We start from the raw sequence: 225,369 nt of genomic DNA, 5'->3' as shown, positions 1-225,369 counted from the left end.
AAGGTCAAATGCATTCGATGGGAGGGCCGATGGCAGGCCGAGTCGTTATCGTCGGAGCCGGAATGGGCGGGCTGGCCAGTGCGGTCCGGCTGGCTGCGGCTGGCTACGGCGTGACGGTGGTCGACAAGCTGACGGAAGTCGGCGGCAAGGCCCGCCAGATCGCTGTCGATGGGCGCGCGATTGATGCCGGCCCGACGGTCTTCACCCTGCGCGACGTGTTTGACGAACTGTTCGCCCTCGCCGGCCGCCAGCTCGACGATTACGTTTCGGTCCGCCAGGCTTCGGTCCTGGCCCGCCATGCCTGGGGTCCGGAAGCCCAGCTCGACCTCTATGCCGATCCGCTGCGCAGTGAAGCAGCGATCGGTGACTTTGCGGGCGCAGCCGCAGCGCGCGGCTACCGCGCCTTCCGCACCGAGGCGGCGCGGATCTATGGCGTTCTGGAGAACAGCATGCTGCGCGCCGGCAAGGTTTCCTGGCCGGGCCCGCTGATGTGGCGGATCGGGTTGTCGCGGATGGGGGATCTGCTGGCGATCCGCCCCTATGAAAGCCTGTGGAAGGTGCTGGGTGAGCATTTTGCCGACCAGCGGCTGCGCCAGCTCTTTGCCCGCTATTCGACCTATTGCGGCTCTTCCCCCTTCGCCACTCCGGCCACGCTGATGCTGATTGCCCATGTCGAGGCCCAGGGCGTCTGGCTGATCGATGGCGGGATGACTGCCCTGGCCAACGCCCTGCAACGGATTGCCGAAGAACAGGGCGCACGATTCCGCCTGGGCCATGCGGTTGAGCGAATCGAGATTACGGGCGGACGGGCCAGCGGCGTGATCCTGGCCAATGGTGAGCGGATCGGGGCCGAAGCGGTGATCGTCAATGCCGATCCGGCGGCCCTGGGCGACGGGGCCTTCGGGGCCGACGCCGCGCGGGCCGTACCGCGCGTAAAGGTGCGTAGCCGGTCGCTTTCGGCGCTTGTCTGGCTGGCCCATGCCCGCACTTCTGGTGCGCCACTCGCCCGGCATAATGTGTTCTTTTCGCGCGATTACCCCCGCGAATTTGCCGAACTTGCTGGGGGCGGACCGCCAGCTGACCCCAGTGTCTATGTCTGCGCGCAGGACCGCGATGGCGGCTTTGCCAGCAGCAACGGGCGCGAACGGTTGCAAGTGATCGTCAACGCGCCGGCCAATGGCGACAGCCACGCCTATACCACCGAGGAGAGAGAGCGATGCACCATGGCCATGAGGCGCAGTCTCGCCCGCTGCGGGCTGGAGCTGGAGGATCCGCTGCCGCATACGCTACTGACGCCGAACGACTTCGCGGCGCTTTTGCCCTCGACCGGCGGAGCGATCTATGGACGGGCCTCGCACGGCTGGGCGGCGTCCTTCCTCCGGCAGGGGACGCGGACGCGGATCCCTGGGCTTTACTGCGCGGGTGGAAGCACCCATCCGGGAGCAGGCGTCCCGATGGCCGCCTTGTCCGGGCGCCTGGCAGCGATGCAGACAGCGCGCGACCTCGCTTCGATGCGGCAATTCCACCCGGCGGCTATGCCTGGTGGTATGTCGATGCGATCAGCGACGACGGAAAGCACGGGCTGACCATCATCGCCTTCCTGGGCAGCGTCTTTTCGCCCTATTACAAGCAAAGTGGCCGGGGCGATCCGCTCAACCATTCGGCGCTCAACGTCGCGCTCTATGGTCCCGGCGCACGCTGGACGATGACCGAGCGCGGCCATGCAGCGGTGCGGCGCGATTCCGACAACCTCGAGATCGGCGCCAGCGCGGTCCGCTGGACCGGCAATGCGCTGGAGATCGAGATCGAGGAGCGTGACAAGCGGCTGGGCGTGCCCTGGCAGCGCCGTGTCTGCGGCAAGGTTCGGGTGATCCCCGAGGCGCTCAACCCCACGGCCTTTGCGCTTGATCCGGCGGGCAGACACCGCTGGCACTGCCTGGCGCCGCGCGCCCGGGTTGAAGTGCAGATGGACCAGCCATGTCTGCGCTGGAGCGGCGCTGGCTATCTCGATTCCAACTTCGGCAGCGAGGCGCTGGAAGATGGGTTCCGCGTCTGGCACTGGTCGCGCGCCCACACCCGGCGCGGCAGCGCAGTCTGTTACGAGGGCATCCGCCGCGATGGCGCCGCCTTTGCCAGCACCCTGCGCTTTGGCGCCGATGGCACGCCCGAGCAGGAAGAGCTGCCGTTGGTCGCGCCGCTGCCCAACACGGTCTGGCAAATGGAGCGCAAGACCCGCGCCGACCATGGCCACGCCGGCGTGATCAAGACCTGGGAGGACGGGCCGTTCTATGCCCGCTCAAGGCTTCATTCGCGGCTGTTCGGTGAAGAGGTGGTCGCAGTGCAGGAAAGCCTGGATCTGGACCGGCTGATTTCACCGGTTGTCCAGTTCATGCTGCCCTACCGGATGCCCCGCATCGCCTGACCTCTTTGCCTTTTCCGCCTTGTCGCGGGCAATCTCGCGATTGACCGACCACAGCTGGTAAAAGCCGAAGCCCAGCGCGATCACCGCGGTGAACACGATTTCGACCCAGCCAAAGTGCTCGGAAAAATCGCCCATCGTCAGCCTCCTGCCGCCTGCCGCGCAGCGAAATCGATGATCAGTCTGGTCGCGCGCTGCGGCTCCTGTTCGTGCGCGAGATGGCCCAGCCCTTCAAGCAGTTCGAGCTCACAGCGCGGCAGCAGCGCGGCGGCAGCGCGAACCGAGTCGAGCGGGATTGCGTTGTCGCGCGTGCCATGCGCCAGCAGCACCGGCAGGTCCATCGCCGGCAGCTGGCCCTTCAGCCCTTCCAGATCCCAGCTCGCCATCATCGCCAGGGCCCCAGCGCAATGCTCGCTGTTGCCAAGCAGCACCTCGTAACACCGCAGTCCCGCCGGATTGATCCGCGAGTTGGTCGCGCGGACCAGGAACCGCTCGGTTTCTCCGCTGCCCCGTGCCATCCGGGCGAAGATCGAGGGAACGAAGGGGTTGACGAACAAGACCTTGGCCAGCGCAGGGAACAGGCGGGCGGCAAGGCCCGGAAAGGGCATCAACGCCGGGCTAAACCCCACCACCGGCACCCGGATCGATTGCGCCAGCGAAAGCGCAATGGCCGCACCGGCAGAATGGCCCACGATCAACGCCGGTTCGATCCCCAACGCCGCCAGCAGCTCGCCCGTCGCTGCGGCAATGTTCGGCAGGCTTGGCCCATGCGGCAGCCGCCCGGCGGTAAACCCGTGGCCCGGGAGATCGGGAGCGATCACGGTAAACCGCTCAGCCAGCGGGGCGATCACGTCGCGCCAGCTGTGCGTCGAGGCGCCGGTACCGTGCAGCAACAGGATAGCGGGGCCCGATCCCGCTTGCTGCACATGCCAGCGCAGCCTTCCCGCCGTGACGAACCGGCTGGCGTCCCGGTTGGGCCAGGCAAGGCCCTCACGATCCCAACGTAGCGCGGCCACCGGCTCAGGTCCCGACGCGGGCCAGTTCGACCGCGCGGCGCATGGCCGCGCCATCGGCCATCGGCATCGGCAGGTAGCGGGCGTGCAGTGATCGGGCCAGCGCTTCGGCCTCGGGTCGGGGTCGGGGGGCGATATCCAGTACCAGCGCCGGATGGCCGGTGGCGGCCATGCCTCGCGCGGCGGCTTCCGCATCCTCGCGCGCCCGGGCGCGTCCCGGGCTGCCATCAGCGGCCACATTAGCGCTGCCATCGGTCAGAAACACGATCAGGGGGGTCGAACCGCGCGCGGCGACCGCATCCGCCACGGCCCGTGCCGCCGCGATCCCGGCGGCCAGCGGCGTACCGCCGCCGCCCGGCATGCTGGCAAGCGCATTCTGGGCGCGGGTCAGTGAGCGGGTCGGGGGAAGCAGTACCTGCGCGGCGCTATCCCGAAAGGCAATCAGCGCCACCTCGCTGCGGGTGACATAGGCCTGGGCCAGCATCAGTTCGACCGCGCCCTTGGCTTCCGCCAGCCGCGCCATCGCCGCCGAGCCAGAGGCATCGACGCAGAACACGGTCACCGCCGCCGCGCGGTTCTCAAACCGGCGGACCCGCAGATCGGACTTGCGCACTAGCATGCCTTCCGGCGCGCGTTCCCCGGCTTCGCGTCGGCGCAGGGCCTGCCAGGGCACCGCAGCGCGCAAGGTATCGATCAAGGCCAGCCGCACTCCGCCGCGCGGCATCCCCGGGCGCGCGGCCAAGGGCTTGCCGCGCAGCTTCGATTTGGCCCTTTGCCCGCCGCCGCTGCCTTTGCTGCCGCGCCGCGCCGCACCCTGCGCCAGCCGTGCCAGCAGATCTGGCGGGATCGCCGCCAATGCTGCGTCGATGATCCGCTCGGTCAGGGGTTGCGAGCTGCCCTGCTCGTCACTGTTAGGGTTCTCGGCTTGGTCGCTCGACTGCCCCGCCGGCTCTTCCTGCGGTTCCTCGACGGGGGGCGGCATCCGGGTGGCGCGCGGCGCAAGCACCAGTCGCGCCGCAATCTGTAGATCATTTTCTGCAACCAGGCGGCGCCCCTGCAAAGCGGCGTGAGCCCTCGCCGCTGCCTGGGCGAACAGCAGCACCCGGGTCGAGTCTATGCCAAGAACTGCGGCAGTTTCAGCCAGGGCGGCCAGCGCGCTGTCATCAAGCGGCGCAACCGCTGCCAGCGTCAGCCGATCTGCCGGAAAGGTCGATTCATCTGGCCGAGCGAAGCCAAGATCCGCCAGGAAGGCAACCCGATCAGCCAAAGCGGGAGAAGGCATCTCATCCGGGCCCTGGCCATCGTCCAGCAGGACCAGACCGAAGGGCCGCGCTCCGCTGTCACGCGCCTGGGCCAGACGTCCAGCAATCGCCGCCGGCAGCCGCTCGGCCATTGGCACCAGCAGCACCCCGCCGGACACCTCGTCCAGTAGGCCCGGCTGCGGAATGGTTCGCCCTGCGGCAAGGCTTGCGGCCAGATCTATTCCGCCAAGCAGCCGGTCGTCGTCGACATGGGCGGGAAGCCGCCTGACCATCGCGGTAGCAGCCAGGCGTTCGATCAGCGTGTCGCGGGCCGGCCCCGGGCCGCGCAGCACCAGGCCGCCCAGCTGGCGGGGTGCGATCAGGAACAATTCCAGGGCAAGCGCAGCATCGGCAAACACCGTGTCCGCGCCCTGGTTCATCCGAACAGCTCGGCAATCGCGCGTTCGATGCGGACAGTCGATCCGGTTTCATCAAGGATGTCGCGCCGCAAACGGTGCCGCAAGGCCATCGGCGCGACTTCGAGCGCGTGCTCGCGCCGTACCGCTTTGGCGCCTTTGAGGGCCGCGACGGCGCGAGCGGCGCGCATCAGGGTCAATTCCCCGCGCAGTCCATCCGCGCCGACCGCCTGACACAGCGCCGAAATGTCAGCCATCACCGCATCAGGAACCACCAGACCGGCGCGCAGTTTCTGCCCCCGGGCGATCTGGCGCAGCACCTTGGCTTCCTCGTCTTGCCAGGCCGCCGCAAACCCTTCCGGATCGGCTTCCTGCGCAGCGCAGCGGCGCATGATCTCGATCCGTTGCTCAAGCGCGTTGGGCGTGCGCACCTCAACCGACAGGCCGAAGCGATCGAGCAATTGCGGCCGCAGCTCCCCCTCTTCCGGGTTGCCGCTGCCGATCAGCACGAACTGGGCGCGGTGGCGGACCGACAGTCCTTCGCGCTCGACGATGTTCTGACCCGAAGCCGCCACATCAAGCAGCAGGTCGACGAGGTGATCCTCGAGCAGATTGATCTCGTCGATGTAAAGAAATCCGCGATGGGCTTTGGCCAGCAGCCCCGGCTCAAACGCCTTCTCCCCAGCCCGCAGCGCCCGCTCAAGATCCAGTGCGCCCAGCACCCGGTCTTCGGTCGCCCCCAGTGGCAGGTCGACGAAGGGCACGGCTACCTTGACGCTGCGATTGGAATGGCACGGATCCGGACAGCTGCCCGCCTCTTCCGGGCGGCAGTAATAGCGGCACCCATCGGCCACCGCGATCGGAGGAAGCAGCGCGGCGAGCGCGCGCGCGGCAGTGGATTTGCCGGTCCCGCGATCGCCGAAGACCATGACCCCGCCGATCGCCGGATCAATCGCCGCGATCAGCAGCGCCAGCTTCATCTCGTCCTGTGCGACGATCGCCGAGAAAGGAAACCTGGCCATGTGTAAACTATACTGGACGCATCAGCCTGTCAGAACAAGCTACTTCTCGACACCGCTGCCAAACAGACGCCGCTTCGCGAAGGCCATGGCAATCCAGACCAACAGCACCACCGGGACAACCAGCAGGGCCAGGATCGTGCTCGCCTCGAAGCTGTGGGTTGCCTTGGCAACGCCATCAAGCACCAGCTTGATTAGCCCGAGCAGATAGTAGCTGAGCGCCACGACCGACAAGCCTTCGACCAGTTGCTGCAAGCGGACCTGCATCGAAATGCTGCGCTCCATTGAGCTCAGCAGTTCACCGTTCTGGTTTTCGATCCGCGTATCGATGCGGGCCCGCAGCAATGAGGACAGCTGCTCGGCCCGCACCGCCAGTTCCCCCAGCCGGTCCATGCTGGCGGTGCAGGTGTTCATCGCCGGCCGGAAGCGCCGCTGCGTAAAATCGTCGAGCGAGGAAAAGCCTTCGATCGGGCGTGGGCGCAGTTGCTCCAGCCGCTCTTCCACCAGCTGGGCATAGGCCTTCGAAGCATCCATCCGGAAACGCATGGCAGTTGAAAGGCTGGCCAGCTCAAGCGAGAGATCGGACAGCGAATCCAGCAGCTGGTCGTCGGTTTCCTGGTCCTTGGCAACCCGGTCAGCCAGATCGCGCAGACTGCTTTCGGCAGCGTTGAGCCGGGGCCAAGATTCGCGCGCCAGTGGCAGGCCCAGCAGCGCCCGGTTGCGATAGTTGCCCAGCTCCTGCAGCTGCTGGAGTGTCCGGGTGAGATCGCTGGGATGGGTTCCGTTGGCGGCAACCACCAGCCGCCCAAAGCCATCGTCCTTGATCCGGAAATCGGACCACATCCGCATCGTGCCGTTCCCGATGTGGCTGGAAACAAGCTCGTCTCGCTCCCAGGCCACGCCCTGCATGGCCCGTTCGGCGGCGGCGTCATCGGTGGTCAGCAGGATCCGGGTGCAGCGGACAATCTCGCCTGGCAGCGAATTGGCCCAGGCCAGCGCCGCGGCAACCCGCTCGTCCGCCGCCAGATCGCCAAAACCCTGCCCGGCTTCGCCGCCCACGAACAGGGTCAGGCTGGTGCCTTCGCTGTGCCGCTCCCACGAGAAACGCAGATCGGGCCCCAGCGCTCCGTCAAGATGCGTCGGGTTCTGGACGGTATCGGAAGCCGCCGCCTTCGCCTTGATCGCCGCCAATTCCTCTGCGCGATCGGCATCGGCAACCATGACAACCCACTGGATGATCGTGCTAGGGCTCTCGACGATCGGCCACCGCCGCAGATGCATCTCTGCCACGGCTTTTCTTCGAAGTTCGTGATCGCGCATAGCACCTTCGCCGCTGGCTTATGCAGCAACTATGCCGCGAGTCGCGCGCAAACGCCATGACCATCGTGGCGAGGCGCATCGGCATGCAGTAAATGGTGCCCAGAAGAGGACTAACATTCCGCCTTTCAAAGCACTGAAAAACGGTTCGGAATCACGCCCCTTGTGTCTCTGTGTGTACTTCTCGGGTGACCTTCATGCCCCCAAAAAAGCCCCCAAGGCAAGCGCGCTATGTTAGCACTGCTGCCAACTCCCAACTGGGTTCGGTAGCTGCCACTAGTATCCGGTTGGCGTCGGCTGCCTAAGCTCGGTCCGCAAACGCTCTGGGATCAGGTACATCCAACCCTCTTCGCCAGCCGGTGCCGGTAGAGGTTCAGCTCCGATCGACCGCCTGTAAAGTCGTATAAGAGCTCTTTGCCTCCTAGCCTGCGAAATGGCGTTCTCTGCGGTGACCTTTCCTTCGTACTCCAGCGGATAGGCTTTCAGGAGCAGCAGGGCCCGCTTGGGAGCGAGCTTCAACAGCGCGCCACATGCAGCTTGAAAGCGCTCACGACTCGCGTCTGTGGGAGCAACCCATGCTCGTTCGAGCTCAAGTACCGTTCCAAGCTCGGTAATTTCGAACAGGTTGTCCCAGTAGCCACCGAGGACCGCAGCAAGCTCCGCGAGAGACGCAGAGATCTGGTCGAAATGATCGAATAGCTCCTCGGAATCAACGTACTCATCAATGTGGTACTCGTTCATACGGAAGCTGCCGACATGCTTGCCGCCGTCTACAAGCTTAGCTGAGTACTGCCGCTGTCGGATTAACATGCGGTCAGCATCGAGCCACTTCCACCTCGACTGGTGGACGAATAGATCGACCTCGCTGCCGCTGGAAGTGAGCCGCTTGCGCTTCGGAAACGACGGCGGCGGACTGTCACCGAAGACCTGATCCACCTCGTCGATTGTCCGTCGGATACGCTGCGGCGGCGGTGACGCACGGGTGTTCATAATGATGGAGTTCTCAACCGAGCTTCAGCTATCCGACATCGCCGTCAAACCAGGTTACCCTGATCATCAATGTCATCGAGGTCAAAGGCCTTGATCTCGATGGACCGCGAAACAAGCGCAGTCCATTTGCTCTGCTGGACACTCCCTGCAAGGTAGGCTCGCTTGATCACGTGGTAGGGGTTCAAGAAGATCGCGTATGACAGCTCACCCAGCGGCCCAGGCTGAACGTCGATGAAGCCCAGCTCCTGAAGGCGCTTAACACGATCCTTCCAGGTCCGCACAGCTCTCTGGCCGGAGAAGCCTGCATGAAAAGCCATCTCCTCCGGTCGGTTCAAGGCCAAAAAGCCCTCATCCCGAAGTCTGGACCAGAGTTCAAAGTAGGTCATGCCGACGGGAAAACCCTTCCCCGAGAGATCGTCCATGATGCCCATCATTATAGGCATGACGCGAGGCACCATCGCAAAGCCCTGTACATCCGCCCCGCCCCACATCATTTTCTCGGTGATGCTGGGCCACAAGGTGGCGCGCAACTGAAGTTGACGCTCAAGGACTGGGTTCTTCTTCTTACTCATGACTTGTCCCTTGGAGATGGCCACCTCAATGCAGCGCAGACAATGTGGGCGGGCCCGGATTTGGAGTCCGAGCCCTTCGACGATCTCGCACTTACACCGCGAAGAAAAGCGCTTGAGCGGCTACGCTGGGGGTGGAAGCCAGCTGCTCGCTTGATCTCGTCGATGTTGCAGTACTAGGAGCTTCTCCGCGCAAACTCAAACGCAAACGCACGCTATCTTGGCCTGAAAGCGTCACGTTACCGACAAAGTCGTTGAGTAGCTGTGACACATATGTGCGGACTTAGTTACCGAGATGGCATATATCGACCTACGAGATTGCCGCAAACCCAGAGATACTGCGCTGTGCAGATCACTACATGGGTATCGCGGTGTCATAGTATCGACGGTTTCGCGGTATCGTCGGTCTCACGGTATGGGGGATTGCCAAGGGGGCACCCCTCTCGACCGCCGTACAGAAAAAAGCAGGTAAGCTGACACGCCGTCAAGATCTCAGAGCGCGATAGACGCTGGCCCTTCCTATCCCCAGCTGCTTTGCAATGTCGGTGGCACCGATACCCGCTCGTGCTAGCTCCTTGACCCGCTCGCCTTCGATGGACTTCGGACGACCCTTGTAGACGCCCCTCGACTTAGCCTTCTCGATGCCGTCGCGCTGACGTTCGCCGCGGATGTCGGCTTCGAACTCGGCGAAGGACGCGAGAATATTGAGCAGGAGCTTGCCGTCTGAGCGCGTGGTATCGATTGCTCCCTGCTGGAGACATTGGAAGGTGACGCTCTTAGCGGCGAGCTGGTCGACGATCTGGCGCAGATCCATGATCGAGCGGGCGAGCCGGTCGAGCCTGGTGACCACCAAGGTATCGCCCTCGCGGACGAACCCGAGGGCATCATGAAGGGCTACACGGTCCTTGGTGCTGGTCCCGCTCTTCTTCTCGGCGAAGACACGTTCGCAGCCAGCAGACCGCAGCAGTTCTTCCTGGACCTCGAGGCTCTGCCCGACCGAACTCACCCTCGCATATCCGACCAACATTGCTCCGGACTCCGTATCACTTGGATCTAGACCTTGATGCATATCTGTATCATAATCTTAAAGTCAACCCTATTGATACAGTATTGGGCGTAATGGCGAGACGTATCGCCAGGGTATACTCCATTGAGACATGGACGTTTGCGTTCAAAGCATTATCGAGAGACAATGACTGACAATTCAGATCTAGACGATCTCGCCAATCGCTTCTTTCAACTCTTTAGCCGTGCGGAGGGAGCTCTGAAGGCTTCTGGCCGGTTGAAGATGGGGAAGAACAATCCGGAAGCCGATTGGGGAACCTATGGAGCTGAGATAGACGGCAGCCTCGAAGCCGCTATGTACGAGGACGCCGAGCTCAAGGCTGCAATCGACTACTATATCGACAGCCCACCCCTCAAGCAGGTCCTCAAAGCTGGTGAGACAGTGTTCGAGAAGAGACCACTTACATCAACCACGAAGACTGGGGAGCTACTCCTCTACGTCTGCAGAGTACGGAATAACTTGTTTCATGGAGCGAAGTTCAACGGACACTGGTTTGACCCTGAGAGAAGTCGGGTACTTTTGAACCATGGGATTGTGATCATTTCTCGAAGCATTGAGCTATCCGACGACGTAAGAAGTTGTTTTGAGGCGCCCCCACCGGGGGGAGGATAAACCTGATCGCCTACGTCACCCTGCTTCAGATTTTTGCAGCAAAAGTAACCGGCTTGAAAGCTGTGTCGGGCGCTCGAGGATATCCACCTCGAAAACGACGACACAGGTAGCCAATCGCGACCTGAAAGGTTGGTGTAAAACAGGTCGAGGATCTGGTCCCATCGCCAGCACTGGCAGTCGTCCCTCTATAAGTCCCGGGTAATCATCTCGGTCATGCGAACATGTAGGTCGCCTGCTTGATCTGCGTTAGGTCTAGGTCGCCCTTTTCAGGCAATGGCGGGACCAGCTCCGCCATCTCGGGATCGATTTGCAGCTGTTCCAGTACGGCAGCGCGGAATGCAGCCAGTGGGTCACCTTCATACAGGTCGACAAAGGAGTCCCGAAGGATCGTCACCAGCTTGTCGGTCTTCCCGGCGTGAGTGCCGAAGCTGTCGTGGATAACTGCGAGGCTACCAATCCCCTGCTCTGCGCAGTCATTGGCGACCATCATCAAGTGGGCGGCATCAAGTGAATGGATAAAGTTCGGAGCGATGCCCGAGAGCGCCTGTCGCGCGTCATTCCAAGGTCCATTACTGTCGGCGAAGAAGTCTGCGGGGTTCGCACTACCATACTCTCCTGCGACAAGCATTTGATGGATCTTGCCTCTAATGGTGACCTCTACGGACCTAGACTTAACCCTCGGGTACCGCTGGAGGACCGGGAGGCCCACAGGGGTCGTCCACCAGAGCGGCAGATCAACCTTGTTGACCAGGGCGATGACCTTGCGGAGCCAATCCATAGCGCGCCTCGCTGCAGGAACTTCCTTTCCGACTTGCACGTAGAGGATGCCAGCGAGCCAAAAGGCAGCCTGCTCATTATCAAAGTGCCCGACGTAAGGGGCTCGTCCGCCCTGAACGGCCTCTTCATCGAGCTCCTCGAGTACCTCCTCGACCTGCTTCGCCATGCTGTAGCGGGTCGCGGAATAGGCGTAGGTCATGCAAGGCCGCTTGACGATCCTCCGGGTCACCCGGTCACCCTTCCAGGGCAGGGCAGCTGGATCATCTGAAGCGTTGACCAACTCTTGCACCCTGGCAGCGACAATCGAGTACAGGTCGCCGGGGCGCTCTTGGTCGACTAGGTTTACACAGGGGGCAGCGTGGGGATCCCGGAGGAGAGCAGTGAAGTGCTGCAAGCCAGAGTTCGAACCGTCGAGCGCGATGGGTAGATGAGACCGGAAGGCTTCGCCTTCCCGACGATACCCAGCCCACTCAAGGCAAGCGGCCAGGGCTTGCCAAGGCTTGTCCGCCGTCGTCCAGAAGCGCTGCCCGTCAAGCGGATCGGCAGCGCTATCCAGGATTGCGGCCTCGTGCTGTTCTACCCAACGGATGCGATCCGCGAAGCTTACCCTATCGATCCCGAACAGGTTCGCCAGGTGGATGGCGAGCCAGTACGCCCCATTACCGCCCAGCGGTTCCTCGGCGGCGAATGTAAGTAGAGCCTTAGCGACGTCGTCGCCTTGAGGCGAGGGTCCGCCTGCGGGGATTGGATAGACTCGTCCGCGCCAGTCCATGCTGTGCGGGAAATAAATCGCCGGGAAGTCTGCCAGCTTTTCTGCCACCCAGAGCTTTTGCATCAATGCGAGCCGCTTGCCCTTACGGCGTGCGTTTACTGCGTGAACCTTGGCCGCCCGTTGCTTCCATTCCTGGCGGGCGCTCTCGTCCTCATCAAATCGATCGGGCCTAGCCGGAAGCGGGTCGTCATCGCGAGGGGGTAGGCCGCCAAGAGTTCCGCCGCCTTCCCAAAGGGCCCGCATCGTCGTCAGGATTGGGCGATTGATTTTCCAGGCTGTCGACTGGATCGTGTTGATGGCGCTGTAGACGCGCGGCATCTCGATGTTCTCGAGTTCGTCGAGGTAAGGTCGGGTATGGTGACGGACGATCGCATTCCCTGGGGGTGAGTCGAGATAGCCACCATCGAAGGGAGTAGTCCAGGGACATGGCGGGACCACCATGGGCATTGGAACCGGATCAAGGAGCTCACAGCGGGCATGTTGCTGCTCAAGCCATTCACCCGCTTTGTCGGTCAACTCGAGCCGGTAGTGCGTCCGAAGCTTCTTTCCAAACCTCTCATCGACGCGCACCATTTCGAACAGCCCAGTCGCTTCGATGGCCAGTTCGAGTAGCTTGGACCCGACAAGCACTCGGTCGCGCTGTGACCAGTCGAGCGCCGCGCCTTCCCGCCGGTAAATCTCCCGGGTCAAACGCAGTCTACGTTGGCTCACAACTTGTGCCCTTCGCAAGCCCCTCTGGAGACCCGCAGCCCCCCCTTCGTTAGCCTTGCGAAAGGCTTCCGCCTCCATATGGCCCATGACCGCTGTGGCAACGCTCACGGCGGCCTTCTGCCACACGAGTCGTTGCACCCCACCTTGGATGGCGGTCCGCAGGGTAAGGATTGCCAAGGGCTCCGGCTCCGCACCTTGCAACAACTGAATTGCGCTGTGCTTGCGCCCTGAAGCGCCCTTTCTGGCGGCCTCGAAGAACCCAGAGATGGCGATGATGGTGGGCTGCAGGGCCAGCCGCAAAAGCCGCCGTCCAGGCGGAAGGTCCGCCTCATCGACGCCTTCACCGAGAACGCCTGCCCACTTGGTTCGCTGCTGTCGGTATCTGGCGATGCCGAGCGCGCGTGACTCATCCTCAAGTTGCTGTTGCGATGCAAGCAGCTCGCCGCCAACCACCATTGTTCGGAATTAACTCCCTACCCAGACGGCTTTCAATTGGGCGCTGTACGAGTGGCCAAAATGCGTATGCATCTTAAAGCGCGGTGATTGTCGTGCTCTCTGCTTGCACCGCTTCGAGCTTCTAATTAAGTTGCACCACTAGGCTGACTGCCTGAAGTGAAAACTGGATGATGTTGGAAATCATGCTCTCCCAGAACTTTAAAATCACAAGTGCCGTCAGGATAAGTGTAATCAGTCATCTGCTTCGAAAAGAAACTCGTCACTTCAGGATCAATGTCTGTTGATATGCTATGTCGCCCAAGCTCTACGCAAACTCGACTTGTAACGCCGCTACCTGCAAAAAAATCTAGGACCAAACTCCCGTCGAACGACAACGCCTTTACGAGTTTGGCAACTATCTCTCTTGGCTTCTGCGTAGGGTGCCCGACGCGCTCCTTTGAGTTACCATTCAGGCGATTCATTCTCCATACGTTCGTAGGATTTTTCCCCTTTTCGATACTTTCGGGCCTCAACCTCTTATCCTTTAGGTAGGCCTGCTTTGTAGCTGCATCAAAGGGCTCACGAACAGCATCAAGATCAAAAAAATACTCGGAACTCTTGGCAAACCAGGCAACCTCTTCATGACGGTTAGCGAAGAACCGCTGAGCCCCCATACCATTTGGATAGTTCCAGATAATGAGATTAACGAGATTGAATAATCTTCGTGACCGGATCTCGTGAAGCAACGACAATAGATCGCCAGAACCTGCTTCGCCTTGGTATTGGATACCGCCAAAAACAACTAAACTCCCAGAAGTTGCGAGCACACGCTTGGACTCAACGAGCCAGTCAATTGCCCATGAAACATAGTCTGGATAGCTATCCCAGTCCGCAGCTGCGATGTTATAGGGGGGATCGCAAACTATAAGTTGAACTGACTCGTTAGGAAGCCGTCTTAACAGATCAACGCAATCAGCCGCGAATACCGCATGAGTAGTTTGCAACGGCTTGCCAAAGGAAAAAGAAGCTGAGCGGTGAGAACGCCCTCTCTTCTTGAGCGCATTCATTCCGATATGACGTGAATTATGATGTGATCGATTCATTAATTTTCTACAATCATCAAAGATCACGACTTACACGAATGCATTTTGTCCGTGCTTAGAGTAATAATAAAATACACTCTTTTCGGCCAACTGCAACGAAAGGATTGCCATCTCATCCTCAGTCCATTCCGCCACTCTGAAATAAAAAGTGCCTCTCTCAAACTCATTCGCAGAGCCTTGCTTATGCAGGTGTTCTACGTTGAGCTTTCCGAACTGGGCTATGGTAACAACACGGTCTAGAATTGATGAGTCATCGTCGAAATCACAACCGTCTCCAAAGCAAACAAATGGAAATATCGCCTCGGTGTTCATAGCGGTTCGAAAACCGATGACGTTCTTGCCGAGCCTCTCAATCGCATTGCCGCGCGCTTGCTTATTTTTTCCCTCAAGCGCACGAAGATCATTCGTACCTTGATTCTTTTTCTCTGCAATTAGGATTGGGTACCGGTGACCCTCCTTGCTCACAATCGAGAGTATCCCTCCGTCGGGCCTCATTGCTGACGTCGAGAAGAAGTAGTGGAAGTCGACGTCAGGGAAGCTTTGACGCAGGCGCTCAACGACGTCCTTTAGCTTCCATTCCGTCTCATGATGGAGCTGAATCCCTGGAAACTTTTTCGAGAGCTCCGCTTCCACGCGCCGCATCGCGCGATCCAAAGCTTTCTCCTGGCGCTTTGAGCGCGTGTTTATGACCGTGTCGGCTCGCTGAAGCCTAAGATCTGCCTTCCTCGCCATAACCCCTACCTCTTGTCGACAAGATACAAGAACTCAGTGACATGGATGTCTCGCCCCGACAGGTTCCGACAACCTCGAAAGGTGTTATATTTTGTATCCATCACGCTGACGTCACCGATCTTCACAAGTTCAGAAAGAAAACTTTCGTGCGATACGAATCCTTCTGAATTGTAAGATATGAGGACAAACTTTGCATTTACGCTCTCAACGGCGTCGAATAGCGCTTCTTCAGCATGCTGTCGCTTGTTATATCTAGACCTATTCCATCCCGTCGGAATACCGGACACTTTGCTTATTTCTTGTGGCTTCTGGTAGTCACAAATTAGATTGAGCATGAAGTAGTTCGAGCCGTACGGGTGCTGATTGTAAGGTGGGTCAAAATAGGCGACGTCCACACACTCAAGATCGCGCACTAGCTGATTGGCGTCTTCGTTATAGAGCACAGCGTTGCAGTTGAAGTTACTAAACACTGGAGGACGGACTTCGATCTCGCGCATGATCCTGCTGAGTGCGTTTCGACCGGTCCCGCCGAACTGCCCCACCCCCTTCGAGTTCTTATAAAAGCCCTTGAAGACACCAGAGGTGTTTGCATGCACGGAGGCTTGCGAGAGAATAGGCGCAACAATGAAAGGCTTGAGCCCCACAGGGGTGTCCTCAATCGCCCGACAGAAGGTGTCGAGAAACACGGCGTTGCGCCTCGTATAGAAGACCCGTTCACCTGGCTTGATGGAGTCGTCCTCCTCAGGGGCGTAGAGTTCCGCGATGAACCCAGGAGCAAAGTTTTCCTTTATATGAGCTTGGACCCGGGAGATTTCGTTGTGAAGCGCAACCTCGTCAACTTCTTCCCGATTAGCCTGATAACAGCTGTTAACAATGTGGCTGTACAACTCTAAGTCGTTACATCGCACCGTATGGGCGTGCCGCCTAGCAAGCCTAGCTACTATGCCAGATCCGGAAAAAAGATCGAGAAAATCAATCTTCTCCTTTCCCAGCTTTTTCTTAGCATAATTTATTCCGGTTTCGATAAACGGCAACAGAGACCTCTTGTTACCTATGTAAGTGATCAGCTGCGAACGCAGATATTCATCGTTTTCTTCGACTTCTAAATCAAATAGATTAGCCTGAACGGTGGCCATTAATGACGTCCCTTATATTGGGCCTGCTTCACCCTTTGGAATCACTGCAGCGTCAAGCGTAGCGACGTCTGGCCCATAGGACCATGGCGGACGGAGGCTTTTCGACATGTGTCATGGGTGGCTGACCTCTCACGCAGGGGGTAGATGAAGGTCCTGGTACCTGATCTTCGCTATGGCCTCGGCGAGCATAGCCGTTGGATATCCGCTGCCATAGTTGTTCGACGTATGACCTCCTTTGGATCTTCCAGCGAGCTCCTGCCCGAGGGCGGTACCGTGAAGGCCTGCCTCGCGGAGGCGGTCCTGAAAGTTGTGGCGGAAGCTATGAAGACCAAGCTTGGTACCTGAGATATCGCGAGCCTTAAGAAGGCGAACGAACCAGTCCGAGAAGCCATCGCCCCACTGGCCCCGACTGTCGGGCTCTTCGCCCTCCCAGAGAAGCTCAGCGCCTGAAGCTCTTCGTTCTTCCGCATAGTTCAAGAAGCCCAGCCGCAGTAGCTCGGGGTGCAATGGAAGCATCCGCCGCGCGTTGGTCGTTTTCAAGCGCTTCCCAAATCCAGCTCGAACCAAAAGGACCGGGATCTTTTCAACTTCGGCCACATCATCGACTCGAAGTTGGGCAATCTCGCCCCTTCGCATGCCAAGGAAGAGCGCAATGAGTGGGCCCCAATAGTGCAACGGGCGGCCCTTTGGTGCTGGATCCCGGGGTGTCCACGGGCTAGCTCCGAAAATCTTGTTCAGTTGATCAAGGGTGAAGGGGTCACGCTTATCGGCTTCGGCGACGGGATCGACCACGGTCAGGCCTGCAAGCGGGTCAGCCGCCATCCACTGCTCTTGGACGGCGAAGCGGAAGGTCGCCTTCATACCGGCCAAGTAGGTAGCGTTGATGCTCTTGGGCGAGATGGGGGGCAATCCAGTTTTGATTGCCTCAGCCACTGACAGCCCCCTAAGCTTCGGAGACTTGCCCAGCCCCTTCGGCAGTTGCCGGACTGTATCAAAAAGCTTGCGCCCATCTTCGCGCCCAAGCGTATCCAGCTGGCGCGCGGACCCCAGCACCTCGCGAAGTACGCGCTCGACCGGGGCATATGCCGCGACACTTGATGGGGACCAGCGAGGGGCCCGGTCAGCCTTAAAGGCTTCGATGAGGCCTCCGACTGTTGGCGGCGCCTTCTTGTGCTGTTCCTCGCGCAGGGCTGACGAAAAGACAGGGTCGGTCGGCTGGTACCCGAAGTCACCCCGGAGCCGCGCTTCACGAAGCAGCCAGCGCTCCCTATCAGCCCTGGCCATAAGTTGTGCAGTTGCGCGGAAGCCCGGAGCGCTTGGGTCTGCCTTGATCCCATGCTCCTCGAATAGCCTCGATGCGTGCACCTCGAATGGCTCGAGCTCGCCAGACCCAACTTGGTCGCTGACAAACTCCGCCATCAGCCGGGATGCCTCGAGAGCATTGAAACGCTGCTCCGGATCACTCACCGGGTTGTGAAGGTCGTTCTCGGCGTCCTGTCGGACCTGGGCGCTAAACCACCTCGCCACCAGTATCGTCGCCTCAGCTTGACTGACGTCGCGCGGCTTGGCTTCGACCAGCCCATTCAGCCTATCAACCTCAGAGAAGAACTCGATCTCGGCGGCGGGGCGGAGCCGCAATGCCTCCTCAAGACTGGAGGTAGCAAGGTGGCGAATGAAGTACTCGCCTTTAGCGACCGCGCGGACGTTTTTGGGCCACCGGCGGCGGTACCGGTAGTGGCCGTTGATGCACTGAAGGTGATTACGATTCGCGGGCACGGCCCCGTCCTCCTGTGTACCTCGATTGTGTACTTCGGGGACAGGGTTTCCGCGATTTTTCATGCTTTTCAAGCGCATAAAAGCGTTGGTGCCCAGAAGAGGACTCGAACCTCCACGCCCTTGCGAGCGCCAGCACCTGAAGCTGGTGCGTCTACCAATTCCGCCATCTGGGCACGGGGCAGAAGGCCGAAGCGCCGCTGCCGGGTAGGAGGGCGCCACTAGCCGGGGGTGTTGCGGGTGTCAACGGCCCTTTGGCGGTTTTGCTGGGGCCGCCTCAAAAAGGTTCGGTCGGGGCTTGCCCGCAGTTGCCGAAAGGGGCGGGTTTGTGCCAAGGGCGGCGGCGTGAACCCCGGCAGGAACCGGGCAAGGGACTGGCAAGACATGGCACACAGCACCGCGCTCGAAGGCAAACTGATCGTTCTGGTCGGCGGCAGCGGCTTTTTCGGCTCGCACCTGGCGCAGGAGCTGCTCAGCAGCGGCGCGCGGCTGCGGATTGCCAGCCGCAATCCCGAACGCGCCTTCAAGCTGAAGCCGCTGGCAAACCTCGGCCAGGTCCAGTTCGCGCGCTGCAACATGACCAAGCCGGAATCGCTGGCCAAGGTGGTCAGCGGGGCCGATGCAGTGGTGAACCTGGTGGGTGCCTTTGATGGCAACCTTGATGCGGTGCAAGGTCGCGGTGTTGGCAACCTTGCCCGGCTCGCCAAGGAAGCTGGCGCCACTGCCTTTGTCCACGTCTCGGCAATCGGCGCCGATGCCGAAGGGACCACCGCCTACGCCCAGAGTAAGGCGGCCGGTGAGGCCGCAGTCCTTGCCGCGTTCCCCAAGGCGACAATCCTGCGCCCCTCGGTGCTGTTCGGGCCGGACGACAAGTTCATCAACATGTTCGCCGGCTTGATCGCGGCCCTCCCTGTGATGCCGGTGTTCGGGCCGGACGCACAGCTCCAGCCCCTGTTCGTTGACGACGCTGCGCTCGCTGTCGTTGCCGCGCTGGGCGATGCAGCCACTCATGGCGGCAAGACCTATGAGTTGGGCGGGCCGGAAGTGCTGACCATGCTGGAGATCAACCAGCGGATTGCCGCCGCCCAGGGCCGCAGCCCGGCGTTCCTGCCGCTGCCCGACGCCGTTTCAGGCGGCTTTGCAACCTTGACTGGCTGGCTGCCGCTGGCCCCGCTGACGCGCCAGCAGTGGTCGCTGCTCAAGGCCGGGAACGTGGTTGCGCCCAAGGCGAAGGGCTGCAAGGCGCTGGGCATTACCCCGCGCCCGCTCAGCCTGTTTCTCGATCGCTGGATGGTCCGCTATCGCAAGCATGGCCGCTTTGGCGGCAAGGCCGCAGCTTAAGCGTTCACGTCCGCATAGTGACTGGGCGGTTGAATCACTTCCATCCGCTCTGACAGCAGCGGGCGAAAGCTGGGCCGGCTCTTGAACACCGCATACCAGGCGGCGGCCTGTTCATGGCCCGACCAGTCGAGCCCGCCGAGGTAGTCCGCAACCGAGATCTGCGCGGCGGCCGCGAGGTCGGCCAGGCTCATCGTCGCGCCGGCCAGCCAGGGGCGGTGATCGATCAGGTGATCGATGTAATACAAGTGCTCGTGCGCCAGCTTCATCGCCTCGCGCAGCACGCGCGAATCGGGCGACTGGCGATAGACCAGCCGCTTCTTCATCCGTTCGTGCAGCAAGGGCGCGGTGACATCGCCGAAGAAGTTCTCGTCAAACAGGGCGACAAGGCGGCGGATCTCCGCCCGGTTGGTGGCCGTGCCGTTGATCAGCGGCAACTTGTCGACCGTTTCCTCGAAATATTCGCAGATCGCCCGGCTGTCGCACAGGGTAATCGCCTTGGCCGGATCGTGCAGCACCGGCGTGCGTCCGGCCGGGTTGAGCGCAAAGAAATCGTCGCGCCCCTCCCACGGGTTCTCACGCCACAATTCGTAAGCGATGCCCTTTTCGCTCATCAGCAGGCGGACCTTGCGGCTGAACGGACAGAGCGGGAACTGGTAAAGCTGCCACATGACCACTCGCCATGCCCAAGCGAAAGCGCCCCGTCCACCGGGGTGCGGGGGACGGGGCGCAAAAAGCGGGGGAAAGGTCTGGCCAAGGGGGAGGGAAGCCAGACCTGCTCCGCTTCGCTCGGTGATTGCCTTGTTAACCTTTTGCGCCTTGCGGGACCCTGAACGGCGCGGCTGCGCTCAGAAATTGCCGCGCAGCAGAACGCTGAAGATCGGGCCGATCAACCGGTCGCGGTGCTCGGTAAAAAGCACCGGCGCTGTGTTGCGGCGACCGGCATAGACGGTCCGATCGAACTTGTTGCGGCCGTTGAGCAGGTTGCCGGCCTGGGCCCTGAGGGTCAGTCCCAGCACGTCCTTATGCTCGACAAACACCCCCGCAAAGGTTGGCCCTTCGAACCCCAGCCCGACCTCGCCCAGCCGGTAATAGTTCTGGAAGTGGTAATTCCCGATATTGAAGCCATAGGCGATGTCGCTTTTCGGGATGTCGTGGCGGAAGTTCAGTTCAATCGCTCGGTCCTGGGTCTCGCTGATCGGGCGGAACTGGGCGGTCAGCGGATCGCGCACGCGGGACTTCTGCAGGTTCACCGAAAGGTCGATCTTTGCGCCCTTGATGCCCAGCGGTGCCAGTTCGATCGTGCTGGTCCATTCCAGACCATAGCGCCGCCCGCCATCGAGGTTACCGGGGCTCTCGCCCGTCGCGCCGATCGGCACGATGTCGACCAGGTCCTGGATATGATAATCATAGAGCCGCAGCGTCGTGCTGCCCCATTTTCCCAGGGTTTTCTTGGTCTCCAGCTCGAACTCCCAGCTCTGCGGCGGGACAAGTTCGCCGTTGCCGGCATTGGCGTTGTTATCGTTAAGGAAGACGCGGGCGAGGAAGTCGCCGAAGTTTAGCTGGCCAACGCGGCGCCGCGCCTTGAACGAAACGTCGAGGCCCTTTTCCGGTGTCCATGCCAGCGCGACCGAGCCCTTGGGCCGCCAGAATTCGCGCGACTGCGGGTTTACGCCACCGGTCTGCGACAAGCGCGAAAATTCGCCGCCCAGCGTTGCCTGGAGCGACAGGTTCTTGGACAAGGGCCGGCTGTAACTGAGGATCCCCTCGTAGCGGTCTTCCTTCACGCCGCCGGTGCCATCTGGGAACGGTACCGGGACAAAGACCCCGCTGGGGTCAAGCGTTGCCAGATCTGCGGCAATGTCCAGCTTGTTGTAGGCCGCCTCGGCCGAGATCTGCCAGTCAGCCCCGCCCGCCTTCCAACCATATTCGGCGCGGGCGATGGTCTCGCTGAAATCCTGCTGCTGGTGATAGCGGTCGCCGGTGTCTGGACGGCCATCGGCATAGCTGAACACCGATGTGTTGGTAGCCGGGCCATTGTTGCCGCGCGTCAGGCCGATCAGCTTGAGCTGCCCGCCCGCCAGCTTGAAGGCCAGATCGCCGCCCAGCTCGAAGTTACCGCCGCGCTCCTTTTCGCGGTAGCGGCGAGTGCGATCGACCCCGCCCGGGACCTGGCGTTCATCGTCCAGCTTGAAGCGGAACCAGTAGTAGCGATAGCTGCCGTTGAGGTTGATCAAGGTGCCATTGCCGGCATCGATCTTGGCGGCGAGCGAAAGCTTGGGCTGATCGAAATTGGCCGTGATCACATCGTCGCGGCGTTCGATCAGGCTGCCATCCGGCCGCTCGATCAGCGTTTCGCCACCCGCCCCGCCCCGGCTGGACAGGTTTGACAGGCCGACCGTGTATTCCAGCCGCCCGGTCTTGCCGGTCAGCGACGTCTCGAAGCGATTGAACAGCGGATCGGTAAAGTGCGGGCGCGCTTCGAAACGGTAGGCAAAGTTGCCGCTGATCCCGTCAGCCTTGACGATTACGTTGGCAACCTGCCCGGTCAGCCCCGGCACATCGAGGGTGGCGGCATCGACCAGTTCGATCCGCACCACGCTCTTGGCAGCGATCCGACCGAGCTGGGTGAATGTATCCTCGCTCTTGCCAGTCAGGCGCTGGCCGTTGACCAGAACGTTGGCCGTGGCCTGCCCCAGCCCGCGCTGGCCACCATCGTCACGGATGGTGAAGCCTGGAACCTGGCCCAGCATTTCGAGCGCGGTGCGCGGCGAAAAACGGGCGAAGAATTCGGCATCAAAAACCTGCCCACCTGTCCGCCCGGAAGCGACTTCGGACGACGGCACGGCATCGGCTTCATCTGCCCAGACCGGTGCGCAAAGCATTGCAAAGATTGTCGATCCCGCCAGCAGCGCCGGCCGGACCATCTGCCGCAGTGGCATCGGCACTCCCCATCCCGTTATCAGTCGTTGGGGTGACCTATGCGATTAATACGCCTGGCTCGCGAGGGAGCCTCGACTAGCGACATAGGACCGGCGATCAACGGCAAGGTCGCGGTGACGAACAGGCTATCACGGCCGACGAGCGGTAGGGGGAATGTTCGCATCGAGCATGGCCAGACACGGGGCCTTTAGCGCAGCCCGGGTTTCAGCCTTGCGCACTGCGGCAACTTCACTGCGCATCAGCGCCTGCAAGGCCGGACGATCGAGCTTGCCGGCATCCATCGCCCGGGCGCTGACACGGACGAAGAACTCGCGACCGCGCGCTGTTATCGGCGGCCAGTCGCGCGCCCCCATCCGTGCCTGTTCGGCGGCAACGACCGAGAACAGCGCGGCGCAGCGAAGGCCGGTCTGCAGTTCGGGCGACAGCGTGGGAGCATTGGCCTGAGCAGACAGCGGCGCGGCCAGCAGGGCGAGCGGGAGCAGGTAAAGCTTCATGGAAACAGGTTTAGCGCGCCAAAGCTGAACGCCAGCCGATCAACCGACCCAGGCAGCGACGTCAGCCGCAACGGCGTTGGCGGCGCGGTTCAGCGCCGGGGCGATCGCCTCGGGCTTGGCCGAGACGCCAGGGATCACGCTTTCGAAACGGCGGGTCTGAACCAGGCCGCCGGGGCCGCTGCGCACGGCCTCAAAGCGGACCACCACAGACTGCTCGGCCACATCATAGCCCATGTCGATCAGGCGGCCGCCGATGCGCTGTGCCGATTGGCTGGCGGTGCCATCGTCTTCCAGCACCAGCCGCTTGCCCGACGCGCGCAGAGTTTCAGCCAGCAGGCTGCGGAACTGGCGGGCCGGCCGTTCAACCCAGGCGGCATCGGCCAGATAGGCAATGCTTGAACCATTGACCCGCACCGGCACGCGCAGCACGGCCAGCTTGCGGTCAACATCGGGCTCCAGCACCAGCAGCGCATCGCCCTGCTGACCACTCGCCCCGGTCCCGGCGGCGGGCGCCTGGATTGGGCTTAACGTAATCAGCGTGGCCGGCGTCTTGGCACCGCCCAGCCCCAGGCAGCCGCTCAGCAGCAGCGCCAGCGGCAAGGTCAGCAAGGCGGCCGGCAGACGATTGGTCATTGCTTGTACTCCGGCAGCTTGTTGCCCCCCAGCAGCGCGCCGGCGCCGCCGTCGTCAATCTTTTCGGTCAGGTCGCGCAGCGCCTTGCTGGTCGCGCGCAGGTCGCGCATTGCCGCTTCGGCCTGTGGCAGGGTCTGCTCGTTGAGCCGCTGCGTCGCCGGGCGGGCGCTGGCCAGCGTTGCTTCCAGCTCCTTCGCCGCATTGTTGGCCGATTTCAGCGTGCTGCGCAGATCGCGAGCCAGGGCCTGGCCATCACCGCCCAGGAACTGGTTGGCGTTGTTGGCAACCTTCTCAAACTCGGTGAGCGTCGTCGAGGCCTGTTTCAAGGTGGCCTGCAGCTCGGTCAGCGTCTTTGTCACCTGCGGTGAAGCATCGGCCAGGCCGCCTGTCATCCGCTCGGTATTGGCGACGATATTGTCGATCGCCTTGAGGTTCTTGTCAGACAGGGCGATGTTGAGCCGTTCGGATACGGTTGCCAGCCGATCGAGCAATACCGGGGCGGTGTTGAGCAGCGCCCCCAGCCCGCCGCGTTTGGTCGGGATAACGGGCACGCCTTCCGGACCCTTCTCGACAATTGGCGCCGCCCCCTTCACGGCCCCTTCGAGCAGGATGTTCGACGTCCCGGTAAAGCTGCTCTGCAGCGTCGCGGTCGTGCCTTGCAGAATCGGCACCTGCTTGTCGACGGCGATCCGGACCCGCACAAAACTGGGGTCCTTGGGCCACAGCTCGATTACCGTGATCTGGCCGATCGGCACGCCCTGAAAGGAAACCGATGCCCCCTTCGACAGGCCATCGACCGACTGCTTGAAAAAGATGTCATAGGCGTTCTGGTCGGTCTCGTTCCAGCGCGCGATCCAGATGATGAAGGCCGCGAGCACAGCGAGCAGCCCCAGCGTGACTGCTCCGACCCAGACATAGTTGGCTCTCGTCTCCATGCCTGTCTAATCCCCTGCCTGCGCCGGCTTGTCCATCTTCTTGTCCGTCCGGACAATTCGCTCCTGCGCCATATGGGCGGCGCGGCCGCGCGGGCCGTTGAAGTATTCCTGGATCCACGGGTGATCGAGCTTGAGAAGGTTCTCGATCGTATCGACCGCAATCACCCGTTTGTCGGCAATCACGGCAACACGGTCGCAGATCTCATGCAGGGTATCGAGATCGTGGGTGATCAGGAACACGGTCAGCCCGAGGGTATCCTGCAATTCCTTGGTCAGAGCATCAAAGGCGGCCGCACCGATTGGATCGAGGCCGGCTGTTGGCTCGTCAAGGAACAGCAGTTCGGGATCGAGCGCGAGCGCGCGGGCCAGGCCGGCGCGCTTCTTCATGCCGCCCGAAAGCTCGGCCGGATACTTGTTCGCCGCGTCCTCGGGCAGACCGGACAGGACGACCTTGAAGCGCGCGATCTCGCGCCGCAGCTCGTCGCTGATCTCAGGATAGAATTCGCGCAGCGGCACTTCGACGTTTTCAGCCACGGTCAGGGTGGAGAACAGCGCCCCGCCCTGAAACAGCACGCCCCAGCGGCTGCGGATATCGATATCCTCATCGCCGCGGGCGGCGGTGATGTCTTCGCCCAGCACCTCGATCCGGCCTTCGGTCGGCACCTGCAGGCCAATGATCGAGCGCATCAGCACCGACTTGCCGGTGCCCGAGCCGCCAACCACGCCGATGATCTCCCCCCGGCGGACCTTGAGGCTGAGGCCCTCGTGAACGACGGATTCGCCAAAGGCATTACGCACGCCTTCGACCACGATCGGAAACTCGCCGCGAAACGGCCCCGGCATCCGGTTATGCGCGGTATCGGCGACGTCTTCGCGGATATCCTCAAGCTCGTCGCTCATCCCCAGCCTACCTCGGTGAAGAACACGGCGAAGAACGCGTCGAGCACGATCACCATGAAGATCGCCTGGACCACCGCCATGGTGGTGCGCAGGCCCACTTCCTCAGCATTGGCCTTGACCTGCATGCCCTGGTAGCAGCCGGCCATGGCGATGATCAGGCCGAAGAACGGTGCCTTGACCAGGCCAACCCAGACATCGTGGATCGGCACCACTTCCTGCACCCGCAGCAGGAAGGTCATGAACGGAATGCCCAGCGTGAAGGACGAGATGAAGGCCCCGCCCACGATCGCCGCCAGCGCGGCAAAAAAGCCCAGCAGCGGCATCATCACCACCGCCGCAAGAATGCGCGGGATCACCAGCGCCTCAACCGGCGAGACGCCGATCGTGCGCATCGCGTCGATCTCCTCGGTCAGCTTCATCGTGCCGATCTGCGCAGCAAAGGATGAGCCCGATCGGCCCGCCACCATGATCGCGGTCATCAGCACGCCCAGTTCGCGCAGGGCGATCCGTCCGGTCAGGTTCACCGTCAGCATTTCCGCGCCGAACTGCTCCAGCTGGACCGCGCCTTGCTGGGCAATCACGATGCCGACCAGAAAGCTCATCAGGCCGATGATGCCCAAGGCAGAGATGCCGACCAGCTCGGCCTGGCGCACCACGGCCAGCCAGCGCATCCGTGCCGGGCTGCGGATGATGCCCCAGGCGGCGACCAGCACGGCCCCAAGAAAACTGATGATCTGGAGCGTCCCATGCCCCCAGCCGACCACGAGGTGTCCGATGCCTTGCGCGGTCCGCTCAACCAGTGGCAGGCGGTGGGCGCCGGTCTCACCGTGGCCTTTGGACCTGCTGACAGCGGCAATCAGTCGTTCGGCCTGGTCGCTCGCCCCGACCAGCTCCGCATCATAATCGCGCAGCACGCGCCAGACGGTCCAGGCGCCGACCGTATCGATTTCCGGCACGCGCGAAATGTCGACCGCTGCAACTTCGCCATCATGCTCACGCAGCGCACGGTCGACCACCCCGATCGAGGAAACAGTCAGCGGGCCAGATAGCACCGCGACCGGCCGGCCGGCTTGATCCTGTTCCAGGGAAAGGTCGGCCCAGACGCGCATTGCCCCTATGGTGCGGGAAAAATCCCCTGCCGACAAGGGAAGGCGGTCCGAATGGCGGCTTCCCGCGCCTTGCACATGGGGTTCCGCGCTGGCAAAGGCCGCAGCATCATGACCGATGCAACGCCCAATTCCGAACTGCCCAAGACTTTCGACCCCGCCGCGATCGAGGCGAAGTGGTACGAGCACTGGGAAACCAACGGCCTGTTCCGCCCGGAGCGGCCGGGCGCGCAGCCCTTTACCATCGTCAATCCGCCGCCGAACGTCACCGGCAGCCTCCACATCGGCCACGCGCTCGACAACACGCTGCAGGACGTGGTGATCCGGTACGAGCGGCTGCGCGGCAAGGATGCGCTGTGGGTGGTCGGCATGGACCACGCCGGGATCGCGACGCAGATGGTGGTGGAGCGCCAGCTGGAAGAGCGGCAGGACAAGCGCACCAATTACACGCGCGAGCAGTTTGTCGACAAGGTCTGGCAGTGGAAGGCGGAGAGCGGCGGGGCGATCACCGGCCAGCTGCGCCGCCTCGGCTGCTCGATGGACTGGTCCAGAGAACAGTTCACCATGGACCCGCACTTCACCCGCGCGGTGGTGAAGGTCTTCGTCGATCTCTACAACCGCGGGCTGATCTACCGCGACAAGCGGCTGGTCAACTGGGACCCGAAGCTGAAGACCGCGATCTCTGACCTTGAGGTCGAGACGCACGAAGTCAAGGGCCACTTCTGGCGCTTCCGCTATCCCTTTGCCGATGGCTCCGGCCATGTCGAGGTAGCGACGACCCGGCCCGAAACGATGCTGGCCGACATGGCCGTGGCGGTGCATCCCGAGGATCCGCGCTACCAGGCCGCGATCGGCAAAGAAATCCTCCAGCCGATCACCGGCCGCCGGTTCAAGGTGGTGGCGGACGAGCACGCCGATCCCGAACTGGGCAGCGGCGTGGTCAAGATCACCCCGGGGCATGACTTCAACGACTTTGAAGTGGGCAAGCGCGCCGGGATCAAGCCGGCCGACATGCTCAACATGTTCGATGCCGAAGCCCGCGTGGTCCAGACCGCTGACGGGCTGGTGCCGGACGAATTCCTCGGCCTCGACCGTTTCGTCGCGCGCCAACTGGTGGTGGCCCGCATGAAAGAAGCCGGCTGCCTGATCCCGCACGTCACCAACGACAAGGACGGCAACGAAACCGAGGCCGATGCCGAGCCGCGCACCATCCAACAGCCCTATGGCGACCGCGGCGGCGTGCCGATCGAGCCGTGGCTGACCGACCAGTGGTACGTCAACGCCGCGGAACTGGCCAAGGCACCGCTTGCGGCGGTCCGCTCCGGCGCGGTCGAGATCGTGCCCAAGACCTGGGAAAAGACCTTCTTCAACTGGATGGAAAACATCCAGCCGTGGTGCGTTTCCCGCCAGCTGTGGTGGGGGCACCAGATTCCGGCCTGGTTCGATGCCGATGGCAATGCCTTCGTGGCCGAGACCGAGGAAGAAGCGCAGGCGCTGGCCGGTGGCAAGCCGCTGACCCGCGACGAAGACGTCCTCGACACCTGGTTCTCATCAGCGCTGTGGCCCTTCGCCACGCTCGGCTGGCCGGAGGCGGATGCCCCGCTGCTGGCCAAGCACTATCCCAACGACCTGCTGATCTCCGGCTTCGACATCCTGTTCTTCTGGGATGCGCGGATGATGATGATGGGCCAGGCGATGACCGGGCAGGACCCGTGGAAGCGGCTTTACCTGCACGGCCTGGTCCGCGCGCCGGACGGGCAGAAGATGTCGAAGTCCAAGGGCAACGTGGTCGATCCGCTGGGCCTGATCGACCAGTACGGCGCCGATGCGCTGCGCTTCTTCATGGCGGCGATGGAAAGCCAGGGCCGCGACATCAAGATGGATGAGAAGCGGGTCGAAGGTTACCGCAACTTCGCGACCAAGCTGTGGAACGCGGCGCGGTTCTGCCAGAGCAATGGCATCGGCGGCAGCACTTCGCTGGCCGCCCCGGTAGCAACATCGGCGGTCAACAAGTGGATCATCGGCGAAGTCGTCGAGACCGTGGCCGAGCTCGACAAGGCGATGGCCGACCTGCGTTTCGATGCTGCGGCCAATGCAGTCTATCACTTCGTCTGGGACCAGTTCTGCGACTGGTACATCGAACTGATCAAGGGCAACTTTGACGCTGAGACCAAGGCTGTGGCCGGCTGGGTGCTCGACCAGATCCTGGTCATGCTCCATCCGTTCATGCCTTTCGTGACCGAAGAGCTGTGGTCGAAGCTGGCGGACCGGCCGGATTATCCGCTGATCACCGCCCAGTGGCCGGAACCGGGCGCGAGCGTCGATGCTGAGGCTAAAGCTCAAATCGAGCTGGTAATCGAAGCAGTTCGAAACGTGCGCTCAACCCGCACAGAAATGAATGTGCCACCGGGAACCCGCATGGAATGTTGGGTAGTGCCCAGTAGCGAAATCACGATGCAGCGGATCAAGGCAAACTGGCCAGCAATTAGTCGTCTCGCGAGAATTGAGTGGTCAGATCTGCCAGCCGATCAGCTCGGCCAAAGCAACACCATGCAAGTGATTGTTGCGGACACAACAATTGCTCTGCAACTCGAAGGCGTGATCGACATTGCCGCCGAGAAGGCCCGCCTGGCCAAGGCGCTGGAAGTCTCGGCCAAGGAAGCCAAGAGCCTCGAAGGCCGCCTGTCCAACCCGGCCTTCGTCGAAAAGGCCAAGCCTGAAGCGGTCGAAAAGGCCCGCGCCGACCACGCCATGCACCAGGCCGAAGCCGAACGGCTGGCCGCGGCCTTGGCACGGTTGGGGTAACATTGCCCCTCCCCCTCGATGGGGGAGGGTTACCGCAGCTTGGCGCGCCAGCGCCTAGCGCAGGTTGGGTGGGGGTGAGGTCGCGGTCTGAGCGCCCGCCCCGCCCGCTCACCCCCATCCAGCTGCGACTAGGCGGCGCGCCGCCAAGTCTTCGCATCCTTCCCCCATCAAGGGGGAAGGATGTCCCACTGTCCTACCGCGCGCAAATCTGCCAAGGACGCTGCGCCATGCTGACCCTTGCCACCACCACGCCGGGAGAACCGGAGATCTTCGCTTCGCTTCAGGGCGAAGGGCCGAGCATCGGGCGGCCGGTGGCCTTTGTGCGGCTGTCGCGCTGCAACCTGGCCTGCACCTGGTGCGACACCGCCTATACCTGGCGGTTCGAGGGCGATAACCGCCCGCACCGCGATGGGCTGGCCTTTGAGCGCAAGGCCAACCAGGTGGTGCTGGACGAGGCCGATGTCGCCGCACGGATCATGGCGCTGGGGCAGGACCGACTGGTGATCACCGGCGGGGAACCGCTGCTGCAAGGTACGGCTTTGGCGCGGATGGTGACGCTGCTGGAAGGGATGAGCGTGGAGATCGAGACCAATGGCACGGTCGCCCCGCACCCCGCACTCGATCCCTTGGTCAGCCAGTACAATGTCAGCCCGAAACTGAAGCATTCGGGGAATCCCGTTGACTCTGCACAGATTCCCGAACGCTTTGCGGAGTGGATTCAGAAACCTCAAGTCTGGTTTAAGTTTGTCGTGGCCACGCCCGATGACGTTGCCGAGGTGCTGGATCTGATCGAAACTCACCGCCTGCCGCGTGAGCGGACCTTCGTCATGCCCGAGGGGACCGACAGCGCCACCCTGCGCGAACGGGAACGCTGGCTGGCCCCGCTGGCACTGCAACACGGGCTACGTCTTTCAGACCGGATGCATATCCACCTCTATGGTGATACCCGCGGGACATGAGCGATGCTGGCCCCGGGACCGGTCCTCTGAAGGGCAATCTGACGCAGGGGCCGTTGACCCGGACCTTGTTGGTCTTTGCCCTGCCGCAGCTGGTCGGCAATGTGCTGCAAAGCCTCAACGGTTCGATCAACGCGGTCTGGGTCGGGCAACTGCTCGGCGACGAGGCACTGGCGGCGACCGCAAATTCGAACATCCTGATGTTCCTGCTGTTCGCGCTGGTCTTTGGCTTCGGCATGGCGGCGACGGTGCGGATCGGCCAGTCCTGGGGCGCCAATGACGTGATCTCCGCCCGGCGCGTGCTGGGTTCTGCGCTGGGGCTGACGGGAATGATCTCGCTCGTCATGGCAACGCTGGGCATCGTGTTTGCCGACAAGGTGCTGGACCTGCTGGCCACGCCCGGTGCGGCGCATGACCAGGCGCTGGCTTACCTGCGCGTGGTATTCATCGCCAATCCGATCGCCACGATCACCACGATGATCGCGATGGGCCTGCGCGGATCCGGCGATGCGGCGACCCCGCTGCGCTTCATGATCCTGGCAACGCTGCTCGACGTGGTGCTCAACCCGATTCTGATCCTGGGCCTTGGCCCTGCCCCGGCACTCGGCATTGCCGGGTCGGCCTGGGCGACGGTGATCGCGACGACCATCGGCTTTGGCGCAATGCTGGTGTGGATCTATGCCAAGGATCTGCCGCTGCGGCTGCGCGGGGCGGAGCTCGCCTGGCTGAAGCCGCGCTGGGAGGAAAGCCGCTATCTGCTTTCGCGCGGTTTGCCGATGGGCGCGCAGATGCTGGTCATCTCGGGCGCCGGGGTGATCATGATCGGGCTGGTCAACCGCGAGGGGCTGGTCACCGCTGCCGCCTATGGCGCGCTGCTGCAGATCTGGAACTATATCGGCATGCCGGCCATGGCGATCGGCGGCGCGGTCAGCGCGATGATCGCCCAGCACATCGGCGCGGGGCGCGAGGACCGGGTCGATGCGATCAGCCTGGCCGGAAGCCTGACCAATCTTGCCATGACCGGGCTGCTGATCGCCGCGCTGGTGCCGTTCGACCGGCCCGTGCTGGAGCTGCTGTTGGGGGCCGGCAGCCCCTCGGTTGATGCGGCAGTGCATATCCAGGACCTGGCGATCTGGACCTACCTGCCCTTCGGGGTGACGATCGTGCTGTTCGGCCCGCTGCGCGCCTTCGGGGCGAACTATGCGGCGCTGCTGGTGCTCTTTGTATCGATGTATGTGGTGCGGCTGAGCGCCTATTACCTGCTCTATCCGCTGCTGGGGGCGGATGCGCTGTGGTATTCGTTCGTGATCAGCTCGATCACGTCGTTGGGCTTGACGCTGCTGGTCTATTTCCGCCTGCCCTGGCGCAAAAGCCTGCAGGCGCGGGTTGCTGGTTTGGAGCGCCAATCACATCCGTGATTGGCTAGCAACACCGGCCCGGATGGCCTGTCCGCACTAGCCAACTAGCGTCCCTGCGCGCGCCAGCGCTGGACGGTGCGGAGGACCATTTCCTCTTCGCCGCCGGCATCGCGCCACAGTTCGCTGATCGAAGGGTCGGCCGAGGCCGGGCGCTTCATTTCCTCGAGCTCATCGAAGGAGACGCGGATCGGGATCGAGACGCCCTCGCCGCAGATGATGCATTCGCGGTTGCGGAGCGCCGGGATCGAATCGAGGAAGCCGCGCGCGCCTTCGGGCATGGCGGCCTTGACGAAGGCCTGGTCGCGATCGTTGTTGAGGCGCATCGAGATGATCGTGCCGCACTGCGAGAGTACGCCTTCGGCCAGGTCCGATGGGCGCTGGGTGATCAGACCCAGGCTGACGCCATACTTACGGCCTTCCTTGGCGATGCGGCCCAGGATCCGGCCAACCGAGGAGCCATCGGCGTTTTTCTCGTTGGGGACGTAGCGGTGGGCTTCCTCGCAGATGAGCAGGACCGGGCGGGTCTTTTCGTCACGGGCCCAGATCGCGAAGTCAAAGACCATCCGGCTGAGCACGGCGACGACAGTGGACGTGATGTCCGAGGGGACGCCCGAAACGTCGATGATCGAGATGGGTTTGCCGCGGCTCGGCAAGCGGAAGATCTTCGAGATGAACTCGGCCATCGTATCGCCGACGAGCATCCCCGAGAACATGAACTGGAAGCGCGGATCGGCCTTCAGCTCGTCGATCTTGTTCTTGATCCGCATATAGGGTGCCGAGGAAGTCGCCTTATCCAGCTTGCCCATCTCCGCCTGGATCAGGTTGGTCAGGTCTGACAGCAGATAGGGGATCGGGCTGTCGACCGTGATCTTGCCCATGCCTTCGGCCAGCCGATTCTTCGCACGGGCGGCAAGCAGGCACTTGCCGAGGATGTCCATATCCTCTTGCCGCTCATTGCCGCTGGAGGTCAGGAACACTTCGCAGTGCTCTTCAAAGTTCATCAGCCAATAGGGCATCTGCAGGTTGGACACGTCAAAGATCATGCCCGTCTGCTTGAACGCGGCGGAATACTCGCCGTGCGGGTCGATCATCACGATGTGGCCTTCCGGCGACGATTCGCAGATCCGGTGAAGGATCAGCGCGGCGCTGGTCGACTTGCCGGTACCGGTCGAGCCAAGCAGCGCGAAGTGCTTGCCCAGCATCGAATCGATATAGAGCCCGGCGCGGATGTCCTTGGTCGGGAAGACGGTGCCGACCTGGATCGACGAGCGGCCATCGCTGGCGTAGATCTGCTTGAGATCGTTGCTGGTGGCCGGATAGATCAGCGCACCGGGGATCGGGTAGCGCGTAACGCCGCGGCGGAAGGAGTGGATTCGGCCGGTCAGGCGCTCTTCGTCGCCCTCGCCCAGAAAGTCGATCTGGGCCATGATCCCGCCAGGGGTCTTGGCATCCTGCCGCTGGGTGCGGACCGAAGCCAGCAGCCAGCCCTTGCCGACGCGGATCTTGACTTGGCTGCCGACCTGCCCGGCCAGCGCCACAGAAGGATCGGCATCTTCGGTGCATTCTTGCAGACGTTGCAAATCGAGCGCGATGGCCGAGCCCGAACCGGCGATTTCCAGGACGATGCCGATCGGTTCACTGCCATTCTCGATCATGGCAGCGGGCGCAGCGGCCGGCGCCTCGGCCTCCGGCTGGAAATCACGCTGACCGAAACCGTTGTTATGCAAGCCGTCCATGCCCGTGGGGTCCCCTGTACTTTGGTACCGCGGACCGTAGGCTTGGGCGGTTAAGATCGCTTAAACGAGAGCAAACAGCCGGCCAGCAACAATCCCCATACCGACCGAGACCAGCACCGCGAGGAGGCCGTAAAGAAAACTGTTGTCATCGGCGAACTGCGCAACCAGCCGCTCAAACCCGACCTTGCGCACTTCGACCCTGGCGACGGCCGAGGCCACCACCCGGCCCTTGCTGATCGCAAAGGTTTCGGCCGTATAGGTCCCGGTCTGGACCGAAGATGGCAGCTTGATTCGGGCCTGGTAAAGCACCTGCTCGCTAACGTTCACGCCGCCCGGGTCCTCTTTGTAGAGCCCTTCGCGGACCCGCCGTTCGACCAGACCGGCAGAAAAGCGGCGCTGCTCGGCGGGATCGAAGGCCCCGATCGGCGAAAGCTGGAGCCAGGGCAGGCCCAGTTCATAGATCGCGGCGGTCTTCTGGTCGACGATCTGATCGATCGGCTTTGACGAGGCGACCGCGAAGAAGGCCGGAGCAGAGCGGAACTCGGCGCTGGCGGCATTGACCCAGATCCCGGCGATCCGTTGCTTCTCGCGCAGGATAATTGCGTTGGTCGGCCCCTTGAGCACCACAACGATGTCATAGTCTTGCCCGGCGCGGCTGCCTTCGGGAGTGAGGATCGCGCCGTAGAGTAGCAGCTCGGTGCCGGTGAAGCCCTGGCGGACCTGAATCTCGTGCTGCGAAACCTCGGGCACCAGGATCGGATCGCGCGCACCGCCCAGCAGGATCAGGCAGAGGATTGCGAACAGAGTTCTGCGCAAGCTGCGGCCAAGCCATCCGGCTTGGCCATGCAAATGCGGAGGCAGTTGGCGCACCCAGAGAGCACCCACCCTCATAGCGGGCTATCCGTGTAGATCTCGTCCGGCTGCCAGGCGAGGCCGATCAGCATGCGCAGCGCGACGAGGAGGACAACCGCGGCAAGGACGAACCGGAGCCGCTCGGCCGGCAGCTTTTGTGCAAGCTGCGAGCCGATCTGCGCGCCGGAGACCGAACCGATCAGCAGCAGGACTGCAAGGACGATATCAACCGCCTTGGTGGTCAGCGCGTGCATCATCGTGGTGATCATGGTGACGAACAGGATCTGGAACAGCGAGGTGCCGACCACGACGTTGGCACTCATCCCCAGGATGTAGAGCATCGCCGGAACCAGCACGAAGCCGCCGCCGATGCCCATCAGCATGGTCAGGATCCCGGTGAACACGCCCAGCAGCAGCGGTGCGAGCGGCGAGATGTACAGGCCCGAGCGGTAGAACCGCCAGCGCAGCGGCAGGTTGGCAACCATCGGATGGTGACGCCGTTTGCGCGCCGGCAGCGGCACGCCCGTGCGCTGGGCCTTGACCGCCTGCCAGCTTTCCCGCGCCATCAGCGTGCCGATCGTGCCGAGCAGCCCGACGTAGAGCAGGTTGATGACAATATCGATCTGGCCCCATTGCTGCAGGATCCGGAACAGCATCGCCCCGATGCCGGTGCCAATCACCCCGCCCGCCACCATCACGCCGCCCATGTGGTAATCGACCCCGCCACGCCGGGCGTGGGCGAACACACCTGAGACCGAAGCTCCCGTTACCTGGCTGGCGGCAGAGGCAGCGGCGACCGTGGGCGGGATGCCATAGAAGATCATCAGCGGCGTGGTCAGGAATCCGCCGCCCACCCCGAACATGCCGGACAGAATCCCGGTCAGTGCGCCAAGCGCGACAATGACCAGGCCGTTGACCGCCAGATTGGCAATGGGAAGGTAGACGTCCATCTGTCGGCCAAGGCTAGCCCAGCCAGGCGGCGGAAAAAAGGCGGCAGGCCCTAGAAACCTGCGGACAGCGTTATTGCGGGGCCCGATTTGGGAGCGGCATTGCCGGCCGCCCGCAAGCGCCAGTCAGCCGAGACGCGCGCCTGGCCGCTACCGACCGGGAAATCGAGTGTCGCCGAAGGGCCGACGTCGAGGCGGTTCGCGCCCTTTTGCGCCCCGCCCCAGGCCCCGAGCCCGGCCCGCAGCTCCCCGCGCCTGAGCCGGGCCAGGCGGCGCTCGATCCGCAATTGCCCATCGACGAAGGCGGTTTTCCCCGGCCCGCCGACATAGCCGGCCTGGGCATAGACCTCACCTGATAGCCCCGCCGGGAGTTCGAACCGTGGCAGCTCAGTCACAGCGGCCACGGCCGGTCGCCAGATCGTGCCGCTGACCTGCTGGGTCGCGCGCAGTTCGGCCTGAAACGCAATCGGTATGCGCGCCGCGGGCCGGGCCGCGAGCCCCAATGCCAGTTCCTCACCGCGCGGGGCTTGCACGGCGCTGGTCGCGCGCAGGTACAGCGCCGGACGATGCGCGCTGCCCGGAGTGATGCGATAGCGGATCACTGCGCCAGTCTGGCTGGCCCCGTAGGAGGGCGATGGCAGGCCGGCGGCCGTGGTCGTCACCCCGCCTTCGCGCAGCAGCAGCCAGCCATCGACTGACCAGCGCTTGGTTGACAGCGGACCACCCCGCGCCTCGCGCGCTTCGGCGGGCACCAGGCCCGCGCCTTGCTCGCGGGCATTCATCCGCTCCACCACGAACTGCGGCAATGGCAATTGCGCCACGCCCGCCATCCACGCCAACTGATGCGCTGCGGCCACCCGGGCGGTCTGGTCAGCCCCGCTGACCGGCGCGAAACCCGGTGGCAGGCCTGGCGCGGCGGCTGGCGAAACCGGGCGGGCGATCAGGGTCGGGGGCGGCGCCAATGGCGATAGCGCGGCTGGCAAGGCGCGGACCGTCGAGGGGATCGGTGCCGCCAGGGCCGGTGTGGCCGGATTTACGCGCGGGACGAAGGGCGGCGCTACCTTGGTATCCGCTTGTGCCACCGGCGCGGGCAAGGCTGGCAATGTGATCTCCTCCCACAGGGCGACCCGCAGGCCAACCCAGGCGAGCAGCACGGCGCCGAGCGCGATCAGCGGTTCGCCGCGACGGGTGCGCGGGCGGTTCATACCGCTGCTTCCCGCATGGGTCTGGCGGCGGGGTGGGCCACATGCTCGGTCTTGTCCCAGGTCACCGGTGCGCCGCCCAGGCTGCGGGCATAGCCCAACAACGCGCGGCGTCCGGCCATTATCGCAATGACATTGCCAAGCGGAATTCGCAGCACGGCGCGCAGACCTTCACCCCAGCCATATTCGCGACCGACAAACCACGCCTTGAACAGCGCCCGCCAGACCAGTCCGGCCAGGCCCAGGCCCAAGAGGGCGCGGTGCACCGGGGTCAACGGCACGCCGGGCGCCAGCTGCGCAACCTGGGCCAGGACCAGTAGCGCATCGAGCGCGAACAGCGCATAGGCAGCGGCCAGAACCAGCGCGGTCATCGGCCCGCGCCGATCGCGCAGCGCCATCCAGCATTCCAGCGGATTTGTGCTCCAGCCGATCCGGTCCCAGCCCTGGAACGCAATACCATGGATCCAGCGCGTCTTCTGCCGCACCGCCTTAGCCAGCGTTTCGGGAAAGCAGCTGCCCGTGGCGACCAGGCTGCCATCGGCCGCGCGCAACCGCAGAAAGGCGCTGCCCCGCCCGCCTTTCGACAAGGCGAGGCCAAACTCATAGTCCTCGGTCAGGGCATCGGGCGAAAACGGCCCGGCAACGCCATGCTCCTGCTGGCTTTCGGCCAACCGCTCCAGCGCGGCACGTGACAGGCCGCAGCCCACCCCGGCCGCCGGCAGCCCCAGGCCCAGCGCATTGCGCACCACCATTGCCTTGGCATGGCTTTCGGCAAATTCGTCGGCATAATGCCCGCAGATCCAGCCGTTGCCATAACCCATCACGGGCCGGACCGGCAGTTGCACGAAATCGACCGCTGCCAGCGCCGCGTCAATCGCTTGGAGCGCGGCCGGGTGCACCATGTCTTCGGCATCGTGCATGATCACTCCCCGAAACCGTTGGGCGCTGCGCTGCTCATCTGCTTGCAGCGCGGCATAGAGCCGGTTGAGACAGTGGGCCTTGGTCGTGGGGCCATCGCCGTCCAACAACACCAGCCGCAGCCGCGGATCGCCATTCGCCGCAGCGGCGGCCGCCGCCAGGGTGGCGGGATCGTTGCGATAGCACCCGACATAGAGCCGCAGCGCGGCCTGGGGCCAGACCCCCAGCAGGTGCCGGATCGTCACCCCGATCACCGCGCTTTCGGCAAAGGCCGGAATGAACACGGCGATCGGTCCGGCCAAAGGAGCCCTGCCAAAACCAGCTGGCAAGGTACGGGTGCGGGCCCGTCCGGTCAGCTTAAGCCACAGCCATGACAGATCGACCGCCAGTTCATCGGCCAGGCCGACCGCTATCCAGAACCCGGCGAACAGCAGAAGCTCTCGCTCTGCCAGCAGCAGCGCTTCAAGCGCCCAGCCGATTTCGCCTGCCGATCCGGTCATAATCTGTTTGGAGCGCCCTTCCCCTGCGCCAAAGGTCGGAACTGTAACGAGATTTTGAAATGCTTGCAACGCGCCCGCGATTGTTCGATTGATTGGGTCATGCCAGCAAATCGCCATTTCGCCTCGCGTCTCGCCCGCGCTCTCACTCGCCTGTTCGGCGGAGAGGCCGGGGCGGGCCTCTTGCTGATCCTGGCCGCCGTTCTGGCGATGCTGGCCGCGAACTCGGTGCTGTCAGGCGCGTACCATGCGCTGCTCCACGCGCCGCTGCCTTGGGCGCCGATCCGCAAGCTGGAAACGGCGCACCTGTGGATCAACGATGCAGTGATGGCGGTGTTCTTCTTCGTCGTCGGGCTGGAGATCAAGCGCGAGCTGCTGGTGGGTGAACTTTCAACCCCCGCGCAGCGCCGCTTGCCGGTGCTGGCGGCGATCGGCGGCATGGCGGTCCCGGCGCTGATCTATCTGGCGGTCGCCGGAGGCGAGCCGGGCCTGGCACGCGGCTGGGCAATCCCCGCGGCGACCGACATTGCCTTTGCCGTCGGCGTCCTGGCGCTGCTGGGCAAGCGCGCCCCGCCGGCCCTGCGGCTCTTCCTGCTGACCGTGGCGATTGTCGATGATCTGGGGGCCGTGGCGATCATCGCGCTGTTCTACACCGCGCAGCTCAAGCTCGCCTGGCTGGGCGGCGGGGCGGCGATCCTGGCGGCGATGGCATTGCTCGGCCGGTTCCGGGTTGAGCGCGGCTGGCCCTATGTCCTGCTGGCGATTGCGGCCTGGTACTGCGTGCTTCACTCCGGCGTCCATGCCACGGTCGCAGGCGTCCTGGCCGCCTTTACCATCCCGCTGAAGCTTGACCACAAGGGCGACAGCCTGCTGCTGCGGATGGAACATGCACTGGTGCCGTGGAGCGCCTATTTCGTGGTGCCGCTGTTCGGTTTTGCCAATGCCGGGGTCGAGCTGGCCGGAGGCGCTGGCTTTGGCGCGCTGCCGCTGGGCATTGCCCTGGGGCTGCTGCTGGGCAAGCCAATCGGCATCCTCGGCGCGATCCTGCTGGCCAGGGCGTTCAAGCTCGCCGAGCCACCGCCCGCGAGCCACCAGCAACTGGCCGGGATGGCCATGCTGTGCGGGATCGGCTTTACCATGAGCCTGTTTATCGGCGCCCTGGCCTTCCCCGGCCAGGCCGCGCTGATCGACGAGGCCAAGCTGGGCGTGCTCGCCGGATCGCTGGTTTCGGCGCTGTGCGGCTTCACCCTGCTGCGGTTTGCCCCGCAGCGGGGCTAACGCTTACCAGCTGCCGACGTTGGGCATCGAAGCCCAGGGCTCCTGCGGCGGCAGATTCCCATCCTGCAGCAGCTCGACTGAAATGCCGTCGGGCGATTTCACGAAGGCCATGTGCCCATCACGTGGCGGGCGGTGGATCGTATGGCCGGCATCCAGCAGCGCCTGGCAGGTGGCGTAGATATTCTCGACCCGATAAGCGAGGTGCCCGAAATTGCGTCCGCCGGTATAGGATTCGCCCGCTCCGCCTTCCGGCGGCCAGTTGTAGGTCAGCTCGATCTCAGCCAGACCTTCCTGTCCGGGCGCAGCCAGGAAGATCAAGGTGAAGCGCCCCTGCTCGCTGGAATAGCGCCGCACTTCGTGCAGGCCAATCAGCCCGAAGAAGGCGATCGTCGCATCGGGATCGGTCACGCGGATCATGGTGTGCAGGTAACGGGTCACGGCAACTCCAACTCAGTTCGTCGCTATTAAAGAACGGTTCATCGTCGAGAAAGGCTGCGGGGCGCATTGCTGGGTTCGCCCGCACAGGAGAGCCTTCATGTCCGATCATAACGCCGATCTGCCCGTCGCCGCCAGCCGTTTCTGGCATGACCCGGTCACCCGCCGCTGGTTGGCCAGCGCCGGCGTGCTGACCCTGGGGCTGATCGCGGGCGGCTATCTGCTGGGCAACGGCCTGGTGCGGGCCAAGGATGCGGACCGTTCGGTCACCGTACGCGGCCTGGCCGAGCGCGAGGTGACGGCCGACCTGGCCACGTGGACGATCGCCTATTCCGCTTCTGCCCCGGACCTGGCGACGGCCCAGGCCAGCGTCGACCGCGATTCGGAATCGATCCGCGCCTTCTTCCGCGAGCTGGGCTTTCCAGCGGGCGAGCTCCAGCCGACTGGGGTCAACGTCAACCAGTTCAGCGAGAACGGGGTTCAGCGGTTCACCGTGCGCCAGCGGATGACGCTGCGCAGCACCGACATCAAGCGCGCCCAGGCTGCCGTGCGGCGCCAGTTCGAACTGGTCCGGCGCGGGGTGGTGCTGGAGGAAGGGTCTGGCATCGCCTTCACCTATACCAAGCTCAACGCGATCAAGCCGGAGATGGTGGCCGCTGCCACCAAGGATGCCCGCGCCTCGGCCGAACAGTTCGCCAAGGACAGCGGCACCAGTGTCGGCAATATCAAGAGCGCGACCCAGGGCTATTTCGAAGTCACCGCGCGCGATGGCGATTCGGGCGGCGGTTGGGGCGTTTCGGACACGCCGTACAAGAAGGTGCGGGTCGTCACGACGGTGGATTTCTATCTTAGATAGTTTGCTCCGCTGACGCGGAGGGAGCACCGCCGGCCCGCTCCCGTCCGAGGTGCAAGGAAATGTCCGGGGGACATTTCCGCCGATGGGGCCGGCCTCCCTAACCTAGGGTAACCTATGGGAGGCCGGGTGGGGGAGCGGGCCGGCGGTGCTCTGTTTCAGCCGCGCTGAAACAGCCTGAAACGCCAGAACGGCCCGCCCCGGTTTCCCGGAACGGGCCGCCCTGCTCACCCCGTAGGGTACCGTTAGAAGCTGTACTTGAGCGTGCCGACCACAGCATCGTTCGAGAAGCTGTTGATCGAAGCCCCATCGACGCCGACATAGGCGACGCCGATCGACAGGCCCTTGTAGAGCGTCGCGCTGGCGCCAAGGCTGTAGTCCCAGCCGCCACCGGTGCCGGACAGCGTCAGCCGCTTGGGCGAAAGCGCGCCGTCGGTGTAACCGGCATGGGCGGTCACGGTGATCGGCGTGCTCGGCACGGCCAGCGACCAGTCGCTGTAGAGATAGAGGTTGTCATCACCACCCAGCGAATCCTGCTTCCAGGCATAGTTCAGACCGAACTTGGCGCTGGCCGGGCCGATCGCGGCGGTGAGCGAGGCGTAAGGCTCGAACACGTTACCATCGCCGAAGCTGCCGCCGGGATAGACGTAATAGAGCAGGCCGACATCGGCCGTCAGCGCGCTGCTGACCTTGCCGGTCCAGCCGGCATAGACGTCAACTTCGGTTGAACCGTAGATGTCGAGCGCGTCTTGCTCCAGGCTAGAGGCCCAGGTGCCGATGTAGAGACCCGACGAGTGGTTGACGTTGATCGAGCCCTGGACCGCAAAATCACCACCCGAAAGCGACAGGCCGCGGAAGCGGTAGTCGGTGACGATGGCAGCGTTGCCAGTAACGGTGAAGTCCGAAGGCGGATCGGTATCTTCGGCCAGAGCCGGGCTGGCTGCAAAAGCAGAGCCAGCGATAAGGGTTGCAGCCAGAAGGCTACGGACGGACGTGAGCATGGCAATCTTCCTATTCGATTGTTGTCGCTTCGTCCCACCTGCGTCCGCTCCTTGCCACTCGTTTCGGCAGCATTCGGTTCGGACGAGACCTCGGTGGCACAGCTTTGTTGCAGCGCACAAGAAGAAAGCGACACAAAGATTACACGCGGTCCGCAAGTGTGCCTTTATGGCAACGGTCGGACCTCGCCGTCATTGTCGGTTAAGCGCCGCAAGGCTATAGGCGCAGTCCTGATGTTTTCCCGTCTGCGCCAGTTCCTTGGGGCCGCCCTGCCGGCCCCCACCGCCGCGATTCCGGCCGGCCAGCGGGTCTATGCCGTGGGTGACATCCATGGCCGCGCCGACCTGTTCGAAGCGCTGATCGCGGCGATCGAGGCTGACGATGCCGCGCGCCGGCCGGCAGCGACGACGGTGATTCTGCTGGGCGACCTGATCGACCGCGGCCCCGACAGTGCCGGTGTCCTGCGCCGGGCGCGCGACTGGCAGCAACGCCGCCCGGTCCGGATCCTGATGGGCAATCACGAGGAGATGTTCCTCGCTGCGCTGCGCAAGCCCAGCGTGATGGGCCCCTTCCTGCGCTTTGGCGGGCGCGAGACGCTGCTGTCCTATCCGATCGATCCGGCTGCCTATAGCCGCGCCGGGATCGAGGAAGTCATTGAACTGGCACAGGCAGCAATCCCGCAGGCTGACATCGATTTCGTGAGCGGTTTTGAGGACCAGGTGATGATCGGAGACTATCACTTCGTCCACGCCGGCGTGCGCCCGGGGATTGCCCTGGGCGACCAGAAGATCGGCGACCTGCGCTGGATTCGCGAGCCGTTTCTCGATCACGCCGATGATTTCGGAGCCGTGGTCGTCCACGGTCATACCATTACGGACCGGCCCGATTTCCGCACCAACCGGATCGGCATCGATACCGGGGCCTACAGCAGCGGGCGGTTGACTGCGCTGGGGCTGGAAGGAACAACCCGCTGGCTGCTAACGGCAGAGGCGAGCGATGGCGCGGTGCGCGTCAGGACAGAGGACTAGACGATGAAGATTGCAATGGTCGGCTCGGGCTATGTGGGCCTGGTTTCGGGCGCCTGCTTTGCCGATTTCGGGCACGAGGTGGTCTGCATCGACAAGGACCCGGCGAAGATCGAGAGCCTGCGGGCCGGCGTGATGCCGATCTACGAGCCGGGCCTGGCGGAGCTGGTCGGATCGAACGTCAAGGCGGGGCGCCTGTCGTTCACCACGGACCTGGCCGAAGGAATCGCCGGGGCCGCGGCGATCTTCATCGCGGTCGGCACCCCCAGCCGCCGCGGCGATGGCCATGCCGACCTGTCCTATGTCTATGCCGTGGCCGAGGAGATCGGCCAGAACCTGAAGAACGATGCCGTGGTCGTCACCAAATCGACTGTCCCGGTCGGCACCGGTGATGAGGTGGAGCGGATCCTCAAGGAAGCGAACCTCCCGGTCCGCATCGCGGTTGCCTCCAATCCCGAGTTCCTGCGCGAAGGCGCGGCAATCGGCGATTTCAAGCACCCGGACCGGATCGTGGTCGGCACTGACGATGACTGGGCGCGCCAGGTGATGAGCGAGGTCTATCGCCCGCTGTTCCTCAACAAGTCGCCGCTGCTGTTCACCAGCCGGCGTTCGAGCGAGCTGATCAAGTACGCCGCCAATGCCTTCCTGGCGGTCAAGATCACCTTCATCAATGAGATGGCCGACCTGTGCGAAAAGGTCGGCGCCGATGTCCAGGATGTCAGCCGCGGAATCGGCATGGACGGGCGGATCGGGTCCAAGTTCCTCCACGCCGGGCCGGGCTATGGCGGTTCGTGCTTCCCCAAGGACACGCTTGCCCTGCTCAAGACCGCCGAGGACTATGAGGCCCCGACCCGAATCGTCGAGGCGGTGGTCAAGGTCAACGACAGCCGCAAGCGGGCGATGGGCCGCAAGGTGATCGAGGCGCTGGGCGGGATCGACGCCGCGCGCGGCAAGAAGGTTGCCATGCTGGGTCTGACCTTCAAACCCAACACCGATGACATGCGCGACAGCCCCTCGATCGCCATCGCCATGGCCCTGGCCGATGCCGGGGTAAACGTTGCCGCCTATGACCCCGAAGGGATGGAGCTGGCCAAGCCGCTGATGCCCGAGGTCGCGATGCAGCCCAATGCCTATGCCGCGATCGAAGGTGCCGATGCCGTGGTGATCGTGACCGAATGGGACGCCTTCCGCGCGCTCGATCTGGACAAGGTCCGCAAGCTGGCCAAGGCCCCCGTGCTGGTTGACCTGCGCAACATCTATGACCCGGCCGAAGTCCGCGCCAAGGGCTTTGCCTATTCCAGCGTCGGGCGCGCCTGACCGCTTTTCAGCTCCCCCTCTTTCCTGATCGCGCGCGCTGGCTATGGTGCGGGCGATAACAGGGAGAGAGATCACGATGCGCAAACGGACCATTGCCCTCGGCGCGCTGGGCGCCGTGCTGCTGGCGGGCGGCGGATGGTATGCCAGCCTCGATCAGGAAACGCGCGGCCTGCTGGGCGCTCTGCCGACCAATCGCGACGTGCTGATGTGGCAGCTCGATCAGCGCGATGCCGCCTTCCGGGCGATGGACCGCCTGCCGGTGCTGGCGACCGCAAGCGAGATCGCGCCGTCCGCCACCCCCCTGCCGCTGCCCGCTGGCAAGCCGCTGACCATCCCCGGCATCGACGACTATATGGCCAAGCAGCGTTCGGCCGGGATCGTGATCCTGCAGGACGGCAAGGTGCGGTTCGAGAAATATGGCCTGGGCTTCGGCCCGGAAGGGCGCTGGACCAGCTTCTCCGTCGCCAAGTCGTTCACTTCCACGCTGGTCGGCGCGGCGATCCAGGATGGCTATATCAAGAGCCTGGAAGACAAGGTCAGCCAGTATATCCCGGGCCTCAAGGGTTCGGCCTATGACGATGTTTCGATCCGCCAGCTGCTGACGATGAGTTCGGGCGTCCAGTGGAACGAAGACTATGAGGATCCGAACGCCGACGTTGCCAAGTTCAACAATGCCGAACCGGAGGACGGCCTCGATGCGACGGTCAGCTACATGCGCAAGCTTCCCCGCGCGCACCCGCCGGGCGAGGTCTGGCATTACAACACCGGCGAAACCAACCTGATCGGCGTGCTGGTCAGCTCGGCCACCAGGAAGCCGCTGGCAGCATACCTGCAAGAAAAGGTCTGGCAGCCCGCCGGCATGGAAGCCAAGGCCACCTGGCTGCAGGGCAAGACCGGGCACGAGATTGCCGGCTGCTGCATTCAGGCTGCGACGCGCGACTATGCCCGCTTCGGCCTGTTCGTGCTGGCGAATGGCAAGGCGGGCGACAAGCAGATCGTGCCGGCGGACTGGTTCGCCCAGGCCACCGTCAAGCAGAAGGACATCGGCGAGCCGGGGCATGGCTATGGCTTCCAGTGGTGGACCTATGACGACGGCGCCGTCGCCGCGCAGGGGATCTTCGGCCAGGGCATCTTCATCGATCCCAAGCGGCGCCTGGTAATCGCCTCCAACGCCAACTGGACCCGCGCCACCAAGGGCCCGGAGCCGGAGGCGCGCGAGGCGTTCTACAAGCAGGTCCAGGCGCTGATTGATGCGGAGCAGGCGCGGTAAACCCAGCCCTCCCCTTCCTCGTCATCCCCGCGCAAGCGGGGACCCATCTCCTGAGATGGCATCCGGCGCGCCGGCGGCAATGATACGTGATGGGTCCCCGCTTGCGCGGGGATGACGGTGTTGGTTGGGCAGAGTAGCTCATCCGGCGGCGAACCCGGACCTTACGCCAGAGGAAGAACGCGAACGGGCGGACCGGCGCGGGGTGCCTGAACCGGACAGGCTTGGCTGGCGCGCTTTCGTGCGAAAGGCTGACAAGCAGCGCGCGGGTCTTGTCGGCGCGATCCTTCGTGCAGGGCGAAAGCGGGGCGGACTCGCACCTTTACCGCTGTTCACCGGGGCATACCCCGGGCGTTCTGCAGGCGGAGATCGCCGCCTGCTCCCTGCATCGTGGGGGCGCAGACGCCTCTGCTGGGAGGGACGCGCCGGCCGCGCGGGTGATAAGCGCAGCTGACCGCCCGCACCCGTCGCACCAGTGGTTACTGGCGGCGGCGTATATAACCGATATGGTTATAAATGTCAAGATGATTTGCCAGGGGGCCTGTAAGCCGGGTTCTGTAGCGCGGACGGTATCCCACAAGAGACCGTATCCGCACTGGCAGCCATTCCTCTAGGCCTGGTGTCGCCACCAGGCTCAAGCAACCAACCCGGGCGGTCGGGTCCGAAACTGACCTGCACCGAAGTGCGCGCCGCCCCTATTCGGTCTTGCTCCGGGTGGGGTTTGCCGTGCGGTGCCTGTTACCAGGCCCCCGGTGCGCTCTTACCGCACCCTTTCACCCTTACCTCATGAATGAGGCGGTCTGCTCTCTGTGGCACTTTCCCTGGGCTTCGCTGCAAGCAACTCGCCCGGCGGGCGTTACCCGCCACCCTTGTTTCGTGGAGCCCGGACTTTCCTCGCGGTTCTTGCGAACCCCGCGGCTGCCCGGCCCCCTGGCGGGTGTTTATCTAGTCTTTCCGCTGTCGCGATCCAACAACAAAGAGAACAGCATCGCCGAACATTCCCCATCGACCTGCCCATCGATGATATGCGGGCGCCAGCGGCGCTGGAAGGCGCGGCAAGCGGCCGTCTGGTCGGAGATGTCATAGCCCCAGCGTTCGAGCGCCAGGAAGAAGGCCCCGTCATTCTCGAACGGTGAAGGCATCGACACCCGCGGGGTCTTGAGCGCCAGGCGGTGCGCGGCGAGGAGGTCCCAATCGAACAGTTCGCCCGGATCCTCCTTGCGCGCCGGGGCGACATCGGAATGGCCGACCACGTTGGCGCGGGGAATGTCGTGGCGCTGGACGATCTCGGCCAGCAGCGGCAGCAGGGCTTCCATCTGCGCATCGGGGAACGGACGATAGCCAAACTCGTGCCCCGGATTGACCAGCTCGATCCCGACGCTGGCCGAATTGACGTCGGTGATCCCGCGCCAATAGCTTTTGCCGGCGTGCCAGGCGCGGCGATCCTCGCGCACCAGGCGGTGGACCGTGCCGTCTTCCTCGATCAGGTAGTGCGCGGAAACGCCCGCTTCCTCGCTGCACAGCCGTTCCAGTGCCGCTTCGGCGCTTTCCATGCCGGTATAGTGGAGCACCACCATCGAGACGGGTAGTTGCCGCTCGTTCCAGTTGGGCGAGGGCGTCTCGAAGTGGATCAGCTCGCTCACTTGCACTCCTTTTCCCCTCCCGCTTGCGGGAGGGGTAGTGAGACTTGGCGGCGTGCCGCCTAGTCGCAGCAGGGTGGGCCCACCCCTAACCCCTCCCGCAAGCGGGAGGGGGAAAGTCTACTCTGGCAGGACCGCACCCAGCACGAGCGCGTCTTCCGTGATCGCGAACTGCAGCCCGCCGCCCTGCCGCGCGGCAATCTGGTAGAGCATGAACGCTGCGGCGTTGCGACTGGTCAGCCCGCCCTCGCCCAGTTCGCCTTCCAGCGCCTTGCCGATTTCCTTGTCGAACGCGATGCGCGGGCCCGACGCGCGGACCACGATCTCGCTCGCCCCGCCGCGGCTTTCGGCGCCGATATCGAGCGTGCCGCCGCGCACCAGGGCTTCCATGCCCAGCAGCGCGAAGTTCAGCAGTACCTTGATCGCCGGCTTGGGCAGGCTGGTAACGCCGAGCGCCCAGTTGACCGTGACGCGGGCGTTGTTGGCCGCCAGGGCATCTACCAGCACTTTGGCTTCATCCACCGCGACGCTTTCGCCAAACCCGCCGGCAGCGCCAAAGGCGAGGCGGAAGAACTTCAATTTGTCGGCGCTGATCTTCGCGCTCTGCTCAAGCAGTTCGAAGCAGCGCTTGCGCATTTCGGGGTCCTTCTCGTCGGCGAGAAGTTCGAGGCCATTGGTAAGCGCACCGACCGGGCTCAACAGGTCATGGCACAGCCGCGAGGCAAGCAGGCTGGCAAGATCAAGCGAATAGTCGGTCATGCGGTTCAGGTCCCCTTTGCCCCTCCTTAACTCGGCACGACTCGCAGGGGAAGCGGTTCAAATCCGTCGGGCGCATCGCGCCACCAGCCGATCGCTTCGCCCGCAACGATTGCCCAGATCCGCCCGTCGCCACTGGCCGAGGCCCGGTCTGTGGCAGAGGGGCTGGCGGGGCCGGTCGGGTGCGAATGGTAATAGCCCAGCACCTGCGGCCCGCCGGCCCGCGCGGCGCGATGCGCGGCGATCAAGGCTTGCGGATCAAGCTCGAAATGGCGGGCCGGATCAGGGTGAACGTTGCGCACCGGCACGGCGGCGTCGATCCGGCCATCTGCGCCAAGCAGCAGCCCGCAGGCCTCCAGCGGGTGGGCCGCCGCCGCTTCTGCCAGGAGTGTGGCTTTCGCGCCACTTGTCACCGCCGTTTCCATCGCCATCTGCCTAGCAATGAACGGGGAGGAACGCATCATTTCCGGCACGCTGCCGGGCGGCGAGCGGCTCGACAAGGCATTAAGCCTTGCCAGTGGCCTGTCGCGCGAGCGGGTCAAGGCCTTGATGGGCGAAGGCAGGGTCAGCCTTGATGGCAAGGTCTCGGGCCAGGCCAGCCTAAAGCCGGCCGCCGGAACCGCCTTTGCGATTACCGTGCCTGAAGCCGCCCCGGCCGAGGCGGCGGCGCAGGATATCCCGCTGAGCATCGTGTTCGAGGACGAGCACCTGATCGTGGTCGATAAGCCGGCCGGGCTGGTGGTCCATCCGGCTGCAGGGAACCTTGACGGCACGCTGGTCAATGCCCTGCTGCACCATTGCCGCGGGCAATTGTCCGGCATCGGCGGGGTCGTCCGCCCCGGCATCGTCCACCGGATCGACAAGGAAACCTCTGGTCTGCTGGTCGTCGCCAAGACCGATGCCGCACATGAGGGGCTGGCCAGGCAGTTTGCCGACCATTCGATCCACCGCGCCTATCTGGCGATTGTTGCCGGCGTGCCCAAGCCGCCCAGCGGCACGGTCAGCGGCCACATCGGCCGGTCCGATCATGACCGCAAGAAGATGGCCGTGCTCCACCCGCTCAACAAGCGCGGCAAGCATGCGGTTACACATTACCGCCTCATCGAGGCGCTGGGATTCGCGTCACTGGTCGAATGCCGGCTCGAAACCGGGCGGACCCACCAGGTCCGCGTTCATATGTCGTCAATTGGCCATCCGCTATTGGGAGACCCTGTATATGGACGCAATCCTCAGCGGCTTCGGCCGATTCTCACCCAGCTTCACTTCGCCCGGCAGGCCCTGCATGCAGCAGAGCTGGGCTTCATCCACCCCGTTACGGGGGCCGCGCAGAACTTCGTTTCCGCGCTGCCTGCCGACATGGCGGGGCTGTTGGTCGAATTGGAGAAACAAACCTGAGCGATTGCAGTAACTAGAAAGTCTGTGTGGCCGCCACCCGGGGATGCCTCTATTAGGGTCCTCCAACGGCAAGCCGACGAACGAAAGGACGGTTAGTCGAATGTCCGATACCAAGCGCAAGTTGCCCGCCAGCCGTGGCACCAGCGTACCCAGCCTGGGGCCTGAACAGAGCCTCAACCGCTATTTGGCGGAAATCCGTAAGTTTCCGGTGCTTACGGCCGAGCAGGAATACATGCTCGCCAAGCGCTATCAGGAACACCAGGATCCCGATGCGGCCAAGCAGCTGGTTACCAGCCACCTGCGACTCGTCGCCAAGATCGCCATGGGTTACCGCGGCTATGGCCTGCCCGTGTCCGAGTTGATTGCCGAGGGCAACATCGGCCTGATGCAGGGCGTCAAGAAATTCGAACCCGATCGCGGCTTCCGCCTGGCGACCTATGCCATGTGGTGGATCAAGGCTTCGATGCAGGAATTCATCCTGCGCAGCTGGTCGCTCGTGAAGATGGGCACCACCGCCGCGCAGAAGAAGCTGTTCTTCAACCTGCGGCGGATGAAGAAGAACCTCGATGCATATGAGGATTCTGATCTCCACCCTGACGACGTAAAGGCGATTGCGACCAAGCTCGGCGTATCCGAGACCGAGGTCGTGAACATGAACCGCCGGATGATGATGGGCGGCGATGCCTCGCTCAACGTCTCGTTCAACGAGGAAGGCGAAGGCCAGTGGCAGGACATGCTGCAGGACGACCGCCCGCTGCAGGACGAGACCGTGGCCGAGCTGGAAGAGGCCGGCGTGCGCCATGCGCTGCTGACCGAAGCCCTGGGCAGCCTGAACGAGCGTGAGCGCCACATCCTCACCCAGCGCCGCCTGATTGACGAGCCGCAGACGCTTGAAGAGCTGAGCCAGGAATACCAGGTCAGCCGCGAACGCGTCCGCCAGATCGAAGTGCGCGCTTTCGAAAAGCTGCAGAAGGCCATGCTCCGCATCGCCAACGACCGGCGCCTGTTGCCGGCAGCCTAAGTTAACAGCCGCGCCGTGCCAGAGGATTGGCGCGGCGCGGCTGTCGCGCTAGCCTGCGGGTGATGATGCGCTTCCTCACGCCCTCGCGACCCGCCGCCAAGCATGGCTTCGCTTACAACCTTGGCTGGTGGATCGGCCGGCTGATCGTCTGGTTCCTGGTGCTGAGCCTGGGGATCACGGTGCTATACAAGTTCGTGCCGGTACCGATCACGATCACCATGATTGCCGATCCGCACGGGTTCGAGAAGGACTGGACCCCGCTCAGCCGGATTGACCGCAACATGGTCGCCGCCGTGATCGCGGGCGAGGATGCCAAGTTCTGTTTGCACCAGGGGTTTGACCAGGAAGCGATCGAGCAGGCGATCGAGCGCAACCAGCGCGGCGGCAAGCTGCGCGGCGGCTCCACGATCAGCCAGCAGACCGCTAAGAACGTGTTCCTGTGGCAGGGCTGGGGCTGGGATCGCTATGCCCGCAAGGGGCTGGAGGTGTGGTTCACGTTCCTGATCGAGCACATCTGGGGCAAGCGGCGGATCATGGAGGTCTACCTCAATGTCGCCGAGACCGGGATCGGGACCTACGGCGTCGAAGCCGGGGCCCAGCGCTATTACAAGAAAAGTGCAGCCCGGCTGACCCGGGTTGAGGCGGCCCGCATCGCCGCCGCCCTGCCCAGCCCCAAAAGGCGCGCAGTCACCGGCGCCACCGGCTTCACCCGCCGCCATGGCAACGCCATTGCCGCGCGTAGCGGGGTGGTTCGCAACGAAGCGCTCGACGCCTGCGTTTACCGTTGAACCAGCTTCCCCCGGACAAAAAGAAAGGGGCGCCGCAGCGCCCCTTTCCCTTGTTCGGTTGAACTGACCGGATCGATCAGAACTTGAACACCACGGTGCCGCTGATCGTGCGCGGAGCGCCGATCTGGACGAAGCCCGGGTTGCCGTAGGACGACACACCAGTCGTCTGGTTGAAGGTCTGGGTCTGGTTCAGGTTGCCGCCAAAGCCGCCGACATAGTACTGGTCGAACAGGTTGTAGACGTTCAGCTGCAGGAAGGTCTGATCGTTCAGACCGAGGAAGCCGAGCTTCAGACGGGCATCGAGATTGACCAGCCAGTAAGCAGGGGCCGAGGTGTTGTAGACCTGGGTTGCAGCAGCCGGCGCAACCGGTGTGGTGCAAACCGGGGTCGCGGCGGTCGTGCAGGCCTTCGCACCTTCCGGCACGAACGAACCGGTAAAGGTCGCTTCGTTGGTGTCGTAGATGTAGCGTTCGCCGGTCCGCTTGGCCGTGATGCCAAGGTCAACCGGGCCCAGCGAGCCGCGCAGCGAGGCGCCAAAGGTGTACTTGGGCGCGCCAGCTTCGCGCTTGCCGGCGGTCAGGGCGTAGATCGGCGTGCCATCGCGGTTTTCGCCAACGGCGATGTTATCGCGGATCTTCGACTTCATGACCGAACCGAAGATGTAGAGGCTGACGTTCTCGATCGGCTCGATCGCAAGCGAACCGTCGATCCCGTACTTCTTCACATTGCCCAGGTTACGATAGACGGTCTGGTTGATTTCCGGATCGTAGGCCGAGGCCAGGCGATCATGGAACTGGTTGTAGAAACCTGAGACCTGAGCCTGAACCATACCCGAACGGTAACGTAGACCGGCATCGAAGTTGTCGGTGGTTTCCGGGGTCGGCTTGGCGCGGGCGGTACCGGCCGGGAAGTAGAAGGCATTGTACAGGTTATCGGTGCCCGGCACCGAAATGCCCTGCGAGAAGTTGCCGAACAGGCTGAGGTTTTCGGTGATGTCGAACACGAAACCGACGTTCGGCAGGATCTTCTTGTAATTGAGCACGCGGTTCTGCGGCGGCGCCCAGCCGGTTACAGAGATCGCACCGGTGGTGGCATTGGTCGTCACCACATAGGGGTTGAGCGTTGCAGCGGTCGTGTTGAGGGCGGTGTTGGTGCCGAAGCATTCCACGAAGCCGCCAGCGGAGCTAGTGAAGCAGTTGTTGGTCAGGTCGCGCTTGAAGAACGGCGCACGCAGACCGGCCGTAACGACCAGACGCTCATCCATGAACTCGCCGCGGTATTCGGCCGAGAACTGATGCAGGATCGCAAGCGACAGACGGTCGCGCTTCTGCAGGACAGCACCAGTGACGTCCTTTTCACCGGCATTTACCGGGAACACGTCGAACGGCTCACCATTGACCTGAAGCAGGCCGACTTCGCCAGTCTGGCGGTGACGGGCGCGGTCGAAGGTGTAGTTGACGCGGAAGGTGTTGTGCTCGTCCATTTCCCAGCGCAGGCCGGCGATCACGCCGATGCGGTGGGTCTGCGTCTGGCTCGGCGCCAGCACGGTCACGGTATCGAGAATGTCGCCATCGCCATTGACGTCACGACCAAAGACCGGGGCACCCGAAAGGTAGCCCGCGACATTGGTCACGCCGGCACCCGGATCGATATCGCGCAGGGCTTCGCGACCGGTAACCGTGCCGCCGCCGTTTGCCTTGACGTACTGGTAGCTGGGGTCAACCGTCAGGACGAGGCTGTCGGACAGGGTGAACCGCGACGACAGGCGGATGTTGCCGGTGTTCGACGGGTTGTAGCGACGGTCAAACTCGGTGCCGCAGCTTGCGCCGAGGACCGCCGGAGCCGGGCTATCAGCCACGCCAGCCTGCGGCGTATCAAGCAAGCACGGGTAGTTGATCAGGTACTTGCGCTCGTCGGAGTTGGCCGGATAGCGATTGATGGAGGCCGAACCAACCGTACGCGTGGCATCGAGGCGCAGCGGGAGCGAGCCAAAGAAGTTGTTGCGGTTCTGGTTGTAGTGGCCTGCAAGCGAAATGAAATCATCGCCAGCCAGCGGCAGGTAGATGCGAGCGTTGTATTGCTGCTTGTTGACCTTGCCGTAGTTGTTGAACGGGTTGTCATTGGTCGCGCGGCTCATCGCGAACCAGGCGCGCAGGCCGCTTTCGGTCAGATCGCCGGTTTCCACCTTGGCGAAGATGCGCATGAAGTCATACTGACCGGCACTGCCCGAGAGCATCACGCCGAAATCGCGGTCCGGACGCTTGGTGCGCAGGTTGACCGTGCCGCCGGCTGCCGAAGCGGTCGGGCTGTCGACGTCGGTGGTGCCGAGGTTGACGTTGACCTGCTCGATCAGTTCCGGGTCGATCTGCTGGTTCGAGTAGACCGCATAGTTGCCCGAATCGTTCAGCGGCACGCCGTCAAACGTAAGGCTGACGCGATCGGCCGAGAAGCCGCGGATGTTGAGCGTGCCGCCCGACGAACCATAGGCGTCGTTGTTCTGGAAGCTGACGCCCGGGATCTGGTTGATCGTGTCGAGAATGGTCTGGCCGGGGTTCTGGCGCTCAATGTTTTCCTGCGTCAGCACCGCCTTGGCCTTGGCCGTATCGGGAGCGGAAACGCCAGCCACTTCCTGGGTGCCCGAACGGGTCCCGGTGACGATGATTTCCTTTTCGAACTCGATCGAGCCGGTCGACTGGGCGAAGGCCGGAGCGCTCAGCGCGGCGACGCCGATGGCGAAGCTGCTGGCGGCGGTGGTCAGGGCTGAGTTGATGCGCATGACGAAGGGATTCCCTGTTAGCAAGCTGCTGAAACACGTGACTTCGGGCGCCGGGCGAATCGCCCCTGCGCCGGCTGCGGACGCTAATAGCGGCGCTGCGCCGCGCACTAAACAGCCCTGTGTGACAAGCCTGTGACTAGCGCTGACCCGGGGCTGGACTAGCGCAGGGGCACGCGACACAAAGTTTCGTAAATGTTCCGGTGAGCATAAGATTGCTGCTTACATCGCTGCAAATTGCCCAAATCCCCGGTGTTGCTACAGCGCGCGACGATAACGATTCTTGCTGCACTGCGGCAATTGTGCAACGGTTGCGCGGAAGGGACCAGAATGAGCGGCGCGCATCATCATGGACCGGGGGTTCACCACCACCGCAGCCATGGCCACCACCACCACGATCATCACGATCACCAGCACCGCGTTGCCGGTTCGGGCCGGGCCTTTGCCGTGGCGGTCACCCTGAACGTGGGCTTCGTTGTCATCGAGGTGGCGGCAGGGCTGTGGAGCGGCTCGATGGCGCTGCTCGCCGATGCCGGTCACAACCTTTCCGACGTCCTGGCCCTGCTGCTGGCCTGGGGGGCCAGTGTGCTGGCCGCCCGGCCCGCGCAGGCCGGCTATACCTATGGCTTCAAAAGCTCGTCCATCCTTGCCGCGATTGCCAATGCTGCGCTGCTGTGGGTCGCATTGGGCGCGATCTTGTTCGAGACGATCCACCGCTTCTTCTACCCCCAGCCGATCGAGGGCGAGGTGATGATGGGCGTGGCGGCAGCGGGCATCGCCATCAACGCCCTGTCGGCCATGCTGTTTGCAAGCGGGCAGAAGGCTGACCTCAACCTGCGCGCCGCCTTCGTCCACCTGTTGGCCGATGCGGCGGTTTCGGCTGGCGTGGTCGTGGCCGGGGCGGCGATCTGGCTGACCGGCAAGGCCTGGATCGATCCGCTCACCAGCCTGCTGATCACTTTTGCGATCGGCTGGGGCAGCTGGGGCCTGCTCAAGAACGCGGTGCGGTTGGGCCTGCTGGCCGTACCCCCGGGGATCGATCCGGACGAAGTGCGGCGCTGGCTGATGGCCCGCCCGGGCGTGAGCACGGTCCACGATCTTCACATCTGGCCGATGAGCACGACCGAGACCGCGCTGACTGCACACCTCGAAATGCCCGGCGGGCACCCCGGCGATACCGTGCTGCATCAACTGGCCGAGGAGCTGGCGCACCGGTTCGGGATCGATCATTCGACCATCCAGATCGAGCTTGGCGCTGAACCTTGCCGCCTTGCAGTCCACGGCGGGCATCACCATTAAGGCCTCAGGGGCCTGATCATGAAAGGATTACCGATGCGCGTTTCACCCTGGTTCGGCGCCGTTGCCGCCGTGGCAATGGCCACCAGCGCCTTGGCGCAGGAAGACCCCAAGGCCCTGTTCCAGAGCCGCTACGACACCTTCCGCAGCGCCATGGCGGCCCAAGACCAGGCGGCGGTAAGCGCGATCATGGCCCCCGGCTATACGATGACGGACATCCAGGGCGAAGTGCGCGATGCCAGCGCGGTCGCGGCGATGATGCAGCGCATGCCGGGTGCCATGGGCCGCGATGCCAAGACCACCGTGCTGGAAGCCGCCGTAACCGGCGATACCGCGGCGGTGAAGCAGCAGCTGAGCGCCAAGGCGACCCGCCCCGGACCCGACGGCAACGAGATGACCATGGAGTTCGAGGTGACCTCGAATGACACCTGGGTAAAGAACGGCGATGCCTGGCAGCTCAAGGCCACGGTGCAGAAGGAAGTGATCGTCAAGCGCGACGGCGAAGTGTTCTTCAAGCAGTCGAACTAGACCCGAACCGCTCCAAACAATTCGGCCGCGCGGCACAAGCTGCGCGGCCGTTGTTTTTGGCGGTGCAGGATGGTGCTTACTTGGGCAGCGAGACCGCGTTGGTCACGTGGATCACGCCGTTGGACGACAGCACGTCGGCCTTGATGACCTGGGCGTTGCCGCCATTGGCATCGATCACCTCAACGTTCTGGCCATTGAGCTGGGCGGTCAGCTTCTGGCCCTGCACGGTGGTCAGTTCGGCCTTGCCGCCGCCGGCCTTGATTGCCGCCAGCACGTCTGCCGCGGTTACCTTGCCGGCCACCACATGGTAGGTGAGGATGTTTGCGAGCGCTGCCTTGTTTTCAGGCTTGACCAGCGTTTCGACCGTCCCGGCAGGCAGTTTGGCAAAGGCGCCATCGGTCGGCGCGAAGACCGTGAAAGGCCCCGGACCCGACAGCACGCCAACCAGATCAGCCGCCTTCACCGCGGCGACCAGGGTGTTGTGCATGTTCGATTGCACGGCGTTTTCGACGATCGTCGCGGTCGGCGAGAGTTGCCCGCCGCCGACAGTGGTGGCCGGCTTCTTGCCATGGTGATCGGCCAGGGCCGGCGTGCCCAGTGCCGCCAGACCGGCAACCAGGATACCTGCGAGCTTGAGATTGATGCGGTTCATAAGACTTACTCCTGTGTCCGCCCCCGGCACAGGAGATAGGTCTTGCAACAGCGCTTACGACACGGGCGAAAGGACGTATCGGCGGGACAGAGCGCCCCGCAACAACGTCAGGCTGCTTCTTCCTTGGCCTTGAGCACGCGCACCGGGTCCTTGCGGCCTTCGACCACGTCCTTGTCGATCACGACTTCGGCAATCTCTGCCTCGCTCGGGATGTCGAACATGGTGTCGAGCAGCAGCCCTTCAACGATCGAGCGCAGCCCGCGCGCGCCGGTCTTGCGTTCGATCGCCCGCTTGGCGATCGCTTCCAGCGCATCCTCGGTGAAGGTCAGGGTCACGTCTTCCAGCTCGAACAGCTTGGAGTACTGCTTGATCAGCGCGTTCTTGGGTTCGCGCAGGATCTTGACCAGCGCCTCGACATCAAGGTCTTCCAGGGTGGCGATCACCGGCAGACGGCCGACGAATTCGGGGATCAGCCCGAACTTGAGGAGATCCTCCGGCTCGGCCTTCTGCAGCAATTCGCCAACCTTGCGCTTGTCCGGATCGGCCACATGCGCGCCAAACCCGATCGAGCGCTTCTGCAGGCGATCGGCAATGATCTTTTCAAGGCCGGCAAAGGCCCCGCCGCAGATGAACAGAATGTTGGTCGTGTCGACCTGGAGGAATTCCTGCTGCGGATGCTTGCGCCCGCCCTGCGGCGGGACGGAGGCGGTGGTGCCTTCCATCAGTTTCAGCAGCGCCTGCTGCACACCCTCGCCCGAAACGTCGCGGGTGATCGAGGGGTTCTCGGCCTTGCGGCTGATCTTGTCGATCTCGTCGATATAGACGATCCCGTGCTGGGCCTTCTCGACATTGTAGTCGCTGGACTGGAGCAGCTTGAGGATGATGTTCTCGACATCCTCGCCCACGTAACCGGCTTCGGTCAGCGTGGTCGCGTCGGCCATGGTGAAGGGCACGTCAAAGGTCTTGGCCAGGGTCTGGGCCAGCAGGGTCTTGCCCGAACCGGTTGGCCCGACCAGCAGGATGTTCGACTTCGACAGCTCGACATCGCCGCCCTTGCCGCTGTGCTTCAGGCGCTTGTAGTGGTTGTGGACCGCGACCGAGAGCACGCGCTTGGCGCGGTCCTGGCCGATCACGTAATCGTTCAGCGTTTCGAAGATATCCTTCGGGCTGGGAACGCCACCATCCTTCTTGCCGGCGATACCGGCCTTGGTCTCCTCGCGGATGATGTCGTTGCACAGCTCTACGCATTCATCGCAGATGAACACGGTCGGGCCGGCGATGAGCTTCCTCACCTCGTGCTGCGACTTACCGCAGAAGCTGCAGTAGAGGGTGCTCTTCGCGTCGGATCCGCTCAATTTCGTCATGCCTATTCCTGTCACCCGCAAAGGCGGGACTCGCCCAATCCTAACCGGGCGAGTGCATTAATCAATCCTAGCGCTTAGCACAGGGCAGCTTGCCCCAAGCTGAAGCGGCAAGGTTAGCAAAGCCTTCGCGGCTTACTCCGGTGCGCCGCCCGAGCCGCTGGCATCGGCTTCACTGGCAGGACGGCTTTCAAAGACCTTGTCGACCAGGCCGAATTCCAGCGCTTCCTCGGCTTCCAGCCAGGTATCGCGGTCAACCGCCTTGGCAATTTCCTCAACCGTCTTGCCAGTGTACTTGGCATAGTGCGCGTTCATCCGCTGGCGCAGGCGCAGAATTTCACGGGCCTGGATTTCAATGTCGCTGGCCATGCCGCGCGCCCCGCCCGAAGGCTGGTGGATCATCACCCGGGCATTCGGCAGGGCAATGCGCATGCCCGGCTCACCGGCGGCCAGCAGGAACGAACCCATCGAACAGGCCTGGCCCATGCAGACCGTGGAAACGCGCGGGCGAATATACTGCATGGTATCGTGGATCGCGAGACCCGCAGTTACCACGCCGCCGGGCGAGTTGATGTACATCGAGATATCCTTCGACGGATTCTCGCTTTCCAAGAAAAGCAGCTGGGCGACGATCACTGAGGCCATATGGTCCTCAACCTCGCCGGTGACGAAAATGATCCGCTCGCGCAGCAGGCGGGAATAGATGTCGAAACTGCGTTCGCCGCGGCTCGACTGCTCGACCACCACCGGGATCAGCGCGCCGGTAATCGGGTCTTGGGTAAACTTGCCCTGGGCGCCGGGCTGATTGAACAGGTCGAGCATGTTAGTCCTCATTTGGTTTGGCCGCCCTATGTCGGCGCTGGCCGCGCGATGTTCAAGGGCGTTAACCGATTGATGTTTGCCCCGCCGCGACCATAAGGTCGGCGCAGGTTAATTCTTTCAGTCCGGAGTTGATGAATGCCCGCCGCGCCCCGTTCGCTTGCCTCCGCCGCCGCCCTGCTCGCTCTGGCCCTGGCTGGATCGCCCGTCCAGGCCGAAACACCGGCCCAACGCGCGGCCGAAGCCAAGGCTTACCTCGCAGCCATTGCCAAGCTCGACGATGCCGAGAAGGGCCCGCAGCTTAACGCCGTGATTGCCGCCAACCCGGCCGCGCCGCAGGAAGCCGCCCGCCTGGCCGGCACCGGTCCGCTCGATGGGCGCACGGTGCTGGTCAAGGACAATGTCGAAACGCGTGAATGGCCAACAACGGCGGGGTCGCTCGCGCTGGTGGCGAATCGCACCAACCGCGATGCGCCCATGATCACCCGGCTGCGCGCGGCCGGCGGGGTGGTGCTGGGCAAGACCAATCTCAGCGAATGGGCCAACATCCGCCACTCGCCCAGCACCTCGGGCTGGAGCGCCGTCGGGGGCCTGACCCGCAATCCGCATGCGATTGACCGCAACACTTGCGGCTCTTCTTCTGGCAGCGGTGCGGCCATTGCCGCCGGGATGGCCTGGGCCGCGATCGGGACCGAGACTGATGGCTCGATCACCTGCCCGGCCGCGGTCAACGGGATCGTCGGCTTCAAGCCCACGGTCGGCATGGTCAGCCGCACGCACGTGGTGCCGATCAGTTCCAGCCAGGATACCGCCGGGCCGATGGCCCGCAGCGTGGCCGATGCCGCGCTTTTGCTGAAGGCGATCGCCGGCAGCGATCCCGCCGATCCGGCAACAGCGGAGGCCGATGCTAAGCTGACCGACTTCACCCAGGGACTTGCCACCGCCACCCTCAAGGGCATGCGGATTGGCGTGCTGACCCGTGCGGTGGGCAACCACCCGGGCGTGCGCAAGGTGTTCGAGCAGGCCGTGGCGGACCTCAAGGCAGCGGGGGCCGAAATCATCGAGATCGACTTCCAGCCCGACGGCGCGATGTTCCGCGATGAGGGCTATGTGCTGCGCTACGAATTGCGCCGCGATCTGAACGCCTATCTCAAGACCCTGCCCGGCACCGGCCTGCCGCGCAGCCTGACCGAAGTGATCGAATTCAACCGCGCCAATGCCGACAAGGAACTACGCTGGTTCGGGCAGGACACCTTCATCGCGGCCGACAAGCTGACCGATGCCGAAGCCTATGCCAAGGCGCGCGCCAATTCGCTAAAGCTGGCAGGGGAGCTGGGGATCGACAAGTTGCTGGCCGACAACAAGGTCAGCCTGCTGATCGCGCCGACCGCCGGTCCGGCCTGGTCGACCGACCTGGTGACCGGGGATCGTTTCCTCGGGATCGGGGCCGGCAGCCTGGCCGCGATCGCCGGGTATCCGCACCTGACCGTGCCGATGGGCGCGGTCGAGGGCCTGCCCGTCGGGCTCTCGCTGATGGGCGCGAAGTGGCAGGACCACGCGGTGCTGCAGGCCGGCGCGGCCTATGAACGCGCCCGCACAGCCGCACTGCCCCGCCCCTCGCTAAAGCGTTGGGGGGAGTGATGCTCTAAACAATTGCACAACCATCCGAATTATTGCAGACCTCTGGGGGTGAAGCAGAGTCGCTCTATTGATACGCGTAACAGGATTGTTGCTGCCGCGCAGGATCTGTTCCTGGCCAAGGGGTTTGACGGCACGTCCGTAGCGGAAGTGTGTCGTGCGGCCGGCGTCTCCAACGGCGCGTTATTCCACCAGTTCCCGACCAAGGAGGCGCTGGGTTTCGCCGTCTACAGTCATGTCCGGCGCGATTTCTGGAACCGGGTGATGGCGGCCATGATGGCCCCGGAAGATCCGCTTGACGGGATTGAGGCAGCAGTCCGCGCCGCTTTTGCCTTTCAACTGGAAGAGCCCGGTGCTGCCGCCTTCATGTTCGACGCCTCGGGCTCGAAATGGATCGAGCAGTTTGCCCAGCAATCGCAGGATGTGCATGACATCGTGAGCGGCCGCGGCCAGGCATGGGCCGCGCCGCACATTGCCGCCGGCCGCTTGCCGCCCGTACCGCCAGACGTATTCGTGGCGCTCGCCTCGGGCGCGCCGCAATGGATCGGGCGGATGAGCCGGATCGGCATGAACGCGCACCCGCTCGAAGTGATCGCTGAGCAGATGCCGTACTACGTCCGGCGCGCCTTCACCCCCGAATAGCCTGCTTTGGAAAAGCAAACGGGGCGGTCGCCATTGGCGCCGCCCCGCTGCGTCAGGACCTGGAGTCCGTGATTACTTCTTGGCTGGCGCCTTCTTGGCGGCCGGCTTCTTTTCGGCTGCGGGCTTTTCAGCCTTTTCGGCCTTGGGAGCAGCTTCCTTCTTCGCCGGCTTTTCGGCCTTGGCCGCCTTGGCAGGCTTTTCCTCAGCCGGAGCTTCGTCCTTCTTGGCGGCCTTCTTCGGCGCGGCCTTCTTGGCGGGCTTGGCGGCCGGTTCAGCGGTCTCTTCCGCTTCGATCGCAGCCTGCAGCTCGTCGCGGCTGACCTTGCGTTCAGTCACTTCGGCCTTGTCGAACAGGAAATCGACGACCTTGTCCTCGAACAGCGGCGCGCGCAGCTGGGCCGCTGCAAGCGGATCCTGGCTGATGTATTCGGCAAAACGCTGGCGATCTTCCGGGCGGTACTGCTGGGCGGCCTGAGCCACCAGCATCTGCATTTCCTGGCTGCTGACTTCAACGCCGTTGGCCTGGCCGATTTCCGACAGCAGCAGGCCCAGGCGCACGCGGCGCACGGCGATGCCGCGATAGTCTTCCTTCTCTGCCTCGATCTCGGCCAAGGCGGCGGCGGGATCGGCTTCGTTCTGGGCTTCCTGCTGAAGCTGGGTCCAGATCTGGCTGAATTCGGCTTCGACCATGCTGGGCGGCACGTCGAAATCATGACCGGCGGCCAGCTGATCGAGCAGCGCGCGCTTCATCTGGGTGCGGGTGAGACCGGCCAGTTCCTGTTCGATCTGGCCGCGCAGCAGGCCCTTGAGCTGCTCGAGGCTTTCCAGGCCCAGGTTCTTGGCGAAATCGTCATCGATCTTGGTATCACCGGCGACCTTCACCGCCTTCACGGTGATGTCGAACTGGGCGTCCTTGCCCTTCAGGTTCTCGGCCGGATAGTCAGCCGGGAAGGTCACGGTGATGGTCTTTTCGTCACCGGCCTTGGCGCCGATGAGCTGTTCTTCGAAGCCCGGGATGAACCGGCCCGAGCCGATTTCCAGCGCCGCGTCTTCGGCCTTGCCGCCTTCGAACTCGACCCCGTCAAGCTTGCCGACGAAATCGATGATCAGCTGATCACCGGTTTCGGCCTTCTTGCCCTTCTTGGCATCGGTGAAGCTCTTGGCGCCGGACGCCAGACGAGCGACCTGTTCATCGACTTCGGCTTCGTCGACTTCGACCACCAGCTTTTCGAGCGCGAGGCCTTCGAACGACGGAACCGTGATCGCTGGCAGCACTTCCACCGCGACCGACAGTTCGGCGTCCTTGCCTTCTTCATAGCCATCGCCGAGCGAGACTTCCGGCTGCATCGCCGGGCGCAGCTTGTGCTCCACCAGCAGCTTGTCCATGGCTTCGCGGACGGTGGTGTTCAGCGCTTCCTGGTGGAGCGCCGGGCCGTGCATCTTGCGGACCAGATTGGCCGGAACCTTGCCCGGGCGGAAGCCCGGCATGCGCACCTGCGGGGCGATCTTGGCGACTTCGCCTTCGATCTTCGCGGCGATATCCTTCGCGGGGATCTTCACCGTGTAGGCGCGCTTCAAACCTTCGTTGGTGGTCTCGACAATCTGCATGACAATAGAAGCCTTCTCAAACACCTCGGCTGCGGCGGTACGGAAAACCGGGCGGAAATGGTGCGGGCGAAGGGACTCGAACCCCCACATCTTGCGATACTGGTACCTAAAACCAGCGCGTCTACCAATTCCGCCACGCCCGCATACCGACGAAGCATAAAATCCTGGGCCGATTCAGGTTTGCCCTGAATCAAGCGGTGGCCCTTAGTGGCCCCCGCCGCAAAGGGCAAGCGCGCTAGCGCGCGAAAACGGCGAGCAGTCGCGCCAGCCAGCCGGACTCGGTCCGATTGGCCGGCTTGGCGGATGCGGGCACCGGGCAATCGAGGCACAGCGCCTGGGCCCCGCGCGCTTCGAACAGATGACCCAGATCGCCGAGCAGACGGTCAAACCTGGCCTGCTGCTGGCTGGCCACCAGACCGGTGAAATCCAGGCCCGCGGCCGGACCATCGGCCTCGTCATCGCCGCGCCATTGCTCGATCAGCGAGGCATAGGGATCGGTTTCCTCGCCATACCAGGCGGTGTGCCAATCCTGGCCCAGCTTGGCGCGCTGGGCGGCATCGGCCAGGGCCGCATCGATCCCGCCGAACTGATCGACCAGGCCCTTCTGCCGCGCCGTGCCGCCATCCCAGACGCGGCCTTCGGCAAAGGCTTCAACCTCTGCCGCCGACTTCTTGCGCGAAGCCGCGACCAGGCCGAGGAACCGGCTGTAGCCGTTCTCGATATTGGCCTGGAGCATGTCCTTGACCTCGGGGGTCAGGCCGGTGAGGATATCGGGCTGGCCCGACAGCGGCGTGCTGCGCACGCCGTCAGACTTCACGCCATAGTCCGCCAGGGCCCGCTCGAAAGTGGGGATCATGGCGAAGATGCCAATCGAGCCAGTGATCGTGCCGGGTTCGGCAAAGATCTTGTCGGCCGGGGTTGAGACCCAGTAACCCCCGCTCGCCGCCAGATTTGCCATGGAGACCACCACGGGTCGACGCCCGGTTTCCTTGGTGCCCGCCTTGAACCGTTCCAGCGCGGTGCGGATTTCTTCCGAGGCCATGACCGAGCCGCCGGGCGAATCGACCCGCAAGACCAGCGCCTTGGCGCCATCGGCATTGGCTTCGTCGATCAGCTTGGCAATCCGCGTACCGCCGGCCGTGCCCGGGCCGGCCTTGCCGTCGACGATTTCGCCTGCGACGTGCACCACGGCGATCGCTGCCCCATCGGTCTTGGCCGGATGCGCCGCCAGCAGGGTATCGGCGGTGGTGTGAACAAAGCTGCCGGGCGCATCATCGGCCGGGTCTTCACCCACCAAGCCGCGAATCCGCGCCTTGTAATCGTGATAGGTGCCCAGCTTGTCGACCAGCCCGGCGGCCAGCGATGCCTTGGCCGCATCGCCGCCGCTGGCCTTGATCCAGCCGACCGGATCGCTGGTGACGCGGGCAAGATCAGCCTTGGGCCGCGCGGCCTTCACATTGGCTTGCCAGTTCTCCCAGATCGCGGCGATCAGCGCGTTGCGGGCCTCCTTTGACGCAGGCGAGGCCTGGCTCTGGGTATAGGGTTCGACAAAATCCTTGTAGGTGCCAACCTTGAAGACATGCGGCGTCACCTTGTAGCGAGCCAGGGCCTCGCCATAGTAGAGCCGCATCCCGCCCGGCCCCATCACAAAGGCACCGCCCAGCGGATCGACCCAGATCTCGCTGGCATGGGCTGCCAGCAGCAGGCTGTCATCGGAATAGGCATGGGCAAAGGCGATCACCGGCTTGTTCGCCTTGCGCACCTTGTCGAGCGCTTCGCCAACATTCTCCAACGTCACCTGCCCGCCGCCGGTAAACCGGGCGAGATCCAGCGCGACGACCTTGATCCGCTCATCGGTGGCGGCCGCATTGAGCGCGGCGATCACGTCGCGGGCGCGGTGCTCCTTGATCGGCGCCTCGCTCGACATCAGCAGGGCAAGCGGATCGACTTTGGCCGGCTCCTCGACCACGCTGCCATCGAGCTTGAGCAACAGCGCGCCTTCGCGCACCTGGCTGGGCGCCGGCCGGGCGGTAAGCAGCCCGTAAAGCCCCACAAAGAACAAGAGCAGGAGCAAAAGGACCAGGGCATCCTTGATGCCAACCAGCAAGGCCCAGACTTTGCGCGCGAAGATCATGATATGGAAATCCCGGAATAACTCGCGCACCGACATAGGAAGCTGTTGAACAATTGGCGAGTCCGTGTTCGATCAAACGGCAATTGGCCCCGTCCAGCGCTTGCCACTGTGGACCAAGCCAGCTAGGGAACTGGCTTCAATGACATCGGCAAACCAACCCGCTGCGGGCCGCTATCCAGCTGGCTCCGCCGCCTTTCCGCACCGCGACCTCACTGGCCTGGCGGGCCTGGCTCCGTGGGAGATCCTGTTTCTGCTCGACGAGGCGGAGCAATGGGTTGAACTCAACCGCCAGCCGCACAAGCGCGCCGATCGGCTCGCTGGCCTGACCATCATCAACGCTTTCTTCGAGAACAGCACCCGCACGCTGCTGAGCTTCGAAATCGCTGGCAAGCGGCTGGGCGCTGATGTGGTCAATATGCACGCCGCGCAATCGAGCGTGAAGAAGGGCGAAACGCTGATCGATACGGCAATGACGCTGAATGCCATGCGCGCCGATGCGATCGTGATCCGCCATGCCAGCTCAGGCGCCGTGCGGCTGATTGCTGACAAGGTCGATTGCCCGGTGCTCAACGCCGGCGACGGACAGCACGAGCATCCCACGCAGGGCCTGCTCGATGCCCTCACCATCCGCCGCGCAAAAGGCGATTTCGGCAAGCTGACCGTCACGATCTGCGGCGATATCCTGCACAGCCGGGTCGCCCGCTCCAACATCCACTGCTTGACCACGCTTGGCGCCGATGTCCGCGTCTGCGCCCCGCCGGCACTGATGCCGGCCGGGATCGAAGCGATGAAGGTTACCCCCTTCCACGATTTCGACGCCGCGCTCGACGGGGCCGACGTGGTGATGATGCTGCGGCTGCAGCAGGAACGGATGAGCGGCCAGTTCATCCCCTCTCCGCGTGAGTATCGCCACCTTTATGGCCTGACGCTGGAACGGCTGGCCAAGGCCAAACCGGATGCTCTGGTGATGCACCCCGGCCCGATGAACCGCGGGATCGAGATCGACAGCACCGTCGCCGATCTCGCCGGCCGTTCGGCCATCACCACTCAGGTCGAGATGGGCGTGGCGATCCGCATGGCCTGCCTCGATGTGTTGACCCGGCGAAGCCGCGGCGTGGAGGGCTGGGCATGAGCAATCCCACCCCGATCACGCTCACGAACGGGCGTCTGGTCCTGTCATTGGGCGAACCGCAGCCCGGCGCGCTGCGCTGTGTCGATGGCAGGATTGCCGCGCTGGGCGATATTGCGCCGCAGGCTGGCGACACGGTGATTGATGCCAAGGGTGCGCTGATTGCGCCTGGCCTTGTCGATCTGGGCGTCTTTGCGATCGACAAGCCGGCCTTCCACTTTGGCGGGATCACCCGCGCGGCGCTGATGCCCGATCAGGGCGTGGTGCTCGACAAGCGGTCGGCGGTGCGGTTCTCTGCCCAGTCCGGCAAACCTGACCTCTGGGTTCATCCGCTGGCTGCGGCGACCAAGGACCTGGCTGGCAGCGAACTCGCCGAACTGGCGCTGATGCGCGATGCCGGAGCCAAGGCGGTCAGCACCGGACGGCGCTGGATTGCCGATAGCGGAGTGATGCACCGCTTGCTGTCCTATTGCGCGATGCTCGGCCTCGTCGTCGTGACTCACGCCGAAGACGCAGGGCTGACTGGCTCTGCCGTCGCCACAGCGGGCGAGATGGCGACGCGGCTGGGCCTGCCCTCCGCCCCCGCCGAGGCCGAGGCCCTGGCCGTTGCCCGCGACATCGCGCTGGCCGAACTGACCGGCGCGCGGCTCCATTTCCGCCAGATCACGACCGCCGCGGCGCTCGACCTGGTCCGTGCCGCCAAGGCGCGCGGGGTCGCGGTAACCGCCGGGGTCACCCCCGCGCACTTCATGCTCTCAGACGTCGCCACCGGCGATTTCCGCACCTTCGCTCGCCTCTCCCCGCCGCTGCGCAGCGAGGCCGACCGGCAGGAGGTGCTGGTCGCGATCGCCGACGGGACGATCGACGTGATCGCTTCGGGCCACGATCCGCGCGGGCCAGAGGACAAACGCCTGCCATTCGCCGATGCCGAACCCGGCATGGCCGGCGCGGAAACGCTGCTCCCGCTGACCCTCGGCCTGGTTCGCGACGGCGTGATCGACACGGCCCGGGCCTTCGCCTTGCTCGCGGGTAACCCCGCAGCACTTCTCGGCGTCAATGCCGGAAGGCTCGCGGTTGGCGCCGAGGCGGACATCGCGCTTGTCGATCCCGAGCGCCCGTGGATCGTCGATTCCGACAAGATGGCGGCGGCGGCCGGCAACACCCCGTTCGACAAGCTGCCCGTGCAGGGCCGGGTTACGGCGCTGTTCAAAGGCGGGGTGCGGGTTTGAGGATGCCAGCGCGGCTAGCGGTCCCATACGGCAAAGGCCCCTTCCCACCGCAGTGGGAAGAGGCCTTGCCGTTCCTCTAGAACTTTGAGGCTTAGCGCCGGCGGGCCAGCGCAGGCCCGGTGGCCGGGACCGCCTTGGGCGCGATGACCGGCGCCTTGGCATGGGCCATCTGTACGGCGGCCGGTGCGGCGGTGCCGGGCACGCCGGTGCGGGTCGCATAGGCGAAGCAGGCCATGCCGCGCGACTTGACCTTGCCGCACAGGCCCCAGGCGCCCTGGCTGCCGTTGATCCCGGCAGCGGCGACGCGGAAATAGGTCTTCCCGCGCACCTGGGCCTGGGTGATGGTCATGCGGAAATTGCGCAGTTCGGGGTTCTTGGCGGTGTAGATCCCCCAGGCACGGCGCGCGCCTTGCTGGGTGGAGAAGCTGCCAAGCTGAACCATGTGGGTGCCCTGGGCCTTGGTTGGCACCGGCATGGTGTAGGTCAGGCGGCGCGGCGCAGGGCGTGCCGGCGCGGCCGCAATCAAGCGCGGGGCGCGAAGCTGCGAGGCTGGAACAGCCTGGACGAGCGGCTGCGAGATGAAGGCCATGCCCGAAGCATCAACCACCGGCACCGGAGCCGCGGCCGCTTCAGGCTCGGCAAAGGCAGCGGCGAACTTGCTCGGCCCGGCATTCGGCGCTTGTCCAGCAGCCGGCGCGCTGACCGGAATATAGCTGGCGAGCGCGGCAGCGGGTTCGGCAGCGGCCACGGGCGGCAGTTCAGCCACCGGGGCAGCGGCGGCCACCTGCGGCGCGGATTCGGCCACGGCGGCCTGAGCAGTCAGCTGCTCGTTCGCCGGATTGCTGTTGAGCGCCAGGCGCGAGGGCTGGCCCGGATCACTGCGCAGCGGTGCGCCAAGCAGGCCGGCGACACGCAGCTGCGAGTCTTCAGGCCGGGTCCGCGCCGCCCACTCCGAAATACGGGCGTCAATCTGGTCGGCCGGAACGTCCTGCATCATCATGATGCGGGCTTCGCGCCAGCGGCCATCAAGGGCATAGGCATAGGCCAGGTTCTGGCGCAGCTTAGGCGTATTTTCACCATTGCGCAGCGCGTCGGCCAGCACCGCACTGCCGCGGGTCGGCTCCCCAGCCAAGGCCAGGGCCAGGCCCAGGTCCGAAACCGGAATGGCATCGCGCCAGTCCTGCAGGATCGCCACGGCATCGCCAGTGCGGCCGACGGCGGAATAGGACAGGGCCAGGCCCAGCGCGGTCTTGGCGCTGTTATCACCCAGCTTCATCGCATCGTCGAAGGTTGTGGAAGCCGACTGGAAGCGGCCAGCCTTGAGATAGGCATGGGCAAGGATCGCACGGTAAGCCGGCTCACGCGGGTTACCGGCGACGAGCGCTTCGGCCAGTTCAATCGCCTTGTCGACCTGGCCCTTGCTGAGCGCGGACTGGGCCGCAGCGGCGCTCTTGTCCGGTGCCTGCTTGGCGACCACGTCTCCGCTGAAGCTGGCGCTGGCAGCGATCGCCAGAGCCACGGCCCCGGTCACGCCGAGCGGTACGAACTTGGTGCGGTTGATGCTGGCGAACATGGGAATTCTCCCCTCTTTCACAATCAATTGGACCCGCGCGCGACCTGGGCGGCGAGTTCGGCGACATCGGGCAGTTCATCGAGCAGCTTGTCGAGCGCCTCGGTCACCAGTTGCTGCGCGCTGCGGTTCCGCAGGGCGCAAGCAAGGCGCAGCTTGAGGTGGCGATCCGCGTCGACGCGCAGGGTAAAGGCGGCGCGGCGGCCATCGGCAAGCGCCGAGCGACGTTCGGTGCCGATGCGACGGGCCGCTTCGCTGCGCTGGCGGACCACTTCGGGCACCGGCGCATAGACTGGAGCGAGCGAATCGGGCGCGATCGAGACAACTTCGGCGCTGTGCTGGGGCACTGACGCATCGGCATCGTGGCCCATGTCGTTCCAGCCCAGATCGTCAAGCTGGCGCGCCAAGGCATCGCCACCGATCGGGCCCAGCTGCGGGCGCATCGCCGGACGCGCGCCACCCTTGCGGGCGAGCAGCGTGGGCGAAAGCGAAGCGAAGGATTTGGGTTCGTTCATGCCCCCAGCTCCCTCTTGCTTACGAGCCGGCGACGCGGCGACCGAAGCCACCGGCCGGACGACCCGCGCCCGGCATCATCGCAACCGAGGTCGGCGCAGCAAACACGGTCCGGCGGAAGTTCTTTTCGAGGCGGTCGGAGATATAGTTCCACAGCGCCACCACTTCCTGAGCGGAGCGGCCGTTGGGTTCGACTTCCATCACGGTGCGGCCGTCGATCATCGAGGCCGCAAAGTCGGTCCGGTGATGCAGGGTAACCGGAGCAACGGTGCCGTGCTGCGACAGGGCGACAGCGGCTTCAGAGGTGATCTTGGCCTTCGGGGTAGCGGCGTTGACCACGAAGATCAGCGGCTTGCCAGCGCGTTCGCACAGGTCAACCGTGGCGCCGACAGCCCGCAGGTCGTGCGGGCTCGGGCGGGTCGGCACGACAATCAGTTCGGCGACCGAGATCACCGACTGGATCGCCATCGTAATGGCCGGCGGCGTATCAATAACGGCAAGCTTGAAGCCCTGCTGGCGCAGGACCGCAAGATCGCTCGCCAGGCGCGCCACGGTGGTCTGGGCGAAGGCCGGATAATCGTCCTCGCGCTCGTTCCACCAGTCCGCCAGCGAACCCTGCGGGTCGATGTCGATCAGCACAACCGGACCAGCGCCGGCGCGCTGTGCCTGGACGGCGAGGTGTCCGGACAAGGTGGTCTTGCCGGATCCGCCCTTCTGCGATGCCAATGCCAGTACGCGCAAAGCCTGTTCCCCCTGCGAAATGCCACTACGGTCAAAATGACCTTGGTCCGGGGGATCGCAGAACGTTCCTAATTTTGGGTTAACGACCAGCGCGGGTCTGTTGCGTGGGAGTACGGAATCACGGCGATAAACTCTTTGCTAACCTGTGCTTTACTATGTCAGTTAAGCGAAATGCATCGCGGGGCAGCAGGGCGGAGGAGCGGATTGTGCCCCGCCAGCTTAAGCGGGGGTCGAAGCCGGGAAGCCGCACATGGGTCAAAAGAATTTTCTCATCGGCGGGCTTGGCGGCGCTGCAATCGCGCTGGCCAGCCCGATTCTGGCCGATACCCGCGCGGGTGTCGACGCCTGGACTCGAGGGAACTTTCCAGCCGCGGTCCAGGCCTGGCAGGTCGAGGCAAGCAAGGGCGATGCCGATGCCATGTTCAACCTGGGACAGGCCTACAAGCTGGGTAACGGCGTGAAGCAAGACCTGGCCATGGCCGAAGCCTTGTTCGGACGGGCGGCAGCACTGGGCCATATCCAGGCCAGCGACAATTATGGGCTGCTGCTGTTCCAGCGCGGCCAGCGTTCACAGGCCCTGCCCTTTATCCGCGCCGCTGCCGATCGCGGGGATCCGCGCGCGCAGTACCTGCTGGGGATCGGTCACTTCAATGGCGATATCGTGCCCAAGGACTGGGTCCGTGCTTATGCCCTGGTCAGCCTGGCCCAGCAGGCGGGTCTGACCCTGGCCAGCAGCACGCTGAGCCAGATGGACGAGCAGGTACCGATGGCCCAGCGTCAGCAGGCGGTGGAACTGGCCGCCGAACTGCGCAGCGAGGCCGATGCGACGCGCGCGCGGCAGATGGCCGCCGCCGAACTTGGTGCCACGGTCCCGTCTGACCTTGGGCCAGTCGCCGCCAGCGCCGCAAGCCGCGTGGTGGTTGACAGCCCGGCCACCGCCGGGGCGGACTATGCCCGGCCGCTTTCGGCACGGTCGGCCACCCTGGGCCAGCGCGTTCCGGCCGCGGTCGCCGCCGCTCTGCCCGCCCGGGAATCGGTCAAGGTGGCCCCTGCTCCCGCGCCTGCACCCGTCGAGGCGGCCGCTTTAACCGGATCGTGGCGCGTCCAGCTCGGCGCCTTTGGCCAGCCGGCCAATGCCGATGCGCTCTGGAACCGGCTCAAGGCCAATCCGGCTCTGGCCGGCAAGCCTCGCCTGAACATCAAGGCCGGGACGGTGATCAAGCTTCAGGCCGGTGGCTTTGCCAGCGAGGCCGCCGCCCGCGCTGCCTGCCAAAGTCTGACCGCCGGCGGCCAGACCTGCATCGCGGTCAAAGGCTGAGATGCCCGGCAGCGCGGCGCCCGATCGGATCGCCGCGCTGGATCTGGTGCGCGGGATCGCCGTGCTCGGCATCCTGACCATCAACGTGGCCGCCTTTGCCGGCGGCTCTTCGGCCGTGCTCAGCCCAGGCCTGCATGGTCCGGCCAGCGCGACCGATGCGGTGACCTTCACGGCCGGCTTGATTCTGTTCGAAGGCAAGATGCGCGGGCTGTTCACTCTGCTGTTCGGGGCCTCAATGCTGCTGTTCGTCGATCGGCGCGATGCGGCGGGAGAAGACGGCGGCCTGCGCCAGCTCCGGCGGCTCGGGTGGCTGCTCCTGATCGGCTATGCCCACCAGTTGCTGCTGTGGAGCGGCGATATCCTGATGCTTTACGCCATGGTCGCACCGCTGGCGCTGGCGCTGCGGCACTTGCCGGTACGGCGCCTGATTGTGCTGGCGCTAGCTTTCTTCATGCTGTGGCATGGCGCCTTTACCCTGACCGGGTGGTCCAGCTTCACCGCTGTCGAAGCCGTCCGTGCCGGCACCGCTGACCCTCAGACCCGGGCTGCGGTCCTGGCCCAGGCCGATGCGATTGCAGGCGAAGCACGGAACGAAGTCGCAATCCTGCTCCAACCCTATCCGACCATGCTGGCCGAGCGGTTTGGCGATAGCCTGACCCTGCCGTTCCTGGTCACGCTTCTTTCGCTGGGGGAGACCGTGCCCCTGATGCTGCTGGGCATGGCGCTCTATCGCAGCGGGTTCTTTACCGGCGGCTGGCCGCGCCGGTGGTTGTGGCAGCTCGCCGCAGCCAGCCTCGCCCTTGGCCTGCCGCTCGCGCTGATCCAGAGCTGGTGGGCCTGGAGCCGGGGCTTCCCCCCCGAAGCCATGTTCGAACTGCTCATCGGCCCCGCCGGTCCGCAGCACCTGGCTCTGACCCTGGCCTGGGCGGCGCTGCTGGTTCTGGCCGCCCCGGCCCTGCTGCGAACCTGGCTGGGCGAACGGCTGCGCGCCGCCGGGCGAATGGCGCTCAGCAATTACCTGCTGACCTCGCTGGTCATGGCCTTCTGCTTCTTCGGTTGGGGCCTGGGCCTGGCCGGGCAGGTCGGCGCAGCGCAGCAATGGTGGTTCGTACTACTCGGCTGGGCGGTGATGCTGGCGTGGAGCAAGCCCTGGCTGGCGCGCTTCCGCCAGGGGCCGGCCGAGTGGCTGTGGCGCTCGTTGACCGAGGCTCGCTACGTGCCGTTCAAGCGCCTCTTGTGATTGCGAACGATTCGCATTATTAACGAGTCGCAGCCAACGGGAGCCGCTGATGTATATCTGCGTCTGCAATGCCATCCGCGATAGCGAACTGCGCGCAGCCGCGCGCCGCTGCCCGGGCGATCCCGATGCCGTTTACGAAGCGCTGGGTTGCCGCCCGCAATGTGGCCAATGCCTTGACGAGGCGGCCGAACTGCTGATCGAGGAACGCGCCAAGGCCGCCACCGAAGGCTTGCAGACCGCCTGATGCGAGTGCCTTGCAAGTGCAGCTGATGCACTTGCGGCCATCGCCGGAAATCCGCAGAAATTCAAGGAAATCGGGCTTGCCCTGACCCGCTGTTGCGGCGCATAGTCGCGCCTGCACAACAATCCTCCAACCTCCCGGGAGAACACGCCGTGAAGGGCGATAAAACGGTTATCGAGTACCTCAACAAGGTCCTGTTCAACGAGCTGACTGCGGTCAACCAGTACTGGCTGCACTACCGCATGCTCGACAACTGGGGGATCAAGAAACTCGCCGAGCATGAACGCCACGAATCGATCGACGAGATGAAGCATGCCGACCAGGTGGCCGAACGGATCCTGTTCCTGGAAGGGCTGCCGAACTTCCAGAACATGGGCAAGCTGCGGATTGGTGAGAATGTCGAGGAAATCCTCAAGGCCGACCTGGCACTTGAGCATGATGCGATCCCTGACCTGCGCGCCGCGATTGCGCACTGCGAAACGGTCCACGATTTCGTCAGCCGCGACCTGTTCCGCTCGATCCTCGCCAGCGAGGAAGAGCATGTCGATTTCCTCGAAACCCAGTTCGAGATGATCGCGCGGATGGGCCTGCAGAACTATATCCAGCTGCAAAGCGAACCAGCGGGCAGCTAAGCCTGCCCTTGCCAGCCCGAAGGCCTACTTTTTGGCGAAGGGGTTCTTCGGGCTGCGCAGCATCAGCCGCACCGGCACGGCATCAAAACCCAGCTCACGCCGCAGCCCATTGACCAGATAGCGTTGATAGCTGGCCGGCAGTTCATCCAGCCGCGTCCCGAACAGCACGAAGCCGGGCGGGCGGGTCTTGGCCTGGGTGATATAACGCAGCTTGATCCGGCGTCCGCCGGGCGCGGGCGGCGGGTTCTTGGCCAGGGCATCGTCAAACCAGCGGTTGAGCGCGGCAGTCGGCACACGCCGCGACCAGGCATCGCGCAGTTCGAAGGCGGCGCGGATCAGGTCATCGAGGCCCTTGCCGGTACGGGCCGAAACCGCCAGCAGCGGCAAGCCCTTGACCTGGCTGAGGCCGTCATCAAGCGCCTTGCGGATCCCGTTAAACAGGCCCGAGGCATCCTCGGCCACGTCCCACTTGTTGATCGCGATCATCAGCGCCCGGCCCTCTTCCAGCACCATGCTGGCGATCTTGAGGTCCTGGTGCTCCAGCCCGCGGGTGGCATCCAGAAGCAGCACGACCACTTCGGCAAAGTCGATCGCGTGGCGCGCATCAGCGACGGCCAGCTTTTCCAGCTTGTCGACCACCAGCGCCTTCTTGCGCATTCCGGCGGTATCGATCAGGCGCACCGGCCGGTCCTCGCCGCTGGCGGAATCGTGCCAGTTCCAGTCGATCGCGATCGAATCGCGGGTGATCCCGGCCTCGGGTCCGGTCAGCAGCCGGTCTTCCTGCAGGAAGCGGTTGATCAGGGTCGACTTGCCGGCATTGGGGCGCCCGACGATGGCGAGCTTGAGGATCGCCTTGGGGTCGTATTCCTCCTCGTCGTCCAGCTCGGCCGCAATCGCCGCCTCGGCGTCCATCTCAAGCTGGCGCTCATTGAGATGCGGCAATAGCGCCTCGAACAGATCGGCCATGCCCTGGCCGTGTTCAGCCGAGAGCGGGACCGGATCGCCGAGGCCCAGCGAGAACGCTTCGTAAATCCCGTGATCGCCGGTCTTGCCTTCGGCCTTGTTGGCCACCAGCACGATCGGCACGTCGCATTGCCGCAGGTGCCGGGCAATTTCCTCGTCGAGCGGGGTCAGTCCGGCGCGGGCATCAATCACGAACAGCGCCACGTCCGCACCAACCAGCGCCGCCTCGGTCTGCTGGCGCATCCGGCCCGGTAGCGTATTCTCGTCCTCATCCTCCCAGCCGGCGGTATCGACGATGGTGAAATCGAGGCCCAGCAGGTGCGCCTCGCCAAAGCGGCGGTCGCGCGTGACCCCCGGCTGATCGTCGACCAGCGCGAGCTTCTTGCCGACCAGTCGGTTCCACAGCGTGGACTTGCCGACGTTCGGGCGCCCGATGATGATGACCTGGGGGAGTTTCACGCCGACTGCCCTGACGCCTTGCGCTCCAATTTGCAAGCCGCACAGCCATTCGTTGCCGCGGCGTTAACCATAAGTGGCAGGCCGGGATTAACCGTGATTGCCGAGAAGGCGCCCCATGCCTTTGCTCCGCTCGCTCCTGCCCGCCGCGCTGTTGCTTGCCCTGGCCGCTGGCCCGGCCCATGCGCGTGCGATCGATATCGATGATCGCGATGCCGGCGGCGCAGCGGTGGATGACCTTCCGCCCTACCTGCAATGCGTGCCCTATGCTCGGCAGGTTTCCGGCATCCAGATCTTTGGCGATGCCCACACCTGGTGGGACCAGGCCGAGGGCCGCTACGCCCGTGGCTACAAGCCCAAGGTCGGCGCGGTGATGGCCTTCCGCCCCAATGGCACTTCGCGCCTCGGCCACGTTGCCGCGGTCAGCAAGGTGATCGACTCGCGCACGGTATTGATCCGGCACGCCAACTGGAGCCCGATCAACGGCCGCCGCGGCCAGATCGAGGACAATGTCCGCGCGATCGATGTCTCGGAAGACAACGACTGGAGCGCTGTTCGCGTGTGGTACGGCCCGAGCCAGGCACTGGGCGCGACCCACTGGCCACTGGCCGGCTTCATCTATGCCAGTAAGCCCAAGAAGAACGAGCGCCTGCTGCGCGAGTCCACCCTTGCCAAGGCTGACAAGTCGGCAAAGGCCTCCAAGGGCGAGCTCGCGGCCCGCGATGAAGATCCCATCGCGGCCATCATCAAGCGCGAGCTGGGAATTTAGGCCTTAGCCACCGGCGGATTGTCGCCCAGGTCCTCAAACCAGGCTTCGACCGGGCCGTTGAGCTTCAGCGTCAGCGGCTGGCCGTGGCGGTCCATGGTCTTGCCGGCCTGCACCCGCACCCAGCCTTCGGAGATCGAGTATTCCTCGATATTGGTGCGGACTACACCCTTGAAGCGGATACCCACGCCGCGCATCAGCACGTCCTGGTTGAAATGTGGGCTGCGCGGGCTGATCGCGAGGCGATCGGGCGGCACGTCGGGGCCGGCGGCGCCAGTGGCCTCAGGGGCTGCGGGGGTTTCTTCGCTCATGGGTGCGCCTCTATCCGCCTTTCCCCGCTTGTCAATTCGCGTCGCTCCCTCTAAGGGCGCGCTTCCGCAAGGAAGTGGGCGCGTAGCTCAGCGGTAGAGCACACCCTTCACACGGGTGGGGTCACAGGTTCAATCCCTGTCGCGCCCACCATCTTTTCAAGAACCTGGAAAAGATGGTCCCCACTTCCATGAAAACATGAAAGACTTTGTCTGGCTGCCGTCATGACGCACGGGCGCAAGGCGATCCGGACCCGGGCTTTGCCTGAGGCCGGGTTTGGCAATGAAGCTCGAACCACTGCGCGACCGCCGTGGCCGCGCTGCGGGCTCAGGCAAATTGAACGCTCATGCGAGATCGGCTCAGGTGATCAACCACGGCCGAATGGAGGGCGCGGTCGAACTCTACTCCGACAATCCGGTCATTGACCCAGCGGACTCGGCCGGTCCACGATTCCATATTGTCAAGTTTGATGGTGACGAACTGTCCGGGTCTGGCAGATGTGTTGAACAGATCGATCTTGCAGCCATGCTCTGAGATATCCAGCAAATGGCCGCCGATATGACCCTGCGTGATGTTCCGAATGAGTGCTTCGGTCTTGATGGGTCGACGCGGGTCTTTACGTTCTATCAGTACCCTAGGGGCGTCCTCGGGCGTTTCATCGGTCGGCAGCATCACACATTCTCCACGACGATCCGTCACCTGTCTGGACGAATTTGGTGAAGGGTGCGTAAATACCCCTAGTCAGTCATACACCCTTGGCTAAGCTCCGATTGGGGCACCTTGATCAGACACTTCTGGAAGCAATCATCGTCATCATCGATAGGCGACACAGCCAGCAACGACCCTGCGGCGCATTTCCGGGAGTCCGCGTCAAAGGATTGTGTAATGCAGAGTATCGCCAGCTTCTCAGCAGCGCGCAGCCCGAAACAGGCAAGCGGGGCAAACCTATAAACTTAGGTGCGCTTTGGCAGTCCGGCTTAAGGCCAGCGGCGCGTGAAGCCCTTCGTCAGCGCTGCGGGCTGAACTAGCGCAGCTCGAACGAGGGGTGTGACCGGCTGAGGTGGTCTACGACGGCTGAATGCATCGGCCGCTCGAAGCTGACCCCGATCGAGGATCCCCTGACCCACATTACGAAGCCGATCCAGACCTCAAGGTTCTCCAGTTTGATCGTGATCTTCTGGCCAACCGAGGCTTCGATATCAAACAGTTCAATCTTGCAGCCATGCTCCGAGATATCGATCAGCCGGCCGCCGAACTGCCCGCTTTCGACATTCCGAATCCTGGCTTCAGCCTTCAATGGCCGGCGCAGATCGGTCCGGTCCACGATAATCCGGGGACGTCCCATCAAGGCATCATCGGCAGATGGCATGGATCAATCTCCGCGCGACCCTCCCGCCTGGGTACATCGCACCTGGCGGTTAAAAGTCTGTGAAGCGCACAGTTTCGCGTAAACCAATTGGATGCCACTCGCGATCACGCAACGATCAATCGAGATGTGCGAATGACCGGCCTCAATTGACGAACATTGGCCGGGACGAACCTGCCTGATGGTCAAGCGAACTGCGTTTAGGTCAGGCCCAGCGCAACTGCGCGCGCGGCTGCTTCGGCACGGTTGTTGGCGCCGACGTTAGCCATGACTTGCGCCACATGGGTTTTGACCGTTGCTGGCGAGAGGCCAAGCAGCTTGGCAATTTCTTTGTTTGAATGGCCTGACGCCAAAAGCTTGATGACCTCATGCTGGCGGGGCGTGATCCGGCTGGCACTCGCCGGTCCGGTTCTGGCAATATTGCTGGCGAGTTGAGCGATCCTTGGCGGAAAGTAATGGCCGCCCGCAACCACGAGCTCGATTGCAGCTTGCACAACCGCTCCTGATTCAGCTTTTGAGATGAACCCTTCGACCGGCAAATTGACAAGACTTAGCAAGAGATCATCATCGATCAGACCGGTCAAAACAATGATCCGGGCGTTTGGAAGACGGCGGCGAATCCGGGCAATGCCGTTAAGCGGCGTTGCACCGGGCATTGCAAGATCGGTCAGCACCAACGCAGGGTCTAGTTCACACAGCGCTTCAGCTTCGTCGAACGAACCCGCGCGGTCGATGATGACGTCTGGCCAGCGGTGCAGGATGGTTTGTGCCATCGCGCCCAGCACCAGGGGGTGATCATCACAGATCAGCCAACGAGGAGCATCGCCTCCCATCAAATAGGACGGCCAGCAGCGGCTCGACGCGGCTGGCCAGATCGGGCGGGGCGCTGACGCCGGACTGGTGCATTCATGATCACAATGCCCGAGGTGTCCAAATGCGGGCCTGCCGTCAATCTCCCCCAAATGGATCATCCATTCGGATGAGCCATGAGGCTGATAGGCATGACCGTCAGCATCGCTAACGATCCTAGGGCCTTAGGCATCCACAGGGGGTGCGCTTGGTCAAACGGAATCGGGAGTTTTTATGAGGGCATTTTTTAGAACTGTCGCGGCGACGGCGATTGCATCCAGCATGGCCACGGCCGCCCAGGCCGCAGATGCGGATGACAAGGGGCTCTATGTCGCGGTCAATGTCGGCAGTGCAAGTCTCAGCGATCCTACGATCACCTACTATGACGTTGGTGGGACTTTCGGAGGCGCCGGCCCAACTGATACTGCCAATGCTTCGTTGGACACCAAGAGTGCCACAACATTTGGCGGCACGATCGGTTATGACTTTGGCACGATCCGCACCGATCTCGAGATCCAGTACGGCCGGCACAACATCAGCAGCCTGACCCTGATCGGTTTGAACGGCACGGCTACCACTCTTTCAGCAGCCGAACGGGCCGATGTGTGCGACTATCTTGAAGCAGACACTTGCGGTGGCACCGGCAATACCTTTACGATTCCCGGTTCGCGTGTCCGCCAGTTGTCCGCGATGGGCAATCTTTGGCTCGACCTGCCGATCGGCGGCAGCATCGTTCCCTATGCGGGTGGCGGTCTGGGCATCAGCGGATTCGAAGTTGACGGAGAGGGCAAGGGCAAGTTCGCCTGGCAGCTGGGCGCTGGTGTCGCGGTCCAGCTATCCTCAGCCTTCGCCATTACCGCTGACTATCGGCACCGCGAGGTTTCCAACACCGAAATCGCTTACGATAACGCGAGCGGGTTCCGCGTTAGCAAGCTCAAGACCGACAGTGTTCAAGTCGGATTGCGCGTTATGTTCTGACCCCGTTCCTGCACCTGCTGGTGCAAGAACTGCCGCAGGCGGGCGCGACCCCGCCTGCGGCAGACCTTAACCGAGATTACCGTTGGTCCGATTGCGATTGAATTGATCTGCTGTGCCGTTCAATCATCGCCGCAACGATTCGCAGAGACTGGCGCGGTCGGATCAGCCCAGGTTTGTGATGCCCCCGCCAAGACAGCTTAGTTCCACAGTACGTTCAGTCCCTGCTTTACTCTCATTGCCTGGCATCGAGAGCTCAGGCGGCTTGCCGAAAGCATTCAAAAGGGCCGTTCCGTCGATCGTGGCAATTACGGTGATGTGCACCGTGCTGCTATTCATCAGGGCCGAGTTTGCCGGGCTGGTTAGGCCTGGCCTGCTCAATCCCTGGTTGGCCTATATGTACGGCTGCGTCGCCTTTCTGTCTGGCACCTTTGTCAGCTCCACGATCCCGAAAGTTCGGCGGGCACGGGGCCGCCTGTTCTGGTTGAGAATGGGGCAGGTTTCATCGATCGCATTCTGTATCGGCATCGCGACAAGCGTCTGGATTCTGATGCCGCCGGCAGACGATGTGCTGCGTTTTCTGATGGTCCTACTGTGCATGTGGTTCATTGCCATGGTGATCATCCTCAATGCCGATCTCGTCTCGGTTTTCGGATCGATCGCGGTGGTTGGATCGATGACCGTGTTCACCCTGGTTTACAGACTGCCTTACGCGCTGCCTTTGGCGGGATTTCTGGTCATGGAAGGCGTGGCACTCGTGCTGATCCGCCAGCAGATCTGGCGCGCAGCAGCAACGCTTGAAGCCGCCTTAACGCTGGTTCGGAGCGAGCGTGATGCCAAGACCCGCTTCATCGCTTCGGCTTCCCACGATCTGCAGCAGCCGCTGATGGCTGCCAGCTTGTATTTCGAGCACGCGATAAGCAGCGCCGACGGGCCCGCGCGTGAGGCGGCAGTGGCTGGAGCCCAGCAAGCCTTCGCTTCAACCCGGGCCCTGCTTCAGGGGATGCTGGAGCATCTGCGTCTTGAATCCGGCGCGGAACGCGCTCGTATTGAAAGAGCTGATCTGGGTGCAATTGTTCGGGACGCCGTTATCGAACAAAGTGCTTTGGCGATTGCCGCACAGATTCAGCTCATAACTGTTCCTACCCGCCAGATCGGTCTTTGCGACCCTCGCCTGGTTTCCCGGATCCTCAGCAACCTAGTCTGCAACGCGATCCAGCACTCGGGCGGAACCCGGGTACTGATTGGCGTCACGCGGCGGAATGGCCAGGTCCAGCTGTGGGTCATCGATGATGGCCTTGGGCTGCTCGACGCCGACACAGACCGTGTGTTTGAGGACTATGTCCAGGGCAATCGATCAGATTCGAGCCCGGGTGGCTTCGGACTTGGGCTTGCCTCGGCTCGGCGCATGGCAGAGCTGATGAATGGCTCACTCGAGTTAGACCGGCGCTGGCGCAGCGGTGCTGCCTTTGTCTTGACCTTGAATGCCTCCTCTACCTGATAGCGGCCCGGACGGGTTGGTTGAGAGAGCTAAATCCCGTTCTACGTACCTGTCCGTAAGGCGCCGAACGCCCAAGCTTCATGCGGGGTAAGCATAGCGCTGGCTGGAATCGATGAACTGACAAGGGCCGTGCTGTGAAGGGCATAATCTTCAATTTGCTCGAAGAGGTTGTGTGTGAGCACCACGGGGATGCAGTCTGGGATGACCTGCTAGAGGCAGCGGAAAGTGATGGGATATACACATCGCTGGGAAGCTATCCCGACGCTCAATTGGTTGCGCTCGTCGAGGCAGCATCCCAGTTAACGGGCACCCCGGTCCGTAGCTTGCTGCACTGGTTCGGGGTGCAGGCGCTGCCCAAACTGGCGCAGCGCTATCCGAAATTCTTCGATGACGCGCCCGACGCGCGCAGTCTCATCCTGTCCGTCAACACCATCATCCACCCTGAAGTCCGCAAGCTGTACTCAGGCGCGTCCTGTCCGCATTTCCATTTTGTCGAGGCGCCCGGAACATTAAGCCTCGGATATACCTCCCCTCGCAAGCTCTGCGACCTCGCCCATGGTTTTGTCGAAGGGGTGGCTGCCCACTATAATGAAACCATCACCCTCGAGCAGCCAAGCTGCATGCACGATGGTGCCGCTGTGTGTCAGCTAGTTGCAACCTGGCACTGATGAGCGCGCAGCCCGACGCTTCGCAATTTGAGCTGTCGGCACAGCAACGCTGTGAACGGCTGGAGCGGCGGCTGGAGCGGGAGCGACAGATCCGGCTAAAGTCAGAGGCCATCGCAGAACGTGGTCTACGAGAAGCATACCTAGCGACCCAACGTTTCGAGCTGCTCTGCAGGATTGCCGATGCTGCCAACTGCAGCACTGACCCAATGGAGTCGCTCCAATTTGCAATTGCCGAGATCCTGAGGACATATGACTGGGACTTTGCCCATGTCCTTCTGGTCGATCGCCGCGACGAGGACGTCCGCCTTATAGGAACGGAACTCTGGCATGCCCCGCAACCAGACAAGATGTTCGCTTTTGCAGAGCTTTCCAATCGCTTCGTCGCTTGGCCGTGCTCGTCCATCCCCGGCAAGCTGCTGATCGACAAGGCTGCAGTGTGGACCGCCGACTTGACGGCGAACTATGGCTGCCGGCGTAGTGAAGAGGCAGCGCGGTGCAACCTCCGCTCGAGCTATTCCGTCCCGATCCTCCAGGGGCAGGAATTGGTCGCGGCGATGGAGTTTTTTGCCCGTTCCGAGGTCAAGCCTGACCCCCAGCTCCTGGAAACTCTCACCCAGATCGGAACGTAAATCGGACGGGTGTTCAAACGCAGAAGCAATGAGGAAAAGCTCCTCAAGAACGCGTTGCATGATCCGCTGACAGATCTGCCAAATCGCGCATTGTTCGAGCGAGCGATCGAAGAGGCCTTTTTGCAAAGCCAACCGAGCAATTCAGCCCGGGTCTCGGTCATTTACATCGACCTTGATGGCTTCAAGCTGGTGAACGATGCATTCGGTCACGTTGCTGGCGATCAACTCCTTGTTGCCATGACATCCCGAATCAGCGGGGTCATCTCGGCCAGCCCTGAAACGCGCACCTATGGTTCCCGAACCAAAGTGCTGCTGGCGCGGATAGGCGGCGATGAATTTGCGATTCTCATTGAGGCACAAGACCACACGGAGATCGCCTCCAAGCTTGCGGCCGATATTCATGACTGCCTGGCACCTGCGCACATGATTGACGGCAGAAAGGTACACTGTGCCGCCAGTTTAGGGATTGCCCACAACGATGGAAGCTACGCGAATTCGGCGGACCTCGTTCGCGATGCCGATCTGGCGATGTATGAGGCCAAAGCCTCTGGCACAGCCCAAACAGTAACATTTGACCAGACACTTCGAAGCACGGCCCTGTCGCGAATTGCGCTCGAAGCCGAGCTAAGATCGGCGATGATCGAGGGCCAGTTCCGCCTGCATTTCCAGCCGATCGTCAATATCGCCCGTAATGCAGTGGTCGGATTTGAGGCATTGGTGCGCTGGCAGCGCGGCGATGCCTTGGTCATGCCCGACGAGTTTCTCCCCGGCATTCAAGACGCCGGGCTGATGAACGCGTTCAGCAGCTGGGTGTTGCGTGAAGCCTGCAATACTTCCGCGAAGTGGCGACGCGAATGCCCGCAAGCTGCCCCCTTTCATATCAGCGTCAATGTCACTCCCTGCCAGTTTCTCCAGCCGGACTTTGCCAACCAGGTGCAGGCGATAGTTTGCGAGACCGGTGTCGACCCGCGTTCTCTCATCATTGAAGTGACCGAGCATGCCGCGATTGCTAACCGCGACATGGCCGCTCTGATAACGAAGCAGCTTCAGGCGATGGGTGTCCGGATCAGTCTGGACGATTTCGGGACCGGCTATTCGTCATTTAGCCATCTTCAGGCCCTGTCTTTCGATGCCATCAAGATCGACCGATCCTTCGTTTCCGATGCGCAATCCAAGTTGAACTGGAGCATTGTTGAGGCGGTGCTCAAGATCGCCAATGTGGCCGAGATGCAGGTCATCGCTGAAGGTATCGAGAATGAAGCACAGGCAGCCCGCTTGGCTGACGGAGGCTGCGTGCTGGGCCAGGGCTTCTTATACAGCCGCGCAGTACCGGCGGCCGAGGCACTGGACATGCTCTTGGCCAGCACTTGCCATGGCTCGACCGGGCTAGCCCGATCTGGTGTGGTGCGCGGCCAGGCTATCGTATGATATGATCAGCAAGCACCACACCAAAGAGTGAAGCCAGCACCGTGGTTGCCAATCCGAGCAGAAAGCCAAGGCTGATGCTCAGAACCGGTACCCATACTCTCGATGGAGCCTGGCCCATTGCCAACGTTTCCGGCTCCGATGTCTTTGGCCCTATTTCGCCGGTACCTGTATCTGGCAGCGCGACTTGTGCTTCAGAGGTCTGAATGAAGACATCCTCGAGCTTGGCGAGATCCGATTGCCGGAAATAGCGTTGCACCTCTCGCCGCGACAGCAGGCCGTACTTTCGCCGCACAGTCGCCAGGCGTTGCTCAACCGTCGACGGCGAGATGTTAAGAAGACGCGCAATTTCCTTGTTCGAATGGCAGTCTACCAGCAGCCTGACCGCCTCCTTCTGCTTGGCTGTCAGTTCAACGAGTGGTGGCGCAGGGCAGTCTTGATCCGACATTCTCATACCTCAAGAGCGGATCCAGAACCTGCTCCCGATTGCGTTGCCGATCACAAAATGGGTGATGTTAAATTTTGGTTAGCAAGAAATTTTAAGGGCACCTGGTAGCACTACTTATCCCGGCGTTCTTGTCCCCAACCTTCCCAGTCACCCCATCGTTCGCTCTAATCTGCCGAACCCAAGGCGGGCTCACCGCTTACACGGGCGGCGGCGCGGGTTTAGTCCCGGCCGCGCCCACCATTTCCCCCCTACCTTGATGCCACGGCATTTGGCGGGCATAGCGCCTGCGCTATGCATGACATCCGCCTGATCCGCGACGATCCCGCCGCCTTCGATGCCGCCCTCGCCCGCCGGGGGGTTGATGCCGTTTCGGGTTCGATCCTGGCACTCGACACGGCGCGGCGCGCGGTGGCGACGGCGATGCAGGAGGCGCAGAACCGCCGCAACGAGGCCTCGAAACTGATCGGCGCTGCCATGGGCCGCGGCGACAAGGATGAGGCCGAGCGGCTGAAAGCCGAAGTGGCCGAAATCAAGAACACCCTGCCCAAGCTGGAGCAGGAAGACCGCGAGCTTTCGGCCGAACTGCAGGAGGCACTCGCTGCCTACCCCAACCTGCCCGATCCGGCCGTGCCCGATGGCGAGGACGAGGCGCAGAACGTCGAAGTGAGCCGGTGGGGCACGCCGCGCCAGTTCAACTTCGCACCCAAGGAGCACGCCGATCTGGGCCCAACGCTTGGCCTCGATTTCGAAACCGGCGCGGCGATCTCTGGCGCGCGTTTCACCTTCCTGCGCGGGCAGATGGCGCGGCTGCAGCGCGCGCTGGGCCAGTTCATGCTGGACAAGCAGACCAGCGAGAACGGCCATTTGGAATGCGCCACCCCGCTGCTCGTCCGCGAGGAATCGCTGTTCGGCACTGGTCAGCTGCCCAAATTTGCTGAAGACAATTTCCAGACCACCGATGGCCGCTGGCTGATCCCCACCGCCGAGGTATCGCTGACCAATTCGGTGCGCGAGCAGATCCTCGACGGCGCTACCCTGCCGCTGCGCCTGACCGCGCTGACGCCGTGCTTCCGCTCCGAAGCCGGGGCGGCCGGCAAGGATACCCGGGGCTATATCCGCCAGCACCAGTTCGAGAAGGTTGAGCTGGTCACAATCTGCGCGCCCGACCAATCCGAGGCCGAGCATGAGCGGATGACGGCGGCCGCCGAATCGATCCTGCAGGCGCTGGAGCTGCCCTATCGCAAGGTCCTGCTCTGCGCCGGCGATATGGGCTTCACCGCGAAGAAGACTTTTGACCTTGAGGTCTGGCTACCCGGCCAGAACGCCTACCGCGAGATCAGCTCGATCTCCAACTGCGGCGATTTCCAGGCGCGGCGGATGAACGCGCGCTTCCGCGCCGAGGAAAAGGCCAAGCCTGAATTCGTCCACACGCTCAATGGCTCGGGCCTGGCGGTTGGCCGCACCTTGGTGGCCGTGCTGGAAAACTACCAGCAAGAGGATGGTTCGGTCGAAGTGCCGGCGGCCTTGCTGCCCTACATGGGCGGGATCGACCGGCTGGTGCCGGCCTGATGCGCATTCTTCTGACCAACGATGACGGCATTTTCGCCCCCGGCCTGACCGTGCTGGAAGCCATTGCGCGGCAGTTCTCGGACGATATCTGGATCGTAGCCCCGGCCGAGGAGCAGTCCGGCGCGGGGCATTCGCTCACCCTCTCGCGCCCGGTGCGGCTGCGCCAGCATGAAGAGCGGCGCTTTTCGGTTTCCGGCACGCCGACCGATGCCGTGATGATGGGCCTGCGCGAGGTTATGCCGCAGGCGCCTGACCTGATCCTGTCGGGCGTCAATCGCGGCGCCAATCTGGGCGATGACGTGACCTATTCGGGCACCGTCTCCGCCGCGATCGAAGGGGCGCTGGCCGGCATCCGCTCAATTGCGCTGAGCCAGGTCTATGCCAGCGAGGGCATGGGCGATGCCGTGCCGTTCGGCGCCGCCGAGGCCTGGGGAGCCAAGGTCATCGCCCCGCTGCTCGACCTGCCGTTTGCGCCGCGCACGCTGGTCAACGTCAATTTCCCCGCGCTGCCGGCCGACAAGGTCCAGGGTATCCGCGTCGTCCGCCAGGGATTCCACGACTATTCGCGCGGCACCATCGTCGAAGGCATGGACCCGCGCGGCTACCGCTATTTCTGGTTTGGCCTGGACGGGATAGAACATACCCCCGGCCATGCGACCGATCTTGAGGCAATCCAGGATGGCTTTGTGGCAGTAACTCCCTTGCAGCTTGACTTGACGCACGAGGCTTCGCTGGCAGAGCTTGCGGGACGCTTCGCCTGATGCGGCAGGCCGGTCTTGCACTGGCCCTGGCGGTTCTGGCCGCTCCGCTGCTGGCAGATGACGATCCCAAGGCTGCCACCGAATATGTCGTGAAGCCGGGCGAAACGCTGGGCGGCATTGCCAACCGCGTCGAAGTGCCGCGGGTCTTGATCATCGAGGCAAATGGCCTGAAAGCCCCCTATACTGTCCGTTCCGGGCAGAAGCTGATCATCCCCCGCCGCCGCACCCATACCGTCAAGGAGGACGAGACCGGCCTTGGCATCGCGCTTGACTATGGCGTGGCCTGGTCGGCCATCGCCGCAGCCAACGGGATCGATCCGAAGAAGCCGGTCAGGGCTGGGCAGAAGCTGGTGATACCGACGATCACCAAGGCCCCGCAGCCGGTCGAGGTGGCCGCCAGCCCCGCGCCCAGCGCTTCGCCGAAACTGGCGCCCGATCCCGGCCCTGCGCCCGGCGCGCCCAAGACCCTCGCCCAGCCGCCTGCGCGGTTCGCCTGGCCGGTCAAGGGTGAGATCAACCGCGCCTTCGCGGCCCGGGGCGGTGACAAGGCCTTCCATGACGGCATCGACATCAAGGCAGACAAAGGCACCGCCGCCCGCGCCGCCGCCGCCGGGACGGTGATCTATGCCGCCCAGGGGCCCAAGGAATATGGCCTGACGGTGATCATCCATCACGGCGGCCGCTGGACCACGACCTATTCGTTCCTCGACAAGATCACCGTAAAAGACGGCGACAAGGTCAAGGCTGGTGAGCGAGTCGGGCTGGTCGGCAAGACCGGCCTCGCCACCGAACCGCAGCTCCACTTCGAGGTCCGGCGCAATCGGGTGGCGCTCGATCCGGTCAAGTACCTGCCAAAGGCCGACTAACCGGACCCTGCAAACAAAGCGCTTGACCCTGACATGATGTGAAGGTCCAAAAGGCCCGGCGTCATCGCAGGAGTCGATAGAAATGACGCAACACCACCATTGCCACAATGGTCACGATCATGTGGCTGACGACCACCAGGGCCACATGGTCCACGATCCCGTTTGCGGGATGACGGTCGATCCGCGCACCACCCCGCACCACGCCCAGTTCGATGGGCAGGACTGGCATTTCTGCAGCGCCGGCTGCCGGGCCAAGTTCATCGACGATCCGCAGCGCTACCTTGAGCCGCAGCCCGAAATGGCCGTGCCGGAGGGGACCATGTGGACCTGTCCGATGCACCCCGAAGTGCGGCAGGATCACGCGGGGCCCTGCCCGATCTGCGGCATGGCGCTGGAGCCGGAACTGGTGACGGCCGACAGTGGGCCCAGCCCAGAACTGGCCGACATGACCCGCCGGTTCTGGATCGCCCTGGTCCTGGCTTTGCCTGTCTTCGCGCTGGAAATGGGCAGCCACCTGTTCCCCGCCTTGCATCACCTGGTGCCGATGGAGCGCTCGATCTGGATCCAGCTCGTGCTCGCCACGCCGGTGGTGCTGTGGGCCGGGTGGCCGTTCTTCGAACGCGGCTGGGCCTCGCTCAAGACCCGCCACCTCAACATGTTCACGCTGATTGCCATGGGGACCGGGGTGGCCTGGACCTACAGCATTGTTGCCACGCTCGCGCCGGGCCTGTTCCCGCCGGCCTTTCGCGCCGCCGATGGAACTGTCGGTGTCTATTTCGAAGCCGCGGCGGTAATCACGGTGCTCGTGCTCCTGGGCCAGGTGCTTGAACTGCGGGCGCGTGAGCGGACCTCGGGGGCGATCAAGGCGCTGCTCAACGTCGCGCCCAAGACTGCCCGGCGCATGCTGCCCGGCGGCGAGGACGAGGAAGTTCCGCTGGAACAGATCATGGTCGGTGACCGTCTGCGCGTTCGGCCGGGCGAAAAGGTTCCCGTCGATGGCACGGTCGAAGATGGCCGCTCCGCGCTTGATGAAGCCATGGTCACCGGTGAAGCCATGCCGGTTGCCAAGGCAAAGGGCGATACGGTCATCGGCGGAACCTTGAACCAGACCGGCGCGCTGGTGATCACGGCCACCAAGGTCGGCCGCGATACGATGCTGTCGCGGATCGTCCAGATGGTCGCCGAAGCACAGCGCTCGCGCGCACCGATCCAGCGCATGGCCGATCAGGTCGCGGGCTGGTTTGTCCCGGCGGTGATCGCGGTTGCCGTGCTGGCCTTCCTGGGCTGGTCGCTGTGGGGGCCGGAGCCGCGCTTTGCCCACGGCCTGGTCGCGGCGGTGGCTGTGCTGATCATCGCCTGTCCCTGTGCCCTGGGGCTGGCCACGCCAATGTCGATCATGGTCGGCATCGGCCGCGGCGCCGGACAAGGCGTGTTGATCCGCAATGCCGAGGCGCTCGAACGGCTGGAGAAGGTCGATACCCTGGTGGTCGACAAGACCGGCACCCTCACCGAAGGCCACCCGGCGGTGACCGCGATCGTGCCGGTGCCGGGCCAGTCTGACGAGCAGCTGCTCCGTCTGGCCGCCGCGGTTGAGCGTGCGTCCGAGCATCCGCTGGCCCAGGCGATTGTCGCGGCAGCGCGGCAGCGGGGCATCGCCCTGCCCGAGGTGACCGACTTCGATTCGCCGACTGGGCGCGGCGCAATCGGCACGGTTTATGGCCAGCGGGTCGTGTTGGGCAATGCCGCCTTCCTGCGCGAGCAGGGCGTGGCCACCAAGGCCTTTGCCGCGACGGCCGAACAGCGCCGCCGCGATGGCGCGACGGCGATCTTCGTCGGCGTGGACGGCCAGCCGGCGGGGATCATCGCGATCGCCGATCCGATCAAGCCGACCACGCCCGCCGCGCTGGCCGCGCTGCAGCAGGAAGGCCTGCGGATCGTGATGCTAACCGGTGACAACCGCACCACGGCCGAGGCGATTGCCGCCAAGCTGGGCATCGGCGAGGTTGAGGCCGAAGTCCTGCCCGACGAAAAGGGCGCGGTGGTTGCGCGCCTGCGTGCCGAGGGCCGGATCGTCGCCATGGCCGGTGACGGCGTGAACGATGCCCCCGCGCTGGCGGCCGCCGATGTCGGCATCGCCATGAGCACCGGATCAGACATCGCGATCGAAAGCGCCGGCGTTACCCTGCTCCAGGGCGACCTGGGCGGGATTGTCCGGGCGCGGCGGCTTAGCCGGGCAACGATGGCGAATATCCGCCAGAACCTGGTCTTTGCCTTTGCCTACAACGCGGCGGGCGTGCCGGTGGCGGCAGGCTTGCTTTACCCGGTCTTCGGGCTGCTGCTTTCGCCGATGATTGCGGCAGCCGCGATGGCCCTGTCCTCGGTCAGCGTGGTTAGCAACGCGCTGCGGTTGAATGGAGTAAGGCTGTGAACATCGGTGCAGCATCCCGCGCCAGCGGCGTCTCTCAGCGCATGATCCGCCACTACGAGCAGATCGGGCTGATCCCGGGTGCGGCGCGGCGTGACAGCGGCTATCGCGATTATAGCGAGGCCGATGTTCACCGCCTGCGCTTCATCGCCAATGCCCGCGATCTGGGCTTTGCGATCAGCGAGATCGCGAAGCTGCTGGCCCTATGGTCCGACCAGGACCGCGCCAGCAGCGAGGTGCGCAGCCTGGCGCTGGCCCATGCCGAAGAGCTTGGCCGCAAGGCCCAGGCGCTGGAGGCGATGCGCCAGACCTTGCTGGACCTCGCGCGGCAATGCCATGGCGATGATCGCCCGGACTGCCCTATCCTCCAGCGGCTGGAGGACTAAAGCGGCTTGAACGTGACTTTCAGACCGTCCTTGGGCTTGGGAATTGGCCAAGGCTGCCACTCCGGCGCGTAACCCGGCGCGATCTCGATCTGGTAGCGGCTCAGCAGGTGGGCCAGCAGGATCTTCACCTGCATATAGGCAAAGTGCAGCCCCAGACACATGTGCGCCCCGCCGCCGAACGGGACCCAGGCGTACTTGTGGCGCCCCGCTACCTGTTCGGGGGTGAAGCGCAGCGGATCGAACTTCGTCGGTTCGGGCCAGTGTTCTTCTTCCATGTGCACCGCCGCCGGACTGATGCCGACGGGGGTACCAGCGGGCACACGCACGCCCTTGAACGTGAAATCCTTGAGCGCGCGGCGCGGCAATGAAGGGACGGGCGGGATCAGCCGCAACGCTTCCTTGAAGGCCATCTCGGTCAGCTCAAGCTTGCCAAGATCGTCATAGGACAGTGGCCGTCCTTCTCCCCCGGTGACAGCCAGGATTTCGGCGCGCAGCTTGTCCTGCCATTCGGGATTCTTGGCCAGCAGCCAGACCAGCGAAGTGGCCGAGCTGGTGATCGTGTCATGCGCTGCCATCATCAGGAAGATCATGTGATCGACCACCTCGTCGACCGGCAACAGCGATCCGTCCTCGCGCGTGGCGGTGGCGAACTGGCTGAACATGTCCTGCCCGCCGCCCGCCTCACGCCGCTTCAGCGTTTCGCGGGTGAAGTAATCGAGCAGGAACTTGCGCCCCGCGACGCCGCGGCCCATCGCCGTGAACGGCAGCGGCTTGCGGACCACGCCGATCGAGGCCTGGACCATGTCGACAAAGGCCTTATTGATCGCATCGGCTTCGGGACCCAGCGGCACGCCCAGGAAGCTGTCCGCCGCGAGATCGAGCGTCAGCTGCTTGATTGCCGGATAGAACAGGATCGACTGCCCGCGCCATTCCTCGGCCCGGGCGGAAATCCCGGCGTTGAGCGCGCCCGAATAGTGCCGCATCGGCCCGGGTTTGAAGGCGATCGACAGCGCGCGGCGATCGGCGCGGTGGTGATCGAAATCGAGCAGCATCAGCCCGCGCGGGAACAGCAGGTCCAGCACCGGCCCCCAGCCCTGTTCGGACGAGAAAATCTTGTCGCGATCGAACAGCACCAGCTCGTTGGCATCAGCGCCGAACATGACAACACCGCGCCGGCCGAAGCTGTTGTTGCGATAGATATCGCCATATTTGGCGCGCATCCGATTGCCGAAGCCAGATGGGTCGGCCAGCAGTTGCAGCGTATTCCCTAGGATTGGCCAGCCATCCTCACCGGGAATGTGGGCCAGCGCGTCCTTGGGCTGGGACTGGTTCCAGTGGGTGAACTTGGGGGCATCAGGGGCAAGCGTGGCCATTGGGGGTCCTCTTGGCGTTACTGACAGCGATGTAACTTAATCGAACGATTAAATCCATCCCCCAAGCTCGCGCCGCACCAGCGCCTCGAGCATGGCCATCCCCGCATCCGATGTATTAAGGCAATCGAGCGCGGCAAATTCAAGCCCCCCGGCTTCCTCGAACACCTCGCGTCCGCGGATCGCCAGTTCCTCGCGCGTTTCTAGGCAGTCGGCCGAGAAACCCGGTGCCGCGATGGCGAGCCGCGTGACCCCGCCCTTGGCCAGCGCCGTAAGCGTGTCTTCGGTATAGGGCTCCAGCCACTTGGCGCGGCCAAAGCGCGACTGGAAGCTGGTCTCGATCCGCAGGCCGGGGAAGTCCGCCGCCAGCGCCTCGCCGACCAGCCGCGCGGTCTTGCGGCACTGGCAGTGGTAGGGATCGCCCATGTGCAGCGTGCGTTCGGGCATGCCGTGGAATGACAGCAGCAGCACTTCGGGCACGAAGGGCAAGGCCCGCAGCTGCCGGGCCAGATCATCGCGCAGCGCGGCTACATGGAGCGGATCGTCGTAATAGGGCGGCAGGGTGCGGGTGCTGGGCTGCCAGCGCATTGCGGTCAGCTGCCGGCCCAGTTCGTCGATCGCAGTGGCGGTCGTGGCGGCCGAGTACTGCGGATAGAGCGGCGCAACCAGGATCCGCTCGCAGCCCGCCGCTTTCATCTCGGCCAGCACGGGCCCCATCGCCGGATTGCCATAACGCATGGCCCAGCGGACCATGATCCCATTACCCAACTGCGTCTGCAGCCCTTCGGCCTGAGCCTTGGTAATCGTCGCCAGCGGCGAGCCATCCGGGCCCCAGACCTGGGCATAGGCATGGGCCGATTGCTTGGGCCGGACATTGAGAATGAGGCCGTTGAGGATTGGCCACCAGACCAGCTTGGGAATCTCGACCACGCGCGGATCGGACAGGAATTCCTTGAGGTAGCGCCGCACCGCCTTGGGCGTGGGTGCATCGGGCGTGCCCAGGTTGACCAGCAGCACGCCGACGCGCGGTGCGATAACAAAAGGGTGGCCGGCAGGCAGGTTCATCCGAATTCCCCGGTAAGCGGCAAGGCATGGGCGCGGGTATTGCCCGCCGAAAAGAGCGCATTGGCGATTGCCGGGGCGGCCACGGCCACGCCCAGCTCGCCCGGATCGAAGGGCGGTGCATTGCCTTCCATGAATTCCACGTCGATCTCCGGGCAATCGGCCAGCAGCGGCAGGCCTAGCTGGCTTAGCCGACCGGACAGCGGTAGGCCATCGGCATAGGCCGTGGTCTGCCCCCGCACCAGGCCCAGACCGAACAGCAGCCCGCCCTCCACCTGCTGGCGGGCAATGTCGAGGTTCACCACCCGGCCGATGTCCAGTACGGCAGTCAGCTTGTCGACCCGGATCCCGCGCTCGTCGCGACGGGCCGAGGCGACCAGCGCGATCCGGCCGGCACGGTCATTCAGCATCATGCGGTGGCAGGCCAGACCCTGACCCGAGCCACCGCGCCCGCCACTCCATTCGGCGAGCGTCGCGGCGCGTTGCAGGCAGGTGGCAAGGCGAATGTCCTGCCCAAGCATAGCCATGCGATAGGACAGCCCTTCGCGGCCCGAGCGCGCCGCCAATTCATCGACGAAAGTCTCGATCAGGAAACAGCCGAGCGCAGCGGCGTTGCCACGCAGTCGCCCGGTCGAAAGCGGCAGGGCAACCGGCACATGCTCCACCACCAGGTGCGGGATAGTGTAGGGCGGAATGCAGCCGGCCATCGCCAGCGGGTCGGCCCGATCTTGCGCGGCGCGGGCGGCCAGCGGATCGGCGCCCTCGAACAGCCGCGCGCCGAACTCGGCCGTGGTCGCCGGCATGGCAACCCGAACCTTGAGCGCAGCCAGCGACCCGTCCTGCGCGGTCTTGGCCACCAGCGCTGCCTGGGCTGGAGCCCGAGGCAGGTCGCGCACCGCTTCCTGCCAGCGTGACCAGGTCAGTTGCACCGGCTTGCCCACCTCGCGGGCGATGATCGCAGCTTCGACTGCATGCGGCGTATCGAGCCGGGCATCGAAGCTGCCCCCGGCTGGCGCCGGGTAAAGCACCACCTGATCAAGCGCGCGTCCGAGCGCGTCTGCCACCGCCTTGCGGGTTGCCTGCGGCGCCTGGCTGGCGATCCACAGCTCGATCTTGTCATCGCTGATGCGTGCCGTCGCGCTCGCAGTTTCGAGCGGGGCGTGGAGCGCTGGGGCGATGCGATAGAGCCGCGCATGATCAAACGGCGCGTGCAGCATGGCGGCATCGCCGTTCTCGGCAATGATGCTGCCATCGCCGGTCCGCAGCGCTTCGCCGAGCAGCCTTTCGATCGCGGCGCTATCGGATTTTTGCTGCGCAGCAAAATTGGGCGCAATCAGCGTCAAAGCGCGTTCAGCCGACCACCAGTCACGCGCCACCGCAGCCAGCCAATCCGGCCCTTCAACTAGCCGCAGCATGCCTTTCACGCCTGCAGCATTTTTTGCAGCATAAGTGCCTAACTTGGCCTCGCCCAAAGGTGCGTGGCGGATCGCGGCAAAGACCATGTCGGGCAAGCGAACGTCGCCAGCAAAGATATAGCCGCCATCGACCTTGGCTGGCAGGTCGAGCCGGGGGAAAGCGGGGCGAGCGCCTTCGGGCTGATCGACCGCGCGCTCTGCCGCCGCAGCCGGACGCAGCACCGGCGGATCGGGCGGATCAAAGCCGGTTGCCTCTTCCACCAGCTCGGCAAAGCTGGCCTTCTGCTTGCCGTGGGTCACGAAGCCGCCCTGCGCCTCGCACTCTTCCCAGGCCACGTCCCAGCGCTCGGCCGCGGCCATGGTCAACATCGCGCGGGCCGCTGCGGCAGCCGCGCGGGCAGCAGCTTCGTGCGCGGCGAGGCTGGAGCCATCGGCGGTGACCATGAAGGCCTCACGCTCGCCAAACCGCTTCGCCAGCACGCTATCCTCGCCTGCGGCCAGGTCCGGGGCGAGCGGCATCCACAGGCTGCGCCATGCGGCGGCGAGCGGTGCATTGGCATAGGCGCCGCTGACCGGCGCCGGCTCGACCGCGATCTGGCGCCAGTCTGCGCCCAGCTCAACCGCAACGATCTGCGCGATCAGCGTCGAAATGCCCTGCCCCATCTCCAGATCGGGCACAGCCACCGTGACCACGCCATCCTGGCCGATCCTGAGCCAGGCATTGAAGGTGTGCTCGCCCTCGCCTGCGGCCAGCGGCGGATCGAAGCGGCGCGGCAGCAGCGCCCAGGCGACCAGCAGGCCGCCGGCCGTGCCGGTTCCGATCAGAATGCCCCGCCGCGAGAGCTGCATCAGCTGTTGTCCAGCCAGGTCGCGACGCGCCGGGCCAGCGCGAGGAAGGCTTCGGCCTGCGGACCATCGCCGGCCGCAGGCGGTACGCCGGCATCACTTGCCTGGCGGATCATCATATCGAGCGGGATGCGGCCCAGGAAGGCGTGACCGAGCCGCGCCGCCTCAGCCTCGGCCCCGCCCCGGCCGAACGGATCGGATACCTCGCCGCAATGTGGGCAGACATAGCCGGCCATGTTCTCGACCAGCCCGATGACCGGGACCTGGCCGGCCTCAAACAGTTGCATCGCCCGGGTTGCGTCGATCAGCGCCAGGTCCTGCGGGGTCGAAACGATCACGGCGCCGGCGGGCTTGTGGCGCTGAAGCATGGTCAGCTGCACATCGCCGGTGCCGGGCGGCAGATCGACCACCAGAATCTCGGCCGCGCCCCAATCGGCATCGACCAGCTGGCCCAGGGCATTGCCCGCCATCGGCCCACGCCAGGCAATCGCCTTGCCGGGTTCGATCAGGTTGCCCATCGAGAGGACCCCAAGCCCGAATGCGGTCGGTACCGGGATCAGCTGCTTTTCGCGGGCATCGGGGCGTTTGCCCTCAGTCCCCAGCAGGCGCGGCTGGGAAGGCCCGTAGATGTCGGCATCGACCAGTCCGACCTTGCGCCCGAGCCGGGCCAGGGCGACCGCGAGGTTGGCCGAAACGGTCGACTTGCCGACGCCGCCCTTGCCCGAGCCGACCGCGATGATCCGGCGCCGCGGCTTGTCCGCCATCATCGCCACACGCACTTCGCTCACCCCCGGCGCGGCAGCAAGCGCTTCCTTGATTGCCGCTTCCAGTCGGTCTCGCTCGATCCCGTCGAATCCGCTGGCGTCGAGGATCACTGTCGCGGTGCCATCGGCCAGCCGCAAAGACTGCAGCCGGGCCTGGGCGAGCGGGGGCAACAGGGACTTCAAGGCATCATTATCGCTCAAGATAGGGCTCCGTTTGCTTCGACCAGCCCCCTAGCAAGGAAAAAGCGCAGCGAGACCCTGTTTTTTGGTCCAGCACTTCCTATAACGAGGTCCATGAGTGGAATTGGCAGTTTCAGGCCGGGCCAGTGGCTGGCCATGGCAGGGCGCAAGAGCCCGTGGGGCAACGGAAACAATGCTGGCGGCAGCGGAGGCGATGAGCCGCCCGCGCCCCCGCCGGGCGATGGTGCGCCAGGCGGCGATCCCGCCGGCACGCCGGGACCGCGCAACCCGTGGCTCAAGCCAGACGATTACACCGGCGGGGAACGCCGCTCGCCCAATATCGAGGATATCTTCCGTTCCAAGCGCAAGGGACCCGGTGGCGGTGGCGGCGGCGGCGGCTTCCCCTCGCTCCCGCCGCGCGCCAACGGCAAGAGCTGGTGGCCCCTGGTCGCGGGCAGCATCGCGCTACTGTGGCTGTTCAGCAGCTCTACCCACCAGCTCAGCCCCAAGGAGCAGGGGATCGTCACGACCTTTGGCAAGTACAGCCACACGATTGGTTCGGGCGTGAACTTCACCTTCCCGTGGCCGTTCCAGACGGTCCAGACCCGCGATGTCACCTCGGTCACCAATGACGTGATCCCTGAGGGCGAGGGTGAGAATCTGGTGCTGACCAGCGACCAGAACCTGATCGACCTTTCGTACCAGGTGCGCTGGAACATCAAGAACCTGGAGCAGTTCACTTTCGCTTCAACCGATCCGCAGAACACCGTCCGCGACGTGGCCGAGGCCGCCATGCGCCTCTCGGTGGCCGAAGTGCCGTTGAAGGCCGTTTGGGATGGCACCGGCCGCGGTCAGCTTGAAGCCAACACCCGCCGGCGGATGCAGGACATCCTTGATGCCTACCGTGCCGGGGTCAACGTGATCGGGGTCGATATCAAGAAGGCCGACCCGCCCGAAAAGGTTGCCGACGCCTTCCAGAAGGTCAACGTTGCCCAGCAGCTGGCCGAGCGTGACAAGAACAACGCCCAGGCCTGGGCGCAGCAGACCCTGGCCCGCGCCGAGGGCGAAGCCGCAGCCTTTGACAAAGTCTATGCCGAATACAAGCTGGCCCCCGAGGTGACCAAGCGGCGGATGTATTACGAAACAATGGAACGCGTGCTGTCTGCCAATGACAAGGTCGTGGTCGAAGCCAATGGCGTAACGCCTTACCTGCCCCTGCCCGAACTGCGCCGCCGCGCGCAGGAAGCGCCTGCTGCGGGAGGCCAGTGATGCTGACCGACCTGTGGCAACGCAACAAGGCGCTGGTCCTTGCCGGCATCGCTGCCGTGCTGGTGGCAATGTCTTCGGTCGTGATCGTGCCCGAAACCCAGCAGGTGGTGGTGGTGCGGCTGGGTGAACCGGTCCGCAAGATCAACGCCTTCAAGCCCAACCAGGAGTTTGGCAGCACCGGTGCCGGGATCAGCTGGCGCATCCCCTTTGTCGAACAGCTCGTCTGGATCGACAAGCGTCTGCTCTCGTTCCCGATGGAGCGGCAGACCGTGCTTTCGACCGACCAGCTCCGGCTCGAAGTAACAGCCTATGCCCGCTTCCGCGTGATCGATCCGGTCAAGATGGTGAAGACCGCCGGTTCGACCGACCGGGTCATGAGCCAGCTCCAGCCAATCATGACCTCGGTCCTGCGCCAGGAATTGGGCAAGCGCACCTTCCAGTCGCTGCTCAATGCCGAACGCGGCGCAGCGATGATCCGGATCAAGGAAAATCTGGACAAGCAGGCGCGTGAATATGGCGCCCAGGTGATCGACGTGCGGATCCAGCGGGCTGACCTGCCGGCCGGCGCACTCGAATCCGCCTTTGCCCGGATGCAGGCCGCGCGCGAGCAGGAAGCGACCACGATTCAGGCCCAGGGCCAGAAGCAGGCCCAGCTGATCACGTCGGAAGCCGAGGCCCGCGCGACCCAGATCTACGCCGCCGCATTCGGCAAGGATCCAGCTTTCTATGACTTCTACCGCGCGATGAAGAGCTATGACGCGACCTTCGCCAACCAGGCCAACAAGGGCAGCAGCACGATTATCCTGTCGCCCGACAACGAATACCTGCGGCAGTTCAAAGGGCGCTGAATGACGTTGGTGGAATCATTCAATTCCCGTTCAGGCGGCGCAGATTGAATCCACGGTGCGCCCCTTGCCGGGTGAGACGATTTTGAAGAGGAAGCTCAACACGTGCGATACGCCTATGGAGTAACGAGTGCGCTGCTGGTTGGCGGTGCGGCCGTTTCGGTGCTGACTGGCATTCCCGCCGGGGCCCAGGTGGCGCAAAACGATGCCGCCCGGATGGAAGCCATGGTCCCCCGGGCCGGCGCGCCGGCCAGCTTTGCCGAGCTGACCCAGCAATTACAGCCTGCGGTGGTGAACATCGCCACCCGCCAGCGGGTCCGCGTTGCCAATGGCAACCCCTTTGCCGGGACGCCGTTCGAAGACCTCTTCGGCGGCGGCGGCGGCGGGGCCACGACGCGCGAAGCCCAGTCGCTCGGTTCGGGCTTCATCATCTCTGCCGATGGCTATGTAGTGACCAACAACCACGTGATCACCGCCGATGGCCAAGGCGAAGTGCAATCGATCACCGTTACGCTGAGCGACGGGAGCGAACACACCGCCCGCCTGATCGGCCGCGATGCACAGTCGGACCTGGCCGTGCTCAAGATCGATGCCGGCAAGACCCTGCCCTTCGTCAAGTTCGGCAACAGCGAAGCTGCCCGCGTTGGTGACTGGGTGATCGCCATTGGCAATCCGTTCGGTCTGGGCGGCACGGTCACTTCGGGCATCGTTTCGGCGGTCCACCGTTCTTCGGGTGCCAGCCGCTACATCCAGACCGATGCCTCGATCAACCGCGGCAACTCCGGCGGTCCGCTGTTCGACATGAAGGGCAACGTGATCGGCATCAACAATGCGATCTTCTCGCCCACTGGCGGCAATGTTGGGATCGGCTTTGCCATTCCCGCCGATATTGCCTCGCCGATCGTCGACAAGCTGATGCGCGGCCAGGCGATCGAGCGCGGTTACCTGGGCGTCCAGATCGTGCCGGTGACCGAAGACGTGGCGGATTCGCTGGGCCTTGCCCGCAACCGCGGTGAACTGGTCCAGACCGTCCAGCCGGGCCAGGCTGCCGCGAGTGCCGGCCTTCAGCCGGGTGACGTGGTGGTCAAGGTTGATGGCCAGGAAGTCTCGCCGGACAACACCTTGTCGTTCATCGTCGCCAATACGGCGCCGGGCAAGCGCATCCCGATCGAAGTGATCCGCAACGGCAAGCGCATGACGCTGACCGCCACGGTCGGCAAGCGGCCAAGCGAGGAAGAGCTGGCCAAGCAGACCTTCGCCCCAGGCACGCCGGACCAGGATGACCGCTTCAACCGCGCCCCGGAAAAGCAGGGCGAAGGCCTGGCCGAACGCGCGCTGGGCCTGTCGGTGCTGCCGATGACCCCGCAGATCGCCGGCCAGATCGGCTTGCCTGCTGATACCCGCGGGCTGGTGATCTCGGTGGTCGATGGCTCGTCCGATGCCGGCGCCAAGGGCCTGCAGCGGGGCGACGTGATCCTGTCAGCCAACTACCGCGACGTGCTGACCGTGGCCGATCTGGAAGCGATCATCCGCAGTGCCAAGGCCGAAAACCGCGCCGCCGTGCTGCTGCGCGTCCAGCGTCGCGGCCAGCCCGCTGCCTACCTGCCGGTCCGTCTGCGCTGAGCGATTCTTCACCACTGAAACAGGAAACCCCCGCCCTGATCCGGCGGGGGTTTTTTGCGGGTCAGTTCGGCCGCGCGCCAGTTGCCTCGCGCAGGAACTCGTCGTTGGCGGCGGGCGGCGGCGCCTGCTGGTCGGGCAATTGTTCCTGCGGCAGGTCCTGGCGGCTCGGTTCGACCATGTTGCCCTGATCATCGGCATAGTAATATTCGTCGGGATTGCCGCTCAGCTGCGCCTCGTCGTCGGGCTCAAGCTGCCAGGCAGGCAGGGTAACCTCGGTATCGAACTTCTCGATCGGCCGGCCTGCCACGGCGACGGTCATATAGGCCGCGAAGGCCCGCGCCGGCGCGGTGCCACCCTGCAGCAGGTTGCCAACTGACTTGGCGTCATCGCGCCCCATCCAGACGCCTGTAGTAATCCCGCTGGAGAAGCCCAGGAACCAGCCGTCCTTGTTGGAGTTGGTGGTTCCGGTCTTGCCCGCGACGGGCCGCCCGATCTGCGCGGCGCGGCCGGTGCCGGTGCTGACCGCGCTCTGCAGCAGATCGGTGATCCCGGCGGAGACATATTGCGGCACCAGCAGCGGTCCTTCGCGCACCGCCCGCTCATACAGCACCTTGCCGTCGACCGTCTGGACCTTGACGATGCCATAGGGGTCGATGGCCCGGCCCTTGGCCGATACGGCAGCAAAGGCACGGGTCATGTCGATCAGGCGGACATCGTTGGTGCCCAGCACCATCGAGGGGACCGTCGAGATCGGGGTGGTAATCCCGAACCGCTTGGCGATGCCGGCGACGGCGCTGAAGCCCACTTCGTTGCCCAGCTGCGCAGCGACGGTGTTCTTCGAATAGGCAAAGGCGGTGCGCACATCGATTTCACCGGCGTAGCTGCCGTTCGAATTGCGCGGGCTCCAGCCATCGATGGTGACCGGCTCATCGACTACCCGGTCGTTCGGCGTATAGCCCGCCTCAAGCGCCGCCAGATAGACGAACAGCTTCCATGCCGATCCTGGCTGGCGCACCGCGTTGACCGCACGGTTATAGTTGGACGAGACGTAGTCCGTCCCCCCGACCATGGCCAAAACCGCCCCGTCGCGGTCCATGCTGACCAGTGCGCCCTGGGCACCCTTGGGCGTATTGGACTCAATCGCCTTGGTCGCCGCAGCCTGCATCTTGGGATCGAGCGTGGTCCACACCTCGATCGCCTGGGTGTTGTCGGGCACTAGCAGGTCAAGCTGCGGCAGGGCCCAGTCGGTGAAATAGCGGACCGAGTTCTGGTTCCTTTCCGCAGCGAACTTGATCGCGGTAAAGTCCACCCCCGTGGCCTGCGCCGGGGTCACATCGCCATTGCTCTCCATCACCGAAAGCACGACCTTGGCGCGATCGACCGCTGCTTCGGTATCGGCCGTAGGTGAATAGTGCGACGGCGCCTTGACCAGGCCGGCAATGATCGCCGCTTCGGGCAGGGTAATCTCGGTACCCGGATGGCCGAAGAACTTGCGGCTGGCGGCATCGACACCATAGGCGCCGCCGCCGAAATAAACCTTGTTGAGATAGAGCTCGAGGATCTGGTCCTTCGAGAATTTCCATTCCAGCGCCAGCGCCAGGACAGCCTCACGCAGTTTCCGGGTATAGCTGCGACTGCTGTTGAGGAAGATGTTGCGGGCAAGCTGCTGGGTAATAGTCGATGTTGCGCGCGGCCCCTTGCCAGTCACCACCGACAGGTAACTGGCGCGCGCGAGGCCAAGCGGATCGACCCCCGGGTGTGAGCGAAAGCGCCGGTCCTCGACCGAAACCATCGCGGTGCGCATCACCTCCGGAATCTGGTCGTACTTCAGCCAGCGGCCATAGCTTGGCCCGATTGAGACCAGCTCAGTGCCGTCACGCGCACGGACCAGAATGGTCTGCCCGACCTGGCTGCTTTTAAGTTCATCGAACTCGGGCAGCGAACGTGCGGTCAATCCGACTGCAACAGCCAGCACCAGCAAGCCAACAACGGCCAGCGAAGCGCCCCAGACAAACAGCTTGCGCATGAATCGCCGAAAGCCGCTTGGCTCTTCCTTGATCGGCGCGCTGCGCCCCTTACCATCCTTGCGCGCCATTGTGGTGTGCTAATCCCTCCAGCGGGCCGCGGCCGGCCCGGTCCCGTTCTGCATAGGCCAATTGTAACCTGCGGTGAATCGCAGATTTGGTGCAGAGCCCGTGCTTATTCCTTCGGTTCGAAATCCAGGCTGGCGCTGTTGATGCAATAGCGCAGTCCCGTGGGTGCCGGACCATCGGGGAAAACGTGTCCCAGATGCCCGTCACAGCGGGCGCAGCGTACCTCGGTGCGGATCATGCCGTGGCTGGTATCAACCAGCTCGTCGATCGGCGCGCTGGGCAGCGGGGCCGTATAGCTGGGCCAGCCGCAGCCGGAATCGAACTTCTCGTCCGAAGCGAACAGCGGCGCGCCGCAGCCGCCGCAGACATAGGTTCCGGTGTCCTTGTTGCGTTCATACTTGCCGGTGAACGGACGCTCGGTCCCGGCCTGGCGCAGGATATGGTAGCGTTCGGGCCCCAGCTTCTCGAGCCACTCGGCCTCGGTCAGGTTCAGTTTGTCTGCCATGACAGATACTCCTTGAGGCCAGAATATGGGGTCAGTGCAGGTGCTCGACAAGCAGCACCGCACCATCGTTGCCCGCAACCCGCATCCGCGTGCCCGGTTCCGCTTCGGGGCCGCGCACCAGCCATTCAGTATCGCCATGCCGCGCCCGTCCGGTGCCGCCATCGATGGCGTGGGTAATGGTCACCACTTCACCCTGCAATCGCGCCCCGCGGTCGTTCATGCCGGGGTCGGCTTCGTGAATCGGATTACGGCCAAGATACCGCTTGCCGATAAAGACCGAGACAATGGCCAGCGCAGCGAACAACACGATCTGCACCGGCAGGCCGATGGGCAGGACCCAGGTAGCGAGGCCGGTCAGAATTGCCGCTCCGGCCAGCCAGATCAGGAACACGCCGGGTATTGCCATTTCGGCAACCGCCAGCACGAGCCCGAGCGCGAGCCAGTTCCAGTGCGGGTCCAGGTTAGGCAGCCATTCCATCGCTTCAGACCTTCTTCTCACCCAGCGCATCTTTGACCAGTTCGCCAATCCCGGCGACCGAACCGATCAGCTGGGTGGCCTCGACCGGGAACAGGATGGTCTTGGCGTTCGGCGACGAGGCGAAGCCCGCGACGGCGTCGGTATACTTCTGGGCAATGAAGTAGTTGAGCGCCTGGGTGCCGGACTTGGCTATCGCATCAGAGACCATCGTGGTTGCCTTGGCCTCGGCTTCGGCCTCGCGCTCGCGCGCCTCGGCATCGCGGAAGGCGGCTTCACGGCGGCCCTCGGCGGAGAGGATCGCCCCCTGCTTCTCACCCTCGGCGCGCAAGATTTCAGCCGCCCGCAGGCCTTCGGCTTCAAGGATCTGAGCGCGCTTCTCACGCTCGGCCTTCATCTGGCGGGCCATGGCGTTGGAGATATCGGCTGGCGGACGGATATCCTTGATCTCGACGCGCGTGATCTTGACGCCCCACGGCGAAGTGGCGTGATCCACCACCGAAAGCAGCCGGGCATTGATCTCGTCGCGCTTTGACAGCGTCTCGTCGAGATCCATTGAGCCCATCACGGTGCGCAAGTTGGTGGTCGTCAATTGCATGATCGCGACGTACAGGTTCGATACCTCGTAGGCCGCCTTGCCGGCGTCGAGCACCTGGAAGAACACCACTGCATCAACCCCAACCATGGCGTTGTCACGCGTGATGATTTCCTGGCCTGGAATATCCAGCACCTGTTCCATCATGTTCACCTTGTGACCGACCCGGTCGATGAACGGGATGATGACGTGCAATCCTGGCTGGGCGGCCAGGGTGTACTTCCCCAGTCGTTCGATCGTGTAGACATAGCCCTGCCGGACCACCCGCACACCCATCAGCAGGAATACGAAAACCAGCAGCAACAGCGCCAGCAAAAAGCCTTCCATCACAAACTCCTAGAACAGTCTGGAACCCCAATGTTAGCGTCCCGCCAAGGGCGGGCAAGCGAAACCGGACATCGTGCCTTGCTTAACGGCTGGGTAAGCACAGTTCCTTATGGTGCAGTCCGGTCAGAGATTTCGGAAAACGAGATGATCCAGCACAAGCCGATGGATTTCGGACAGGCCTTCTGGGGTTCGGAGCATCCGGACACCGCGCGGTTGCGCGTCCAGCAGGACTATGTCGACAAGATGATCGCGCTGAAGCGCGAGAACATGGACCGCGTTTCGCAGTACGTCGACGATCTGATGGCCAAGGCCAAGGAAGAGCTAGGCCACGCCCGCAGCGGCAGCAACGAACTGCGCAAGATCGCACTCGCCCAGCATATCGACGAAACCGTTTCGTACCTGCGCGGTCAGGGGATCGAGATCGAAGCGCCCGAGAGCCGCGCAGAGGGTGGCCGCCAATCCTATCTGCTCGAGAGCGTGCCCGCCTTCTTCGGCCGGGTCCGCTGCGTGCTCGACCAGTGGCATGCCAGCCACATGATCGAGCTTTATGACGAGATGGTCACGCTGGTGAAGCTGAAGAAGCAGGTCCCGACGGCCGACTAAAGTGTCCGGAACAGCGCCAGCATCCGCTCCCACGCGCGGTCGGCCTGAACCTTGTCAAACACCGGCGAATCGATCGTGCACCAGCCGTGGTCGGCGGGATAGACTTCCACTTCGGCCGGACGACCCGCCGCTTTCGCCGCATCGCGTAGCGCGTCCTTGTCCCCCGGAGAGCGGGCATCGTCATTGCGGGCGATGGCGAAGAGATAGCCAGCCTTGGTTGCTTTCAGCAGCTGGTGCGGGCTGTCGGGCTTGTCTGTCACCAGCGAACCGCCATGGAACGAGGCCGCCGCGCGGACCCGGCCCGGTACGGCGTGGGCCGTGCGCACGGTGAAAGGCCCGCCCATGCAATAGCCGGATGAGCCGATGCCGCGCTTCTTGTCGACCGCCTTCTGGCCATCGAGCCAGGCGACAGCCGCCTTGGCATCGCGCTCGATCGCTTCGGGTGTGAGCAGCGGGATCATCGGGCGCAGCTTGGCCTGGCCCTCGGACGTGCGCCACTGGGTGATCGCGTCGAAATGCGGCGCGGGGGCGGAACGGTAGTACTGGTTCAGCACCAGCACGGCGTGCCCATCGGCGGCCAGCCGCCGCGCCATCACCTTGTAGGCTTCGCGCAGGCCGGCAATGTCGGGCCAGAGGATAACGGCGGGGTGCCGGCCCTTGGCCGGGTGGACGAAAAAGGCATCAAGCTTGCCATCGGGCGTGGTCACCGTGACCATCTGCTCGGCCAGCCCGGCCGGGGCCTTGGCCGCCAGTGGCGCGGCCAGCACGCCCAGGCCCGCTACGCCCAATGCAGCAAAGCTGCGGCGATCGATCCCGCGCGCGTCCAGCGCCTGTTGTTCCTCGATCGCGGTCAGGTCATCACACATCGCCAAGCTCCTTGTGCCCCACCCGGCGCGATCATAACCGGGACTGCACAAGAGGGCTAGCTTAACCGCGCGATTAACGGCAGAGTGCCCGAACAAAGGAGCCGGATCCGGGAAGATCCAGGCCCGTCGCATGGAAGGGGATGGATGCAATGCGTTTGAGGCTGCTTGCTGCTGCCGCGCTGCTGGCGCTGGCCGGGTGCGGAAAATCGGTTTCACCACCGGCGACCGAGGGCGTGACCGACGCCAAGATCCTGGCCGCGGCAGAGGGCGAATGGCTCTCTTACGGGCGCGACTATGGCGAGCAGCGCTTCTCCACCCTGACCGCGATCAACGATGGCAACGTCAGCCAGCTAGGCCTGGCCTGGTCGGCCGATCTCGATACGGCGCGCGGGCAGGAAGCCACGCCGCTGATGCACGATGGCGTACTCTACACCACCACCGCATGGTCGATGGTTAAGGCCTATGACGCCAAGACCGGCGCCCTGAAGTGGTCCTATGATCCACAGGTGCCGCGCGAAAAGCTGGTCGAGGTCTGCTGCGATGCGGTCAACCGCGGCGTCGCGCTCTATGGCAACAAGGTCTACGTCGGCACGCTAGACGGGCACCTCGTCGCGCTCGACGCCAAGACCGGAAAGGTCGTCTGGAAGAAGCTGACCATTCCCGAAGGCTCGCACATGGCGATCACCGGGGCACCGCGGATCGTGAAGGGCCGGGTGCTGATCGGTTCGGCCGGGGCGGAATACTTCACCCGCGGCTATCTCGCGGCCTTCGATGCCGAGACCGGTAACGAGCTGTGGCGCTTCCACACCGTTCCGGGCGATCCGTCGAAACCACAGGACGGCAAGTACCTTGAAGCGGCAGTCAAGACCTGGAGCGGCGACTTCTGGAAGCGCGGCGGTGGCGGCACGGTGTGGGATTCGATCACTTATGATCCCAAGACCGATCTGGTGTTCTTCGGCACGGCCAATGCCGAACCGTGGAACCCGGCCTATCGCAACACCGATGGCGCGGGCGACAGCCTCTACACTGCCTCGATCGTGGCGATTAAGCCGGACACGGGCGAATATGTCTGGCACTTCCAGGAAACCCCGGAAGATCGCTGGGACTTTGACAGCAACCAGCAGATCACCGTTGCCGACCTGACCATTGGCGGCAAGCCGCGCCATGTCATCATGCACGCGCCCAAGAACGGGTTCTTCTATGTGCTCGATGCCGCAACAGGTGAGTTCATTTCGGGCAAGCCGTTCGTCGAAGGCATCAACTGGGCCAAGGGCCTCGATCCCAAGACCGGCAAGCCCGATGTCAATCCCGAAGCCAAGTACGAGCTGACGAACAAGCCCTTCCTGGGCTTCCCTGGCGCAGTCGGGGCCCACTCGTGGACCCCGATGAGCTACAGCCCCAAGACCGGCCTGGTCTATATCCCGACCAACAACACCCCGCAGGTCTATGCCCACGATCCGGAATGGAAGCCCGGCACGACCGGCTTCCAGCTGGGGATCGATGCCTCGGCCGGCAACCTGCCGCCGGACCAGGCAGTCCGCCAGGCAACGGCGGCGGCAATGACCGGGGCGCTGGTCGCTTTCGATCCGGTCACCGGCACGATCAAGTGGAAGGTCCCTCAGGAAACCCCAACCAACGGCGGCACGCTCGCCACGGCCGGCAACCTGGTGTTCCAGGGCACCGCGCTCGGCGAATTCCGCGCCTATGCCGCCGATACCGGCAAGCAGCTGTGGTCGTTCCCGGCACAGAGCGGGATCCTGGCCGCGCCGATGACCTACATGATCGACGGTGAACAGTATGTCGCGGTGATGGTTGGCTGGGGCGGCGTCTGGGACGTTTCGGCCGGCAAGCTGGTGACCAAGCGGATCACGCCCAACATCAGCCGCCTGCTGGTGTTCAAGCTGGGTGCCAAGGGTACCTTGCCGACCGCGCCCGAAGAGGTGAAGCGCGTGCTCGATCCGCCGCCGCCCAGCGGCACGCCGCAGCAGCTGGCGATCGGCATGAAGGCCTATACCAATTCGTGCAGCGTCTGCCACGGCTCGACCGCGGTGGCAGGGGTGCTCAACCCTGACCTGCGTCACTCGGTGGCGCTGGGCAATCCCAAGCTGTGGCAGGAAATCGTCCACGATGGCCTGCTCAAGCAGAACGGGATGGTTGGCTGGAAGGGCCAGTTCACGCCCGAACAGATCGAAGCAATCCGGCTCTGGGTGGTCATGCGCGCCAATGAGGACAAGAAGCTCGGCGCGCACTGAGCCAGCGCCGCAAGGCTGAAACAAGGAACCGGTCCGGCCCAGCGCCGGGCCGGTTTTTTGTTCAGATCACGAAATCGAGGATCGCCGGCATCTGCTTGGTGCGGCGGTTTTCGACCATGCGCTCGTGCAGGGTCGAAATCTGCGCCGAGCCGGTCTTCACGAACAGGAACGGGAAGATCCCGTGGAGCAGGCAGGCAAAGCCGCCCAGGATCATCCGCACGCCAAAGCCCGACGCCATGGCCAGGTGCTCGGCATAGGTTTCATCGACGCTGGCCGGGTGCTCGGTGAACAGGGTCTTGAGTGACATTGGCTGGCTCTCCCCAAATCTGACGCAAAGATATCGCGGCCTGGATGCAAAATCATCACCCTTTTTATGGCATGTGCAGCATTTCAGTGCTATTTTATCCCAATGCAGATCGATATTTTGCAATTGGATTCGATAGACTGGGCGATCCTGGGGGTTTTGCAGTCGGACGCTTCGCTCGCCGTGCAGGACGTGGGGGACCGGGTCGGCCTCTCCAGCAATGCCTGCTGGCGGCGGATCAAGCGGCTGGAAGACAGCGGGATCATCGCCCGCCGGGTGGCGCTGGTCGATCCGGCCAAGCTGGGGCTGGCCACCACGGTCTTCGTCTCGATCCGCACCAACCGCCACGACCCGGCCTGGCTTGAGGCCTTCTCGCGCGGGGTCGCGGCCATTGACGAGATTGTCGAGTGTCACCGCATGGCCGGCGATGTCGATTACCTACTCAAGCTGGTGGTGCGCGATATCGCCCACTATGACCGGATCTATCGCAAGCTGATCGCCGCAATCCCGGACCTGGCCGATGTCAGTTCCAGCTTCTCGATGGAGCGGATGAAGGCAACCACCGCCCTCCCGCGGCCTACTTAGGATTGTCGTCCCCAGGTTCGTCAGCCCGGACTTGATCCGGGGTCCCGCTACCTTGTCCAGCCTCGCGAAAGAAAGCGGGATCCCGGGTCAAGCCCGGGATGACGGATAGGGTTGCCGATCCATGTTAATTCCGCAGCAGCCAGCCGAACACTTCGGGCAGGCGCCGGGCCCAGGCGTTCTCTTCGTGCTCGGCGCCTTCGTAGACCTTGCTTTCCCAGTCGCGTCCGCGCTGCCAGCCGCTGGCTGCGAAGCGCGCGTCAATTTTCTGCTGGTAAGGCGCGTAGAAGGCATCGAGCGTGGCCGTGCCGTGGTCCATCCAAACCCGGCGGCCATTGGGCTGGCCGAGCCGCGCGGCAAACCAGCCATCCCACAGCGCGATCAGCTCCGGATTGGCCGGCCCGACCTTGGCCGGATCAGCCGCCGGCCAGTGCGACGAGACGCAGCCCGCCCGGCCATAGGTTTCAGCGCGTTCCAGGAAGGCATAGCAGCTCATCAGGCCGCCCATGCTCGATCCCATGATCGCAGTATCGTCGCGCCCCGGCCGGGTGCGGAAGCTGGCATCGACCCATTGCTTGAGCGGTCCGGCCAGCCAGGCAAGGTAGGCATCGCTGACCACCGGCCCCTCGATCATCGCGTCCATCGCCGCGCGCGGGGTGCCGCTCGTGGCCTGGTAGATCGTCTGCGGCAGATACTGACGATAGCGGTCCCGGCCCGGCGCCCAGACGCCGATGATGATGTGCGGTTCCACCTTACCCGAATTGACCGCCGCCAGCATCGCCTTGTCTGCCGCCCAGACCTTGTTGAAGTTGCTCTTGGCCGGATCGAACAGGTTATGCCCGTCATGCATGTAGAGCACCGGGTAGCGCTGCTTGCCCTTGTCATAGCCCGGCGGCAGCCAGATCGTCAGCCGCTGTTCGGGCAGGCCTGCGGCGGCGACATGTTCGTATTCCAGGAAGCGTCCGGCCTGCTCGCGCGCGAGCGCGGGGGCGGCCAGCATGGCGCCAAGCAGCGCCAGCAGGCCGCCCAGCGCCCTCACTTGGCCGGTACCAGCCGGATCGCGAAGCCGCCGCCCGGCGCGATCCGCATAGTCAGGCTGTCGGCGCTGGTCAGCACCTTGCTCTCGATCGCGATCGAGTGGCGCTTGTCGGTGCGGTAATCGGCATCGTCGCCATCGCGATAGATCTCGGCCTTGTAGCGCTTGCCGGGGGTCAGGAAGTCGAGGTTGAACGAGACGGTCTGAGCGTTCTCATCGCCCACCGCGCCAACGTACCAGCCCTCGCCGCCACGCTCCTTGCGGGCGATCGTGACATAGTCGCCGATCTCGCCATTGAGGACGCGGGTTTCCTGCCAGTCGGTCGGCACATCGCGGATGAACTTCAGCTCCTTCGGGAACTTCGCGTAGTTCTCGGGCGTGTCAGCCACCATCTGCACCGGCGAATAGATCACCACGTAAAGCGCCAGCTGCTTGGCAATGGTCGAGAGGATGTCGCTGTTCTCCGAGCCCTTTAGGCTCAGCACGCCGGGGGTGAAGTCCATCGGCCCTTCGAGCATCCGGGTGAATACCAGGTTCGCTTCGTGCTCGGGCGGGTTCTTGCCGCCGATCCAGGCGTTGTATTCCATGCCGCGCATGCCTTCGCGCGCCACCCAGTTGGGATAGGTGCGGTGCAGACCAGTGCCCTTGACCGGCTCGTGGCTGTCGAAGGCGATCTTGTACTTTGCGGCAGTCTCGGCGACGCGGACGAAGTGGTTGGTCATCCACTGGCCCTCAAGCCATTCGCGGTGCTTGGTCCCATCGGGATCGACGCGCTCCAGCTGCGCAGCATCGGTGACATAGCCGGTCTTGACCACCATCATCCCGTAATTGGCGGCAAAGGCAAAGCTGCGGTCCAGCTGATTGTCGTAGTGGGTTACCGCGCCGCCGGTCTCGTGGTGGCCAACCAGCCGGACGCCCTTCTTCTTGCCGTAAGCGGAAAGCATGGCGATATCGAAGTCTTCGGTCGGCTTGGTGAAGTCCATGGCCCAGCCGTTGCCGAACCAGTCACCGTCCCAGCCCACGTTCCAGCCTTCGACCAGCACGTTGGGGATGCCGTTGGCGGCGGCGAAATCGATGTAGGCCTTGACGTTGGCATTGGTCGCGCCGTGCTTTGGCCCGCGCGCCCACGACCATTCGCCCTTGATCATGTTCCACCACACGCCGGCAAACTTGCCCGGCTTGAACCAGCTCATGTCGCCCAGCTTGTTGGGTTCGTTGAGGTTCAGCATCAGGTGGCTGTGGTAAATGCCAGGGGCATTGTCGGCGATGATCAGGGTGCGCCAGGGGGTATTCCAGGCCCCGCTTTTTTGAACCTTGGGCCCGCCCGCGCCGGGGGTTAGATTGGCGCGCAGGGTTGTGCCTTCGGTCCGGGTCACATTCATGCCCGAAAAGTCGACCAGCGCGGCTTCGTGCAGCGCGACATGGGTGCCATCGGTCAGCTTGATCGTGATCGGCGTCGCGGCGGTCGAAACCGATGACAGACCGGTCTTGTTGTAGAGATATTCCTCGCGGTTCCAAAGATAGGCCGGCTTCCACCAGGCGGTGCCATCCTGGGCGAAGGCAAATTCGGTCAGCTCGTCGGCCACGTTGGTCTTCGCCATGTTCGGCTGCTGCGGGAATTCGTAGCGGAAGCCGACGCCGTCTTCATAGAGGCGGAAGGTAACAGTGAAGACCCGGGCCAGCGCCGTCGTTTCCTTCAGATGGACCTTGAACTCGCGGTAGCGGTTGCGAATGCTCGCCCATTCGCCCCAGGGCTGGGTCCAGGTCTCGTCAAAGTCCCGCACTTCCTGCCCCGTGATGGTCAGGCGGCGCTCGATCTTGGCCTCATCAGTGAACAGGAAGCCCAGGCGTGAGGGCGCGATGATCGGCTTGCCCTTGCGGGTCACGGCGTAGGCCGCGCGGCCATCGCCATCGATCGAAACGGTGACGCTGACGGTGCCATCGGGCGAGCTGGCCGTAACCGGCACCTGCTGGGCCAGCGCCGGCGCGGTAGCCAGCGCAAGGCCAAGGCCAAGGGCAAAACGGATCGGCTTCATGTCAATTGCTCTCCCGGATGAGAACCGCCCCGAAGGCGGGCAAGCGGCTGGGTTCTGCCCCGTTGACCGCGAAGAGTGGGGTGCCGGCGGTGCTGAGGCCTTCCGGCCAGCCCGGATCGGCAGCGGAGATATTGAAGACTGCCAGCACGCTCGCGCCGCCCGATGTGCGGCGCAGGACCAGCCGCGCCGCGTCGGCCAAGACCACTTCGCAAGTGCCATTGCGGAGCGCCGGGGTCTGGTGGCGCAGCGCCAGCAGGCTGCGGGTGAGGTTGAGCAGCGAGGCCGGATCGTTGTCCTGCCGGTCAACCGCCCGGGCCATGTTCTCCTCGCCCAGCGGCAGCCAGGGGGCTGAGCTGGCGGTAAAGCCGCCCTGCTCGCTCTGCGCCTGCCACGGCAGCGGGGTCCGGGCACCATCGCGGGCCAGGGTCAGCGGCCAATTGGCAATCGCTTCGGGGTCCTGCAGCTGCTCGAATGGGATCTCGACCTGGGTCAGCCCCAGCTCTTCACCCTGGTAGACGATGATATTGCCGCGCAGTGCGGCAAGCAGCGTCACCTTCAGCCGGGCAAAGGCCTCGCGCTGATCGGGCGTGCACCAGCGCGAGAGCGCGCGCGGGGCGTCGTGGTTTTCGAAGGCCCAGCTGGGCCAGCCGATGTCAGGTCCATCGGGCCACTGTTCCAGCGCGCGAGCGACTACGGCAGGGGTCAACTGGCTGGCATAGAGGAAATCGAAGCCATACGCGCTGTTGAGCCGCGCTTCACCGCTCGTGAACAGCTTCATCTCGCGCTCGGCATCCTTGCCGCCCACTTCGGCCACGGTGAAGATGCCGGGATAGCGGTTGGTCAGGCCGCGGATCCGCTCGATGAAACGCGGAATGTCGGCGTGCGACTGGTTGTACAGCTGCTGCTGGAAATCGAACGGACGCGTGCGCGGCTTGCCATCGCATTCGGCCGGCGGGTTATCGCGCAGCAGCGGATCGTGCATCGCAAAGTTCAACGCATCGATCCTGAAGCCATCGACGCCGCGATCCAGCCAGAACTGCGCCACGCCGAGGAGGGCATCCTGCACCGCCGGGTTATGGCAGTTCAATTGCGGCTGGCTGGAGAGGAAGTTGTGCAGGTAATACTGGCAGCGCCGCGCATCCCAGGTCCAGGCTGGACCGCCGAAGACCGACTGCCAGTTGGTCGGCGGCGAGCCATCGGGCTTGGCATCGGCCCAGACGAACCAGTCCGCCTTGGGATTATCCCGGCTGGCGCGGCTCTCGATAAACCAGGCGTGCTGGTCCGAGGTGTGCGAATAGACCTGATCGATCGTGACGCGTAGGCCCAGCTCATGCGCGCGGGCAACCAGGGCGTCGAAATCGGCCAGCGTCCCGAAGATCGGATCGACGCCGCAGTAATCGGCCACGTCATAGCCGAAATCGGCCATCGGCGAGGTGAAGAAGGGCGAGATCCAGATTGCATCGACGCCCAGCTTGGCGACGTAATCGAGCCGCTCGGTGATCCCGGGCAGATCGCCAATCCCGTCGCCATTGGAATCGCGAAAGCTGCGCGGATAGATCTGGTAGATCGCCGCACCGCGCCACCATTCATGGCCGACCTGATCCTGGCCGGCGGATTCAATTCGGGTCAGGCGATTCATTTGGAACTCACGTTGGATTCCTGCGCCGCGCAGACGGCATAGCCGAACGGCGGCAGGGTAATGGTCAGGCTGCCGGGAGCGTCAGCGGTCAGCGCGCACTGGCCAGCCAGTGGCTTGAAGGTCAGGCTGCGCGGCTCGGTTCCAATCCGCTGGGTAACAGGCTGGTTCGAGGTGTTGAAGGCCAGCACCACTTCCTGCGCCGTTTCAGGATCGATCCGCGACACGGCATAGAGCCCCGGCTTGTCCGAAAAGGCGCGGCTGATCGTCGCACCGGCATAGAGCGCGGGCGTTGCCTTGCGCACTTCGGCAAGCGTCGCGATCTGGCGGTAGAGCGGGTGATTACGATCGAAGTTGGCCTGGGCCGTGGTCGCATCGGTGCCGATCAGGTCATTGTCGTTATAGACCGCGACCTTGGACGGGAACATGTCCTCGCGCGCCAGCTGGTCGTTACCGTCCGAGACGAAGCCCTGTTCGTCGCCATAGTAAATCACGGGCACGCCGCGCAGGGTGAGCAGCATGGCATTGCCGAGCATGACACGGGCCAGCAGTTCGTCCTGGCTGATGCCGGGATTGAACTGCTTCACGAACATCGCAAAACGGCCAAAATCATGGTTGCCGAGGAAAGTCGGCAGGTTGAGCGCCCCCTTCTCACCGCCTTGGTAAAGTAGGTCATCCTCGAACAGGCGGGCCAGCACAGCCGTGCCAAGTTTGCCCGAGGTGGTCTGCACCACCGCACTGGCAAAGGCCATGTCGAGGTTTGAAGTAAGCCCGCCCATGCGCGTCCAGCGCGCCAGCAGCGCCGGATCGACATCCTGCGTCGCCACCTCGCCGAAGATGTGGAAGTTGGGAATGCCCTTGTCGCGGGCAATCCGCTCCATCGCCGGCACGAAGGCGCGCCAGAACTCGGGATTGACGTGCTTGGCCGTATCGATCCGGAAGCCGTCGATGCCGAAACGTTCGATCCAGCTGCCGTAGATCTCGATCATCCCGGAAATGACGCGCGGGTGCTCGGTCGCGATATCGTCAAGGCCAACAAAGTCGCCGAACACGGCGCTCTCGCCCACCCAGTTGGTGTTGCCGCGGTTGTGGTAATAGATCGGATCGTTGAGCCAGGCCGGCACCTTCACATTGGCCTCTTCCTTCGGCACGAAGGGGGTATAGGCCCAGGTCGGATCGGTCAGCTTTGCCCAGTTTTCCGGGCTGGCATCGGCATCGCCGTTGAAGCCCGGATTGATCGGTGCGCCGCCCACGCCGCCGCGGCGCGAATAGGGATAGTCGGCCTTGCCGCGATAGGCATAGTCCCCGCCTTCGCGGTACTGGATCACATCGGCCGTGTGGTTGGCGATGATGTCCATGTAGACCTTCATGCCGCGGGCATGGGCGGCATCGACGAAGGCCTTGAAGTCCTCGTTCGTGCCAAAGTGCGGATCGACCTGGGTGAAGTCGGTCACCCAATAGCCGTGGTAACCAGCGCTCTCGTCACCCTTGGGACCCTGGACCGGCTTGTTCTTGAAGATTGGCGCAAACCAGATCGCGGTCGCACCCAGCCCCTGAATGTAATCGAGCCGGCTGGTTAGCCCCTTGAGATCTCCGCCATGGTAGAAGCCCTTGTGCACCGGATCGAAGCCGTGCTTCAGGCGGTCACCCTTGATCCCGCCCGTATCGTTCTTCGGATCGCCGTTCTCGAACCGGTCAGGCAGGACGAAGTAGACGATCTCCTCGTTCGGCGTACGCGCGCGCAATTCGGCCTTGGCCGGACTTTCCTGCGCAGCGAGCGGGGCGGAAAGCGACAGCGCGGCGAGCGCAAGGCCAAGCGTACGGATCATCAGGCAGCTCCCCTTGCAGCCTCAGCCGTGACCAGCGAGGCTAGATAGTCGATATGTTGCGGCATCGGCCGGACGGCCTCGATTGCGGCGCGCTCAACGCCGTCCAGAAACCGGCCAAGATCGGCGTCAGACAGGCCATCGGCGATCGGGTTCCAGCTGGCGGGCTCCAGCCCCTGGCCGACCATGACCTGGAGCCAGCCCACCTCGGTGAACAGCTCATCAGCACTGGGCTGGATCACGCAGGCGGCCTGGAACTCTTCGATCCGGGCCTTGAGGCTGTCCGGCAGGTCCATGTTGCGGCAGTGATCCCAGAACGGCTCGCCGTGGCGCTGGTTGGCCCAGTAATGCAGGATCAGGAAATCGCGGATCCGCTCAAACTCCAGGGCGGCGCGGCGGTTGAAGCCGTCGCGCACCGCATCGTCGACCGGACCGCCCGGCAGGACCGTGAGGAAGCGTGTGATGGTCGATTGGATCAGGTGGATCGAGGTCGATTCCAGCGGCTCCATGAACCCGCTCGACAGGCCGACAGCCAGGACATTGCGGTCCCAGAACTTGCGCCGCCGTCCGGTGACGAACTGCAGCGGGCGCGGATCGGCAGCAGGCGGACCATCGAGATTGGCCAGCAGCACCGCCGTCGCCTCATCATCCGAAATGAACTCGCTGCAATAGACATGGCCGTTGCCGATCCGGTGCTGCAGCGGAATGCGCCATTGCCACCCGGCCGAGCGGGCGGTTGAGCGGGTGTAGGGCGTGAAATCACCCGAGGCCGCACAGGGCACGGCGACCGCGCGGTCGCACGGCAGCCAATGGCGCCAGTCCTCATAGCCGGCGCCCAGTTCCTGCTCGATCAGCAGACCGCGGAAGCCCGAGCAATCGATGAAGAAGTCACCTTCAAAGCTGCGGCCATCGTCGGTCGTCACCGCGGCGATATCACCACTCTCGGCGCGCTGGACCGAGGCGATCTTGCCTTCATGACGAGTAACGCCGCGCGCTTCGGCATAGCGGCGCAGATAGCCGGCATAGAGCCCGGCATCGAAGTGATAGGCATAAGGCAGCGAAACGCCCGGCGCGCCCGGCCCGGCCCGGCCGGTGCGGGCAGCCAGTTCGTTCGGCGAATAATGCGCCAGGGGCTTAGCCAGTCCAAGCTTGCGGCCGCGCGCCCAATAGTGGCGGAATGGCAGCAGGCCAAGCTGGCGGCCAACCTCGCCAAAGGCGTGCATGTAGGAGTGACCGGGCTTCAGCCAGCCGGCAAATTCGATGCCGAGCTTGAATGAGCCCATCGTCTCACGCAGGAACTCGGCCTCGTCGAGCTCAAGCGCCTGGTTGAACAGCATGATCGCGGGGATCGTCGCCTCGCCGACGCCAACGGTGCCGATTGCCTCGCTCTCGATCAGGGTAATCGAATGGGTGGCCGGGGCAAACCGTGCCAGGGCGGCTGCGCTCATCCAGCCGGCGGTCCCGCCGCCGAGGATGACTATCCGATATGGCCTGCCATCACCCATGGGTCATCTCCGCGCGCAATTTGTCCGCGCGTTAGTCTCGTATTGGACTGGATAATCAAGCGAAGATCGATGGGGCTCCGGCGGTGCGACCCGTGCCGGAAACCCCATCTCCCCCCTCATGGACTTCAGAACTTGTAGTTGAAGCCTGCCAGGAACCGGCGACCATAACGCTGGTAGTCGATCACCTGGCGCACATCGCCCGGATTGGTGGTGATGAACGGTTCGTTCGTCAGGTTCTGGCCCTGGATGTAGAGCGAGAGCCCTTCGAGCGCCGAACCGGGCTGGAAGTCATAACCGATCTGGGCGTCGATGATGGTTTCCGGAGCAGCGCGGCGACGGACGCGGTTGGCTGCAAAGCCCGAAACTTCACCCACGAAGGTCGAACGGTAACGGATCGAGCCGCGGACGTTGAAGCCGCCCTTTTCGAAGAACAGGGTGCCGTTGGCGACCCACTTCGAATAGCCCGGCAGATCTTCGGCCTTGCCACCAGGGTTCGGCAGGATCTTGGTTTCGGTGTAAGAGACACCGCCCGTGATCCCGAAGCCCGACAGCGCCTGGCTTAAGGTGTCAAACGGCAGGGTACCGGCCAGTTCGACACCATAAAGCTCGCCACCCTTGCCATTGATCGGCACATTGATCTTGGCAACCGGAGCAACCGCGATACCCGGAGGCGGCGGCGCCAGCACCAGTTCCGAGGCCGGGATGTCGATATCCTGGTTGTAAACGTAGCTCTTCAGATCCTTGTAGAACAGCTGCAGCGCCAGATAGCCCTTCGTTCCGAAGTACTTTTCGAAGGTCAGGTCGATAGCATTGGCGCGCCACGGACGCAGGTCCGGGTTGCCCGAACCACCGGTGATGAAGGCCGTCGGCACGCCCCCGACTGTGGCGAAGGTGTAGCTGAAGTTCAGCGAGTTCTTCATGTCATCCATGCGCGGCCGGATGATCTCGCGCGCCGCGGCAAAGCGGATCACCATATCGTTCGGGAAGCGCAAGGAGAGGTTCAGGCTCGGCAGGATGTCCGTGTAGCGAACCGAGTCAGACTGCGTGCGGACACCGATGTTCGGAGCGCCATTCGGCAGCGCGCCAAGGTAGGTGGCCGAAGCGCCAACCGACTTCTGTTCGGTGAAATTGGCCTGGACCCCGATGTTGCCGGTCAGGTCAGCCGAACCCAGCGTACCCTTCAGGTTGGCCTGGAGGTAAGGGGTCAGGATCTTTTCGCTGACCGCATAGCTCTTCACCGCCACGTCGCCGTAAGCGTTGGGCACTAGCTTGTAGATCCCGGCGTCAAGCAGCGCGAGCGGATCATAGCTGATCATCGGGCCCAAACCGAGGAAGGACAGGTTGGTCGTTCCAAGGCGGAACTGGCTGGGCACCGCGACACTGGTCGTGCCATTGGTGTTGGCAGTCAAGCCCAGGAAGTACTCATCCGGAACCAGGTTCTTCGAGCGATCGGTGTAGTTCGCCCCGACCTGAACGCTCGAGATGAAGCCATCGAGGTCCTTCGAAATTTCGGCGCGGGCCTGCCAGATCTCGTCCTTGACGATTCGGTCGTTGTAGTAGCCGTCCTGGCCGTTGATAATGGTCGTGCCATTAGGGGCGGTCTGGTTTCCACCCCAACCCTGCGGGCTGGTCAGCAGGATCAGGTTGTAATCGCCGTAGTTGAGGGTCGGCGCGAACACGGTGCCCTCGGTGCCGCTGGTAAAGCGGATCGTGTCGGTGGCGCCGACGGCGTTACGGCCGGTGCCCGAGTACGATTCGAGGTTCAGCTCGTTACGGTCGGTCTTCGAGTAGGACAGGTCGAGCACGGCCTTCCAGCCATCATCGCCTTCGTACTTGTTGTTCCAGCCGAAGCTGTAGAGCTTGGCATTGCGCTGGAACACGTCGTTGCGGACCACGCCCTTGACGCCGTTGTACTGACCGGCAGTGATGAACTTGTTGCTACGGGTCGGGTTCGACAGCGTGGCGGCCGACCAATAGAGCGGCAGTTCGATGCCGCGCTTGATCTGGTCATCCTTGAAATCGGTGTAGAAGGCATCAAGCGTCGTGGTGAAGGTGCTCGAGGGCTTCCACTGCAGCGTACCATTAAGGCCGAAGCGGGTCAGCTGGGTGCTGGTGACGTAGGACTTCGAACCACCGATCACGGCATCGCCGGCATCGGTCGGGTAACCCCAGGCGTTGAATTCCTGGATCTGGTAAGGTTCGTCGACGTACGAGGCGCCCAGCGCAATGCCGATGGTGTCATCGGCGAACTGGTCAACATAGAGCGCGTTGACGCGATAGCCGAAGTCCTTCGAACCGGCGTTCAGCTTGCCGAGATCGGCATAGGAGCCGCGGGCACCGATGGTGAGGATTTGCTTGCCGGCGTCGAGCGGGCGGATCGTGCGCATGTCGACGGTGCCGGACAGGCCCTGGCCGATCAGCGAAGCCATCGGGGTCTTGTAGACGTTGACCTGGCTGACGACTTCCGAAGGGTACTGATCGTATTCGACGGCGCGGTTGTCACCGGTCGAGGTCTGCTCGCGGCCGTTGAGCAGCGTGGTCGAGAAGTCCGGGGCGAAACCACGGATCGAGATCGAGTTCGACCGGCCCGACAGGCGCTGCGAGGTCAGACCCGGCAGACGGGCGATCGATTCCGCGATCGAAGCATCGGGCAGCTTGCCGATGTCTTCGGCCGAGATCGATTCGACGATCACTTCCGAGGTCTTCTTCTTGTTGACGGCGGTTTCCAGCGATGCGCGGAAGCCGGTGACGATGATCGCGCCGTCTTCGACAGCGGCTTCATCAGCTTCAGCGCTATCCTGCGCGAAGGCGGCGCTGGGCATGGCCACAGCGGAAATTGCAAGTGCGATGGCCGATACCCCAAGGCCACCGGCAAGACGGGTGCGAAGTGCCACGATGTACTCTCCCTAAACCGCGCCGACAGGTCCAGTCCCCCGGCGCAATGCCCCATGCGGAATCAGGCCGGGTATGCGGCTCCTCCTCCCGTGGAAGCCTGCAGATACGGGCCAAGCCGCCTCGGCAGGAAGATGGCATACGTATACGCATATTATGCGAAGGGGCGGGCGTGGCCATTCTGCCACGCGGTTTTGCCAGTTGGTTGGCGGCATTCGGGCGCTTAACCTGTGCGCTGAAAATACAGGAGACGTGTCATCGCTTACCAGAACCGCCGCGTTACCATCGCCAAGCGCCCCGCCGGCATGCCTTCGCTGTCCGACTTCGGCATCGTGGATGAAACGATCGAACAGGTCCCGGCCGGCCAGGTGCTGGTCAAGGTCGATACCCTCTCGATGGACGCCTGGATTCGTACCACGCTCGATGCCGAAGGATTCCACGAGAGCGTCACACTTGGCTCGACCATTCGCGCTTTCGGGATTGGCCAGGTCGTGGCCAGCAGCGATCCCGGCTTTGCGGTCGGTGACTGGGCCTATGGCCTGCTTTCGGCCCAGACCATGGCGCTGATGGACGCCGCCGCGCTGACCAAGGTGGTGCCCGAACAAGGCGTTTCCCCATCGGACTTCATTGGCCTGCTCGGCATCACCACGGGCCTCACCGCCTGGGTCGGGCTGGTCGCGGTGGGCGAGGTGCAGCCGGGCGATGTCGTGCTGGTTTCGGGTGCAGCCGGGGCGGTCGGCTCCTGCGTGGTGCAGTTCGCCAAGGCGCGCGGCGCACGGGTGATCGGGATTGCCGGCGGCCCGGCCAAGTGCGGGTTCGTCACCGGCCTGCTCGGCGCCGATGCGGCGATCGACTACAAGGCCGGCGATGTCGGGACGCAGCTCGCGCGGCTGGCGCCTGAGGGGATCGACCTGTTCTTCGACAATGTCGGCGGTGAGATCCTCGATGCCGCGCTCGACAACCTGCGCCCCAGAGGCGGCGCGCGGGTGGTAATCTGCGGGGCGATCTCGCAGTACCAGAACCTCAACGACGTGCGCGGACCCAAGCTTTACCTGCGGCTGGCCGAACGCAACGCCTCGATGCGCGGCTTCGTGGTCAGCCACCACGCCGCCCGGTTCGGTGAGGCAATCAAGGAGATCTCGCAGCTGATCCGCACCGGCAAGGCCCACTTGCCCGAGCACGTGGTTGAGCCGATCGACCGCTTCCCGGAGGCCTTGATGATGCTGTTCACCGGCCAGCACAGCGGCAATCTGGTGGTCAAACCCTGACCGGATCGGCGCCTCGCAACCAAAAATGACAATTGTCAATTCGCCGCCGCGCGCGCGAGAGTAACAAGACCCGGGTTGGGACTGAGGAAACTGCAATGGCTCGCAATACGCTGATCGAAATGACCCGCTCGCTGATCGCCCATGGTGATGCCGGAACGATGGAACTGGCCGACGAAGTGGTGCGCATCCCCGCATCGGCCTATACCGATGAGACGCTGTTCGAGCGCGAGAAGCGCCAGATCTTCCGCCGCCTGCCGCTGATGGTTGCGCCATCGTGCGAACTGCCCGAACCCGGCGATTACAAGGCGATGGACATCTGCGGCGTGCCATTGCTGCTAACCCGCCAGAAGGACGGCACTGTTGCGGCCTTTCTCAACATGTGCACCCATCGCGGCAACCCGGTCGCTTCGGGCAGCGGCAATGCCAGCCGCTTTACCTGCGGCTACCACGGCTGGACCTTCAAGAACGACGGCGCGCTGATCGGCGTTGCCAGCCCGCAGGATTTCGGCGCGATCGACAAGGCGGCGCATTGCCTGACCCGCTTCCCGGTCTACGAAAGCGCCGGGCTGATCTGGGCGACGCTCGACCCCAATTCCAAGCTCGATATCGCCGATTACCTGTGCGGCTATGACGAGCTGCTGAAGGCCTTCGAATTCGATGGCTGGCACCTGTTCAGCCAGCGCACCCTCTCCGGCCCGAACTGGAAGACGGCCTACGATGGCTACCTCGATTTCTACCACCTGCCCGTGCTCCATGCGAACACCTTTGGTTCGGACTTCTACAACCGCGCCAACTACTTCGCCTTCGGCCCGCACCAGCGACTCTCCACCCCGTCGCGCTATGCGATCAAGGTGTCGGGCGAAGACGATATGAAAATGGACCTCGCCGCCATGAACGATGACGAGATCCCGCAAGAAGTTCTGGTCCAGGGCGTCTGGACGATCTTTCCGCACATCTCGATCGCCAGCTTCTATGGCGGCGGCCTGCGCGGGGCGATGATCAGCCAGCTGTTCCCAGGCGACAAGGTGGGCGAAAGCTATACCACCCAGTTCTACGTGATGGAGCACAAGCCGACCGACGAAGCGGCGATCAAGGCCGCGCACGACCAGTTCGATTTCCTCGAAATCGTGGTGCGGGATGAGGACTACAAGACCGGCAAGCGCCAGCACCAGGCGCTGCAGAGCGGGCTGATGAAAGACGTGCTGTTCGGCCGCAACGAGCGCGGCGGACAGGTGTTCCACCAGTGGGTCGACAAGCTGACCAATGCCAGCGATGACGACCTGATCGAGATCTTCGCGGCCGAGCAGCCCAGTCTGGCAGCCGAATAGAAAACGGCGGCGGAGCAAGGCCCCGCCGCCGCAATCTCTGACCTACCGCTCAGCCGAACGCAGGGCGGTGGTTCTTTTCGCCCCAGTCCTGCCGCGGCGCCCATTCGGCCATGCTTTCCAGCTTGCCTTCCAGTTCGGGGAAGCGCTCGTAGACATGGTCCATATCGACCGCGAATGGCTTGGTCGGGGCGGTGTTGTTGTAATCGTAGAAGGCCTCGATCCCCTTGGCGAATTCCTCGCGCATCGCCGCCGGCATGCCGTCACCGGCCGCCTCGACGAGGTAGCGACCGAACTCGGCCGGGGTGCAGGGATCGTACTTGATCGGCTTGCCCAGGGCATCGCTCAGCACCTTGGCAACCTGCGGCCCGCGCATCCGCTCTGGCCCGCCGATGTTGAGCCAGGCGCCTTCCATGTCGGGTCGCTCGAGCGAGGCCAGCATGAACTTCGCCACGTCATCGAGGCTGATCCAGTTGGCCTCCAGCTCCGGGTTGTGCGGGTAGACGTAGCGCCCCTCGCCGACGATGAACGGCCGTGCCCAGTTGGTCAGCAGGTTGTCCATGAACAGGACCGAGCCGAACACTGTACCCGGCGCGCCGGAGCGCCACAGCGCGTTGATACCCTTGGTGTTGCCGGCATAGGTGAAGGCATCGCCCGGCTTGTCCGGAATCCAGCTCGAGGTGTTCCAGACCACCCGCTTGACGTCGAGCGCGGCCGCCGCAGCGCCGACCTGGCCGACCAGCACGGCGCGGTCGGCCCGGGCCTGGAGCGGGTGGGTGTAGAAGATGTAATCGCTGCCCTCGAGCGCGGCGGCATAGCTATCGGTATCGTAGAGATCCATCGGCCGCAGTTCGACCGAGTCGATCCCGGGAAAATCCTCCCCGGCAAAGGGATCGGCGCTGCGGGTGATCGCCCGCACCTTGTAGCCGGCGGCCAGCGCCTGCCGCACCTGCGCCATGCCCTGGCGGCCACTCGCGCCAATGACTGTGATCAAGGCCATTTCGATAGTCTCCCTCTCATCTGTTGCCCTGACGTTACGGCAATGCGGCGCCCCCCGCGCTCGGCGAAATTGATAGCCGTGCCGGTGGACGCTTTGCGCCTATGGTGCTGGCGATAGGATTTTAGAGAGGCCGTTCATGAACAACCGTTTCTGGCGACTGGATGCGCGCCCGGTGGGCAATGCCTTTGCCGAAGCGCTGTCGCTCCAGACCGTGCCGCTGGCCGCGCCGGAAGCCGGCCAGATCGTGATCCGCAACCGCTACCTGTCGATGGATGCCGGCACGCGGATGTGGATGACCGACCGCACCGATGGCTATCAGCCGCCGCTGCCGCTGGGCACGCCGATGTCCGGCCTGGTACTGGGCGAAGTGATCGCCTCAAACGCGGCGGGCTTTGCGGCAGGTGACTGGGTCCGCGCCTTTGGTACCTGGAGCGATTACTCGGTGGTCGATCCGGTCATGGCCGGGGCCTTCAAGGTTGATGCCAGCGTGGCCGACCTGCGCGATCATCTCGGTCCGCTCGGCATGAACGGCTGGACCGCGCTGTGGGGGATCGAACGGACGGGTGCGACCAAGGCTGGCGAGGCCGTGGTCGTCTCTGCCGCCGCCGGATCGACCGGGCTGCTCGCCTGCCAGATCGCCAAGCTGCTCGGCGCGGAGGCCTATGGCATTGCCGGCGGGGCAGAGAAATGCGCGCTGCTGGTGCGGGACTATGGCCTGGCCGCCGCCTATGACTACCGCGCCGGGGGCCTGCGCGAAAAGCTGGTCGAGATACCCGGCGGGATCGACGTCTATTTCGACAATGTCGGCGGACCGATCCTAGAGGATGTCCTTGCCAACATGGCGCTTTATGGCCGCGTCGCCGTCTGCGGGCTGGTGGCGGAATACACCGCCGGGGAACGGCGCGGGCCAGCCAATTTCGATCAGGTGCTGATGAAGCGCCTCAGGATCGAAGGCTTCTTCTCGCCCGATTTCATGGACCAGGGCAAGGCGCTGACCGCGCGCCTGCGCCAGTGGGTCGATGCCGGCCAGCTCTCGCTGCCCTATGACATGACCACGGGCCTGGAAAACACCCTTGCCGCCTATGCCCGGCTGTTCACCGGGGGCAATTTCGGCAAGGTACTGGTGGAGCTGCCGCAATGACCCTTTCACTCGCAGACAAGGACGCGATCCGTGATGTGCTGACGGCCTATGCCCACGCCATCGACCGGCGGCGGTGGGAGCTGATGCCGCAGATCTTCCACCCGGAAGCGACCTTTGCCTTCGGGCCGATTAGTGGATCGTGGCAGGACTTCGTCGGCCAGGCCCAGGCCGTGATCAACAATTGCGTAGCAACGCACCATCAGCTCGGCCAGATGCTGATCGCCGCCGATGGCCCCGATGCCGCCATTGCCGAAACCTATATGACCGCGATGCACATCGTGCCGCCGGGCTATCCCCTGCCCACCGTCTTCCCCGACCGGGGCGAGGACTATTCGGCCGTGATCGCCGGCCGCTATGTCGACCGCCTCGTCCTTTACCGCGGCGAATGGCGGATCATGCAGCGCACCGGCATCTACGACTGGCGCGAATTCCGCGAGATCGGCGCGGCGAACCTGTCCGCCGTGCCGCAGGAAGCGCGCGGGCAGCATGACGCGGGCGATCCGGCTTGGCCGGTGGCGGCGGCTTGGGCGGGTTAATCCTTCCGCAAGATCGTATAGACCCCCGTCATCGTCATCAGTACCTCGTCGCCGCGGCGGATTTCGCCGCTGCAATAAGCGATGCGCTTGCCTTTGCGGTCAAGGCGGCAGGTGGCTTCGAGCCAGTCGCCGCTTTTGGTGCCGGACAGGAAGTTCACCGTCAGCGTGTTGGATACGACCGCCAGCGCGGGCCGCTCGCTGTCGTGCACGGCGAAGGACAGGGCGACATCGGCAAAGGTCGCTAGCACCCCGCCGTGGGCGACGCCAACGTAGTTGGCGTGGGCCTCCCCCACCCGCAGGCCGAGCCGCGTCTCCCCCTCGCCTCGGTGGATGAAATAGGGGCCGGACAGGGTCAGGAACCCGGGCGAGAAATTGGCCGGGACGAAGCCGGCGGGGACGTCTGGCGCATTGGGTTCCATGGGCATTGCCTCCTGCCGGCACAGTCCACCATGCACGCGCGCGGCGGGACTATGAAATGTGCCAATGGTTCGCGGGGGCCAAGTTCCTAAGGACAAGGCCATGGGACAGACATCGACCGAAGCCGCGCCTGCCGTGCAGTTTGAAACCGTTGTGGCCGCCGTGCGCGCCCATGCGGCGGACAATCCGCAGGCCATGGCCTTCACCTTTGGCGACGAGGTGATGACCTTTGCCGAGCTGGACGCCGGATCGAACCGCGCCGCCAATGGCCTGACCGCGCTGGGTGTGCAGGCGGGGGACCGGATCGCCTATCTGGGCAAGAACATCCACCTCTACTTCGAAGTGCTGCTGGGCGCGCTGAAGATCGGCGCGGTGATGACCCCGGTGAACTGGCGCCTGGCCGTGCCCGAAGTGGTCTATGTCCTCAACGATTGCCAGGCGAAGGTGCTGTTCGTGGGCGAAGGCTTTGCCCCGCTGGTGGAGCAGGCCCGCGCCGCCGTGCCGCGCCTCGCCACCGTGATCGGCATCGATACCTCCGATGGCGCGGCCGACTGGACCGATTACCGCAGCTGGCGCGATGGCTTCCCGGCGGACGATCCGCACCGCGAAGGCGGGACCGAGGACGATGCGATCCAGCTCTATACCTCAGGCACCACGGGCCATCCCAAGGGTGCGATCCTGACCAACCGCTCGATCCTCTCCTCGCGGCCTTCAGCGGTGGCGGTGGAAGACATGCGGCCCTGGCAGGTACCGATCCCGGGCGAAGTGACGCTGCTGGCCATGCCGTGCTTCCACATCAGCGGCACCGGCACGGGCCTGGGCACGATGTTCGCCGGCACCGGCGCGATCGTGCTGCCGGAATACGATCCGACCAAGGCACTGGAGATGATCGAGAACTATCCGATCTCCAAGATCTTCATGGTCCCCGCCGCGATCCAGATCATGCTGAACCACCCGCGCGTGGCCGAGGTTGATTTCAGCCGGCTGAAGTTCATCACTTATGGAGCGTCCCCCATCCCGCTCGACCTGATGCGCGCGGCGATGGACCGCTTCGGCTGCGGCTTTGTGCAGATGTACGGCATGACCGAGACCAGCGGGACGATCGTGACGCTGGACCCCGAGGATCACGTGCCCGAAGGCAGCCCGAAGATGCGCTCGGTCGGCAAGCCGCTGCCCGGCGTGGAAATCAAGATCATCGACAGCGAGGGCAACGCCGTGCCGCCGCGCGTGGTCGGCGAAATCGCCACCCGCAGCACCAAGAACATGAAGGGCTACTGGAACAAGCCCGAGGCCACCACTTCGACCATCGATGCCGAAGGCTGGTTGCGCACCGGCGATGCCGGCTACATGGACGAGGACGGCTATCTCTACATCCACGACCGGGTGAAGGACATGATCATCTCCGGCGGGGAGAACGTCTACCCGGCCGAGGTCGAGAACGCGATCTACTCGCACCCCAAGGTCGCCGATGTCGCGGTGATCGGCGTGCCCGATGCCAAGTGGGGCGAGGCGGTCAAGGCCTGCGTCGTGGTCAAGCCCGGTGAGACCCTGACCGAGGCAGAAGTGATCGCCCACAGCCGCCAGCACGTGGCGGGCTACAAGTGCCCCAAGTCGGTCGATTTCATCCCGGCCCTGCCCCGCAATGCCTCGGGCAAGGTGCTGCGCCGCGAGCTGCGCGCACCCTATTGGGAAGGCATGGACCGCGCGGTCAACTGACATGACGCTGGCCGATCTGCCCCCGCGCCAGATCGCCTACTTCGTGCCCGACATCCGCGCAGCCGCGCTGGCGCACCACCGCCAGTTCGGCTCTGGCCCGTTCTTCGTGATCGACCATGTCGCGCTGAGCCGCTCGGAACATCGCGGCACGCCCCGCCCGCTCGATCACTCCAGCGCCTATGGCCAGTGGGGCGGCGTGATGGTCGAGTTCGTCCAGCAGCATAACCCGGACCCGAGCGCCTATCACGACATATACCCGGCGGGCGGCAACGGCCTGCACCACGTCGCGCTGTTCGTAGGCGATCTGGGCGCTGCGCTGGCCGAGCACGCCGCCGCCGGCAACCAGACCGCGCAATATGCCGTGACGGCGACTGGCACCGCCTTTGCCTTCATCGATACCACCCGCAGCCTGGGCCACATGCTGGAACTCTATGAGCCCAGCCCCGGCCTGACCGGTTTCTACGCCATGGTCGCCGCCGCCGCTGACGGCTGGGACGGCAGCGACCCGATCCGCACCATCAACCTTTGAGGAGAGAGACTATGCCCGGCGAAGCCCAACGCGTGATCGAGGAATTCTGGCGGATCCAGGACAGCGGCGACTATACCAAGCTGGTCGACCTCTTCGCCGAGGATGCCCTGCTGGAGGACCCGGTCTATGGGACTTACAATGGCAAGGCGGCGATCCACCAGTTCATGTCCAAGATGGTCGAGGAAATGGGCGACCGCAAAATCCACTTCACCATCGACGAAATCTGCGGCGACGATCACGCCGTCTGGTCCCGCTGGACCATGCACTCCCCCGCCGGCACCAAGGGCGGCTGCGGCATCTACAAGGTCGCAGGCGGCAGGCTGACCTATTACCGCGACTACATGGACCCGCCGCTGGGCGAATAGCCTACATCGGCCGGTACATCGGGTGCCCGCTGGCGATGATTTCCAGGATCGGCAGCGGCAGCACCGGGTTGGGCGTGCCGTCGTTCTGGGGGCCAAGCGGGACCGACCAGTCCATCACGTATTGTCGCTTGGCGATCCGCCATTCACCCTGTCGCCGCGCGAATTCATCAAGGTAGCGGCCGCCATAGAGGTTACCAGTCCAGACCCCATCGGTTTCGCGGATGCCGGTGGCAAGGCCATAGCATTCGACGCTCGCCGCATCGGGGCCGGTGAAGGCGATCTGGACGCTGTTCAGCATGTGCCAGCGGCGCTGGCTCTGCCGCTCGATCGCCATGACGACAGGCAGGAAATCGGCCGCCGTGCCGCTGAAGAAGCCGTAGTCGACCTGGGCATCGGGCCAGTAGCAGGTCGCCTGCCCTGCATCGTCAAGCCAGTCGAGCGTGCGCGAATAACGGGCGATGACCTCGGTGATGGCCTGCTTGTCGAGCAGTTGCTGTAGCGCCGGGTCCATCAGGCGCGCTCCTTCCACCAGGCTGGGATGCTGAGCGGGAAACGCTCCTGCGCGGTGCGCTGGGCCGGGGTCGCGTCAGCGGGAAGCGGCGGATCGTCGGTATGGCTGAGGCCGCCGTCGGCGCCCTCAACCGGGTCGATGTATTCCAGCTTGATCCCGGCCAGCACGTCACCAAAATCGTGGCCTTCGTGGTGGTCGGACATCTGGTGGTGATAGAACGCCCATTTGTCGGTGAAGGACAGCAGGCAGTAGTAGGAATTCTCCTCCTGACCCTTCCAGTATTCATAGCGGCGCACGCCCGGTTCGGTGGCGAAGGTCTGGGCCACCATGTCGCGCATGATCGCTTCCCATTTCTCTTCCTTGCCGGGCTTGATCCGGATGTGGGCGAGGAGCGTGGTCATTCAGGCCTCCCGTGACGGGGTGAAGGTGAGGTTGAGGCGGTTGGTGCCGAGCATGATGCCCGGCTGGTGCAGGAAATCGTTGTCAGGCGCGTAGGCCATGCCCTCCAGCCGATCGAGCAGGCGGTTCCAGGCGATGGTCTGCTCCAGCCGCGAAAGGCCCGCCCCGGGGCAGACGCGCGGCCCGGCCGAGAAGGCCAGGTGGCGGGTCACGGCCTTGCGATCGAGCTGCAGTTCCTTGGCGTGCTCGAACTCATCGGGATCGATATTGGCGGCGCCCCAGCGCAGGTGGAGGGTCGATCCGGCGGGCACTGCGACACCCTGGAACACCTCGTCCTGCGAGGTTACCCGCGTCGAAAGGCCCTGGGTGGGAGAGCGCAGCCGCATCCCCTCTTCGATGAAGGTGCGCACCAGGCTCCGGTCGGCGCGCAGCCGTTCGAACAGGCCGGGCGTTTCGCAGACCAGCTGGGCCTGTTCGCAGATCGCGTACTGGGTCGTCTCCAGCCCGCCGATCACCATGGCATAGACCACGCCGCCGATCTCGCCATCGGTCAGCTTGCGGTCCAGCGCCTGGTAATGGACCTGGGTCAGGAACGAGATCATATCGTCCGCCGGGCGGGCGCGCTTTTCCCGCACCTGGTCCTGCACATAGTCGGCAAAGCCCGCCAGCAGGCGGAACTTCTCGGCGGTCTGCTCGGGTGTAAGCTTGTTGTTGTGCCCGCAGCCGTGGACATAGGACATGACCTGGGCATTGCCCCAGATTTCCAGCCGGGGAATGTCCTCCAGCGGAAAACCCAGCACCGATGCCATGGTCCGCTGCGGCAGCGGCCGGGCGAATTGGCCGACGAAATCTACCCTGTCGCCAGCGATCCAGCCATCGATCAGGGCATCGACGTGGCCTTCGATCATCGCCTTGTGCCGCGACGCGCCGGGGCCGACCCAGGGGTCGGTCAGCTCCTGCCGGTGCGCGCGCCACAATTCTGGCGTGGGGCGCAGGGTATAGATCGACTGCACCATCGCATCGATATCGGGCATCTGCTGCGGCAACTGGCCGGTCAGCCGGATCTGCTCAAGCAGCAGCGAGAGTGTCGGCGGGAAGCGCGCCCAGTCCTTCACCACGCGTTCGATGTCGGCATATTTGGTCAGGATAAAGGCATCGCGCTCGCCCGTCAGACCCTCGCCCGGCAGCCGCAGCACCGGAGCCTCGGCATGGAGGATGTCATAGGCCTCATACCAGTGCTCAGCCGCGCCGGGGCCGAACAGATCGACGTCGGACAGGCTGGCCGGGCAGGCCATCGCGCTCAGCTGGTGGTTGCAGTGCTTGGCCAATCGACATTCCCCGCCTGCATCAATTCGCCAGTTCTTGGCCCCGGCAATGAAATCTATCCTCCCCTTCCCCGCCATTGGCAGATTGGAGAGGCATGTTGAGCCGGATCAGCAAACTGGCCCCCAGCGAGTGGGACCCGCGGCTGCAGGCCGCGATCGATCCCGACAGCCGCAGCCCGCTGGAACAGGGGCTGACGCGGTTCTTTGCCCATTGCCCGGAACAGGCGCTGGGGCTGATGAAGTTCGCCGGCGCGCTGAAGGTCGGCCGCGCGCTTCCGGAGCGGCTGGTCGAGCTGGTGCGGCTGCGGATCGCCTTCTTCAACCAGTGCCGCAGCTGCATGGCGATCCGCTATCGCGATGCGCTGGATGACGGCCTTGACGAAGCCCTGGTCTGCTCGCTGGAACGCCCGCAGGAGGCGGAGAACCTGTCCGACGCCGAAAAGGCCGCGATCCGCTTTGGCGAGCTGATGGCGACCGACCACCTGGCGATCGGCGATGCCCACTATGCCGAGCTGCGCCGCCATTTCAGCGAGGCTGAGATTGTCGAGCTGGGCATGACCTGCGCTTTCTTCGTCGGCTTCGGCCGGCTCGCCGCGACCTGGCACATGGTCGAGGAACTGCCCGAGGCCTTCCAGCACGCCGAAACGATTGCCCCCTGGGGCCAAGCCAGCATCGAGGTCCGCTAAATGGCCAGCAAGTCAGACGTCGCCGTCAACCTGTTCGATCCGGGGGTACAGCAGTGCCCCTATGCCGCGTACAAGACGCTGCGCGACGAGGCGCCGGCTTACAACATTCCGGGAACCGAAATCTGGGTGATCACCCGCTATGAAGATGTCCGGCGGGTGCTGACCGATGCCGAAGCCTTTCCCAGCACGTCCAAGAACACCGCCTTCCGCGCCGGCGACGGCACGCTCGAACGCGCGGCCAAGGTGGCGAGCCGCTTTGCGGAAAAAGGCTGGGTGCCTGCGCCGACGCTCAACGGGCGCGATGATCCCAATCACAAGCAGATGCGGGCGATGTTCAACGAGGCGTTCAAGCCAAGCCGGATCAAGGAGATCGATTCAAAGGTCGAATCGCTGGCCTATGACCTGATCGATGCCTTCCTGCCCGACGGCCATTGCGATTGGGTGAGCCAGTTTGCCGTGCCCTTGCCGCTGTTCATCATCGGCGAGCAAATGGGCGCGCCGCGTGAGGACATGTGGCAGATCAAGCGCTGGACCGATGCCTTCTTCCAGCGCATTTCGTTCATGCTGCCCGAGGATCAACACCTCGAAATGGTCGACCGCGAGATCGAGGCGCAGCACTACTTCCAGCCGATCTTCGAACGCCTGCGCAAGAATCCGGATGAATCGCTGATCTCCGTGCTGGTCAACACCGTGATCCCCGAATGGGGCCGGCCGCTCAACGACAACGAACTCCACGCCGAGATGATGGCCGATACCTTCGTCGGCGGCAGCGAAACCACCACCAATGCGCTCGCTGCCGGCATGAAGCTACTGATCGAAAACAAGGATATCTGGCATCAGCTGAAGTCTGATCCCGAGCGCTACATGAAGACCTTTGTCGAAGAAGTCGTGCGGCTGGAGAGCCCGGTGCAGAGCCTGATGCGGTTCTGCGCGCGCGACACCGAGCTGAGCGGGATCACGATTCCTGACGGTGCCATGGTCAATGTCCGCTTCGCCGCCGCCAATCGCGATGAACGGGCGTTCGACAATCCCGACAAGATCGACCTCGATCGGCCCAAGGCCGGGGCGCACATGGGCTTTGGCTCGGGCACGCACCATTGCCTCGGCGCACCGCTCGCCCGGCGTGAGCTGACCTGGGGCTTCACTGCGGCAGTCGACCGGTTCGAGGACATGTGGTTCGCCGAAGGCAAGAACGACTTCGCGATTCGGCCCCACTTCCTGCTGCGCAGCCTGGCCGAACTGCACATCGAATTCGAACCGAAGAGGCGCTGACATGGCCACCCTTGCCCGCCCCACCAACGACCGGATCGACAAGACCGCCCAGCCGCGGCCGCCGCTCAGCACCGATCCGATCAGCGGTGAGCGATACTGGTCGTCCGAGTTCATGCAGCGCGAGTGGGATCACATCTGGACCAAGGCCTGGCTGATCGGCGGGCTGGTCGAGCAGATCCCTAACGCGGGCGATTACTTCACTTACGAGATCGGCCGGGAATCGATCCTGGTGACGCGCGGTGAGGATGGCCAGGTCCGCGCTTTCTACAACGTCTGCCCGCACCGCGGGAACCGGCTGGTCGAGGCCGAGCAGGGCCATGCCAAGACGATCGCCTGCGCCTATCACGGCTGGCGGTTTGCCCCGGAAGGAGACTTGAAGTTCGTCCCCTGCCCAGAGGATTTTGCCGGCGGCACGCCCTGCGGCCGGGTGAAGCTGAGCGAGGTGCGCTGCGAGGTCTTTGCCGGGTTCGTCTGGGTCAACCTCGATCCCCAGGCGCCGACGCTGGCCGAACATCTGGGTCCGGTCATGCCGCAGATCGCCTGCTATCAGATGGAGCAGATGCGCCGGACCCACTGGGTGACGCTGGAGGGCGATTTCAACTGGAAGATCGTCCAGGACAATTTCAACGAGAGCTACCACCTGCCCTTCGTCCACCCGCAGACGCGCTACATCATGGAGCAGAGCTACAAGGACTGCCAGTTCGACATGTACCATCCGCAGGGTCATGCACGGATGCTGATGCCGGGCTCGCGCCCCTCACGCGCGCTGGCCGGGCATACCGATACGGTGCTGGCGATGATGGAACGGGAACTGCGCTATTGGGATCTCGATCCGGAGCAGTTCCGCAGTGATCCGCTGGCGATCCGCGCCGCGCTACAGGATGCGAAGCGGGCCGGCGGGGCAGCCAAGGGTTATGACTACAGCCAGTTCCACGATGACCAGCTGACCGATCATTACCACTACACCGTCTTCCCCAACATCAGCTTCAGCCTGAAACCCGACGGCTGCATCTGGCTGCGCGCCGATCCGCACCCGACCGACCCCGAACAATGCGTGTTCGACATGTGGTACTTCACCTGGTTCCCCGAAGGTAAGGACCAGTACTATTCCTATTCGATGGGCGAGCTGGTCGACCTGTCAAAGCCGGTCGAACACAAGCGCGGCAAGGTGGGTGAGCTGAGCTGCGGTCCCGGGATCGACCAGGACGTGTCGGTCTGGTCAAACCAGCAGAAGGGCCTGCGCTCACGCGGATACCAGGGCGGGGTGCTCGCGGGCCAGGAGAACCGGGTGCGGTACTTCCACGATACGATCGATCGCTGGCTGGCAGGCTAAACGTTGCTCCGGCGCGCGGCGGCCTGCCCGGCGATATAGCCAAAGGTCAGCGCGGGGCCGAGTGTGCCCCCGGCACCGGCATAGATCCCACCGGTCGGACAGGCGATGGCATTGCCCGCACCATAGAGGCCGGGAATCGGGGCGTTGTCGTGACCCAGGATCCGCCCCGCAGCATCGGTGCGCGGGCCGCCGTTGGTGCCGAGCAGCCCCATCTCGATTCGCGCGGCGTAGAATGGGCCCTGCTCAACCGGGCCGAGCGTAACCGCCGTGCCGCTCCGGCTGCGGTCGCCATAGAAGTGGTCATAGGCCGAAGTACCGCGCTGAAAGTCGGGATCGTGGCCGGCGCGGGCATGTTCGTTGAACCGCGCGACGGTTGCCTCAAGCATCGCGGGATCAAGGCCGATCAACTGGGCCAGTTCGGCCAGGCTATCGGCGCGCGGCACCCAGTCCGGGATCGGCGCGGGCGGCAGACGGGTGCCGAGCGGATAGCGCGCCGCATATTGCGCATCGAACACCAGCCAGGCCGGGATGTTGAGATAGTCATAGCTCTGCGGATCGAAGGCATGAAACGCCCCGGCCAGCGCCGAATAGTTCGCTGCCTCGTTGCAGAAGCGCTGCCCGGCGCGGTTGACCAGCAGGCCGTGCGGCACGGTCCGCTCGATCAGGACCGGCTCGGCGCGCTGCTCCCCGCCTAGCCAATGGCGTCCCGGCGGGGCCAGCGTCGGTGCCCACCAGGCCTGGGTCATGTTGCCCAGCTTGGCCCCGGCGGCCATGGCCAGCTTGAGGCCAGCACCGGCAGCCGTCGGCGGTGAGGCCGGTGCCGTCACCGGTCCGCGCAGGAAAGCCTGGCGCAGCTCCGCGTCCCATTCGAAGCCGCCCGTGGCCACGACCACGCCGTGGCAGGCGCGGATCACGGTGCCATCGGCCAGTTCGACCCCGGTGATCCGGTCGCCTTCGCGGGTAAGCCGCACTACCTCGCAGCCCAGCTCCGGTTCGATCCCGCGCGCCAGACAGGCCTTGAGCATCCGTCCGACCATCGCCTGTCCAAAGCCGCGCTCCTGCGCGGCCATGCGCCGGCCGATTTCCTCGGGCGCAACCACGCCGCTGCCGCCGCCCAAGGGCGTTTCGCGCAGCATCATCGGCTTAGGCTCGTCAATTGCGAAGATCCGCGCGGCCCAGTCACCCAGTTCGGTCAGGGCGAAGAGATCGTGGTCAAGCGCGCGGCCGCCCCCCGGCTTGGCCCCGGGGCGGTCGAGGTAATAGTCCGGATACCCATCCAGCAGCGCGACCTTCAGCGCATCGATCCCTTCCAGGAAGGCCAGCGCCTCGGGACCCTTGTCGACAAAGGCTTCGAGCGTTTCGTCAACCAGATCGCCGTGGTCGAGCGCGCGGAAATAGGCCAGCGCCTCGTCCCGGCTGTCGGCCATGCCGGCCGCCTGCATCCGGGGGTTGTTGGCGACCCAGATCACCCCGCCCGAGACAGCCGAGGTTCCGCCCACCTTGTCGCCGCGCTCGAGCAAACGGACCTTGGCCCCCGCTTCGTGTGCCGCCAGGGCCGCGGTCATCCCCGCAGCGCCGCTTCCCAATACCAGGACATCGCAATCGCTCATGGGCCGATTTGGCCCGATCCCGGCCCGCTGGAACACCCTTCATTTTGGTGAGGTGCACTGCCGCTACGGCGGCCCTAATCAGGCCGCAAAGGAGAACGCGATGAAACTGCAGGGCAAGATTGCAGCCATTACCGGAGGCACGGCAGGGCTGGGGCGCGGCATGGCCGAGGCCTTCCTGGCCGAGGGCGCCAGCGTCGCGCTGATGGCCCGCAATCCCGAAAAGGGCGCCAAGGTGCTGGAGGAACTTGGCGTGGGCGACCGCGCGATCTTCGTGGCCGGCGATGCGATGAACCAGGCCGACGTCGAAGGCTTTATCGATGCGACCGTGGCCAACTTTGGCCGGATCGACATCCTGGTCAACAATGCCGGCGGTGCTGGCGATCTGCAGCCGATGGTCAACCTGTCGGACGAGGCGTTCGACCAGGCGATGAAGTGGAACGTCTATTCGACCTTCTGGGCCACCCGCCGCGCGCTGAAGCCGATGCTGGCGCAGAAGCACGGACGGATCATCAACATCTCCTCGATGGAGGGGAAGCACGGCAAGCCGATCTTCACCGCCTATACCGCCGCCAAGCACGCGATCAACGGCATGACCAAGTCACTGGCCCGCGAAGTCGGGACCGAGGGGATTACGGCGAACTGCATCTGCCCGGGCCTGGTGATCACCGACATCATCAAGGATAACGGCCCCGCCGTCGCCGCGACGATGGGCATGACGCTGGACGAGATGATCGCGCACTTCGCGCAGGAATCGGCGATCAAGCGCCCCAACAAGGTTGAGGAAATCGCCGCCGTGGCGGTACTGCTGGCCTCGGAAGCCGGCGCCGGGATCACCGGCGCCATGTTCAGCGTGGACGGCGGGACCGCCCAGTACTGAGCGCTTGGCTCAGCTGCCGCCCTGCAGCTTCGCCATCGCCGCGCCGACCGAGCGCTCAATGTCGCTCGCCTGCGGGTTGCCGCGCAGGGTCAGGCCGCCGTTCGGCTGAATGTTCTGGCCGGTCAGGAAGGCTTCGTCGGTGCAGAGCCACAGGCAGGCGTTGGCGACGTCTTCGGATGTGTTGAGCCGGCCCAGCGGATAGCGCGGCAGGAAGGCATCGACCAGGCCCGGCACGGCGAACGACTGCTCGGTCATCGGCGATTCGGTGAAGGCCGGAGAGACCGTGTTGGCCTTGATCCCATAGTGTCCGTAATCGTTGGCAACGCAGCGGATCAGCGCCTCTGACCCGGTCTTGGTGCCGATATAGGCGGCGTGGTTGTTGATCACCGCGCGGGTCGTGGCCGAGGAGATCGAGATCAGCGAGCCGCCGCTGGGCTGCTGCGCGATCATCTTCTCGACAAAGGCCTGGAGGAAGTGGTGCACACCCTTGAATTGCAGGTCGACGATCTGGTCGAGCTGTTCCTCGGTGGTGTCGACCAGACTGGCGAGCAGGCCCCAGCCCGAGGCGTTGATGGCGGCATCGACCCGGCCCATCTTGGCCACGGCGGCATCGGCCATGGCCCGGACCTCGGCCCGCTTGGTAATGTCGCACAGCGCATAGTGCCCGCCGATTTCGGTCGCGAGCGCCTTTAGCGGTTCTTCCTTGCGGCCGGCGACCATCACCTCGGCCCCTTCGCGCGCGAACAGGCGGGCAATCGTCTGGCCCATGTTGTCCTTGGATGCGGCGCCCAGAACCACCGCCTTCTTGCCTGCCAAACGGCCCATTGCATCGCTCCCAAATCTTGTGATGAGCGGGTTCTACCGCTGAATGCAGCACAGCGCCCTTCCCAAAAATGGGCATTGTCGCCCCTGCCCCTCCCCGCCGATAGCATGGGCAAAGGAGAGGCCAGAATGTTCAGCGGACCACTGGAGGATCGCGTCGCGATCCAGGAGCTTAATGGAACCTATGCCGACGGCGTAGTGCGAGCCGATGCCGAAACCTGGGCCACGGTCTGGGCCGACGATGCCTATTGGAACCTGATGGGCATGGAAGTGAACGGCAAGGAAGCCATCGTCGGCATGTGGAAGGGCGCGATGGGCGGGCTGGAGGCAGTCAGCTTTCACTGCGTGCCCTGCATGATCGCGGTTGATGGAGACAAGGCGACGGCCCGCGTCCAGACCCAGGAAATCATGCTGACCAAGGAAGGCAAGACCCGCGTGATCGGGGGCCTTTACGAGGACGAACTGGCCCGCCGGGGCGGCGCCTGGGTCTTCACCAGCCGGAAGTTCCGCATTGTTGCCGAATACAATCCCGAAGGAGCAAGCCACTGATGGCCAAGATCGTCATTTCCGCCCAGATCGACCTGGACCCCGCCAAGCGCGACGAAGCGCTGCGCACCGCCCAGCCGTGGATCGACGGCGCGCTGAGCCAGCCCGGCTGCATCCACTATGACTGGAGCGCCGACCTCAACAACCCGAGCCGTGTCAACGTCTTCGAGGAATGGGAAAGCGAAGAATCGCTCGCCGCGCATTTCGCCGGGCCGCAATATGCCGGGATGCTGGGCCACATCGGCCAGTCGGGCCTGATCGGCGCGGTCAGCCGCAAGTACCGCGTCGATGCCGAAGGCCCAGTCTATGGCGATGACGGCAAACCGACCGAGAAGTTCGGGTAAGAACCAGCTCTAATCCAAACACGTCACCCCGGACTTGATCCGGGGTCCCTCTTTTCCAGCAACCAAGGAAGAAGATAGCGGGACCCCGGATCGAGTCCGGGGTGACGCGCTTTGGTGCTGTAGCTTTTACAGCTGCAGTAGCTGCTTGCCGCGGTTGGCACCTACGAACAGGCGCTTCAGCGTGTCGGGCGCATTTTCGAACCCGTGCTGCACGTCTTCCTGGTAGGCCAGCTTGCCTTCCTTGACGAAGCCTTCCAGCCGCTTGCGGATCGCCGGGAACTCGGCTGCCCAGTCAAGCACGATGAAGCCGGCCATGGTCCCGCGGCGGAACACCAGGTTGAAGTAGTTCTGCGGGCCGGCGGGTAGCGTGCCGGTCTCGTACCGGCTGATTCCGCCGCAGATCACTACGCGCGCGCCGGTGGCGATCTGGCTGAGCATGTCGTTAAGGATCGAGCCGCCGACGTTGTCAAAGATCACGTCCACCCCGCGCGGGCAGTGCTCCTTGATCTGGTCACGGACTGACCCCGCCTTGTAGTCGATCGCCGCGTCATAGCCGGCCTCGCGGACCAACCATTCACACTTGTCCTTGCCCCCTGCGATCCCGACGACGCGGCAGCCGGCGATCTTGGCGAGCTGGCCGACGATCGACCCAGTCGCCCCGGCCGCGCCAGAAACCAGCACGGTATCCCCCGCCACCGGCTTGCCGACCTTGAACAAGCCGCAATAGGCTGTGACGCCCGTGGTGCCGAGGACCGAGAGTACAGCCGTCGGCGGCAGATCGGTTTCGACCTTCGACAGCCCTTCGCCGTTCGACACAAAGTGATCGGTCCAGCCAACTGAACCGAAGACCATGTCGCCGACGGCGAACCGGCCGCCATTGCTGGCCAGAACCTCGGCGATCACACTGCCGCGCATCACCTCGCCGATCGCCATCGGCGCGACATAGTCGGCGATGTTTTCCATCCAGCCCTTCTGCGCCGGGTCAAAGCCCAGGTAGCGGGTCTTGAACAGCATCTCGCCGGGACCGGGATCGGCCAGCTGGACTTCGGCGAACTTGAAATCGCTGTCTTCGATCCCGCGACCACGGGGGTGGCCATTCAGCAGCCATTGGCGAGCGGTAGTGGGCATCTGGGTTACTCCTGATCAGGCAGCGCCATAGGCGCCGCGATAAAGCGCGCTGTCGGCGGCGTAGAAATTGCAGTGGAAGCCCGAAGGCACGCGGAACGGAATCTCGACCGTGCAGAGCGGCCCAGCGGCGATATTCTTGGCATCGAAGATCGCAAGTTCGCTGCCCGGCTCGTTGGCGCGGTGGACCAGGGTCATGGCATAGCCATCCGCCTCTTCCGTGCCGCCGAGCTTCGGCGCGAAGATCAGCTCGCCGGCCGAAGCGCCCTCGCCGAAGTGGTAGATGTCCTCGGCCCCGGTCACCGTGTCGAACCTGAGGACGGCGTCCATCCCGTCAGCCCGGCCATCGCGCGACTTGAGGTTGATATTGCCGAAGGCCTGGCGCGAGGCGCGGGTCATCAGCCGGTCGTCGGGCCGGGGGAACTGGATATCGCGCTCGTTCAGCACCTCTTCCTTGATCCAGGCGGTGTTGGCCTTGGGATCGATGATCCAGCGGCGCAGGCTTTGCAGCGTTTCGGCATGGGTGCGGCGCACCCCGTCCTGGTTGGGGAACAGCGCCGTGCCATTGGCCGCGGCAACATCGGCGACGATCCGGCCCTGCTCGTCCTCCCAGACGTTGCATTCGTGGAACATGTGACGCGGATCGTATTCGAACCAGCGCACATCCTCGGCCGTGCCATTGCGCGGCATGATCGCCAGCTTGGTCGGGCGGCCATCGACCCAGGCGGTCATCGGCCCGCCCGACATATAGCGCGAAAGATCGCTGTCGATCGGGATGATCGGGAAGACCACCCAGTTTTGCGTCACGAAGAAGGTGTGGATCAGCGCATGGTGCGGCACCTTGATCCGCTCGGCCTTGCGGACCGAACCATCGGGACCGATCACGTCATAGCGGATTTCCGGTTCGCCCATCGGCCCGTTGATCGAAGCGCCGATGTTGATCAGCTCACCGGTGAAGTGATCGACCTTGGGGTGCGCGCTGAAAGTGGTGGTGATCGTGCCGCCGTAGTCATGCTCGCCCAGGGTATCGAGGCTGCGCGGATCGAGCTCGACCGCCGGGGCGCCTTCCATCAGCGCCAGCAGCTTACCGGCGTGGATGATCACATTGGTGTTGGCGGTGTTATAGCGCTTGCCCTGGACCGAGGGATCGGCGGTCATCGGGTTGCCGAACACGCCGAACAAGCGCTTGCCTGCTGCTTTCTCCAGCTCGAACTTCTCGGTCCGGACCCAGCGGTTGCGCATCGAAACGCGGCCGTCCTCGATCTGGAAGGCATAGACCATGCCATCACCATCAAACCAGTGATAGTCGCCCTCACGCGGGGGATGGAGCGGCTCAGGCCCGTTGCGCACGAAGACGCCAGCCAGATCCTGCGGCAGCTCGCCGTGGATGATCAGGTCAGGCGCATCGGCCTCGAACCGCTGCGGTGCGTGGTGGCCTTTGAGGAACGGGTGATCGAAGAAAGCTACTGCCATCGGTTGTGGCTCCAGAAAGGGTCCATCCGAGCGGCCTAGTGCCGCAAGCGGCGGGCCGCTTCAGCTAGCAAAAGTAACCGGCGCAGATTTCCGGCCTAGGCCGCATAAAGGCGGCATTGGATGGGATATTTGCCGGAGCACCGCGATGACCGTCGCTACCCACAAGACGTTCTGCCGTTTCTGCCACGCCAACTGCGCCATGCTCGTCGATGTCGAGGACGGCAAGGTGAAGGCCGTGCGCGGCGATCCGGATGATCCGGAATATGGCGGCTATTCCTGCATGAAGGGCCGCGAGCTGCCGGATTCGCACAACGCAGCGCACCGCCTGCACCATTCGCTGGTGCGCGGCGATGATGGCGAGTTTCATGAAACCCCGATGCCGCAGGCGCTGGCCCATGTGGCAAGTGAGCTGCGCCGGATCATCGACCAGTACGGGCCGGACAGCGTCGCCGTGTTCATGGGCTCGGGCGGGTTCCAGAACAGCGCCGCCTGGGCCGCTTCCTACAGCTTTGCCCAGGCCGTGGGCTCGAAGCACTTCTTCACCTCGGTCACGCTCGATCAGCCGGCCAAGGTTTTCACCACAGCCCGCTATGGCAAGTGGGAAGGCGGGGTGAACAACTTCTCCGAGGCCGACGTGGCGCTGTTCATCGGCAATAATCCGATCGTCTCGCACTATGCGCCGGTTGGCGGCGTGCCGCCGTTCAGCCCGTCGAAGCGGATTCGTGACCGCAAGAAGGAAGGCCTCAAGCTGATCGTCGCCGATCCGCGCCTGGCCGAAGTGGGCTTGCTGGCCGACATCTATCTGCCAGTAAAGCCGGGTGAGGACCCGGCGCTGCTGGCCGGCATGCTCAACGTAATCATCAACGAAGAGCTTTATGATCGCAATTTCGTTGCCGCTCACGTTGACGGGTTCGAGGAACTGAAGGCCGCCGTCGCGCTGTTCCCGCCCGAAGTCGCAGCCGAACGCGCCGGGGTTGAAAAGGACGAACTGGTTCGCGCCGCGCGGATGTTCGCCGGCGGGACCAAGGGCTGCGCCGTGACCGGCACCGGGCCGGAAATGGCCGGGAACGGCACCCTGACCGAATACCTCGCCACCTGCCTCAACACGATCTGTGCGCGCTTCAAGCAGGAGGGCGAAAAGTCAGGCGCGCCGCGCGTCTTCACCTCGCCGCGCGGCAGCACCCGCGCCCAGGTGGCCGATCCGGTGCCGATGTACGGTGCCCCCGGCATGGCCAAGAGTCGCTTCCGTGGCCTCGGCCAGCTGGGCGTCGAAATGCCCTGCAACGTCATGGCGGATGAGATTCTGACGCCAGGGCCCGGCCAGATTCGCGCGCTGATCTCGGTCGGCGGCAATCCCGAAGTCGGCTTCCCCAACCAGCTCAAGATGCGCCGAGCGCTCGATGATCTGGAGCTGTTCGTTCAGGTCGATCCGTGGATGAGCGCCAGCGCCAAGCGCGCCGACGTGGTCCTGGCCCCCAAGCAGTGCCTTGAGCGCGAGGATATCTCCAACCTGTCCGAATGGTGGCACGAGCGCGCCTATGCCCGTTACACCGAGGCCGTGGCCGAGGCGCCAGGCGATGTGATCGACGAGTACGAGATGTTCTGGCACCTGGCCAAGCATCTGGGCATCCAGATGCAGCTGATGGGCGGGCCGCTGCCGATGGACGGCGATGCACCGCCGCCGAAGGAAGTGTTCCTCGACCTGATGGCCGCCGGCTGCCTGGTGCCGCCGAGCAAGGTTCGCCAGGACGTGCAGAAGGCCGGCGGCGCGGCGGTGATCTATGACGAGCTGCACCCGCTGGTCGAAGCCGGCGAGCCTTCGGCCCAGAACCGCTTCAACCTGACCGCCGGGGACATGCCGCACCAGCTGGAGAAGTACAGCGCCGATGCGGCCCGCGCCGCCGGGTTCGATTTCCGCCTGATTTCGCGCCGCTCGAAGCACCGCTTCAACTCGATCGGCCAGCCGCTCAAGAACCTGGGGATGAAGGTCACCACCAACCCGGCCTATATCCACCCCGAGGATATGGCCGCGCGCGGTCTGAAAGACGGCGACATCATCGAGATTTCCTCGGCCCATGCCTCGATCCACGGTGTGGTCGAAGCCAGCGACCGCGTGCGGCGCGGGCTGATCTCGATGGCCCACGCCTTTGGCGATAGCGAGGCCGGCAAGCACAACGTGCGCGAAATGGGCGGTTCGACCAACCGCCTGACCAGCGACGAGGTGGACTTCGATCCGATCACCGGGCAGGCGCTGCAAAGTGCGATTCCGGTGCGGATCGCCCCGGCCTGAGTTTCAGACAGAGGACTTTTCATGACCGTAAATCGACGTTTCCTGCTGTGGCGCCGCCCGCAGGGTGAGCCGGTGCCCGAGGATTTCGAACTCGTCACCGAGCCCCTGCCCGAGCTAGCCGAGGGGCAGTTCCTGATTCGCAACCACTACGCCTCGCTCGATCCGGCGATGCGCGGGTGGATGGACGATGCCGATAGCTACATGCCGCCGATCCCGCTCGGCGCCCCGGTCCGCGCCAGCACGATCGGCGTGGTCGAGGCGAGCAGGGCCGAAGGCTTTGCGCCTGGCCAATGGGTGATGGGCCTGAACGGGATCGAAGACTATTCGGTCGGAACGGTTGGCGGCTTTACCCAGCCGATTGACCCGGGCCTGGTGCCCAGCGTCACCAACTACCTCTCGCTGTTCGGCGCCGTAGGCATGACGGCCTATTTTGGCCTGTTCGAGGTTTGCGAACCCAAGCCCGGCGATACCGTGCTGGTCAGCGGCGCGGCTGGGGCGGTCGGCTCGATTGTCGGCCAGCTGGCCAAGATCCATGGCTGCAAGACCATCGGCATCGCCGGCGGCGCGGAGAAGTGCAAGCGCCTGACCGAGCGTTACGGCTTCGATGTGGCGATCGACTATCGCGGCAAGGACGAGGCGGCGCTGACTGCCGAGATCGCCGCCGCCGCCCCGAACGGCGTCGACGTGATCTTCGAGAATGTCGGCGGGATCATCCTTGATGCCGGCCTCGCCAACCTTGCCATGAACGCCCGCGTTGGGCTGTGCGGCCTGATCAGCGAGTACAACAGCGAGGAGCCGGTCGGCGCGCGCAACCTGTGGCGCCTGATCGTCAAGCGCGCCTCGATCCGCGGTCTGCTGGTGGCGGACTATGTCGCCCGCTTTGGCGAGGGTGCAGCGAAGATGGGCGAATGGGCGGCGCAGGGCAGGATCAACATCGACGAGCATGTCGATGAAGGGATCGAGAACGCCTATTCCGCCTTCATGCGGCTGTTCAGCGGGTCCAACCAGGGCAAGATGATCCTGAAGATCTGATGCAGGACCTGCTCGTCCTCTCAGGGGGCCACCCCTATGACGAGCCGGCCTTTGCCGAGCTGCTGGGCAGCCTCGACGGCTGGCGCGTCACCCACCTGCTGCATCCCGAAGCGGAACGGCTGGTGGGTGAAGGCCGCGCGGCCGAGGCGGACGGCCTGCTGTTCTATGACATGCCGGGTTACACCTTTGCCGACGGCAAGGTGGAAACCCGGCCGCCCAGCGAGGCCTTCCGCCGCGCGATTATGGACCGCTTTGCCGCGGGCAAAGGCGCGGTGGCGTTGCACCATGCAATCGCAGGCTGGGCCGAATGGCCAGAATGGGCCGAGCTGATCGGCGGCCGGTTCCTCTACCAGCCGGGCAAGGTGCGCGGACAGGAGAAGCCGGATTCGGGCTATCGCCACGAGGTGGCTTACACCGCCGAGGTGGTTCTTGATCATCCGGTCACTGCGGGCCTGCCAAAGACCTTCCCGGTGACTGACGAGGTCTATCTGGCCGAGGTCTTTGCCGATTCCATCCAGCCGCTGGTTCGCGCGCGGCACGCCTTCGTGCGCGAGAATTTCTACTCCGCCGCTGCCGCCGTGGCCGGGCATATGTTCGACAATGCCGGGTGGGACCACGCCCCCGGCAACGATTGCGTCGCCTGGGTGAAACCGGCCGGCGCGGCGAACCTGGTCTACCTGCAGTTCGGCGACGCGCCCGAGACTTATGCCAACCCGGCGGTGCGACAGATTCTGGCGAATGCCCTGCGATTCACCGCCGCTTCCTAACAAATCTAAGCATCGCATTCCCTCGCGCGGGCGGACTAGGGTTGAGGCTCAGGAATCCTCACCGGAGTAGGCTGGAATGAACGCGCAGACGCACATGTTTGCCAAGGAAACGCTGATCGATCCCTTCGCGCATTACCGCGCGATGCACGAAGCCGGGACCGCGATCCAGCATCTGCCGGAAATGAACACCTACGTGGTATACAGCTACGACCTGTGTTCCGAGGCAACCGGCCGCACGCAGGAATTCTCGAACGATTTCAGCTCGCTGATGGGGTCGGTCGATCCCGAGATCGAGGCGATCCTGGCCGAAGGCTATGACAGCCCGGGCACCCTGCTGACGGTCGACGCGCCGATCCACACCCGCAACCGCAAGCTGGTCAACCTGGCCTTCTCGGCCCCGCGCGTGAACGCGATCGAGCAGGACATGCGGACCAAATCGATCGAACTGATCGAATCCTTCGCCGACAAGGGCGAATGCGAATTCGTCGAGGCCTTCGCGATTCCCCTGCCTGTGGCGATGATCGCGCAGCAGATCGGGCTCGATAACGATCCCAAGCAGGTCAAGTACTGGTCCGACTGCGCGGTCGACCGGTTCAGCCAGATGGTTGACCGCGAGCGCGAGCTAGAATGCGCGCGCAGCTATGTCCAGTATCAGCACTACATGAAGGGCAAGATCGACGAGCGCCGCGCCAATGGCGGCAACGATCTGCTGACCGATCTGGTCCAGGCCCGGGTCGAAGGCGAGACCCCGCTGACAGACGAGGAAATCATCTCGATCATGCAGCAGTTCATGGTCGCCGGTAACGAAACCACCACTTCGACTATCGCCGGCGGGCTCCTTCAGCTGATCCGCAATCCCGACCAGATGGCCAAGGCCAAGGCGGCCGCCGGGGGCCGCGATCCCAAGACCATCACCAACCTGGTCGAGGAAGCGCTGCGCTATGAAACGCCCAGCGCCGGTATGTGGCGGATCGTCCGCGAGGATACCGAACTGGGCGGGGTCAAGATCCCCAAGGGCGCGACGCTGCAGCTGCGCTATGCCGCTGCCAACCGCGATCCCAGCAAGTTCCCCGATCCCGACAAGTTCGACATCGAACGCGCCAATGCCCGCACCCACATCGCCTTCGGCAAGGGGCCGCACATGTGCGTGGGTAACATGCTGAGCCGCAAGGAAATGTTCGTCGCCTTTGACGAGCTGCTCGAGCGGCTCGACAACTTCGCGATCCCCGAAGGCGGCGAAATTACCGTATTGCCCAACATTCTGCTGCGCGGCGTAACCCGGCTGCCGATTACCTTCACGAGAGCCGCATGAATTTTGACCTGACTGAAGAACAGGAGCTGTTCCGCAGCTCGATCGAACGGTTTGCGGGGGACCTCGATTCCCCCGCCCGCCGCGCAATCCGCCTGGCGCCGGGTGGATATGACAAGCGGCGCTGGGCGGCCTTGGCCGAAATGGGCTCGCTGGCTCTGGCTGTTAGCGAGGAACAAGGCGGGCTTGGCGGCCAGTCGATTGACCTCGCCGTGATCGGCGAGGCTCTGGGCCGCGCGATAGCGCCCGATCCCTGGCTTGAGAACGGCGTGCTACCGGCCCGGCTTCTGGCACTTGCCGGTGAGAATGACGTCCTTGCCAGTGTGATGGCGGGCGAAATCGTCGTCGCCGCAGCGCTGGCCGAGCGGCAGGCGCGCTACAGCGTGCGGCCCCGCCAGACCAAGGCCAAGACCAGCGGCTCGGGCTATGTCCTCACTGGCGAGAAGACCTTTGTGCTGGGCGGCGGTCTGGCCGACAAGCTGATCATCTCGGCCGATCTCGATGGCGCGACCGCGCTGTTCCTGGTCGATACGGCTGCCGCCGGGATCAACCGGCGCGATTACCGGATCGTCGATGGCAGCGTGGCGAGCGAGCTGCAGCTGCTGGACGTGCAATGCACCGCCGAGAGCCGACTGGCGCTCGATGCCGCCGCGCTGGATAGCGCTGTGGCCGAGGTCCGCCTGCTCGCCGCCGCGGAAATGGTCGGTCTGTCGCAGCGGCTCTTTGACGATACCCTGGCCTATGTGAAGCAGCGCGAGCAGTTCGGCGTGCCGATCGGCACCTTCCAGGTGATCCAGCACCGCATGGTCGATTGCTATGCCAAGCTGGAACAGGCCCGCTCCACCCTGCTGCGCGCGGCCATGGCCGATCCGGCTGGGGGGCAAGTCTGGCGCCGCACCGCGCTGGGGGCCAAGGCCTATATCGGCGAAGTGGCCGATCACATCGCACGTGAGGCGGTCCAGCTGCACGGCGGCATGGGCATTACCGAGGAACTTTCGATCGGCCACGCGATGAAGCGGGTTCTGATGCTGGCCAGCCTGTTCGGCAGCAGCGACGCCACCCTGGCCGAATATGCGGAGGCGGCATGAGCGTTCTGACCCCGATTGCCGAAGACCTCTGGACCAACGAGGCCGAACCGCGCCTGATCGGCGGCAAGCTGGATTCGGGCAAGATCGTCTTCCCGATGCCGGCCGGCGATGCAGCCGCCGGCGTCGAGCCCTATCCGCTCTCGCGCAAGGGCACGCTGTGGTCCTTCACCCGCCAGGATTTCCGCCCCAAGTCCCCCTATGAGGGGCCGGGCGAAAGCCAGCACGATTTCGTCCCCTACCTGCTCGGCTATATCGAGATTCCGGGGGAAGTGATCGTCGAAAGCCTGATCGTCGATGCCAAGCTGGAGGATCTCAAGCTTGGCATGCCGATGGAGCTGACCATCGTGCCGTTCAACAGCCAACACACCACCTTTGCTTTCCGTCCGGAGCGCGCAGCATGAGCGACGTCTATATCATCGGCGCGGGGATCCACCCGTTTGGCCGCACCGACCACCGCAGCGGGCGTGATCAGGGCGTTTACGCCGTGCGCCAGGCACTTGACGATGCGGGCCTGGAATGGAGCGACATCCAGTGCGCCTATGGCGGCTCGGCCGCATCGGGCTCTGCCGATATCATGGTCAACGAACTGGGGCTGACCGGTGTGCCGTTCATCAATGTCGCCAATGGCTGCGCGACGGGCGGCAGCTCGCTCGCTTCGGCGCAATATGCCGTGGCCTCAGGCGCCTATGACCTGGCGCTCGCCACCGGGTTCGACAAGCATGATCGCGGCGCCTTCAACGCCGACCCCAAATCCTATGGTCTGCCCGAATGGTACGGCCAGACCGGGATGATGCTGACCACCCAGTTCTTCGCGCTGAAGATCCAGCGCTATATGCAACTCCACGGGATCAGCCGCCGGACTCTCGGTCTGGTCGCCGAGAAGGCCTTCCGCAACGGCGCCAAGACCGACCATGCCTGGCGCCGCAGCGAGGTCGATCTCGATACGATCCTGAACGCGCCGATGATCAACGATCCGCTGACCAAGTACATGTTCTGCTCGCCGGCCGAAGGCGGGGTGGCGCTGATCCTGGCGAGCGAAAAGAAGATGCGCGAACTGGGTGCCGATGGGGTCAAGATCGCCAATATCGCGGTGCGGACCCGCCCACCCAACTCGTTCGAAGTGTTCCAGCCGGCTATCAGTATCGAGGAAGGCGGCAAGCCGACCGTGCTCGCTTCCAAGGCCGCCTTCGAAGGTGCAGGGATCGGGCCTGAGGATGTCGACGTGGCCCAGCTTCAGGATACCGAAAGCGGGGCAGAGATCATGCACATGGCGGAAAACGGCTTCTGCAAGGACGGCGACCAGGAACAGTGGCTGGCCGAAGGCCGGACCGAGATCACCGGCAAGCTGCCGGTCAACACCGATGGCGGCTGCCTGGCCTGCGGCGAACCGATCGGCGCCTCGGGCCTGCGCCAGATCTATGAGAACGTGCAGCAACTGCGCGGCAGAGGCGGGGCACGGCAGGTGCCGACCCAGCCCAAGGTGGGCTATAGCCACGTTTACGGTGCGCCGGGCCTGGCGGCCGTGGCAATTCTGCAGCGATAGGGAGCCGTCGGATGGGGAAGATGGACGGCAAGGTTGCGCTGGTTTCCGGCGGTGCCGAGGGAATCGGGGCTACAGTCGGGCGGATGATCGTGGCCGAAGGTGGCAGCGTAATGCTGGCCGACGTGCAGATCGACAAGGCCCGCGCGCTCGCCGCCGAACTGGGTGACCGGGCCGAGGCGATCGAGCTTGATGTGCGCGATCTCGATGCTTGGCAACGCGCGGTCGATGCCACGGTCGAGCGGTTCGGCAAACTGACCGTGCTGTGCAACATCGCCGGGATTTCCGAACCCGGCAACGTGCCGGACGGCTCGCTCGACGTCTGGCAGCGGACGATCGATATCAACCTCAACGGCCCCTACTATGGCTGCCGGGCTGCGATCCCGGCGATGGAAAAGTCGGCCGAGCCCTGCGCCATCGTCAACATCGGTTCAATGATCGCGATCCGCGCCGCCGCTTTCGTCGCGGCCTACAGCGCCTCAAAGGCCGGCCTCATTGGTCTGACCCGCTCGATCGCGCTCGACTGTGCCGAGCGCGGGTTGCCGATCCGGGCTAACATGGTCCACCCCGGCGCGATCCGCACGCCAATGTACAATCGTTACAAGTTCTCCGGCGCCGACACGCCCGAGAACATCGAAACGAATTTCGCCGCGACGCATCCGATGAACCGGATCGGGGAGCCCGAGGAAGTGGCCAAGGCGGTCGTCTTCCTTGCCAGCGACGATGCCAGCTTCACCACCGGCTGCGACTTTACGGTCGACGGCGGCGGTTCAATCAGGTCCTGAAAATATGAGCCAGACACCCCCCGCCCGGATCGACGCGCATTTCGTGGCCGCCGGCAAGTATCACGATATCGACCATGCCCGGCTCGAAGTGCTCAAACTGCTGGCTGAACACCCGCAGATCCGCACCACCGTGGCCTGCAATTATGGCGATATCGAGCGGCTCAAGGCCTGCCAGTTCCTGGTAACTTACACCTGTGATCTGATGCCCAGCCCTGAAGAAGCCGCCGCGATCCGCGCCTGGCTGGAACAGGGCGGGAAATGGCTGGCGCTGCACGGCACCAATTCGATCCTGGTCTTCACCGAAAGCGGCCTGGTCGATGCGCCGAATGACCGGCCCGACGTGATGGACATGCTGGGCACCCAGTTCAAGGCGCACCCGCCAATCGGCCCGTTCAGGGTCGAGGTGTGCAACCACGATCACGAGCTGAGCCGCGGGATTGCCGATTTCGACGTGGTTGACGAGCTCTATCTCTCCCACACCACGGCCGAGATCGACGTGCTGATGCAGACCCGCTTCGAAGGCGAGGCGACCGGCTTCATCGATGGCCAGTGGGCCGATACGGTCGTGCCGATCCTCTACACCCGCGACATCGGCCAGGGGCGGATCGTCTACAACACTTTGGGTCATTGCCGCGGTCATTATGACCTGCCAGGCATGGCCGACTTCTATCCGCACCCGGAAAAGTGCGCGTGGAACTATGACGTCTATTACGACTTGCTGCGCCGGGGCATCGCCTGGGCAATGCGGGCCGAAGCCTGAGGGATTGCCGCGATGGACATGGACTTCTCACCTGAGGATCTGGCCTTCCGCGAAGAGGTACGTGCCTTCCTCGCCGAAAGCCTGCCCGAGCACCTCAAGGTCGGCGCGCGGCGCACGCCCGGCGTCTTCGTCGAGCCGGACATTGGCCTTGAATGGCACAAGATCCTTTACCGCAAGGGCTGGGTCGCGCCGCACTGGCCCAAGGAAGACGGCGGCACCGGCTGGACCCCGACCCAGCGCTTCATTTTCGAAAAGGAATGCGCGCTGGCCGGCGCGCCAGCGCTCTCGATCCTGGGACTGCGGCTGGTCGGCCCGGTGATCTGCCACTTCGGCACGCAGGAGCAGAAGGACCGGTTCCTGCCCGGCATCCTCGCCGGTGAGGTCTATTGGTGCCAGGGCTATTCCGAACCCGGCAGCGGATCCGACCTCGCCTCGCTGAAAACCGCGGCACGGCTTGAGGGCGACGAGTACGTGATCAACGGCTCCAAGATCTGGACCACCCACGCGCACCATGCCGACTGGATCTTTGCCCTGACCCGGACCAATCCCGAGGTGAAAAAGCAGGCCGGGATCACTTTCCTGTTGGTGCCGATGGACCAGCCGGGGGTTGAGGTTTCGCCGATCGTTTCGATGTCGGGCGATCACGAGGTCAATCAGGTGTTCTTCACCGATGCCCGCACCGGCGTCGAAAACCGGATCGGCGAGGAAGGCCAGGGCTGGACCATCGCCAAGTTCCTGCTGGAAAACGAACGGGGCGGATCGTGCTTTGCCCCGCGCCTGCTGCAGGGCATTGCCGAGCTGGAAGAACTGGCGCGGACCCAGCCTTCGGGCGTCAACGGCGCCATGGCCAAGGATCCGCGCTTCCGCGACCGGCTGGCCCGCGCCCGGCTTGATGCCGAAGCGCTGGAAGTGACCGAGCTGCGCATCCTGGCCGAACTGGCCAAGGGCCGCCAGCCGGGGCCGCAGACTTCGCTATGCAAGCTGCTGGGTTCCAACATCGGCCAGACGCTCGATACACTGCGACTGGACCTGCTTGGCTACGATGGCCTGCAATTGCCGCCGGAGCGGCCGCTCTATGGCAACGAAGGGCCCGAGCCGGTCGGCAGCGAGCGGGCGCAGATCGCAATGGCGCGCTATCTCAACAACCGCGCGGCGACGATTTTTGGCGGTTCGGACGAAACGCAAAAGAACATTATTGCCAAGTCCGTACTCGGTCTCTGACCGGCACCGTCTTGTCGCAACAATGTTACCAATTCCGTAGCGTCACGCCTGGTTTCTTGCTAGCTTCCGATTCGCAAGATCGCCCACCAAAAACACGGGCGACGGGAGAGGAACTGTGAGCGAGGAAGCCGTTTCCGGCAATGTCGTCGAACTGCGTACGCCGCTCGGGCGGGAGAATGCGTCCCAGTTGCTCGAACTGGTGACGATCCGTTGCCTTGAAGACATTCACGATGCCGCCGTGGCCATGGCCCGGATCGCGCAGGAGCGTGGCCTGCAGGTGGCGATGTGCGACGACATTTCATCGAAGGAACCGATGGTCGATGCCGAAGGCACGATCCTCAACGCCGACATCTTCCGCTGGCTCGATGAAGGTGCGCGCTGGTGGGAGGACCACCGCCTGGCGCTGCATTCCCCCCTACCCCGCGCCTGCCGTTATGAAAGCGAGCCGTTCTGGGCCAACCGCCACGGCTTTCACGGCTATTGGCGCAACTCCTACCTCGATGACATGGACATTGTCGATTTTGAGCGCCGTGCCCTGTGCAAGGCGGCGATCGTGGTGCCGGTCCACCTGCCGTTTGGTCAGATTTCGGCCAACAGCTTCATCTCCATGGACCGCGAGAAGGAAGACTTGTCGGCCGAATTTGCGGAGCACGGCAATTTGCTGGCCCAGCTGACCCGGCGCTTTGTCGCGGGCTATGTCCAGGCGCATCGCACCAAGCGGCGGATCCGGTCGGACTGCGTCCTGTCAAAGCGCGAGGTTGAATGCCTGCGCTGGGCGGCTATCGGCAAGACCGACAAGGAAATCAGCATGATCCTGGGCCGGAGCCATGCCACGATCCGCTATCACATCCACCGCGCGGGCGAAAAGCTGGACTCGGTCAACCGCGCCCAGACGATCTTCAAGGCCGGCCAGCTCGGCTACCTCGGCGCCAGCGACTGAAGCCGGGGGCCTGGCCTCAGCCCAATTTGCGAATCGGGTCGCTGCCGTCCCAGGCGGCGGCGGCCTGCTTCATCATGTTGAACAGGTCGGCCGTGCCTGGCTGCGGCTGCAGGATTTCGACCACCGAGCCGGGCCCGTTGCCCGGATCGGCATAGATCACCCCGCCGCTGTCACCAACCTTGCCTTCGACCAGGATCTTTGCCCCATGTTCGGCACAGGCGGCATAGCCATCGGCGATATCATCAACCAGCAAGCAAACGTGGTGCATCCGGTCGCGCACCGCATAGGGTCCGTTGTAGATCGACGGTGCGTCATTCTCGGGCCGGATCAGCTCGATCTGGACATCGCCCCAATAGGACAGCGCGAGGGTAAACACCGCATTGGTCGGCTCACCCATATAGCGCATATCGGCCAGCGCGATGTTCTCCATGATGAAGAACGGACCGACGCCCATGGTCTTCGTCCAGTGGTCCAGCGCTGCGTCAAAGTCTTCGGGCAGCCAGGCCAGCTGCATGACGGGGCCAAGCCGGGCGAGTCCCTTGACGGCCATAATCGGGTTCCTCCTCACAGTTACGCTAGGATGCGATGGCGGCAATCTGTGGCAGTTTGGAGCCCTAGAATACTGCGCAAATGGACAGTGAGGTTGGGTGTCCGATGAACGAAGTGACCAAGATCGAGCGTGAAGATCGTTGTCCTGGAATGACCTATACCGAGATGCTTGAGGGCGATACTCGGCGGGTGCCGGATTACCTGTTCGAAGAATCGAACATCGACATGCCGGACGATCCGATTTCGATCGAGCCCTATATCAGCGAGGACTTTGCGCGGGCAGAGCGTGAGCGGATGTGGCCCAACGTCTGGCTGTTCGCCGCGCGCACGGATGAAATGCCCGATCCGGGCGATACCGTGGTGTTCGAGATCAACGAAAAGTCATTCCTGCTGGTCCGCCAGCAGGATGGCAGCGTCCGCGGCTTCTACAACGTCTGCTTGCACCGTGGTCGCAAGCTGATGACCAAGTCGGGCCGCGCTACCCAGCTGCGCTGCCCCTTCCACGGCTTTACCTGGAATAACGACGGTAGCTTGAAGGAAATTCCCTGCGCCTGGGACTTCAAGCACCTGGAAGGCAAGGAGATGGGCCTGCCCGAAGTGCGGGTAAATGTCTGGCAGGGCTTCGTGATGATCACGGAGAACAGTTCGATCCCCGATTTCAAGGAATGGCTGGGCCCGGCGGCCGACCATTACGACGCCTATGATTTCGAGAACCGCTACACCGGCATGTGGGTGGCGCGGAAGGTACCGGCCAACTGGAAGGCCACGGCGGAGGCCTTCATGGAGGCCTGGCATTCCATCACCACGCACCCCCAGCTGCTCCCCTTCCTGGGCGATGCCAATACTCGCTACGACCTGATCGGCGACAACTTCAACCGTGCGATCACGCCTTCGGGCGTGCTCAGCCCGCATATGAGCGGCAAGAGCCAGCAGTTTATCCTCGACAAGATGGGCGAGTTTTCGGGCGGCAGCGATGCCAGCACCAACCGCCGCTTTAGCGCAAGCACAGGGGATAACCCGATCGACGAGAACGACCCGCTCCAGGCCCGCAAGCTTCTTGCCGAAGCAAGCCGCCAGGGCTTCCAGGCGCAGTACGGCTATGACTATTCGGACAAGTCCGACGCTGAGATCCTCGACAATTTCACCTACAACATCTTCCCCAATTTCTCGCCGTGGATCGGCTATCTGCCGACCCTGGTCTATCGCTGGCTGCCGGGCGACACGCCCGACTGGTGCACGATGGAAATCCGCCTGCTGTTCCCGACGCCAAAAGGCCAGGAGCGTCCGCGCGCGGTCGAGAAGACCGTGATCCCCGAGGACCAGCCCTTCGCCTGGGCCAAGGACAAGATGGGCGAGGCGCTGGCCGGGGTGTTCGATCAGGACCTGGCCAACCTGCCGCATGTCCAGACCGGGATGAAGGCCTCGGCCAATGGTGTGATGGAGCTGGGCCACTATCAGGACAGCCGCGTGCGTCATTTCCAGACCACGCTGATGAAATACATCAACGGGGAGCTGCCGGGCTAAGGCGCGGCTGGCACCATGGCCATTCGCAAGGTTATCGTCCTGGGCGCTTCGGGCGACCAAGGCATCCCGCTGGTCAATTCGCTGCAGCGGCGCGGCTTTGCCGTGACCGCCGGGGCGCGCCGGGCCGATGCTATGGCGAACACGCCCTTCCCCGATCTCAAAACGGTCCACGCCGATATCACCGACAGCGCCAGCCTGGCCGCCGCCTTTGCCGGCCAGGACGCGCTGGTGATGCATCTGCCGTTCGAATTCGACCGTGCGAAAGCCGCTGCCATGGGCGCAACCATCGCCGCCGGAGCACGCGGATCGGGGCTGCAGAAGATCGTCTTCAACACCAGCTGCTTCATCGCCGATCACGATCTGGACCTGACCGCCCACGATGGCCGCCGCGATATCGAGCGAGCGCTGGCGGAAACAGGCATTCCGTGCGTGTTCATCGAACCGACCGTGTTCATGGACAATATCATCCGGGTCTGGACCAAGCCCTCGATCGTCAACCGCGGGGTCTTTCCCTATCCGGCCGCGCCGGAGCTGAAGATCAGCTGGATCGCGTTGTCGGACGTCGCCGAATACATGGCCGCCGCGCTGGAGACTGACCGCGCCGATGGTTGCCATGTCCCCGTCGGCGGGCCGGAAGCGCTGACCGGCGATGAAGTGGCGTTGCGGCTATCGGCCGAGGTCGGCAAGACAATCCAGTTCCGCAGCCTGGAACCCGACGATTTCGCCGCCAACATGAGCGAGCTGGTCACCGGCTCGCGCGAGCTGCTGCCCGGCACGCCCTATGCCGGGATGGCCAAGTTCTACCGCTTCTACAACACGCAGCCACAAAGCCCGCTGGTGGTCGACCCGCGCGAAACCGCGAAGCTGCTTGATGTCGAACCGCTGCGGATGAGCGTCTGGCTCAAGCAGTGGGACTGGACCAAGCCGACCTGAGGGTCAGGCCTCCGCCGCCACTTCGGCGGCGTCGAAGTAATGGATCCGCAGTTCCTGCAGGATACCATCCTTGAACCGGCCTGCCTCGTTGACGGTCTGGCTGAAGGTGCGACCGGTGCGTTTCGAGGTCATGGTCAGGGTGAGGACAACGACGCCCCATTCCTCGCCGCCGACGATCTCGTGGATGTCGACCTTGGCGGTCTCCCACGTGCCGTACATCGCAGTCGCCACGCGTTGCAGCGCATCCTGCCCGCGCCATTCGCCGCCGTAGGGCAGCCCCGGGGCCTCGTGGACCACGAAGTCCGGCGCACAAAGCGCGGCCACGCCGTCCCAGTCGCGCAGGCCGGCGAGGCGATAGACCTCGGCCAGCAAGAGCCCCGCCGGACCGGTCACTCGATCGTCCCGATCAGATCGCCAACCTGATAGACCGCGCCTTCCTCACCGGTCGGGCGGATGATGCCCGAAGCCTGGGCCTCGATCTCGGCGGTCGTCTTGTCGGTTTCAACGGTGTAGATCACCTCGCCCTCGGTCACCTGATCGCCATCGCCGAACATCCATTCGAGCAGGGTCATTTCGGTGGCGCTCATGCCGAGCTTGGGAATGCGGATTTCCGTCGCCATCAGCCCTTCCCCAGCGCGGCCTTGATCTGGCCGATGATCTGGCCCTTGTTCGGGATCCAGGCCTGTTCCAACACGGTCGCGAAGGGTACGGGTGAGAATGTCCCGCCGATCCGGCGGACCGGGCCCTTCAGGCTGTCCCAGCACTTTTCCTGGATATTGGCGGCCAGCTCCGCGCCGGTACCGAACGGGCGGACCGCTTCGTGCAGGGTGATCGCCAGCCCGGTCTTGCGGACCGAGGCCAGCACCGTCGCCTCGTCGTACGGGGCAATGGTGCGCAGGTCGATCACTTCGACCGAGATGCCTTCCTTGGCCAGCTCATCCGCCACAGCCAGAGCATCGAGCACGGTGCGGCCATAGGTGATCAGCGAGATGTCGCTGCCTTCACGCGCGACTGCGGCCTTGCCCAGCGGCACGCGGTAGCCCGGACCCGGATCTTCAGCCTTGAGGCCGTAACACAGGATATTCTCGATGAAGATCACCGGATCGTTGCAGTCGATCGCCGCGCGCATCAGCCCGCGCGCGTCGGCGGCGTTGGACGGCGTTACCACGTGAATGCCGGCAACGTGCGCGAACCAGGCCTCGAGCATGTCCGAGTGCTGCCCGCCAAAGCCAACGCCGACCCCGGTGGTGGTACGGATCACCAGCGGCACGTTGGTCTGCCCGCCGGACATGAAGCGCAGCTTGGCCGCATGGTTGACGATCTGATCCATGCAAACGCCAACGAAGTTCATCAGCATGATCTCGGCAATTGGCCGCTGCCCGGCCAGCGCCGCGCCGACCGCCGCGCCAACGATGGCGGTTTCCGAGATGGGCGTCGCGCGGACGCGGTGCTCGCCGTACTTTTCGGTCAGGCCCGAGGTGATCTTGAACACGCCGCCGCCCTGCTTGGCGGAAACGTCCTCACCCAGGCAGAACACGCCTGCGTCCTCGGCCATGGCCTCATCAATCGCTTTGTTGAGCGCCTGCGCCAGGGTAATCTCGGCCATCAGCGTGCCTCCACCAGCGGGGTTTCGAACACATCGATCGCCAGTTCCTCTGGCCCCGGCAGGTCGGCGGCGAGCGCGGCGGCGACGGCGCCGTCAATCTCGGCATCGATATCTGCAACGATGGCGTCGAGCTCTTCCTCGCTGAACTGGTGATCGAGCATCACCTGCCGCAGCTTGGGCAGCGGATCCTCGCGCTGCATTTCGGCCAGGTGTTCCTTGGGCATGTAGGAGAAGTCCGCGCCAAAGAAGTGGCCCATCATCCGGTAGCACATCGCTTCGACCAGGGTCGGGCCTTCACCCGCGCGCGCGCGGTCCACCGCTTCCTGCACCGCCGGATAGACCGCGTTCACATCGTTGCCGTCCACCAGCACGCCGCGCATCCCGTAACCGGCCGCACGGGCCGAGATCGATTCGCTACTGGTGTGATCGGCAAAGGCGGTGTGCTCGCCATAACGGTTGTTCTGGCACAGGAAGACGACCGGCAGCTTGTAGAGCTGGGCCATGTTCATCGCTTCATGGAAGCCGCCGATATTGGCCGCGCCATCGCCGAAGCTGACCAGGGTAACCTTGCCATCGCCGTTGTTCTGGCTGGCCATGGCCAGGCCCGTCGCAATCGGCAGGCCCGATCCGACCACGCCAGTCGTCACCATGATGCCCTTTTCAGGGTAGGTGATGTGCATGGTCCCGCCCTTGCCCTTGCAGGTGCCGGTCACCTTGCCGAGGCATTCGGCCCACCACAGCTCTGGCGGGATGCCCTTGGCGGTCTGTTCGCCCTGCCCGCGATAAGTGCAGACCACGTAGTCATCGTCGGTCAGCGCCGCCATAGCCGCGGCCGAGACCAGTTCCTGGCCCCGGACGCAGTAGTACATCACCGCAACCTTGCCCTGCATCAGGAGCGACCGGAACTTCTCGTCGGTCCGGTTCACCTTCATGGTGCGGGTATAGATGTCGAGCAGCTTGGCCCGGTCGATCGTGCTCATGGCAGGGCTGGCCTTCGGCTTAGAACTGGACGCGCTGGGTGAAGCCGCCATCGACCACCACGTTGGCCCCGGTCATATAGGGGCAAGCCGGACTGGCGACGAAGACGATCGCCTTGGCCACTTCCTCAGGGTTGCCATAGCGACCCATCGGCATCTTCGCGAGGGTGGCATCGTAGAGCGCCGGCACGTGCTGGCGGATGGTCTCCCAGTTGCCATCGGCATAGTGGATTGCGCCGGGGGACACGGTGTTAACGCGGATGCCCTTGGGCGCGAGCGCCTGGCTGAGCTGCGAACCGTGCGTGATTAGCGCGGCCTTGAGCGCGTTGAAGGCCTGCGGGGCAATGAAGGTTTCGAGCGCCGCGGTCGAGGACAGGAACACGATCGAACCGGTGCCCGACTTTTCGAGGTAGGGCGTCAGCACTTCCACCCCGTGGACCGCACCCATGATGTCCATGTCGAGGCCCTGCTGCCAGTCACCCGTGCCGCCGGTGCCCGAAGAGCTGGCGGTGTGGATGAAGATGTCGCACCCGCCCAGCGCCTCGGCCGCCTTGGTCAGCCAGGCCTTGTAGGCATCGCCGCCGGCGGCCATGTCGAACACCTCGGCAAAAACCTTGCCCGGCCCGGCGGCTTCGATCGCGGCTTTGGCAGCCTCGATCTTTTCGGCCTTGCGGCTGAAGAAGGCGACATCCGCGCCCTCGGCCGCAAAGAGCTTGAGCGAGGCCAGGCCCAGCCCGTGCGCCCCGCCGTTCATGATCACTTTCTTGCCAGCCAGACCCAGGTCCATAAGTCGCTCCTCTTGCCGAGATTGATATTGCGGCAGGGTCTAGGCTGCGGGAGGCACGGCGTTAATCCGCAAAAATGGGAGCGGCGGCCTGGACGCACTGCGGCTAGCAAGGCGGCGAACCAGCGCGGGAGCAGGCCAATGGGTAACCTTGCAGGCAAAGTGGCCATCGTAACCGGCGCGGCCTCTGGCATCGGCAAGGCAACAGCGATCCGGCTGGCAGCGGACGGCGCGCAGGTGATCGCCACCGATCTAGCGCCTGCGCCGGCCTATCCGGCGGGCATCGAGTTCCTGCAGCAGGATGTGGCCGATCCCGCGCGCTGGGCCGAAGTGGTCGATCATGCGGTCTCCAAGCACGGGCGGCTCGATATCCTGGTCAACAACGCTGGATACACCGTGCAGAAGTCGATTGAGAACGTGACCATGGCCGACTGGGATCGCGGCATCGGGGTGCTACTGACCGGCGTGATGCTGGGCTGCCAGACGGCGATCAAGGCGATGAAGGCCAATCCGGGCGGATCATGCGGCGCGATCGTCAACGTCGCCTCGACCACGGCCTATGCCGCGCTGCCGGGCGATGTCACCTACACCAGCGCCAAGAGCGGGGTGCGGATGCTGACCAAGTCGGTCGCGGTGCACTGTGCGCAGCAGGGCTACAATATCCGCTGCAACGCCATGGTGCCGGGCGCGACCGATACCGGCGTCTTCACCAAGATGGACGCGATCGACCCGCAACTGCGGCACCTGGTAGCGAAAACCTCACCGCTGGGCCGGCTGGCCGATCCGGCCGAGATCGCTAATGCCATTGCCTTCCTTGTCTCGGACGGCTGCGGCTTCATGACCGGTTCGGAGCTGCTGGTCGATGGCGGCGCGCTGGCGGTGCACCCAGGCTTCTAGGCCCGGCCCATCTTTGCCAGATAGCCGCTGCTGCGCATCTGCGCGGCGGTCCAGATGAAGATGGCCAGCGCCACAATCCCGGCCCCCAGGCTGACCGCGAACATCGCCATGCCCAGCCCGCGCACGCCCATTTCCGGCTGGAAGCTGTCGCTCAGCCAGCCGATCAGGCCAAGGCCCGCCGCCTGTCCGATCAGGTTGTTGAAAAACATCGCGAAGGCCACGGCAAAGCCGCGCTGCGATGGTTCGACCGCGGCCTGGATGCCCGACATGATTGGTGCCTGGCTGGACACGAAGATGCCATAGGCCACCGAGAACAGGATCAGGAATGGCCAGAGCGTCTGCGCTTGCTGGCTGAACCACAGCGGCAGCGCGCAGGCCAGGCTGGCAAGGCCCGGATACCACGCACGCCAGCGCTCATCGCGCCGGGTCAGGGCATCGGTGATGAAACCGCCCAGGATCGGCCCCGGCAAGCCGCTGATCATGAAAGCCAGGCCGAGGTAGATCGCGACATCGCTGACCGAAACCGAGAACTGCCGGATCATGATCGGCGCCATCCAGAAGGCCATGCCATAGCCGATCATGATCTGGACCGCGTAGCCCATGACGATGCCAAGGTAGACCCGGTTGGCGACCAGGGTGGAGAGCGTCTCGCGTACCGAAGTCTGCTCGATCCGCGCGCCCTCTGGCGCAAACCGGCCGCGACGCGGCTCGATCACGGTCAGGTACAGCAAGCCGCCCAGCAGCATGCCGGGAAGCCCCATCAGAATGAAGGCCCAGCGCCAGCCGAAGGCCTCTGCCAAGAGGCCGCCGGCCATCAGCCCGGTAACCGTGCCCATGGTCGAGCCAACGGTCAGGAAGCCCATGGCGCGGGCCAGTTCATCACGCCGGAAATAGTCGGCAATCATCGATTGCGAGGCCGGTCCGCTACAGCCCTCGCCCACCCCGACACCAGTTCGGGCAAAGAACAGTGACCAAAAGCCGACCGCAAGGCCGCACAGCGCGGTCATCAGCGACCAGAAGGTAATCGCCCCGGCCACGATGTTCTTGCGCACCGAGCGGTCCGCCAGGCGCGCCGCCGGGAAGCCGGCGAACATGTAGGTCACGGTGAAGGCCACCCCGCCGAGCAGGCCCAGCTGGGTGTCGGTCAGCTTGAACTCGGCCTTGATCGGCTCGATCAGGATCGAAAAGACCAGCCGGTCAGCCACGCTGAACAGCAAGGTCAGGATCAGCAGGCCCAGTACGTACCAACGATACCAGGGCGCTGCGTTCTCAGCGCGGTCGCTGCCCTCAGCGCGAGGGGCGGGCGAAGAGGCCATTGTCCACCGGGATCTCGACACCTGTCAGGAAGCGCGCCTCGTCACTGGCGAGGAAGAGCACGGCGTTGGCCACATCGCGCGGCGCGCCGAGCGACTCCTTGGGCAGGATCCCGTCCGGAATTTCCATCAACTGCTGACCCGCACGACCCGAGATATCGCGAACCATCGGCGTCTCGATCCCGCCCGGCATCAGCACGTTGACGCGGATCGGATAGCCTTCATCCTGGCAGTGCATCGCGATAGACTTGGTCATCGAACGGATCGCGCCTTTGGCCGCGGTATAGGCTACGATCGTGCCGTACCCCATCAGCGAGGCGGTGGAGGCCATGTTGATGATCGCCGCCGATTTGGATTTCTTCAGCAGCGGCAGGCAGACCTGGCAGCCCAGGAAGGTGCCTTCGACGTGGATCGCCATGTGCAGGCGGAAATTGTCGAGCGAACAGTTCTCAATGCTCTCGAAAATGACGTTGCCGGCGTTGTTGACCAGGATATCGAGCCGGCCATGGTCAGCCGCGATCCGGTCAGCCACGGCCTGCCACTGTTCGGACGAGCGGACGTCGTGCTTCATCGCCACGCCGCCGATCGCCTTGGCCACGGCTTCCGCCCCGGCGAGGTCGATATCGGTGACATAGACCGTGGCCCCTTCGGCGGCGAGCCGCTCGCAATCGGCCTTGCCTAGGCCCATCGCCCCGCCAGTAACCAGTGCAATCTTGCCTTCGACCCGTCCAGCCACAGTCATCCCTCTCGCTTGTGTTTGTTGCGCAAGGTCTATCGCAGGGGATGGTGGGTCCAAACTCACTAAAGCGCGAGTGCCGCCTGGGCCACTGGAGGGATAGTCTCCGCGCCATAGGAGAGTGATGATGGACCAGGCCGAAGTTGCCGCACTTAAGGCGATGATGGAGTGGGAAGGCCAGCGGGGTGCCCCGCCGGCGGGCTTCCCCGCCCTGCCCGACCTGCCCGCGGCGCGCTATACCAGCCCGGAATACTTCGCGCTGGAACAGGCGCACATCTTCAGGAAGTCTTGGCTTTTCGCCGCGCACATCGACGAGATTCCGGAGCCCGGCTGCTTCATGCGCTGGGACAATGCGGGCGAACCGCTGATCATCGTCCATGGCATGGATGGCGCGGTGCGGGCTTTCTACAACACCTGCCGCCACCGCGGCGCGCCGGTGGTGACGGCCGATCGCGGCAAGTCGGCGCGGCTGATGTGCGGCTATCACAACTGGACCTACAAGACCGACGGGACACTGGTCGGCGTGCCCGAAACGCGTGATTTCGCCAACCTCGATCTGACCTGCCGCAGCCTCATCGGCGTGCGGTGCGAACGGTTTGGCAATGTGATCTTCGTCAACTTCGACGATGACGCCGTCCCCCTGCTCGACTGGCTTGGGCCATTGGCCGACGAATGGACCGAGTTCGGGTTTGACCGCGTGCGCCTGGCTGCGCGGCACAGCTTTGACCTGAACTGCAACTGGAAGGTGGCGATGGAGGCCAACATGGAGGTCTACCATGTCCCCTTCATCCACCCGGATACTGTGGCGCCGCTGGTCGATTCGAAGCGCAATTTCAACACGCTCTATCCGCACGGCCACGCCCGGATGCTCGCGCCGCCGCCGCCCCAGACCAACCGCGAGCACGTCCGCGCGATCGACAGCCCGCCCGAGTGGCAGCAGATCGATACCGTTGGCGAACTGGGCCGGACCTGCACACAGAGCTATACCCTGTTCCCCAACTGGGTCTCGCCGCTCTCCAGCTATTTCATTCCGCCGTTGGTGTTCTGGCCGACCTCGCTCACCACCACGCGGCTTGAACTGGTGACCATGGCGCTCGACTGGGGCGATGGTCCTGCGCCGGACCTGTGGACCGTGCCCGATGCCAGTCAGCCCAGTGGCCGGCAGATGAGTGCGATCATCCAAGAGGACACCCAGTTCGGCGAGGCGATCCAGCGCTCGATGGAGTCGAGCGGCTTTCGCTCTGTGCCGCTGAGCTATCAGGAAGCGCGGATCTATTACTTCCACCAGAACTGCGATGCGATGATCGGGGTGGAGCGAATTCCGCCCGAGCTGCAGGTCGAACCAGTACTCGATCAGGCCTGGGTCTGGCCCCGCGATCCCCGGCGCGAATCCGTTCTGGCAGGCTAGATTGCCGCTACGGAATGCTGCCCATCAGGCAAGACCGATAGCCCTATCGGTTTTGCTAAATGTGTCCTTGCCCCACACCACATACACCTTTCACCTCGGTTGAAGCATCGGCCGCGGGCAACAGTTGCGTAACGATAACAGCCCCGCGGACCGTTTTGGGAGGATGGTCATGATAGGATCTGCATTCGGATTCCGTAACTCGAAGAAGCTGACACGGCTGCTGCTGTGTTCCGCTTCCGGCCTTGCCGTGCTGGCAACGCCGCAGCTGGCCTTCGCCCAGGCGGCACCCGCCGATGAGCAGGCATCTGAGGACGTGATTATCGTTACCGCGCGCAAGCAGGATGAAACCCTGCAGGAAGTGCCGGTCACGATCACCAGCGTCGGCGCCGATACGCTTGAGAAGTACTCGGTTGACGAAGTTTCCGACGTCACCAGCCGCGTCCCCACGCTGAGCATCCAGGTCGGCGGTTCCGGTTCGGGCGGCCAGATCTCGCTGCGCGGGGTCGGCTCATCGAACATCTCGGCCTCGTTCGATTCGGCCGTGGCCTTCGATTATGACGGCGTCCAGGTTTCGACCATGCGCATGGTCCAGTCGGCCTTCTTCGATACCGCCCAGATCGACGTGCTGAAAGGCCCGCAGTCGCTCTACTTCGGCAAGAGCGCTTCGGCCGGCGTGTTCTCGATCAAGTCGCAGAACCCCACCTCCACTTGGGAAATCGGCGCCAAGGCCTCTTACGAGTTCGAAGAGCGCGGCTATGTCGTTGGCGGCTACATCTCGGGTCCGCTGACGGACTCGCTTGGCATCCGTCTGGCCAGCCAATACAACAAGATCGACCGCTTCGTTGAGCTTCAGCCCGGTACGCCCGCAGTCAACCAGTTCCGCGGACTGACCAACTTCGTTGGCCGTTTGACCCTCGATTTCAAGCCTGACGATGTCTTCAGCGCCAACCTCAAGGTCCAGTACAACCGCCAGACCAACGACGGGGCGATCAGCCACTCGGACGTCAATTGCGGGGTCAATGGCCGCGCCGATGTGGTGACGCTGTTTGGCGGCGCGATCTCGATCCCGGCGGGATATGACTGTAATGACAAGGACAACAAGATCTTCCTGCCCGATACGGCTGTTGCACTTGCCCGCTCGGTGCCTCTGGCGACCGGTCCGACCAAGGCCCAGGGCTACAACGGCGTGCCGTTCGGCGAAACGAACCTGTGGTTCGCCCGCCTCAAGATGGACTGGAAGCTGGCCGATAACCTGACGCTCTCGTCGGTCACCGGCTTCGTCAACCTCGATGCGACGGACGTCGACAACTACAGCTACGGCGGTATCGGCAAGGCCTATATCACGGCGCTGGGTGGTCCCGGCCCGGTCAGCGACGCGATCATTGCTGCCAACTTCCCCGCGCTCGCCGCGACCAACAGCGTTGGCGCGCCGTTTGGTGTTGGCACCAGCGATCCGCGTAACGCGCTGAAGCAGCTGAGCCAGGAACTGCGCCTCGCCACAAACAACGAGGGCATGTTCAACTTCATGATCGGCGGCTTCTATGAATGGCGCCGGTTCATCTTCGATACGGCCCAGAATGCGGTCAACATCTCGCTGATCGCGCCCGATCCGATCACCGGCTACACCTGGGACTATGACAAGAACCACACCACCAAGACCGAGGCGACCTCGATCTTCGGTAGCGTGATGCTTGACCTGACTGACCAGCTCGAACTGTCGGGTGGGGTCCGTTACACCAACGAAAACAAGACCCAACGGATCACCGTGCCCTACGTGCACCGCCTGCTGGGCCCTGGCCCAGCCTTCATCGGCAGCGGTTTCGTTTCGCCGAATATTGACTTCAGCGATGACAACCTCTCACCGGAAGTGACGCTGAAGTATCAGGTTACTCCGGACGTCAACGTCTTCGCCTCGTACAAGACCGGCTTCAAGTCGGGCGGGGTCGATAACTCGGCACTGCCATCGAACAGCCTCAGCCAGGCCGCGTTAACCGGCAACTTCAACTCGCTGATCTACAAGTCGGAAGATGCCAAGGGCGGGGAAATCGGGGTCAAGTCCCAGTTTGCCGATCGCAGCATCACGCTGAACGCGACGGCCTTCTATTACAAGTTCACCGACCTTCAGGTGCAGGTCTTCAACGCGGTGGCGGTCCAGTTCGTGACCTCCAACGCCGGTGAAGTCACCACCAAGGGTGTGGACGTGGGCTGGGCCTGGCGTACTCCGGTGGAAGGGCTGCGCTTCTCGGGCAACCTGTCCTACCTCGATGCCTACTTCAGCGCTGACTACATCACCTTCAAGGGCGTCAATCTGAATGGCCGCAAGGCCGCCCGTGCACCGAAGTGGTCGGGTAATACCGCATTCGATTACTCGGTCCCGCTGTCTGACGGGCTGCAGTTCTCGATCAACGGCAACGCCCAGTTCAGCAGCGCATACTACACCAACACTACCTCCTTCGCCGACTTCCGGCAGAATAAGTACTGGCTGTTCGACGCTTCGGTCTCGATCGGCGATCCGGACGGCAAGTGGAAACTGTCACTGATTGCCAACAACCTGACCAACAAGCTGTTTGTCAGCTCGTCGGGTGACCGTCCGTTCCTGCCGGTGGGTGGTGACGACATCATCAACAGCACCAACCGTGGCCGCCAGGTCTTCGTGGAAGCCTCGGTCAAGTTCTAAACCACAGATACCTCACCTCTACGGGCCCGCAGTCTTCAAAGGCTGCGGGCCTTTTCTTTTGTCCTTGGCATATGGGATGGCTAGCGCGGGCCAAGCAAAGTTAACGGCGCGCGAGGATTGCTCCTCGCGCGCCGCCCCCTTTTCGTTGACCCCTCGGGTCAGCCGAACAGTTGTTCCGGATCCTCGATCAGGCCCTTCAGCGTGGCCAGGAACTGTGCGCCCGCCGCGCCGTCGATGGCGCGGTGATCGACTGACAAGGTCAGACTGATCCGCGTGGCGAAATCGATCCCGCCATCGGCCGTCTCCACCGCCTCGCGCCGCGCCCGGCCGACCGCCAGGATCGCGCCCTGCGGCGGGTTGATCACGGCATCGAAATCATCGATCCCGAACATGCCGAGGTTGGAGATGGTGAAGGTCCCGCCGTCTAGATCCTCCCACGACAGCCGCCCGGCCTTAGCCTTGTCGATCTGCGCCGCCGTGGCAGCCGCAAGCTGCGGCAAGGTCATGCGGTCAACCTGGCGGACAATCGGCGTGACCAGCCCTTTGGGTGAAGCCACTGCCACCGCGATATCGGCGTGTGGGAAGTGATGCACGGCATCGCCATGCAGCTGCACATTGACGTCGGGATGCCGCGCCAGAGCCTTGCCGGCAGCAAGCACCAGGTAATCGTTGATCGAGGCCTTGATGCCCAGCACCAGGTTGGCCGTCTTGCGCAGCGCCAGCAAGGCATCGACATCCACGGCAACACGCAAGTAGAAGTGCGGGATATCGCGCTTGGCGGCGGTCAGCCGCTGCGCGATCACGCCGCGCACCTTGTCGAACGGCGCGATCCGGGGCGTGTTGGCCACGGCCACAAAGGCCGCACCGCCACTGGCTGGAGCCGGCACTGCGGCCAGCACGTCATGCTTGGAAATCCGCCCGCGCGGGCCGGTGCCGGTCAGGCCGGACAGGTCCACCCCGTGCAGCGCCGCCAGCCGGCGCGCCAGTGGCGAGGCAAAGATCCGCAGGTCTTCCGGCGCAAGCTCAGCCGCGCCGCGCAGCACCGGTGCCGCCTGGGGCCGCAGGTGCTGGTAAACGTCCTGATAGGTAATCCGTCCGCCGCGGCCCGAACCCTCGATGGCATCGAGATCGGCGCCCTCGCGCTCGGCCAGTGCCAGCGCCTCCGGGCTGATCGGCCGGTTGGTCGCGATCTTCTTCGGTGCAGCTGCCGGGGCGGCAGCAGGCTTGGCCGGCTTATCGCCGCTTGCGACCGGGGCTTCGCCAACGCCGCCCTCAGCCGGCACGAAGGCGGCGATAAAGGCATCGACTTCGGCCGCCGGAACGTCGTCGTCACCGAACACGGCCAGCAGCGCACCGACCGGCAGCACATCCTGACCCGCCGGGGCCAGCACGCGCAGGATCACGCAGTCGTTTTCGGCCTCAACCTCGTTGGTGATCTTGGCGGTTTCGATCAGGCAGAGCGTATCGCCACGCTTCACCCGGTCACCCTCGCCGACCATCCATTCGGCAATCGTACCTTCGGTCATTTCGATGCCCCACTTGGGCATGCAGAAGGGGCGGAGCTTGCTCATCTCTCGCCTCCTAGCGGTAACCGAGGACCTTGCGGGCCGCCGCTTCGATCTTGGCCGCCGACGGCAGGTAGGCCTGTTCCAGCTCCAGCGCGAAGGGCACCGGCGAATGCGGCGCGCAGACCATTTCGATCGGCGCCTTGAGGCTGGCGAAGGCCTTCTGCGCGGCGAGCGCGGAAATATCGGTCGCCAGGCTGCAGCGCTGCGGCGCCTCATCCACCACGACCAGTCGCCCGGTCACCTCGACCGAATCGAGGATCGCTTCCTCATCCATCGGGCTGGTGGTGCGAAGGTCGATCACGTCGCAGCCGATCCCGTCCTTGGCCAGGGCATCGGCAGCGGCTTCGCAGCGGCTGACCATCAGCCCGGTCGCGACCAGGGTCAGGTCCTGGCCGGCGCGGGTCAGGCGGGCATGGCCGAAGGGAATGGTCCAATCGCCATCGGGCACTTCGCCGGTCACGCCGTAGAGCGCCTTGTGCTCCAGGAAGATCACCGGATCGTCCCCGCGCAGCGCCTCGCGCAGCAGGCCGCGCACGTCTTCGGGGGTGGAAGGCATGACGACCTTGAGGCCCGGCATAGCGGTCAGGAAGTGGTGGACCGACTGGCTGTGCTGCGCCGCCGCGTTGAAACCGCCGCCATAGGCCATGCGGATGATCGCCGGGCAGGTCGATTTGCCGCCGAACATGTAACGGAACTTGGCGATCTGGTTCCAGATCTGGTCGAGCGACACGCCGATGAAGTCGGCAAACATCAGTTCAGCGATCGGCTTCTTGCCGGCCAGCGCCAGGCCGCCAGCTGCGCCGACGATGGCGCTTTCCGAAATCGGGGTGTCGATCACCCGGTCCGGGCCGAAGGCATCATAAAAGCCGGTCGAAGTTGACCAGATCCCGCCGATCGCTTCGGGCCCGCCGGCCGTGCCCATGCCGCCGACCACGTCCTCACCCAGGACCACAACCCGCTCATCGCGTTCCATCGCTTCGAAAATCGTCGAGCGGACGGCATCGCGGTACATCATCTTGGCCATTGCGAAGTCTCCGGCTCAGTAGGCAACGTAGACGTCGGCCAGGACGTCTTCGGGCGTGGGGCGCGGCGCGGCGCGGGCGGCAACAACCGCCGCCTCGATCTGGTCGAGCACCTCGGCGTCAATGGTATCGAGATCGGCGTCGGTCAGCAGCTTGGCCGAAACCACGCTCTGGCGGAACTTCTTCAGGCAATCGCGGGTCTCGCGGATCCGGTCGAGCTCACCCTCGCCGCGGTAGCGCTGCGGATCGCCCTCGAAGTGACCGAAGAAGCGCTCTGTATCGAACTCGACCGAGGCCGGACCATTGCCGGCGCGGACATAGTCGAGCAGTTCGCGCATCGTTTCGTGGACTGCGAAAAAATCAGTCCCGTCAGCGCGCCAGACCTTCATGCCAAAGGCTTCGGCGCGGCTAGCGATGTCTTGCTGGGTGCCGACGGCATATTCAAAGCCAGTGTGCTCGGAATAGTGGTTGTTCTCGAACACGAAGATGCAGGGCGCCTTGGTGACGACCGCCATGTTCATCGCTTCAAACGTCGTGCCCTGGTTGCAGGCCCCGTCGCCCGAGAAGGTGATTGCGACCTTGCCCTTGCCATCAAGCTTCGCGGCCAGCGCCGCGCCGACCGCGATCGGTGCGCCGGCGCCGACGATGCCATTGGCGCCCAGCATTCCCACATCGACATCGGCGATATGCATCGAGCCGCCCTTGCCCTTGCACAGGCCTTCGCGGCTGCCCCAGATTTCTTTCATCATGCCATCGACATCGCAGCCCTTGGCCAGGCAATGCCCGTGGCCGCGGTGGGTCGAGACGATCTTGTCATCGGTATCAAGATGCTCGCAGACCCCGACTGCAACCGCTTCCTGGCCGCAATAAAGGTGCGTGAAACCGGCAATCGCGCCGGTGGCGATATCGATATGCAGGCGCTCTTCAAACTCGCGGATGATCTTCATCCGGCGGTAGGCCTGCAGCATTTGCTCGCGACTGAGTTGCATGGTGTTCTCTCGGTTGCCTGGCACGGTCGGGCCCGCCAAAGCGAACCTTTTCCCAGCATGTCGTCATGCGGTGAGGGGCCGGTCCTGCCCATTCGCCAAATTGCTAGTTTAGCGCCGCAAGCCCCGCCAAAATGGTGGACTTGGCAATTGCGCTGGGCGGCTGAAGCGCTATCCTGCGCGGCGTGTCGGCATCAAGACCGGACGGGGCAGGAGAGGAAATGGGCCGCAAGCCCTCAGCCAAGCCGACGAGCTTTGATATCGCCTATCTGGCGGGGGTTTCGCAGCCTACTGTCAGCCGCGCGCTGCGCGGCTCCAAATCGGTCAGCCTGGCGACCCGCCAGCGGATCCAGGAGATCGCGCGCGAGCTGAACTATTCGGTCGACAAGAACGCCTCGTCGCTGCGCTCGCAGCGCTCGCACACCATTGCCCTGCTGTTCTTCGAGGACCCGACGCCCGACGGGGCCAATATCAACCCGTTCTTCCTCGCCATGCTCGGCGCGATCACGCGCGCGACGGCAAATCGCGGGCTGGACCTGCTGATCTCGTTCCAGAAGCTGGAGGATGACTGGCACACCCGCTACCAGGACAGCCACCGCGCCGATGGCCTGATCCTGCTCGGCTATGGCGACTACACGCTTTACACCCAGCGGCTGACCGAACTGGTCGAACACGATACACGCTTTGTGCGCTGGGGCTCGGTCCGCGAGGATACGATCGGGGCGACGGTCGGCACTGACAACGTTGCCGCTGGCCGGCTGGCAGGGGAACACCTGCTAGAGCTCGGCCGGCGCAAGATCGCCTTCCTGGGCCATGCCGACGAGCATTATCCCGAATTCGCCGATCGCTATCGCGGCCTCTGCGAAGCAATGGCGGATGCCGGGCTGGCCGCCGACCCGGCGCTGCAGGTCCCCGCGCTATCCAGCGAAGGCGATGGCCGGGCCGCCGTTCGGGCATTGCTGGACGCCGGGGCGGATTTCGACGCAGTCTTCGCCGCGAGCGACCTGATTGCTATCGGTGCCATGCGGGCACTGGCCGAAGCGGGACGCAAAGTGCCTGGCGATGTCGCAGTAGTCGGTTTCGACGATATCCCAGCCGCCAGCCTGACCAGTCCGCCGCTGACCACCGTCCAGCAGGACCTGATCGCAGCTGGCGAACTGCTGGTCGAGACGCTGGCCGAGCAGATCGAGGATCGGGCCCAGGCCAATCGCAGCCTGCCGCCACGGCTGATCGTGCGGGCCAGCACCACCGGCTGAAGCCCTTACGTATTCGTATGCCTCTTGCCTGCCTGCGGCGGGCATGCCAGCCCTGCAATCAATAAAGGGGAGAGGCATGGCTACCGAGAAACCACGGCAGAGCTGGGCCGGGCTGTTCAACATCAGCTTTGGCTTTTTCGGCATCCAGATCGGCTTTGCGCTGCAGAACGCCAATATGAGCCGTGTCTTCCAGTCGCTTGGATCGTCGATTGATGATCTGCCGGCGCTGTGGGTCGCCGCTCCGCTGACAGGCCTCTTGGTCCAGCCGATCATTGGCCACCTCTCTGACAAGACCTGGCTCGGCCGCCTAGGCCGCCGCCGCCCGTTCTTCCTGCTCGGCGCGGTTCTCGCGGCGCTCTCGCTACTGGCCATGCCGGAATCGAACGTGCTGCTGATGGCGGCAGTGCTGCTGTGGGTGCTTGATGCCAGCCTCAACATCTCGATGGAGCCGTTCCGGGCCTTTGTGGGCGATATGCTGCGCAAGGACCAGCACACGGCCGGCTATGCCGTGCAGACCGCCTTTATCGGTGCGGGCGCGGTGGTCGGCTCGATCTTCCCCTATCTGCTGGAGCATTGGGGCGTGTCGAACGAGGCCCCGCTTGGCCAGATTCCCGATACGGTGCGCTTTGCCTTTTGGGCGGGCGGTCTGGCGCTTTTCGCGGCGGTCATGTGGACCGTGCTGACCACCACGGAATATTCGCCCGAGGAAATGCGCGCCTTTGACGAGGCTGAGGAAGCCGATGGCCCGACTCTACGTGCCCTGGCCGATCGCAGCACGGGCGGGCCATTCTGGTGGATCGCCGGCGGCGGCTTCCTGGCGGTGGTGACTGAAGAGTGGGGGCTGGAAAAGGAAGTCTATCTGCTCGCCATGTTGCTGGTTGCCTACGGCGTGCTCAGCTACCTTGCCATTCGCATGGCCCGTTCGGGCAAGAGCGCCAACATGCTGGCCAGCATAGTGGGCGATTTTTCCGGCATGCCGGAAATCATGCGCAAGCTGGCGCTGGTGCAATTCTTCAGCTGGTCGGCGCTGTTCATCATGTGGATCAACACCACGCCGGTGGTGGCGCAAAACTTCTTCGGCTCGGCCGATCCCGCCAGCGCAGCCTACCAGGAAGGCGGCAACTGGGTGGGCGTGCTGTTCTCGGTCTACAACGGCGTGGCGGCGATTGCTGCGCTGACCCTGCTGCCCTTCCTTTCGAGCCGCTTTGGCAAAGCCAAGACCCATGTTTTCGGCCTGCTCTGCGGTGCGGCGGGCTATGCCAGCTTTTTTGTGTTCACCACACCCGAGCAGCTGATCATCAGCGAAATCGGCGTGGGCATCGCCTGGGCATCGATCCTCGCCATGCCTTATGCAATCCTGGCGAGCAGCCTGCCGCAAGCCAAGCTTGGCATCTACATGGGGCTGTTCAACGTCTTCGTGGTCGTACCGCAATTGCTGGTAGCGACGGTGATGGGCTCGGTCATGAAGGCCTTCTTCCCCGACCAGCCGATCTGGACCATGGCCTTCGCCGCCGGCACGCTGGTCCTGGCCGCGGCGGCGATGCTGCGCGTGAAGGTGCCTGGAGAATAGTTTTCTTCCACTAACCGTGGGGCAACACCAGCCGATGGCGGATGCCATCGGCGCACCCCACAGGGACTCCTAGAAGTCAGCGACGAGCTGCAACGTGATCTGGCGCCGGTTCGAATAGGTGAACCCGCCCGATCCGTTCACGTTCCAGCCGTATTCGTTGAACAGGTTGAGCACCATGGGCCGCAGCAGCCAGGTCCCGCCCGCCGTTATAAAGCGATAACGCGCGCCCAGGTTGAACGTGGTGCGCGGCGGCGCGATCAGCGTGTTGGCGGCATTGCCGACGCGGCTTGAGAGGCTCTCGACCGAAGCGTCTAGCGACAGCGGCCCATGCCCCTCGTCCATCCGCCAGTCGATCGTTGCCACCGAGCGGCGACGGATCTGTCCGACCGGGCGCGGGCCGATGAGACGCGTCTCGACCGCCTCACCCGAGATGGTCGGATCGAGGAACAGTGAGCCGCCAACGATGGTCAGTCCGGGGGCAAGCTGTCCGGTCAGTGAAACTTCGACCCCGCGATTGGTCAGCTCGCCCAACTGGCGATAGCGCAGCGCCGGATCGAGGTTGTAGTAGGGCTTCTTGATCGAAAAGGCCCCGGCGATGAAGGTCAGCTTCGGGGTGACCGCCCAGCGCGCGCCGGCTTCGACCTGGCTGGTGCGCAGCGCCGGGGGGGCTTCGGAGCGATTGGTGGCGATATCGGGAGCCACCAGCGCTTCCTCTTGCCCGCGAGTGTAACCGGCATAGAGCGACAGCCCGCGCGCCACATGGACCGAGCCCGCCACATTGAGCAGCAACGGATTGTCGCGCGTTACCGGATCGGCCAGCGCCGGATCGGCGAAATCGAGCGCCTTGCGGTAGCGGCTCTTCGAAATCCCGACGTCCAGGCTGAAGTGCTGCGGCGAAACCATCGACCAGGCCATACCGCCAGTGATCTGGCGCACTTCGTCGCGGTTCTTGGCCCCTTGCGTCCAGACCGGCTCGGCGCGCAGATCGGGGCGCAGGATGGTCGAAGGGCCGAGCGTCAGCACGCTGCCCCCGCCGAAATCGCGATTGCGCGAACGGCCGCGGACCGAGGCGATCAGGCGGTGGTTGATGCTGGCGCCGACCAGTTCCTTGACCAGCCGCACTTCGCCCGACCACGAGCCGTCGTAATTGTCACGCTCGGCAATGATGCGGCGGTTGGCGACCGAGCCGTCGGTGCCGACACCGCGCATCAGGTCGGCATAGACGCTGTGCTGGTCCTTGGCCGAATAGAACAGCCCTGCTTCCAGCTTCACGCCCAGCAGCGGCGTCTTGACGATTGCCCCGCTGGTCCAGAGGTCCTGGCTGCGGCTGGCCCAGGGCTGGCTAAGGTCGAGCCCACGCTCTGCCTTGGGCGGCGGCTCGGTGCCAACGGGATAGTAGAACGGCCGCAGCTCGTCGCTGCGGTAGATGAACAAGCCGCCGAACAGCAGCACTTCGGTGCCCTGCTGCGGGCGCCAGGCCATGGTCATGCCGATGGGGCGGTACAGGCTGTGCCCGCCTTCATAGCGGGTGGCGTTGCGGAAACCGACCCCGCCGGAGATGCCAAAGGTATCGCTGAGCGGCTGCTTGAACTCGATCGAGCCACCCGGCCCGATCGAATTGGGCGAGCTGTATTCGAGGTTGAAGCTGTAGCTGGCGTCCTTGCCCGGCTGGGTCAGGTTGTAATCGACCAGGCCTGTCGGCGCCGGGAACGGATAGCGCAGCGCCGCCGCGCCGACGCGGATCGTGTTGCCATCGACAATCCGCGAGGAAATCCGCTCGACCTGATCGAAGTACAGACCCTCGAGCCGGACGTTCCCCGCGTCGACCGGATTGAATCCCCGCACATCCTCGTTGTTGTAAAGCCCGGTCTTTTCGCTGCCGACCGAGCGGCCGAAGGCATCGCTCGACTGAGTCGCGGCATTCTCACCCGCGCGCTGGGCCAGCGCAGGCGTGGACAGGACGGCAAGGCCAAGCGAGAGGAGAACGGACGGACGCACGCCCGGCCCATACCGGATTAACTGCGCGATGAAACCCCAGCTTCAGCCAGTGGCTCAGCTATCCCCGCGTTCGGCCGGATCCTCGTGCAGCCACGATGCATGGCGCGGCGCGCGCTTGGTTTCACTCCATTCGTGCAACATGGCCGGGGCGACGGCGGCCAGTTCGGCATACTGGTCCGGCGTGCCGATATCGCAGGCCAGCTCCAACCGGTGCCCGTTGGGATCGAAGAAATAGATCGAGCGGAAGATGCCGTGATAGGTCGGCCCCAGCACTTCGATCCCCTGCGCCTCGATATGGGCTTTGGCCGCGAGCAGCGCGTCAAGATCGGCCACCTTGAAGGCGAGGTGCTGGACCCAGGCCGGGGTGTTGGGGTCCTTGCCCATTTCCGGCTGGTTCGGCAGCTCGAAAAAGGCGACCACATTGCCGCCGCCGCAATCGAGGAAGACATGCATGTAGGGGTCGAATTCCCCGGTCGAGGGCACGTGATCCTCGGCAAAGGCGGTGGTGTAGCGCATGCCAAGCACGCGGCTGTACCATTCAACCGTCTCCTTGGCATCGCGGCAGCGATAGGCGACGTGGTGGATGCGCTCGAGCGTGGGGACCGCGGTCACTGTTCGGCTCCTTCGACCTGCAGCGCGCCGCGGCGGATCTGGTCGGCTTCGATCGACTTGAACAGGGCGGTAAAGTTGCCCTCGCCAAAGCCCTCGTCCTTCTTGCGCTGGATGAATTCGAAGAACACCGGCCCGATCATGGTCTGGCTGAAGATCTGCAGCAGCAGGCGCGGATCGTTGTTCTGGGTCGATCCGTCGAGCAGGATGCCACGCCTTTGCAGTTCGCCAACCGGTTCGCCGTGGCCGGGCAGGCGCTCATCCAGCATCTCGTAATAGGTCGCAGGCGGGGCCGGGGCGAAGGGCGTGCCCAGCGCGGCCAGCCGGTCCCAGACGGCGTAGAGATCGTCGCAGGCAAAGGCGATGTGCTGGATCCCCTCGCCGTTGTAGGCGCGCAGGTATTCCTCGATCTGGCCGCCGCCACCGGCGCCTTCCTCGTTGAGCGGAATCCGGATCTTGCCATCGGGCGCGGTCATCGCCTTGCTGGTCAGGCCGGTGTACTCGCCCTTGATGTCGAAATAGCGGATCTCGCGGAACCCGGCGATCCGCTCATAGAAGGCAGCCCAGTGGGCCATGCGCCCGCCATAGACGTTGTGCGTCAGGTGATCGATCAGCTTGAGGCCGGTGCCGACCGGGTGGCGATCAACGCCGGCGTGGTAGACGAAATCGATGTCATAGATCGACAGGTCGCTGCCATAGCGGTCGATCAGGTAGATCATCGAGCCGCCGATCCCGCGAAAGGCCGGCAGGCGCAGTTCCATGACCCCGGTGCGGCTTTCGACCGGCTCAGCCCCGCGCTCGATCGCCTCGGCATAGGCCTTGGCCGCGTCACGCACGCGCCAGCCCATCCCGCAAGCCGAGGGGCCGTGTTCCTGGGCGAAGTACCAAGCCGGGCTTTTCGGTTCATAATTGGCGATCAGGTTGATATCGCCCTGGCGCCAGAGCTGGACGTCCTTGGAGCGGTGGCGGGCAATCTCGGTAAAGCCCATCGCGGCAAAGACTGGCTCCAGCACGCCCTTTTCCGGCGCGCAGAACTCGACGAATTCGAACCCGTCGAGGCCCAGCGGGTTTTCGAAAAGGTCGGCCATGGTGGTCGTGCTCCTGTCACGAATTTCGGTTTCAGTTGAAACTAAATGCGCGATGGACCGGAGTCAAGGATTCGTCAGACCGAAACCGCCTTCAGAACCGCGGCATCTGCTGGCTGGCGCAGTGGAACGAGCCGCCCCCGGCGAGTACCGCATCGGCCAGCACGCCGACCACCGCTCGGTCCGGAAACAGCGCCTGGATCGCCGCGACGCCGTCCTCGTCATGGCGCGTGCCATAGGTCGGGACGACCACCACATGGCTGGTCACGGCAAAGTTCATATAGCTCGCCGGCTCGATCCGCCCGCCCTCGCTTGTCACCCGGCCCGGCGACGGCACTTCGGCGACTTTCAGGCCAAGTGCCTCCGCCCGCGCCTTGGCATCGGCATAGATCGCGGCATTGGGATCGTCCGCCCCGGTGGGGCGCGGGACAACCAGGACGCCGGGCGCAACGAACCGCGCGAGGTTGTCGACATGGCCATCGGTGTGATCGTTGATCAGCCCTTCGCCCAGCCACAGCACCTTGTCGAACCCAAGGTCTCGCTCCAGCCGCGCTTCCAGATCGGCGCGCGCGAGCTGCGGGTTGCGATTGGGGTTCAGGAGGCACTGCTCGGTCGTCGCGACAAGGCCCGTGCCATCGCAATCAAGCGCCCCGCCCTCCAGGATCCAGTCGGCCGTGGCGACGGGCAGGCCGGCGCTTTCCGCCAGCTCCGCGCCGATCTCCTGGTCGCCGTCCATCAGGTACTTGCCGCCCCAGCCGTTGAAGCCAAAGCGCTGGCCCAGCGCCGCGCCATCGCGCTGCACCACCAGCGGACCGGTATCGCGCAGCCAGACATCGCCATAGCGGCGCGTCTCCAGCTTTACCGCCGCGCTGCACAGCGCGCTGGCGCGGGCGTGGTTGGCCGCATCGCGGACGATCAGCCGCACTTCCTGCCCGCTTTCGGCCACGGCATTGGCAAAGGCCGCGACCTGTTCCTGGGCGCGTTCCAGAAAGCCGGGCCATTCGACCGGATCGTGCGGAAAGCCGATCCAGATCCAGTCCTGCGGATGCCATTCGGGCGGCATCCACACTGTCGCTGCTGCCATTACTTGGCGCCCTTCCGGCTCTTGTCGCGGATCGCGCGGAATTCGTCGGTCGGGTGCCAGTTGGGCCAGTCGCTGGTCATCGCCAGGCTGCGGCCGAGGCGGTAGAACAGCTCGCCATCCTGCAGCATGCCCGACCAGTCCCAGTTCGGATCGAATTCGTCCTCCGGCCCGTGATAGGCTTCCGCGTTGTAACGCTTCGCTGCCGCTTCGCCGGCCGCCTTGCCGCCCAGCACCCAGTCATTGCCCCGGCCCAGGTTGAACATCGGCACCCCGCGCTTGGCCATGCTGAAGTGGTCGGAGCGATAGTAATACCCGCGCTCGATGTCGCTCTCGGGCGACTGCGCCAGGCCCATCGCCTTGGTCACGGCATTAACGTAGCGGGTCAGTTCGCTCTTGTCCCCGCCGACCACCTGAAAATCGCGCGAAGGCGATCCGGGCGAAAGCGCATCCATGTTCACCCCGCCAACCGTCTTGGCCAGCGGATAGACCGGGTTGGCGCCGTAGTATTCGCTGCCAAGCAGGCCCGATTCCTCCAGCGTCACCGCCAGGAACACCTGGCTGCGATCGGCCGGCCCAGCCTTGACGTTGGCTTCGGCCAGCGCGGCGAGCATGGCCGTGCCGGTGGCATTGTCGACCGCGCCATTGCAGATGTCGTCACCCTTGGCGTTGGCCTTGCAGCGACCGAGGTGATCCCAGTGGGCGGTGTAGAGCACGTATTCATCCGGCCGCTTCTTGCCGGGGAGAATCCCGATCACGTTCTTCGACATGGCTGTGCGCAAGCTGTTGTCGAAGTTCATGCTGGCCTTCAGGCCCAGCGGCACCGCCTTGAACCCGCGCTGCTTGGCCGCGGCGGTCAGCTGGGTCAGGTCCTGGCCCGCCGCCTTGAGGATAGCTTCGGCAACGCCCTTCTGGATCCAGCCGTTGGCCTCGGTCTGGTCCATGCCCTTGTTGGCCTTCTGGACGAAGTACTGCGCTCCGGTCCACGAGCTTTCGACCACGTTCCAGCCATAGGCCGCCGGGAAGGTATCGTGGATGATCAGCGCAGCCCGCGCGCCCTGCCTTGCTGCTTCCTCGAACTTGTAGGTCCAGCGGCCGTAATAGGTCATCCGGCGGCCCTTGAACGGGCCTTCCTCGGTGGCGGTTTCATAGTCCGGGTCGTTGACCAGGATCACCGCGACCTTCCCCTTCATGTCGAGGCCGGCATAGTCGTTCCAGCCGAGTTCCGGGGCATTGATCCCGTAGCCGACGAAGACCAGCTCGGCGTCCGCAATCGCGGTCCGGTCAACCGCCCGATAGGACCCAGCGACGAAATCCTTGCCCGGCGCGAACAGCATGGTGCTTGGCCCGCCGGTGATGGCCAGGCCCGCCACGTTGCTGGCGGTGATCTCCACCGTCGGCACGTCCTGCGTCCAAGAACCCTTGTTGCCGGGTTGGAGCCCCGCCGCCTTGAACCGCTCGATCAGGTAGGCAACGGTCTTTTCCTCGCCTGCCGTACCGGGTGAGCGACCCTCGAACTCATCGGAGGATAGCGTCTTCACCATCTCCACCAGCGCCGGCTCGTTGAGTGCGACTGGCGCGACATTCGGTACCGGGACGGGCTTCGCCTGGGCAGCGGCGGGAACAGCAAGGGCGGCAAGCAGCAGGGCGCGGAGCTTCATCTGCGGGATAACCTTTCGGAGCTTCAGATTGGTCCGCCGATTGACAGAGCCTCGCCCCCTTCGCAAGCACAGCGATGATGAACGCCGACTGGACCCATGCCCTGGCGCGCGCCCGCGCCCATGCTCCCTTCCTGGAGCGCGGCCTGGCGCGGATGCCTGAGCTGGCAGCCCTGCTCGCCGCGGGGGATGGCGAGGCGGCACTGGCATGGGCGAAAAAGTCAGGCAGTGATGCACCTTCGGTGGGCTCGGCCCTGCGACGCGAAAAGCTGGCGCTCGCCGTGGCACTGGCCGTGGGCGATCTTGCAGGAGCCTTCCTGCTGCCGCGGGTCACGGGCGAGCTTTCCGCCTTTGCCGATCGCGCGCTGGATGCCGCGATTGGCGAGGCGATCCGCCGCCGTGTGCCCGATGCCGAGCCAGCCGGGTTCATCGCCCTGGCGCTTGGCAAGCATGGCGCGCAAGAGCTGAACTACAGCTCAGACATCGATCCCATCCTGCTTTATGATCCGGACCTGCTCCCGCGGCGCGAGCGCGACGAACCGGGCGAAGCAGCACAGCGCGTGGCGCGCAGCCTGATGGAGCTGATGAGCCACGTCGATGAGGAGGGCTATGTCTTCCGCGTCGACTTGCGCCTGCGCCCGGCCAGCGAGGTCAGCCCACTGGCAATTCCGATTGATGCGGCGCTGACGCATTATGAAAGCTCGGCCCTCGCCTGGGAGCGCGCCGCCTTCATCCGCGCGCGGGCCTGCGCCGGCGACATTGCTGCGGGCGAGAACTTTCTGGCGGCGATCCGGCCGTTCGTCTGGCGCAAGAGCCTGGACTTTGGGGCGATTGCCGAGGTCGGGCGGCTGACCGGCCGGATCCGCGCCAACCACCACGGGCCGACCGCGCCCGCCCCAGGCTTCGATCTGAAGAAGGGCCGCGGCGGAATCCGCGAGGTCGAGTTCTTCGCCCAGATCCATCAGCTGATCCATGGCGGACGCAATCCCTCATTGCGGCTGCGCGGCACCAGGGCCAGCCTCGATGCCTTGGCCGAGGCCGGACTTGTTGAGCGCGGCGACGCTGTACTGCTGGGCGAAAGCTATGACCGGCTGCGGGTGATCGAGCATCGGCTGCAAATGGTGGCCGACCAGCAGACCCACAGCCTGCCGCTTGACCAGGCCGCGCTCGACAATGTTGCACAGCTCGACGGGCTGGCCGATGGCGCGGCGCTGATCGCCGAACTGACCGAGATCACCGAAGCGGTCGGCCAGCGCTATGACCGGTTGGTGGCTGAACACGCCGGCGAACAGACGAGCGTCGCCGTCTCGGCGCCGCGCAGCGGCGCGGCGCTTGCAGCCGAGATCGAGCGGCTCGGCTTCCCTGAGCCAGAGGCGCTCGCCACGCGGATCGAGGGCTGGCGCAGCGGCAAGCTGCGGGTGCTCCGCAGCGAGGCGGCGCGGGCCGCCTTCGATGCAGTCCAGCCGCGCCTGCTCGCCGCCTTTGCTGCCGCGCCCGAGCCGCTCCACGCGCTGCTGCGGTGGGAGCAATTGCTGACGGGCCTGCCCAGCGCGGTGAACCTATTCCGCCTGCTCGAGGCGCGGCCAGGCCTGGCCGATCTGGTCGCCCGCGTGCTGTGCATGGCCCCGCCCCTGGCCGATGCCCTGGCGCGGCGGGCCGACCTGCTCGATCCGCTGATCGATGCCAGCGCTTTCGACCTGCCCGGTTCAGTCGAAGACCTGGCTGAGATCATGGCATGCGGGGAAGTGGGCGATGATTATGAAGCCTTGCTTGGCCGGGTCCGCCGCAAGGTCGGCGAAATCCGCTTCGCGCTGGGGGTCCAACTGATCGAAGGCACCCGCGATCCGATCGAGATCGGCCAGGCGCTGAGCCGGGTCGCCCAGGCGGCGATCCACGTCCTGACCCGCGCTGCCACCGCCGAATTCGAGCGGGTCCACGGCAAGGTTCCGGGCGGCGAGTTGCTGATTGTCGGCTATGGCCGGCTCGGCGGCGGGGTGCTGACCCACGCCTCGGACCTGGATGTCGTGTTTCTGTTCACCGGCGACCATGCAGCCGAAAGCAACGGCGGCCGACAGCTGGGGGCGACGCTCTATTTCAACCGGCTGGCGCAGCGCGTGATCGCGGCACTGTCGGTCCCGACTGCCGAGGGCGCGCTTTATGAGGTCGATACCCGGCTGCGGCCGTCCGGCGCGCAGGGGCCGATCTCGGTTAGTCTCGACGCCTTCGAGCGCTACCAGCGCGAATCGGCCTGGACCTGGGAGCATATGGCGTTGGCGCGGGCGCGGGTGCTTTACGGCTCCGACTGCGCGCGCACGCAGCTAAACGGGATTATCCGCGGGGTGCTCGTGCTGGACCGCGATCCGGTCAAGCTGCGCGCCGAGGTGCTGGAAATGCGCGCCACCATGGCCCAGCATAAGCCAGCCAAGGGGCCGCTCGATGTAAAGCTCGCGCGCGGCGGGCTGGTCGATGCGGAGTTCATCGTCCACTATCTGCAATTGCGCGATCACGTGGCGCTGAAGCCGTCGATACCGGTGGCCTTGGCCGGACTGGTCGCGGCGGGCAAACTCGATTCTGGTATTCTCGATGCACACCGCACTCTGGCTCGCTTCCTCATCGCCTCGCGCCTGCTTGCACCCGACGGGACCGAGCCGGACTACGGCGCAAGGACCGTACTTGCCAGCGCCTGCGAATGCGACGATTGGCGCTGCCTGACGGAAAAACTGACCGAATCGCGCCGTACCCTGGCCGCCGCCTGGGCCGCGACGTTCGGTGAAACGCTGGAGATCGATCAATGAGCATTGCCCCCGGTGACAGCCTCCCCGACATTGCCCTGACCCGGCCCGACGGCACCGCCGTGCGCCCCGCCGACTATGCTGGGCAAAAGCTGGTGCTGTTCTTCTATCCCAAGGACGATACCCCCGGCTGCACGACCGAGAACCTCGATTTCTCGGCGCTCTCAGCCGACTTCACCAAAGCCGGCACGGCACTGTTGGGGATCAGCAAGGATCCGCCGAAGAAGCATGAGAAGTTCATCGCCAAGCATGGCCTGACCGCGCCGCTGGCAAGTGATCCCGAGGAGGGCGGTCTGTCCGACGCGCTCGGATTCTGGACCGAAAAGTCGATGTATGGCCGCTCCTACATGGGCATGGTCCGCTCGACCGTGCTGGTTGGCGCCGATGGCAAGGTCGCGCAGGTCTGGAGCCCGGTGAAGGTCAAGGGCCACGCCGCCGAAGTGCTGGAAGCGGCCAAGAGCCTCTAGAGGCCACCGTGAGAACGGTTGCGGCGGCGATCCGCACCGCCCTGTTGACTGGCGAACCCTCGGCCAAGGCCTTTGCCGCCCGCGCCACCGCGCGTGATTGGGCGGCGGGCAAGCTGGACTTCGTATTCGACTGCACCATGCCGGATCGCCCGGCGCGACCGGCCCAACCCGAACTGCTCCCGCCCAGCCAGATGCCCAAGCGCAACAAGGCCGGGTCTGAACGTGGGCGGATTGCGCTGTGGCATGCACTGGCCCACATCGAATTCGTCGCGATTGATCTGGCGCTCGATATGGCCGGACGCTTCGGGGCGGAGATGGGACCGGAATTCGTCTCCGACTTCCTTTCGGTGGCGGCCGACGAGGCTATGCATTTCGCGCTGCTCGCGCGGCGGCTGCGCAGCCTCGGTTCGCATTACGGCGCGCTGCCAGCGCATGACGGGCTTTGGGACGCGGCGCACGAAACGCGCCACGATGTCGCCGCGCGGCTGGCGGTCGTGCCGATGGTGCTGGAGGCGCGCGGGCTGGATGTGACGCCGGCCACCCTGGCCCGGGTCCGCCAACTTGGCGACGAAACCGGGGCACGGATCCTCGAACGAATCTTTGACGATGAAATCGCCCACGTTCGATTCGGCGCAAAGCACTTTGCCGCGGTCTGCTCGGCGCGAGGGGATTCGGCGGAAATCCTATGGAAATCCTTGGTCGCGACTCATTTTCGGGGGTCCGTTAAGCCGCCGTTCAACGACTCAGCGCGTCTCGCTGCCGGTTTATCGCGGTCTTTCTACGCGGGGGTTGCGGCATCGCAGTGACCCCGCTTTAACCACTTCAACGAGACGGCGGGGGGTCCGACCATCTCAAAAAACGGGTTGCAGGCCTCTGTGGCAGGCAAAGCATACAGGGGTCCGAGCGGACTGATCGGTAACGATTGGCCCGCTTAACTTTAAGGTTTTTAAGTGGTCGCATTTTCGCTTCTTACCAAGGCACGCAACCTGATCGGCACCATCGCCGCGCTTGCCAGCCTTGGGCTTGCCTCCCCTGCCCTGGCCAACTCCAGCGCAACCGCAGCCGATATTGCTGCGCCGCTCCGTGAAGCCCAGGCCGCGAAGGCCGGTACGCGTGGTGGTGACGAAGAATTCCGCCGCCTCTTTGCATCGTGGAACGGCACAAGTGTCGCTTCGGTTCCATCGCGCCCCCGCACTGTTTCGATTCCTTCGCGGATGCCGCTTGAAGGTGCCGCGCTGACCAGCGGTTTCGGCATGCGCACCCACCCGGTGCTCGGCGGCCGTCGCGGTCACAAGGGGATCGACCTGTCGAGCCCGATCGGCACGCCGATCTATGCGACTGCCGATGCTGTCGTGACCCGTGCTGACTGGTTCTCGAGCTACGGCCTGTTCATCTCGCTCGATCACGGCGCCCAGCTCGAAACCCGCTATGGCCACCTGTCGCGCCTGAACGTTGCCGAAGGCCAGGTCGTCAAGAAGGGTGACCTGATCGGCTACGTGGGGTCGACCGGTCGCTCGACCGGCCCGCACCTGCATTATGAAGTCCGCATCGCCGGCACCGCCGTCAACCCGGTCCCCTATATGCAGGGCGATGCCTGGACCGGCACTCTCGCTGCCAAGGACGGCGATGGCGAAACGGCCAAGGGCGGCAGCAAGTAAGCAGCCGCCGAAAGGTCAAGGGAAGCAGGGCGACGGGTAACCGCCGCCCTTTTTCTTTGCCCAAAGGCGCCGTAGCGTCCTTTTGCGCTTGCCGGGTTTAATCGACCGGTTAAAAGTCGCTCCCGGATGGTAACCGCCACCACTGGAGAGTGATTCCCGATGCACCCGTCGATCCATGCCAAGACCAATCCCGACCGCCCCGCGATCATCATGGCCGGCAGCGGCGAGACGGTCACCTTTGCCGAACTTGACCGCCGGTCCAACCAGGTAGCCCAGCTGCTGCGCAGCCGCGGCATCAAGATCGGCGATACTGTCGCCATCTGCATGGAAAACCACCCCTGGTTCTTCTGTCTGACCTGGGGCTTCCAGCGCTCGGGCGTGCACTATGTCGGCATTTCCAGCCGCCTGACCCCGCCCGAAATCGCCTATATCCTGGAAGACAGCGGCGCGAAGATCTTGTTCGGCTCAGCCTATCTGGCCCCGACGCTGGATGAAGTGGCCAAGCTGGCGCCGGTCGAACAGCTGCGTTTCGACACGCCCGGGCCGATGTCGGCCGAAGATGCCCTCGCCGCCATGCCTGACACCCCGATCGCCGACGAGCGCGCCGGGGTCGACATGCTCTATTCCTCGGGCACGACCGGCCGCCCCAAGGGCGTGAAGATCCCGCTGCCCGAAGACCCAGCGATCGATCAGGCCAATTCGCTGGTCGGGCTGGTGCTGATGGCCTTCGGGATCAAGCCCGACGCGGTCTACCTGACCCCCGCTCCGCTCTATCACGCCGCCCCGCTGCGCTGGTCGATGACCGTGCAGAAGATCGGCGGCACCGTGGTGGTGATGGAAAAGTTCGATCCCGAAGCGGCGCTGGCCGCGATCGAGAAGTACAAGATCACTGACAGCCAGTTTGTGCCGACGCATTTCGTCCGCATGCTCAAGCTGCCCGAGGATGTCCGCAAGAAGTACGATACCTCGACCATGAAGTGCGCGATCCACGCCGCCGCGCCGTGCCCGGTGCCGGTCAAGCAGGCGATGATCGAGTGGTGGGGCCCGGTGATCTATGAATATTACGCCGGAACCGAGGGCAACGGCTTCACTTTCGTCACCAGCCAGGAATGGCTGACCAAGCCCGGCACAGTTGGCAAGGCGCTGACCGGGATCATCCGCGTTTGCGACGAGAATGGCGACGAGGTGCCGCGCGGGACCGAAGGCCAGATCTTTTTCGAGCCGACCGAAGGCATGGTCCCGTTCGAGTATCACAACGATCCCGCCAAGACCGCCGATGCCCGCAACAAGCACGGCTGGTCGAGCCTGGGCGATGTCGGTTACCAGGACGAGGACGGCTACCTGTTCCTGACCGACCGCAAGAGCTTCATGATCATTTCTGGCGGGGTCAATATCTACCCGCAGGAGATCGAGAACCTGCTGGTCACCCACCCCAAGGTGGCCGACGCCGCCGTGATCGGCGCGCCCGATCCGGAAATGGGCGAAAAGGTCGTAGCGGTAATCCAGCCGCTCGACATGGCCCAGGCCGGCGAGGCGCTGGCCGACGAGATCCGCGAATACCTTTCCGGCCAGCTCAGCCGGGTAAAGATGCCGCGCCAGATCGATTTCCGTGAACAGTTGCCGCGCGAACTGACCGGCAAGCTCTACAAGCGACTGCTGCGTGATGAGTACAAGGCGGCCTACGAAGCCGCCCAGGCGGGGGCCTGACATGGCCGGGCCGGTCGCCAGCCCCGCCGACGCCATCGCCGTCATCGATCCCAATTCCTATGCGGATTGGGACACGGCGCTCGACGTGTTCGACCGACTGCGCAGCGAGACGCCGGTGGTGCGGATTGAAAGCCCTGACGGCGATTTCGATCCGTTCTGGCTGCTGACCCGCTATGATGACGCGATGCGGGTGTCGAAAGACAATGCCCGCTTCCTCAATGCCCCGCGCGCCACGGTCTTCACCAACAAGACCGGGGAGGCCTTTGCCCGCCAGATCACGGCCGCCCAGGGCGAGGAGAGCCCCAACCTGGTTCAGTCGCTGGTCCAGCTCGATGCGCCCAAGCACACCAAGCTGCGGCGGCTGACGCAGGACTGGTTCATGCCCAAGAACCTGCGCACGATCGAGGCGCAGGTCCGCGAACTCGCCGCCAAGACCGTCGACCGGCTCATCGCCGCCGGGCCGGAATGCGATTTCGTGCCGCTGGTTGCCGCGCCTTATCCGCTCCATGTCGTCATGCAGATCCTGGGCGTGCCCGAGGAGGACGAGCCGCGGATGCTGTTCCTGACCCAGCAGATGTTCGGCGGGCAGGACGAGGATCTCAACAAAAGCGGGCTCGCCAATCTGACGCCCGAACAGATCCTGCAAATTGTCAGCGGCGCGGTGAAGGATTTCGAAGCCTATTTCGAAGGCCTGGCCGCCCAGCGCCGCGCCAATCCAACCAGCGACGTCGCGACGATCCTGGCCAATGCCATGATCGATGGCGAGCCGATCTCGGCCCGTGACCGGGCCGGCTATTACATCATCGTCGCCGCCGCCGGCCACGATACGACCAGCGCCTCTACCGCCGGGGCCATGCTCGCGCTGGCCCGCGATCCAGAGCAGTTCGCCAAGGCCAAGGCCGACCGCAGCCTGGTGCCGGGCATTGTCGAGGAAGCGATCCGCTGGACCAGCCCGGTCCAGCACTTCATGCGCACCGCAACCGAGGACACCCAGTTTGGCGATGTCACGGTCAAGGCCGGTGACTGGCTGATGATCAACTATGTCGCCGCCAATCACGACCCGGCGCAGTTCCCCGATCCGCGCCGGTTCGACGCCACCCGCGACCAGACCCGCCACCTCGCCTTTGGCGCCGGGGCGCATCAATGCCTGGGGCTCCACCTTGCGCGACTGGAAATGCGGCTGCTGTTCGAAGCGCTGCTTGACCGGATCGATACGGTCGAACTTGCCGGAGAACCGCGCCGCGCCAAGAGCACATTTGTTGGCGGGCTTAAGACCCTGCCGCTGCGCTTTACGGCTTCCTGAGCAAAGAAAGCCCCTGCCGCCCGGAAGGGTGGCGGCAGGGGCAGGTTGCAGGCGCGGTCAGGGGGTCAGAGTGGCGCCTGCAACGCGGGAGGCTTTGCTTATTCGCTCGGCTGGACAGTGCCGCCACGCTTGGCGCCACCGAATGCCTTCTTTTCAGAGCCAGCTTCCGACGGCGCTGCCCGGGCAGCGGCAGGCTGGGTTGCGGCCGCCTTGTCGGCCAGCGCTTCCTGGCGCAGCGCACCTTCGCCCATCGCCGAGACCAGGGCCGAGCCGCTGGCGCTGAAGTTGCCCGACGGAACCGTGGCGAGGCCATCCTTGGTCTGGACCACCACCGCCTGGACGTGACCAGCCTGATCGGTCACCAGCTGGCGCACCCGACCGATCCGGTCCCCATCAGCATCAAGCACTGGCATCTTGGGGGTCACGGCAAAGTTGCCCGAGCCGCTGGCGGCGGCGCTGCCAGCAGCAACGAGTTGCCCCGGAGCCGACATCAGCCCGCCCATCGCTGCGCCCGAACCCTGGCCCGAGCCGCTGTCCGAACCCGCCCCGTTCGCCATGCCGCTGGCGGTCCCGTTGGCCTGCCCTGCGGCCGCGCCGGTCATGCTGCGGGTCTTTTCAACCGTGCCGCGCACCTGTCCGGTCGCCTGACCGGCAAGCCCGCGCACCGCGTCGGTGCCAATCAGATCGGCTGAGGCCGAACCCTGGCCCGAACCGTTGGCCGAGCCGCTGGCCGTTCCGCCAACTGGCGCCAGCGGGCTTTCCAGCAGCGAGGCGCCGTTGGCGTTGGCATTGGCTGAAGCGCTACGGTTGGCTTCGACCTTGCCGGCCTTGCGATCGACCCGGTGGCTGCCGCTGGTTGAGGCAGTAGCATCGGCGGCACCGCGCGTGGTCGAACGGACCGTCTCGGTGGTGGTGCGGACCGTTGAACTGAGCGTGCCGCCGATGCTACCGCCCAGGCCGCCACCCAAGCCGCCGCCCAGGATCTGGCCGTGAGCCGAAGTTGCGGTAAGCGCCAATGCGGCCGCGGAGATAAGAAGCTTGTGCATGGTATCTTTCCTTTCCTGGCAATGCCGGATGGTGTGAAAAACCATCTGCATGATCAGGAAACGGATCGCCCCGCCGGTTTAATTCAGGCTACGCGAAATTTTCTCAGCGAGCCGGGCGGCAGGTGCCACACAGCAGGCCACGGCCAAAGAGCTTGTCCGGCCCGCGCGGACCAAGATCGCGTGCTTCGCCGTCGAGCCTGAGCTGCCAGCTACCGCCAGCATCAAGCGCAGCGGCAACGCGCGCGGCCACCAGCGGAGCGGCAAACGAAGTGCCGCGCACCTTCACCCGCCCCCCTGCTGCATTGGCAGCATACAGGTCTGCGCCGGGTGCCGCGTAATCAAGATGCAGCGCACGGCCGGCTTCGATCAGCGGGCGGTCACGGCGGTCTACCCCTGTCACGGCAAGCACACCGGGATAGGATGCGGGATAGGCTGGCGGCGCGGCGGGACCATCGTTGCCCACTGCAGCCACCACAACCACGCCGCGCTTCTGGGCTGCTGCAACGGCGCGAGCGAGCACCGGGTTGCTTGGGCCAACCAGGCTGATCGTGACCACCTTCGTGCCGCCCTGGGCCAGCCAGCCGAGCGCCTGAGCAATCGCCAGGGCATTGCCGCCCGCCGGATCGGCCCCATAGACATCGGCCACCCGGACTGAGCGCACACCGGCTCCGGCCAACAGCGAGACGACAGCACTGCCGTGATTGCTTGCGCGCGGGGCGCCTTTGGCAAAACCGCGCTGGCCGGCGGCGCCGGATCCCGCGCCACCGTCGATCACGCCAACGGGGGTTGAGATGGCGGCAGCGCTGGCCGGCCGCCCCGCATTGGCCGATCCGCTCGCTCCGCGCCCGGCCTCGAGATGCAGGTTGTCTGCGCTGACAGTCGCACCGGGAAGCAGTTCTTCCAGCCGCGCCTGCGCCTTCGCCAGCGATTGACCGGCGGGGACAGCCAGCCGCACAACGGTCAGGTCCAGCCCTTCAATCTGCTCGCGCGTGATCACCGTGAAGCCTGCGGCCCGCGCCCGGTCAAGCGCGGCTTCATCAGCGTCCATCACCAACAGTTCGCCGCGCCGGGCGAGCTCGCCAAAGCGGTCACGCTCGATCGTGTCGCGATTTGCCCGCAGCAGGCGATCAAGCGTCCGCGCGCGCAGTTCCAGCAACTCGGCAGCGCGAGCACGGACGGTTTCGTCGAGCCTAGCCAGCAGGCCATCGACCGGTGCGGTGACATCGCCCAGGCGCGGCACGGGCAGCGCAGGCACGGCCAGTTGTGCCAGGCCCGGCCCGGCAAGGCCGCCAATCAGGGCGATCATCAACAGCAGTCTGCGGTGCATGGGTGCGTCTTTCAGCAGGAATTTGCATTAATCATGGATGAAACGGATAGTCCCGCTCGTTTCATCCACGAAAGGCACTGAAGCTGTCCGACGCGTTCGAGCATGACCTTCTGGCCCTAGTCCCCCGGTTGCGACGCTTCGCCGCCGGGCTGGGCGGTAATGCCGCCGACGGGGACGACCTGTGCCAGACAACGATCGAACGCGCGCTGGCCAATCGCGACAAGTGGCAGGCAGGCACGCGGCTCGACAGCTGGATGTACCGGATCATGCGCAACCTGTGGATCGATGAAGCCCGTTCCCGCCAACGCCACGGCCAGACCTTTGCCGAGGAAGAGGCGGGCCTGGGTGTAGGTGCCGATGGCGGACAGGAAGCCCTGGTCGAACTCGGCAATGTGGATCGCGCCATGGCCAAGCTGCCCGCCGAACAGCGCGAGGCCGTGCTGCTGGTGATGGTCGAAGGCTATGGCTACCGCGAGGCGGCTGAGATCGTCGGCTGCCCGGTCGGTACACTCAATTCCCGCCTGGTGCGTGGCCGCGACGCCTTGTTGGCCGAGCTTGGAGGACTGCAATGACCGTCTCCCCGGAAGAACTGGCAGCCTTTGCCGATGGCCAGCTCGAGCCGGCCCGCGCCGCTGAAGTGGCGGCGGCGGTGGAGGCCGATCCAGCGCTGGCGCGGCAGGTCGAGGCGCACCGGGCGCTGAAGGGTCTGCTGACCGCGCATTACGATCCGATCGCGGCCGCGCCAGTTCCAGACCGGTTTGCCGCCCTGCTGGGCGGTGTGCGAGCTGACGAACATGCAGCGGCCGAAGTGGTCGACCTCGCGGCGGCGCGCGCTGCCCGCACTTCGCGGCGCATTCCGCGCTGGGGCTGGGTCGTCGGCCCCGCGCTGGCCGCATCGCTGGCATTGCTGCTGATCAACACGCCAACGCCGGGCACGGGCGGCAACTATGCCGATGCGCAGCTTGCCGCGGCGCTCGACACCCGCCTTACGGCCGACCCGGCAAGGCCCGGCCAGCCGCAAGTGCTGCTCAGCTTTGCGCGCAAGGATGGCCAGCTCTGCCGCACCTATGCTGCTCCGGCCGGGTCGGGAATTGCTTGCCGCGATAGCGCAGGCTGGCGGATCGAGCGAAAAGGGCCCGGGATCGATCCCGCCGCCAGCGACTATCGCCAGGCCGGCAGCCCGCTTGAGGATCTTATGGCAGCCGCGCAGGACATGGCCAGCGAAGGCGCGCTTGATCCCCAGCAGGAAGCGGCCGCCCGTCAGCGCGGCTGGCGCTGACACGCCTTTACCGCACAGCAAGAAGGGGACCGGATCGCTCCGGCCCCCTTCCCTGCGTGACGATCTGTAGTCGGCCTATTCGCCGACGTAGACGCGGCCTTCGCGGTAACCCTCTTTGGCCATGGTCTTGGCGTAGTGCTTGCGTTCCTTGGCCAGCTCGGTGCCGTATTCTTCCCAGGCGTCGCGGCGGTCCTCGATATCGTCGGCGCCGCGCAGGTCGGTGGACAGCTCCTTCTGCGCCTCGGTCACGTTGATGCGATAATCATACCAGGGGCTGTTATAGATCCCGGCAATCGGCGCCTGATAAATCCGGCGCTCTTCCTCGCGGGCATAAGCCTCTTCGTAAAGCATCGGCAGCGCGGCCTGGGCGGTCGTCGCCGCGGCCACCAGGGCCAGCACGGCGGTGCGGAACATCGGCTTGGTCATCGTTCGTTTCCTCTGTTTTCAGACAGGCGAAGTGCGTTCTGTCAGCAGGGAAACGAATGGCCTGCGGAATTCCATCCACCCGGCAGCGGATTTTTTCAGGCCGCGAGCGGCAGGGCCACGTCCTCTGGTTCCGGCAAGCCGGCGGTATGGTTACCCCAGTCGGCGGGGATGCCGGGGATGCTGGCAAGCCAGCTGATCCAGTCGAAGCGGGTGTCTGTCTGGTCCATGAGCAGGAAGGTCTCATGGCCGTGTTGCAGCTTCGTGACGGGCGCTGCGCCCTAGCGCGAGATGCGGGCGAACAGGGCGTCGAGGCTGCCGGCCATCCAGCCCGCATCGATCCCGGCATAGGGGATCGACAGCGTATCGCCCGGCGCAACCTTGAAAGCGCTGCGCTCGATCGCCTGGATCGCCAGCTTGGCCTGGCCATCGCCCAGTTGCAGCGTCAAGGCGGCGACACGGTTGCCGTGAACCTTGAGCACGAAGCGCTTGACCGCGCTGGTCGCGCCTTCCTCGGTCAGTTCGAACTCGTCGCGGTCTTCCAGTACGCCATGCGCCAGGGCGACCAGCCCGGCCAGCACCGGGGCTTCGGTCCGTTCCCAGACCAACCGGTCGTGGAGGGTCTTGTCGACGGCTAGGGAGAGGCGGTCGCATTGCTGCGCGAAACGGGCCTGGGGCACGGCATTCCTTTGGTCAGGCGAAGGAAGAAGGGCCGGTCGCCGGGCGGCCCTGTCCTGTTAGGACCAAGGTGTGAAAGATTTGCGCAGGCCCGGGATCAATCGACCGTGCGCCATTCGCCCGGCGCCAGCCCGTCCAGTGACCAGTCGCCGATCGCCCAGCGCACCAGCCGCAGCGTGGGGAGCCCGACCGCCGCGGTCATCCGCCGGACCTGGCGGTTGCGGCCTTCGCTGATCGTCAGGCGCAGCCACGCGTCCGGCACGGTCTTGCGGAAGCGCACCGGCGGATCGCGCGGCCAGAGCTGCGGCGCCTCGATCGCCTCGGCCTCAGCCGGACTAGTCATGCCATCGTTGAGCCGCACGCCTTTGCGCAGCGCCGCCAGCGCCTCCGCGCCAATCGTGCCTTCCACTTGCACCAGGTAGGTCTTGGGCAGCTTGAACCGGGGATCGGCAATCCGCGCCTGCAGCCGGCCATCGTCGGTCAGCAGCAGCAGGCCCTCGCTGTCCCGGTCAAGCCGCCCGGCCGGATAGACGCCCGGCACGTCGATATAGTCCGACAGCGTCGCCCGCGGCGAACCCGCTGTCCCGGCATCGGTGAACTGCGAAAGCACGTTCATGGGCTTGTTGAAGGCGATCAGCGTCATCGCCGACCGGCTTAGATCGCCATTGGTCGAAGCGGAAGGGCGATTGGCAGGAGCGAGGATGGCAGCTAGCCTCAATACCGGCTTCACTGGAACGGAGCGACGCTCCATGTAACGCCCGTCGCACATGAGGGACAGAACCGACATGACCAAGTTTTCCGCCGGCCTTGCGGCCGCCACGATCGCCCTGTTTGCTGCGACGGGTCTCTCTGCCCAGACCGCCGCGCCCCTGCCGCCGCTTTCGCCCACGGCCAATGCTGACGCGCGGCTGACCGATTTCCTCGACGCCGAATTCGCCGCCTATGTGAAAACGCAGCCGCAGCTCGCCACCCGCCTGGGGATCAAGGACGGCGGCGACAAGTGGAACGACATCAGCGACCAGGCCGCCGATGCCCAGGTTGCCTGGCGCAAGGCCAGCGTCGCGCGGATGAAGGCGCGGTTCAACCGGGCCGAGCTCTCCCCCGAAGGCCAGGTGAACTATGACATCTGGGCGCTGGAGGCGGATCGCGCCGCGCTCGCCAACCAGAACCGCATCTATCGCCCGCCGTTCTATTCGCGGCTCTATTCGGCGCACAGCCAGCTACCGGACTTCCTGATCAACACCCACACGGTCGGCGATGTCGTCGACCTCAAGAACTACATCGCCCGGCTGAACGGCATGCCGGCGGTGCTCGACCTGGCCCTGGCCCGCACCAAGGCGAGCGAAAAGGCCGGGATCCGCCCGCCCAAGTTCCAGATCGAAACGATCATCTCCAGCAGCGAACAATTGACCAGTGGCGCACCCTATGGCCCCGGCCCGGACGCGGCGCTGTGGGCCGACGTAAAGGCCAAGACTGCCGCGCTGGTTGCCAATGGCAAGCTGACCCAGGCCGAAGCTGATCAGCACCTGGCCGCAGCCAAAGACGCAATCGTTGCGCTGAAGCCCGCCTATGGCCGGATCATCGCCTGGGCCAAGGCCAGCCTGCCGACCGCCCCCAGCGGCAAGGTCGGCGCGCTGACCCTGCCGGGCGGCCTGGCCTATTACGCCAACGAGCTGAAGCTGGTCACCACCACCGACCTGACGGCGGATCAGATCCACCAGATCGGCCTGAAGGAAGTGGCCCGGATCGAGGCCGAGCAGGATGCCCTGGCCCGCCAAGCCGGGTTCAAGGACCGCGAGGCCTTCTACCAGGAGCGCAAGCGGCTCTACCCGCCGCAGCCCTTCACCGATGAGACCCGCGCCGAATACCTCAAGACCGCAAACGAGTTCGTCGCCAAGACCCGCACGCTCCTGCCCGGCTATTTCGGCATGCTCCCGGCCTACGGGATCGAGGTGGTGCGCGAACCGGCCTTTTCCGAAGTGCCGGGCGGCGCGGCCCATGCCAGCCAGCCCAGCCCCGATGGCAAGCGCCCGGCGCGGACCTACGTCCACCTGGTCGGCACGCGCCCCGATCCGGCGGCGCTCTATACCCTGATGTGTCACGAGGCGGTGCCCGGCCATAATACCCAGGGCGATATCCAGGTGCGCCAGCAGGGCGGGCCGAAGTTCCGCTCGGTCACCGGCTATGTCGCCTTCGGTGAAGGCTGGGGCCTCTATGCCGAGGCGGTCTGCAAGGAAATGGGCGCCTTCCCGGATATTGCCGCGGACTTCTTCCGGCTCGACGCCGAACTGTTCCGCGCCGCGCGGCTGGTGGTCGATACCGGGCTCCATGCGAAGGGCTGGACCGAGGAGCAGGCGGTTACCTACATGAACACCACGGGCCGCCAGCCGATTGAGCGCTCGCGCTCGGAAGTGCGCCGCTACCTGACCCTGCCGGGGCAGGCGACTGGCTACAAGATCGGCATGCTCAAGATCATGGAACTGCGCCAGCGCGCCGAAACGAAGCTGGGCGCCAAGTTCGATGTGAAGGCCTTCCACGACCTGCTGATTGCCTCCGGCTCGCAGCCGCTCTCGATCCTCGAACGCCGGGTCGACGAGTGGATCGCGGCGCGGGCAAGCTAAGGAACAGGGCCCGCTGCGTGACCCAGGCAGAAGCCACCACCGCTAACCAGTTCGACTATATCGACGGGCAGCTCCGGCCGTCGCACGCGGCGCTGTTCGAAGCCTTTGCCGAGGCGAATGCGGCGGCGGTGCGGGCGGGAGAGCCGGCGCTCGACCTGCCTTATGGCCCGCATCCGCGCCAGACGCTGGACCTGTTCCGCGCTGCGGGGACGTGCCGCGGGGTGGTGGCCTATCTTCACGCCGGCTACTGGCAATCGCGCGATAAAAGCGGCTTCCGCTTCCTGGCCCCGCCGCTTGCGGCAGACGGTTTTGATGTGGCGGTGATCAACTATCCGCTCAGCCCCGAACTGGCGGTGATGGATATCGTTGCGGCGGCCGCGGCTGCGCTGCCGGCATTGGCGGCTTTGACTGACCATGCTCCGCTGATCCTGGTCGGCCACTCCGCCGGCGCACAGATTGCCGTGGAGCTTGCCATGTCTCCGCCTGCTGGAATCGGTCCGATTGCCGGGATCCTCTCGATCAGCGGAGTGTTCGATCTGGCGCCGCTGCTCGACACCACGGTTAACGCCAAGCTCGGGCTAGAGGCCGCGGCCGCCCGCGCGGCATCGCCGATCCACCGCGTCGCCCCCGGCGCGCCGCGCACCCTGTTTGCCGTCGGCGCGCTGGAAACCCAGGCCTTCCGCGACCAGACAGCGCAGATGGCCAAAGCCTGGGCAGCGGCCGGCAACGCGGCCGATCAGCTGACCGTGCCGGACGCCGATCACTTCTCGATTCTAACCGAGCTGTACCGGGAGCATGGGGCGCTGAGGGCCGCGCTTGGGGCGCTGGCACCGGCCTTGGCTATGCCTTGATACGCCGGCGGCAGCGGGTGACTTCGCGGCAGGTGCGGAAGTCAGGCCCAAGCAGCGATTAGCTGCAAAGGTATCGCACGATCCGGCTATCGCCCGATCCGCGGCTTATGCTGTCCTGGAAGGCCGTTCGGCCAAAAGTGGCGCAGTGATCGCGCGCCAGGGTGACGGTGTCATCGAGTTGCTCACCCTTGATCCGGTAGGTCACGCCGCCGGCGTCGGCCTGCGATACCACCGGCTTGGATTGAAAGGTTGCGCAACCGGCCAGCACGGTCACCGCTGCAAGCGCGGCTAGATTGACGAATTTCATGAACTCTTCCTCGACATTGGGTGAGCGCGGCTTGGGCTCTGCAAGGTCCGCGAAGCGCCGGGGACGATCTGCAAACTGATCCCGCAAACGATTGTTCCGGCTTCGCACGGCCATGCAACAAAGCCGCCGTTCGTGGGTTTGCCATTCCCAGGGAGAAACCAACTACCATGTCCGCGGTGTCACCAATCCTCGTCGTTGAAGACGATGCGCTGATCCGCATGGCTTTGGTGGCAACGCTGAAGGGCGGCGGCTACACCGTGGCCGAGTGCAACAGCGGCGCTGCGGCAATGATCCTGATCGACGAGTCAGCGGAGCTTCAGGGCCTGATCTCGGATATCAACCTGGGTGACGGTCCGGATGGCTGGGCCGTTGCGCACCATGCCCGGCAGAGATATCCCGCGCTCGCCGTGCTCTATGTCAGTGGCGAAAGCGTAGCCAGCTGGACCGCCGAAGGCGTTCCCAACAGTCTGATCCTGCAAAAGCCCTATGCCGAAGCGCAATTGATGACCGCGATTGCCAGCTTGCTGATCGAAGCCGCCCCCCAGCAGGCGCAGGATGGTCCACCCACCGATTGAATGGGGGGGTTCGATCCAAAGGTGCTATATCAATAGCGTTCTTCGAGTCACGGATGACGCGACAGACAACCGGGTATGGCTTTCGCAGTGCGAGCCTCCGGTCTCCGAAGGCTTCGGCCATGGAATTATTTACGCATTTTGATCCTGAAAACTCCAGCAGCCTTGGCATGGCGCTGGTTTTATCGTCAGCTACTCCGCTGCTGCTGCTTGATGAGCAACTCGTGATCAGAGCCGCAAGCGAGACCTTTTGCCGGACCTTCGATCTGCCAGTCGATGCCGTTGTCGGAACTTCGCTGTTCGCGTTGGGCAACGGCGAATGGGACAAGCCGCAGCTCCGCACCCTGCTTGAGGCAACCGCCCGCGGCCAGGCCGCAATCGAAGCCTACGAGTTTGAACTGAAGCGCAAGGGCAAGCCCGATCGCATCCTGGTGCTGGCCGCCCATGCCCTGGATCACCTTGAAAACGATGCCTTGCGGCTCGTCCTTGCGATCCTGGACCACACCGCCTTGCGCACTGCCCAGAATGCTGCGCGGGACCAGGCCCTGAGGAACGATGTCCTGGCCGGTGAAAAGCAGATCCTGCTGCAAGAGCTGAACCACCGCGTCGCCAACAGCTTGCAGATTATTGCCAGCATCCTGATGCAACGCGTCGAAGGGGTGCAATCGGAAGAGGCCCGCGCCCACCTGCGCGAAGCCCACCACCGGGTGATGTCGATCGCCACGCTGCAACGTCTGCTCGCCTCGACCGCAACCGGCGATGTCGCGCTGAAACCTTACCTTTCCGATCTGTGCGCCAGCATCGGGGCTTCAATGATTGCCGATCCGGAGCGTCTTTCATTGGACGTCGTTGCGGACGGCAGCGTGATGAGCCCTGATCAGTCGGTCAGCGTGGGCCTGATCGTCACCGAGCTCGTGATCAATTCGCTCAAGCACGCCTTCTCCGATGCAGAACAGAAGCGGTGCCATATCAAGGTGGACTTTGCCGCCAGTCCGTCAGGCTGGGCGCTTACCGTCGGCGATAATGGCTGCGGCTTGCCGGGCAGCCATGCCGAGGCAAAGGTCGGCCTCGGCACCGGCATCGTCAACGCGCTTGCCGGGCAACTCGATGCGATCGTGGCAGTGACCGACAACGGCCCCGGCACCATGGTCACGGTTTCGCACCTTGGTGCTTTTACCGGTTCAGCGCCTGCCGAAAGCCAATAGGTTTTCGAAGGGTGGCAAGCAGATCCACCCTACCCCGGCAGCCCACCTGTCTGCCTTAACGCCTCCCCCAAAGCTAAGGCGGCCGAAGTTGCCAGATTGAGCGAGCGAACCTCGGCCCGCATCGGCAGGCGCACCCGCGCATCGGCGGCGGCGAGGACTTCGGCGGTGACACCGGCGCTTTCCTTGCCGAACAGCAGCACGTCATCGGCCCGGTAGGGGAAGGCGTAAGCGTTCTGGTCGGTCTTGGTGGTGAAGAGGACCAGGCGGCTCTGCCCCAGCGTGGCCAGGAACGCGGCGAAGCTGGCGTGGCGGGTGACCGCGACGTGATCGATATAGTCCATCGCCGCGCGGCGCACGCGGCGGTCATCCCAGGCGAAGCCCAGCGGCTCGATCAAGTCAACGCTGGCACCCAGGCAGGCGCACAGCCGCATCACCGCGCCGACGTTGCCGGCAATTTCAGGTTCGAACAGGGCAATCCGCATCGCGGCTGACTGGCAAGGCTGAAGCCGGAGCGCAAGGGCGCGCAAAAGCGTTTTCCTACACGCGCCAATGCCGTCACACTCCGGTCGGCTCTTTCTAATCGTCGGTTCTTGTCCATGCCGGCGCGGCGGAGGTGCGGCGGCTTTTGTGCGCTGCTGCCTATACCGCAGTGCGGACGTGTTTTATCAACTAACTCGGGAAAATCGTTTGAAATCAGTGGGGCGAAAATTCAGCCCAGCAGCCGTTTCGCCATGGCGCGCACTTCTTCGCCCAGGTCCTGGCGCTCCAGCGCCAGCGCCAGCGTCGCCTCGAGGAAGCCGATCTTGCTGCCGCAGTCGAACCGGCGGCCGGCGAAAGTCACAGCATGGAACGGCTGCTGGCCGATCATCCGGGCCATGGCATCGGTCAGCTGGATTTCACCGCCGGCCCCGGCCTCTTGCCCCTCGAGCACGCGCATCACTTCGGGCTGGAGGATATAGCGGCCCGAGATGATCAGGTTGCTGGGCGCATCCTCACGCTTCGGCTTTTCGACTAGGCCGGTCACCTCGGTCACCTGGTCGCTGATCTTCGCCCCCGGCGCGATCACGCCGTAGGACGAGACGTCCTCTTCCGGCACTTCGAGCACCGAGATCAGGTTGCCGCCGTGCTCGTTATAGGCCGCGACCATCTGTTTCATGCAGCCTGCCCCGCCCGGGTTGGCGATCATCAGTTCGTCCGGCAGGAATATCGCGAAGGGTTCATCGCCGACAATCGCGCGGGCGCACCAGATCGCGTGGCCCAGGCCCTGCGGCACCTGCTGGCGCACGGTGACAAGGTTGCCTGGCTGGATCCGGGTCGGCTCCAGCACTTCGAGCGACTTGTGGCGATCGGCCATGGTCGTTTCCAGCTCGAACGCCATGTCGAAATGTTCGACGATCGCGGTCTTGCCGCGGCCGGTCACAAAGATCAGCTGCTCGATCCCCGCTTCGCGCGCCTCGTCGACCGCGTACTGGATCAGCGGGCGGTCGATGATCGGCAGCATTTCCTTCGGGATCGCCTTGGTCGCCGGCAGAAACCGGGTGCCGAGGCCGGCCACAGGAAAGACAGCTTTCTTGATCGGCTTGCGAAGCGAAGCATTGCTCATGGCGGCGCGTTTACCATCCTGTTGTTGCAGCGGGGTTAAGGCCGGCAGCCCGGGCTTGGCAACCGGATTGTGCCCCCGTTTGTGCCCTAGGTGTGCATAGCATTGCACAGCGCTTGCCGGTTCCCGCAATCCCGCTAAATCAGGCGGCCATGGACAAGATCATCATCCAGGGCGGCAAGCGCCTGTCAGGCACCATCCCGATCTCGGGCGCCAAGAACTCTGCGCTGACGCTGCTGCCCTGCGCGCTGCTGACGGACGAGCCGCTGACGCTGCGCAATCTGCCACGCCTGGCGGATATTGACGGGTTCCAGCACCTGCTAAACCAGTTCGGCATTTCGACCACCATCGCCGGCAGCCGGCCCGAGGATTTCGGCCGGGTGATGACGCTGGAAGCGCCGCGGATCACCTCCTCGATCGCGCCCTATGAGCTGGTCCGCAAGATGCGCGCCTCGATCCTGGTGCTCGGCCCGATGCTGGCGAGGATGGGCGAGGCGACCGTATCGCTCCCCGGCGGCTGCGCGATCGGCAACCGCCCGATCGACCTCCACCTCAAGGCGCTTGAAGCGATGGGCGCGACGATCGAGCTGGCGGCGGGCTACGTCCGGGCCATCGCCCCTGATGGCGGCCTGCCCGGCGGGCGCTATGCGTTCCCGGTGGTCTCGGTCGGCGCGACCGAGAATGCGGTGATGGCCGCCGTGCTCTGCACCGGCAAGACCGTGCTGCACAACGCCGCGCGCGAGCCGGAAATTGTCGACCTGTGCAAGCTGCTGGTGGCGATGGGCGCGCAGATCGAAGGGATCGGCACCAGCGACCTCACCATCCACGGCGTGCCCCGGCTCCACGGCGCGACCTACCGCGTGATGAGCGACCGGATCGAGGCCGGCTCCTATGCCTGCGCCGCAGCGATCACCGGGGGCGAGGTGTTCCTGAAGCACGCCGTCGCTGACGAAATGGATGCAACGCTCCAGGCACTGCGCGACGCCGGGGTTGGCGTTGAGCCGCATAGCGATGGCATCAAGGTGTGGTGCGACGGCCCGATGAAGGCCGTGACGCTTTCAACCGCCCCTTATCCGGGCTTTGCCACCGACATGCAGGCCCAGCTGATGGCCATGCTGTGCCTGGCCGAAGGCAGCTCGGTCCTGACCGAGACGATTTTCGAGAATCGCTACATGCACGTGCCCGAACTCAACCGCATGGGCGCGCATATCGAGACCAAGGGCCGCACCGCCGTGGTCCACGGGGTCAAGAAGCTGACCGGGGCCGAAGTCATGGCCACCGATCTGCGGGCCTCGATGAGCCTGGTGATCGCCGGTCTGGCTGCAGAGGGCGAAACGCAGGTCCACCGGCTCTACCATCTCGACCGGGGTTACGAGCGGCTGGAAGAGAAGTTGGCGCTAGTCGGCGCGGCAATCGAACGGGTCGGCGGAGACTGAGCCGATCGCCGGAACCAGGCGGCACCTGATCCCTTAGGCTGGGGCATACTTTTGCGCAAAGGAGCCCAAGCAATGCTGCTCAAACTCGCCTTCGCCGGTGCCGTTGGCTACGGTCTGTACCGCTACGCCACCCGCCAGGCCGAAACCGCAACAACCCCGGTTGCTTTTGCCGCAGGCGAGGCCACGGATGGCTTCGCCCCGGTCCGCAATGCGGGTCCCGAGGCCATGGCCAGCGATCCCAAGAAGTGGGACGAGGTCGATCAGGCCAGCGACGAAAGCTTTCCGGCCAGCGACCCGCCAGCCGCCGGCAAGTTTACCTAAGACCTCTTGACCGTGCCCCGCTGCCGTAGCATTTCCTGCGGCATCGGGGCCACGCAACCTCCCGGTCAGGCGCCACACCGCCCAAGCGTTGCCTGAATTGCCTCGCCCTTCGGCGATGCGTTAGGCATGGAGCAAGGCGTGACCGCGCGATCGACCCCGACTTTCCAAGAACTCGTCACGACTTTCGCCCGGATCGGCTGCCTCAGCTTTGGCGGTCCGGCCGGCCAGATCGCGCTGATGCACCGCGAAGTGGTGGAAGAGCGCGGCTGGATCAGCGAAGACCAATACCTCCACGCGCTCAATTTCTGCCACTTCCTGCCAGGACCCGAGGCCCAGCAGCTTGCCACCTGGATCGGCTGGAAGCTGCACGGCTGGCGCGGCGGGCTGGCGGCGGGGCTGCTGTTCGTAATCCCCGGCGCGCTGGTGATCCTGGCGCTGTCGATCCTCTATGCTGCGGCAGCCAATCTCAGCTGGTTTGCCGCGCTCTTCCTGGGGATCAAGGCAGCGGTCCTCGCGCTGGTGGTCCAGGCGCTGCTGCGGATCGCCGGACGGGCACTTGATACGCGCCTCAAGCAAGGGCTGGCGTTTGCGGCATTCCTGGCACTGGCGCTGTTCGCCTTGCCCTTTCCTGTGGTGGTCCTCGGCGCGGGGCTGATCGGCTTTGTCGTCGCCGCGCTGCGGCCGGACCTGCTGGCGCTGAAGCCAGCCGGAGATGCCATGCCGCTGCCGCCGCGCCCCTGGTTGGCCTCGCTCAAGTCGGTGCTGGTCTGGGGCACGATCTGGGCCCTGCCGATGGTGCTGGTGCTGACTCTGCTCGGCCGCGACCACGTGTTGTGGCAGATCGGCAGCTTCTTTTCGCAGCTTGCGGTGGTGACCTTTGGGGGGGCCTATGCGGTGCTGGCCTATATGGCGCAGGAGGCGGTCAACGGTTTTGGCTGGCTACGCCCCGGCGAGATGGCCGACGGCCTGGGCCTTGCTGAAACGACACCGGGGCCGCTGATCCTGGTGACGCAGTTCGTCGGCTACCTTGCCGCCTTCCGCGCGTCTGATCCGTTTACGCCGCTGGTCGCAGGAATCCTTGGCGCGGCACTGACAACCTGGGTGACCTTTGCCCCCTGTTTCCTGTGGATCTTTGCTTTCGCTCCCTGGATCGAGCGGATGGAACGCGCGGTCCGGCTAAAGGGCGCGCTGGCGGCTGTCACGGCCTCGGTCGTCGGCGTGATCGGTAGTCTCGCCCTGTGGTTCGGCGGCCATGTGCTGTTTCGAACCTATGCCGCTGGCCTGCCGGTCTGGAGCAGCCTCGATTGGCGCGCGGGCCTGCTGACAGTGCTCTGCGCAGTCCTGCTGTTTCGGCTGAAGTGGGGTGTGCTGCCGGTGCTGGGCAGCGCGGCCCTAGGCGGGCTGTTCCTCGCCCAGATTTGAGGGACTCAGCTTTGAAGCGAGCCAGGCAATCAGCCAGACCCGCACCGCCCCCGCCAGTCCCGGCGGAGTCGGCGCGACGATCCGCTCGCTATCGATCCGCGCCACCAGCGCGCTGATCGGCAGGCCTTCGGCGGCGGCGGCTTGCTTGAGCAGTTCCCAGAACAATGGTTCGAGGCTGATCGAAGTTTTGTGCCCGGCGATCTCGATCGAGCGCTTGATGGGTGGATGGAACAAGGTGGTCATGGCGCGATCTAGCGCGAGGCGCGCCCGGGAACCTACGAAAAATTTGGGGTGGTCGCTGCTCGGACCGCCCCCTACATCCAGGCCATGATCCAGCGCCACCTGTCCTTAACCGCTAAGGAGAAGGAAACGCTGCGCCTGTTGGTGCAGGGTTACGACGCCAAATCGATGGCGCGGCACCTGGGTCTTTCGGTCCACACGGTCAACGAGCGGCTGCGCGATGCGCGGCGCAAGATGGACACCTCGTCCAGCCGCGAAGCCGCACGCCTGCTGCGTGAGGCGGAGGCGCAGACCCCCGAATTGCTTGGGGACAAGGCTTTGGGGGATGCCCCGCCGGTCAACACGCAGCAGATGTCACCTCAGCCAGCCCAAAGTCGCGGCATACTCCGCCGCACTGGCTGGATCATCGGAGGTTCGATCATGACTGCAACGCTTGCCCTTCTTGCCCTGTCCGCCCTGTCCGGAGGCGGCCAGACAAGCACTGCGCCGCTTACTGCGGCCGCCTCCGTTTCCGCCACGCCAGCCAGCGAGCAGGCAGCGGTCGAGGCCGCGCAGCAATTCCTGGCACTGGTCGATCGCGGCGACTGGACTGCTAGTTGGCAAACAGCCCACAAGTCGTTCAAGCTGCTCAATACCGCCGACTGGTGGGCGGACGCATCGAACAAGGTTCGCAGCGAAATGGGCACTATCCAGTCACGCGAGCTGGCAACGGTGGACTTCCGGCCGGCGCCGCCGAACGGCTATTGGATCGTGTCCTTCAACGCGAAATACAGCAAGAAAGGCCGCGCGGTCGAAACGCTGCATATGGCTTGGGAAGATGGCACCTGGAAAATGACGGGGATCACCGTCAACTAAGGTCAGGCCGCGCGGACAGCCCAGCCCTTGGTACCCTGCGCTTCGGGCGGGTCATCGGGGTAGGGCTGGACCGCCAGGAGATGGCGGGCCAGATCGGCCAGCGACATCGTGTCCTGGAAGACGATGCCGTGTTCCACACCCTTGCGCCACAGCACATGGCCATAGCGCACCGGGAAACCGATGAACTCAACTCGGACGAAGGCGCCCTGCGGCCATTCGCGGTCGGCCCGCAGCTTTGCGCCGGTGCGCGACACATCGAGCAGGCGGGCACGGCAGTCACGCCCATCGATGGTGACCAGCACCGGGCGCTCCAGCCTGAAGCGGATGGCACGGTGGTTATGCGGGCTTGGCTCGGCGATGAATTCGTCGACGTCGATTTCGTTCGCCGCGCGGTAGCCGGCCTCATAATCCCTGACCCAGGCGCGCTCGATCGGGTAAACCGCGCCGTTAGCAAGCTGGAGGAAGATGCGCGTCTCGGGCGGGACATCGTGAAAGAAGCGCAGACCGACACCGCCGGCCGACACATCGCGGACCAGGCATGGATACTCGCCGCTCTGGCATACCACCTTGGCGGTGCGCAGCATCAGCGAAGAGCGCGGCGCAGCGCGCAGCTCGGCGGGATCGGATGGTGCTTGGTTCGGCATGGCTCTGCTCGTTCGTCGCGTCCGGCGGATCATGGAAAACGAAAGCTAACCGCGCGTGGCTAACCAAGCGTTAAACCGGACCTCAGGGGACGGACCCACGTGGCCAGAATTGCCTTTCCTGGATGCCAGCAATCAGCGGGCGTGATTGCCGCTCTTTGGAAATCGTTAGACAGTACCGGCGCTCAGTACATATGCTGGCCGCCATTGATCGACATGGTTGAGCCGGTCACGAAGCCGCCGTTGTCGCTGGTCAGGAAGGCGACGCCGCGGGCAATTTCCTCGGCCATGCCCAGCCGCCCGACGGGGATCTTGGCAACGATCTTTTCCAGCACCGGCGCGGGGACGGCAGCCACCATGTCGGTATCGATATAGCCAGGGGCGATAGCGTTGACGGTAACGCCGAACTTGGCGCCTTCCTGGGCCAGCGCCTTGGTAAAGCCGTGAATGCCGGACTTGGCCGCAGCATAATTGACCTGGCCGTACTGCCCAGCCTGGCCATTGATCGAACCGATGTTGACGATCCGGCCCCAGCCGCGCTCGCGCATGCCGGGAAAGGTTGCCTTGGCCATGTTGAAGCAGCCGCCCAGGTTGATCCGCAGGACCTCGTTCCAGTCCTCAAAGGTCATCCGGTGCAGCGTGCCATCGCGGGTGATCCCGGCATTGTTGATGACGATATCGATCGGGCCAAAGTCAGCCTCGACCCGCGCACAGCCTTCAAGCGTCGCCTCATGGTCACCAACGTCCCAGCGATAGGCCGGGATGCCGGTCGCCGCGGTGAAGGCCTGGGCCTTTTCCTCGTTGCCGGCATAGTTGGCGATGACCTGGTGCCCCTGGCGCTTGAGCCGCTGGCAGATCGCTTCGCCAATCCCGCGCGTGCCGCCGGTAACTACTGCCACTCGTGCCATCAGAGCTTCTCCCGCTATTGGATTCCGTAGCGGCAGGTCTAGCAAGCCCAAGCGGGCAGGCAAGGCTGGCGAATAGCTATTCGTATGCCGCGTTCAGAACTTGAACTGGGTGCCGACGTAGACCGCCTGGTTGTCCTTGCGGCCATCGCTCAGCGGCGCAAGCCGATCGCGGTCAGAGGTGCTGCGCACGCCTGCGGTGACGTTGAGGTTGCGGGTGAGGCGATAGGACCCGCCCAGATCGACCACCTCCTCGGTCTGGCCCTGAAGCGTGCGCGGCGAGCGGCCTGCCGGTTCACGGCCATCCAGCGCGATCCGCGGGGCGAAGCGCGAGGCATCTTCGCGGGCGCCTGGCGAGGGCTTGAAGCTGGCGAGATCGGGCATCTCGACCTTGCGGAGTTCGGACACTGCCGTGCTGTTCTGGGCAAAGCCCTTGTAGCCGCGCGAAACGCCGAGGCTGTAAGCAGTCGGAGCAATACCGAAGCCGCCGTTGTCGCTCGCGGCGAGCGCGGCGCGGACCGGGCGGGATGTGCTGCTGTCGACCCGGACTGCCACCGTGACCGAGCGGTCCAGCCGGTTAGGTGCGGCGCCGGGGGTAAAGCGGAAGGTCTGCCCAGCACCCAAAGCGCGGACTGAGATCGAGCGGGCCAGACGAGGGTCAACCCGGGCCGGCTGGAAGCCATTGTCGGCAGCCGCTTCCGTCTTGGCAGTCAGGCGCGGGCCGATTCCCACCGACAGGGCCAGCACGGCGCTGGGCAGCGCCAGGACTGCCACCGCCGCAGCAAGCAGCAGCGCGGAAGCGGCGCTGTTGCGCGCTTTGCCCTTGCTGCCGGTTGTCATTGCCACGGTCATGTCCTGCGCGTTTCCGTTCTTTTCGGGGAGACTCGGCGATGTTCGCGCGGATGGCCCCCGAATCCAAGCACTATCTGGTGCCGCGGGGGTGAATTGCAGCTTAACCGGACGGACAGCTGTGCATTCAGCGGGGGTTCACGGCAACGGCGGCCAATGCGCACTTGCCGCCTTGGCCGCCTTGGCTATAGAGGCTGCGCAGGTTTCGTGCGGGGGCCAACCCTCGCCGCCAAGACAGGATCGTAGCTTGACCATGATGACTTCCGGCCACAGCACCCTCTTCCGGATCGGCCGCACTGGCCTCGTCGCCATGGCGGCGCTCGCGCTGGTCAGCTGCGGCGGCAAGGACCGCCCGAAGGCCGATCTCGCTGCCTCGAAGATTACCACGATCGGGGTCAACAGCTACCTGTGGCGCGCCAGCCTCGATGCGCTCAGCTTCATGCCGCTGGTCCAGACCGACAGCAACGGCGGCGTGATCGTGACCGACTGGTATGCCAACCCGAACAACGCCGGTGAGCGGATGAAGGTCACCGTGACCATCCTTGATCAAGACCTGCGCGCCGATGCGCTGCGCGTTGCCGCCAGCCGCCAGGTCGCCCAGAATGGGGTCTGGGTCGATGCTCCGGTCCAGGCTGCCACGGTGCAAAAGCTGGAAGACATCATCCTGACCAAGGCCCGCGACCTGCGCCGCGGTGCGGTTGCCGAGTAAGCCACCCCCTCGACAAGCCGCGCCCAGCGGCTAGAGGGCAGGACATGACTACCCAGAACCAAGATTCCGGCCGCTTCGATGCGGCGCGCGCCGATTCGCGCTGGCAGCAAGCGTGGGACGAACGCCAGACCTTCCGCGCCGACGATGCGAGCAACAAGCCGCGCTCCTTCGTGCTGGAGATGTTCCCCTACCCGTCGGGCCGGATCCACATTGGCCACGTACGCAATTACACGATGGGTGACGTGCTGGCCCGGACCAAGCGGATGCAGGGCTTCGAAGTGCTCCACCCGATGGGCTGGGATGCCTTCGGCATGCCGGCCGAGAATGCGGCCATGGAAAAGGGCGTCCACCCCGGCGGCTGGACCCGCGACAATATCGCCAACATGAAGGCCCAGTTGAAGCGCCTGGGCTTTGCGCTCGACTGGAGCCGCGAACTGGCGACCTGCGAGCCGGACTACTACGGCCAGGAACAGGCGCTGTTCCTTGATCTCTATGCCGCTGGCCTGGTCTACCGCAAGGAATCGGCGGTCAACTGGGACCCGGTCGACATGACCGTGCTCGCCAACGAACAGGTGATCGACGGACGCGGCTGGCGCAGCGGCGCGCTGGTCGAAAAGCGCAAGCTCAACCAGTGGTTCCTCAAGATCACGCAGTTTGCCGATGATCTGCTGTCCGGTCTGGGCGAGCTCCAGGACTGGCCGGAAAAGGTCAGGCTGATGCAGGAGAACTGGATCGGCAAGAGCCAGGGCCTGCGCTGTACCTTCCGCTTTGTCGACAGTCCGGACGGCATCGAAGTCTATACCACCCGGCCCGACACGATGTTCGGGGCGAGCTTCGTCGCGATCGCGGCGGACCATCCGTTTGCGCAAGCGATCGCAGCCACCTCGCCCGAGCTGGCGGCGTTCATTGCCGAATGCAAGCAGGGCGGGACCACTGCAGCTGAGCTGGAGACGGCCGAGAAGAAGGGCTTCTTCACCGGCTATTCGGTCGAGCATCCGCTCAAGAAGTCATGGCACCTGCCGGTCTATGTCGCGAACTTTGTGCTGATGGACTATGGCACCGGCGCGGTCTTCGGCTGCCCCGCGCATGACCAGCGCGACCTGGACTTTGCCCGCAAGTATGAGCTGCCGGTAACCCGCGTGGTCAGCGATGGCGACCAGACCGACGCCGAGTTCGACGGCGACGAGGCCTACACAGGTCCGGGCCGGATCGTGAATTCCGAATGGCTCGACGGCATGACCATCGATGAGGCCAAGGCCGCGATCATCGCCAAGGCCGCGCACGAAGGCTGGGGCCAGGGCGAAACGCAGTACCGCCTGCGCGACTGGGGCGTATCGCGCCAGCGCTATTGGGGAACGCCGATCCCGTTCATCCATTGCGGCGATTGCGGCGTCGTGCCGGTACCCAAGGACCAGCTGCCGGTTACGTTGCCCGAGGATGTTAGCTTCGAGGTGCCCGGCAACCCGCTGCTGCGCCATCCGACCTGGAAGCACACCCCCTGCCCCAAGTGCGGCAAGCCGGCCGAGCGCGAGACCGATACGCTCGATACCTTTGTCGACTCCTCGTGGTACTTCCTGCGCTTTGCCAGCCAGCCGGGCGACAAGCCGTTCGATCCGGAAGTGATCAAGCAGTGGCTACCAGTCGAGCAGTACATCGGCGGGATCGAGCATGCGATCCTCCACCTGCTTTACGCCCGCTTCTGGACCCGCGCGCTCAATCACATTGGCCTGATCGACGTGAAGGAGCCCTTTGCCAGCCTGTTCACGCAAGGCATGGTGACGCACGAGACCTATTCGCGGATCGATCCCGCCAATGGCCAGCCGGTCTACTTCAGCCCGGCCGAGGTCGAGCGCGGCGGCGAGAACGCCACGCTCAAGGCTGATGGCCAGCCAGTCGAGATCGGCCGCGTCATCAAGATGTCGAAGAGCAAGAAGAATGTCGTCGATCCGGACGACATCATTGCGCAGTACGGTGCCGACGCGGTGCGCTGGTTCATGCTCTCCGACAGCCCGCCGGAGCGCGACCTGCCCTGGTCCGAAGCCGGGATTGAGGGCTGCGCGCGCTTCGTCCAGCGGCTGTGGCGCCTGTTCGGCCAGTACGATGCCGCTGCAACCGGCGAGGACAAGGCGCTAGATCGCAAGGCCCATCAGACTGTTCATGCCGCAACACAGGACATCGCGGCACTCGGCTTCAACAAGGCCGTGGCGCGGATCTACGAGCTGACCGGGGCGACCGAAAAGGCCGCGCCCAGCGCCAGCCGCTCGGCTGCGATCCGCACGCTGTTGCTGCTGGTTTCGCCGATGATGCCGCACCTGGCCGAGGAAGCCTGGGCCGCGATTGGCGGGGAAGGCCTGGTCGCCGATGCCGCCTGGCCAGCGGTCGATCCGGCCCTGCTGGTCGAGGACGAAGTGACCATCGCGATCCAGGTGCTGGGCAAGCTGCGCGATACGATCACCGTCGCCAAGGGCCTGCCGCGCGAGGAGCTGGAGGCGCTTGCGCTGGCCAGCGACAAGGTGCAGCGTGCACTCGATGGCAAGGCAGTGAAGAAGGTGATCGTGGTGCCCGACCGGCTGGTCAATCTCGTCGCATGAAGCATTTTTGCATCCTCGCCGGGGCGCTGTTGCTGTCTGCTTGCGGATTGCAGCCGATGTATGCCGGCGGGGCGAGCGGACAGGTGGCGCAGGGGCTGGCGGCAGTCGAGGTTCCCGCGATCGAGGGCAAGGCCGGCTGGCTGGTCCGCAACGCACTGGTTGACCGGCTCGGGGCGGCTGGCCGGGTAACTCCGCGCTACCGGCTCGACGTGCGGCTTGATGACAAGCTTGAAGGTCTCGGCCTGCTGTCCGACGATACCATCGGCCGCGAACGGCGCACCCTGCGCGCACGCTACCAGCTGGTCGATACCGCCAGCGGCGCGATCGTACTGGACGCCACTGCCGGGTCGGATGCGGGGATCGACGTGGTAAGTTCCGAATATGCGACGATTGCCGCAGAACAGACCGCGCTTGAAAACCTCGCCAAGGTAGTCGCGGACAAGATCGTCGCGCGCCTGGCGCTGCAATTGCGCGAAGGCCAAGCGGGCGCTCAGTGAAGGCCACCCAGAAGGATTTCAAGTCGATTGCCCCGCGCGCGGTGCGCGAAGCCCGGGTGTTCTTCCTGTGCGGGCAGGACGACGCCGGTATCCAGGATGCGGCCCAGTTCCTGATTGCCGCGCTGCCCGATCCGGGTGAGCGGATCGAACTTGCCGGTTCGGACCTGCGCAAGGACCCGGTACGCCTGGGCGACGAGGCCCGGTCCAACTCCCTATTCGGCGGCAATCGCCACATCCTGGTCCGCGCCAGCGGCGACGAGGCCCATGACGCGATCGAAACCATGCTGCAGGGCGAGAGCGAGCCCTGTCCGGTAATCGTCATGGCGACGAGCGCGACCGACAAGTCCCGCACCGCCAAGTTGCTGGCAGGTAGACCCGATGCCCTGGTCGCGATGTTTTACCCGCCCGACCTGCGCAGCGTCAGCAACGCCGTCCGCGACATGGCCGGGGCTGCCGGGCTGAACCTGAGCGGCGATCTGTCCGAACGGATCGCCCGGGCCGCTGCACTCGACACCCGGATCGCCGCGAGCGAGGTCAACAAGATCGCTCTTTACCTTGATGCCACGCCGCTTGCGCCGCGTACTGCCGATGCTGCGACGCTGGACGCGATCGGGGCGCGGACCGAGGACGACGGGCTGATGCCACTGGTCAATGCCGTTCTCTCGGGCGAGGTCCAGCGGCTGCCGGGTGAGTTACGGCGAATGCGCGAACTGGGGCTGAACCCGGTCGGGCTGCTGCTAGCGGTTGAGCGGCGTGCAGCGCAATTGGCGCAACTGGCCGCCAAGCTGGGGCGCAGCGGCGACATCGAACGTTTTGTCGAGGCCGAGACCGCGGCCCGCCGGATCTTCTTCAAGGACAAGAGCGATATCTTGCGCCAGCTCCAGAAATGGCGCGGCCCCCGCCTCACCCGGCTGGTCGATAAGCTGGTCGGGCTGCACCGTGCCCTGCTAACCAACAGCCAGCAGGCCGAACTCCTGCTGGCCCAGGGCCTGACCGAGATCGCGCGCGTGGCTGCGCCCCGCAAATAGCCCTTGGCCAAGCAACTGATCCTGCTAGGGAACTCATAGTTTCGCTTGGAGGGGTCGCACCGCTCCGATTTGATCGGACCAATTGATGACATGACGGCGCAATCGTTTACCGTTCCACCATCGCTGGAGCGGACGAGGCTGCGGATCTATGCCATTCAGCTGCTGCTGGACGGTGCCATGCTGCTGGCCGGCTTCGCCCTCTCGACCTGGCTCTACCTTGGCAGCCCGACGGATGACACCGTCTGGGGATCGGCGCAATTGGCCTTACCGCTGTACTGGACCGTCGCGCTGCTCAATCGGACTTATAGCGTCCAATCGCTGATCGCGCCGGAATTCGGGGTGCAGCGGGCTTCATCTGCATTGCTGCTGGCCAGCCTGCTGGTGCTGCTGGCGCTGTTCCTGGCGCGCAGCAGCCTCAATCTCTCGCGCTTCGGCTATGGCCTGGGGTGCTTTGCCGCCTTATTCCTGATGATCTGGGCACGCTACAATCTCGAGCCACTGGTGCGGAGCTGGGTTGGCGCGCGGGCGATCAACCTGCTGGTGATCGACGATGGCGGGCCGCCAGTTGACCTGACCAAGTGCCACCGGGTGGATGCGCGTGCCCTGGGTCTGCCGCCGCAACTCGACGATCCGCACGGTCTCGACCGCCTGGCCAAGCTAATCGGGCCGATGGACCGGGTGATCGTAACCTGTCCGCCTGAACGCCGCCGCCTGTGGGCGATGGTGCTGAAAGGCGGGCACATGCGCGGCGAGATCGTCGATACCGAGGTGATCGATCTGGGTATCCTGGGTACCAGCCGGAGCGAAGGGGTCGGCACGCTGGTGGTCGCGGCGGGTCCGCTCGGCCTGCGCTCGCGGCTGCTTAAGCGTGGGTTCGACTTGGCCATAACCTTGCCGCTGCTGCTGGTGCTGGCCGGACCAATGCTGCTGGTTGCCCTTGCCATCCGGCTCGAAGACGGCGGGCCGGCGCTGTTCCGGCAAAGGCGGGTCGGCCGCAACAACCGGTTCTTCGACATCTACAAGTTCCGCACCATGAAGGTGGCCCAAACCGACCAGGCAGGCGCCCGCTCGGCCAGCCGCGACGATGACCGGGTCACGCGGATCGGCCACTGGCTGCGCCGCACTTCGATCGACGAATTGCCGCAATTGCTTAACGTGGTGAAAGGCGAAATGAGCCTGGTCGGACCCCGTCCGCACGCCCTTGCCTCGCAGGCTGGCGACAAGCTGTTCTGGGAAGTCGATGACCGCTACTGGCAGCGCCACGCGCTCAAGCCGGGCATGAGCGGACTGGCACAGGTCCGGGGCTTTCGGGGTGAAACCCGCGAGGAATCCGATCTATCGCAGCGCCTGCAGGCCGATCTGGAATACCAGGCGGGCTGGACCCTGTGGCGCGATGTAGTGATCATCCTGCGCACCCTGCAGGTGGTCGTGCATGAACGGGCCTATTGATTGTTGCAAAGCAGCATCACGGTTAACAAATGCGTCCAATCCACCGAGATTCCGAGACTTTTCCGCTTTACTAAGAAATTCTCCCTATGATACGCGCGCTCTCTAGATGCCGGGACGGAGTTTACGGTGGCGGGTTACATCTTCGGTACACTGGCAGCCGCTGCCCTGGCCACCGCAGGTGTCGCCGCGACCGCTGGTCTGCGCTCGGCTGATGCGCTTCCGGTTCTCGCCCTGGCCGAAGGTGCCAGCCAGGCCGGCCAATGCTCGGTGAAGGTTGTCCGAACCGGTGCGCCGGGCACTGCAGACATCGTACGCGACCAGCTTGCGGATGGCAGCTGCGTCTGCGTGGTGACCACGGGTCCGGCCGAGAACAATGGCGCGGCCGAGGATACCGTCACAAACCTCTTGCGAGATCGAGAATGTTCGAGCGCTCCGGCAGCAGGCGAAGCGGCCAAGGGCGCCGGATTCGGTCCTGCAGGCAGCATCTTGCCGGCTATTCTTGGCGCAACTGGCGCGGGCGGCCTGGCCGCCGGTCTCGGGACCGCTAGCAACGGTTGAGTGGCGCTGCGTCTCAATCCACTTGATCCAAAGGGCCCTGGCCGCATGGCTGGGGCCCTTTTGTCGTGGTGCGCGGTCGGGCGATGAACCACTCCGGCGCGTTCAGCCATGACCGGGCGCTAACCTGGCTGGCTTTCGTCTATGTTCTGGCGCAGCTGACCCTTGGCGGCGGCGGCACTCCGGCGCCGCTGATGGAACTTGCGTGCCAGCTCCTCGCGGCCGTGGCGCTGATCTGCTGGGTCGCCTTGCGCGGACCGGACCATTTGCGGGACAGCACGCCACTGTGGTGGGTCATCGGTCTGGTCGCAATCGTTCCGGCCCTGCAGCTGATCCCGCTTCCCCCGGCGCTCTGGCAGGCTTTGCCTGGCCGGGACCTGCTCCGCGAAAGTCTGGCGCTGGTCGGGGCGGAACAATCGTGGTGGCCGCTCTCGGTCGCGCCGCAGCGGACGCTCGATGGTCTGCTGGCCTTGCTGCCACCCCTGCTAGCCCTGGCCATGGCCGCAAGCCTTTCCAGCGACGGCCGGCAGTTGCTGCTCAAGGCCATTGCCGGGTTTGCCTTGCTGTCCGTCGCGGTTGGCGCTGCGCAGCTGGCCTCAGCCGGCAAGGGAGCCCTGGCGTTCTATGTCGGCAGCGATCCCGGCGTGCTGGGCGGGTTCCAGGCCAATCGCAATGCCCAGGTCGATGTTCTGCTGATCGGCCTGACGGCGTTGATCGGCGCCTGGTACGAGCAAGCCGGACGGAGCCGTGCCATGCTGGCGACGGTGGGCGCGCTGGCGCTTGTGCTGCTGCTGGGCGCTTTTCTCACCGGCTCGCGTACTGGCATTGCCCTGATCCCGTTCGCATTGGCCTGGTGCCTGTTCCTGGTGCGCGCAGAGCTGTCCAGCCAGACCTCGCTATTCCGGCTCCGCAACCTCGCCCTTGCCGGGGCTATCGGCATGGGCCTGGCCGCTGCGGCCTGGCAGACCCGTCCGGTCCAGCAGGTGCTGCTGCGCTTTGGCTTCAACGGCGAATATCGCCCCGATATCTGGCGGGATACGCTGTTCGCGATCGAACAGTACTGGCCGATCGGCAGCGGTGTTGGAACCTTTACCCGCGTGATCGGCCCGGCTGAACGGCTGGAGGCAATTGGCCCGGTTCTGCCCAACCGCGCTCACAGCGAATATCTTGAGCTGCTGCTCGAAGGCGGACTGCCACTGGCACTCGCCTGGGCCGCAGCGGCCGCGCTGGTAGCGCTGGCCCTGGCACGCGCGCTGCGCGCAGCAGGCGGGGCGGCGCGAGCTCAGGCCGCGTTCAGCGCTGGCACGTTAACTGTTGTAAGTCTTCATTCGCTTGTTGATTATCCGTTCCGTTCCATGGCATTGGCAAGCTTGGTCGGGGTAGCGGCAGCTTTCGTGCTGGTGCCGCCTGCAAGGTCGGGAAACCTGAGGTCATGATACGCAGGCGCCTGTGCGATCTGTCCATGGCGCTGTGCGTCGTCACGGCGCTGGGCGCTGTGGCGGTGCCGGCAGCAGGGCGTGACAATCCTCTACCATCCGGGGCAGCGGCCTATGATATCATCCCGGTCAAGGCGATGGATGAACTGGTTGCCCAGCGGATCCGCACGGGCGACAAGCTGGCCATCAGCGTGTTTGGTGAAAGCGAGCTTTCGCGCACCGACTATATCGTCGACAGCACCGGCTTTGTGCAGTTTCCGCTGATCGGGCAGGTTATTGCCGCTGGCGTCAGCCCGGAAGAATTGCGGGCCGAGATCGCTCGGCGGCTGGGTACCCGCTTCATCCGTGACCCACAGGTTTCCGTCAGCATCACCGAGCGTGCCCGGGCCCGCTTTGCTGTCGAGGGACAGGTTGCGGATCCCGGCGTCTACGAAGCCGATGCCACCACTACCCTGCTTGCGGCGATCGCCCAGGCCGGCAGTCCCAATCGCGTTGCCAAGAACAGCGAAGTGATGGTGTTCCGCATGGTCAATGGACGGCGCATGGGGGCGCGCTTTGACATCGACCAGATCCGCAGCGGCCGAGCCGACGATCCGCAGATCATTGGCGGTGACACGGTCGTGGTTGGCTATTCGGGTTCCAAGGGCTTCTGGCGCGATGTGCGCGAGACTGCGCCGCTGCTAAACCTCTTTTACCTGGTCCGCTGAATGCGCAGCCCCGGCGGAGCCCCGATCCTGGCATGAACGATCAACCGATCTTGCGCGATATCCAGCCGACCAATTCCGTCGACTTGCACGACGAGCCGGAAGTCTTCCAGGCGATGACGCGCGGGACGTTTGACCTGCGCTACATCGCCGCCGCAATCCGCAGCAACCTGCTGCTGATCAGCGCGATCATCACTGTCGTGCTGGGAGCTGCGCTGGTGGCGACGCTGCTCGATACGCCGCGTTATACCGCCAACACGACGATCCAGATCAACGACAGCAGCGATCGCGTGATCGGCGAGAACGATGACCAGACCGCTCAGGAATCGAACTTCTACGACGTTGACCGCTTCCTGAAGACGCAGACCGACATTCTGCGCAGCCGCGGCCTGGCCCAGCGGGTGGCACTGAAGCTCAAGCTCCAGGGCCGTCCGGAATTCTACACCGCAATGGAATCGAAATCGCCAGGTGCCGGAGCCAGCCCAGAGGCGATGCGCAACCAGGTGGTGGGCCTGCTGCTGGGCAACCTGAAGGTCAATCTGCCGCGCGATTCGCGGATCGTTACGATCTCGTTCGAAAGTGCCGACCCGGGCATGTCTGCCGAAATCGCCAATGCCTTCGCCACCGAATTCATCCAGTCCAATCTGCAGCGCAAGTTTGACAGTTCATCTTATGCCCGTGAATTCGTGTCCAACCAGCTGGCCGAAGCCAAGCAGCGCGTTGAACAGGCCGAACGCGATCTCAATGACTATTCACGCAGCACCGGGTTGATCCGGACCGGCGACGCTGCGGGCGAAACGGGTGAGGCAGCAGCGGGCGGATCGGTTACCGCAGCAAGCCTGTTGCAGCTCAATCAGGCCGCCAACCAGGCCACGGCTGAGCGGGTTGCGGCCGAAGGGCGCTGGCGGGCGATCTCATCGGTCCCCCTTCTGTCCAGCCGCGAAGTGCTGGGCAATGCGACTGTCTCGGGCCTGATGACCGATCGGGCAACGACCCAGGCCGAGCTGCAGCGCGAACTGTCCAAGCACCTGGAGGACTATCCGACTGTGCGCGAAAAACGCGCCCAGCTTGCCCGGCTTGATGCGGAGTTGCAATCGGCCGCCCAATCGGTGCGCAATTCGATTCGGGCAGAGATGCTGGCTGCGCAGGGAACCGAACAGGCGCTTATGGCCAAGCTTGAAAGCCTCAAGGGTGAAACCCTGCGTGAGCAGGACAAGACCGTGCAGTATGGCCTGCTGAAGCGCGAAGCTGATACCAACCGCACACTCTATGACGGGCTGCTGAAGCGGTACAACGAGCTTAACGCTACCGCTGGAATCTCGTCGAGCAATGTCTCCATCATCGACACTGCCGAGCAGCCCTCCGCCCCGACCTCGCCCAACATGTTCAAGAACATGCTGCTGGCGCTGCTGGTTGGCGTTGGCCTCGCCGCGCTCACGCTGTTCGTCAAGGATCAGCTCGACGACGCGATCAGGGTGCCGGAAGACATCGAAGCAAAGCTGCGTTTGCCTTTGCTGGGCGTGGTGCCAAAGGCCACAGGGCGCGATCCTGACAGCGAGATGGGCGATCCAAAGTCGCCCATTTCCGAAGCATACAACTCGCTGCGGGCTGCTCTGCTCTATTCGACCTCGGTCGGCCTGCCGCAGGTCATGTTGGTCACTTCGGCCCAGTCGGCCGAGGGCAAGACCACGACCAGCTTCGCAATCGCCGCCAGCCTTGCGCGGATGGGGCGCAAGGTCGCGCTGATCGATGCCGACTTGCGGCGCCCTTCGATCCACCGCCGCTTTGGCCTGCCAAACAACCGCGGCCTGACCGACCTGCTAACCTCGGGCGATCCGGTCGAAAGCGCAATCCTCGCCACGCCGCAGGAGAACCTGTTCGTAATCGCTTCGGGCCCGATCCCGCCCAGCCCAACCGAGCTGGTCTCTTCGCCGCGGATGGAACACCTCATACAGGAACTGGCCCGCAGCCATGACGTGGTGGTGATCGACAGCCCGCCGATCCTGGGCCTGGCCGATGCCCCGGCACTTTCGGCGCTGGCCGACGGGGTGATCTTCGTGGTCGAAAGCGAACGCGGCCGCCGTGGTTCGCTGAAAACTGCACTGCGCCGCCTGCGAGCGATGCGGCCGATCCTGCTTGGTGCGGTCCTGACCAAGTTCGATCCGACCCGCTCGGGCAACCGCTACTCCGAATACTACGGCTATCAGTATTACACCTACGAACAAAGCAACCGGGAGCCCGATTAGGATGGCCCGACCGCGCACCGCTGGCAGGCGGCAGGCGGTCCTCGCTGCGGTTTCGCTTATGGCAGCAGGCTATGCCGGATTGAGCGCAGCCCTGGCGTTCGATCGTGCGGCGGCCAGCGCCCCGGAAACGATCGCCCGGGTGCCCGAGCCGTTCCGGCAGCAAGCACTTGCCAGTAAGAGCAAGGCATTGCTGCTGGCCGGCAAGCCCGGGCCGATCGCCCCGCTTGCCCAGGCTTTGGTCCGACGCGATCCGTTGGGGCCGCAGGCAACCGGTCTGCTGGGTACCGCACGGCTGGCGCAAGGCGATGCGCGCGGTGCCGACGTAGCCTTTCGCACGTCGGCCAAGCTTGGCTGGCGCGATGCAGCGACCCAGGTTTACTGGCTGCAGTCGGCGCTTGCTGCCGGTGATCTGAACCGCGCCGGTACCCGCTTTGGCGCGATCGCCCGCCAATGGCCCGAGGCCCCCGCGATCGATCAGCTTTCAGCGCAGTTTGAAGGCAACCCGCGCGGGCAAATGCTGATCGCCCAACAGATTGCCAGCGGCGCCAACTGGGCCCGCAGTTATGCTCAGCCGCAGCCTGGCCAATCAGGCGATAGGCTGGCCGGCCGGGCCACGGTACTGATCTCGTCAGCAGGGCTGGGTGGCAGGCTGGGCTGCGATGTCATTACCCCGATGGTGGTCACCCTGACCTCCGTCCAACCCGAGCTCGCCAGCCGCCTTTGGTCAAGCCAGTGCCCCCGTGCCGCTGCGCCCGGCCAGGTCAATGACGCCAGCTTTGAGCAAACCGCCGCAGCAGGCGGCAAGACCGCGTTTGAATGGCAGTTTCCAGGCCATGGCGCGCTGGTGGCAGATGTGGTTCTGACCCGGTCTGGCCAGCATGTTCTGCGCGCCAGCAGCACGGCTGCAACCCTCGTGCCGCTGGCGATGCAGCGGATCGTGCTGTCCCCAGGCGCCTATCGCCTGACCTGGCGCGAGGCGGCGAGCAGCCCGCCAGGCGCATCGCGCTTCGCCGCCAGCCTGAGTTGCCGGCCGGAGCGGATCCTGGCCAATCCGCAAGGCGGCAAGGTTGATGGCGGGCGCGGCGCGGTCGAGCTTGATCATGCCGGCGGCTGCGCCGCACCCGTGCTGCAGTTGTGGCTTGCCCCTGGCGCGGGCGAGGTCAGCATCGATGATATAGCCCTGACGCGGCGCTAGTCGCGGGGGTGATCAAGCCAAGCGCTGAGGCGCGCCAGGGCACGTGCCTGTTTGCGGGTGTCGCGGCGCACAAGATCGCCAGCGGTCCGGCGCCAGCGCGACCCGGCCCAGCCAATGAACCCGCCGGCCGATGCCATTTCGCGCCGCACTGCTGGTCCGGCCGCAACGCGGCGGCGGCCGGTCACACGGTCGCGCAGCCCTTGCCAGCCGCGCCGCTGGAGGCTGGCGAGGAAGCCGGCGCTTTGCCGCCGATCAAGGTCCTGCAGCAGCAGCAAGGCCGCATCGTTCAGCAAGGCGTCTGGCACCGGCTTGTGATCATGCCATTCGATCCGGACCGCGCTGCGATAGTGCTCAACCAGGGACAAGACCAGACGCGCGCCGCTGGACCAGCCTTCCGTGCCAGCCCGCACCCAGAACCGCGCCCAGTCGATCGGACGAGCCCGCAACAGAAAGTCGATATCGGCCAGCAGCAAAGGCCCGCAATCGAGCCGGTGACTGTAGACCGCATGCGCAATCAGGTGTGCCAGCATGTCAATCGGCGCGGGATAGGCGAGACCGTCCTCATCCATCACGGCACCGGCGCGCACCTCAGCATCGATCGCCGCCGGGCTCGCATGATCCAGCCGCCCGTCAGGCTCCCACAAGTGGTGGTGCAGCTCCACCACTGTGCCGCCCGGCGACAGCAGCGGGGGCAGGTGTTTGTCGGTGCGAACCAGTTCTGGCAGCGGCAGCTCGGGGACTTCGATCAGCTGGTATCCCGCCGCTTCCAGAAAAGCGAAGGCCGGGATCACGCTGGCCGGATCGAGCAACAGATCAATATCGCGCAGCGGCCTTAGCGCCGGGTGCGGATAGGCAAAGCGGTGCAGCCAGGCCCCCTTGAGCGCGAGTGGCGCAAAGCCGCCTGCGCGCAGCAGGGTGACCGTCCGTTCAAGCTCGGCCCGCTGGCTTAGCGCGAGCAAGGCCTGGCAGCGAAAGGCGGCGCTCCACGCTTCGGCCAGCACCGGTGGCAGATCGGGGTGCGCGCGGTGCTGATGATGCAGCAGCGGCTGCAGGCGGTGCTGCGCCGCCATCCGGTCGAGCTTGGCCAGGTCATCGCCCGAAAGGTCAGCGAACTGGGCTGGTCGGCGCGTGCCGACCAGATCGAGCAGGCGGCGGCGCAACTCTTCTGGGGTCACGGTTCGCGCAGCTGGCGCTGCTTCACCAGCCGCGCCGGATTCCCCGCATAGACGCCGTCTGCCGCGGCATCTTCGAACAGCGCCGCGCGCGCGCCGATCACGGCGCGATCCCCAACGGTGACCCCGGGCCCGACGAAGGCCTCAGCCGCCACCCAGGCCTGCGTGCCGATCGCCACCGGGCGGAGCAGCAACTGAAAATGGGGGTCGGCAATGTCGTGCGTGCTGGCGCAGATATGCGCGCCCTGCGAGATAACGCTACGCGCGCCGATCGTGATCCGGCCCTGATTGTAAATGTTTGCACCGGGGCCGATCAGGCAGTTTTCGCCCAGCTCCAGATTGGCCGGCAACCAGATCCGCACACTGCCGTGGACCCGCGCACCGCGTCCGACCCTGGCCCCGAACGCCCGCAACACCAGCCGCCGCCAGCCATGCAGCGGAGCCGGCGTAAAGCGCGCCAACAGCAGCCAGGCGAGCCCCCAGCACACCCGCAGCAGCCGGTTCCCCAGCGAGAAGCTGGCACCGCCCTCAAGCGGCTTGGACTGGCGGGCATCGAGCGGGGTCATCGTGGGCTTCCCGGTTCGGCGATCAGGCGGGCATAGGCCTCACCCCATTGCTGCGCCACCCGTTCGCCCGAAAACGGCCCGCTGACAAGCCCCTGGGCCGCTTGGGCCATGGTCAGCCATTCGCCATCGGGCATGGCCAGCGCCCTGGCCAGCGCAGCCTTGATCGACGCCGGCTCCACCCCGCAATCAATCGCTGCGCCCGCCGTGATGCCTTCTGGCAGATTGCACTCGCTGGACTGAAGCGTCGGCGTGCCCGCTGCCCAGGCCTCCAGCAGCGTCATCGGCAGCCCTTCGCTAAGCGAGGGCAGGACGAGGAACCGAGACTCGGCCAGTGCACGCGCTTTGTCCGCTCCGAAGCATGGTCCGACGAACCGCACGGATGGCGGAGCATCGCGCAGCATTGCTTCGAGCGCGGCGACATCGCCCGGTTCGCCCCAGCCCGCCAGCGTCAGCCGGGCATCGGCAGGCAAAGCGTCCGCAGCCGCGAGGTCGCGCCAGGCAGCGATCAGGGGCGCGAGGTTCTTCTTGGGATGGATCCGGCCGAGATACAGCAGGCGCGGCGCTCGGGCCTGCGTGATCGAGACGCTGATCGGCGGGCCAGCGTTGGCGATGATGAGGCTGTCGTGCCGGCCACTTTCGCGCGCAATGTCTGCTGCTTCGCGCCTGGTCAAAGCGTGGAAGGCGCTTGCAGCGCGCCAGCCGGCCCGCTCATAGCCATGCCGCGCGAGCGCCTTTTTCCAGCGCCCTCGCGCGGTGATCCAGGGATCGAGCATCCCGTGCGGCGAGATAAGGCTGGCGCGCCCGGTCTTTTCCCGCCAGCGCCGTGCGGCGTGCGACGGATACATCCAGATGCCGTGAAGGTGCAGGCAATCGAGCCGCGCCGTCAGCAGCGCATCGACCAAGGTCGGCGCAAAGCCGATCTGGGCTGGCCCGCGGAGCGGAACGTGGATCACCTCGCTGGCACCGAACCGTGGGCGATCCTCCGCGCTGAACCGGTCAGCCAGCGCCACCACGACCGGTTCGCCGCCCAGCCGCCGGATCAGATCAGACTGGATCACGACCGCCTCGAACACCCCGCCCCCCAGCCGCGAGGCCGAGGCAGTAAGGAGGCCGATGCGCTGGCCGGAAAGAAGCTGGACGGTGGCCATCAGGCTTGTCCGTCAACCGCAGTCAGGCCGGCCTCATACCTCGCAACGGCGGCAATGGCCGCCGAATTGGCCGGGAAAAGCATCGCGTCAACCGCTTCGGCAGTGCGTTCCGCATCGCCCAGCCACGCCCGCGCCCGCGCCGCTTCCGATAGGCGCCGCCAGGTCTGCTCGTCGCGGTCAAGCGCCAGAATCGCGGCGGCAATGCCTTCGGCCGAGTTTGGCTCGACAAGGAAACCGTTGATCAGATTGCGAACCAGCGCATCGCGCGAACCCGCCTGGGTCGACAGGATGACCGGCACGCCGACCGCAAGTGCTTCGTTGACCACCAGGCCCCATTGCTCTTCCGAACTGGGCAGAATGAGGGCAAGCGCCCGGGCCATCAGGCGGGCGACCTCGTCAGCCTTGAGGAATCCCGTAAACTCGACCTGCCCGGCCAATCCATGCGCATCGACCTGCTTGCGCAGGGCCGCCTCCTCCGCACCGGAACCCGCCAGAACCAGCTTGCGGGCCGTGGGTCCGGCCGCTTTGGCATAGGCGGCATAGCCCTCGATCAGCAGCTGCAGGTTCTTCTTTGCCACGAACCGTCCAACGAAAACGAGCGGCCGCGCGGCAAAGTCAGGGCCGGTGTCGCCGGCCAAGCCCCGGATCCGGTCGACGCTGACGGTGTCATAACCAAGCAGCAAGCGGCGACGCCGAAAGCCCAGGAAGCGAAAGTAATCGCGGTGGCGGGGACCGGCCACAATTGCACCCGAATAGGCCTGGAGCACGAATAGCTTGAACAGTTCGAAGCCAGCCCTCCGCGGCTTGTCGTCGAACTTGGAATCGTTGAAGGCGAAGACCTGGACACCCAGCAAGCGCAAGGCCCAGGACAACAGGATCACCGCGGGTTCGTTGTAACCGATGCCGATAAACACCGCGCGGCATCCCCGCAGTGCGCGCAAGGCAGCCCAGAACCGCGGCAGTGACGGGACCTCGTCGAACGAACGGCCGGGGAACAGCGTCAGCTTGCGCGCATGGGCCGTCGGTCCGGAAGGCTCCCAAGCATAGGTGGCCGAGCTTGTCGCTACCTCCACCGCCAGCACATCGCAGCGATCGCCCAGCCGCCGGGCAACGGCTTCGCAGCGATCGATGTGATAGGCAGCGAACTGCGCAAACAGTAACGCCACCTGCGGCTTGGTCTTGTATTTCATGCGCTCGCGCCGCAACCCCCGGTGCCCTTTAGGTGGAATACCTTACGAGCGCCGCTTGGCAAGCGCACAGGGCTGTCTACCCCCCGCAGCGCAGCACAAAGCAATCGTGATTGGCAGGCGGGTCTCCCGGGTCAGGCGAATTCGTTGAGGATCAGACGGCGCAGTTCGGCCGCGATCCAGAACGCATCATACTCGTGCCCGGCCGGCGAGGGGTGCGTGGTGTCGCCGGCCACCAGCGAGGTATAGAGTGCCGACTGATTGTTGCGGAACCGGATCGCAACCACCGTGCCGGAAGCCGTGCAAGGGTGACTGATCGTGACCGAGGTCGAAGACACCACAGTCAGCACCACTGCACCTTCGGGGATGCCGGGCCCAGAAATGCCGGACTGGGCAACGACGCCCGCGGTCGAGGCCAGCGCGGTCAGCGTGGCGCTGCCGCTGGTAGTGGTGCCGGTGGTGGCCAGTGTATCGACCGCGCCGTGACGCAGGATCGCCGAGGGCCCGAGCCGGTCGATAAACCATACGTTCGCACGGGCACCACCTGCGCCCTGCACCGCCCGCTGCACGGCGTCGCGCTGACGGAAGATATCGAGCGTCGGGGTGGCGTTGGGCCAGGTCGGACCGAAGAAGACCAGCGGCTTGCCGGGATTGGTGCTGCGCCAGGCATCGATCAGCTTGAACGCCTGGCGCGTCACCGCATCCTCGAACGATGTCGCCCCGGCGACGCTGGCAAAGCCATTGGCGGCACCGTCGTTGACACTGGACATGACCACGCCGAGCGCCGGGCTGAGCGTGCTGCCGGTCTGGGCATCGATCACCCCGGCCAAGGTAAGGTCGGTCATCCGGGTCGGGTCACAGAAATTGACCTTCGGGAAGCCGGCTGAATTGTTGCCGCCCGGGTTGATCAAGCCGGTCCCACCGACCCCGGCGATGGCCCCGCGCAGACCCAGCAGGCGCGCGGCCAGGGCAGCCTCGCCATTGGCCGAGAAATCGGCGCCGGTCGGCTCAACAAAGCTGTCACCGATGATGGTGACCAGCGGATAGGCGCGCGCCACCGAGCTGACTTCGCTGGCGCTAATCACGTTGACGCCATTGGTCGGGACCGCAGCGGTCTCAATCCGGATGCGCCGCGCCCGACTGGCGCCGAACACGAATTTGACGAAGTAAAGGTTGCCATTGCCCGAAGGCACGGCCGCCGTTGCCGCCACGGCATCATCGACCACCAAGCGCAGATTGTAGAGCGAATTGGCACCGTGCCCGGTCACCGGCACTTCGAACTGGGAGCCGGTATGGACGAATTCGTACGCATGGTACTGGGTGCCGAAGAATGGATCGCCCAGCGCATTGAGCGCGCCGCAATAGCCACTTCGCGAAACCGCATAGCCGTTCAGCGGAAAGGTCGTTCCCGCCTGCCGGGTCGGCCCGGCGACATAGGTCAGACGGCTGTCGAACCGCGGTACGGTCGCCCCGCCGGCGGTCTGAGCGTTGATGGTCGAAGCGGCTCCGGCAGCCCCAATCGTTACGGCTGGCAGATCGGTTGTAGCCAGCCGATGGCTCGGCGCGGCGAAAGCGCCCCAGTTGCGGATCGCCAGGATCAGCGCCTGGGTGTTAGGCGACCTGGCCGACGCGGCGGCGCGGCTGGCAAGGCCGCGCGCGATCAGATCGGCGCTCATTGGGCCAGCCTGTAGGTCAGTGAACCGCTCGCGAGCGTCACCTCAATCCAGAGCCGGGCGGCGGCCTCGGTCTCTGCCCAGATCGGCTCGCAGCAATTGGCCGTGAACTGCGCCCAGGCCGCGCCGGCAATGGTCAACGGCAGCTTGGTGGTGCCGCCATCGGTCGATCGCAGGACCCGGACCGTTCCCGACCAGGTCCCGGCCAGGGTCAGCATGGCTTCGCGGCCAAGCGCCGGCTGATAGGGACCGAAGGTGCCGCTGACCGCCGTCGTTCCGGCCAAAGGAACAGTCGGATCGGCGCCGAGCGTTACAGGCAGCGGCATGCTGCCGCTGGCCAGCACGGCATTGCCTTCAGCATCGGCAAAGGCCACCGCACGGGTCGCCGCATAGCCGCTGGGGGATAGGATCGGGGTGGGCATCAGGTACTCCCTGGTGAATGGGAGCGCGTTATATAACCATTTTGGTTCGTGTAGGAAAACAGTTATTGTCGCTTGGGGCAATGCACTTTCGGGATGCACCGCGGGCGGCGCCCTGCTAGCCATCGCTGGCAATGTCGGTTGCCGTTTTCCATCCTGGGACCCAGCACAGCTGGCAGACTGCCCTGGCGCTGCAACAGCTTGAACAGCTGGAATGGTACGCCACTTCGATTTTTCACCAGCCCGGTCGCTGGCCCTACCGATTGGAGCGCATTGCGCCAGAGCCGCTGGCGGCGCGGCTGCGGGCCGAATTTGGCCGGTTTGCGCATCCGGGACTCGATCCCGCACTGGTACGGACCGGGGGGCTGGCGGAATGGTTCGAACGCATCGCCAACCGCGCCGGCTGGCGCTTGCTTGCCCAGCGGATTGATGCATTCGGCAATCGCCGCTTCGTTGCCCAGATCGCCGCCGCGATCAGCGCCGACAAGCCCTTTGCACTGTGGGGCTACAACGGCAGCTCGAGCCGCCCGTTCGAGCTTGCGAAGCTGCATGGGCGGACCTGCATCCTCGATCGGACGATCGGCGATTTCAGGGTGTTCAATGCTGCCATGGATGGCTTGCAGGATCGCTATGGCGAATGGTTTCTGCCCAGCGAGCGCGGCTATTCCGCAAGTCACATCGCGGCAGACCAGCAGGAGTATGAACTGGCCGATGCGATCCTCGTCGGTTCCGAGGCGGCCGCGGCAACGATCCGCCAGCACGCTCCCGGCCAGGCCGCCAAACTTCGGGTTCTGCCCTATTGCTATGACGAGCGGCTGTTTGCGTCTCAGCCCGCACCCCAGCCGCTCAGGCCGGATGAACCGCTGCGCCTGCTGTTCGTAGGCCAGCTCAGCCCGCGCAAGGGTGTGCATCACCTGCTCGAGGCCTTCGCGATGCTGCCGCCAGGTGCTGCGACCCTGACCATGGTCGGCGACCTGCGGGTGCCCCGTCAGGTGTTCGCGCGCTATGCCGATCGCATAACCTACATTCCGCAGGTGGCCCGGCACCAGGTTCCCGCGATCATGGCGCAGCACCATCTGCTGGTCTTCCCGAGCTATTTTGAGGGATCGGCGCTGACCCTGCTCGAAGCGCTCGCTTCGGGGCTCGGGATTATCCAGACCCGTGCCAGCGGGAATGGCGCTGGTCCGGAAACCGGCCTGGTGCTGGACCGGATCGACACACCAAGCCTCCACGCGGCGCTGCTTCAGGCGCTGGACGACCGCGACCTGGTCAACCGCTGGCGAGCGGCCGCCCAAACTGCGGCGCAAGGCTATACCTTCGCCCGTTACCGCGCGAACATAGCCGCCCTGCTCGCCGAAATGGGCCTTGCCTAAGCGTCCGGACCGGTCGACTTGTGCAGCGCCGCGCGGCGGCGGCGGACAGCCGGCGGCAAGCCGTTCCAGTCAGCCGGCCCGGTACCGGTCAGCGCCGCCAACTCGCCCGTCGTCCTTGCCGCAGCCTTTGCCGCCAGACCGGCCCGGATCTTGGCCAGCGGCGGTACGCCTACGCCGCGGGCGGCAAAATGCCACAGCACGACTGGCGCCAGGTAGAACAGGCACTGCCGGAACACGGTGACGATCTGCCCGTCGCGAAAGGCCACGATCAGCACCGGCAGAAACACCAGGTAGGCCGAAACCTGAAATGCGCTTTGCTCGCCTTCGGCGAAGCGTCGGTAGATCACCCCCAGCGCCCAGCCCCAGAAGCCGCACCAGATGACCACGCCCAGCCAGCCCAGCGAGAACCAGCCTTCGCCGGGCAAGGACCGGGTCATGCCCACCGGCAGACCATAATCGAACATATTGATCCGTTCGAACGGGGCCCCGTTCGGCTTATCCGGCCAGATTGCCCGCGGCACCGGCTCGGTGAACAGCTGGGCCACGCCGTTGAAGTAGCCATAGGTGCCCGATCGTTGCGGCACCACGTAGACCAGGTACTCCATGTATTCGAGATTGCCGAAATCCATGCCTTCCAGGAACCGCTCTTCGCGGGTTTGGCCGAACACTTCTGACGACTGGTCATCGCCGATCACCCGGCGGATCGATTCGCCGCGATCGTTGCCGACCGTGGTGAACACCCCGAGTAGGACCGGCGCGGCGATGAAGATCCAGACCGGCAGGTTCTTGCGCTGCCGGTCATAAAGATAAAACAGGCCAACAGAGATCAGCGCGGTGATGAACGGCCCGCGCCCGCCCAGCCCGAGCCGGTAGAGCGCGAAAAGCGCAAAGGGTGCCAGCCAGATCAGCCGGAAACGCATCAGCCAGGCGAGGATCACTGTAATCCCCGCCAGCACCAGCTGCGCTTCGATCAGATAGCCGCTGGTGCCGACATTGTAGGCCTTGCCGGTACGGTAATCGCGAATGATGTTGGTATAGGCCCCGCCGGTGCTGATGGCCGTGTTCCACACCTCATAGAGCGAATAGAGCCCGATTGGCGCCAGTATGGCCACCATCCACCAGAAGGTTGGCTTCAGCATCTCGCGCTCGCCCAGCGCGACCCGGTCAGTCTTGAACTGCATCGGGGCATTGCCGAACCACCAGCAGGCCAGAACAAACACCAGCATGCCCAGATTGGTTGCCACCAAAGCGGTGGTCTTGTCCGCCATGGTCGGGGTGAACTGATACACCTGATAGATCAGCCGGTAATCCATGAAATAGGCCAGAACCGGCCGGAACACGAAAACGATGCCGTGAAAGGCGAGGTAAAAGGTCAGGGGATGATAGACGCTGAACAGCGAGCTGCGGACATAGACAAAGCCAATCCACAGGAAGCTGATGACCGTGAAGATCAGGGCGACTTCGTACATAGCTTCCTAGCGGCCCGAGGGTCGGTCCATTGTCGAATTTCAACCGCCGTTTGGAGCAGCGGTCGGCTCAGGCGATCGGCGAAACAAGGCAACATATTCCCCGCGTCTTCGCGCAGCAACCAAATCGGCAAGCGCAGAAACCAGCGTACCGACGGAGAAACCGCAATAAAACAGGTAAGTGGAGGCAGCCGAGTCAAGCGACAATACCATCGGGCCGATAAAGCACCACAGCCCGCCTATGGGTAGCCGCAACCAGGCCCAGCGATTCCACCCGCGATGCGCAACGACCGCCCACAGGGTATTGGCAACTCCCATCGCAATCAGGGTCAGCGCGCAGACGAACAACGGCCAGGCCTGATCGGCGTACTGCTGACCGATGAAGACCAGCAAGTACTCCGGGGCCTGCCAGGCTACGAGCGCCAGACCCACTGCTGGCGCACAGCTCAACGAAATGAAGAGCATCAGGCGGGGAACAATCCGATCGCGTTGCCCCGCGAATGCCGGGACAAAGTAGGCCATGACCAGCGCGCTGAACGGAGTCAGCAACTGCGCTATCCGCCCAAGCGCACCATAAGTCGCCAGTTCAAACAAGCCGCCGCGATCGGTCAGGAAGAAAATCGCCAGCTGCGCCTGGAGCACAGTGAGCAGATCGATCGGGATCTGGCGTAGCGCAACCTTGCGCATGGCGCGCTGCATGGCAGGGTCCGGCTCCGCGGGCCTCGTCCGCGCTAGCGCCTCCCGAGACCACCGGGTCAGTGCGGGGATCCGCGCTGCGACCGCGTACAGGTTGGTGAGCAGGGCAACGATTACACTAAGCTGCCCTGCCGCCTTTGCCCCGACCACCAGCACCAGACGCCCGATACTGATGCTGGAGTCGAGGCTCTGGACCCGATTGGCACGTTGCGCAAAGAACAGCACCTGATCGAGCAGCCCCCCTTTCAGATCGGCCAACCAGATCAGCGCAAGAATG

207 protein-coding genes, 3 tRNA genes and 1 other RNA gene (1 of these 211 only partly in view) are annotated in these 225,369 nt (G+C 64.5%); 101 read left to right on the top strand and 110 right to left on the bottom strand.

Features of this window, described 5'->3' with window-relative positions:
- Nucleotides 1-29: 29 nt before the first annotated feature.
- Both crtD and FRF71_RS09125 read left to right on the top strand, forming a co-directional pair.
- Nucleotides 30-1,586 carry a 1-hydroxycarotenoid 3,4-desaturase CrtD gene (crtD, locus tag FRF71_RS09130; protein WP_147090362.1) on the top strand — a complete coding sequence of 519 codons (1,557 nt, stop codon included), beginning with the start codon at nt 30-32 and terminating at the stop codon, nt 1,584-1,586.
- 119 nt (nt 1,587-1,705) lie between these two features.
- Complete coding sequence (locus FRF71_RS09125; protein ID WP_147090361.1) at nt 1,706-2,422, top strand: hydroxyneurosporene dehydrogenase; 717 nt, start codon at nt 1,706-1,708, stop codon at nt 2,420-2,422.
- Here the strand turns inward: FRF71_RS09125 and FRF71_RS09120 are convergent.
- The 8 genes from FRF71_RS09120 to FRF71_RS09085 form a co-directional block, all read right to left on the bottom strand.
- Nucleotides 2,372-2,557 (bottom strand): hypothetical protein, encoded by a 186-nt coding sequence (locus FRF71_RS09120; RefSeq protein ID WP_147090360.1) that lies wholly within the window; start codon nt 2,555-2,557, stop codon nt 2,372-2,374. The two genes, FRF71_RS09125 and FRF71_RS09120, sit on opposite strands and share 51 nt — an antisense overlap.
- Before the next feature lie 2 nt (nt 2,558-2,559).
- Nucleotides 2,560-3,435: an alpha/beta fold hydrolase BchO gene (gene bchO, locus FRF71_RS09115; RefSeq protein WP_147090359.1), complete on the bottom strand. Its 876-nt coding sequence runs from the start codon at nt 3,433-3,435 to the stop codon at nt 2,560-2,562.
- A gap of 4 nt (nt 3,436-3,439) precedes the next feature.
- Nucleotides 3,440-5,113, bottom strand: a complete 1,674-nt coding sequence (locus FRF71_RS09110; protein ID WP_147090358.1) for a magnesium chelatase subunit D — start codon at nt 5,111-5,113, stop codon at nt 3,440-3,442.
- Nucleotides 5,110-6,111 (bottom strand): magnesium chelatase ATPase subunit I, encoded by a 1,002-nt coding sequence (locus FRF71_RS09105; RefSeq protein WP_147090357.1) that lies wholly within the window; start codon nt 6,109-6,111, stop codon nt 5,110-5,112. Before FRF71_RS09105 ends, FRF71_RS09110 begins: the two co-directional genes overlap by 4 nt.
- Nucleotides 6,112-6,150: 39 nt before the next feature.
- Complete coding sequence (locus FRF71_RS09100; protein ID WP_147090356.1) at nt 6,151-7,428, bottom strand: DUF3422 domain-containing protein; 1,278 nt, start codon at nt 7,426-7,428, stop codon at nt 6,151-6,153.
- Between the two features lie 273 nt (nt 7,429-7,701).
- Nucleotides 7,702-8,415 (bottom strand): hypothetical protein, encoded by a 714-nt coding sequence (locus FRF71_RS09095; protein WP_147090355.1) that lies wholly within the window; start codon nt 8,413-8,415, stop codon nt 7,702-7,704.
- Between the two features lie 44 nt (nt 8,416-8,459).
- Nucleotides 8,460-8,987: a hypothetical protein gene (locus tag FRF71_RS09090; RefSeq protein ID WP_192899999.1), complete on the bottom strand. Its 528-nt coding sequence runs from the start codon at nt 8,985-8,987 to the stop codon at nt 8,460-8,462.
- A gap of 481 nt (nt 8,988-9,468) precedes the next feature.
- A complete protein-coding gene (locus tag FRF71_RS09085; RefSeq protein WP_147090354.1) occupies nt 9,469-10,011 on the bottom strand; it encodes a recombinase family protein in 543 nt (180 codons plus the stop codon).
- Between the two features lie 165 nt (nt 10,012-10,176).
- Between FRF71_RS09085 and FRF71_RS09080 the strand changes: the two genes are divergently transcribed.
- On the top strand, nt 10,177-10,662 hold the full coding sequence (locus FRF71_RS09080; RefSeq protein ID WP_147090353.1) for a hypothetical protein: 486 nt from the start codon (nt 10,177-10,179) through the stop codon (nt 10,660-10,662).
- Between the two features lie 211 nt (nt 10,663-10,873).
- Here FRF71_RS09080 and FRF71_RS09075 read toward each other — a convergent pair whose 3' ends face one another.
- The 6 genes from FRF71_RS09075 to FRF71_RS09050 form a co-directional block, all read right to left on the bottom strand.
- The gene (locus FRF71_RS09075; RefSeq protein ID WP_147090352.1) at nt 10,874-13,378 is read right to left on the bottom strand and encodes a DNA-directed RNA polymerase; all 2,505 of its coding nucleotides are present in this window, start codon (nt 13,376-13,378) and stop codon (nt 10,874-10,876) included.
- A gap of 125 nt (nt 13,379-13,503) precedes the next feature.
- Complete coding sequence (locus tag FRF71_RS09070; RefSeq protein ID WP_161597927.1) at nt 13,504-14,424, bottom strand: DNA-methyltransferase; 921 nt, start codon at nt 14,422-14,424, stop codon at nt 13,504-13,506.
- Between the two features lie 66 nt (nt 14,425-14,490).
- A complete protein-coding gene (locus FRF71_RS09065; protein ID WP_147090350.1) occupies nt 14,491-15,192 on the bottom strand; it encodes an EcoRI family type II restriction endonuclease in 702 nt (233 codons plus the stop codon).
- Between the two features lie 5 nt (nt 15,193-15,197).
- Nucleotides 15,198-16,328, bottom strand: coding sequence for a DNA adenine methylase (locus FRF71_RS09060; RefSeq protein WP_147090349.1), 1,131 nt, complete (start codon nt 16,326-16,328; stop codon nt 15,198-15,200).
- A 129-nt stretch (nt 16,329-16,457) separates the two neighbouring features.
- Nucleotides 16,458-18,104 carry a site-specific integrase gene (locus FRF71_RS09055; RefSeq protein ID WP_161597925.1) on the bottom strand — a complete coding sequence of 549 codons (1,647 nt, stop codon included), beginning with the start codon at nt 18,102-18,104 and terminating at the stop codon, nt 16,458-16,460.
- An 86-nt stretch (nt 18,105-18,190) separates the two neighbouring features.
- Nucleotides 18,191-18,277, bottom strand: a tRNA-Leu gene (locus FRF71_RS09050).
- Nucleotides 18,278-18,485: 208 nt separating this feature from the next.
- Here FRF71_RS09050 and FRF71_RS09045 point away from each other — a divergent pair.
- Nucleotides 18,486-19,442, top strand: a complete 957-nt coding sequence (locus FRF71_RS09045) for a complex I NDUFA9 subunit family protein (protein ID WP_147090347.1) — start codon at nt 18,486-18,488, stop codon at nt 19,440-19,442.
- Here FRF71_RS09045 and FRF71_RS09040 read toward each other — a convergent pair.
- The 7 genes from FRF71_RS09040 to FRF71_RS09010 all read right to left on the bottom strand — a co-directional run bounded on the left by FRF71_RS09040 (nt 19,439) and on the right by FRF71_RS09010 (nt 26,453).
- Nucleotides 19,439-20,110, bottom strand: coding sequence for a glutathione S-transferase family protein (locus FRF71_RS09040; protein ID WP_147090346.1), 672 nt, complete (start codon nt 20,108-20,110; stop codon nt 19,439-19,441). The two genes, FRF71_RS09045 and FRF71_RS09040, sit on opposite strands and share 4 nt — an antisense overlap.
- A 177-nt stretch (nt 20,111-20,287) precedes the next feature.
- Nucleotides 20,288-22,381, bottom strand: a complete 2,094-nt coding sequence (locus FRF71_RS09035) for a TonB-dependent receptor plug domain-containing protein (RefSeq protein WP_147090345.1) — start codon at nt 22,379-22,381, stop codon at nt 20,288-20,290.
- A gap of 129 nt (nt 22,382-22,510) precedes the next feature.
- On the bottom strand, nt 22,511-22,876 hold the full coding sequence (locus FRF71_RS09030; protein ID WP_147090344.1) for a hypothetical protein: 366 nt from the start codon (nt 22,874-22,876) through the stop codon (nt 22,511-22,513).
- A 39-nt stretch (nt 22,877-22,915) separates the two neighbouring features.
- The gene (locus tag FRF71_RS09025; protein ID WP_147090343.1) at nt 22,916-23,509 is read right to left on the bottom strand and encodes an ABC-type transport auxiliary lipoprotein family protein; all 594 of its coding nucleotides are present in this window, start codon (nt 23,507-23,509) and stop codon (nt 22,916-22,918) included.
- Nucleotides 23,506-24,444, bottom strand: coding sequence for an MlaD family protein (locus tag FRF71_RS09020; protein ID WP_147090342.1), 939 nt, complete (start codon nt 24,442-24,444; stop codon nt 23,506-23,508). Before FRF71_RS09020 ends, FRF71_RS09025 begins: the two co-directional genes overlap by 4 nt.
- A gap of 6 nt (nt 24,445-24,450) precedes the next feature.
- Nucleotides 24,451-25,287, bottom strand: a complete 837-nt coding sequence (locus FRF71_RS09015) for an ABC transporter ATP-binding protein (protein WP_147091601.1) — start codon at nt 25,285-25,287, stop codon at nt 24,451-24,453.
- A 53-nt stretch (nt 25,288-25,340) separates the two neighbouring features.
- On the bottom strand, nt 25,341-26,453 hold the full coding sequence (locus FRF71_RS09010; protein WP_147090341.1) for an MlaE family ABC transporter permease: 1,113 nt from the start codon (nt 26,451-26,453) through the stop codon (nt 25,341-25,343).
- 108 nt (nt 26,454-26,561) lie between these two features.
- On the opposite strand from FRF71_RS09010, the gene FRF71_RS09005 reads away from it, so the two are divergent.
- The 3 genes from FRF71_RS09005 to FRF71_RS08995 all read left to right on the top strand — a co-directional run bounded on the left by FRF71_RS09005 (nt 26,562) and on the right by FRF71_RS08995 (nt 31,629).
- On the top strand, nt 26,562-29,255 hold the full coding sequence (locus tag FRF71_RS09005; RefSeq protein ID WP_147090340.1) for a valine--tRNA ligase: 2,694 nt from the start codon (nt 26,562-26,564) through the stop codon (nt 29,253-29,255).
- Nucleotides 29,256-29,482: 227 nt separating this feature from the next.
- Nucleotides 29,483-30,214, top strand: coding sequence for a 7-carboxy-7-deazaguanine synthase QueE (locus tag FRF71_RS09000; protein ID WP_147090339.1), 732 nt, complete (start codon nt 29,483-29,485; stop codon nt 30,212-30,214).
- Complete coding sequence (locus FRF71_RS08995) at nt 30,211-31,629, top strand: MATE family efflux transporter (RefSeq protein ID WP_147090338.1); 1,419 nt, start codon at nt 30,211-30,213, stop codon at nt 31,627-31,629. The genes FRF71_RS09000 and FRF71_RS08995 overlap by 4 nt, the downstream gene beginning before the upstream one ends.
- Before the next feature lie 44 nt (nt 31,630-31,673).
- Here the strand turns inward: FRF71_RS08995 and FRF71_RS08990 are convergent, their stop codons facing one another.
- The 5 genes from FRF71_RS08990 to FRF71_RS08970 all read right to left on the bottom strand — a co-directional run bounded on the left by FRF71_RS08990 (nt 31,674) and on the right by FRF71_RS08970 (nt 37,784).
- Nucleotides 31,674-33,284 (bottom strand): ATP-binding protein, encoded by a 1,611-nt coding sequence (locus FRF71_RS08990; RefSeq protein ID WP_420359399.1) that lies wholly within the window; start codon nt 33,282-33,284, stop codon nt 31,674-31,676.
- Nucleotides 33,285-33,425: 141 nt separating this feature from the next.
- A complete protein-coding gene (locus FRF71_RS08985) occupies nt 33,426-34,181 on the bottom strand; it encodes a TIGR02186 family protein (protein WP_238339158.1) in 756 nt (251 codons plus the stop codon).
- 71 nt (nt 34,182-34,252) lie between these two features.
- Nucleotides 34,253-35,167 carry a sulfite exporter TauE/SafE family protein gene (locus tag FRF71_RS08980; protein WP_147090335.1) on the bottom strand — a complete coding sequence of 305 codons (915 nt, stop codon included), beginning with the start codon at nt 35,165-35,167 and terminating at the stop codon, nt 34,253-34,255.
- 50 nt (nt 35,168-35,217) lie between these two features.
- Nucleotides 35,218-36,369, bottom strand: a complete 1,152-nt coding sequence (locus FRF71_RS08975) for a hypothetical protein (protein ID WP_147090334.1) — start codon at nt 36,367-36,369, stop codon at nt 35,218-35,220.
- Entirely contained in the window at nt 36,366-37,784 is a 1,419-nt protein-coding gene (locus tag FRF71_RS08970; RefSeq protein ID WP_147090333.1) for a glycosyl transferase family protein, read from the bottom strand. The genes FRF71_RS08975 and FRF71_RS08970 overlap by 4 nt, the downstream gene beginning before the upstream one ends.
- A gap of 99 nt (nt 37,785-37,883) precedes the next feature.
- Between FRF71_RS08970 and nhaA the strand changes: the two genes are divergently transcribed.
- Nucleotides 37,884-39,059: a Na+/H+ antiporter NhaA gene (gene nhaA, locus FRF71_RS08965; protein WP_147090332.1), complete on the top strand. Its 1,176-nt coding sequence runs from the start codon at nt 37,884-37,886 to the stop codon at nt 39,057-39,059.
- Between the two features lie 3 nt (nt 39,060-39,062).
- Here the strand turns inward: nhaA and FRF71_RS08960 are convergent, their stop codons facing one another.
- Nucleotides 39,063-39,497 (bottom strand): VOC family protein, encoded by a 435-nt coding sequence (locus tag FRF71_RS08960; protein ID WP_147090331.1) that lies wholly within the window; start codon nt 39,495-39,497, stop codon nt 39,063-39,065.
- Between the two features lie 97 nt (nt 39,498-39,594).
- Between FRF71_RS08960 and FRF71_RS08955 the strand changes: the two genes are divergently transcribed.
- Nucleotides 39,595-40,350 (top strand): SIMPL domain-containing protein, encoded by a 756-nt coding sequence (locus FRF71_RS08955; protein WP_147090330.1) that lies wholly within the window; start codon nt 39,595-39,597, stop codon nt 40,348-40,350.
- Between the two features lie 242 nt (nt 40,351-40,592).
- Here the strand turns inward: FRF71_RS08955 and FRF71_RS08950 are convergent, their stop codons facing one another.
- The gene (locus FRF71_RS08950) at nt 40,593-41,348 is read right to left on the bottom strand and encodes a TorF family putative porin (protein WP_147090329.1); all 756 of its coding nucleotides are present in this window, start codon (nt 41,346-41,348) and stop codon (nt 40,593-40,595) included.
- Between the two features lie 231 nt (nt 41,349-41,579).
- Here FRF71_RS08950 and FRF71_RS08945 point away from each other — a divergent pair, with 231 nt between their 5' ends.
- From FRF71_RS08945 to FRF71_RS08935, 3 genes are all read left to right on the top strand, one after another.
- On the top strand, nt 41,580-42,374 hold the full coding sequence (locus tag FRF71_RS08945; protein ID WP_147090328.1) for a metallophosphoesterase: 795 nt from the start codon (nt 41,580-41,582) through the stop codon (nt 42,372-42,374).
- A gap of 3 nt (nt 42,375-42,377) precedes the next feature.
- The gene (locus FRF71_RS08940; protein ID WP_147090327.1) at nt 42,378-43,688 is read left to right on the top strand and encodes a UDP-glucose dehydrogenase family protein; all 1,311 of its coding nucleotides are present in this window, start codon (nt 42,378-42,380) and stop codon (nt 43,686-43,688) included.
- A 76-nt stretch (nt 43,689-43,764) separates the two neighbouring features.
- Nucleotides 43,765-44,958, top strand: a complete 1,194-nt coding sequence (locus tag FRF71_RS08935; protein WP_147090326.1) for a serine hydrolase domain-containing protein — start codon at nt 43,765-43,767, stop codon at nt 44,956-44,958.
- Nucleotides 44,959-45,483: 525 nt separating this feature from the next.
- On the opposite strand, the gene rnpB is transcribed toward FRF71_RS08935, so the two are convergent.
- The 4 genes from rnpB to FRF71_RS08915 all read right to left on the bottom strand — a co-directional run bounded on the left by rnpB (nt 45,484) and on the right by FRF71_RS08915 (nt 47,776).
- An RNA gene (gene rnpB / locus FRF71_RS08930) (RNase P RNA component class A) lies at nt 45,484-45,889 on the bottom strand.
- Between the two features lie 7 nt (nt 45,890-45,896).
- Complete coding sequence (locus FRF71_RS08925) at nt 45,897-46,598, bottom strand: N-acetylmuramoyl-L-alanine amidase (RefSeq protein WP_345336409.1); 702 nt, start codon at nt 46,596-46,598, stop codon at nt 45,897-45,899.
- Nucleotides 46,599-46,715: 117 nt separating this feature from the next.
- Complete coding sequence (locus tag FRF71_RS08920) at nt 46,716-47,354, bottom strand: histidine phosphotransferase family protein (RefSeq protein ID WP_147090325.1); 639 nt, start codon at nt 47,352-47,354, stop codon at nt 46,716-46,718.
- 26 nt (nt 47,355-47,380) lie between these two features.
- Nucleotides 47,381-47,776 (bottom strand): M67 family metallopeptidase, encoded by a 396-nt coding sequence (locus tag FRF71_RS08915; RefSeq protein WP_147091599.1) that lies wholly within the window; start codon nt 47,774-47,776, stop codon nt 47,381-47,383.
- A 16-nt stretch (nt 47,777-47,792) separates the two neighbouring features.
- Here FRF71_RS08915 and FRF71_RS08910 point away from each other — a divergent pair, with 16 nt between their 5' ends.
- The 3 genes from FRF71_RS08910 to mtgA all read left to right on the top strand — a co-directional run bounded on the left by FRF71_RS08910 (nt 47,793) and on the right by mtgA (nt 50,555).
- Entirely contained in the window at nt 47,793-48,746 is a 954-nt protein-coding gene (locus FRF71_RS08910; RefSeq protein WP_147090324.1) for an RluA family pseudouridine synthase, read from the top strand.
- 100 nt (nt 48,747-48,846) lie between these two features.
- Nucleotides 48,847-49,767 carry an RNA polymerase sigma factor RpoH gene (gene rpoH, locus FRF71_RS08905; RefSeq protein ID WP_147090323.1) on the top strand — a complete coding sequence of 307 codons (921 nt, stop codon included), beginning with the start codon at nt 48,847-48,849 and terminating at the stop codon, nt 49,765-49,767.
- Between the two features lie 62 nt (nt 49,768-49,829).
- Nucleotides 49,830-50,555: a monofunctional biosynthetic peptidoglycan transglycosylase gene (mtgA, locus tag FRF71_RS08900; RefSeq protein ID WP_238339156.1), complete on the top strand. Its 726-nt coding sequence runs from the start codon at nt 49,830-49,832 to the stop codon at nt 50,553-50,555.
- 76 nt (nt 50,556-50,631) lie between these two features.
- Here mtgA and FRF71_RS08895 read toward each other — a convergent pair whose 3' ends face one another.
- A complete protein-coding gene (locus FRF71_RS08895) occupies nt 50,632-53,331 on the bottom strand; it encodes a TonB-dependent receptor (RefSeq protein WP_147090322.1) in 2,700 nt (899 codons plus the stop codon).
- 327 nt (nt 53,332-53,658) lie between these two features.
- Between FRF71_RS08895 and FRF71_RS08890 the strand changes: the two genes are divergently transcribed.
- Together FRF71_RS08890 and FRF71_RS08885 are read left to right on the top strand one after the other, a co-directional pair.
- Entirely contained in the window at nt 53,659-54,627 is a 969-nt protein-coding gene (locus FRF71_RS08890; RefSeq protein ID WP_147090321.1) for a cation diffusion facilitator family transporter, read from the top strand.
- Nucleotides 54,628-54,660: 33 nt separating this feature from the next.
- Entirely contained in the window at nt 54,661-55,152 is a 492-nt protein-coding gene (locus tag FRF71_RS08885; RefSeq protein WP_161597924.1) for a nuclear transport factor 2 family protein, read from the top strand.
- Nucleotides 55,153-55,228: 76 nt separating this feature from the next.
- Here FRF71_RS08885 and FRF71_RS08880 read toward each other — a convergent pair whose 3' ends face one another.
- The 3 genes from FRF71_RS08880 to clpP all read right to left on the bottom strand — a co-directional run bounded on the left by FRF71_RS08880 (nt 55,229) and on the right by clpP (nt 57,987).
- Complete coding sequence (locus FRF71_RS08880; RefSeq protein WP_147090319.1) at nt 55,229-55,804, bottom strand: fasciclin domain-containing protein; 576 nt, start codon at nt 55,802-55,804, stop codon at nt 55,229-55,231.
- Nucleotides 55,805-55,911: 107 nt separating this feature from the next.
- Nucleotides 55,912-57,168, bottom strand: coding sequence for an ATP-dependent Clp protease ATP-binding subunit ClpX (clpX, locus tag FRF71_RS08875; RefSeq protein ID WP_147090318.1), 1,257 nt, complete (start codon nt 57,166-57,168; stop codon nt 55,912-55,914).
- Nucleotides 57,169-57,300: 132 nt separating this feature from the next.
- Nucleotides 57,301-57,987, bottom strand: coding sequence for an ATP-dependent Clp endopeptidase proteolytic subunit ClpP (gene clpP / locus FRF71_RS08870; RefSeq protein WP_147090317.1), 687 nt, complete (start codon nt 57,985-57,987; stop codon nt 57,301-57,303).
- A 135-nt stretch (nt 57,988-58,122) separates the two neighbouring features.
- Between clpP and FRF71_RS08865 the strand changes: the two genes are divergently transcribed.
- Together FRF71_RS08865 and FRF71_RS08860 are read left to right on the top strand one after the other, a co-directional pair.
- A complete protein-coding gene (locus FRF71_RS08865) occupies nt 58,123-59,625 on the top strand; it encodes an amidase (RefSeq protein ID WP_147090316.1) in 1,503 nt (500 codons plus the stop codon).
- Nucleotides 59,626-59,673: 48 nt separating this feature from the next.
- The gene (locus FRF71_RS08860) at nt 59,674-60,264 is read left to right on the top strand and encodes a TetR/AcrR family transcriptional regulator (RefSeq protein ID WP_161597923.1); all 591 of its coding nucleotides are present in this window, start codon (nt 59,674-59,676) and stop codon (nt 60,262-60,264) included.
- A gap of 72 nt (nt 60,265-60,336) precedes the next feature.
- Here the strand turns inward: FRF71_RS08860 and tig are convergent, their stop codons facing one another.
- The 3 genes from tig to sppA form a co-directional block, all read right to left on the bottom strand.
- Nucleotides 60,337-61,872 (bottom strand): trigger factor, encoded by a 1,536-nt coding sequence (gene tig / locus FRF71_RS08855; protein ID WP_147090314.1) that lies wholly within the window; start codon nt 61,870-61,872, stop codon nt 60,337-60,339.
- A 58-nt stretch (nt 61,873-61,930) separates the two neighbouring features.
- A tRNA-Leu gene (locus FRF71_RS08850) sits at nt 61,931-62,015 on the bottom strand.
- 92 nt (nt 62,016-62,107) lie between these two features.
- On the bottom strand, nt 62,108-64,006 hold the full coding sequence (sppA, locus tag FRF71_RS08845; protein WP_147090313.1) for a signal peptide peptidase SppA: 1,899 nt from the start codon (nt 64,004-64,006) through the stop codon (nt 62,108-62,110).
- A 139-nt stretch (nt 64,007-64,145) separates the two neighbouring features.
- Between sppA and FRF71_RS08840 the strand changes: the two genes are divergently transcribed.
- Together FRF71_RS08840 and FRF71_RS08835 are read left to right on the top strand one after the other, a co-directional pair.
- Complete coding sequence (locus tag FRF71_RS08840; RefSeq protein WP_147090312.1) at nt 64,146-65,138, top strand: aspartate carbamoyltransferase catalytic subunit; 993 nt, start codon at nt 64,146-64,148, stop codon at nt 65,136-65,138.
- Nucleotides 65,135-66,364, top strand: a complete 1,230-nt coding sequence (locus tag FRF71_RS08835; protein WP_147090311.1) for a dihydroorotase — start codon at nt 65,135-65,137, stop codon at nt 66,362-66,364. Before FRF71_RS08840 ends, FRF71_RS08835 begins: the two co-directional genes overlap by 4 nt.
- Before the next feature lie 91 nt (nt 66,365-66,455).
- Here the strand turns inward: FRF71_RS08835 and FRF71_RS08830 are convergent, their stop codons facing one another.
- The 3 genes from FRF71_RS08830 to FRF71_RS08820 are packed head-to-tail and all read right to left on the bottom strand — an operon-like array spanning nt 66,456 to nt 69,188.
- Nucleotides 66,456-67,937, bottom strand: a complete 1,482-nt coding sequence (locus FRF71_RS08830; protein ID WP_147090310.1) for a tetratricopeptide repeat protein — start codon at nt 67,935-67,937, stop codon at nt 66,456-66,458.
- 23 nt (nt 67,938-67,960) lie between these two features.
- Nucleotides 67,961-68,449 (bottom strand): hypothetical protein, encoded by a 489-nt coding sequence (locus tag FRF71_RS08825; protein WP_147090309.1) that lies wholly within the window; start codon nt 68,447-68,449, stop codon nt 67,961-67,963.
- A gap of 19 nt (nt 68,450-68,468) precedes the next feature.
- Nucleotides 68,469-69,188: a ParA family protein gene (locus FRF71_RS08820; RefSeq protein ID WP_147090308.1), complete on the bottom strand. Its 720-nt coding sequence runs from the start codon at nt 69,186-69,188 to the stop codon at nt 68,469-68,471.
- A 250-nt stretch (nt 69,189-69,438) separates the two neighbouring features.
- Here FRF71_RS08820 and FRF71_RS08815 point away from each other — a divergent pair, with 250 nt between their 5' ends.
- The 4 genes from FRF71_RS08815 (at nt 69,439) to bfr (ending at nt 72,619) form a co-directional block, all read left to right on the top strand.
- A complete protein-coding gene (locus tag FRF71_RS08815) occupies nt 69,439-70,506 on the top strand; it encodes an SPOR domain-containing protein (RefSeq protein WP_147090307.1) in 1,068 nt (355 codons plus the stop codon).
- 1 nt (nt 70,507) lies between these two features.
- Nucleotides 70,508-71,746 carry a DUF418 domain-containing protein gene (locus FRF71_RS08810; RefSeq protein WP_147090306.1) on the top strand — a complete coding sequence of 413 codons (1,239 nt, stop codon included), beginning with the start codon at nt 70,508-70,510 and terminating at the stop codon, nt 71,744-71,746.
- Between the two features lie 49 nt (nt 71,747-71,795).
- Complete coding sequence (locus FRF71_RS08805) at nt 71,796-71,990, top strand: (2Fe-2S)-binding protein (protein ID WP_147090305.1); 195 nt, start codon at nt 71,796-71,798, stop codon at nt 71,988-71,990.
- A 149-nt stretch (nt 71,991-72,139) separates the two neighbouring features.
- Nucleotides 72,140-72,619 carry a bacterioferritin gene (gene bfr / locus FRF71_RS08800; protein WP_147090304.1) on the top strand — a complete coding sequence of 160 codons (480 nt, stop codon included), beginning with the start codon at nt 72,140-72,142 and terminating at the stop codon, nt 72,617-72,619.
- Nucleotides 72,620-72,643: 24 nt separating this feature from the next.
- Here bfr and der read toward each other — a convergent pair whose 3' ends face one another.
- Nucleotides 72,644-74,041, bottom strand: coding sequence for a ribosome biogenesis GTPase Der (gene der / locus FRF71_RS08795; RefSeq protein ID WP_147090303.1), 1,398 nt, complete (start codon nt 74,039-74,041; stop codon nt 72,644-72,646).
- 115 nt (nt 74,042-74,156) lie between these two features.
- On the opposite strand from der, the gene FRF71_RS08790 reads away from it, so the two are divergent.
- Complete coding sequence (locus tag FRF71_RS08790; protein WP_147090302.1) at nt 74,157-74,807, top strand: CHAP domain-containing protein; 651 nt, start codon at nt 74,157-74,159, stop codon at nt 74,805-74,807.
- Here FRF71_RS08790 and FRF71_RS08785 read toward each other — a convergent pair.
- Entirely contained in the window at nt 74,804-75,115 is a 312-nt protein-coding gene (locus FRF71_RS08785; protein ID WP_147090301.1) for a DUF3297 family protein, read from the bottom strand. The two genes, FRF71_RS08790 and FRF71_RS08785, sit on opposite strands and share 4 nt — an antisense overlap.
- Nucleotides 75,116-75,191: 76 nt before the next feature.
- Between FRF71_RS08785 and FRF71_RS08780 the strand changes: the two genes are divergently transcribed.
- Nucleotides 75,192-75,266: transfer RNA gene (locus FRF71_RS08780), tRNA-Val, on the top strand.
- A 174-nt stretch (nt 75,267-75,440) separates the two neighbouring features.
- Here the strand turns inward: FRF71_RS08780 and FRF71_RS08775 are convergent.
- The 3 genes from FRF71_RS08775 to FRF71_RS08765 form a co-directional block, all read right to left on the bottom strand.
- The gene (locus FRF71_RS08775; protein WP_147090300.1) at nt 75,441-75,785 is read right to left on the bottom strand and encodes a PilZ domain-containing protein; all 345 of its coding nucleotides are present in this window, start codon (nt 75,783-75,785) and stop codon (nt 75,441-75,443) included.
- A gap of 352 nt (nt 75,786-76,137) precedes the next feature.
- On the bottom strand, nt 76,138-76,482 hold the full coding sequence (locus FRF71_RS08770) for a PilZ domain-containing protein (RefSeq protein WP_147090299.1): 345 nt from the start codon (nt 76,480-76,482) through the stop codon (nt 76,138-76,140).
- Nucleotides 76,483-76,679: 197 nt separating this feature from the next.
- Nucleotides 76,680-77,312 carry a LuxR C-terminal-related transcriptional regulator gene (locus FRF71_RS08765; protein ID WP_161597922.1) on the bottom strand — a complete coding sequence of 211 codons (633 nt, stop codon included), beginning with the start codon at nt 77,310-77,312 and terminating at the stop codon, nt 76,680-76,682.
- A gap of 250 nt (nt 77,313-77,562) precedes the next feature.
- On the opposite strand from FRF71_RS08765, the gene FRF71_RS08760 reads away from it, so the two are divergent.
- The 5 genes from FRF71_RS08760 to FRF71_RS08740 all read left to right on the top strand — a co-directional run bounded on the left by FRF71_RS08760 (nt 77,563) and on the right by FRF71_RS08740 (nt 82,529).
- Nucleotides 77,563-78,306: an outer membrane protein gene (locus tag FRF71_RS08760; protein WP_147090297.1), complete on the top strand. Its 744-nt coding sequence runs from the start codon at nt 77,563-77,565 to the stop codon at nt 78,304-78,306.
- Nucleotides 78,307-78,604: 298 nt separating this feature from the next.
- Nucleotides 78,605-79,804, top strand: a complete 1,200-nt coding sequence (locus FRF71_RS08755; protein ID WP_161597920.1) for a sensor histidine kinase — start codon at nt 78,605-78,607, stop codon at nt 79,802-79,804.
- Nucleotides 79,805-79,938: 134 nt separating this feature from the next.
- Complete coding sequence (locus FRF71_RS08750; RefSeq protein ID WP_147090295.1) at nt 79,939-80,472, top strand: heme NO-binding domain-containing protein; 534 nt, start codon at nt 79,939-79,941, stop codon at nt 80,470-80,472.
- Nucleotides 80,472-81,101, top strand: coding sequence for a GAF domain-containing protein (locus FRF71_RS08745; protein WP_147090294.1), 630 nt, complete (start codon nt 80,472-80,474; stop codon nt 81,099-81,101). The genes FRF71_RS08750 and FRF71_RS08745 overlap by 1 nt, the downstream gene beginning before the upstream one ends.
- Nucleotides 81,102-81,110: 9 nt before the next feature.
- Entirely contained in the window at nt 81,111-82,529 is a 1,419-nt protein-coding gene (locus FRF71_RS08740) for a putative bifunctional diguanylate cyclase/phosphodiesterase (RefSeq protein ID WP_147090293.1), read from the top strand.
- Here FRF71_RS08740 and FRF71_RS08735 read toward each other — a convergent pair.
- Nucleotides 82,519-82,974: a response regulator transcription factor gene (locus tag FRF71_RS08735; protein WP_192899998.1), complete on the bottom strand. Its 456-nt coding sequence runs from the start codon at nt 82,972-82,974 to the stop codon at nt 82,519-82,521. The genes FRF71_RS08740 and FRF71_RS08735 overlap by 11 nt on opposite strands.
- Nucleotides 82,975-83,265: 291 nt before the next feature.
- Here FRF71_RS08735 and serS point away from each other — a divergent pair, with 291 nt between their 5' ends.
- The 5 genes from serS (at nt 83,266) to cueR (ending at nt 88,981) form a co-directional block, all read left to right on the top strand.
- Nucleotides 83,266-84,543 (top strand): serine--tRNA ligase, encoded by a 1,278-nt coding sequence (gene serS / locus FRF71_RS08730; RefSeq protein WP_147090291.1) that lies wholly within the window; start codon nt 83,266-83,268, stop codon nt 84,541-84,543.
- Nucleotides 84,543-85,304 carry a 5'/3'-nucleotidase SurE gene (surE, locus tag FRF71_RS08725; protein WP_147090290.1) on the top strand — a complete coding sequence of 254 codons (762 nt, stop codon included), beginning with the start codon at nt 84,543-84,545 and terminating at the stop codon, nt 85,302-85,304. Before serS ends, surE begins: the two co-directional genes overlap by 1 nt.
- Nucleotides 85,304-86,170, top strand: coding sequence for a M23 family metallopeptidase (locus FRF71_RS08720; protein ID WP_147090289.1), 867 nt, complete (start codon nt 85,304-85,306; stop codon nt 86,168-86,170). The genes surE and FRF71_RS08720 overlap by 1 nt, the downstream gene beginning before the upstream one ends.
- An 82-nt stretch (nt 86,171-86,252) precedes the next feature.
- On the top strand, nt 86,253-88,598 hold the full coding sequence (locus FRF71_RS08715; RefSeq protein ID WP_147090288.1) for a heavy metal translocating P-type ATPase: 2,346 nt from the start codon (nt 86,253-86,255) through the stop codon (nt 88,596-88,598).
- Entirely contained in the window at nt 88,595-88,981 is a 387-nt protein-coding gene (cueR, locus tag FRF71_RS08710; RefSeq protein ID WP_147090287.1) for a Cu(I)-responsive transcriptional regulator, read from the top strand. The genes FRF71_RS08715 and cueR overlap by 4 nt, the downstream gene beginning before the upstream one ends.
- Here cueR and FRF71_RS08705 read toward each other — a convergent pair.
- The 4 genes from FRF71_RS08705 to FRF71_RS08690 are packed head-to-tail and all read right to left on the bottom strand — an operon-like array spanning nt 88,978 to nt 94,441.
- On the bottom strand, nt 88,978-90,354 hold the full coding sequence (locus FRF71_RS08705) for a cytochrome P450 (RefSeq protein ID WP_147090286.1): 1,377 nt from the start codon (nt 90,352-90,354) through the stop codon (nt 88,978-88,980). The two genes, cueR and FRF71_RS08705, sit on opposite strands and share 4 nt — an antisense overlap.
- Nucleotides 90,355-90,402: 48 nt before the next feature.
- A complete protein-coding gene (gene hemH / locus FRF71_RS08700; protein ID WP_147090285.1) occupies nt 90,403-91,416 on the bottom strand; it encodes a ferrochelatase in 1,014 nt (337 codons plus the stop codon).
- Nucleotides 91,413-93,677 carry a molybdopterin cofactor-binding domain-containing protein gene (locus tag FRF71_RS08695; RefSeq protein ID WP_147090284.1) on the bottom strand — a complete coding sequence of 755 codons (2,265 nt, stop codon included), beginning with the start codon at nt 93,675-93,677 and terminating at the stop codon, nt 91,413-91,415. The genes hemH and FRF71_RS08695 overlap by 4 nt, the downstream gene beginning before the upstream one ends.
- Complete coding sequence (locus FRF71_RS08690; protein ID WP_192900057.1) at nt 93,677-94,441, bottom strand: Mrp/NBP35 family ATP-binding protein; 765 nt, start codon at nt 94,439-94,441, stop codon at nt 93,677-93,679. Before FRF71_RS08690 ends, FRF71_RS08695 begins: the two co-directional genes overlap by 1 nt.
- Nucleotides 94,442-94,732: 291 nt before the next feature.
- Here FRF71_RS08690 and hflK point away from each other — a divergent pair, with 291 nt between their 5' ends.
- The 3 genes from hflK to FRF71_RS08675 all read left to right on the top strand — a co-directional run bounded on the left by hflK (nt 94,733) and on the right by FRF71_RS08675 (nt 98,355).
- The gene (hflK, locus tag FRF71_RS08685; RefSeq protein ID WP_238339154.1) at nt 94,733-95,887 is read left to right on the top strand and encodes a protease modulator HflK; all 1,155 of its coding nucleotides are present in this window, start codon (nt 94,733-94,735) and stop codon (nt 95,885-95,887) included.
- Nucleotides 95,887-96,735: a protease modulator HflC gene (hflC, locus tag FRF71_RS08680; protein ID WP_192899997.1), complete on the top strand. Its 849-nt coding sequence runs from the start codon at nt 95,887-95,889 to the stop codon at nt 96,733-96,735. The genes hflK and hflC overlap by 1 nt, the downstream gene beginning before the upstream one ends.
- Before the next feature lie 102 nt (nt 96,736-96,837).
- Nucleotides 96,838-98,355, top strand: coding sequence for a Do family serine endopeptidase (locus FRF71_RS08675; protein WP_192899996.1), 1,518 nt, complete (start codon nt 96,838-96,840; stop codon nt 98,353-98,355).
- Nucleotides 98,356-98,416: 61 nt separating this feature from the next.
- Here FRF71_RS08675 and FRF71_RS08670 read toward each other — a convergent pair whose 3' ends face one another.
- From FRF71_RS08670 to FRF71_RS08655, 4 genes are all read right to left on the bottom strand, one after another.
- A complete protein-coding gene (locus FRF71_RS08670) occupies nt 98,417-100,450 on the bottom strand; it encodes a transglycosylase domain-containing protein (protein WP_147090282.1) in 2,034 nt (677 codons plus the stop codon).
- 104 nt (nt 100,451-100,554) lie between these two features.
- Complete coding sequence (gene msrB, locus FRF71_RS08665) at nt 100,555-100,953, bottom strand: peptide-methionine (R)-S-oxide reductase MsrB (RefSeq protein ID WP_147090281.1); 399 nt, start codon at nt 100,951-100,953, stop codon at nt 100,555-100,557.
- A gap of 31 nt (nt 100,954-100,984) precedes the next feature.
- Complete coding sequence (locus tag FRF71_RS08660) at nt 100,985-101,431, bottom strand: NfeD family protein (protein WP_147090280.1); 447 nt, start codon at nt 101,429-101,431, stop codon at nt 100,985-100,987.
- Nucleotides 101,432-101,435: 4 nt separating this feature from the next.
- A complete protein-coding gene (locus FRF71_RS08655; protein WP_147090279.1) occupies nt 101,436-102,350 on the bottom strand; it encodes an SPFH domain-containing protein in 915 nt (304 codons plus the stop codon).
- Nucleotides 102,351-102,494: 144 nt separating this feature from the next.
- Here FRF71_RS08655 and FRF71_RS08650 point away from each other — a divergent pair, with 144 nt between their 5' ends.
- A complete protein-coding gene (locus FRF71_RS08650; RefSeq protein ID WP_147090278.1) occupies nt 102,495-102,953 on the top strand; it encodes a hypothetical protein in 459 nt (152 codons plus the stop codon).
- Here the strand turns inward: FRF71_RS08650 and FRF71_RS08645 are convergent.
- Nucleotides 102,950-103,819 carry a dienelactone hydrolase family protein gene (locus FRF71_RS08645; protein WP_147090277.1) on the bottom strand — a complete coding sequence of 290 codons (870 nt, stop codon included), beginning with the start codon at nt 103,817-103,819 and terminating at the stop codon, nt 102,950-102,952. The genes FRF71_RS08650 and FRF71_RS08645 overlap by 4 nt on opposite strands.
- A gap of 149 nt (nt 103,820-103,968) precedes the next feature.
- Here FRF71_RS08645 and FRF71_RS08640 point away from each other — a divergent pair, with 149 nt between their 5' ends.
- On the top strand, nt 103,969-106,071 hold the full coding sequence (locus FRF71_RS08640; protein WP_147090276.1) for a PQQ-dependent dehydrogenase, methanol/ethanol family: 2,103 nt from the start codon (nt 103,969-103,971) through the stop codon (nt 106,069-106,071).
- A gap of 61 nt (nt 106,072-106,132) precedes the next feature.
- Here FRF71_RS08640 and FRF71_RS08635 read toward each other — a convergent pair whose 3' ends face one another.
- A complete protein-coding gene (locus FRF71_RS08635) occupies nt 106,133-106,378 on the bottom strand; it encodes a DUF6356 family protein (RefSeq protein WP_147090275.1) in 246 nt (81 codons plus the stop codon).
- Between the two features lie 102 nt (nt 106,379-106,480).
- On the opposite strand from FRF71_RS08635, the gene FRF71_RS08630 reads away from it, so the two are divergent.
- On the top strand, nt 106,481-106,960 hold the full coding sequence (locus FRF71_RS08630; protein WP_147090274.1) for an Lrp/AsnC family transcriptional regulator: 480 nt from the start codon (nt 106,481-106,483) through the stop codon (nt 106,958-106,960).
- A gap of 124 nt (nt 106,961-107,084) precedes the next feature.
- Here the strand turns inward: FRF71_RS08630 and FRF71_RS08625 are convergent, their stop codons facing one another.
- The 6 genes from FRF71_RS08625 to FRF71_RS08600 all read right to left on the bottom strand — a co-directional run bounded on the left by FRF71_RS08625 (nt 107,085) and on the right by FRF71_RS08600 (nt 117,818).
- Complete coding sequence (locus FRF71_RS08625) at nt 107,085-107,996, bottom strand: alpha/beta hydrolase (RefSeq protein WP_238339153.1); 912 nt, start codon at nt 107,994-107,996, stop codon at nt 107,085-107,087.
- Nucleotides 107,993-110,029, bottom strand: coding sequence for a glycoside hydrolase family 97 protein (locus FRF71_RS08620; RefSeq protein ID WP_147090273.1), 2,037 nt, complete (start codon nt 110,027-110,029; stop codon nt 107,993-107,995). Before FRF71_RS08620 ends, FRF71_RS08625 begins: the two co-directional genes overlap by 4 nt.
- 1 nt (nt 110,030) lies before the next feature.
- Nucleotides 110,031-111,668, bottom strand: coding sequence for an alpha-amylase family glycosyl hydrolase (locus FRF71_RS08615; protein WP_147090272.1), 1,638 nt, complete (start codon nt 111,666-111,668; stop codon nt 110,031-110,033).
- A complete protein-coding gene (locus FRF71_RS08610; protein ID WP_147090271.1) occupies nt 111,665-113,494 on the bottom strand; it encodes an alpha-amylase family glycosyl hydrolase in 1,830 nt (609 codons plus the stop codon). Before FRF71_RS08610 ends, FRF71_RS08615 begins: the two co-directional genes overlap by 4 nt.
- Nucleotides 113,494-114,996 carry a tryptophan halogenase family protein gene (locus FRF71_RS08605; protein WP_147090270.1) on the bottom strand — a complete coding sequence of 501 codons (1,503 nt, stop codon included), beginning with the start codon at nt 114,994-114,996 and terminating at the stop codon, nt 113,494-113,496. The genes FRF71_RS08610 and FRF71_RS08605 overlap by 1 nt, the downstream gene beginning before the upstream one ends.
- Nucleotides 114,997-115,121: 125 nt before the next feature.
- Complete coding sequence (locus FRF71_RS08600; protein ID WP_192900056.1) at nt 115,122-117,818, bottom strand: TonB-dependent receptor; 2,697 nt, start codon at nt 117,816-117,818, stop codon at nt 115,122-115,124.
- A gap of 327 nt (nt 117,819-118,145) precedes the next feature.
- On the opposite strand from FRF71_RS08600, the gene FRF71_RS08595 reads away from it, so the two are divergent.
- On the top strand, nt 118,146-119,156 hold the full coding sequence (locus FRF71_RS08595; RefSeq protein ID WP_345336507.1) for an NADP-dependent oxidoreductase: 1,011 nt from the start codon (nt 118,146-118,148) through the stop codon (nt 119,154-119,156).
- 95 nt (nt 119,157-119,251) lie between these two features.
- Complete coding sequence (locus FRF71_RS08590) at nt 119,252-120,484, top strand: aromatic ring-hydroxylating oxygenase subunit alpha (RefSeq protein ID WP_147090268.1); 1,233 nt, start codon at nt 119,252-119,254, stop codon at nt 120,482-120,484.
- 49 nt (nt 120,485-120,533) lie between these two features.
- Here the strand turns inward: FRF71_RS08590 and FRF71_RS08585 are convergent, their stop codons facing one another.
- Nucleotides 120,534-121,481 (bottom strand): SDR family oxidoreductase, encoded by a 948-nt coding sequence (locus FRF71_RS08585; protein WP_147090267.1) that lies wholly within the window; start codon nt 121,479-121,481, stop codon nt 120,534-120,536.
- A 136-nt stretch (nt 121,482-121,617) separates the two neighbouring features.
- On the opposite strand from FRF71_RS08585, the gene FRF71_RS08580 reads away from it, so the two are divergent.
- Nucleotides 121,618-122,622 carry an NADP-dependent oxidoreductase gene (locus FRF71_RS08580; RefSeq protein ID WP_147090266.1) on the top strand — a complete coding sequence of 335 codons (1,005 nt, stop codon included), beginning with the start codon at nt 121,618-121,620 and terminating at the stop codon, nt 122,620-122,622.
- Nucleotides 122,619-123,158 (top strand): nuclear transport factor 2 family protein, encoded by a 540-nt coding sequence (locus FRF71_RS08575; RefSeq protein ID WP_147090265.1) that lies wholly within the window; start codon nt 122,619-122,621, stop codon nt 123,156-123,158. The genes FRF71_RS08580 and FRF71_RS08575 overlap by 4 nt, the downstream gene beginning before the upstream one ends.
- Here the strand turns inward: FRF71_RS08575 and FRF71_RS08570 are convergent.
- Entirely contained in the window at nt 123,155-123,583 is a 429-nt protein-coding gene (locus tag FRF71_RS08570; protein ID WP_161597919.1) for a PaaI family thioesterase, read from the bottom strand. The genes FRF71_RS08575 and FRF71_RS08570 overlap by 4 nt on opposite strands.
- Before the next feature lie 94 nt (nt 123,584-123,677).
- On the opposite strand from FRF71_RS08570, the gene FRF71_RS08565 reads away from it, so the two are divergent.
- From FRF71_RS08565 to FRF71_RS08555, 3 genes are read left to right on the top strand one after another with little or no spacing between them, the layout of a single operon-like run.
- Complete coding sequence (locus tag FRF71_RS08565; RefSeq protein WP_147090263.1) at nt 123,678-125,291, top strand: fatty acid--CoA ligase; 1,614 nt, start codon at nt 123,678-123,680, stop codon at nt 125,289-125,291.
- A gap of 1 nt (nt 125,292) precedes the next feature.
- Nucleotides 125,293-125,820, top strand: coding sequence for a VOC family protein (locus FRF71_RS08560; RefSeq protein WP_147090262.1), 528 nt, complete (start codon nt 125,293-125,295; stop codon nt 125,818-125,820).
- An 11-nt stretch (nt 125,821-125,831) separates the two neighbouring features.
- The gene (locus FRF71_RS08555; protein ID WP_147090260.1) at nt 125,832-126,185 is read left to right on the top strand and encodes a nuclear transport factor 2 family protein; all 354 of its coding nucleotides are present in this window, start codon (nt 125,832-125,834) and stop codon (nt 126,183-126,185) included.
- A gap of 1 nt (nt 126,186) precedes the next feature.
- On the opposite strand, the gene FRF71_RS08550 is transcribed toward FRF71_RS08555, so the two are convergent.
- From FRF71_RS08550 to FRF71_RS08540, 3 genes are read right to left on the bottom strand one after another with little or no spacing between them, the layout of a single operon-like run.
- Nucleotides 126,187-126,696, bottom strand: coding sequence for a nuclear transport factor 2 family protein (locus FRF71_RS08550; protein WP_147090258.1), 510 nt, complete (start codon nt 126,694-126,696; stop codon nt 126,187-126,189).
- Complete coding sequence (locus FRF71_RS08545) at nt 126,696-127,097, bottom strand: putative quinol monooxygenase (RefSeq protein ID WP_147090256.1); 402 nt, start codon at nt 127,095-127,097, stop codon at nt 126,696-126,698. The genes FRF71_RS08550 and FRF71_RS08545 overlap by 1 nt, the downstream gene beginning before the upstream one ends.
- On the bottom strand, nt 127,098-128,498 hold the full coding sequence (locus FRF71_RS08540; protein WP_238339151.1) for a cytochrome P450: 1,401 nt from the start codon (nt 128,496-128,498) through the stop codon (nt 127,098-127,100).
- Between the two features lie 20 nt (nt 128,499-128,518).
- Here FRF71_RS08540 and FRF71_RS08535 point away from each other — a divergent pair, with 20 nt between their 5' ends.
- From FRF71_RS08535 to FRF71_RS08525, 3 genes are read left to right on the top strand one after another with little or no spacing between them, the layout of a single operon-like run.
- Complete coding sequence (locus FRF71_RS08535) at nt 128,519-129,106, top strand: carboxymuconolactone decarboxylase family protein (RefSeq protein WP_192899995.1); 588 nt, start codon at nt 128,519-128,521, stop codon at nt 129,104-129,106.
- Nucleotides 129,107-130,378 carry a cytochrome P450 gene (locus FRF71_RS08530; protein ID WP_147090252.1) on the top strand — a complete coding sequence of 424 codons (1,272 nt, stop codon included), beginning with the start codon at nt 129,107-129,109 and terminating at the stop codon, nt 130,376-130,378.
- 1 nt (nt 130,379) lies between these two features.
- On the top strand, nt 130,380-131,711 hold the full coding sequence (locus tag FRF71_RS08525) for an aromatic ring-hydroxylating oxygenase subunit alpha (protein WP_147090250.1): 1,332 nt from the start codon (nt 130,380-130,382) through the stop codon (nt 131,709-131,711).
- Here the strand turns inward: FRF71_RS08525 and FRF71_RS08520 are convergent.
- Nucleotides 131,708-133,321, bottom strand: a complete 1,614-nt coding sequence (locus FRF71_RS08520) for an FAD-dependent oxidoreductase (protein ID WP_147090248.1) — start codon at nt 133,319-133,321, stop codon at nt 131,708-131,710. The two genes, FRF71_RS08525 and FRF71_RS08520, sit on opposite strands and share 4 nt — an antisense overlap.
- 100 nt (nt 133,322-133,421) lie before the next feature.
- Here FRF71_RS08520 and FRF71_RS08515 point away from each other — a divergent pair, with 100 nt between their 5' ends.
- Nucleotides 133,422-134,198: an SDR family NAD(P)-dependent oxidoreductase gene (locus FRF71_RS08515; RefSeq protein WP_147090246.1), complete on the top strand. Its 777-nt coding sequence runs from the start codon at nt 133,422-133,424 to the stop codon at nt 134,196-134,198.
- A gap of 9 nt (nt 134,199-134,207) precedes the next feature.
- On the opposite strand, the gene FRF71_RS08510 is transcribed toward FRF71_RS08515, so the two are convergent.
- Nucleotides 134,208-135,023 carry an SDR family NAD(P)-dependent oxidoreductase gene (locus tag FRF71_RS08510; RefSeq protein WP_192899994.1) on the bottom strand — a complete coding sequence of 272 codons (816 nt, stop codon included), beginning with the start codon at nt 135,021-135,023 and terminating at the stop codon, nt 134,208-134,210.
- 126 nt (nt 135,024-135,149) lie between these two features.
- On the opposite strand from FRF71_RS08510, the gene FRF71_RS08505 reads away from it, so the two are divergent.
- Nucleotides 135,150-135,569 carry a nuclear transport factor 2 family protein gene (locus tag FRF71_RS08505; RefSeq protein ID WP_161597918.1) on the top strand — a complete coding sequence of 140 codons (420 nt, stop codon included), beginning with the start codon at nt 135,150-135,152 and terminating at the stop codon, nt 135,567-135,569.
- Nucleotides 135,569-135,910, top strand: coding sequence for a putative quinol monooxygenase (locus FRF71_RS08500; RefSeq protein WP_147090242.1), 342 nt, complete (start codon nt 135,569-135,571; stop codon nt 135,908-135,910). The genes FRF71_RS08505 and FRF71_RS08500 overlap by 1 nt, the downstream gene beginning before the upstream one ends.
- A 126-nt stretch (nt 135,911-136,036) precedes the next feature.
- On the opposite strand, the gene FRF71_RS08495 is transcribed toward FRF71_RS08500, so the two are convergent.
- Together FRF71_RS08495 and FRF71_RS08490 are read right to left on the bottom strand one after the other, a co-directional pair.
- Nucleotides 136,037-137,038: an NADP-dependent oxidoreductase gene (locus FRF71_RS08495; protein ID WP_147090241.1), complete on the bottom strand. Its 1,002-nt coding sequence runs from the start codon at nt 137,036-137,038 to the stop codon at nt 136,037-136,039.
- A gap of 15 nt (nt 137,039-137,053) precedes the next feature.
- Entirely contained in the window at nt 137,054-138,508 is a 1,455-nt protein-coding gene (locus FRF71_RS08490) for a carotenoid oxygenase family protein (RefSeq protein WP_147090238.1), read from the bottom strand.
- 145 nt (nt 138,509-138,653) lie between these two features.
- Here FRF71_RS08490 and FRF71_RS08485 point away from each other — a divergent pair, with 145 nt between their 5' ends.
- The 11 genes from FRF71_RS08485 (at nt 138,654) to FRF71_RS08435 (ending at nt 150,240) form a co-directional block, all read left to right on the top strand.
- Nucleotides 138,654-140,798 (top strand): molybdopterin-containing oxidoreductase family protein, encoded by a 2,145-nt coding sequence (locus FRF71_RS08485; RefSeq protein ID WP_147090236.1) that lies wholly within the window; start codon nt 138,654-138,656, stop codon nt 140,796-140,798.
- 21 nt (nt 140,799-140,819) lie between these two features.
- On the top strand, nt 140,820-141,830 hold the full coding sequence (locus FRF71_RS08480; protein ID WP_147090234.1) for an NADP-dependent oxidoreductase: 1,011 nt from the start codon (nt 140,820-140,822) through the stop codon (nt 141,828-141,830).
- Nucleotides 141,830-142,597, top strand: a complete 768-nt coding sequence (locus FRF71_RS08475; protein WP_147090232.1) for a ThuA domain-containing protein — start codon at nt 141,830-141,832, stop codon at nt 142,595-142,597. The genes FRF71_RS08480 and FRF71_RS08475 overlap by 1 nt, the downstream gene beginning before the upstream one ends.
- A 76-nt stretch (nt 142,598-142,673) precedes the next feature.
- On the top strand, nt 142,674-143,909 hold the full coding sequence (locus FRF71_RS08470) for a cytochrome P450 (protein ID WP_147090230.1): 1,236 nt from the start codon (nt 142,674-142,676) through the stop codon (nt 143,907-143,909).
- On the top strand, nt 143,906-144,994 hold the full coding sequence (locus FRF71_RS08465) for an acyl-CoA dehydrogenase family protein (protein WP_147090228.1): 1,089 nt from the start codon (nt 143,906-143,908) through the stop codon (nt 144,992-144,994). The genes FRF71_RS08470 and FRF71_RS08465 overlap by 4 nt, the downstream gene beginning before the upstream one ends.
- Entirely contained in the window at nt 144,991-145,395 is a 405-nt protein-coding gene (locus tag FRF71_RS08460; RefSeq protein ID WP_147090226.1) for a Zn-ribbon domain-containing OB-fold protein, read from the top strand. The genes FRF71_RS08465 and FRF71_RS08460 overlap by 4 nt, the downstream gene beginning before the upstream one ends.
- Nucleotides 145,392-146,537, top strand: a complete 1,146-nt coding sequence (locus tag FRF71_RS08455) for a thiolase family protein (protein WP_147090224.1) — start codon at nt 145,392-145,394, stop codon at nt 146,535-146,537. Before FRF71_RS08460 ends, FRF71_RS08455 begins: the two co-directional genes overlap by 4 nt.
- Before the next feature lie 11 nt (nt 146,538-146,548).
- On the top strand, nt 146,549-147,319 hold the full coding sequence (locus FRF71_RS08450) for an SDR family NAD(P)-dependent oxidoreductase (protein WP_238339150.1): 771 nt from the start codon (nt 146,549-146,551) through the stop codon (nt 147,317-147,319).
- A gap of 4 nt (nt 147,320-147,323) precedes the next feature.
- Complete coding sequence (locus FRF71_RS08445; RefSeq protein ID WP_192899993.1) at nt 147,324-148,079, top strand: ThuA domain-containing protein; 756 nt, start codon at nt 147,324-147,326, stop codon at nt 148,077-148,079.
- A gap of 12 nt (nt 148,080-148,091) precedes the next feature.
- Nucleotides 148,092-149,300, top strand: a complete 1,209-nt coding sequence (locus FRF71_RS08440; RefSeq protein WP_147090222.1) for an acyl-CoA dehydrogenase family protein — start codon at nt 148,092-148,094, stop codon at nt 149,298-149,300.
- A gap of 115 nt (nt 149,301-149,415) precedes the next feature.
- Nucleotides 149,416-150,240 (top strand): helix-turn-helix transcriptional regulator, encoded by an 825-nt coding sequence (locus FRF71_RS08435; protein ID WP_147090220.1) that lies wholly within the window; start codon nt 149,416-149,418, stop codon nt 150,238-150,240.
- Nucleotides 150,241-150,256: 16 nt separating this feature from the next.
- Here the strand turns inward: FRF71_RS08435 and FRF71_RS08430 are convergent, their stop codons facing one another.
- The gene (locus tag FRF71_RS08430) at nt 150,257-150,790 is read right to left on the bottom strand and encodes a VOC family protein (protein ID WP_147090218.1); all 534 of its coding nucleotides are present in this window, start codon (nt 150,788-150,790) and stop codon (nt 150,257-150,259) included.
- 104 nt (nt 150,791-150,894) lie between these two features.
- Here FRF71_RS08430 and FRF71_RS08425 point away from each other — a divergent pair, with 104 nt between their 5' ends.
- Together FRF71_RS08425 and FRF71_RS08420 are read left to right on the top strand one after the other, a co-directional pair.
- On the top strand, nt 150,895-152,313 hold the full coding sequence (locus FRF71_RS08425; protein ID WP_161597917.1) for an aromatic ring-hydroxylating oxygenase subunit alpha: 1,419 nt from the start codon (nt 150,895-150,897) through the stop codon (nt 152,311-152,313).
- 15 nt (nt 152,314-152,328) lie between these two features.
- Complete coding sequence (locus FRF71_RS08420; protein WP_147090213.1) at nt 152,329-153,246, top strand: SDR family oxidoreductase; 918 nt, start codon at nt 152,329-152,331, stop codon at nt 153,244-153,246.
- A gap of 3 nt (nt 153,247-153,249) precedes the next feature.
- Here FRF71_RS08420 and FRF71_RS08415 read toward each other — a convergent pair whose 3' ends face one another.
- From FRF71_RS08415 to FRF71_RS08395, 5 genes are read right to left on the bottom strand one after another with little or no spacing between them, the layout of a single operon-like run.
- On the bottom strand, nt 153,250-153,639 hold the full coding sequence (locus tag FRF71_RS08415; RefSeq protein ID WP_147090211.1) for a nuclear transport factor 2 family protein: 390 nt from the start codon (nt 153,637-153,639) through the stop codon (nt 153,250-153,252).
- Entirely contained in the window at nt 153,636-153,866 is a 231-nt protein-coding gene (locus FRF71_RS08410) for a biotin/lipoyl-containing protein (RefSeq protein ID WP_147090209.1), read from the bottom strand. The genes FRF71_RS08415 and FRF71_RS08410 overlap by 4 nt, the downstream gene beginning before the upstream one ends.
- Nucleotides 153,866-154,852: an alpha-ketoacid dehydrogenase subunit beta gene (locus FRF71_RS08405; protein ID WP_147090207.1), complete on the bottom strand. Its 987-nt coding sequence runs from the start codon at nt 154,850-154,852 to the stop codon at nt 153,866-153,868. Before FRF71_RS08405 ends, FRF71_RS08410 begins: the two co-directional genes overlap by 1 nt.
- Nucleotides 154,852-155,832, bottom strand: a complete 981-nt coding sequence (locus FRF71_RS08400; RefSeq protein ID WP_147090205.1) for a thiamine pyrophosphate-dependent dehydrogenase E1 component subunit alpha — start codon at nt 155,830-155,832, stop codon at nt 154,852-154,854. The genes FRF71_RS08405 and FRF71_RS08400 overlap by 1 nt, the downstream gene beginning before the upstream one ends.
- Before the next feature lie 19 nt (nt 155,833-155,851).
- Complete coding sequence (locus FRF71_RS08395; RefSeq protein ID WP_147090201.1) at nt 155,852-156,616, bottom strand: SDR family NAD(P)-dependent oxidoreductase; 765 nt, start codon at nt 156,614-156,616, stop codon at nt 155,852-155,854.
- A gap of 138 nt (nt 156,617-156,754) precedes the next feature.
- On the opposite strand from FRF71_RS08395, the gene FRF71_RS08390 reads away from it, so the two are divergent.
- Nucleotides 156,755-157,510 (top strand): SDR family NAD(P)-dependent oxidoreductase, encoded by a 756-nt coding sequence (locus FRF71_RS08390; RefSeq protein WP_147090199.1) that lies wholly within the window; start codon nt 156,755-156,757, stop codon nt 157,508-157,510.
- Here the strand turns inward: FRF71_RS08390 and FRF71_RS08385 are convergent.
- Together FRF71_RS08385 and FRF71_RS08380 are read right to left on the bottom strand one after the other, a co-directional pair.
- Nucleotides 157,507-158,826 (bottom strand): spinster family MFS transporter, encoded by a 1,320-nt coding sequence (locus FRF71_RS08385; RefSeq protein WP_147090197.1) that lies wholly within the window; start codon nt 158,824-158,826, stop codon nt 157,507-157,509. The genes FRF71_RS08390 and FRF71_RS08385 overlap by 4 nt on opposite strands.
- Entirely contained in the window at nt 158,798-159,565 is a 768-nt protein-coding gene (locus FRF71_RS08380; RefSeq protein ID WP_147090195.1) for an SDR family oxidoreductase, read from the bottom strand. Before FRF71_RS08380 ends, FRF71_RS08385 begins: the two co-directional genes overlap by 29 nt.
- Nucleotides 159,566-159,686: 121 nt before the next feature.
- On the opposite strand from FRF71_RS08380, the gene FRF71_RS08375 reads away from it, so the two are divergent.
- Nucleotides 159,687-160,967: an aromatic ring-hydroxylating oxygenase subunit alpha gene (locus FRF71_RS08375; RefSeq protein ID WP_147090193.1), complete on the top strand. Its 1,281-nt coding sequence runs from the start codon at nt 159,687-159,689 to the stop codon at nt 160,965-160,967.
- Between the two features lie 169 nt (nt 160,968-161,136).
- On the top strand, nt 161,137-163,644 hold the full coding sequence (locus tag FRF71_RS08370; RefSeq protein ID WP_161597916.1) for a TonB-dependent receptor: 2,508 nt from the start codon (nt 161,137-161,139) through the stop codon (nt 163,642-163,644).
- Between the two features lie 158 nt (nt 163,645-163,802).
- Here the strand turns inward: FRF71_RS08370 and FRF71_RS08365 are convergent, their stop codons facing one another.
- From FRF71_RS08365 to FRF71_RS08355, 3 genes are read right to left on the bottom strand one after another with little or no spacing between them, the layout of a single operon-like run.
- A complete protein-coding gene (locus FRF71_RS08365; RefSeq protein ID WP_147090189.1) occupies nt 163,803-165,215 on the bottom strand; it encodes a 2-oxo acid dehydrogenase subunit E2 in 1,413 nt (470 codons plus the stop codon).
- A gap of 10 nt (nt 165,216-165,225) precedes the next feature.
- On the bottom strand, nt 165,226-166,236 hold the full coding sequence (locus FRF71_RS08360) for an alpha-ketoacid dehydrogenase subunit beta (protein WP_147090186.1): 1,011 nt from the start codon (nt 166,234-166,236) through the stop codon (nt 165,226-165,228).
- A 15-nt stretch (nt 166,237-166,251) separates the two neighbouring features.
- Entirely contained in the window at nt 166,252-167,223 is a 972-nt protein-coding gene (locus FRF71_RS08355; protein WP_147090184.1) for a thiamine pyrophosphate-dependent dehydrogenase E1 component subunit alpha, read from the bottom strand.
- Between the two features lie 218 nt (nt 167,224-167,441).
- On the opposite strand from FRF71_RS08355, the gene FRF71_RS08350 reads away from it, so the two are divergent.
- Nucleotides 167,442-168,476, top strand: coding sequence for a LacI family DNA-binding transcriptional regulator (locus FRF71_RS08350; RefSeq protein WP_147091588.1), 1,035 nt, complete (start codon nt 167,442-167,444; stop codon nt 168,474-168,476).
- 76 nt (nt 168,477-168,552) lie between these two features.
- Nucleotides 168,553-170,046 carry an MFS transporter gene (locus FRF71_RS08345; protein WP_147090182.1) on the top strand — a complete coding sequence of 498 codons (1,494 nt, stop codon included), beginning with the start codon at nt 168,553-168,555 and terminating at the stop codon, nt 170,044-170,046.
- Between the two features lie 69 nt (nt 170,047-170,115).
- Here the strand turns inward: FRF71_RS08345 and FRF71_RS08340 are convergent, their stop codons facing one another.
- The 5 genes from FRF71_RS08340 to FRF71_RS08320 all read right to left on the bottom strand — a co-directional run bounded on the left by FRF71_RS08340 (nt 170,116) and on the right by FRF71_RS08320 (nt 176,480).
- Nucleotides 170,116-172,044: a TonB-dependent receptor domain-containing protein gene (locus tag FRF71_RS08340; protein ID WP_147090180.1), complete on the bottom strand. Its 1,929-nt coding sequence runs from the start codon at nt 172,042-172,044 to the stop codon at nt 170,116-170,118.
- 54 nt (nt 172,045-172,098) lie between these two features.
- Entirely contained in the window at nt 172,099-172,656 is a 558-nt protein-coding gene (locus FRF71_RS08335) for a VOC family protein (RefSeq protein ID WP_147090179.1), read from the bottom strand.
- On the bottom strand, nt 172,653-173,741 hold the full coding sequence (hppD, locus tag FRF71_RS08330) for a 4-hydroxyphenylpyruvate dioxygenase (RefSeq protein WP_147090176.1): 1,089 nt from the start codon (nt 173,739-173,741) through the stop codon (nt 172,653-172,655). Before hppD ends, FRF71_RS08335 begins: the two co-directional genes overlap by 4 nt.
- Before the next feature lie 91 nt (nt 173,742-173,832).
- Complete coding sequence (locus tag FRF71_RS08325; RefSeq protein WP_147090175.1) at nt 173,833-174,822, bottom strand: agmatine deiminase family protein; 990 nt, start codon at nt 174,820-174,822, stop codon at nt 173,833-173,835.
- Nucleotides 174,822-176,480 carry a M28 family metallopeptidase gene (locus FRF71_RS08320; RefSeq protein ID WP_147090173.1) on the bottom strand — a complete coding sequence of 553 codons (1,659 nt, stop codon included), beginning with the start codon at nt 176,478-176,480 and terminating at the stop codon, nt 174,822-174,824. Before FRF71_RS08320 ends, FRF71_RS08325 begins: the two co-directional genes overlap by 1 nt.
- Before the next feature lie 77 nt (nt 176,481-176,557).
- Between FRF71_RS08320 and FRF71_RS08315 the strand changes: the two genes are divergently transcribed.
- The 6 genes from FRF71_RS08315 to FRF71_RS08290 all read left to right on the top strand — a co-directional run bounded on the left by FRF71_RS08315 (nt 176,558) and on the right by FRF71_RS08290 (nt 184,404).
- Entirely contained in the window at nt 176,558-179,272 is a 2,715-nt protein-coding gene (locus FRF71_RS08315) for a bifunctional [glutamine synthetase] adenylyltransferase/[glutamine synthetase]-adenylyl-L-tyrosine phosphorylase (RefSeq protein ID WP_147090171.1), read from the top strand.
- Nucleotides 179,269-179,736, top strand: a complete 468-nt coding sequence (locus FRF71_RS08310; protein WP_147090169.1) for a peroxiredoxin — start codon at nt 179,269-179,271, stop codon at nt 179,734-179,736. The genes FRF71_RS08315 and FRF71_RS08310 overlap by 4 nt, the downstream gene beginning before the upstream one ends.
- A gap of 8 nt (nt 179,737-179,744) precedes the next feature.
- Nucleotides 179,745-180,542 carry a ferritin-like domain-containing protein gene (locus tag FRF71_RS08305; RefSeq protein ID WP_147090168.1) on the top strand — a complete coding sequence of 266 codons (798 nt, stop codon included), beginning with the start codon at nt 179,745-179,747 and terminating at the stop codon, nt 180,540-180,542.
- Nucleotides 180,543-180,686: 144 nt separating this feature from the next.
- Nucleotides 180,687-181,394, top strand: coding sequence for a M23 family metallopeptidase (locus FRF71_RS08300; protein ID WP_420359376.1), 708 nt, complete (start codon nt 180,687-180,689; stop codon nt 181,392-181,394).
- A 159-nt stretch (nt 181,395-181,553) separates the two neighbouring features.
- Nucleotides 181,554-183,101 (top strand): acyl-CoA synthetase, encoded by a 1,548-nt coding sequence (locus tag FRF71_RS08295; protein ID WP_147090167.1) that lies wholly within the window; start codon nt 181,554-181,556, stop codon nt 183,099-183,101.
- A 1-nt stretch (nt 183,102) separates the two neighbouring features.
- Nucleotides 183,103-184,404 (top strand): cytochrome P450, encoded by a 1,302-nt coding sequence (locus FRF71_RS08290; RefSeq protein ID WP_147090165.1) that lies wholly within the window; start codon nt 183,103-183,105, stop codon nt 184,402-184,404.
- A gap of 98 nt (nt 184,405-184,502) precedes the next feature.
- Here FRF71_RS08290 and FRF71_RS08285 read toward each other — a convergent pair whose 3' ends face one another.
- Nucleotides 184,503-185,450, bottom strand: coding sequence for a hypothetical protein (locus FRF71_RS08285; RefSeq protein WP_147090164.1), 948 nt, complete (start codon nt 185,448-185,450; stop codon nt 184,503-184,505).
- A gap of 103 nt (nt 185,451-185,553) precedes the next feature.
- Nucleotides 185,554-186,777: a S8 family serine peptidase gene (locus FRF71_RS08280; protein WP_147090163.1), complete on the bottom strand. Its 1,224-nt coding sequence runs from the start codon at nt 186,775-186,777 to the stop codon at nt 185,554-185,556.
- Between the two features lie 128 nt (nt 186,778-186,905).
- On the opposite strand from FRF71_RS08280, the gene FRF71_RS08275 reads away from it, so the two are divergent.
- Both FRF71_RS08275 and FRF71_RS08270 read left to right on the top strand, forming a co-directional pair.
- Nucleotides 186,906-187,349, top strand: a complete 444-nt coding sequence (locus tag FRF71_RS08275) for an RNA polymerase sigma factor (RefSeq protein WP_337678481.1) — start codon at nt 186,906-186,908, stop codon at nt 187,347-187,349.
- Nucleotides 187,346-188,056 carry a hypothetical protein gene (locus FRF71_RS08270; RefSeq protein WP_147090161.1) on the top strand — a complete coding sequence of 237 codons (711 nt, stop codon included), beginning with the start codon at nt 187,346-187,348 and terminating at the stop codon, nt 188,054-188,056. The genes FRF71_RS08275 and FRF71_RS08270 overlap by 4 nt, the downstream gene beginning before the upstream one ends.
- A gap of 75 nt (nt 188,057-188,131) precedes the next feature.
- On the opposite strand, the gene FRF71_RS08265 is transcribed toward FRF71_RS08270, so the two are convergent.
- The 4 genes from FRF71_RS08265 to FRF71_RS08255 all read right to left on the bottom strand — a co-directional run bounded on the left by FRF71_RS08265 (nt 188,132) and on the right by FRF71_RS08255 (nt 189,800).
- Nucleotides 188,132-188,482: a hypothetical protein gene (locus tag FRF71_RS08265; protein ID WP_238339149.1), complete on the bottom strand. Its 351-nt coding sequence runs from the start codon at nt 188,480-188,482 to the stop codon at nt 188,132-188,134.
- 95 nt (nt 188,483-188,577) lie between these two features.
- Nucleotides 188,578-188,709, bottom strand: coding sequence for a hypothetical protein (locus FRF71_RS15705; protein ID WP_272949931.1), 132 nt, complete (start codon nt 188,707-188,709; stop codon nt 188,578-188,580).
- A 51-nt stretch (nt 188,710-188,760) separates the two neighbouring features.
- Nucleotides 188,761-189,159 (bottom strand): hypothetical protein, encoded by a 399-nt coding sequence (locus FRF71_RS08260; protein ID WP_147090160.1) that lies wholly within the window; start codon nt 189,157-189,159, stop codon nt 188,761-188,763.
- 95 nt (nt 189,160-189,254) lie between these two features.
- Nucleotides 189,255-189,800 carry a pseudouridine synthase gene (locus FRF71_RS08255; RefSeq protein WP_147090159.1) on the bottom strand — a complete coding sequence of 182 codons (546 nt, stop codon included), beginning with the start codon at nt 189,798-189,800 and terminating at the stop codon, nt 189,255-189,257.
- Nucleotides 189,801-189,942: 142 nt separating this feature from the next.
- Here FRF71_RS08255 and FRF71_RS08250 point away from each other — a divergent pair, with 142 nt between their 5' ends.
- Both FRF71_RS08250 and FRF71_RS08245 read left to right on the top strand, forming a co-directional pair.
- Complete coding sequence (locus FRF71_RS08250; RefSeq protein WP_147090158.1) at nt 189,943-191,778, top strand: DUF885 domain-containing protein; 1,836 nt, start codon at nt 189,943-189,945, stop codon at nt 191,776-191,778.
- A 17-nt stretch (nt 191,779-191,795) separates the two neighbouring features.
- Entirely contained in the window at nt 191,796-192,629 is an 834-nt protein-coding gene (locus tag FRF71_RS08245) for an alpha/beta hydrolase (RefSeq protein ID WP_161597915.1), read from the top strand.
- 58 nt (nt 192,630-192,687) lie between these two features.
- On the opposite strand, the gene FRF71_RS08240 is transcribed toward FRF71_RS08245, so the two are convergent.
- A complete protein-coding gene (locus FRF71_RS08240; RefSeq protein WP_147090156.1) occupies nt 192,688-192,936 on the bottom strand; it encodes a hypothetical protein in 249 nt (82 codons plus the stop codon).
- A gap of 176 nt (nt 192,937-193,112) precedes the next feature.
- Here FRF71_RS08240 and FRF71_RS08235 point away from each other — a divergent pair, with 176 nt between their 5' ends.
- A complete protein-coding gene (locus tag FRF71_RS08235) occupies nt 193,113-193,511 on the top strand; it encodes a response regulator (RefSeq protein ID WP_161597914.1) in 399 nt (132 codons plus the stop codon).
- Between the two features lie 119 nt (nt 193,512-193,630).
- Nucleotides 193,631-194,713 carry a sensor histidine kinase gene (locus FRF71_RS08230; RefSeq protein ID WP_147090154.1) on the top strand — a complete coding sequence of 361 codons (1,083 nt, stop codon included), beginning with the start codon at nt 193,631-193,633 and terminating at the stop codon, nt 194,711-194,713.
- Between the two features lie 29 nt (nt 194,714-194,742).
- Here the strand turns inward: FRF71_RS08230 and FRF71_RS08225 are convergent, their stop codons facing one another.
- Both FRF71_RS08225 and galU read right to left on the bottom strand, forming a co-directional pair.
- The gene (locus FRF71_RS08225) at nt 194,743-195,195 is read right to left on the bottom strand and encodes a tRNA (cytidine(34)-2'-O)-methyltransferase (RefSeq protein ID WP_147090153.1); all 453 of its coding nucleotides are present in this window, start codon (nt 195,193-195,195) and stop codon (nt 194,743-194,745) included.
- A 227-nt stretch (nt 195,196-195,422) separates the two neighbouring features.
- Nucleotides 195,423-196,316: a UTP--glucose-1-phosphate uridylyltransferase GalU gene (gene galU / locus FRF71_RS08220; RefSeq protein WP_147090152.1), complete on the bottom strand. Its 894-nt coding sequence runs from the start codon at nt 196,314-196,316 to the stop codon at nt 195,423-195,425.
- A gap of 149 nt (nt 196,317-196,465) precedes the next feature.
- Here galU and murA point away from each other — a divergent pair, with 149 nt between their 5' ends.
- The 3 genes from murA to chrA all read left to right on the top strand — a co-directional run bounded on the left by murA (nt 196,466) and on the right by chrA (nt 199,492).
- A complete protein-coding gene (murA, locus tag FRF71_RS08215) occupies nt 196,466-197,749 on the top strand; it encodes a UDP-N-acetylglucosamine 1-carboxyvinyltransferase (protein ID WP_147090151.1) in 1,284 nt (427 codons plus the stop codon).
- A gap of 72 nt (nt 197,750-197,821) precedes the next feature.
- Nucleotides 197,822-198,070, top strand: a complete 249-nt coding sequence (locus tag FRF71_RS08210; RefSeq protein WP_147090150.1) for a hypothetical protein — start codon at nt 197,822-197,824, stop codon at nt 198,068-198,070.
- A gap of 126 nt (nt 198,071-198,196) precedes the next feature.
- Complete coding sequence (chrA, locus tag FRF71_RS08205; RefSeq protein ID WP_147090149.1) at nt 198,197-199,492, top strand: chromate efflux transporter; 1,296 nt, start codon at nt 198,197-198,199, stop codon at nt 199,490-199,492.
- Here the strand turns inward: chrA and FRF71_RS08200 are convergent.
- A complete protein-coding gene (locus FRF71_RS08200; RefSeq protein ID WP_147090148.1) occupies nt 199,463-199,735 on the bottom strand; it encodes a ribbon-helix-helix domain-containing protein in 273 nt (90 codons plus the stop codon). The two genes, chrA and FRF71_RS08200, sit on opposite strands and share 30 nt — an antisense overlap.
- Nucleotides 199,736-199,819: 84 nt before the next feature.
- Here FRF71_RS08200 and FRF71_RS08195 point away from each other — a divergent pair, with 84 nt between their 5' ends.
- A complete protein-coding gene (locus FRF71_RS08195; RefSeq protein ID WP_147090147.1) occupies nt 199,820-200,587 on the top strand; it encodes a helix-turn-helix domain-containing protein in 768 nt (255 codons plus the stop codon).
- Nucleotides 200,588-200,589: 2 nt separating this feature from the next.
- Here the strand turns inward: FRF71_RS08195 and FRF71_RS08190 are convergent, their stop codons facing one another.
- From FRF71_RS08190 to FRF71_RS08180, 3 genes are all read right to left on the bottom strand, one after another.
- Complete coding sequence (locus tag FRF71_RS08190; RefSeq protein WP_161597913.1) at nt 200,590-201,231, bottom strand: PilZ domain-containing protein; 642 nt, start codon at nt 201,229-201,231, stop codon at nt 200,590-200,592.
- 182 nt (nt 201,232-201,413) lie between these two features.
- A complete protein-coding gene (phbB, locus tag FRF71_RS08185) occupies nt 201,414-202,136 on the bottom strand; it encodes an acetoacetyl-CoA reductase (RefSeq protein ID WP_147090145.1) in 723 nt (240 codons plus the stop codon).
- A gap of 93 nt (nt 202,137-202,229) precedes the next feature.
- A complete protein-coding gene (locus FRF71_RS08180; RefSeq protein ID WP_147091585.1) occupies nt 202,230-202,973 on the bottom strand; it encodes a hypothetical protein in 744 nt (247 codons plus the stop codon).
- A 262-nt stretch (nt 202,974-203,235) separates the two neighbouring features.
- Between FRF71_RS08180 and FRF71_RS08175 the strand changes: the two genes are divergently transcribed.
- From FRF71_RS08175 to FRF71_RS08130, 10 genes are all read left to right on the top strand, one after another.
- Nucleotides 203,236-203,691 (top strand): DUF3576 domain-containing protein, encoded by a 456-nt coding sequence (locus FRF71_RS08175; RefSeq protein ID WP_420359398.1) that lies wholly within the window; start codon nt 203,236-203,238, stop codon nt 203,689-203,691.
- Nucleotides 203,692-203,735: 44 nt separating this feature from the next.
- Nucleotides 203,736-206,282, top strand: coding sequence for a leucine--tRNA ligase (leuS, locus tag FRF71_RS08170; RefSeq protein ID WP_147090144.1), 2,547 nt, complete (start codon nt 203,736-203,738; stop codon nt 206,280-206,282).
- Nucleotides 206,279-206,779, top strand: coding sequence for an LPS assembly lipoprotein LptE (gene lptE, locus FRF71_RS08165; RefSeq protein ID WP_147090143.1), 501 nt, complete (start codon nt 206,279-206,281; stop codon nt 206,777-206,779). The genes leuS and lptE overlap by 4 nt, the downstream gene beginning before the upstream one ends.
- Nucleotides 206,776-207,807, top strand: coding sequence for a DNA polymerase III subunit delta (holA, locus tag FRF71_RS08160; RefSeq protein ID WP_147090142.1), 1,032 nt, complete (start codon nt 206,776-206,778; stop codon nt 207,805-207,807). Before lptE ends, holA begins: the two co-directional genes overlap by 4 nt.
- Nucleotides 207,808-207,897: 90 nt before the next feature.
- Nucleotides 207,898-209,256 carry a sugar transferase gene (locus tag FRF71_RS08155; RefSeq protein ID WP_238339148.1) on the top strand — a complete coding sequence of 453 codons (1,359 nt, stop codon included), beginning with the start codon at nt 207,898-207,900 and terminating at the stop codon, nt 209,254-209,256.
- Nucleotides 209,257-209,382: 126 nt separating this feature from the next.
- Nucleotides 209,383-209,814 (top strand): hypothetical protein, encoded by a 432-nt coding sequence (locus FRF71_RS08150; protein ID WP_147090141.1) that lies wholly within the window; start codon nt 209,383-209,385, stop codon nt 209,812-209,814.
- Nucleotides 209,815-209,897: 83 nt separating this feature from the next.
- The gene (locus FRF71_RS08145) at nt 209,898-211,247 is read left to right on the top strand and encodes an O-antigen ligase family protein (RefSeq protein ID WP_147090140.1); all 1,350 of its coding nucleotides are present in this window, start codon (nt 209,898-209,900) and stop codon (nt 211,245-211,247) included.
- Nucleotides 211,244-211,954, top strand: a complete 711-nt coding sequence (locus tag FRF71_RS08140; RefSeq protein ID WP_147090139.1) for a polysaccharide biosynthesis/export family protein — start codon at nt 211,244-211,246, stop codon at nt 211,952-211,954. Before FRF71_RS08145 ends, FRF71_RS08140 begins: the two co-directional genes overlap by 4 nt.
- A gap of 32 nt (nt 211,955-211,986) precedes the next feature.
- Nucleotides 211,987-214,197, top strand: coding sequence for a GumC family protein (locus tag FRF71_RS08135; RefSeq protein WP_238339147.1), 2,211 nt, complete (start codon nt 211,987-211,989; stop codon nt 214,195-214,197).
- Nucleotide 214,198: 1 nt separating this feature from the next.
- Nucleotides 214,199-215,392 (top strand): tetratricopeptide repeat protein, encoded by a 1,194-nt coding sequence (locus tag FRF71_RS08130; RefSeq protein WP_147090138.1) that lies wholly within the window; start codon nt 214,199-214,201, stop codon nt 215,390-215,392.
- Here FRF71_RS08130 and FRF71_RS08125 read toward each other — a convergent pair.
- The 6 genes from FRF71_RS08125 to FRF71_RS08100 form a co-directional block, all read right to left on the bottom strand.
- Nucleotides 215,389-216,567, bottom strand: a complete 1,179-nt coding sequence (locus FRF71_RS08125; RefSeq protein WP_147090137.1) for a nucleotidyltransferase domain-containing protein — start codon at nt 216,565-216,567, stop codon at nt 215,389-215,391. The genes FRF71_RS08130 and FRF71_RS08125 overlap by 4 nt on opposite strands.
- A complete protein-coding gene (locus FRF71_RS08120) occupies nt 216,564-217,130 on the bottom strand; it encodes an LbetaH domain-containing protein (protein WP_147090136.1) in 567 nt (188 codons plus the stop codon). The genes FRF71_RS08125 and FRF71_RS08120 overlap by 4 nt, the downstream gene beginning before the upstream one ends.
- Nucleotides 217,127-218,278 (bottom strand): glycosyltransferase, encoded by a 1,152-nt coding sequence (locus FRF71_RS08115; protein WP_147090135.1) that lies wholly within the window; start codon nt 218,276-218,278, stop codon nt 217,127-217,129. The genes FRF71_RS08120 and FRF71_RS08115 overlap by 4 nt, the downstream gene beginning before the upstream one ends.
- Nucleotides 218,278-219,468: a glycosyltransferase gene (locus FRF71_RS08110; protein WP_147090134.1), complete on the bottom strand. Its 1,191-nt coding sequence runs from the start codon at nt 219,466-219,468 to the stop codon at nt 218,278-218,280. The genes FRF71_RS08115 and FRF71_RS08110 overlap by 1 nt, the downstream gene beginning before the upstream one ends.
- A gap of 131 nt (nt 219,469-219,599) precedes the next feature.
- A complete protein-coding gene (locus FRF71_RS08105) occupies nt 219,600-221,141 on the bottom strand; it encodes a hypothetical protein (RefSeq protein ID WP_147090133.1) in 1,542 nt (513 codons plus the stop codon).
- Nucleotides 221,138-221,560 carry a hypothetical protein gene (locus FRF71_RS08100; protein ID WP_147090132.1) on the bottom strand — a complete coding sequence of 141 codons (423 nt, stop codon included), beginning with the start codon at nt 221,558-221,560 and terminating at the stop codon, nt 221,138-221,140. Before FRF71_RS08100 ends, FRF71_RS08105 begins: the two co-directional genes overlap by 4 nt.
- Nucleotides 221,561-221,691: 131 nt before the next feature.
- On the opposite strand from FRF71_RS08100, the gene FRF71_RS08095 reads away from it, so the two are divergent.
- A complete protein-coding gene (locus FRF71_RS08095; protein WP_147090131.1) occupies nt 221,692-222,930 on the top strand; it encodes a glycosyltransferase family 4 protein in 1,239 nt (412 codons plus the stop codon).
- Here FRF71_RS08095 and FRF71_RS08090 read toward each other — a convergent pair.
- Together FRF71_RS08090 and FRF71_RS08085 are read right to left on the bottom strand one after the other, a co-directional pair.
- On the bottom strand, nt 222,927-224,399 hold the full coding sequence (locus tag FRF71_RS08090) for an O-antigen polymerase (protein WP_147090130.1): 1,473 nt from the start codon (nt 224,397-224,399) through the stop codon (nt 222,927-222,929). The two genes, FRF71_RS08095 and FRF71_RS08090, sit on opposite strands and share 4 nt — an antisense overlap.
- A 39-nt stretch (nt 224,400-224,438) precedes the next feature.
- On the bottom strand, nt 224,439-225,369 hold the 3' portion of the coding sequence (locus FRF71_RS08085; RefSeq protein ID WP_147090129.1) for a lipopolysaccharide biosynthesis protein. Its footprint extends 362 nt past the window's final position; 931 of the gene's 1,293 nt are visible here — the last part of the coding sequence; the start codon falls outside the window, past its right edge — the gene reads right to left on this strand; the stop codon is at nt 224,439-224,441.

The sequence above is a fragment of the Novosphingobium ginsenosidimutans genome (assembly GCF_007954425.1).
GTDB classification, from domain to species: Bacteria; Pseudomonadota; Alphaproteobacteria; order Sphingomonadales; family Sphingomonadaceae; genus Novosphingobium; species Novosphingobium ginsenosidimutans.
The sequence above is the reverse complement of the archived record's forward strand: the minus strand, read 5'-3'. Positions and strand labels throughout refer to the sequence as shown.

Bases quoted from the DNA above. Each gene is read 5' to 3' on its own strand.
- FRF71_RS08895 (WP_147090322.1), bottom strand. From the start codon at position 53,331: ATGCGCATCAACTCAGCCCTGACCACCGCCGCCAGCAGCTTCGCCATC.
- FRF71_RS08805 (WP_147090305.1), top strand. From the start codon at position 71,796: ATGTATATCTGCGTCTGCAATGCCATCCGCGATAGCGAACTGCGCGCA.
- FRF71_RS08555 (WP_147090260.1), top strand. From the start codon at position 125,832: ATGCCCGGCGAAGCCCAACGCGTGATCGAGGAATTCTGGCGGATCCAG.
- FRF71_RS08970 (WP_147090333.1), bottom strand. From the start codon at position 37,784: ATGACCGGATCGGCAGGCGAAATCGGCTGGGCGCTTGAAGCGCTGCTG.
- FRF71_RS08830 (WP_147090310.1), bottom strand. From the start codon at position 67,937: ATGTTCGCCAGCATCAACCGCACCAAGTTCGTACCGCTCGGCGTGACC.
- FRF71_RS08155 (WP_238339148.1), top strand. From the start codon at position 207,898: ATGACGGCGCAATCGTTTACCGTTCCACCATCGCTGGAGCGGACGAGG.
- FRF71_RS08445 (WP_192899993.1), top strand. From the start codon at position 147,324: ATGAGCCAGACACCCCCCGCCCGGATCGACGCGCATTTCGTGGCCGCC.
- FRF71_RS08835 (WP_147090311.1), top strand. From the start codon at position 65,135: ATGAGCAATCCCACCCCGATCACGCTCACGAACGGGCGTCTGGTCCTG.
- FRF71_RS08615 (WP_147090272.1), bottom strand. From the start codon at position 111,668: ATGAATCGCCTGACCCGAATTGAATCCGCCGGCCAGGATCAGGTCGGC.
- FRF71_RS08265 (WP_238339149.1), bottom strand. From the start codon at position 188,482: ATGACCAAGCCGATGTTCCGCACCGCCGTGCTGGCCCTGGTGGCCGCG.
- FRF71_RS08530 (WP_147090252.1), top strand. From the start codon at position 129,107: ATGGCCAGCAAGTCAGACGTCGCCGTCAACCTGTTCGATCCGGGGGTA.
- FRF71_RS08580 (WP_147090266.1), top strand. From the start codon at position 121,618: ATGAACAACCGTTTCTGGCGACTGGATGCGCGCCCGGTGGGCAATGCC.
- FRF71_RS08990 (WP_420359399.1), bottom strand. From the start codon at position 33,284: ATGATCGAGAATGGCAGTGAACCGATCGGCATCGTCCTGGAAATCGCC.
- FRF71_RS08825 (WP_147090309.1), bottom strand. From the start codon at position 68,449: ATGAACGAACCCAAATCCTTCGCTTCGCTTTCGCCCACGCTGCTCGCC.
- FRF71_RS08660 (WP_147090280.1), bottom strand. From the start codon at position 101,431: ATGGAATGGCTGCCTAACCTGGACCCGCACTGGAACTGGCTCGCGCTC.
- FRF71_RS08190 (WP_161597913.1), bottom strand. From the start codon at position 201,231: ATGCCGAACCAAGCACCATCCGATCCCGCCGAGCTGCGCGCTGCGCCG.
- rpoH (WP_147090323.1), top strand. From the start codon at position 48,847: ATGTCCGATACCAAGCGCAAGTTGCCCGCCAGCCGTGGCACCAGCGTA.
- crtD (WP_147090362.1), top strand. From the start codon at position 30: ATGGCAGGCCGAGTCGTTATCGTCGGAGCCGGAATGGGCGGGCTGGCC.
- FRF71_RS08430 (WP_147090218.1), bottom strand. From the start codon at position 150,790: ATGGCCGTCAAGGGACTCGCCCGGCTTGGCCCCGTCATGCAGCTGGCC.
- FRF71_RS08655 (WP_147090279.1), bottom strand. From the start codon at position 102,350: ATGGAAGGCTTTTTGCTGGCGCTGTTGCTGCTGGTTTTCGTATTCCTG.
- FRF71_RS08320 (WP_147090173.1), bottom strand. From the start codon at position 176,480: ATGAAGCTCCGCGCCCTGCTGCTTGCCGCCCTTGCTGTTCCCGCCGCT.
- FRF71_RS08510 (WP_192899994.1), bottom strand. From the start codon at position 135,023: ATGGGCCGTTTGGCAGGCAAGAAGGCGGTGGTTCTGGGCGCCGCATCC.
- FRF71_RS09105 (WP_147090357.1), bottom strand. From the start codon at position 6,111: ATGGCCAGGTTTCCTTTCTCGGCGATCGTCGCACAGGACGAGATGAAG.
- FRF71_RS08610 (WP_147090271.1), bottom strand. From the start codon at position 113,494: ATGATCCGTACGCTTGGCCTTGCGCTCGCCGCGCTGTCGCTTTCCGCC.
- FRF71_RS08640 (WP_147090276.1), top strand. From the start codon at position 103,969: ATGCGTTTGAGGCTGCTTGCTGCTGCCGCGCTGCTGGCGCTGGCCGGG.
- FRF71_RS09000 (WP_147090339.1), top strand. From the start codon at position 29,483: ATGCTGACCCTTGCCACCACCACGCCGGGAGAACCGGAGATCTTCGCT.
- FRF71_RS08545 (WP_147090256.1), bottom strand. From the start codon at position 127,097: ATGACCACGCTCCTCGCCCACATCCGGATCAAGCCCGGCAAGGAAGAG.
- FRF71_RS08390 (WP_147090199.1), top strand. From the start codon at position 156,755: ATGGGTAACCTTGCAGGCAAAGTGGCCATCGTAACCGGCGCGGCCTCT.
- FRF71_RS08890 (WP_147090321.1), top strand. From the start codon at position 53,659: ATGAGCGGCGCGCATCATCATGGACCGGGGGTTCACCACCACCGCAGC.
- FRF71_RS08950 (WP_147090329.1), bottom strand. From the start codon at position 41,348: ATGCTCACGTCCGTCCGTAGCCTTCTGGCTGCAACCCTTATCGCTGGC.
- FRF71_RS08880 (WP_147090319.1), bottom strand. From the start codon at position 55,804: ATGAACCGCATCAATCTCAAGCTCGCAGGTATCCTGGTTGCCGGTCTG.
- FRF71_RS08575 (WP_147090265.1), top strand. From the start codon at position 122,619: ATGACCCTTTCACTCGCAGACAAGGACGCGATCCGTGATGTGCTGACG.
- FRF71_RS09065 (WP_147090350.1), bottom strand. From the start codon at position 15,192: ATGGCGAGGAAGGCAGATCTTAGGCTTCAGCGAGCCGACACGGTCATA.
- FRF71_RS08745 (WP_147090294.1), top strand. From the start codon at position 80,472: ATGAGCGCGCAGCCCGACGCTTCGCAATTTGAGCTGTCGGCACAGCAA.
- lptE (WP_147090143.1), top strand. From the start codon at position 206,279: ATGAAGCATTTTTGCATCCTCGCCGGGGCGCTGTTGCTGTCTGCTTGC.
- FRF71_RS08705 (WP_147090286.1), bottom strand. From the start codon at position 90,354: ATGGCCACGCTTGCCCCTGATGCCCCCAAGTTCACCCACTGGAACCAG.
- FRF71_RS08940 (WP_147090327.1), top strand. From the start codon at position 42,378: ATGAAGATTGCAATGGTCGGCTCGGGCTATGTGGGCCTGGTTTCGGGC.
- FRF71_RS08420 (WP_147090213.1), top strand. From the start codon at position 152,329: ATGGCCATTCGCAAGGTTATCGTCCTGGGCGCTTCGGGCGACCAAGGC.
- FRF71_RS09070 (WP_161597927.1), bottom strand. From the start codon at position 14,424: ATGAATGCGCTCAAGAAGAGAGGGCGTTCTCACCGCTCAGCTTCTTTT.
- FRF71_RS08270 (WP_147090161.1), top strand. From the start codon at position 187,346: ATGACCGTCTCCCCGGAAGAACTGGCAGCCTTTGCCGATGGCCAGCTC.
- FRF71_RS08920 (WP_147090325.1), bottom strand. From the start codon at position 47,354: ATGACCGACTATTCGCTTGATCTTGCCAGCCTGCTTGCCTCGCGGCTG.
- FRF71_RS08470 (WP_147090230.1), top strand. From the start codon at position 142,674: ATGAACGCGCAGACGCACATGTTTGCCAAGGAAACGCTGATCGATCCC.
- clpP (WP_147090317.1), bottom strand. From the start codon at position 57,987: ATGCTCGACCTGTTCAATCAGCCCGGCGCCCAGGGCAAGTTTACCCAA.
- FRF71_RS08790 (WP_147090302.1), top strand. From the start codon at position 74,157: ATGCCTTTGCTCCGCTCGCTCCTGCCCGCCGCGCTGTTGCTTGCCCTG.
- hflK (WP_238339154.1), top strand. From the start codon at position 94,733: ATGAGTGGAATTGGCAGTTTCAGGCCGGGCCAGTGGCTGGCCATGGCA.
- FRF71_RS08955 (WP_147090330.1), top strand. From the start codon at position 39,595: ATGTCCGATCATAACGCCGATCTGCCCGTCGCCGCCAGCCGTTTCTGG.
- FRF71_RS09040 (WP_147090346.1), bottom strand. From the start codon at position 20,110: ATGTGGCAGCTTTACCAGTTCCCGCTCTGTCCGTTCAGCCGCAAGGTC.
- FRF71_RS09060 (WP_147090349.1), bottom strand. From the start codon at position 16,328: ATGGCCACCGTTCAGGCTAATCTATTTGATTTAGAAGTCGAAGAAAAC.
- FRF71_RS08495 (WP_147090241.1), bottom strand. From the start codon at position 137,038: ATGCCCACTACCGCTCGCCAATGGCTGCTGAATGGCCACCCCCGTGGT.
- FRF71_RS08325 (WP_147090175.1), bottom strand. From the start codon at position 174,822: ATGGCAGCAGCGACAGTGTGGATGCCGCCCGAATGGCATCCGCAGGAC.
- FRF71_RS08440 (WP_147090222.1), top strand. From the start codon at position 148,092: ATGGACATGGACTTCTCACCTGAGGATCTGGCCTTCCGCGAAGAGGTA.
- FRF71_RS08345 (WP_147090182.1), top strand. From the start codon at position 168,553: ATGGCTACCGAGAAACCACGGCAGAGCTGGGCCGGGCTGTTCAACATC.
- FRF71_RS08695 (WP_147090284.1), bottom strand. From the start codon at position 93,677: ATGCAGCTCTCGCGGCGGGGCATTCTGATCGGAACCGGCACGGCCGGC.
- FRF71_RS08770 (WP_147090299.1), bottom strand. From the start codon at position 76,482: ATGCCATCTGCCGATGATGCCTTGATGGGACGTCCCCGGATTATCGTG.
- FRF71_RS08540 (WP_238339151.1), bottom strand. From the start codon at position 128,498: ATGGCGGGGAAGGGGAGGATAGATTTCATTGCCGGGGCCAAGAACTGG.
- FRF71_RS08590 (WP_147090268.1), top strand. From the start codon at position 119,252: ATGGCTCGCAATACGCTGATCGAAATGACCCGCTCGCTGATCGCCCAT.
- FRF71_RS08145 (WP_147090140.1), top strand. From the start codon at position 209,898: ATGAACCACTCCGGCGCGTTCAGCCATGACCGGGCGCTAACCTGGCTG.
- FRF71_RS08995 (WP_147090338.1), top strand. From the start codon at position 30,211: ATGAGCGATGCTGGCCCCGGGACCGGTCCTCTGAAGGGCAATCTGACG.
- FRF71_RS08135 (WP_238339147.1), top strand. From the start codon at position 211,987: ATGAACGATCAACCGATCTTGCGCGATATCCAGCCGACCAATTCCGTC.
- surE (WP_147090290.1), top strand. From the start codon at position 84,543: ATGCGCATTCTTCTGACCAACGATGACGGCATTTTCGCCCCCGGCCTG.
- FRF71_RS09010 (WP_147090341.1), bottom strand. From the start codon at position 26,453: ATGCGCGTCTGGGCCGACCTTTCCCTGGAACAGGATCAAGCCGGCCGG.
- FRF71_RS08505 (WP_161597918.1), top strand. From the start codon at position 135,150: ATGTTCAGCGGACCACTGGAGGATCGCGTCGCGATCCAGGAGCTTAAT.
- FRF71_RS08395 (WP_147090201.1), bottom strand. From the start codon at position 156,616: ATGGACCTGGGTCTGGCTGGCAAGAAAGTGATCATGAACGGCGGGGCG.
- tig (WP_147090314.1), bottom strand. From the start codon at position 61,872: ATGCAGATTGTCGAGACCACCAACGAAGGTTTGAAGCGCGCCTACACG.
- FRF71_RS08760 (WP_147090297.1), top strand. From the start codon at position 77,563: ATGAGGGCATTTTTTAGAACTGTCGCGGCGACGGCGATTGCATCCAGC.
- FRF71_RS09075 (WP_147090352.1), bottom strand. From the start codon at position 13,378: ATGGTGGTTGGCGGCGAGCTGCTTGCATCGCAACAGCAACTTGAGGAT.
- FRF71_RS08255 (WP_147090159.1), bottom strand. From the start codon at position 189,800: ATGACGCTGATCGCCTTCAACAAGCCCATGAACGTGCTTTCGCAGTTC.
- FRF71_RS08200 (WP_147090148.1), bottom strand. From the start codon at position 199,735: ATGACCACCTTGTTCCATCCACCCATCAAGCGCTCGATCGAGATCGCC.
- FRF71_RS08100 (WP_147090132.1), bottom strand. From the start codon at position 221,560: ATGCCCACCCCGATCCTATCCCCCAGCGGCTATGCGGCGACCCGTGCG.
- FRF71_RS08380 (WP_147090195.1), bottom strand. From the start codon at position 159,565: ATGACTGTGGCTGGACGGGTCGAAGGCAAGATTGCACTGGTTACTGGC.
- FRF71_RS08570 (WP_161597919.1), bottom strand. From the start codon at position 123,583: ATGCCCATGGAACCCAATGCGCCAGACGTCCCCGCCGGCTTCGTCCCG.
- FRF71_RS08475 (WP_147090232.1), top strand. From the start codon at position 141,830: ATGCAGGACCTGCTCGTCCTCTCAGGGGGCCACCCCTATGACGAGCCG.
- FRF71_RS08120 (WP_147090136.1), bottom strand. From the start codon at position 217,130: ATGACCCCGCTCGATGCCCGCCAGTCCAAGCCGCTTGAGGGCGGTGCC.
- FRF71_RS08630 (WP_147090274.1), top strand. From the start codon at position 106,481: ATGCAGATCGATATTTTGCAATTGGATTCGATAGACTGGGCGATCCTG.
- FRF71_RS08375 (WP_147090193.1), top strand. From the start codon at position 159,687: ATGGACCAGGCCGAAGTTGCCGCACTTAAGGCGATGATGGAGTGGGAA.
- FRF71_RS08450 (WP_238339150.1), top strand. From the start codon at position 146,549: ATGGGGAAGATGGACGGCAAGGTTGCGCTGGTTTCCGGCGGTGCCGAG.
- FRF71_RS08605 (WP_147090270.1), bottom strand. From the start codon at position 114,996: ATGGGTGATGGCAGGCCATATCGGATAGTCATCCTCGGCGGCGGGACC.
- FRF71_RS08500 (WP_147090242.1), top strand. From the start codon at position 135,569: ATGGCCAAGATCGTCATTTCCGCCCAGATCGACCTGGACCCCGCCAAG.
- FRF71_RS08110 (WP_147090134.1), bottom strand. From the start codon at position 219,468: ATGAAATACAAGACCAAGCCGCAGGTGGCGTTACTGTTTGCGCAGTTC.
- murA (WP_147090151.1), top strand. From the start codon at position 196,466: ATGGACAAGATCATCATCCAGGGCGGCAAGCGCCTGTCAGGCACCATC.
- FRF71_RS08490 (WP_147090238.1), bottom strand. From the start codon at position 138,508: ATGGCAGTAGCTTTCTTCGATCACCCGTTCCTCAAAGGCCACCACGCA.
- FRF71_RS08385 (WP_147090197.1), bottom strand. From the start codon at position 158,826: ATGGCCTCTTCGCCCGCCCCTCGCGCTGAGGGCAGCGACCGCGCTGAG.
- FRF71_RS08620 (WP_147090273.1), bottom strand. From the start codon at position 110,029: ATGAAGCCGATCCGTTTTGCCCTTGGCCTTGGCCTTGCGCTGGCTACC.
- FRF71_RS09125 (WP_147090361.1), top strand. From the start codon at position 1,706: ATGACCGAGCGCGGCCATGCAGCGGTGCGGCGCGATTCCGACAACCTC.
- FRF71_RS08980 (WP_147090335.1), bottom strand. From the start codon at position 35,167: ATGGACGTCTACCTTCCCATTGCCAATCTGGCGGTCAACGGCCTGGTC.
- FRF71_RS08130 (WP_147090138.1), top strand. From the start codon at position 214,199: ATGGCCCGACCGCGCACCGCTGGCAGGCGGCAGGCGGTCCTCGCTGCG.
- sppA (WP_147090313.1), bottom strand. From the start codon at position 64,006: ATGATCTTCGCGCGCAAAGTCTGGGCCTTGCTGGTTGGCATCAAGGAT.
- phbB (WP_147090145.1), bottom strand. From the start codon at position 202,136: ATGGCACGAGTGGCAGTAGTTACCGGCGGCACGCGCGGGATTGGCGAA.
- msrB (WP_147090281.1), bottom strand. From the start codon at position 100,953: ATGGCAGACAAACTGAACCTGACCGAGGCCGAGTGGCTCGAGAAGCTG.
- hppD (WP_147090176.1), bottom strand. From the start codon at position 173,741: ATGGCCGACCTTTTCGAAAACCCGCTGGGCCTCGACGGGTTCGAATTC.
- FRF71_RS08250 (WP_147090158.1), top strand. From the start codon at position 189,943: ATGACCAAGTTTTCCGCCGGCCTTGCGGCCGCCACGATCGCCCTGTTT.
- FRF71_RS08465 (WP_147090228.1), top strand. From the start codon at position 143,906: ATGAATTTTGACCTGACTGAAGAACAGGAGCTGTTCCGCAGCTCGATC.
- nhaA (WP_147090332.1), top strand. From the start codon at position 37,884: ATGCCAGCAAATCGCCATTTCGCCTCGCGTCTCGCCCGCGCTCTCACT.
- FRF71_RS08485 (WP_147090236.1), top strand. From the start codon at position 138,654: ATGACCGTCGCTACCCACAAGACGTTCTGCCGTTTCTGCCACGCCAAC.
- galU (WP_147090152.1), bottom strand. From the start codon at position 196,316: ATGAGCAATGCTTCGCTTCGCAAGCCGATCAAGAAAGCTGTCTTTCCT.
- FRF71_RS08460 (WP_147090226.1), top strand. From the start codon at position 144,991: ATGAGCGTTCTGACCCCGATTGCCGAAGACCTCTGGACCAACGAGGCC.
- FRF71_RS08195 (WP_147090147.1), top strand. From the start codon at position 199,820: ATGATCCAGCGCCACCTGTCCTTAACCGCTAAGGAGAAGGAAACGCTG.
- FRF71_RS08180 (WP_147091585.1), bottom strand. From the start codon at position 202,973: ATGACAACCGGCAGCAAGGGCAAAGCGCGCAACAGCGCCGCTTCCGCG.
- FRF71_RS08600 (WP_192900056.1), bottom strand. From the start codon at position 117,818: ATGCCCAGCGCCGCCTTCGCGCAGGATAGCGCTGAAGCTGATGAAGCC.
- FRF71_RS09020 (WP_147090342.1), bottom strand. From the start codon at position 24,444: ATGGAGACGAGAGCCAACTATGTCTGGGTCGGAGCAGTCACGCTGGGG.
- FRF71_RS09120 (WP_147090360.1), bottom strand. From the start codon at position 2,557: ATGGGCGATTTTTCCGAGCACTTTGGCTGGGTCGAAATCGTGTTCACC.
- leuS (WP_147090144.1), top strand. From the start codon at position 203,736: ATGACTACCCAGAACCAAGATTCCGGCCGCTTCGATGCGGCGCGCGCC.
- FRF71_RS08090 (WP_147090130.1), bottom strand. From the start codon at position 224,399: ATGTACGAAGTCGCCCTGATCTTCACGGTCATCAGCTTCCTGTGGATT.
- FRF71_RS08520 (WP_147090248.1), bottom strand. From the start codon at position 133,321: ATGAGCGATTGCGATGTCCTGGTATTGGGAAGCGGCGCTGCGGGGATG.
- FRF71_RS08240 (WP_147090156.1), bottom strand. From the start codon at position 192,936: ATGAAATTCGTCAATCTAGCCGCGCTTGCAGCGGTGACCGTGCTGGCC.
- FRF71_RS09015 (WP_147091601.1), bottom strand. From the start codon at position 25,287: ATGCCGGGGCCGTTTCGCGGCGAGTTTCCGATCGTGGTCGAAGGCGTG.
- hemH (WP_147090285.1), bottom strand. From the start codon at position 91,416: ATGAACCTGCCTGCCGGCCACCCTTTTGTTATCGCACCGCGCGTCGGC.
- FRF71_RS08210 (WP_147090150.1), top strand. From the start codon at position 197,822: ATGCTGCTCAAACTCGCCTTCGCCGGTGCCGTTGGCTACGGTCTGTAC.
- FRF71_RS08935 (WP_147090326.1), top strand. From the start codon at position 43,765: ATGCGCAAACGGACCATTGCCCTCGGCGCGCTGGGCGCCGTGCTGCTG.
- FRF71_RS08765 (WP_161597922.1), bottom strand. From the start codon at position 77,312: ATGGGAGGCGATGCTCCTCGTTGGCTGATCTGTGATGATCACCCCCTG.
- FRF71_RS08480 (WP_147090234.1), top strand. From the start codon at position 140,820: ATGACCGTAAATCGACGTTTCCTGCTGTGGCGCCGCCCGCAGGGTGAG.
- FRF71_RS09090 (WP_192899999.1), bottom strand. From the start codon at position 8,987: ATGAGTAAGAAGAAGAACCCAGTCCTTGAGCGTCAACTTCAGTTGCGC.
- FRF71_RS08670 (WP_147090282.1), bottom strand. From the start codon at position 100,450: ATGGCGCGCAAGGATGGTAAGGGGCGCAGCGCGCCGATCAAGGAAGAG.
- FRF71_RS08455 (WP_147090224.1), top strand. From the start codon at position 145,392: ATGAGCGACGTCTATATCATCGGCGCGGGGATCCACCCGTTTGGCCGC.
- FRF71_RS08310 (WP_147090169.1), top strand. From the start codon at position 179,269: ATGAGCATTGCCCCCGGTGACAGCCTCCCCGACATTGCCCTGACCCGG.
- FRF71_RS08775 (WP_147090300.1), bottom strand. From the start codon at position 75,785: ATGCTGCCGACCGATGAAACGCCCGAGGACGCCCCTAGGGTACTGATA.
- FRF71_RS08360 (WP_147090186.1), bottom strand. From the start codon at position 166,236: ATGGCCAAGATGATGTACCGCGATGCCGTCCGCTCGACGATTTTCGAA.
- FRF71_RS08735 (WP_192899998.1), bottom strand. From the start codon at position 82,974: ATGTCGGATCAAGACTGCCCTGCGCCACCACTCGTTGAACTGACAGCC.
- hflC (WP_192899997.1), top strand. From the start codon at position 95,887: ATGCTGACCGACCTGTGGCAACGCAACAAGGCGCTGGTCCTTGCCGGC.
- FRF71_RS09025 (WP_147090343.1), bottom strand. From the start codon at position 23,509: ATGACCAATCGTCTGCCGGCCGCCTTGCTGACCTTGCCGCTGGCGCTG.
- FRF71_RS09080 (WP_147090353.1), top strand. From the start codon at position 10,177: ATGACTGACAATTCAGATCTAGACGATCTCGCCAATCGCTTCTTTCAA.
- FRF71_RS08425 (WP_161597917.1), top strand. From the start codon at position 150,895: ATGAACGAAGTGACCAAGATCGAGCGTGAAGATCGTTGTCCTGGAATG.
- FRF71_RS08975 (WP_147090334.1), bottom strand. From the start codon at position 36,369: ATGAACCGCCCGCGCACCCGTCGCGGCGAACCGCTGATCGCGCTCGGC.
- FRF71_RS08295 (WP_147090167.1), top strand. From the start codon at position 181,554: ATGCACCCGTCGATCCATGCCAAGACCAATCCCGACCGCCCCGCGATC.
- FRF71_RS09035 (WP_147090345.1), bottom strand. From the start codon at position 22,381: ATGCCACTGCGGCAGATGGTCCGGCCGGCGCTGCTGGCGGGATCGACA.
- FRF71_RS09110 (WP_147090358.1), bottom strand. From the start codon at position 5,113: ATGAACCAGGGCGCGGACACGGTGTTTGCCGATGCTGCGCTTGCCCTG.
- FRF71_RS15705 (WP_272949931.1), bottom strand. From the start codon at position 188,709: ATGGACCAGACAGACACCCGCTTCGACTGGATCAGCTGGCTTGCCAGC.
- FRF71_RS08225 (WP_147090153.1), bottom strand. From the start codon at position 195,195: ATGCGGATTGCCCTGTTCGAACCTGAAATTGCCGGCAACGTCGGCGCG.
- FRF71_RS08365 (WP_147090189.1), bottom strand. From the start codon at position 165,215: ATGAGCAAGCTCCGCCCCTTCTGCATGCCCAAGTGGGGCATCGAAATG.
- mtgA (WP_238339156.1), top strand. From the start codon at position 49,830: ATGATGCGCTTCCTCACGCCCTCGCGACCCGCCGCCAAGCATGGCTTC.
- FRF71_RS09100 (WP_147090356.1), bottom strand. From the start codon at position 7,428: ATGCGCGATCACGAACTTCGAAGAAAAGCCGTGGCAGAGATGCATCTG.
- FRF71_RS08785 (WP_147090301.1), bottom strand. From the start codon at position 75,115: ATGAGCGAAGAAACCCCCGCAGCCCCTGAGGCCACTGGCGCCGCCGGC.
- FRF71_RS08515 (WP_147090246.1), top strand. From the start codon at position 133,422: ATGAAACTGCAGGGCAAGATTGCAGCCATTACCGGAGGCACGGCAGGG.
- FRF71_RS08280 (WP_147090163.1), bottom strand. From the start codon at position 186,777: ATGCACCGCAGACTGCTGTTGATGATCGCCCTGATTGGCGGCCTTGCC.
- FRF71_RS08560 (WP_147090262.1), top strand. From the start codon at position 125,293: ATGACGCTGGCCGATCTGCCCCCGCGCCAGATCGCCTACTTCGTGCCC.
- FRF71_RS08840 (WP_147090312.1), top strand. From the start codon at position 64,146: ATGACATCGGCAAACCAACCCGCTGCGGGCCGCTATCCAGCTGGCTCC.
- FRF71_RS08115 (WP_147090135.1), bottom strand. From the start codon at position 218,278: ATGGCCACCGTCCAGCTTCTTTCCGGCCAGCGCATCGGCCTCCTTACT.
- FRF71_RS08645 (WP_147090277.1), bottom strand. From the start codon at position 103,819: ATGTGTGATGACCTGACCGCGATCGAGGAACAACAGGCGCTGGACGCG.
- FRF71_RS08350 (WP_147091588.1), top strand. From the start codon at position 167,442: ATGGGCCGCAAGCCCTCAGCCAAGCCGACGAGCTTTGATATCGCCTAT.
- FRF71_RS08370 (WP_161597916.1), top strand. From the start codon at position 161,137: ATGATAGGATCTGCATTCGGATTCCGTAACTCGAAGAAGCTGACACGG.
- FRF71_RS08550 (WP_147090258.1), bottom strand. From the start codon at position 126,696: ATGGACCCGGCGCTACAGCAACTGCTCGACAAGCAGGCCATCACCGAG.
- serS (WP_147090291.1), top strand. From the start codon at position 83,266: ATGCATGACATCCGCCTGATCCGCGACGATCCCGCCGCCTTCGATGCC.
- FRF71_RS08885 (WP_161597924.1), top strand. From the start codon at position 54,661: ATGCGCGTTTCACCCTGGTTCGGCGCCGTTGCCGCCGTGGCAATGGCC.
- FRF71_RS08815 (WP_147090307.1), top strand. From the start codon at position 69,439: ATGGGTCAAAAGAATTTTCTCATCGGCGGGCTTGGCGGCGCTGCAATC.
- FRF71_RS08910 (WP_147090324.1), top strand. From the start codon at position 47,793: ATGAACGGGGAGGAACGCATCATTTCCGGCACGCTGCCGGGCGGCGAG.
- FRF71_RS08405 (WP_147090207.1), bottom strand. From the start codon at position 154,852: ATGGCCGAGATTACCCTGGCGCAGGCGCTCAACAAAGCGATTGATGAG.
- chrA (WP_147090149.1), top strand. From the start codon at position 198,197: ATGGAGCAAGGCGTGACCGCGCGATCGACCCCGACTTTCCAAGAACTC.
- FRF71_RS08720 (WP_147090289.1), top strand. From the start codon at position 85,304: ATGCGGCAGGCCGGTCTTGCACTGGCCCTGGCGGTTCTGGCCGCTCCG.
- FRF71_RS08915 (WP_147091599.1), bottom strand. From the start codon at position 47,776: ATGGAAACGGCGGTGACAAGTGGCGCGAAAGCCACACTCCTGGCAGAA.
- FRF71_RS09085 (WP_147090354.1), bottom strand. From the start codon at position 10,011: ATGTTGGTCGGATATGCGAGGGTGAGTTCGGTCGGGCAGAGCCTCGAG.
- FRF71_RS08175 (WP_420359398.1), top strand. From the start codon at position 203,236: ATGATGACTTCCGGCCACAGCACCCTCTTCCGGATCGGCCGCACTGGC.
- FRF71_RS08865 (WP_147090316.1), top strand. From the start codon at position 58,123: ATGCCCGCCGCGCCCCGTTCGCTTGCCTCCGCCGCCGCCCTGCTCGCT.
- FRF71_RS08525 (WP_147090250.1), top strand. From the start codon at position 130,380: ATGGCCACCCTTGCCCGCCCCACCAACGACCGGATCGACAAGACCGCC.
- FRF71_RS09005 (WP_147090340.1), top strand. From the start codon at position 26,562: ATGACCGATGCAACGCCCAATTCCGAACTGCCCAAGACTTTCGACCCC.
- FRF71_RS08690 (WP_192900057.1), bottom strand. From the start codon at position 94,441: ATGATGGCGGACAAGCCGCGGCGCCGGATCATCGCGGTCGGCTCGGGC.
- FRF71_RS09095 (WP_147090355.1), bottom strand. From the start codon at position 8,415: ATGAACACCCGTGCGTCACCGCCGCCGCAGCGTATCCGACGGACAATC.
- FRF71_RS08650 (WP_147090278.1), top strand. From the start codon at position 102,495: ATGATCCAGCACAAGCCGATGGATTTCGGACAGGCCTTCTGGGGTTCG.
- FRF71_RS08565 (WP_147090263.1), top strand. From the start codon at position 123,678: ATGGGACAGACATCGACCGAAGCCGCGCCTGCCGTGCAGTTTGAAACC.
- FRF71_RS08715 (WP_147090288.1), top strand. From the start codon at position 86,253: ATGACGCAACACCACCATTGCCACAATGGTCACGATCATGTGGCTGAC.
- FRF71_RS08105 (WP_147090133.1), bottom strand. From the start codon at position 221,141: ATGAGCGCCGATCTGATCGCGCGCGGCCTTGCCAGCCGCGCCGCCGCG.
- FRF71_RS08355 (WP_147090184.1), bottom strand. From the start codon at position 167,223: ATGCAACTCAGTCGCGAGCAAATGCTGCAGGCCTACCGCCGGATGAAG.
- FRF71_RS08140 (WP_147090139.1), top strand. From the start codon at position 211,244: ATGATACGCAGGCGCCTGTGCGATCTGTCCATGGCGCTGTGCGTCGTC.
- FRF71_RS08285 (WP_147090164.1), bottom strand. From the start codon at position 185,450: ATGCACAAGCTTCTTATCTCCGCGGCCGCATTGGCGCTTACCGCAACT.
- FRF71_RS08945 (WP_147090328.1), top strand. From the start codon at position 41,580: ATGTTTTCCCGTCTGCGCCAGTTCCTTGGGGCCGCCCTGCCGGCCCCC.
- FRF71_RS08230 (WP_147090154.1), top strand. From the start codon at position 193,631: ATGGAATTATTTACGCATTTTGATCCTGAAAACTCCAGCAGCCTTGGC.
- FRF71_RS08585 (WP_147090267.1), bottom strand. From the start codon at position 121,481: ATGGCCTTGATCACAGTCATTGGCGCGAGTGGCCGCCAGGGCATGGCG.
- FRF71_RS08290 (WP_147090165.1), top strand. From the start codon at position 183,103: ATGGCCGGGCCGGTCGCCAGCCCCGCCGACGCCATCGCCGTCATCGAT.
- FRF71_RS09030 (WP_147090344.1), bottom strand. From the start codon at position 22,876: ATGAAGCTTTACCTGCTCCCGCTCGCCCTGCTGGCCGCGCCGCTGTCT.
- FRF71_RS08315 (WP_147090171.1), top strand. From the start codon at position 176,558: ATGAACGCCGACTGGACCCATGCCCTGGCGCGCGCCCGCGCCCATGCT.
- FRF71_RS09045 (WP_147090347.1), top strand. From the start codon at position 18,486: ATGGCACACAGCACCGCGCTCGAAGGCAAACTGATCGTTCTGGTCGGC.
- FRF71_RS08095 (WP_147090131.1), top strand. From the start codon at position 221,692: ATGTCGGTTGCCGTTTTCCATCCTGGGACCCAGCACAGCTGGCAGACT.
- FRF71_RS08400 (WP_147090205.1), bottom strand. From the start codon at position 155,832: ATGAGCACGATCGACCGGGCCAAGCTGCTCGACATCTATACCCGCACC.
- FRF71_RS08635 (WP_147090275.1), bottom strand. From the start codon at position 106,378: ATGTCACTCAAGACCCTGTTCACCGAGCACCCGGCCAGCGTCGATGAA.
- FRF71_RS08810 (WP_147090306.1), top strand. From the start codon at position 70,508: ATGCCCGGCAGCGCGGCGCCCGATCGGATCGCCGCGCTGGATCTGGTG.
- clpX (WP_147090318.1), bottom strand. From the start codon at position 57,168: ATGACGAAATTGAGCGGATCCGACGCGAAGAGCACCCTCTACTGCAGC.
- FRF71_RS08410 (WP_147090209.1), bottom strand. From the start codon at position 153,866: ATGGCGACGGAAATCCGCATTCCCAAGCTCGGCATGAGCGCCACCGAA.